Annotated in this window: 224 protein-coding genes, 3 tRNA genes, 1 other RNA gene, 1 pseudogene and 2 other annotated features (1 of these 231 cut by a window edge); of the genes and pseudogenes, 49 read left to right on the top strand and 180 right to left on the bottom strand. The window is 45.8% G+C overall.

Annotated elements, in window-relative coordinates; translation table 11 throughout:
* Positions 1-232: the 3' portion of a rhodanese-like domain-containing protein gene (locus AC58UX_RS18475; RefSeq protein ID WP_497255324.1), read on the top strand. The gene continues 59 nt to the left of window position 1, outside the view; only the last 232 of its 291 coding nucleotides appear in the window; its start codon lies off the left edge, out of view; it ends in the stop codon at positions 230-232.
* A 23-nt stretch (positions 233-255) separates the two neighbouring features.
* On the opposite strand, the gene AC58UX_RS18470 is transcribed toward AC58UX_RS18475, so the two are convergent.
* Entirely contained in the window at positions 256-765 is a 510-nt protein-coding gene (locus tag AC58UX_RS18470; RefSeq protein ID WP_497255322.1) for a shikimate kinase, read from the bottom strand.
* Between the two features lie 168 nt (positions 766-933).
* Between AC58UX_RS18470 and AC58UX_RS18465 the strand changes: the two genes are divergently transcribed.
* On the top strand, positions 934-1248 hold the full coding sequence (locus AC58UX_RS18465) for a hypothetical protein (RefSeq protein WP_497255320.1): 315 nt from the start codon (positions 934-936) through the stop codon (positions 1246-1248).
* Positions 1249-1256: 8 nt separating this feature from the next.
* Here AC58UX_RS18465 and gnd read toward each other — a convergent pair whose 3' ends face one another.
* From gnd to AC58UX_RS18415, 10 genes are all read right to left on the bottom strand, one after another.
* The gene (gnd, locus tag AC58UX_RS18460; protein WP_497255318.1) at positions 1257-2672 is read right to left on the bottom strand and encodes an NADP-dependent phosphogluconate dehydrogenase; all 1416 of its coding nucleotides are present in this window, start codon (positions 2670-2672) and stop codon (positions 1257-1259) included.
* Between the two features lie 33 nt (positions 2673-2705).
* Positions 2706-3473: an SDR family oxidoreductase gene (locus AC58UX_RS18455; RefSeq protein WP_497255316.1), complete on the bottom strand. Its 768-nt coding sequence runs from the start codon at positions 3471-3473 to the stop codon at positions 2706-2708.
* A 42-nt stretch (positions 3474-3515) separates the two neighbouring features.
* Positions 3516-5078: a gluconokinase gene (gene gntK / locus AC58UX_RS18450; protein WP_497255314.1), complete on the bottom strand. Its 1563-nt coding sequence runs from the start codon at positions 5076-5078 to the stop codon at positions 3516-3518.
* Positions 5075-6346 carry a nickel pincer cofactor-dependent isomerase, group 22 gene (locus AC58UX_RS18445; RefSeq protein ID WP_497255312.1) on the bottom strand — a complete coding sequence of 424 codons (1272 nt, stop codon included), beginning with the start codon at positions 6344-6346 and terminating at the stop codon, positions 5075-5077. Before AC58UX_RS18445 ends, gntK begins: the two co-directional genes overlap by 4 nt.
* 18 nt (positions 6347-6364) lie before the next feature.
* Positions 6365-7369, bottom strand: coding sequence for a LacI family DNA-binding transcriptional regulator (locus AC58UX_RS18440; RefSeq protein ID WP_497255310.1), 1005 nt, complete (start codon positions 7367-7369; stop codon positions 6365-6367).
* Positions 7370-7468: 99 nt separating this feature from the next.
* The gene (locus tag AC58UX_RS18435; RefSeq protein WP_497255942.1) at positions 7469-8773 is read right to left on the bottom strand and encodes a 6-phospho-beta-glucosidase; all 1305 of its coding nucleotides are present in this window, start codon (positions 8771-8773) and stop codon (positions 7469-7471) included.
* 12 nt (positions 8774-8785) lie between these two features.
* Complete coding sequence (locus AC58UX_RS18430; RefSeq protein ID WP_497255308.1) at positions 8786-9775, bottom strand: N-acetylglucosamine kinase; 990 nt, start codon at positions 9773-9775, stop codon at positions 8786-8788.
* The gene (locus AC58UX_RS18425) at positions 9772-10770 is read right to left on the bottom strand and encodes a LacI family DNA-binding transcriptional regulator (protein WP_497255306.1); all 999 of its coding nucleotides are present in this window, start codon (positions 10768-10770) and stop codon (positions 9772-9774) included. The genes AC58UX_RS18430 and AC58UX_RS18425 overlap by 4 nt, the downstream gene beginning before the upstream one ends.
* 169 nt (positions 10771-10939) lie before the next feature.
* Entirely contained in the window at positions 10940-11536 is a 597-nt protein-coding gene (locus AC58UX_RS18420) for a YkzI domain-containing protein (RefSeq protein ID WP_497255304.1), read from the bottom strand.
* Positions 11537-11805: 269 nt separating this feature from the next.
* Positions 11806-12036, bottom strand: coding sequence for a DUF6953 family protein (locus AC58UX_RS18415; protein ID WP_497255302.1), 231 nt, complete (start codon positions 12034-12036; stop codon positions 11806-11808).
* 188 nt (positions 12037-12224) lie between these two features.
* Between AC58UX_RS18415 and AC58UX_RS18410 the strand changes: the two genes are divergently transcribed.
* Complete coding sequence (locus AC58UX_RS18410) at positions 12225-12344, top strand: YjcZ family sporulation protein (RefSeq protein WP_497255300.1); 120 nt, start codon at positions 12225-12227, stop codon at positions 12342-12344.
* A gap of 61 nt (positions 12345-12405) precedes the next feature.
* On the opposite strand, the gene AC58UX_RS18405 is transcribed toward AC58UX_RS18410, so the two are convergent.
* A complete protein-coding gene (locus AC58UX_RS18405; protein ID WP_497255298.1) occupies positions 12406-13266 on the bottom strand; it encodes a stalk domain-containing protein in 861 nt (286 codons plus the stop codon).
* 212 nt (positions 13267-13478) lie between these two features.
* Here AC58UX_RS18405 and AC58UX_RS18400 point away from each other — a divergent pair, with 212 nt between their 5' ends.
* From AC58UX_RS18400 to AC58UX_RS18380, 5 genes are all read left to right on the top strand, one after another.
* Positions 13479-14117, top strand: coding sequence for a DUF1054 domain-containing protein (locus tag AC58UX_RS18400; protein WP_497255296.1), 639 nt, complete (start codon positions 13479-13481; stop codon positions 14115-14117).
* A gap of 111 nt (positions 14118-14228) precedes the next feature.
* A complete protein-coding gene (locus tag AC58UX_RS18395; protein ID WP_497255294.1) occupies positions 14229-14912 on the top strand; it encodes a hypothetical protein in 684 nt (227 codons plus the stop codon).
* A 164-nt stretch (positions 14913-15076) separates the two neighbouring features.
* Positions 15077-15805, top strand: coding sequence for an ABC transporter ATP-binding protein (locus tag AC58UX_RS18390; RefSeq protein ID WP_497255292.1), 729 nt, complete (start codon positions 15077-15079; stop codon positions 15803-15805).
* Positions 15802-16833 carry an ABC transporter permease gene (locus tag AC58UX_RS18385; protein ID WP_497255290.1) on the top strand — a complete coding sequence of 344 codons (1032 nt, stop codon included), beginning with the start codon at positions 15802-15804 and terminating at the stop codon, positions 16831-16833. The genes AC58UX_RS18390 and AC58UX_RS18385 overlap by 4 nt, the downstream gene beginning before the upstream one ends.
* Positions 16834-16872: 39 nt before the next feature.
* Positions 16873-17529, top strand: coding sequence for a TetR/AcrR family transcriptional regulator (locus AC58UX_RS18380; protein ID WP_497255288.1), 657 nt, complete (start codon positions 16873-16875; stop codon positions 17527-17529).
* A 71-nt stretch (positions 17530-17600) separates the two neighbouring features.
* Here the strand turns inward: AC58UX_RS18380 and AC58UX_RS18375 are convergent, their stop codons facing one another.
* Positions 17601-18773 carry an MFS transporter gene (locus tag AC58UX_RS18375; RefSeq protein ID WP_497255286.1) on the bottom strand — a complete coding sequence of 391 codons (1173 nt, stop codon included), beginning with the start codon at positions 18771-18773 and terminating at the stop codon, positions 17601-17603.
* 33 nt (positions 18774-18806) lie between these two features.
* Positions 18807-20054, bottom strand: coding sequence for an MFS transporter (locus tag AC58UX_RS18370; RefSeq protein ID WP_497255284.1), 1248 nt, complete (start codon positions 20052-20054; stop codon positions 18807-18809).
* Between the two features lie 172 nt (positions 20055-20226).
* Here AC58UX_RS18370 and AC58UX_RS18365 point away from each other — a divergent pair, with 172 nt between their 5' ends.
* Both AC58UX_RS18365 and AC58UX_RS18360 read left to right on the top strand, forming a co-directional pair.
* Positions 20227-21696: an aminotransferase class I/II-fold pyridoxal phosphate-dependent enzyme gene (locus tag AC58UX_RS18365; protein WP_497255282.1), complete on the top strand. Its 1470-nt coding sequence runs from the start codon at positions 20227-20229 to the stop codon at positions 21694-21696.
* An 83-nt stretch (positions 21697-21779) separates the two neighbouring features.
* A complete protein-coding gene (locus AC58UX_RS18360) occupies positions 21780-22199 on the top strand; it encodes a DUF1885 family protein (protein WP_497255280.1) in 420 nt (139 codons plus the stop codon).
* A gap of 61 nt (positions 22200-22260) precedes the next feature.
* On the opposite strand, the gene AC58UX_RS18355 is transcribed toward AC58UX_RS18360, so the two are convergent.
* The 3 genes from AC58UX_RS18355 to AC58UX_RS18345 all read right to left on the bottom strand — a co-directional run bounded on the left by AC58UX_RS18355 (position 22261) and on the right by AC58UX_RS18345 (position 24253).
* Complete coding sequence (locus AC58UX_RS18355) at positions 22261-22575, bottom strand: DUF1292 domain-containing protein (protein WP_497255278.1); 315 nt, start codon at positions 22573-22575, stop codon at positions 22261-22263.
* An 89-nt stretch (positions 22576-22664) separates the two neighbouring features.
* Positions 22665-23282, bottom strand: a complete 618-nt coding sequence (locus tag AC58UX_RS18350; RefSeq protein ID WP_497255276.1) for a stalk domain-containing protein — start codon at positions 23280-23282, stop codon at positions 22665-22667.
* A 77-nt stretch (positions 23283-23359) separates the two neighbouring features.
* A complete protein-coding gene (locus tag AC58UX_RS18345) occupies positions 23360-24253 on the bottom strand; it encodes an alpha/beta hydrolase (protein WP_497255274.1) in 894 nt (297 codons plus the stop codon).
* Positions 24254-24386: 133 nt separating this feature from the next.
* On the opposite strand from AC58UX_RS18345, the gene AC58UX_RS18340 reads away from it, so the two are divergent.
* Together AC58UX_RS18340 and AC58UX_RS18335 are read left to right on the top strand one after the other, a co-directional pair.
* Positions 24387-25139 carry an MBL fold metallo-hydrolase gene (locus tag AC58UX_RS18340; protein ID WP_497255272.1) on the top strand — a complete coding sequence of 251 codons (753 nt, stop codon included), beginning with the start codon at positions 24387-24389 and terminating at the stop codon, positions 25137-25139.
* Positions 25140-25307: 168 nt separating this feature from the next.
* Positions 25308-26921, top strand: a complete 1614-nt coding sequence (locus AC58UX_RS18335; protein WP_497255270.1) for an ATP-binding protein — start codon at positions 25308-25310, stop codon at positions 26919-26921.
* Here the strand turns inward: AC58UX_RS18335 and AC58UX_RS18330 are convergent.
* Both AC58UX_RS18330 and AC58UX_RS18325 read right to left on the bottom strand, forming a co-directional pair.
* On the bottom strand, positions 26918-27355 hold the full coding sequence (locus tag AC58UX_RS18330) for a GNAT family N-acetyltransferase (RefSeq protein WP_497255268.1): 438 nt from the start codon (positions 27353-27355) through the stop codon (positions 26918-26920). The genes AC58UX_RS18335 and AC58UX_RS18330 overlap by 4 nt on opposite strands.
* Before the next feature lie 81 nt (positions 27356-27436).
* A complete protein-coding gene (locus AC58UX_RS18325) occupies positions 27437-27895 on the bottom strand; it encodes a divergent PAP2 family protein (protein ID WP_497255266.1) in 459 nt (152 codons plus the stop codon).
* A 98-nt stretch (positions 27896-27993) separates the two neighbouring features.
* On the opposite strand from AC58UX_RS18325, the gene AC58UX_RS18320 reads away from it, so the two are divergent.
* Positions 27994-28419 (top strand): CBS domain-containing protein, encoded by a 426-nt coding sequence (locus AC58UX_RS18320; protein ID WP_497255264.1) that lies wholly within the window; start codon positions 27994-27996, stop codon positions 28417-28419.
* A 65-nt stretch (positions 28420-28484) separates the two neighbouring features.
* On the opposite strand, the gene AC58UX_RS18315 is transcribed toward AC58UX_RS18320, so the two are convergent.
* From AC58UX_RS18315 to AC58UX_RS18305, 3 genes are all read right to left on the bottom strand, one after another.
* Entirely contained in the window at positions 28485-29045 is a 561-nt protein-coding gene (locus AC58UX_RS18315) for a hypothetical protein (protein WP_497255262.1), read from the bottom strand.
* Between the two features lie 22 nt (positions 29046-29067).
* Positions 29068-29619 (bottom strand): superoxide dismutase family protein, encoded by a 552-nt coding sequence (locus AC58UX_RS18310; RefSeq protein ID WP_497255260.1) that lies wholly within the window; start codon positions 29617-29619, stop codon positions 29068-29070.
* A gap of 178 nt (positions 29620-29797) precedes the next feature.
* A complete protein-coding gene (locus tag AC58UX_RS18305) occupies positions 29798-30124 on the bottom strand; it encodes a hypothetical protein (protein ID WP_497255258.1) in 327 nt (108 codons plus the stop codon).
* 288 nt (positions 30125-30412) lie between these two features.
* Between AC58UX_RS18305 and AC58UX_RS18300 the strand changes: the two genes are divergently transcribed.
* The 3 genes from AC58UX_RS18300 (at position 30413) to AC58UX_RS18290 (ending at position 31427) form a co-directional block, all read left to right on the top strand.
* Positions 30413-30571, top strand: coding sequence for a hypothetical protein (locus tag AC58UX_RS18300; RefSeq protein WP_497255256.1), 159 nt, complete (start codon positions 30413-30415; stop codon positions 30569-30571).
* A gap of 150 nt (positions 30572-30721) precedes the next feature.
* Positions 30722-30934, top strand: a complete 213-nt coding sequence (locus tag AC58UX_RS18295; protein WP_497255254.1) for an alpha/beta-type small acid-soluble spore protein — start codon at positions 30722-30724, stop codon at positions 30932-30934.
* 202 nt (positions 30935-31136) lie between these two features.
* Positions 31137-31427: a hypothetical protein gene (locus AC58UX_RS18290; protein WP_497255252.1), complete on the top strand. Its 291-nt coding sequence runs from the start codon at positions 31137-31139 to the stop codon at positions 31425-31427.
* Positions 31428-31471: 44 nt separating this feature from the next.
* Here AC58UX_RS18290 and AC58UX_RS18285 read toward each other — a convergent pair whose 3' ends face one another.
* Positions 31472-31666 carry a hypothetical protein gene (locus tag AC58UX_RS18285; protein ID WP_028558119.1) on the bottom strand — a complete coding sequence of 65 codons (195 nt, stop codon included), beginning with the start codon at positions 31664-31666 and terminating at the stop codon, positions 31472-31474.
* 135 nt (positions 31667-31801) lie between these two features.
* Between AC58UX_RS18285 and AC58UX_RS18280 the strand changes: the two genes are divergently transcribed.
* Positions 31802-31966 carry a hypothetical protein gene (locus AC58UX_RS18280; RefSeq protein WP_497255250.1) on the top strand — a complete coding sequence of 55 codons (165 nt, stop codon included), beginning with the start codon at positions 31802-31804 and terminating at the stop codon, positions 31964-31966.
* A 60-nt stretch (positions 31967-32026) separates the two neighbouring features.
* Positions 32027-32099: transfer RNA gene (locus tag AC58UX_RS18275), tRNA-Val, on the top strand.
* 104 nt (positions 32100-32203) lie between these two features.
* On the opposite strand, the gene AC58UX_RS18270 is transcribed toward AC58UX_RS18275, so the two are convergent.
* Both AC58UX_RS18270 and AC58UX_RS18265 read right to left on the bottom strand, forming a co-directional pair.
* On the bottom strand, positions 32204-33334 hold the full coding sequence (locus AC58UX_RS18270; protein WP_497255248.1) for a site-specific integrase: 1131 nt from the start codon (positions 33332-33334) through the stop codon (positions 32204-32206).
* Complete coding sequence (locus AC58UX_RS18265) at positions 33321-33512, bottom strand: helix-turn-helix domain-containing protein (protein ID WP_497255246.1); 192 nt, start codon at positions 33510-33512, stop codon at positions 33321-33323. Before AC58UX_RS18265 ends, AC58UX_RS18270 begins: the two co-directional genes overlap by 14 nt.
* Positions 33513-34074: 562 nt before the next feature.
* Between AC58UX_RS18265 and AC58UX_RS18260 the strand changes: the two genes are divergently transcribed.
* The 3 genes from AC58UX_RS18260 (at position 34075) to AC58UX_RS18250 (ending at position 34988) form a co-directional block, all read left to right on the top strand.
* Positions 34075-34314: a hypothetical protein gene (locus AC58UX_RS18260; RefSeq protein ID WP_497255244.1), complete on the top strand. Its 240-nt coding sequence runs from the start codon at positions 34075-34077 to the stop codon at positions 34312-34314.
* Positions 34302-34568: a hypothetical protein gene (locus tag AC58UX_RS18255; RefSeq protein WP_497255242.1), complete on the top strand. Its 267-nt coding sequence runs from the start codon at positions 34302-34304 to the stop codon at positions 34566-34568. The genes AC58UX_RS18260 and AC58UX_RS18255 overlap by 13 nt, the downstream gene beginning before the upstream one ends.
* A gap of 144 nt (positions 34569-34712) precedes the next feature.
* Positions 34713-34988 (top strand): hypothetical protein, encoded by a 276-nt coding sequence (locus AC58UX_RS18250; RefSeq protein ID WP_497255240.1) that lies wholly within the window; start codon positions 34713-34715, stop codon positions 34986-34988.
* A 104-nt stretch (positions 34989-35092) separates the two neighbouring features.
* Here AC58UX_RS18250 and AC58UX_RS18245 read toward each other — a convergent pair whose 3' ends face one another.
* The 3 genes from AC58UX_RS18245 to AC58UX_RS18235 form a co-directional block, all read right to left on the bottom strand.
* A complete protein-coding gene (locus tag AC58UX_RS18245) occupies positions 35093-35221 on the bottom strand; it encodes a hypothetical protein (protein ID WP_497255238.1) in 129 nt (42 codons plus the stop codon).
* Positions 35222-35437: 216 nt separating this feature from the next.
* A complete protein-coding gene (locus AC58UX_RS18240) occupies positions 35438-35953 on the bottom strand; it encodes a hypothetical protein (protein ID WP_497255236.1) in 516 nt (171 codons plus the stop codon).
* A 25-nt stretch (positions 35954-35978) separates the two neighbouring features.
* Positions 35979-36392: a hypothetical protein gene (locus AC58UX_RS18235; protein ID WP_497255234.1), complete on the bottom strand. Its 414-nt coding sequence runs from the start codon at positions 36390-36392 to the stop codon at positions 35979-35981.
* A 423-nt stretch (positions 36393-36815) separates the two neighbouring features.
* Between AC58UX_RS18235 and AC58UX_RS18230 the strand changes: the two genes are divergently transcribed.
* Both AC58UX_RS18230 and AC58UX_RS18225 read left to right on the top strand, forming a co-directional pair.
* Positions 36816-37514, top strand: coding sequence for a recombinase family protein (locus AC58UX_RS18230; protein ID WP_497255232.1), 699 nt, complete (start codon positions 36816-36818; stop codon positions 37512-37514).
* A gap of 346 nt (positions 37515-37860) precedes the next feature.
* On the top strand, positions 37861-38400 hold the full coding sequence (locus tag AC58UX_RS18225; protein WP_497255230.1) for a hypothetical protein: 540 nt from the start codon (positions 37861-37863) through the stop codon (positions 38398-38400).
* A gap of 455 nt (positions 38401-38855) precedes the next feature.
* Here AC58UX_RS18225 and AC58UX_RS18220 read toward each other — a convergent pair whose 3' ends face one another.
* Positions 38856-39683 carry a hypothetical protein gene (locus tag AC58UX_RS18220; protein WP_497255228.1) on the bottom strand — a complete coding sequence of 276 codons (828 nt, stop codon included), beginning with the start codon at positions 39681-39683 and terminating at the stop codon, positions 38856-38858.
* A gap of 311 nt (positions 39684-39994) precedes the next feature.
* Between AC58UX_RS18220 and AC58UX_RS18215 the strand changes: the two genes are divergently transcribed.
* Positions 39995-40402 carry a hypothetical protein gene (locus AC58UX_RS18215; RefSeq protein WP_497255226.1) on the top strand — a complete coding sequence of 136 codons (408 nt, stop codon included), beginning with the start codon at positions 39995-39997 and terminating at the stop codon, positions 40400-40402.
* Between the two features lie 237 nt (positions 40403-40639).
* On the opposite strand, the gene AC58UX_RS18210 is transcribed toward AC58UX_RS18215, so the two are convergent.
* From AC58UX_RS18210 to AC58UX_RS18195, 4 genes are read right to left on the bottom strand one after another with little or no spacing between them, the layout of a single operon-like run.
* Positions 40640-41272, bottom strand: coding sequence for a hypothetical protein (locus AC58UX_RS18210; RefSeq protein ID WP_497255224.1), 633 nt, complete (start codon positions 41270-41272; stop codon positions 40640-40642).
* Between the two features lie 32 nt (positions 41273-41304).
* The gene (locus tag AC58UX_RS18205) at positions 41305-41715 is read right to left on the bottom strand and encodes a phBC6A51 family helix-turn-helix protein (protein WP_497255222.1); all 411 of its coding nucleotides are present in this window, start codon (positions 41713-41715) and stop codon (positions 41305-41307) included.
* Entirely contained in the window at positions 41712-41894 is a 183-nt protein-coding gene (locus tag AC58UX_RS18200; protein WP_497255220.1) for a hypothetical protein, read from the bottom strand. The genes AC58UX_RS18205 and AC58UX_RS18200 overlap by 4 nt, the downstream gene beginning before the upstream one ends.
* Positions 41881-42081: a helix-turn-helix domain-containing protein gene (locus tag AC58UX_RS18195; RefSeq protein ID WP_497255218.1), complete on the bottom strand. Its 201-nt coding sequence runs from the start codon at positions 42079-42081 to the stop codon at positions 41881-41883. Before AC58UX_RS18195 ends, AC58UX_RS18200 begins: the two co-directional genes overlap by 14 nt.
* Positions 42082-42283: 202 nt before the next feature.
* Here AC58UX_RS18195 and AC58UX_RS18190 point away from each other — a divergent pair, with 202 nt between their 5' ends.
* Positions 42284-42490, top strand: coding sequence for a helix-turn-helix domain-containing protein (locus AC58UX_RS18190; RefSeq protein WP_497255216.1), 207 nt, complete (start codon positions 42284-42286; stop codon positions 42488-42490).
* Positions 42491-42828: 338 nt separating this feature from the next.
* Here the strand turns inward: AC58UX_RS18190 and AC58UX_RS18185 are convergent, their stop codons facing one another.
* Entirely contained in the window at positions 42829-43164 is a 336-nt protein-coding gene (locus AC58UX_RS18185) for a hypothetical protein (RefSeq protein WP_497255214.1), read from the bottom strand.
* A 185-nt stretch (positions 43165-43349) separates the two neighbouring features.
* Complete coding sequence (locus AC58UX_RS18180) at positions 43350-44177, bottom strand: alpha/beta hydrolase family protein (RefSeq protein ID WP_497255212.1); 828 nt, start codon at positions 44175-44177, stop codon at positions 43350-43352.
* Between the two features lie 189 nt (positions 44178-44366).
* Between AC58UX_RS18180 and AC58UX_RS18175 the strand changes: the two genes are divergently transcribed.
* The gene (locus tag AC58UX_RS18175; RefSeq protein WP_497255210.1) at positions 44367-45503 is read left to right on the top strand and encodes a hypothetical protein; all 1137 of its coding nucleotides are present in this window, start codon (positions 44367-44369) and stop codon (positions 45501-45503) included.
* 50 nt (positions 45504-45553) lie between these two features.
* On the opposite strand, the gene AC58UX_RS18170 is transcribed toward AC58UX_RS18175, so the two are convergent.
* On the bottom strand, positions 45554-46294 hold the full coding sequence (locus AC58UX_RS18170) for a DUF1906 domain-containing protein (RefSeq protein ID WP_497255208.1): 741 nt from the start codon (positions 46292-46294) through the stop codon (positions 45554-45556).
* A gap of 140 nt (positions 46295-46434) precedes the next feature.
* The gene (locus tag AC58UX_RS18165; RefSeq protein ID WP_497255206.1) at positions 46435-46707 is read right to left on the bottom strand and encodes a DUF2277 domain-containing protein; all 273 of its coding nucleotides are present in this window, start codon (positions 46705-46707) and stop codon (positions 46435-46437) included.
* A gap of 178 nt (positions 46708-46885) precedes the next feature.
* Between AC58UX_RS18165 and AC58UX_RS18160 the strand changes: the two genes are divergently transcribed.
* Positions 46886-48529, top strand: a complete 1644-nt coding sequence (locus AC58UX_RS18160) for an ATP-binding protein (RefSeq protein WP_497255204.1) — start codon at positions 46886-46888, stop codon at positions 48527-48529.
* Positions 48530-48666: 137 nt separating this feature from the next.
* On the opposite strand, the gene AC58UX_RS18155 is transcribed toward AC58UX_RS18160, so the two are convergent.
* From AC58UX_RS18155 to AC58UX_RS18145, 3 genes are all read right to left on the bottom strand, one after another.
* Positions 48667-48740: transfer RNA gene (locus AC58UX_RS18155), tRNA-Ile, on the bottom strand.
* A 10-nt stretch (positions 48741-48750) separates the two neighbouring features.
* A tRNA-Met gene (locus AC58UX_RS18150) sits at positions 48751-48827 on the bottom strand.
* 88 nt (positions 48828-48915) lie between these two features.
* Positions 48916-49080, bottom strand: a complete 165-nt coding sequence (locus tag AC58UX_RS18145) for a hypothetical protein (RefSeq protein ID WP_167356966.1) — start codon at positions 49078-49080, stop codon at positions 48916-48918.
* Positions 49081-49307: 227 nt separating this feature from the next.
* On the opposite strand from AC58UX_RS18145, the gene AC58UX_RS18140 reads away from it, so the two are divergent.
* Together AC58UX_RS18140 and AC58UX_RS18135 are read left to right on the top strand one after the other, a co-directional pair.
* Positions 49308-50690 carry a dipeptidase gene (locus AC58UX_RS18140; protein WP_497255202.1) on the top strand — a complete coding sequence of 461 codons (1383 nt, stop codon included), beginning with the start codon at positions 49308-49310 and terminating at the stop codon, positions 50688-50690.
* A 35-nt stretch (positions 50691-50725) separates the two neighbouring features.
* Positions 50726-51229, top strand: a complete 504-nt coding sequence (locus AC58UX_RS18135) for a GNAT family N-acetyltransferase (protein WP_497255200.1) — start codon at positions 50726-50728, stop codon at positions 51227-51229.
* Between the two features lie 216 nt (positions 51230-51445).
* Here the strand turns inward: AC58UX_RS18135 and AC58UX_RS18130 are convergent, their stop codons facing one another.
* Both AC58UX_RS18130 and dapA read right to left on the bottom strand, forming a co-directional pair.
* Positions 51446-51832, bottom strand: a complete 387-nt coding sequence (locus AC58UX_RS18130; protein WP_497255198.1) for a RidA family protein — start codon at positions 51830-51832, stop codon at positions 51446-51448.
* Between the two features lie 18 nt (positions 51833-51850).
* Positions 51851-52726 (bottom strand): 4-hydroxy-tetrahydrodipicolinate synthase, encoded by an 876-nt coding sequence (gene dapA, locus AC58UX_RS18125; protein ID WP_497255196.1) that lies wholly within the window; start codon positions 52724-52726, stop codon positions 51851-51853.
* A 76-nt stretch (positions 52727-52802) separates the two neighbouring features.
* Between dapA and AC58UX_RS18120 the strand changes: the two genes are divergently transcribed.
* On the top strand, positions 52803-53726 hold the full coding sequence (locus AC58UX_RS18120; RefSeq protein ID WP_497255194.1) for a LysR family transcriptional regulator: 924 nt from the start codon (positions 52803-52805) through the stop codon (positions 53724-53726).
* 189 nt (positions 53727-53915) lie between these two features.
* On the opposite strand, the gene pyrE is transcribed toward AC58UX_RS18120, so the two are convergent.
* From pyrE to pyrR, 7 genes are all read right to left on the bottom strand, one after another.
* Entirely contained in the window at positions 53916-54557 is a 642-nt protein-coding gene (gene pyrE, locus AC58UX_RS18115; protein WP_497255192.1) for an orotate phosphoribosyltransferase, read from the bottom strand.
* Positions 54558-54590: 33 nt separating this feature from the next.
* Positions 54591-55319, bottom strand: a complete 729-nt coding sequence (pyrF, locus tag AC58UX_RS18110; RefSeq protein ID WP_497255190.1) for an orotidine-5'-phosphate decarboxylase — start codon at positions 55317-55319, stop codon at positions 54591-54593.
* A 15-nt stretch (positions 55320-55334) separates the two neighbouring features.
* The gene (carB, locus tag AC58UX_RS18105) at positions 55335-58544 is read right to left on the bottom strand and encodes a carbamoyl-phosphate synthase large subunit (protein WP_497255188.1); all 3210 of its coding nucleotides are present in this window, start codon (positions 58542-58544) and stop codon (positions 55335-55337) included.
* Complete coding sequence (gene carA, locus AC58UX_RS18100; RefSeq protein WP_497255186.1) at positions 58531-59703, bottom strand: glutamine-hydrolyzing carbamoyl-phosphate synthase small subunit; 1173 nt, start codon at positions 59701-59703, stop codon at positions 58531-58533. Before carA ends, carB begins: the two co-directional genes overlap by 14 nt.
* Positions 59704-59887: 184 nt before the next feature.
* Positions 59888-61171, bottom strand: coding sequence for a dihydroorotase (pyrC, locus tag AC58UX_RS18095; protein ID WP_497255184.1), 1284 nt, complete (start codon positions 61169-61171; stop codon positions 59888-59890).
* A gap of 21 nt (positions 61172-61192) precedes the next feature.
* Entirely contained in the window at positions 61193-62092 is a 900-nt protein-coding gene (locus tag AC58UX_RS18090) for an aspartate carbamoyltransferase catalytic subunit (protein WP_497255182.1), read from the bottom strand.
* 5 nt (positions 62093-62097) lie between these two features.
* The gene (pyrR, locus tag AC58UX_RS18085) at positions 62098-62646 is read right to left on the bottom strand and encodes a bifunctional pyr operon transcriptional regulator/uracil phosphoribosyltransferase PyrR (protein WP_497255180.1); all 549 of its coding nucleotides are present in this window, start codon (positions 62644-62646) and stop codon (positions 62098-62100) included.
* Between the two features lie 395 nt (positions 62647-63041).
* Between pyrR and AC58UX_RS18080 the strand changes: the two genes are divergently transcribed.
* From AC58UX_RS18080 to AC58UX_RS18065, 4 genes are all read left to right on the top strand, one after another.
* Positions 63042-64766 (top strand): ABC transporter ATP-binding protein, encoded by a 1725-nt coding sequence (locus AC58UX_RS18080; RefSeq protein ID WP_497255178.1) that lies wholly within the window; start codon positions 63042-63044, stop codon positions 64764-64766.
* Positions 64763-66643 (top strand): ABC transporter ATP-binding protein, encoded by a 1881-nt coding sequence (locus tag AC58UX_RS18075; RefSeq protein ID WP_497255176.1) that lies wholly within the window; start codon positions 64763-64765, stop codon positions 66641-66643. The genes AC58UX_RS18080 and AC58UX_RS18075 overlap by 4 nt, the downstream gene beginning before the upstream one ends.
* Positions 66644-66714: 71 nt before the next feature.
* On the top strand, positions 66715-67425 hold the full coding sequence (gene dapD / locus AC58UX_RS18070; protein ID WP_310227073.1) for a 2,3,4,5-tetrahydropyridine-2,6-dicarboxylate N-acetyltransferase: 711 nt from the start codon (positions 66715-66717) through the stop codon (positions 67423-67425).
* Positions 67426-67462: 37 nt separating this feature from the next.
* Positions 67463-68584, top strand: a complete 1122-nt coding sequence (locus tag AC58UX_RS18065) for an N-acetyldiaminopimelate deacetylase (protein ID WP_497255174.1) — start codon at positions 67463-67465, stop codon at positions 68582-68584.
* Positions 68585-68887: 303 nt separating this feature from the next.
* Here AC58UX_RS18065 and AC58UX_RS18060 read toward each other — a convergent pair whose 3' ends face one another.
* From AC58UX_RS18060 to lspA, 3 genes are read right to left on the bottom strand one after another with little or no spacing between them, the layout of a single operon-like run.
* Positions 68888-70042 carry an aminotransferase A gene (locus tag AC58UX_RS18060; RefSeq protein ID WP_497255940.1) on the bottom strand — a complete coding sequence of 385 codons (1155 nt, stop codon included), beginning with the start codon at positions 70040-70042 and terminating at the stop codon, positions 68888-68890.
* Between the two features lie 35 nt (positions 70043-70077).
* Complete coding sequence (locus AC58UX_RS18055) at positions 70078-71028, bottom strand: RluA family pseudouridine synthase (RefSeq protein WP_497255172.1); 951 nt, start codon at positions 71026-71028, stop codon at positions 70078-70080.
* Entirely contained in the window at positions 71003-71530 is a 528-nt protein-coding gene (gene lspA, locus AC58UX_RS18050; protein ID WP_497255170.1) for a signal peptidase II, read from the bottom strand. The genes AC58UX_RS18055 and lspA overlap by 26 nt, the downstream gene beginning before the upstream one ends.
* 128 nt (positions 71531-71658) lie before the next feature.
* Between lspA and AC58UX_RS18045 the strand changes: the two genes are divergently transcribed.
* Positions 71659-72393 carry a TraR/DksA C4-type zinc finger protein gene (locus tag AC58UX_RS18045; protein WP_497255168.1) on the top strand — a complete coding sequence of 245 codons (735 nt, stop codon included), beginning with the start codon at positions 71659-71661 and terminating at the stop codon, positions 72391-72393.
* Positions 72394-72457: 64 nt separating this feature from the next.
* Here AC58UX_RS18045 and ileS read toward each other — a convergent pair whose 3' ends face one another.
* From ileS to AC58UX_RS17855, 38 genes are all read right to left on the bottom strand, one after another.
* Positions 72458-75226, bottom strand: coding sequence for an isoleucine--tRNA ligase (gene ileS, locus AC58UX_RS18040; RefSeq protein WP_497255166.1), 2769 nt, complete (start codon positions 75224-75226; stop codon positions 72458-72460).
* Between the two features lie 56 nt (positions 75227-75282).
* Positions 75283-75530: a binding site (T-box leader), on the bottom strand.
* A 69-nt stretch (positions 75531-75599) separates the two neighbouring features.
* The gene (locus AC58UX_RS18035; protein WP_497255164.1) at positions 75600-76079 is read right to left on the bottom strand and encodes a DivIVA domain-containing protein; all 480 of its coding nucleotides are present in this window, start codon (positions 76077-76079) and stop codon (positions 75600-75602) included.
* A 151-nt stretch (positions 76080-76230) separates the two neighbouring features.
* Positions 76231-77013: a YlmH family RNA-binding protein gene (locus AC58UX_RS18030; protein WP_497255162.1), complete on the bottom strand. Its 783-nt coding sequence runs from the start codon at positions 77011-77013 to the stop codon at positions 76231-76233.
* 2 nt (positions 77014-77015) lie between these two features.
* The gene (locus tag AC58UX_RS18025) at positions 77016-77288 is read right to left on the bottom strand and encodes a YggT family protein (protein WP_497255160.1); all 273 of its coding nucleotides are present in this window, start codon (positions 77286-77288) and stop codon (positions 77016-77018) included.
* Between the two features lie 40 nt (positions 77289-77328).
* Positions 77329-77751 carry a cell division protein SepF gene (locus AC58UX_RS18020; protein WP_497255158.1) on the bottom strand — a complete coding sequence of 141 codons (423 nt, stop codon included), beginning with the start codon at positions 77749-77751 and terminating at the stop codon, positions 77329-77331.
* A 55-nt stretch (positions 77752-77806) separates the two neighbouring features.
* On the bottom strand, positions 77807-78493 hold the full coding sequence (locus AC58UX_RS18015) for a YggS family pyridoxal phosphate-dependent enzyme (RefSeq protein ID WP_497255156.1): 687 nt from the start codon (positions 78491-78493) through the stop codon (positions 77807-77809).
* 5 nt (positions 78494-78498) lie between these two features.
* Complete coding sequence (gene pgeF / locus AC58UX_RS18010; RefSeq protein WP_497255154.1) at positions 78499-79374, bottom strand: peptidoglycan editing factor PgeF; 876 nt, start codon at positions 79372-79374, stop codon at positions 78499-78501.
* 112 nt (positions 79375-79486) lie between these two features.
* Complete coding sequence (locus AC58UX_RS18005) at positions 79487-79789, bottom strand: YlmC/YmxH family sporulation protein (protein WP_497255152.1); 303 nt, start codon at positions 79787-79789, stop codon at positions 79487-79489.
* A 142-nt stretch (positions 79790-79931) separates the two neighbouring features.
* Positions 79932-80714, bottom strand: coding sequence for an RNA polymerase sporulation sigma factor SigG (gene sigG, locus AC58UX_RS18000; protein WP_497255150.1), 783 nt, complete (start codon positions 80712-80714; stop codon positions 79932-79934).
* A gap of 160 nt (positions 80715-80874) precedes the next feature.
* The gene (sigE, locus tag AC58UX_RS17995; RefSeq protein WP_497255148.1) at positions 80875-81597 is read right to left on the bottom strand and encodes an RNA polymerase sporulation sigma factor SigE; all 723 of its coding nucleotides are present in this window, start codon (positions 81595-81597) and stop codon (positions 80875-80877) included.
* Between the two features lie 99 nt (positions 81598-81696).
* Complete coding sequence (gene spoIIGA, locus AC58UX_RS17990; protein ID WP_497255146.1) at positions 81697-82647, bottom strand: sigma-E processing peptidase SpoIIGA; 951 nt, start codon at positions 82645-82647, stop codon at positions 81697-81699.
* Between the two features lie 206 nt (positions 82648-82853).
* Positions 82854-83978 carry a cell division protein FtsZ gene (gene ftsZ / locus AC58UX_RS17985; protein ID WP_497255144.1) on the bottom strand — a complete coding sequence of 375 codons (1125 nt, stop codon included), beginning with the start codon at positions 83976-83978 and terminating at the stop codon, positions 82854-82856.
* Between the two features lie 30 nt (positions 83979-84008).
* Positions 84009-85256 carry a cell division protein FtsA gene (ftsA, locus tag AC58UX_RS17980; RefSeq protein WP_497255142.1) on the bottom strand — a complete coding sequence of 416 codons (1248 nt, stop codon included), beginning with the start codon at positions 85254-85256 and terminating at the stop codon, positions 84009-84011.
* Between the two features lie 390 nt (positions 85257-85646).
* On the bottom strand, positions 85647-86471 hold the full coding sequence (locus tag AC58UX_RS17975) for a cell division protein FtsQ/DivIB (protein ID WP_497255140.1): 825 nt from the start codon (positions 86469-86471) through the stop codon (positions 85647-85649).
* A 101-nt stretch (positions 86472-86572) separates the two neighbouring features.
* Entirely contained in the window at positions 86573-87841 is a 1269-nt protein-coding gene (murA, locus tag AC58UX_RS17970) for a UDP-N-acetylglucosamine 1-carboxyvinyltransferase (RefSeq protein ID WP_497255138.1), read from the bottom strand.
* A gap of 15 nt (positions 87842-87856) precedes the next feature.
* Entirely contained in the window at positions 87857-88762 is a 906-nt protein-coding gene (gene murB / locus AC58UX_RS17965) for a UDP-N-acetylmuramate dehydrogenase (RefSeq protein ID WP_497255136.1), read from the bottom strand.
* 205 nt (positions 88763-88967) lie between these two features.
* Positions 88968-90038, bottom strand: a complete 1071-nt coding sequence (gene murG, locus AC58UX_RS17960) for an undecaprenyldiphospho-muramoylpentapeptide beta-N-acetylglucosaminyltransferase (RefSeq protein ID WP_497255134.1) — start codon at positions 90036-90038, stop codon at positions 88968-88970.
* 7 nt (positions 90039-90045) lie between these two features.
* Positions 90046-91143 carry a stage V sporulation protein E gene (gene spoVE / locus AC58UX_RS17955; protein WP_497255132.1) on the bottom strand — a complete coding sequence of 366 codons (1098 nt, stop codon included), beginning with the start codon at positions 91141-91143 and terminating at the stop codon, positions 90046-90048.
* A 56-nt stretch (positions 91144-91199) separates the two neighbouring features.
* On the bottom strand, positions 91200-92594 hold the full coding sequence (gene murD, locus AC58UX_RS17950) for a UDP-N-acetylmuramoyl-L-alanine--D-glutamate ligase (protein ID WP_497255130.1): 1395 nt from the start codon (positions 92592-92594) through the stop codon (positions 91200-91202).
* Positions 92595-92597: 3 nt separating this feature from the next.
* A complete protein-coding gene (gene mraY / locus AC58UX_RS17945; RefSeq protein WP_497255938.1) occupies positions 92598-93533 on the bottom strand; it encodes a phospho-N-acetylmuramoyl-pentapeptide-transferase in 936 nt (311 codons plus the stop codon).
* A 96-nt stretch (positions 93534-93629) separates the two neighbouring features.
* Positions 93630-95012: a UDP-N-acetylmuramoyl-tripeptide--D-alanyl-D-alanine ligase gene (locus AC58UX_RS17940; RefSeq protein WP_497255128.1), complete on the bottom strand. Its 1383-nt coding sequence runs from the start codon at positions 95010-95012 to the stop codon at positions 93630-93632.
* The gene (locus AC58UX_RS17935; protein WP_497255125.1) at positions 95009-96505 is read right to left on the bottom strand and encodes a UDP-N-acetylmuramoyl-L-alanyl-D-glutamate--2,6-diaminopimelate ligase; all 1497 of its coding nucleotides are present in this window, start codon (positions 96503-96505) and stop codon (positions 95009-95011) included. The genes AC58UX_RS17940 and AC58UX_RS17935 overlap by 4 nt, the downstream gene beginning before the upstream one ends.
* 110 nt (positions 96506-96615) lie before the next feature.
* Positions 96616-98544 carry a stage V sporulation protein D gene (locus AC58UX_RS17930; protein WP_497255123.1) on the bottom strand — a complete coding sequence of 643 codons (1929 nt, stop codon included), beginning with the start codon at positions 98542-98544 and terminating at the stop codon, positions 96616-96618.
* A gap of 92 nt (positions 98545-98636) precedes the next feature.
* Entirely contained in the window at positions 98637-100958 is a 2322-nt protein-coding gene (locus AC58UX_RS17925) for a penicillin-binding transpeptidase domain-containing protein (protein ID WP_497255121.1), read from the bottom strand.
* Positions 100959-100975: 17 nt separating this feature from the next.
* Complete coding sequence (gene ftsL2 / locus AC58UX_RS17920; RefSeq protein ID WP_497255119.1) at positions 100976-101440, bottom strand: cell division protein FtsL; 465 nt, start codon at positions 101438-101440, stop codon at positions 100976-100978.
* 19 nt (positions 101441-101459) lie between these two features.
* A complete protein-coding gene (gene rsmH / locus AC58UX_RS17915) occupies positions 101460-102410 on the bottom strand; it encodes a 16S rRNA (cytosine(1402)-N(4))-methyltransferase RsmH (protein ID WP_497255117.1) in 951 nt (316 codons plus the stop codon).
* 69 nt (positions 102411-102479) lie between these two features.
* Positions 102480-102917, bottom strand: a complete 438-nt coding sequence (mraZ, locus tag AC58UX_RS17910) for a division/cell wall cluster transcriptional repressor MraZ (RefSeq protein WP_497255115.1) — start codon at positions 102915-102917, stop codon at positions 102480-102482.
* A 125-nt stretch (positions 102918-103042) separates the two neighbouring features.
* The gene (locus tag AC58UX_RS17905) at positions 103043-104068 is read right to left on the bottom strand and encodes a DUF4349 domain-containing protein (RefSeq protein ID WP_497255113.1); all 1026 of its coding nucleotides are present in this window, start codon (positions 104066-104068) and stop codon (positions 103043-103045) included.
* A 743-nt stretch (positions 104069-104811) separates the two neighbouring features.
* Positions 104812-106074: an adenosylhomocysteinase gene (locus AC58UX_RS17900; RefSeq protein ID WP_497255111.1), complete on the bottom strand. Its 1263-nt coding sequence runs from the start codon at positions 106072-106074 to the stop codon at positions 104812-104814.
* An 11-nt stretch (positions 106075-106085) separates the two neighbouring features.
* The gene (gene bshC / locus AC58UX_RS17895; RefSeq protein ID WP_497255109.1) at positions 106086-107720 is read right to left on the bottom strand and encodes a bacillithiol biosynthesis cysteine-adding enzyme BshC; all 1635 of its coding nucleotides are present in this window, start codon (positions 107718-107720) and stop codon (positions 106086-106088) included.
* Between the two features lie 155 nt (positions 107721-107875).
* Positions 107876-108850, bottom strand: coding sequence for an ABC transporter ATP-binding protein (locus AC58UX_RS17890; protein ID WP_497255107.1), 975 nt, complete (start codon positions 108848-108850; stop codon positions 107876-107878).
* On the bottom strand, positions 108843-109877 hold the full coding sequence (locus AC58UX_RS17885; protein ID WP_497255105.1) for an ABC transporter ATP-binding protein: 1035 nt from the start codon (positions 109875-109877) through the stop codon (positions 108843-108845). The genes AC58UX_RS17890 and AC58UX_RS17885 overlap by 8 nt, the downstream gene beginning before the upstream one ends.
* A 16-nt stretch (positions 109878-109893) precedes the next feature.
* Entirely contained in the window at positions 109894-110826 is a 933-nt protein-coding gene (locus AC58UX_RS17880) for an ABC transporter permease (protein ID WP_497255103.1), read from the bottom strand.
* 4 nt (positions 110827-110830) lie between these two features.
* Positions 110831-111763 (bottom strand): ABC transporter permease, encoded by a 933-nt coding sequence (locus AC58UX_RS17875; protein WP_497255101.1) that lies wholly within the window; start codon positions 111761-111763, stop codon positions 110831-110833.
* 96 nt (positions 111764-111859) lie between these two features.
* The gene (locus AC58UX_RS17870; RefSeq protein WP_497255099.1) at positions 111860-113545 is read right to left on the bottom strand and encodes a peptide ABC transporter substrate-binding protein; all 1686 of its coding nucleotides are present in this window, start codon (positions 113543-113545) and stop codon (positions 111860-111862) included.
* Between the two features lie 389 nt (positions 113546-113934).
* Entirely contained in the window at positions 113935-114336 is a 402-nt protein-coding gene (locus AC58UX_RS17865) for a DUF3397 domain-containing protein (protein WP_497255097.1), read from the bottom strand.
* 13 nt (positions 114337-114349) lie between these two features.
* Entirely contained in the window at positions 114350-115303 is a 954-nt protein-coding gene (locus AC58UX_RS17860; RefSeq protein ID WP_497255095.1) for a ketopantoate reductase family protein, read from the bottom strand.
* 102 nt (positions 115304-115405) lie between these two features.
* Positions 115406-116059 carry an RsfA family transcriptional regulator gene (locus AC58UX_RS17855; protein WP_497255093.1) on the bottom strand — a complete coding sequence of 218 codons (654 nt, stop codon included), beginning with the start codon at positions 116057-116059 and terminating at the stop codon, positions 115406-115408.
* A 390-nt stretch (positions 116060-116449) separates the two neighbouring features.
* Between AC58UX_RS17855 and AC58UX_RS17850 the strand changes: the two genes are divergently transcribed.
* Positions 116450-116680: a DUF2626 domain-containing protein gene (locus tag AC58UX_RS17850; protein WP_028558057.1), complete on the top strand. Its 231-nt coding sequence runs from the start codon at positions 116450-116452 to the stop codon at positions 116678-116680.
* A 31-nt stretch (positions 116681-116711) separates the two neighbouring features.
* Here the strand turns inward: AC58UX_RS17850 and AC58UX_RS17845 are convergent, their stop codons facing one another.
* Positions 116712-117842, bottom strand: a complete 1131-nt coding sequence (locus tag AC58UX_RS17845) for a class I SAM-dependent methyltransferase (RefSeq protein WP_497255091.1) — start codon at positions 117840-117842, stop codon at positions 116712-116714.
* A gap of 90 nt (positions 117843-117932) precedes the next feature.
* Here AC58UX_RS17845 and AC58UX_RS17840 point away from each other — a divergent pair, with 90 nt between their 5' ends.
* The 3 genes from AC58UX_RS17840 to AC58UX_RS17830 all read left to right on the top strand — a co-directional run bounded on the left by AC58UX_RS17840 (position 117933) and on the right by AC58UX_RS17830 (position 120630).
* On the top strand, positions 117933-118901 hold the full coding sequence (locus AC58UX_RS17840) for a hypothetical protein (protein WP_497255089.1): 969 nt from the start codon (positions 117933-117935) through the stop codon (positions 118899-118901).
* 100 nt (positions 118902-119001) lie between these two features.
* Entirely contained in the window at positions 119002-120099 is a 1098-nt protein-coding gene (locus AC58UX_RS17835; RefSeq protein ID WP_497255087.1) for a coiled-coil domain-containing protein, read from the top strand.
* A 39-nt stretch (positions 120100-120138) separates the two neighbouring features.
* Entirely contained in the window at positions 120139-120630 is a 492-nt protein-coding gene (locus tag AC58UX_RS17830; RefSeq protein WP_497255085.1) for a hypothetical protein, read from the top strand.
* A 42-nt stretch (positions 120631-120672) separates the two neighbouring features.
* Here the strand turns inward: AC58UX_RS17830 and AC58UX_RS17825 are convergent, their stop codons facing one another.
* A complete protein-coding gene (locus AC58UX_RS17825) occupies positions 120673-122004 on the bottom strand; it encodes a PhoH family protein (RefSeq protein WP_497255083.1) in 1332 nt (443 codons plus the stop codon).
* Positions 122005-122117: 113 nt separating this feature from the next.
* On the opposite strand from AC58UX_RS17825, the gene AC58UX_RS17820 reads away from it, so the two are divergent.
* Positions 122118-122666, top strand: coding sequence for a YhcN/YlaJ family sporulation lipoprotein (locus tag AC58UX_RS17820; RefSeq protein WP_497255081.1), 549 nt, complete (start codon positions 122118-122120; stop codon positions 122664-122666).
* A 371-nt stretch (positions 122667-123037) separates the two neighbouring features.
* Here the strand turns inward: AC58UX_RS17820 and AC58UX_RS17815 are convergent, their stop codons facing one another.
* From AC58UX_RS17815 to AC58UX_RS17795, 5 genes are all read right to left on the bottom strand, one after another.
* Positions 123038-123316: a hypothetical protein gene (locus tag AC58UX_RS17815; RefSeq protein WP_497255079.1), complete on the bottom strand. Its 279-nt coding sequence runs from the start codon at positions 123314-123316 to the stop codon at positions 123038-123040.
* A gap of 1 nt (position 123317) precedes the next feature.
* Positions 123318-123767 carry a hypothetical protein gene (locus tag AC58UX_RS17810; protein ID WP_497255077.1) on the bottom strand — a complete coding sequence of 150 codons (450 nt, stop codon included), beginning with the start codon at positions 123765-123767 and terminating at the stop codon, positions 123318-123320.
* Between the two features lie 20 nt (positions 123768-123787).
* Positions 123788-124063 carry a YlaH-like family protein gene (locus AC58UX_RS17805; protein WP_497255936.1) on the bottom strand — a complete coding sequence of 92 codons (276 nt, stop codon included), beginning with the start codon at positions 124061-124063 and terminating at the stop codon, positions 123788-123790.
* 144 nt (positions 124064-124207) lie between these two features.
* Positions 124208-126049 (bottom strand): translational GTPase TypA, encoded by a 1842-nt coding sequence (gene typA, locus AC58UX_RS17800; protein ID WP_497255075.1) that lies wholly within the window; start codon positions 126047-126049, stop codon positions 124208-124210.
* A gap of 175 nt (positions 126050-126224) precedes the next feature.
* Positions 126225-126731 carry a LiaF transmembrane domain-containing protein gene (locus AC58UX_RS17795; RefSeq protein WP_497255073.1) on the bottom strand — a complete coding sequence of 169 codons (507 nt, stop codon included), beginning with the start codon at positions 126729-126731 and terminating at the stop codon, positions 126225-126227.
* Between the two features lie 192 nt (positions 126732-126923).
* Between AC58UX_RS17795 and AC58UX_RS17790 the strand changes: the two genes are divergently transcribed.
* Positions 126924-128129 carry an MFS transporter gene (locus tag AC58UX_RS17790; protein WP_497255071.1) on the top strand — a complete coding sequence of 402 codons (1206 nt, stop codon included), beginning with the start codon at positions 126924-126926 and terminating at the stop codon, positions 128127-128129.
* 22 nt (positions 128130-128151) lie between these two features.
* Here AC58UX_RS17790 and AC58UX_RS17785 read toward each other — a convergent pair whose 3' ends face one another.
* From AC58UX_RS17785 to AC58UX_RS17745, 9 genes are all read right to left on the bottom strand, one after another.
* Positions 128152-128832 carry a TerC family protein gene (locus AC58UX_RS17785; protein WP_497255069.1) on the bottom strand — a complete coding sequence of 227 codons (681 nt, stop codon included), beginning with the start codon at positions 128830-128832 and terminating at the stop codon, positions 128152-128154.
* 71 nt (positions 128833-128903) lie between these two features.
* On the bottom strand, positions 128904-130112 hold the full coding sequence (gene thiI / locus AC58UX_RS17780; RefSeq protein WP_497255067.1) for a tRNA uracil 4-sulfurtransferase ThiI: 1209 nt from the start codon (positions 130110-130112) through the stop codon (positions 128904-128906).
* The gene (locus AC58UX_RS17775; protein ID WP_497255065.1) at positions 130109-131287 is read right to left on the bottom strand and encodes a cysteine desulfurase family protein; all 1179 of its coding nucleotides are present in this window, start codon (positions 131285-131287) and stop codon (positions 130109-130111) included. The genes thiI and AC58UX_RS17775 overlap by 4 nt, the downstream gene beginning before the upstream one ends.
* A gap of 138 nt (positions 131288-131425) precedes the next feature.
* Positions 131426-132151: a lytic transglycosylase domain-containing protein gene (locus tag AC58UX_RS17770; protein WP_497255063.1), complete on the bottom strand. Its 726-nt coding sequence runs from the start codon at positions 132149-132151 to the stop codon at positions 131426-131428.
* Positions 132152-132272: 121 nt separating this feature from the next.
* On the bottom strand, positions 132273-133565 hold the full coding sequence (locus AC58UX_RS17765) for a hemolysin family protein (protein WP_497255934.1): 1293 nt from the start codon (positions 133563-133565) through the stop codon (positions 132273-132275).
* 342 nt (positions 133566-133907) lie between these two features.
* Positions 133908-134309 carry a hypothetical protein gene (locus AC58UX_RS17760; protein ID WP_497255061.1) on the bottom strand — a complete coding sequence of 134 codons (402 nt, stop codon included), beginning with the start codon at positions 134307-134309 and terminating at the stop codon, positions 133908-133910.
* Positions 134310-134331: 22 nt separating this feature from the next.
* Complete coding sequence (locus AC58UX_RS17755) at positions 134332-134550, bottom strand: DUF1540 domain-containing protein (RefSeq protein ID WP_497255059.1); 219 nt, start codon at positions 134548-134550, stop codon at positions 134332-134334.
* A 42-nt stretch (positions 134551-134592) separates the two neighbouring features.
* A complete protein-coding gene (locus AC58UX_RS17750) occupies positions 134593-135693 on the bottom strand; it encodes a glycoside hydrolase family 15 protein (protein WP_497255057.1) in 1101 nt (366 codons plus the stop codon).
* Positions 135694-135760: 67 nt separating this feature from the next.
* The gene (locus AC58UX_RS17745; RefSeq protein WP_497255055.1) at positions 135761-136261 is read right to left on the bottom strand and encodes a YpuI family protein; all 501 of its coding nucleotides are present in this window, start codon (positions 136259-136261) and stop codon (positions 135761-135763) included.
* A gap of 134 nt (positions 136262-136395) precedes the next feature.
* Between AC58UX_RS17745 and AC58UX_RS17740 the strand changes: the two genes are divergently transcribed.
* A complete protein-coding gene (locus tag AC58UX_RS17740; protein WP_497255053.1) occupies positions 136396-138318 on the top strand; it encodes a S8 family peptidase in 1923 nt (640 codons plus the stop codon).
* Positions 138319-138708: 390 nt separating this feature from the next.
* Here AC58UX_RS17740 and rnpB read toward each other — a convergent pair.
* From rnpB to rsgA, 25 genes are all read right to left on the bottom strand, one after another.
* Positions 138709-139123: RNase P RNA component class A (rnpB, locus tag AC58UX_RS17735), an RNA gene on the bottom strand.
* A 48-nt stretch (positions 139124-139171) separates the two neighbouring features.
* Positions 139172-140281 carry a Nif3-like dinuclear metal center hexameric protein gene (locus AC58UX_RS17730; protein ID WP_497255051.1) on the bottom strand — a complete coding sequence of 370 codons (1110 nt, stop codon included), beginning with the start codon at positions 140279-140281 and terminating at the stop codon, positions 139172-139174.
* Positions 140257-141021 carry a tRNA (adenine(22)-N(1))-methyltransferase gene (locus AC58UX_RS17725; RefSeq protein WP_497255049.1) on the bottom strand — a complete coding sequence of 255 codons (765 nt, stop codon included), beginning with the start codon at positions 141019-141021 and terminating at the stop codon, positions 140257-140259. The genes AC58UX_RS17730 and AC58UX_RS17725 overlap by 25 nt, the downstream gene beginning before the upstream one ends.
* Before the next feature lie 3 nt (positions 141022-141024).
* The gene (locus tag AC58UX_RS17720) at positions 141025-141855 is read right to left on the bottom strand and encodes a hypothetical protein (RefSeq protein WP_497255047.1); all 831 of its coding nucleotides are present in this window, start codon (positions 141853-141855) and stop codon (positions 141025-141027) included.
* A gap of 121 nt (positions 141856-141976) precedes the next feature.
* The gene (gene rpoD, locus AC58UX_RS17715) at positions 141977-143092 is read right to left on the bottom strand and encodes an RNA polymerase sigma factor RpoD (protein WP_028558036.1); all 1116 of its coding nucleotides are present in this window, start codon (positions 143090-143092) and stop codon (positions 141977-141979) included.
* Between the two features lie 37 nt (positions 143093-143129).
* Positions 143130-144977: a DNA primase gene (gene dnaG, locus AC58UX_RS17710; protein ID WP_497255044.1), complete on the bottom strand. Its 1848-nt coding sequence runs from the start codon at positions 144975-144977 to the stop codon at positions 143130-143132.
* Positions 144978-145025: 48 nt separating this feature from the next.
* The gene (locus AC58UX_RS17705) at positions 145026-145490 is read right to left on the bottom strand and encodes a YaiI/YqxD family protein (RefSeq protein WP_497255042.1); all 465 of its coding nucleotides are present in this window, start codon (positions 145488-145490) and stop codon (positions 145026-145028) included.
* A 90-nt stretch (positions 145491-145580) separates the two neighbouring features.
* A complete protein-coding gene (locus AC58UX_RS17700) occupies positions 145581-146393 on the bottom strand; it encodes a pyruvate, water dikinase regulatory protein (protein WP_497255040.1) in 813 nt (270 codons plus the stop codon).
* Between the two features lie 178 nt (positions 146394-146571).
* Positions 146572-147321 (bottom strand): DNA repair protein RecO, encoded by a 750-nt coding sequence (gene recO / locus AC58UX_RS17695; RefSeq protein WP_497255038.1) that lies wholly within the window; start codon positions 147319-147321, stop codon positions 146572-146574.
* A 46-nt stretch (positions 147322-147367) separates the two neighbouring features.
* The gene (locus tag AC58UX_RS17690; RefSeq protein WP_082593664.1) at positions 147368-147520 is read right to left on the bottom strand and encodes a YqzL family protein; all 153 of its coding nucleotides are present in this window, start codon (positions 147518-147520) and stop codon (positions 147368-147370) included.
* A gap of 97 nt (positions 147521-147617) precedes the next feature.
* The gene (gene era, locus AC58UX_RS17685; RefSeq protein ID WP_497255035.1) at positions 147618-148517 is read right to left on the bottom strand and encodes a GTPase Era; all 900 of its coding nucleotides are present in this window, start codon (positions 148515-148517) and stop codon (positions 147618-147620) included.
* A 6-nt stretch (positions 148518-148523) separates the two neighbouring features.
* Complete coding sequence (gene cdd, locus AC58UX_RS17680; RefSeq protein WP_497255034.1) at positions 148524-148937, bottom strand: cytidine deaminase; 414 nt, start codon at positions 148935-148937, stop codon at positions 148524-148526.
* A gap of 31 nt (positions 148938-148968) precedes the next feature.
* Entirely contained in the window at positions 148969-149673 is a 705-nt protein-coding gene (locus tag AC58UX_RS17675; RefSeq protein WP_497255032.1) for a diacylglycerol kinase, read from the bottom strand.
* The gene (ybeY, locus tag AC58UX_RS17670; protein WP_497255029.1) at positions 149673-150212 is read right to left on the bottom strand and encodes an rRNA maturation RNase YbeY; all 540 of its coding nucleotides are present in this window, start codon (positions 150210-150212) and stop codon (positions 149673-149675) included. The genes AC58UX_RS17675 and ybeY overlap by 1 nt, the downstream gene beginning before the upstream one ends.
* 18 nt (positions 150213-150230) lie before the next feature.
* On the bottom strand, positions 150231-152459 hold the full coding sequence (locus AC58UX_RS17665; RefSeq protein ID WP_497255027.1) for an HD family phosphohydrolase: 2229 nt from the start codon (positions 152457-152459) through the stop codon (positions 150231-150233).
* Positions 152460-152499: 40 nt separating this feature from the next.
* A complete protein-coding gene (locus tag AC58UX_RS17660) occupies positions 152500-153465 on the bottom strand; it encodes a PhoH family protein (protein ID WP_497255025.1) in 966 nt (321 codons plus the stop codon).
* 6 nt (positions 153466-153471) lie between these two features.
* Entirely contained in the window at positions 153472-154665 is a 1194-nt protein-coding gene (gene yqfD / locus AC58UX_RS17655) for a sporulation protein YqfD (protein ID WP_497255023.1), read from the bottom strand.
* 34 nt (positions 154666-154699) lie between these two features.
* Positions 154700-154978: a sporulation protein YqfC gene (gene yqfC, locus AC58UX_RS17650; protein WP_497255021.1), complete on the bottom strand. Its 279-nt coding sequence runs from the start codon at positions 154976-154978 to the stop codon at positions 154700-154702.
* A gap of 156 nt (positions 154979-155134) precedes the next feature.
* Entirely contained in the window at positions 155135-155602 is a 468-nt protein-coding gene (locus AC58UX_RS17645) for a YqfB family membrane protein (RefSeq protein ID WP_497255019.1), read from the bottom strand.
* Between the two features lie 18 nt (positions 155603-155620).
* Positions 155621-156610, bottom strand: coding sequence for a flotillin-like protein FloA (gene floA, locus AC58UX_RS17640; protein WP_497255017.1), 990 nt, complete (start codon positions 156608-156610; stop codon positions 155621-155623).
* Positions 156600-157307 (bottom strand): NfeD family protein, encoded by a 708-nt coding sequence (locus tag AC58UX_RS17635; protein WP_497255015.1) that lies wholly within the window; start codon positions 157305-157307, stop codon positions 156600-156602. Before AC58UX_RS17635 ends, floA begins: the two co-directional genes overlap by 11 nt.
* Before the next feature lie 160 nt (positions 157308-157467).
* Positions 157468-157911: a GatB/YqeY domain-containing protein gene (locus AC58UX_RS17630; RefSeq protein ID WP_497255013.1), complete on the bottom strand. Its 444-nt coding sequence runs from the start codon at positions 157909-157911 to the stop codon at positions 157468-157470.
* Positions 157912-157919: 8 nt separating this feature from the next.
* Positions 157920-158093 (bottom strand): 30S ribosomal protein S21, encoded by a 174-nt coding sequence (gene rpsU, locus AC58UX_RS17625; RefSeq protein WP_028558020.1) that lies wholly within the window; start codon positions 158091-158093, stop codon positions 157920-157922.
* Positions 158094-158208: 115 nt separating this feature from the next.
* Positions 158209-158559: a histidine triad nucleotide-binding protein gene (locus tag AC58UX_RS17620; RefSeq protein ID WP_497255011.1), complete on the bottom strand. Its 351-nt coding sequence runs from the start codon at positions 158557-158559 to the stop codon at positions 158209-158211.
* 90 nt (positions 158560-158649) lie between these two features.
* Positions 158650-159711, bottom strand: a complete 1062-nt coding sequence (gene rsgA / locus AC58UX_RS17615; protein ID WP_497255009.1) for a ribosome small subunit-dependent GTPase A — start codon at positions 159709-159711, stop codon at positions 158650-158652.
* Positions 159712-159915: 204 nt separating this feature from the next.
* Between rsgA and AC58UX_RS17610 the strand changes: the two genes are divergently transcribed.
* The gene (locus AC58UX_RS17610) at positions 159916-161826 is read left to right on the top strand and encodes an FAD-dependent oxidoreductase (protein ID WP_497255007.1); all 1911 of its coding nucleotides are present in this window, start codon (positions 159916-159918) and stop codon (positions 161824-161826) included.
* Between the two features lie 84 nt (positions 161827-161910).
* Here the strand turns inward: AC58UX_RS17610 and AC58UX_RS17605 are convergent, their stop codons facing one another.
* Positions 161911-163848, bottom strand: a complete 1938-nt coding sequence (locus AC58UX_RS17605; protein ID WP_497255005.1) for a stalk domain-containing protein — start codon at positions 163846-163848, stop codon at positions 161911-161913.
* A 227-nt stretch (positions 163849-164075) separates the two neighbouring features.
* On the opposite strand from AC58UX_RS17605, the gene AC58UX_RS17600 reads away from it, so the two are divergent.
* Positions 164076-165326, top strand: a complete 1251-nt coding sequence (locus AC58UX_RS17600; RefSeq protein WP_497255003.1) for a CapA family protein — start codon at positions 164076-164078, stop codon at positions 165324-165326.
* A gap of 98 nt (positions 165327-165424) precedes the next feature.
* On the opposite strand, the gene AC58UX_RS17595 is transcribed toward AC58UX_RS17600, so the two are convergent.
* From AC58UX_RS17595 to AC58UX_RS17570, 6 genes are all read right to left on the bottom strand, one after another.
* Positions 165425-166528, bottom strand: a complete 1104-nt coding sequence (locus AC58UX_RS17595) for a chymotrypsin family serine protease (RefSeq protein ID WP_497255001.1) — start codon at positions 166526-166528, stop codon at positions 165425-165427.
* Between the two features lie 378 nt (positions 166529-166906).
* Positions 166907-170395 carry an AAA family ATPase gene (locus tag AC58UX_RS17590; protein ID WP_497254999.1) on the bottom strand — a complete coding sequence of 1163 codons (3489 nt, stop codon included), beginning with the start codon at positions 170393-170395 and terminating at the stop codon, positions 166907-166909.
* A 66-nt stretch (positions 170396-170461) separates the two neighbouring features.
* Positions 170462-171640 (bottom strand): exonuclease SbcCD subunit D, encoded by a 1179-nt coding sequence (locus tag AC58UX_RS17585; protein ID WP_497254997.1) that lies wholly within the window; start codon positions 171638-171640, stop codon positions 170462-170464.
* 52 nt (positions 171641-171692) lie between these two features.
* Positions 171693-175649: a helicase-exonuclease AddAB subunit AddA gene (addA, locus tag AC58UX_RS17580; RefSeq protein WP_497254995.1), complete on the bottom strand. Its 3957-nt coding sequence runs from the start codon at positions 175647-175649 to the stop codon at positions 171693-171695.
* A 21-nt stretch (positions 175650-175670) separates the two neighbouring features.
* Positions 175671-179201 (bottom strand): helicase-exonuclease AddAB subunit AddB, encoded by a 3531-nt coding sequence (gene addB / locus AC58UX_RS17575; protein WP_497254993.1) that lies wholly within the window; start codon positions 179199-179201, stop codon positions 175671-175673.
* A 266-nt stretch (positions 179202-179467) separates the two neighbouring features.
* Complete coding sequence (locus tag AC58UX_RS17570; protein WP_497254991.1) at positions 179468-180841, bottom strand: class I SAM-dependent rRNA methyltransferase; 1374 nt, start codon at positions 180839-180841, stop codon at positions 179468-179470.
* Between the two features lie 120 nt (positions 180842-180961).
* On the opposite strand from AC58UX_RS17570, the gene AC58UX_RS17565 reads away from it, so the two are divergent.
* Positions 180962-181930: a Na/Pi cotransporter family protein gene (locus AC58UX_RS17565; RefSeq protein WP_497254989.1), complete on the top strand. Its 969-nt coding sequence runs from the start codon at positions 180962-180964 to the stop codon at positions 181928-181930.
* On the opposite strand, the gene deoC is transcribed toward AC58UX_RS17565, so the two are convergent.
* The 5 genes from deoC to prmA form a co-directional block, all read right to left on the bottom strand.
* Positions 181893-182573, bottom strand: coding sequence for a deoxyribose-phosphate aldolase (gene deoC, locus AC58UX_RS17560; protein ID WP_497254987.1), 681 nt, complete (start codon positions 182571-182573; stop codon positions 181893-181895). The genes AC58UX_RS17565 and deoC overlap by 38 nt on opposite strands.
* Before the next feature lie 139 nt (positions 182574-182712).
* A complete protein-coding gene (gene mtaB, locus AC58UX_RS17555) occupies positions 182713-184047 on the bottom strand; it encodes a tRNA (N(6)-L-threonylcarbamoyladenosine(37)-C(2))-methylthiotransferase MtaB (RefSeq protein ID WP_497254985.1) in 1335 nt (444 codons plus the stop codon).
* Positions 184048-184053: 6 nt separating this feature from the next.
* Positions 184054-184821, bottom strand: a complete 768-nt coding sequence (locus AC58UX_RS17550) for a 16S rRNA (uracil(1498)-N(3))-methyltransferase (protein WP_497255932.1) — start codon at positions 184819-184821, stop codon at positions 184054-184056.
* Positions 184822-184958: 137 nt separating this feature from the next.
* On the bottom strand, positions 184959-185630 hold the full coding sequence (locus AC58UX_RS17545; RefSeq protein ID WP_497254983.1) for a site-2 protease family protein: 672 nt from the start codon (positions 185628-185630) through the stop codon (positions 184959-184961).
* A 10-nt stretch (positions 185631-185640) separates the two neighbouring features.
* Entirely contained in the window at positions 185641-186615 is a 975-nt protein-coding gene (gene prmA, locus AC58UX_RS17540) for a 50S ribosomal protein L11 methyltransferase (protein ID WP_497254981.1), read from the bottom strand.
* Positions 186616-186824: 209 nt separating this feature from the next.
* Here prmA and AC58UX_RS17535 point away from each other — a divergent pair, with 209 nt between their 5' ends.
* On the top strand, positions 186825-187631 hold the full coding sequence (locus AC58UX_RS17535; protein ID WP_497254979.1) for a glycerophosphodiester phosphodiesterase: 807 nt from the start codon (positions 186825-186827) through the stop codon (positions 187629-187631).
* A gap of 73 nt (positions 187632-187704) precedes the next feature.
* On the opposite strand, the gene AC58UX_RS17530 is transcribed toward AC58UX_RS17535, so the two are convergent.
* From AC58UX_RS17530 to gpr, 17 genes and pseudogenes are all read right to left on the bottom strand, one after another.
* Positions 187705-187980: a hypothetical protein gene (locus AC58UX_RS17530; protein WP_497254977.1), complete on the bottom strand. Its 276-nt coding sequence runs from the start codon at positions 187978-187980 to the stop codon at positions 187705-187707.
* Positions 187980-188135: pseudogene (locus AC58UX_RS17525) on the bottom strand (YfhD family protein); the annotation flags it as partial. The gene AC58UX_RS17530 and the pseudogene AC58UX_RS17525, both read right to left, overlap by 1 nt.
* An 88-nt stretch (positions 188136-188223) precedes the next feature.
* Complete coding sequence (locus AC58UX_RS17520; RefSeq protein WP_497254976.1) at positions 188224-188979, bottom strand: hypothetical protein; 756 nt, start codon at positions 188977-188979, stop codon at positions 188224-188226.
* A gap of 12 nt (positions 188980-188991) precedes the next feature.
* A complete protein-coding gene (locus AC58UX_RS17515; protein ID WP_497254974.1) occupies positions 188992-190194 on the bottom strand; it encodes an ABC transporter permease in 1203 nt (400 codons plus the stop codon).
* The gene (locus AC58UX_RS17510; protein WP_497254972.1) at positions 190191-190868 is read right to left on the bottom strand and encodes an ABC transporter ATP-binding protein; all 678 of its coding nucleotides are present in this window, start codon (positions 190866-190868) and stop codon (positions 190191-190193) included. The genes AC58UX_RS17515 and AC58UX_RS17510 overlap by 4 nt, the downstream gene beginning before the upstream one ends.
* Positions 190869-190951: 83 nt before the next feature.
* The gene (locus tag AC58UX_RS17505) at positions 190952-192685 is read right to left on the bottom strand and encodes an alkaline phosphatase (protein ID WP_497254970.1); all 1734 of its coding nucleotides are present in this window, start codon (positions 192683-192685) and stop codon (positions 190952-190954) included.
* A 211-nt stretch (positions 192686-192896) separates the two neighbouring features.
* The gene (gene dnaJ / locus AC58UX_RS17500; protein WP_497255930.1) at positions 192897-194027 is read right to left on the bottom strand and encodes a molecular chaperone DnaJ; all 1131 of its coding nucleotides are present in this window, start codon (positions 194025-194027) and stop codon (positions 192897-192899) included.
* Between the two features lie 120 nt (positions 194028-194147).
* Positions 194148-195986 (bottom strand): molecular chaperone DnaK, encoded by a 1839-nt coding sequence (gene dnaK, locus AC58UX_RS17495; RefSeq protein WP_497254968.1) that lies wholly within the window; start codon positions 195984-195986, stop codon positions 194148-194150.
* A gap of 66 nt (positions 195987-196052) precedes the next feature.
* Positions 196053-196622 carry a nucleotide exchange factor GrpE gene (gene grpE / locus AC58UX_RS17490; RefSeq protein WP_497254966.1) on the bottom strand — a complete coding sequence of 190 codons (570 nt, stop codon included), beginning with the start codon at positions 196620-196622 and terminating at the stop codon, positions 196053-196055.
* A gap of 57 nt (positions 196623-196679) precedes the next feature.
* Positions 196680-198221, bottom strand: a complete 1542-nt coding sequence (locus tag AC58UX_RS17485) for a TCP-1/cpn60 chaperonin family protein (RefSeq protein WP_497255928.1) — start codon at positions 198219-198221, stop codon at positions 196680-196682.
* A complete protein-coding gene (gene hrcA / locus AC58UX_RS17480) occupies positions 198218-199246 on the bottom strand; it encodes a heat-inducible transcriptional repressor HrcA (RefSeq protein ID WP_497254964.1) in 1029 nt (342 codons plus the stop codon). Before hrcA ends, AC58UX_RS17485 begins: the two co-directional genes overlap by 4 nt.
* Positions 199247-199355: 109 nt before the next feature.
* Positions 199356-199829: an N-acetyltransferase gene (locus AC58UX_RS17475; RefSeq protein WP_497254962.1), complete on the bottom strand. Its 474-nt coding sequence runs from the start codon at positions 199827-199829 to the stop codon at positions 199356-199358.
* Between the two features lie 141 nt (positions 199830-199970).
* Positions 199971-201122, bottom strand: a complete 1152-nt coding sequence (hemW, locus tag AC58UX_RS17470) for a radical SAM family heme chaperone HemW (RefSeq protein WP_497255926.1) — start codon at positions 201120-201122, stop codon at positions 199971-199973.
* Between the two features lie 82 nt (positions 201123-201204).
* Positions 201205-203019: a translation elongation factor 4 gene (gene lepA, locus AC58UX_RS17465; protein ID WP_497254960.1), complete on the bottom strand. Its 1815-nt coding sequence runs from the start codon at positions 203017-203019 to the stop codon at positions 201205-201207.
* 73 nt (positions 203020-203092) lie between these two features.
* Complete coding sequence (locus tag AC58UX_RS17460; RefSeq protein WP_497254958.1) at positions 203093-203491, bottom strand: DUF3679 domain-containing protein; 399 nt, start codon at positions 203489-203491, stop codon at positions 203093-203095.
* 21 nt (positions 203492-203512) lie between these two features.
* Positions 203513-204739 carry a stage II sporulation protein P gene (gene spoIIP / locus AC58UX_RS17455; protein ID WP_497254956.1) on the bottom strand — a complete coding sequence of 409 codons (1227 nt, stop codon included), beginning with the start codon at positions 204737-204739 and terminating at the stop codon, positions 203513-203515.
* 180 nt (positions 204740-204919) lie between these two features.
* The gene (gpr, locus tag AC58UX_RS17450) at positions 204920-205918 is read right to left on the bottom strand and encodes a GPR endopeptidase (RefSeq protein WP_497254954.1); all 999 of its coding nucleotides are present in this window, start codon (positions 205916-205918) and stop codon (positions 204920-204922) included.
* Positions 205919-206347: 429 nt separating this feature from the next.
* Between gpr and AC58UX_RS17445 the strand changes: the two genes are divergently transcribed.
* Both AC58UX_RS17445 and rpsT read left to right on the top strand, forming a co-directional pair.
* On the top strand, positions 206348-207043 hold the full coding sequence (locus AC58UX_RS17445) for a DNA-binding response regulator (RefSeq protein ID WP_497254952.1): 696 nt from the start codon (positions 206348-206350) through the stop codon (positions 207041-207043).
* A 499-nt stretch (positions 207044-207542) separates the two neighbouring features.
* Positions 207543-207794 (top strand): 30S ribosomal protein S20, encoded by a 252-nt coding sequence (rpsT, locus tag AC58UX_RS17440; protein WP_065850436.1) that lies wholly within the window; start codon positions 207543-207545, stop codon positions 207792-207794.
* Between the two features lie 63 nt (positions 207795-207857).
* Here rpsT and holA read toward each other — a convergent pair whose 3' ends face one another.
* The 6 genes from holA to AC58UX_RS17410 form a co-directional block, all read right to left on the bottom strand.
* Positions 207858-208877: a DNA polymerase III subunit delta gene (holA, locus tag AC58UX_RS17435; protein ID WP_497255924.1), complete on the bottom strand. Its 1020-nt coding sequence runs from the start codon at positions 208875-208877 to the stop codon at positions 207858-207860.
* 207 nt (positions 208878-209084) lie between these two features.
* Entirely contained in the window at positions 209085-210314 is a 1230-nt protein-coding gene (locus AC58UX_RS17430) for an anti-sigma factor (RefSeq protein WP_497254950.1), read from the bottom strand.
* Positions 210311-210859, bottom strand: a complete 549-nt coding sequence (locus AC58UX_RS17425) for an RNA polymerase sigma factor (RefSeq protein WP_497254948.1) — start codon at positions 210857-210859, stop codon at positions 210311-210313. The genes AC58UX_RS17430 and AC58UX_RS17425 overlap by 4 nt, the downstream gene beginning before the upstream one ends.
* Positions 210860-211066: 207 nt before the next feature.
* A complete protein-coding gene (locus tag AC58UX_RS17420) occupies positions 211067-213610 on the bottom strand; it encodes a DNA internalization-related competence protein ComEC/Rec2 (protein WP_497254946.1) in 2544 nt (847 codons plus the stop codon).
* 101 nt (positions 213611-213711) lie between these two features.
* A complete protein-coding gene (locus AC58UX_RS17415) occupies positions 213712-214224 on the bottom strand; it encodes a deoxycytidylate deaminase (protein WP_497254944.1) in 513 nt (170 codons plus the stop codon).
* A gap of 94 nt (positions 214225-214318) precedes the next feature.
* Positions 214319-214780 (bottom strand): ComEA family DNA-binding protein, encoded by a 462-nt coding sequence (locus tag AC58UX_RS17410; protein WP_497254942.1) that lies wholly within the window; start codon positions 214778-214780, stop codon positions 214319-214321.
* Between the two features lie 259 nt (positions 214781-215039).
* Here AC58UX_RS17410 and comER point away from each other — a divergent pair, with 259 nt between their 5' ends.
* On the top strand, positions 215040-215870 hold the full coding sequence (gene comER / locus AC58UX_RS17405; protein WP_497254940.1) for a late competence protein ComER: 831 nt from the start codon (positions 215040-215042) through the stop codon (positions 215868-215870).
* A 32-nt stretch (positions 215871-215902) separates the two neighbouring features.
* On the opposite strand, the gene leuS is transcribed toward comER, so the two are convergent.
* The 14 genes from leuS to AC58UX_RS17335 form a co-directional block, all read right to left on the bottom strand.
* Positions 215903-218362, bottom strand: coding sequence for a leucine--tRNA ligase (gene leuS / locus AC58UX_RS17400; RefSeq protein ID WP_497254938.1), 2460 nt, complete (start codon positions 218360-218362; stop codon positions 215903-215905).
* An 80-nt stretch (positions 218363-218442) separates the two neighbouring features.
* Positions 218443-218685, bottom strand: a binding site (T-box leader).
* Between the two features lie 73 nt (positions 218686-218758).
* Positions 218759-219520: a class I SAM-dependent DNA methyltransferase gene (locus AC58UX_RS17395; protein ID WP_497254936.1), complete on the bottom strand. Its 762-nt coding sequence runs from the start codon at positions 219518-219520 to the stop codon at positions 218759-218761.
* Position 219521: 1 nt separating this feature from the next.
* Positions 219522-220418, bottom strand: coding sequence for a CvfB family protein (locus AC58UX_RS17390; protein ID WP_497254934.1), 897 nt, complete (start codon positions 220416-220418; stop codon positions 219522-219524).
* Positions 220415-220762: a ribosome silencing factor gene (gene rsfS, locus AC58UX_RS17385; protein ID WP_497254932.1), complete on the bottom strand. Its 348-nt coding sequence runs from the start codon at positions 220760-220762 to the stop codon at positions 220415-220417. Before rsfS ends, AC58UX_RS17390 begins: the two co-directional genes overlap by 4 nt.
* 16 nt (positions 220763-220778) lie before the next feature.
* Positions 220779-221354, bottom strand: a complete 576-nt coding sequence (gene yqeK / locus AC58UX_RS17380; protein ID WP_497254930.1) for a bis(5'-nucleosyl)-tetraphosphatase (symmetrical) YqeK — start codon at positions 221352-221354, stop codon at positions 220779-220781.
* A complete protein-coding gene (nadD, locus tag AC58UX_RS17375; RefSeq protein WP_497254928.1) occupies positions 221344-221931 on the bottom strand; it encodes a nicotinate-nucleotide adenylyltransferase in 588 nt (195 codons plus the stop codon). Before nadD ends, yqeK begins: the two co-directional genes overlap by 11 nt.
* 12 nt (positions 221932-221943) lie before the next feature.
* Positions 221944-222237 carry a ribosome assembly RNA-binding protein YhbY gene (yhbY, locus tag AC58UX_RS17370; RefSeq protein WP_497254926.1) on the bottom strand — a complete coding sequence of 98 codons (294 nt, stop codon included), beginning with the start codon at positions 222235-222237 and terminating at the stop codon, positions 221944-221946.
* A 20-nt stretch (positions 222238-222257) separates the two neighbouring features.
* The gene (locus AC58UX_RS17365; RefSeq protein WP_497254924.1) at positions 222258-223118 is read right to left on the bottom strand and encodes a shikimate dehydrogenase; all 861 of its coding nucleotides are present in this window, start codon (positions 223116-223118) and stop codon (positions 222258-222260) included.
* 20 nt (positions 223119-223138) lie between these two features.
* Positions 223139-224254: a ribosome biogenesis GTPase YqeH gene (yqeH, locus tag AC58UX_RS17360; protein WP_497254922.1), complete on the bottom strand. Its 1116-nt coding sequence runs from the start codon at positions 224252-224254 to the stop codon at positions 223139-223141.
* An 85-nt stretch (positions 224255-224339) separates the two neighbouring features.
* Complete coding sequence (locus tag AC58UX_RS17355; RefSeq protein ID WP_497254920.1) at positions 224340-224834, bottom strand: YqeG family HAD IIIA-type phosphatase; 495 nt, start codon at positions 224832-224834, stop codon at positions 224340-224342.
* Between the two features lie 91 nt (positions 224835-224925).
* Positions 224926-225702: an alpha/beta hydrolase gene (locus tag AC58UX_RS17350; RefSeq protein ID WP_497254918.1), complete on the bottom strand. Its 777-nt coding sequence runs from the start codon at positions 225700-225702 to the stop codon at positions 224926-224928.
* Positions 225703-225762: 60 nt separating this feature from the next.
* Entirely contained in the window at positions 225763-227994 is a 2232-nt protein-coding gene (locus AC58UX_RS17345; RefSeq protein ID WP_497254916.1) for a DUF4129 domain-containing transglutaminase family protein, read from the bottom strand.
* Positions 227987-229273, bottom strand: coding sequence for a DUF58 domain-containing protein (locus tag AC58UX_RS17340; RefSeq protein ID WP_497254914.1), 1287 nt, complete (start codon positions 229271-229273; stop codon positions 227987-227989). The genes AC58UX_RS17345 and AC58UX_RS17340 overlap by 8 nt, the downstream gene beginning before the upstream one ends.
* 4 nt (positions 229274-229277) lie before the next feature.
* On the bottom strand, positions 229278-230237 hold the full coding sequence (locus tag AC58UX_RS17335; protein ID WP_497254912.1) for an AAA family ATPase: 960 nt from the start codon (positions 230235-230237) through the stop codon (positions 229278-229280).
* Between the last annotated feature and the right edge of the window lie 449 nt (positions 230238-230686).

Here is a 230686-nt window from a genome sequence, read left to right as displayed (position 1 = left end):
GCTGATCGACGTTCGCGAAGATGATGAAGTAGCAGCAGGAATGATTCAAGGTGCTATACATATTCCGTTAGGTCAATTGCCAGAGCGTCTAAGTGAGATTCCTCAAGTTGACGAAGTCATCCTCGTTTGTCGCAGTGGAAATCGCAGCGGACGTGCACTGGGCTATTTAGAAGCAAATGGCTATAAAGGGCTCAAAAACATGACAGGCGGCATGCTGGAGTGGGAAGACTAAGCTGCAAAGCTTGTCTTCTTAATCTAGTGCTTCCCTGCTTGCGCGATAATGCGATCCGCGATTTGCTCCTCCGTTAGATCCGTTGTATCAATGGCATAATGAGCGAAATCATAAGCATGCTTTCTTTGTTCCATTAAGGTATGCACGCGTTCCTCTAGATTGCCTTGCAGCAAAGGCCGATTCGTATCTGCGCTGACTCGCTGGATAATCGTATCCGTTGAGGCGCTCAAGGCGACGACAAAACCGTGCTGTAGCATGCACTCTCGGTTAGCCGCAGCTAGTACCGCACCGCCACCCGTGGCAACAATTTGTCCTTCGCTCTCTAATATACCTGCCAGCGTCTCTGTTTCCAGAGCGCGAAAGTGAGCTTCTCCATGATTCCGAAACAACTCGGAAATACTTGTCTGCTGAACCTCTTCCAACACAGCGTCAGAGTCACAAAAATGCCATCCTAAGCGCTCTGCAAGCTTCTTCCCTACCGTCGACTTCCCTGTTCCCATAAAACCTACGAGTACTATATTTCTGACTGTCACACAAATCCCCTTTTCCCTAATGCTAGTCATACAAACTTTCCCAACATCATACCATAGCCCTTTCAACATGAATACAATCCACTAAAAAATCATATAGTAGTGTGAATAAATTCTAGCACAAACAGTTAAGATTTTAGAGAGACCACGCCGACAAGGAGAGATGGAGCTTTGAACCCTACTGTTTTGAACCAAACTGTCGCCTTTACGAATCGCACACAACGCAAATTGGAGCAGATTTTGCACCCGAGCTATACGCTATGCAAAGAGGATGTCATTTGGATTCTAGAGTTTATTAAGAAAAAAGTGGCTGAAGAAGACCCGATGATGCTAGGTCTCACTCAACCACGATTATTAAGAAATTTCCGATATTTCGCCGAAGTGTCTCTCATGCTCATTCACCGTCGTAACGGCTTCGATCAAGAAGCGGATCGTCTGAAGATGTGGCTTAGAGAAGCAGCTTACGGCTTACAAGAAGAGGTTTAATCCTACTCCTATTCGTTACCCATCCAGTTGAAGTGGAAGGAACCTTCTTTGTCCACACGTTGGAACGTATGTGCTCCGAAGTAGTCACGTTGTGCTTGCAACAAGTTAGCCGGCAGTCTTTCTGTACGGTAGCTGTCATAGTAAGCAAGTGCGGATGCGAAGGAAGGAACTGCGATACCGCGAGCAACCGCTTCTGCAACCACTTGTCTCCATGAACCTTGGTAGTTGTGCACGACGTCTGTGAAGTAAGAATCAAGCAACAGGTTTTTCAATTCCGGATTGCGATCGTACGCATCCTTGATGTTTTGAAGGAAACGAGCACGGATGATACAGCCGCCACGGAAGATCATCGCGATGCTGCCGTATTTCAGATCCCATTTATATTCTTCAGAAGCTGCTCTCATTTGAGCAAAGCCTTGTGCATATGAACAAATTTTGCTTGCGTAAAGAGCTTGACGAACAGCCTCGATAAACGCTTTGCGATCCCCTGTAAATGCTGGTGCATCAGGTCCTTTGAGCACTTTGCTTGCTGCTACGCGTTCTTCCTTCATCGCGGAGATGAAACGGGAGAATACGGATTCTGTGATAATGGAAAGCGGCACGCCAAGGTCCAGAGCACTTTGACTGGTCCATTTTCCTGTTCCCTTTTGTCCTGCAGAATCCAGAATCACGTCAACCATTGGTTTGCCTGTTTCAGCATCATATTTCGTGAAGATATCACGCGTGATCTCGATCAGGTAGCTATCCAGCTCCCCATTATTCCACTCTGTGAAAATCTCGTGAAGCTCTTCTGTACTAACGTTAAGTACATCTTTCAGCAATTGGTAAGCTTCGCAAATCAACTGCATGTCACCGTACTCGATACCGTTGTGCACCATTTTTACATAGTGGCCAGCGCCATCTGGTCCGATATACGTACAGCAAGCATCTTCGCCAACTTTAGCAGAAATCGCTGTAAGGATTGGCTCTACCAATTTATACGCGTCTTCTTGTCCGCCTGGCATAATTGCAGGCCCTTTAAGCGCGCCTTCTTCACCGCCGGAAACACCAGTTCCAACGAAACGAATGCCGTGTGCTTCTAGCTCTTTATTGCGACGTTGTGTGTCAGGGAAGAATGCATTTCCGCCATCGATCAAAATATCGCCTTTATCCAAATGCGGAAGCAATTGGTTAATTGTATCGTCTGTTGGTCCGCCTGCTTTGACCATGATCAAAATTTTGCGAGGTACTTCTAGGGATTGTACGAATTCCTCAACACTATATGTACCTACAAGTTGTTTGCCTGGCGCTTCATGAAGAAGCTCGTTTGTTTTCTCTGCAGAACGGTTGAATACAGATACCGTAAAGCCTCTGCTCTCGATGTTCAATGCTAAGTTTTTCCCCATTACCGCTAAACCTACAACACCTATTTGTTGCTTAGACATGTCTCTCATACACCCTTCCGATATATAAAATTGTTAAATCGTCATCGCGCCAAAACCGCCATCTACTCGCAAAACAGTTCCCGTTACAAAGCTCGAAGCTTTCTCTGAAGCCAGGTATACCGCAGCACCTTGAAGCTCGGCAGCTTCACCAAATCGATTCATTGGCGTATGACGCATAATGGATTCGATTCGTTCTGGCGACAAAATCTTGCGATTCTGCTCTGCTGGGAAAAAGCCAGGAATAATTGCGTTCACACGCACGCGACTCGGAGCGAACTCACGAGCTAAGTTCTGTGTAATATTATTCACAGCTGCTTTAGAAGCGGAGTAAGTGAATACACGAGAAAGTGGTGGGTCAGAGGAAACGGATGAAATATTAATGATGCTTCCGCCTTCACCTCGTTCAACCATGTATTTCCCGAACACTTGGCAGGCTAACACGACGCTTTTCAAATTTACCTCCATAATAGAATCCCATTCTTCCATGGAAATGTCAAAGAAAGGCGTTGCACTATTTTTACCTGGACAATTCATAAGAATATCCGCACTGCCTGACCAAGCGATAACTTCCTTAAGGACTTGCTCTAAATCCTCACGTTTGGTTGCATCCGCTTGGAAGGTCTGTGCTTCGCCGCCGATTGCCGCAATGCTCTCGCGAACCTGCTCGCTTTTCTCTTGATTACGTCCAACGATCGCAACTTTAGCGCCGTGACCAGCCAAGGCTAATGCCATGGAGCCACCAAGTGTACTGTTACCGCCAATAATTACTGCTGTTTTCCCAGAAAGATCGAATAAGTTCATTGTCGTCATCCTCTCAATTAATGTTGCTTGGTAAACGCTGAATTATGATTGAGGACTCCGCAGGTGCTGATTTTGAAAAGATGTGATCGCGTCGAATTGATCTTTTAACTGATGATATACGCTCGTATAAATAGATGTCAATTGTTGATACACGCGATAATCGTTTTCATTCACCTCGTGAGCCTTGCCTACCCCAATCCATTTGTGTGCATGTGATAAGTCATTGATCTCACCCATAGCGAGTAGACCAAGCAATGCTGCGCCAATTCCGGAGCTCTCAATAGAGTCTGGAACGGTTACGGCCGTACCGAGCATATCGGTCATCATCTGACGCCAGAACTCGGAACGAGCGAAGCCGCCGGAGGCGCGGATGACCGTAGCAGGACCCATCATCCGTTCCAACGAAGTGGCAACGGCTTGAATGGAGAACATAACGCCTTCTAAGGCGGCGCGGATCATATGCTTTTTCTGATGACTAAGCGAAAGGCCGAAGTACACGCCGCGCGCATTAGCATTCCAATACGGCGCTCTCTCACCCGATAGCAATGGCAAGAAGAGCAATCCATCAGAGCCAGCACCAACTTCAGCCGCGAGCGCCGTCAGGTGATCGTAAGGATCCATCCCCATGCGGCGAGCTTCCTCGGCTTCTGCTGTGGCAATCTGATCTCTGACCCAACGGAAAACGATGCCGCCGTTGTTGATTGGTCCTCCAACGACCCAGAAGTTTTCGGTTAACGCGTAACAGAATAACTTCCCTTCGGGGTCGGTTTGCGGTTTGTTCACGACGCTGCGAACAGCGCCGCTCGTACCGATGGTGACCGCCACGACACCTGGCTCGAAGGCACCTACGCCAAGGTTGGCAAGCACACCATCCGAAGCGCCGACAATGAACGGCGTCTCGGTGGACAAGCCCATCACAGCCGCATAATCCGCGCTTAAGCCTTCGACACGATGTGTCGTTGGAACAAGCGTGGATAGCTGCTTCGGTGTTACACCGGCATACGCTAACGCACCTGTATCCCAATCCAATTGCTCGAGATTAAATAATCCGGTCGCGCTCGCCAAGGAATAGTCAATTAGAAACTGACCGAATAATTTGGCAAACACATACTCTTTAATCCCGATAAATTTATGGGTGTTTAGGACTAGCTCAGGTTCATGCTCTCCGAACCACTTCAGCTTGAGCAGTGGCGACATGGGATGAATCGGCGTGCCGGTTCTCGCATAAATCTGTTGACCAAGCCCGCTGCACTTCAAATCCTCCGCATACTGGCTGCTGCGATTATCCGCCCATGTAATACATTGCGTAAGCGGATTATTACGCTCATCTACGGCAATGATGCTGTGCATCGCCGAGCTGAATGACACGCATAACACTTGTTCTGGCGTGACGCCCTGCTTGCGAACAACAGCGCCGATCCCCTGCACAACTGCATCGAAGATTTGTTCAGGATCCTGCTCTGCGCGATCTGCGGCAGGCGTAAATAACGGGTACTCAATGGAATGGGAAGCTAGCACGCGTCCGTCCCGGTCAATGACTAGCGTTTTGGTGCTCGTTGTACCAATATCGGCTGCAATGATATATGGCTTCTGACTCTCCGTCATTTGCAAATATTCCCCTCTGCATCGAATGATAAATCAAAAGGCTCTGATAAAATCTCAATATCCGGATGCTGACGGGCAGCTTCAAGCAGATTTACCGAAATTTCAATTTCACCGAGGTGAAGTGTATCTTGAATGCGTACAAGCTTACAGGTCGTGTAATCTAAGATATTACAAGTCTTCACTGCTGCTTTGATGGCATAGAAATCATTTTCTAACGTAGTCGCAATTTTCGTTGGAGCACAAACCGTTGACGTTAATCCGTTGGCATACGTGAACTCCAGGTTCGTCTTATCAACCAATCGTTGTGTCGTAAAATCAGCCGTACCCACACCATTCGCATTCCCTTTGGTTTCATGTGTCAAATCAAGGACAACCATCTTCGACACTTCTGGCCCGCCGTGTGCATAAGGCGTAGGATATCGTCCCGTTACGTTGGGATCCATGCCGTCGCCGCTAATATTTTTACCGATATAATCAATGACAAGAACGTCGATTTCATCAAATAAAATTTTCGGCAAACGTGACTTTGCTTCCACAAGTAGAAGCTCCTCACGCGCTTCAATTTCAGCTGCTGGCAAGACTTCAACCTGACATGTCTCGTCGTAAGCATTCTCTACAAGGGCTACGCCGAAGACGATCGGCAGCTTCTCAATCATCAAATTCGCCATCGCAGGGACATTCTCTGCCATGTATTTAAAGCCAAGCTGATGACAAGCTTCTGCACCTTTTTGTTTGCCAAGACCAATTGCGATCATCTTCATGATGCCGCTCTCAATGCGACCGCGGAATGCTGTATGCGGTTTAACGCGGTTGATCACGACAATGGCATCCGCTTCCGATGCAATGCGGTCTACATAAACCGGCAACCCATTCGGCAGTTGATCTATTTGCACAACTTCCATGGAAGAACGAATGGGAGCTCCCATCGATTCTTCAGTGATACCAAAGTGCTGAAGCACCTCCGTTTGGCCTTCTGCCGTTGCCCCGCCATGGCTGCCCATACAAGGTACGATGAAAGGATGCGCGCCTCTTGCCTTAATTGCGTCTAAGGTTGTCTTCGTGAAGCCCGCGATATTCGCGATCCCTCTGCTTCCTACTGCAACAGCGACATGCTGCCCTGGAAGGATGCTTGGCATAACGCCGCTGCTTTCCAATTTATCAGCGAGCTCCTGCAGGGGATTATCCAAGATCGAACGATCAAACTTCTGGCGAATTTTGACCATTTGTGGAATTGGAATATCTTTTAACAGCTCTCGTAGAATACTCATCGACTTCTCCCACTTTCCTTATGCATGTAATAGTTGCACGGATTCCCGAACAATTAGCTCTGTTCGCAAGAGCAATTGCTCAGTTTCATTCAATTTGTTTTCTATATTACCTAGGAGACGCAATGCGCCTTCTTTGCTAATTTGTTCAATCGGACGACGTACAGTCGTTAAGGCAGGGGTTACATATGCTGCGAAAACCGTATCATCAAAGCCAACAACGGAAATATCCTTGGGGACTTGTAAGCCGGCTTCAAACACAGCTTTAATGGCTCCCAGCGCCATCTCATCATTGCAGCAAAAAACGGCTGTCGGTCTCTCAGTAAGCTTCAGGAAACTCTGCATCGCCTTATGGCCGCTCTCCAAATCATACAATCCAGGCATGCGGTACGCAGGTGGAACCGATATGCCGTAATGCCCCATGGCCCTTTCGAAGCCATCCTTTCGATTTTGCGCGGATTTAAACCCTTTCCGACCTTCGATTAAGGCGATTTTCGTATGTCCTTGGTTTACAAGGAAAGCGCCTGCATGAAAAGCCCCCTGTTCTTCATCAGAAAGAACATTCAGAACACCTGCTGTGTCCACAGGCCGATTCAATACGACGAGCGGAATCCCTTTATTCGCAATGTGCTCAATGATCGGTTGATCGTCATCGCTTTGGCTGACGATGATGATGCCATCGAAGCTTTTCTTCGTGATGGAATGAAAGCTGGTGTAATCATCTATACCTTTGACAATCAGCTGATAACGATCTCGAATGACCGAGTTGACGCCTCGAATAGCTTCATAGAAAAAGCCAGCAGAAGTTCCATTGCTTAGTGTGGTGAAGAATAGCCCTAAGTTATACGAACGATCAAGCACCAGACTCTTTGCATTATAATTCGGCGTGTAATCCAACTCTTCAGCAATGAGGCGAATACGCTCCTTCGTCTCCTCCTGGATGAGCGGACTATTGTTCAGCGCTCTGGAAACCGTCGTGTGCGATACACCCGCCAGCTTCGCAATATCCTTAATGGTTACGCTCATGCCTTCACCTCTATCTGAAGCATATCACATCTATGCACACGTTAACAATAGTCTTTTTAAGACGCAAAAAAACTCCCTTCTCAGGGAGTCTTTCATGTACTAGGCATTGAAAAAGGCAGGTAAATACGGACGATTCTGCTCCAGCATTTCATCCATCAACGTTTTAGCGACAGACACGGATGGCACTAGCGGATGGTGAACGAGTGCCTGAAGAACAAGATCCCGACTACCCGTAACTGCCGCTTCAATCGTCAAACGCTCATAGGTTTTAACCGCGTGGATAAGCCCTTTCACATGCTCAGGGACCTTGGTTAATCCCATAGGCACGGGACCTTGACCTGTCACGACGCAGTTGACTTCGATGCAAGCATCGTTAGGCAGGAAGTCAATAATGCCATTATTGCTGACGTTCAGCGTCTGAATATCTCGTCGATCGTTGTAGAGCGAGATCATCAGATTCACCGCTGCTTCAGAATAATAAGCGCCGCCGCGTTTTTCCAGTTGCTTAGGTTTCTCTTGTAAATCTGGATTTTGATACAGCTCGAACAGCTCATCCTCTACGCGTTTCACAACTTCGGCGCGCGTCCCGTTCTCTTTCATCGACGCAAGCTGCTCCTCGAGCATAGCATCTGTCATGTAGAAGTACTTCAGATAATAGGAAGGCAGCGCTTCAAGTGAGCGCAGGAAATCTGCATCCCACTCGCTGGCGGGAACATTTTTACCGCTGTATTCTTCTCTTTTGTCCAACAGCTCACTCAATTTATCTTCGCCGTTAATCTCAGCTCTTGTTACCCAATGAAGATGATTTAAACCCACGAACTCGGTATAAATCTGATTCTGTTCTACGCTATATTTGTTCATCAGCCACTTATGCAAGCCGATTGGCGCATTACACAAGCCAATGCTTTTTACCTTCGAATGTTTATGAATCGCCTCTGTGACCATACCCGCTGGATTCGTAAAATTCAAAAGCCAAGCATTCGGGCTAAGCTCCTCAATATCTTTACAAATATCTAGGAGCACAGGAATGGTCCGGAGCGCTTTCATCATCCCGCCTGGCCCCGTCGTTTCCTGGCCAATGACTCCATATTTGTTCGGAATATGCTCATCCCACTTGCGAGCCTCCAACAAACCCACACGCATCTGTGTGCTCACAAAGTCTGCATCTTTAATCGCTTCTCGGCGATCTAGAGTAAGATAGACATCAATAGGCAAGCCTGACTTTTCGATCATACGTTTCGCCAGATTACCAACGATTTCAAGCTTATGTTTTCCCGCTTTAACATCAACAAACCAAAGCTCCTTGACAGGAAGCTGCTCATAATTATTAATGAATCCCTCTACGATTTCGGGTGTGTAGGATGAACCTCCACCAATAATTGCGATTTTCAAGGCACCTTTCATTACACTCACGTCCTATCTCTCGTTTGTTGTTATTTCTTCATAATTGGAAGCTGTCTTGAGATTGGTATAAGCTTCATGGCATAAAGCCTGTCCCTCTGCTTCCATCGCGAGCCAAACAGCGCCTACGACCGGTTCTACACTTAATTTAGCAACAGTAGCTTTAGGTGCGATCTGATGAACCGCTTGTTCAATAAATTTGTGAACATAAGGACCGTCACCTCTTGTTACCACACTTCCCGCAAGGACGACATCGAATTGTTCATCCTGCATCCCAAGCCTGGTAATCACCGCTGTGGCAGACTTGCCAAGCTCTTCCCCTTGTACCTGCAAAATACGGCAGGCGACTTCGTCCTCATGCTTCGCTGCTTCAAATAGCAGCTTCGTCAAATGCAGCGGTATCGGCTTTTCGTTGTCCATGAAGTCATTAAACATGTCTTCCACCTTGGAATAGCCAAGTTCCTTTAACACCAAATCCGTCAACAATGTCGGACGCTCACGGCCATCCCAAGCTCGAATCACTGAACGAAACGCTTCAACCGCCAATGTCCCGCCTCCACCAAAATCTCCGAACTGATATGTAAAGCCTCCGCACTGATAAAAGGTTCCTTGGCGATTCTTCCCTGCGCTATTCGTTCCGGATCCGCAAATGAGCACCACACCGAATGGCTGTGAGGTCCCAGCACGAAGTGCAATCATCGTATCGCAATCGATCTCATATTTGGAAAATCCAAGCTCTTTTATGAGCGGACGAAGAATATCATAATCGATCGGCCGATCCGCACCCGCTAATCCAAAAAAGGCAAACGTAATCTCCTCGCGCGTTAATCCCGCGGCTTGCAAAGCCATTTCGACTGAACTCATAATGTTGCTCCGCGCACGATCAACACCTAGTTGGTGATTGCCATTTCCACTATACCCTTTGCCAATCACACGGCCTTTGGCATCAGTAACAAGGGTATACGTTTTACTTCCACCGGCGTCTACGCCTAAATAATAAGTCATCTCTGATGTCTCCTTGCTGTAGATTGTCTAACCACTAGCTCTGGTATCAACTTGATCGTTTGATGGGTTTCCGTTTCACCGTCAATCCAACGCATTAATTCGTCTACGGCCGAACGTCCAAGCTCGCTAGCAGGCTGACGTACGGTTGTTAAATGCGGTCGGAACTCCGAGGCGAAAATTTGATCATCGAATCCTATGATCGAGATATCCTGCGGGATTTGGTACCCCACTGTCTTAAAAGCATCCATCAAACCAAGGGCAATGAAATCATCTGCCGCAAATACAGCAGTGGGTAGCTTCTCACTTCGGATCCAGCTATCTGCAATCTCATAGCCAGAGAATATGCTGAACTCCCCAGGTTGTATCCAGAGCTCGTGCAAGCCCGCTTCCTGCATGGCTTGAATGTACCCGCGTTCCCGCTCAGCACTACTTAAGAACGGCTGAGGACCTCGGATATGCGCGATTTCTGTATGTCCAAGCTCAATTAGATGCTTAGTTGCCTCGTAGCCGCCTTTGAAATTATCGACAATGATCGAGGAGACGGATTGATGCGTTTGCTGATTGTCGATCAATACAAATGGGATTTTCTTTTTTCTTATTTCAGCCACATAGGCCTCTTCATTTGTTGGGGAAACTACAATGAGTCCATCCACACGATCTTCTTGAAACAATGATTTCTCGAATGAAGCGAACACATCGGTTGAAATGGATAAGGCCAAAAAGTAGCCTCGTTCTGCCAAGCGGTCATTCATTTCCTTGACGACGGCATCGAAAAATGAATCATTCAGATTGGAGATGGCCACACCGATGATGCCAGTCTTGCCTCTAGCTAAGCTGCGAGCCGCCGCATTCGGCTGATAATCCAGCTCCTTCATCGCTTGCAGCACCTTCTGCCGATTGCCTTCGCGCACCGTGCCCGCTTGATTAATGACGCGGGAAACCGTAACCACAGAAAGACCACTTTTCTTCGCTACATCAAATATACTGACTTTCATAGCTTCAGCTCCTGTGAAAAATAACGAAAGTTTAAGCGCTTTAACTTTTATGAAATAATTATATCCGAAGCTTCTTGATTAAACAAGCCTCGCCCCCTCTAAAAACATAAAAGAGAGTCCCGTATAACTTGCATACAGGCTCTCTTTCATCCCAGCACACTATTCATTCTCACATCTCCAATAGCAGCATTTCTTGTCTCAATTCAATTAATTTGACCTTACTTTCCATTGCGGCTTTCGTATCCCCGGAGGAGATTGCATCTTGCAGTGTCGCTAGTTCGTAATCAAGTTCCATTCGTAAAATAGGGATGCGTTCATCCGTTCTCTTCGATCTTAGTGCTTGCATGACTTCTTCTACGGTCACAGCAGGCTCCTTCTGATACAGCACCTTATGCTCGATTCCGCTAATTTCCACCATGCGGATAATTTCTCCGAACATAATATTCTCAATGAGAATTTGCCGATCCTTAAATCTTTTAACAACAGCATGACCGCGTGTATCCCCGATCAGCTTCTCCATCATCTCAGCGAGCTTCTCATCCTTAAATGAATAATTACCAACAATCTTATACTTCTCGCCAATTCGTTCGAATTTCAGCTTAATCAGCTTCCGTCCTGTTCGAATAGAAATGATAAACTGAAGTTCACTTTCATTCCAGTACAGCGAGTAGCCTTCTTGAATGAGTGCTTTAATGAAGTTCCGGATTAGCCGGCGATCAAATCGTAACTCTAGGTTGCAATACTCCACTTCATGACTCTTACTCACGGCAATCCCCTCCATAATTGGCGCATATTCATTTATTTAAATATTCAGACAACTTGTGTTCTTACAGTTATCTTATTATGAATTCTATGTTTTAGCAACTTGGATTATGGATATTTTTTTAAAAGAAAGCGCACAAATTATAAGGCTTAGCCGTCCTTACTGGACAAGTGCTTATGTCCAGGAATATAGCGGCTTACTCCTGTGAAATCAAAAAAGCCGATGCCTGTTTGCCATCAGCTACAGCCCATGTTTTGTCCTCAAGTATGAATTTAATGCCAGCCCCAGAAAAATCCATCGCGTTCCCAAGCCGCCTTGCCGCCGTGCAATTTCTTAAAGATTTTCTTCACTTCTTTGGAAATCGCTTGATTGCCATTGTCATTGACATAAATAAAGGATTCCCCATAATGCTTAAGAATATAGTCCACGGCATCCTTTTGATACAAGATTCCCGCCGATTTCAACTCATTTAACATCCATTCTGCTACCTCGTTCGCTGTCATCTTCTAACCATTCTCCCTTCATATGCGTTCGAACATTATATCACACATCCTTGCAAATTCCGCACCCGACTAGGGACACCAGCACAATCACTGTTGAGAACGTTCTTAGCCCATGCCAATCCGACCCTAATTCCATATGCTATTTCGAAAGTCAATGAACAAGTCTTAAGAAAGAGAGGGTGAATGAAATGGGTTATGGCGTAGCAGGTGTTGGTGGTGCTGGTTGTGGCGGCGGTTATGGGTCTTCTGCAGCAGTTTTGGTGCTTTTCATCTTGTTAGTTATTATCACTAGCGCATTTGTCATCTAATACTCATCAGATATGAAAGGGCAGCCCTGAGGGCTGCCCTTTTTGTTAGCAACAAATCTAACTAATTATTCGTTGTCTTCCCCGCCTCGATGTCTTCCATGGAAGAGCTGGCAATCATGTAATCGAGCACTGCACCGCCAGCGCCCATATTCGGTGTCAGCTTCAGTGTCGAGCGGAAATAATGCCCGTTTTTAGTCAACAAATAGCTATATGTATTTTCTTCCGCCAATTTATCAATAATGATCGGGTTCCACGAGTAACTCACGGAATCCATAACAAAATACCGATATTGCTCGACATACCCTTTAATCGCCTTCAATTTCAGCGCATCCGTCTCCCCTGTTACGACCACCGACTCATAATTAGAATAGGACGTTTTCGGTGGCTGGCTTCCCCAGACATTACGCAATTCTGTTTCACTTACATAGAGTTGACCCGTGTATTTCTCTTGCGACTTACGCAAAGCATCTGTACGGACGCCCAAACGATCGAGATCCACCAAACGGTAATACGTTTGATCCGCCATATTTAAGAGAACGGGTGAAGTCGCACCTCGATACTCCATCACTTGCGCGTAGGGATATTGCATCACAATCTCCGTATAACTCGATTGATTTTGATCCGATGCTTGGCTAATGCTTACCCGCGGATTGACAAAAATGGTTTTCGTACTTTCCTGCCAATTGACAACCGCGCTTAAATAGCCGCCTAATTCTTTGACTGGCAAATAGCTCGTATTATTATAAATTAATGGCGGATTCGCAAGCTGAACGGCCTGCCCATTAACGACCACCTTAAAATCATTACGAATGTAAGCATCGACTCGCTGTAATACATCCTGAGCATATACGCCCGCTCCAAAACAAGTCCCCATTAGGGTTCCTATAATTGCAACCTTTGACCATTTCGGCATCTTCTTCATTGTAGTCCTCCTGACTTGTACCTAGCTCGTTATTCCATGCATTCGACAAATTCCTGAATTTCCCTGCTTTATACGACAAAAATCGGTCTAATGGCCTAACTTGGATGCTCCCAAGCGTGCATTCAATTGCGGGAATAGCTGAATTGCTTTAAGATTAATCCTATCTATGCTTATAAAATGGATGAACACGATGTGAAATGAGGTCCTTTCCAATGAATTTTACTGGATTTACACAGCACGATTTTGATACCTTCGCTATTGAAGGCTTAGATGGGCGTATGGCTGCCATTCGCGAACGCATTCAACCGAAATTCAAAGCGTTGGGTGACGCGTTAGCTGCCGAATTATCCGTGCAAGCCGGAACTGAAATGTTCCTTCATATTGCCAAACATTTGAGACGTAAAATTAATCCGCCCGTTGACACGTGGATGGCGATTTGTCCACATAAACGCGGCTACAAGCAAGTCCCTCACTTTCAGGTCGGCTTGTTTGATGATCGTGTTTTTATTTGGCTGGCACTTATCTATGAGCTTCCGAATAAGGGCAATATCGCGAAGACCTATATGAACAATCTAAAGCAGATTCAAGCTGAAATTCCTGCTGATTTCCTTCTTTCTTTTGACCATATGAAAAAAGATACAACCCCTGTGTCGCAGCTCGACACCGCTGGTTGGAACGACGCGCTTACCCGCTTCCGTGATGTCAAAAAAGCAGAACTGCTCATCGGTCGAAACCTTAGCTCCGATGATCCCATATTAGCTAATCCCGCTGAATTAGAGCGTTTGATTGAGCAAACGTTCGAGAAACTTCTTCCTTTGTACAAGCTCGCCGTTGACACACCATCCCTCTAAATTCAGCAAAAATTTATGTTAAATTAAGGTTATTTTCAACTAAAGCGAGGCTTTCCTGCGCAGACTAAGTGCTGTACTTCCAATAAAAAGGAAAAGGAGGCCTCGCATTCCATGGAAACAACAAAGATGAGAAAGTTGCTCATCAGTTCTATTGCACTCACCTGTATTTTGAGCGGAAGTCTTACTGCTCTCGCGCAAAATCCAGATACAGACGAGCAACCAACCGTACAGTTGCAGCAAGCTGATGAAAAAGGACAAGGTGGATATCACAAACGGAAATGGCCGATTATTGAAGAATCTGCCACCATTATTGGTGTCGACAAAGAAGTCCTGTTCAAATCCTTGAAAAGCGGTAAGAGCATCGTTGAAGTCGCAGCCGAAAAAGGTATCTCAGAAGCTGATTTAACGGCTAAGCTCCAACAATTGCGGACGACCAAGATTGAAGCGGCTGTGAAAGACGGCAAACTTACATCTGATCAAGGCGATCACATGAAGCAAAAGCTCGGTGAGCATCTGAAGTTCATTCTCAATGAGAAGAACCTGCTCGCTCACCATCCTGGACACGGCAAGCATCCTAAGTTTGGGCTAAAGCCTGACACAGAAAAGCTTGCCAAATCACTCGGCATGACGAAAGATGAACTTCGCACGCAATTGCATGCTGGTAAATCACTGGCTGAAATTGCGCAAGCAAAGGGGATTTCCAAGGATAAGCTTGTCGTATCCATTAAAGATCAATTAACCCCCTCCATCGAGAAATGGGTAGATCACAAAATGGAACCAAAAGCGAAAAAGTAACGCTTATATTTATGAGATTAGGGGCATTCTGCGGAATGCCTCATTATTTTTTCGGAAAATGAGTGATTACTCACTTATCAACCGCATAAATTTGTCGTATGATGAGCTTAGATCCAAAAATGAGTGATTACTCACTTTACTATTTCCCGAAAGAGGTGCAGGCGATGACAACAGCCACATCGATACAAGTGCAAGGGGTCAGCAAGCAATTTGGTGAAAAAATGGTATTGAAGGACATCTCCCTTACGGTGCCAAGTGCGCAAATTTTTGGACTTCTGGGTCCTTCGGGCTCAGGCAAAACAACGCTCGTGCGGATGATCGCAGGCATTGACGCCCCTACATCCGGTCAGGTGCACGTGCTCGGACAGAAGATGCCACAGCTTGCCATGCTCTCGCAAATCGGCTATATGGCACAATCAGATGCCTTATACACCGAATTGACTGCGCAGGAGAACCTGTCTTTTTTCGCAGCCTTATATGGACTGACAGGTGCCAAATGTAAGCAGCGCATTCAGGCGGTTATGGAGCTCGTTAATTTAAGCGATCATTTGAAGAAGCAAGTCAGCAACTATTCAGGAGGCATGAAGCGTCGATTGTCGCTCGCCATTTCCTTACTTCATGAGCCCAGTATCCTCATTCTCGACGAACCTACCGTAGGGATTGACCCTGTCTTGCGTAAATCGATCTGGCAGGAGCTGACGAATCTGAGCCAAAAGGGCACTACCATCCTCTTGACCACTCATGTCATGGATGAAGCAGATAAATGCCATCAACTAGGCATGATTCGTGACGGAAGCCTCACAGCGATCGGTACACCTGAGGAGCTAAAAACAGCTACCTCCTCCTCTTCAATCGAAGAAGCATTCTTAGTATACGGAGGTGCTGGAGCATGAGAATTCGCGCCATAGTCATTCGCATTCTTCGCCAATTTTTCCACGATAAACGAACACTCATGATGATGCTTGTTGCGCCTATGCTGATCTTGTTCATGATGTCACTCGTATTTAATGGCAACACCTACGTTCCGAAGCTTGGCGCCGTGAATGTTCCTGCCCCCCTTATTCAGAAGCTGCAGGATTTAAACGCGGAAGTTACGGTATACACCGCAGAAGAAGCCAAATCGGAGCTGGATAAAGTCAACCTAGACGCGGTGATCACGATGAATGGAACAACGCCGCAGTTAACACTGGAAGGCAGTGATCCGAGCAAGAACAAGGCTGTACTCTTTTTGCTGCAAAAGGCTCTTCAGAACGCCGCTCCTTCTGGCACCGCTGCAGCACTCGCGCCTACGATTACGTACTTACATGGCGCAGCTGACATGGCCGCATTTGATAATTTTGGACCAGTGCTCATTGGATTCTTTGTCTTCTTTTTCGTCTTTTTGCTTTCCGGTGTATCCTTCTTAAGAGAACGTACTGGCGGAACCTTGGAACGCTTGCTTGCGACACCTTTGCGCAGATGGGAGATCGTCGTCGGGTATATTCTTGGCTTCGGAATCTTCACAACCATACAAGCTACACTCATAGCATGGTTTGCAACTACCGTGCTCGGCCTCATGTTGGTAGGCTCCTTCTGGTATGTCCTGCTCATTACCCTGCTGCTTGCACTAGCTGCACTCTCATTAGGAACATTGATCTCTGCCTTTGCGAACAATGAATTCCAAATGATTCAATTCATTCCGCTGATCATAGTGCCACAAGTATTCTTCTCTGGCTTGTTCAGCTTGGATACGATGTCCGTTTACCTTCGTTGGATCGGTCATTTGATGCCGCTTTATTACGGAGCTGACGCCTTACGGAATATTATGATTCGCGGAGCTGGCTGGGATCGCATCTGGCTGGACGTGCTCGTGCTTGCGTCATTTACGCTCGTATTTATGGTCTTGAACATTGTGGCATTGAAGAAGCATCGTAAGATATAATGGATGGATGTCTAGGAATTAGTCAAAGAGGTGAATGCAATGTCCGAAATCGAGCCATGGTTAACTGAACTGCTGCGTCTGAACGACGAAGATGAGAAAATGACCGATAAACAGATTAAGATTGTTCAAGCGGCTGTGGAGATATTCTCTGAGAAAGGTTTTGCAGGCTCCTCTACGAGTGAGATTGCCCAGAAGGCTGGTGTTGCGGAAGGTACGATCTTTCGTCACTACAAAACGAAAAAAGAGCTGCTCCTTTCGATCGTAGCCCCAATGATGACCAAGCTCATTGCGCCATTTGCGGTGAAAGATTTTACGAAGGTACTAGAGGCGGAATATCCGGATGTTGAGCATTTCTTACGCGCCATCCTCGTCAATCGACTAGAATTTGCTCGCAAGCACTTCCCTGTGATTAAAATTTTCATGCATGAAATCCCCTTTCACAAAGAGCTGCGAGAGCAATTCAAAGAGAAGGTTGCGGATCTTGTACTGGAAAAAGCTTATAAAACGATTCGACATTTCCAGGGGCAGGGTCAAATCATTGATCTTCCTGCGCCTACCGCAATGCGACTCATCGTCTCCACCATTATGGGACTTCTCATTGCCCGTTTCCTGCTTGTTCCCGAATCGAATTGGGATGAAGAAAGAGAGATCGACGATACGATTAAGTTCATTATGTATGGATTGTCGCCGCGTTAACGTGGGTACAAAAAACAAAAAAAGCTGCACACCCCTCTCCTAACGGAGAATCGGATGTGCAGCTTTTCTTTTTACACCGCTCGCTGCTGTGCAGCAGTCTGGCGATCAACCAAAATGAAACGCTGCAGCAGCAAGATCGCAGCGAGACAGAGCACGCCGCCGATGATGAATGGCAGCGAATGCGCGATTGCGAACACCGCTCCGCCAAGGAGCGGGCCAGCGATGCGGCCCAGGCTGTCCATGGAGGAGCTGAGGCCTGTCGCGACGCCTTGTCCAACCTTCGTGCGCTGCGTTATCAGCGACGTCACACACGGTCTAATCAGCGCGTTCCCTGCGCCGAAGACCGACAAGTAAATCGCAGCGGTTACGACGCTGCTGGAATACAGCAGCAGGAAGAAGCCTGCTGCTGAGAGCAACAATCCGATGCCGATGACGAACTGTTCGGCACCTTGCTTCACCAGGCGGCGTACGACGCCGCCTTGGATTAACGCGCCAACGATGCCGCTCGCGAGGAACATCATGCCGATGTCAAACGGCGTAGCGCCGATTTTGTCCATTTGATAATACTGAAGTGTGGCTTCAAGTCCTGCTAATGTGAACGAGACGAAAAACGACAACACATACAGATACTTCGATGCACCGGCAAATGCGGTCCAGCGCGAAGGCGCTTTTTCCTTGGACGATCTGCGCTTGTCCGCCGTCAGGGATTCTTTGAGGATCGCTGCAGCAAATAGGAAGGAAGCAAACGAAAGTCCCGCAGCTACGAAGAATGGCGTGTAGGTCCCCCACTTGCTGACAATCCCGCCAACCGCAGGTCCGAAGATAAATCCTAAACCAATCGACATTCCCACCATGCCCATCCCTTTGGTGCGATTCTCAGCCGTCGTAATATCCGCTACATATGCCACTGCACAAGCAGTTGCCGCACCTGAGAATAAGCCGCCTAGAATACGGGAGACATACATGATCCAAAGCTGATCGTTCGCAAAGCCGAAAATTAGAAAGCTGACACTAAAGCCCAGTAATCCAACTAGGATAATAGGTCTACGTCCGATTCGATCCGATAAGCCTCCCCAGATCGGAGACATCAAGAAGGAAGCTGCCGAGTACACCGATAAGAGTAATGCGTTATGAAACTTCGCTCCAGCGCCATTCACGACCTCTGGCAGCACAGGGATAATAATTCCGAATCCGATAAAGATCGTCATCAGCAACAACATGATGATTCCAATCTGTTTATTCATGATGCGTTAAGCCTCCAAACCAATTCTTTTTCCTTATGGTACCATACCTTTTTTGGGGATGGAAATGAACATTTGAAGAACAAGCAGCAAGACAAGCACAGATCCACTCATCAAGAATGGCGCGTGATAGCCATACGTATCCCAAAGTTTCCCAGAAACTATCGGACCTACAATCATCCCAAGCCCTTCGATGGTAAGGAAAAAGCCCCAAACCGCTCCTCTCTTCTCAGGCGGAATCGCAGATGCGATTAGTGCATTCCACGAGGGAATGATGAAGGCGTACCCCACACCTAGCACCGCCACCAAGAGGTACAGCATGCCCATCGATTTCACGAAAGTAAACAGCAGCAAAGCGATTGCGCTTAACGTAAACCCGATGAGTAAAAAGGGGCGAATCCCCATACGATCTACCATTTTGCCCATTGGCACTAGAAAAATAACGGTTACCGCACCGCCGGCTATCAAAAACATGCTGTATTGAAAAGAAGTTAACTGTAGCACTTCTTTCGCATAGAGCGTAAGAATTGGCGTTAGAATCCCAAGCGCGAAAGTCTGTGCAAACATGGCCGGAAACATGAGCGGACTGACGGACATGGATTTGCGGACCTCGCTTAAATACGTCGATACTTTTTGCCCCCAAGACTGACCTTCTACCCGTTCCGATTTACTCGCGACCTCCGCTTCTAACCGATCACTACTCTTCCGTGGAAGCATAAGCGCGACCAGGACGACCAATGTCATACATCCAATCAGCAGCTTAAAAGCAAAAGCATAGTTATTGTCTCCGACGAAGAAATTAATCGCAACAGGACCTAGCCCCACGCCTGACAGCCACGCCATGTAAACAACACTCATAATTGTAGCTTTGCCCTCATCCCCTGCCACCTCGGTCGTTCCCGTGATCACACAGGGCCATAAAGGTGCCGTCCCGAACCCAAGCAGCGCACAACCGACAATCATCCATATATATTGGGTAGTGATCGCCATGATAATAACCGATAGGAAAGTCAATAAAACCCCTGTTAGCATCGTAAACCGATAGCCAAGGCGATCAATGATCCAACCTACAGGTGTGCGCAACACATTATCACCAATATATTGGGCTGCAAGCGTCCATCCAATAATAAAAGCAGAAGCGCCCAGCTTCGTTGTCATATACACCGGCAGAATCGTTAAAAGCAACGCGCCTTTTACAAATTCGACGACGAACATAATAATTAACAATTCCATCACAAATGGGGAAAACAACCGATTTTTCCGCCATTTTTGCATCCAAACCATGGAATTTCTCCTTTTTTGGGCCTATTTGCACATCTCTCTGTTAGTTTGACCCCAATTTGCACAAACTATTTGAAAAAATTAACTTGCATGAAATCTCTAGTTTGATATACTCATTTTGTTTGTTGCGTTCTTGCGGACAAGCAATCCACGATAGAAGGGAAGCGATAATCAGGTGGATCATACCCGTACACCCCTGTTCTCTGCATTGCTTGCGCATGCGGAAAAAAATCCAATTCAGTTTCACATTCCTGGCCATAAAAAAGGAGTCGGCATGGACCCGGAGTTTCGCGAATTTATTGGCGACAACGCCCTGTCCATCGATCTCATCAATATAGCACCGCTAGATGATCTCCATCAGCCAATGGGTGTCATTGAAGAAGCTCAGAAGCTGGCTGCGCATGCGTTTGGCGCGGATCACACGTTCTTCTCCGTGCAAGGCACGAGCGGAGCGATCATGACGATGATTATGACGGTATGTTCGGAAGGCGATAAAATTATCGTACCGCGTAACGTCCATAAATCCGTCCTCGCCGCGATTATTTTCGTTGGCGCTAAGCCTGTCTTTATTCAACCAGCACGCGATAAAAACCTAGGGATTGATCACGGCATTCCAACGCGTTCCGTTCGTCGCGCCCTAGAGAAGCATCCCGATGCGAAAGCCGTATTAGTTATCAATCCAACCTATTATGGCGTATGTACAAACCTGAAAGAGATCGTTGATCTTGTCCACAGCTACAACATGCCGGTACTTGTGGATGAAGCGCACGGAGTGCTCATTCATTTCCACGAGAAGCTGCCAATGTCCGCGATGGAAGCGGGTGCCGACATGGCTGCGACGAGTGTACATAAGCTTGGCGGCTCTATGACACAAAGCTCTGTTCTTAACGTCAAAGGAAATCGCGTGAATCCGAAACGTATTCAAACGATTATTTCCATGCTGACAACGACTTCGACTTCTTACATTTTACTCGGTTCTTTAGATACATCTCGCAGACATCTTGCACTGAATGGGCGAGACATGGCAGAACGCACGATTGAGCTAGCTCACTATGCAAGAAAACAAATTAACGAAATTCCTAACCTGTATTGCTTCGGGGAAGAAATTCTCGGGGATGAAGCTACGTATGCCTATGATCCTACCAAAATTTGCGTCCACGTGCGTAAGCTTGGTGTCACGGGCTTCGAAGTAGAGAACTGGCTGCGCGATCACTACAATATTGAAGTCGAAATGAGTGACATGTACAACATCCTCTGTCTCTTCACACCTGGTGATACGCGCGAGAACGTTGAGATATTACTTACAGCCTTGCGTGAATTATCCCACATCAATGATGATGTTGTAGAAGTGAAAGAAGTTGTGATCAAAGTGCCAGCGATTCCACAATTGACGTTGACACCGCGTGATGCTTTCTATGGAGAAACAGAAATTTTGCCATTCAAAGATTCGGCTGATCGCATCATCGCAGAGTTCATTTATGTATACCCGCCTGGGATCCCGATCTTGCTGCCTGGTGAAGTTATCACGCAAGAGCTCATCGACTATATTGTTGAGCATGTGGAAGTCGGATTGCCGGTTAAAGGGCCTGAGGATCGCAGTGTCCAACAGGTAAAAGTAATCGTGGAAACGCAGGCTATCTTCTAGTCTGTTCCACGAGGGATATATTGTAAAACCGTTTACATGATGCTATGATATGGATGATGTTTTGCGAATGAGGTGATCAAGGAATGGCTCAAAGCGCTTATATTAAATTCGTAACAGGATCTACTGTCGCATCACTTACCTTGGATGAAATCAAGGAAAAGCTGCTGCATTATCGCGATCAACTCAGCCAGACAGCCAAACAGCTCGGTTGGGAGTATGACGAAGCCGGATTCCCTTATACGATTGAGACGAAACCTGAAGGCGAAGGCAAATGGTTTTATCTCAAAGGCATCAATCCCTTATATCATACGATTGTGATAGGCGTCGGTTCTGAACCAAACCAAGAGCAGGAACGCCAGTACGTGCAATTCGTCTTACCCGAGAACTCCACACATGGTGACAAAAGCAAGGGCAACGAATTCTGCAAATATCTGGGCAAACTTCTGAAAGCTGAACTTCATCTTTTTAACGGTAGAATCATGTATTTCAATCCAAGAAAATGAATAACTACAAACAGAAACCCCCTAACAGATCACTCTGCTAGGGGGTTCTTATGTATAGCTCTTATTCTTCGCCTTCTTGAGCCACGATTTCATTGTAAATCGTTACTACACGTTCCCACTCTTCTTCATCTTCGATGTTGACAAGGAAAGCATCTTCGTCCTCTTCTTCAACACGGAAAATGACACCGTCTGCTTCAGGATCATTACGATCGAGTAATACAGCATACGCTTGCTCCTGAGATTGGAAGGTATATACCATGACCATCTCATGTTCTACACCGTTCTCGTCCGTTACGATAAAAACGTCTTCCCCTTGCGCGTCGTGATCGTGGTCACAGTCCGGGCCGTGTACATGATCATGCTTCTCATCGCTCACAGGCAGAACCTCATTTCATTAAATAATAAGTTACTTAAATATCCTATCATTTTCATAATAAGAGGTCAAACCAGTTATGCCGATTTCGGTTACTCGGATTGAATTTGCTTTTCCGACACGACAGAGTAATCGCTACTTCCACTTTGCTGCATAGCAAACTTAACTACGTAAGTGCCCGCTTCATCGAAGGAAACGCCATACAATGGAACCTTCAGCCAGAACGACTCTTTGGAATCTGAGATTGATTTCTCTACAGGTGTGATCACGTTTCTGCCACTTGGAGATACAATGGATACGCGAACGGAATTAATGCTCGTTTTCAAGTTATCTACTTGAGCGAAAACGATAAAGTCCGCTTGCTTGCCTCGCTCAACAACGCCGAAAGGGACAATCGCTGAATCTTTACGAACTTCGGTTGTAAAAAACATATGTACGTTCGGTTTGAACAAGTAAGCTGTTTTACTTGAATCATCCCATTTCAGTAATGACTGTAAGGCATCGCTCATCGCACGTAGTGGTAGCACCGTCTTGCCATCGACAATAAGCGGCGGAACATCGGAATCTCCGAATTCCTTCGTTTGATTGTTTACGACTAATCTAGCGATATTATATCCTTTATATTCCCCCCATATCGATGAGGCTACCACCGCAGCCGTACTTAAAATAAAGAACAAAACCATCAACGTAAAAATGCGCTGAACTTTCATCTCTCTTTAACCTCCAACCTAGTTAGTCATCTGTCTGCATCTTTATACTCCGATGGTTAGGAAGAGTTGCGATGAATTTATAATTTTGCGATAAAATTCAAAACACGACGAATATACGCTTCGGTTTCTATCTGAAAGGAGCCTACATGCCCTGCTTTTTGCGTAAGCCACAGCTCAAACACATCTGGATGACGGTTGTACATCTCCACACTGTTCGTATATGGAATCGCCGGATCATCCTTGCTGTGAATGAACAAAATGGGCCTAGGCGCAACACGATCGCTAGCGGCTAAAGCATCCACGGCATGAGGGTTAACCCCGATCAGCTTCGGCAAAATAAATAAAATCAGCGGTGTGAATGGAATGCGCGGAAGCTTTGACCACACCGGTAGATTTTCCTTTAAATAAGGGCTTAATTGACTAAAAGCACTATCCGTAATGACACCTGAAACATCGGTGTCTTCCGCTGCAGCCAAGATCGATGATGTGCCTCCCATTGAAAAACCGAGTAATGTGATTTTGGTTGGCTGGCTGCTCTGCGTTCTCACCCAGTCGATGGCTCCGAGGATATCCTCTTTTTCAAGCAAACCAATCGTCGTTGTCTTCCCTTCCGAAAGTCCTGAATTTCGAAAATCAAACATAAGCACATGATAGCCTGCACGTACAAGCGCTTGGGCTAATGACAAAGCAGGAAGCCCCTTCTCCAGCCGTGTTCCTGCATAACCATGCGACATGATAACCGTCATCGTATTCGCTTTCACACTTGGAGACTCCAAATACCAGCCGTCTAACATTTCTCCAGTTCGACTCGGGAATTTAACATCCCTTCGCTGCAGGTTATAATTTTCAGGTGCATCGTCCAACAGCTTCCGCTGCGGATGAGTTAATTGCCAACCGACAAACGTTGATATTCCCACTAATCCAAACATAATGAGTAACAGTGTAATAACAACGATAAGAATCCAATTCATAATGAAATCAACACCTTCTATTCAAATACTTACCTATTCCAATTTTATGGACATGATATATTGGTTGAAAGTCAGCAAGCTCCCATGTTACATTAGAAAAAGATGGATTTTGTCGAAACATGGAGGCCGCTGAATGAGTTTACAAATTCAAATGTTGGGAACCGGCAGTGCCTTTTCCAAACTGTATTACAATACAAGTGCATTAATCCGATCAACGAACTCTACTATACTCATTGATTGTGGACCGACAATACCGAAATCACTTTACGAAATTGGTATGGAGCTAGATCAAATTGACGGTATTCTCATTACACATATACACGCTGATCATGTAGGTGGACTTGAGGAAATGGCCTTTCGTTTATTCTACAATTATAACCGCAAACGCGTGAAACTTTATTTAACTGAGCCATTAGCTGCTATACTTTGGGAGAATTCCCTTAAGGGCGGTCTTTATAACCCGGATGAAAACTTCAATCATCTTCAGGATTATTTCGAAGTTGTTTTTCTAAAAGAGAACGTACCTTTCGACATTTCAACTGAACTTACGATTGAAATCATCCCAACCCTTCATATTGCCCAGAAGCTCAACTATTCGGTTTTTATCAACCATCGGATATTCTATAGCGCAGATATGCAATTTAACCGAGAATTACTCGTTAACGAGATTATACACACAAGAAATTGTCACACCATTTTTCACGATTGTCAATTGAGTGGTCCGGGTTATGTTCATACAACTTTAGACGAACTCCTCACCCTTCCAGAAGACATTCAGAAACGCATCTATTTGATGCATTACGGCGATCACATGCCGGACTTCATCGGCCAAACTGGTCATATGACATTTATTCACAAGCATGAAACGATTGAATTCTCTGATTAATCCTATATTTCCAGACCAAGCCTTGAGAATGATTATTCACGAGGCTTTTTTCGATAAATCCTCCCCTTTTTCTCTTTTTTTTTCGTGAACAGCAGGGATTTTATAACAAATATAGAACTTGTCAAGGAGTGAATGAACGGCGGAAATTTTTAAGCGGGAGATGATACGGTGAAGATCAATCTGGTTTATTATGCTTATGTCGTGGTGTATAGCCTATATACTTTGTACGTACATTCTGTACTGAACATCCCATTATTTCTACTAGCTGGTTTTCTATACATCTTGTCTGTTCGTTATCAATCTTCGCTTCCCTCCAGTTCTTGGATCCAACTATTCCTCGTTGGTTCTTTACACGCACTTGGCCAATCCAGCTTATGCTACTCCTTATATTTATTAACGCTTTCTCGGCATATTTACAAAGAAGAAAATCTGTTCAAAGCGTGGTATCTTACCGCAGGTTGTTTGATTATTTATTTGTCTAATGTGAATTTTATTACGCATACTGCATCCCGAGAATCTATGTACGGATTAACGACTATTCTTGATTTCTCAGCCATTACTTTGCTAACACGAACAGCGTATTTACGCGGCGGAAAAATAAATCGCATTCGCAATGAACAACAGATTTTAACACAAAAAGACTCACTAACCGGCCTTTACAACTATGAGGAGTGCCACAGGAGACTGGAACAACAAATTAAACTTCATCAGCCGCTAGTCCTGTTTCTAATCGATTGTACAGACCTAAAAGCCATGAATACATCAGGCGGTTTTCAGGCAGGCAACTTTGTCTTGAAGCAGATGGCCGATCTTCTCCAAATCCTATTTAAAGACGCTCTGTTTATCGCTCGATATGGCGGTGATGAATTCGCTGTCGTTATGCCGCTGCATAGGGATTTTCTAACTACAGCATCCTTCCAACAGAAATTGGATTCGGAGCTTCCGAAGCTGACTGGCATTCAAAATACATATGGCATTGCGATCTTTCCACAAGATGCTTTGACGAAAGATGATCTTATTTTACAAGCTGAGCATAATCTATTTATGAAGAAACGTGAATCTTGGTTAAAACGCGAAGAACAAATGCAACGCTCAGAAAAACTGCGTGTCGTCGGAGAACTTGCTTCCGGTATGGCTCACGAGATTCGGAACCCCCTAACCACAGTCAAAGGATTTTTGCAACTGTCAAAAGCAAGCGATTACAATATTGAAAATTGGTATGGATTGATTATGGATGAGATCGATCGGATGAGTGATTTAACCGGGGAGTTCCTTCAATTTTCCAAGCCTCACCAAACTGTCTTTCAAACTCATTCGTTGAATGAATGTGTTCTGAAAGTCATTTCCCTCATTGAATCCGAAGCCACGAGTTCTGGCCATGAAATTCATTTTCATGAGTCAACCTACTCCGTTCTTATGCTTATGGACCAGGATAAAATGCTGCAGCTGCTGTTAAACATGGTGAAAAATGCTTGTGAAGCTATGGAATCTAACGGCTCGATCCACATGAAATTAAGCCGCGATCAGAAGAACGCGACTTTAGTCATTGCGGACAATGGTCCTGGTATTCCAAGTGACCAGCTAGAGAAAATATTCCACCCCTTCTTCACTACCAAAGAAACAGGTACTGGTCTGGGATTATCGATCTGTTATAAAATCGTACAGGATCACCATGGCACACTAGAAGTGGAAAGCGAGCTCGGAATCGGCACACGATTCATACTCACCTTCCCACTTGCGACAAGCATGCCATCTGGGAATGATAATGTAGCTGTAAGTTAAAGTGTTTTCTTCATTCTGACATGAAGAATGCCTGCATCATAGAATGGTTCTTCAGAGATCACCTTGTAGCCTAATTGGCTGTAAAAGCCTTCTGCTTGGCATTGTGCATCAAGAATTGCATATCGGCAGCCTAGCTCGAGAGCCTGCTGTTCCATGGCAAGTATGAGCTGTTTTCCCAGTGAGCGGCCTCTATAGTCCTTTAAGACGGCAACACGCTGTAATTTGGCTGTTGCTTCTTGATATTCGTACCATCTCGATGTGCCGACAGGGACTTCTCCATCTTGAATGAGAAAATGATGACAGGCTTCAGGTGACTCGTCCTTCTCATCCATTTCTAGATGAGCAGGTACTTGCTGTTCGTCAACAAAAACGTTAAATCGGACAGCAAAGCAAGCTTTCAGTTGGTCCATTGTTGTAACTCGAATCGTTTCCATGTGGGCTTCTTCCTCTCTAAGATCGTTTCTTGATCTTATCCCATTCCGGAAAAGTTGTCCATATGGTCACCATTTACGCCATTATTTTTTCTCAAGTAAATAGCTGCAAGCACCGATGGCCAATCCCAATAGGGCGCCTGCAGCTACTTCCCGAGGTAGATGACCTAGTCGTTCCTTTAACGCTTTGCGTCTTCTGGCATGATAAATGCCAGGGTGCTCCCTAGCAATTCGTTCGACTTGTTCATCTAGATCATTCACTTCAACTGCAATTTCGCCAGCCGATCTGCGAATGCCCATGGCATCGTACATGACAACAGCGCCAAATACGGAGCTTACTGCAAAATCTATGGCAGAAAAGCCTCTTTTCATCCCGATATACGTAGCCAATGCCGTAACACCACAGGAATGGGAGCTCGGCATACCACCTGTTTGAACCAATTGTGACCAGTCCCATTTTTTGCTGAACACATAAGTTAATGGTAATTTAATAGCTTGAGCGGCACCAATTCCGATCAAAGCTGTAGACAGCGCTCGATTCATTTCCGTTCACCTCACTACTAGCATCCATCACAGGTTTAGATTCTATGCGCAAAGTTTGTTATACTAGACACATTGATTCTTTGTAAGGAGTGTGACTGATGAATATCGCCTTTTTTCTATTACCTAAATCCGAAGTTATAACCGCGACTCCACAAGCAACTCTGCGACAAACATTAGAGCGCATGGAGTATCATCGATATACGGCTGTCCCGATCCTTTCCGATGATGGTCATTATGTTGGAACAGTTACCGAAGGGGATTTGCTTTGGTTTCTCAAAAATTCAGAACACATCGGCTTCGAGAATGCTCACCGTCATATACTGGAAGAGGTTCCTCTCCGTGTTAAAAATAAACCCGTTCATATTCATGCCGATATGGTGGATCTGATTGATCTGGCTAAAGTCCAAAACTTCGTACCTGTCGTCGATGACTCCGATAAATTTATTGGCATCGTTCGACGTAGCGAAATCATCGAGTATTGCGCTAAGCAAATGAATTTTCGTTCCAAAGCTGTACAGTCCTAATTTATTCCTTATTACAAAGCAAAAAGGCTGAATGCGTTCAGCCTTTTTGCTTTTCTATGATGTCACTATTGTAATTGGCCATTAGAAGAAGCTTTAGATGATACAAATTCACTTGCCCAGTCAACCATCCCATTCATCAGCGTCAGAATAAGATTAACTGCATCTTTCTCGGTTAACGATCCGTTGGACTGACTGCTCACGTATTGCGACGTCTTTTGTTCGAGCTTTACTACTAAATCTTTAATTTTCAAAAGCTCATTCGCTAAATCAGTTACTTGCTGATTTTTCTGATCTGATTGTCCAGATTTCATGTTCTGACCTTGATTTTGGCCTTGATTTTGGCCTTGATTTTGGTTTTGATCTTGGCTTTGGCTTTGAGAGGCATTCTGTGACGCTGACTGATCTTGCGCGGCATTACTGTTATCTGCGGAGGCATTCTGCCCTTGGCTGTCTTGAGCGCTTTGAGCGCTTTGAGAGTCTGAAGAACCCTGAGAACCTTGAGAGCCTTGAGAACCCTGAGCGCTTGAGATCAGCATTTTTTTGACCTGTTCTAATTCAATCAAGACCATATCATTTTGTTTCGTTAATTCATCCATTTGCAGCTTGAGATCCTGAGTTTTGATCATGTTGTCGAAACCCTTCCTTCCCTTATTTCACAGCACCGCAAGCAATCCGTTTACCCGAGTTACCCGACGGATCCGTCTTCAGATCATCTGCCTTCTCATGAATAACCACACTTGAACCTTCCGGTTTAAAAAGTGAATTCGGCTTGTCCTTATCCAGTACGACTGCCTTCGTTACAGCGCTGAACTTCCCATTGCCTTGTGCATCTACGATTAGATTAGGCAAATCCCCCGCGTGAGCCCCTTTGGGGTTTAAGAAACCATGTTCCTTCTTATGTGGATTAAAATGCCCACCAGCCGAATCAAACGTTGGTGCTTCGCATATAGCTTTCTCATGAATGTGCAAGCCATGTACACCGGGAGAAAGCCCGCTAACCTGCACATCGAATTGAACACCGTCTTTGACAGCCTTAAGCTGCGCTGTTCCGACCGATTGATTGTTGGCTCCAAGAAGCGCAACGCTGACCGTATCAGCAGGTGAAGTGGCCTCGGATACAGAGGTGCTTCGGGCTGCTGAGCAACCTGTCAGCATAGCGAGACTCAACGTCGCCGCCACCATCAGTTGTAATGATTTCATTGTCTACAATCCTCCTGTAAAACCACACATTGGTATATTCTACCCTTAGGATGCGCAACTGCTTCTCACTGTAACCGCATGTCAACTAACAAATTTTCAAAAACGTCCGATTGTCCAACAAAAAATGCCTGTAATCGATTCGATTACAGGCATTTTTTGTTCGTTCATATTCATTCAATTATAAAATAGTCATGAGCTTCGCGATGATTTGCAGATTTTCTAATTTACGTTTATAGAAATTAAACTCAACCTTCGTATGTTCAACGGCATCCTCCATTTGTAGAACCTGCTTCTGTAAATCTTTCGTGTAAGGCCATAATTCGGCTTGTCTTTGTAGCTCATTCTTACCGGTAACGTGACCTTCCCCAATGACCTCATACTCTTTGGATAGAAGCATATGCTTCGCCCAGTTCAATTCTGATACAGCATCGACATAAATAGCTTCTGCTTGCTTTAATAATTCTGGTACAAGTTGTAGCTCTAAAATAACATCCGACCGATTCATTCGGATTCCTCCTAAAGAGTTTTCATAGAAACTCAGCTTCGTAATGAAAGAAATATTGGTGTATAGCCTCATTTATATTCATAGAAAAACAAAACATGCACAAACGCTGAAAGCCGCGAAAACACTCGGTTTTCCGTACTATTTCGACTTGTTCTGCAGCAATTCCCTCCTAAAGAACGACAATTAAATCAAGATTTCATTAAATCTATTCATAACGCTTCCAACCTACTTGTATAACCTATTAGAACTGATACAATGTTACTATACGTATCAGAGGAGGTGACCAAAATGAGCCAAGAGGAAGAAGTAGTAGCACAAAATGAAGAAGAAATCTCTGCTGAATCCACAGAAGAAGTGGTGAACCAAGAGGCTGAAGAAGAGATCGCAGAGGCGATCGAAGAAGCAGCAGCTGCAGAGGAAGAAAGCGAACAATCCAATGAAGAATAATGAAAACGCTATCTTAATATAACAAATATCCCCCTCAACGGTTTCCGTTGGGGGTTTATTGATTTTAAATAAATTTTTTTAAATTTTACGAATAAATATTCTGAACATTCAAATAATACTGGTGTACCAAATAAAAGGAGATGATTTTGAATGGCTAACAGATCAAACACTTTAGTCGTACAAGAAGCAAAGGCAGCACTTGACCAAATGAAGTTTGAAGTCGCTCAGGAAATTGGTGTCCCTCTCTCCCCTTCTGGTTACAACGGCAATTTGGCAACACGTGATGCTGGCTCAATCGGTGGCAACATCACAAAAAGATTAGTGCAAATGGCTGAACAATCTCTCGGCGGCTACAAACGCTAATCCTTTGATGTAGGAGCAAGCTCAAAAAAGACTGAATCACTCGATCCTCCTTAGAGTGACCTTCAGTCTTTTTTCTATTCCCTTCAAATTCCTCCGATTTTCCTTCAATTTCCACACGAGATTCCCTAAACATCTATAATTAATCCTCTTGTTTTAGTATGATTACCTTGCTCGGATATCCGAAAAAGGGAGTGTTGAACCGATGACCACGCAATATGAAATTTACCGCGATCCTTTCCGCATGTTAATTTTACTGGCCACATTAGTAAGCGAGAAACAGAACGAACCTGCTCTACAATTTGACAACGTACCTTTTTTCGAAAATGATACCTTCCTAATTCAGCACGACAAGTTTTTCTACAAAAAAAACTTAACTGAAATCACTTGGTTTCAATTTTTAGGGAGAGACATTGCCTGCAGCCAAGACCTATCCCGCGAAGAATATAACAAAATGTTTGTTGATTGCCTTGCGTCCTTATATCACATCACATAAAAAAATAAGGAGCCGATCAATTGATCAGCTCCTTCATTCTTTACTTACTTCTTCTTAACCTCTTCAACAAACACATCACTTGCATCACGTGTGCTTCCAAGCTCAAGAATCGTATATTTCTTCTCACCGATCATGATCACATCTTCCACTTCAGGTAGTGGATCGCCAAGATACACAGTACCTAAATACACATTACTACTCTTCAAACGCAAATTCCAACGATGCTGTTGTTTCGTCATTTCCTTTTTTCCTCCCAAATTCTAATGATCTCAAGTTACCATAAATTCACGCAAGATGAAAGCTATACTAGGAAACACCAGCAAAATATGGTACATTTAGCTCAGATTCATCACCAGAGAGGCTGAACAACTACGATGACAACACAAGGGGTTACAGAGGAAGAGCTTTCCCTCTTACTTGCAAATGACACTGATTCTTCAATCACAGTTGACTACAATACTGCTTTTATTCCACGCTCCAAAAGAAAAAGAAAACCTTACTCAAATCTTCTTAAGCTGATTTTTTTCTGGCAAAAGTAAGTTACCCATCAATTGACAATCTCTCGAATTCTTGGTATATTACTAAATGTATCCATAAGCGACTTGTTAGCTCAGCTGGGAGAGCACTATCTTGACAGGGTAGGGGTCAGTGGTTCGAGCCCACTACAGGTCATACAGAAAAACCCTTGATAATTCAAGGGTTTTTTATTTGTTCTTATTCAAGTGTAGGTATCTAATATGCCTTTTGGAGCGAATTTGGAGCGAATGACTTATTACTTATTGGGCAACCTTTTGGCTGTAAAACATCTTGCCAAAGGTGTCTGCTGTATCTTTCTGCATATTAGGTAATACATGTGCGTAGCGGTCCATCATCTTCACGTTCGCCCAACCAAGACGTTCAGCTACTATTTTAGGATTGACGTTCTCCTTAAGTAACATGGTTGCATGGCTATGGCGTAGATCATGGAAGCGGATCTGACTTACTTTAGCTTTAGCGGTTAGTCGGTAAAAAGTACGCATTAGATTCCTAGGCGTTACTGGCGTACCAAGCGTTGTACAAATGACCAGATCATTGTCCGTATACATCAATGGATCTGTTTGCCGTATTTCAAGTCTTGTGCGTTTCTCTAAAATCTCCAATGCTTTGACGGTATCACTGTCTATGGCTACTGTCCTAACACTGCTTTTAGTCTTTGCCCCAGCGGTTAGTTCCTTCCCATCATGACTTAGCGTTTGGGAAATGGCTAATATGCCCTTCTCTAAATCTACATCCTTCCAACGAAGCCCTAGTATTTCACCTTGACGCATTCCCGTTGTTATTGCCAATAGAAATGCAACGTAATACCTGTCCTTTTCCGCAGCCTTTAGAAAGGTGTGGGCTTCAGTTAATTCCCATACTGACCTTTCTTTAGTCGCTGCTTTTGGCCTATCAACTAGCGCGGCTACGTTCTTAGAAACTAACCCCCATTTCAATGCTTTGTTTAGGGAATCATTGATGATAACATGAATCTTTTGAATGTATTCATCTGACAGCTTACCTTCAGAATACAAGGCATTATAGGCGTCTTGTAAATGCCGCGGTGTAAGCTTGGAAATTTCAATGTTCCCAAGTAGCGGAATTACATTGTTATTCACTAAACTTGCATAAGTACCAAGGGTTGTCCTTTTAACACGAGTCGCCTTGTCCTTCAACCATTCCTGCATGTAATCAGAATAAAGTGACTTTGAAGGCTTTACGTAGGTACCGCTGTTTAGTTCTGTTTGCATCTTAGCCATTGCCACCTCGGCTTCTTTCTTCGTGGAAAAACCCCGTTTCTTTTTCTTCTTATACTTCCCTGATTCATCTACAAAGTTAATTTCAAAGAACCACGCTTTAGTTTGTGCGGATTGATTTTTATAGACGGGCATGATTTTGTTCCTCCTTGGATGATCTTACTGATGGATTTGGTTGATTACGAATTAGAATGTAGGACTTGCCGAATTTCTTACAGATTAGCTTACCTTCACGACAAAGTAGTTTTACATGATCCTGTGATAAGCCCCATTTCTTCGCGGCTTCGGACGTATCCATGATTTCTTCAAACATAGTATGATAGTCACCCCTTCCAACCGACAACGGTTACTAGATCAAATGTATCGCAACCGTTATCGGGTGTCTGCCCATCTAATAACTTTTATCTTTGAATTCGTGACAGTTTTCGCGGAATGTTCGCAAATTACTTTATTACCCATAGATGAAAGTATTTTCTTGTAAGCAAATCTTTCATATTGTATGATTCTGATCGGTTGAATAATGGTTGGCAATTCATAGTTTCCGTATCTTTACAAACAAACTAGAGAAAAGGGGCATCATTGCATTGTGAAAAACTACAAAGCACAGAGAACTACTTTACATACCTGTAATTACCGCAACAGCTATAACACTGTCCATCATTCCTGCATGCACAAGTAGTGATACAGCACCTAAAGCAGTAATAGCGACTCCTGCACCTGTTGCAACTGTTTCTCCTGATGATCAAGCAAAAATACAAGCGGCTGAAGCTAGAACCAAGGCAGATCAGGAAGCCAAAGTCAAAGCAGATCAAGAAGCTAAGGCAAAGGCAGAACAGGAAGCCAAGGCTAAAGCAGAAGCTGAAACTAAAGCTAAGATGGTAATAGACGTTAACCAGGTAGCACGTAAGTCAGAAGACGAAATTGTTCAAATTTTGGGTAAACCGTTGAAAACAGAAACAGGAAAATGGACTGTTTTGAGTAATGGATCTAAAATGGAAATGGACTATCGTCTGAACTATTACAAAAGTTATGACCCCAAAACAGAGCTAGGCAGGATAGAAATAATGTACCTAAATGGTAAAGCGATTAGGGAGGTACTGAAATGGAATTCATAGTTGTAGACGCTGACATCCTTGAAATAGCAAGGGCTGACTACAAACAGTACGTAGAAACGGGTGATTCCAAGTACCGTTTACGTTACGTCATGCTTAGTAACGCTGATACCGCTGAAGCCTTACGAGGGCTGACAGAACTGTATGCACCTTGGGCGTACGCATTACGGGAAGCTGAAGGTAACTTGGATCAGCAACCGCGGCTGAAGGTGTTTAAGAGTTTTGAAGGACGGTTCGAGGTGAGGGAGAATGGCTGAAGGCCCACCCCTTGAAAAAAAGTTTGGACAACCTTGGAACTTATTTAAATTCCGGTCGTATATACCACACAAGGATCGGTACGGCAATTGATGATAGCGTGCCATCCATAAACCTTAAGAAAATAAGGGAGGAATGGAAGAACAATGGAGAGTTCAGTAAAGGAAAAGAATTTGCTCGAAAGATTGGTAGCATGGGCTGAGAAAAATCCAACTCAAGCAACATTCCTTATTGGTGGTGGGATTTTTTGTGGGACATATTTGCTTAATCAAGCAATAAAAAGTCCTAAACCAGTCAGTTTTGGATGGAGAACATTCAATTTTCAGACCGGTCAAGCACCTTTGAAAGCCGCGGAGAAGGTACTTGACGTTGCACATACGGCAGGTAAGATTTCTAATGCCGTAAGCCGCAAAGGAAAATGAATCTGAATTTCCAAAAAAATATCGCAAGAAACCAAGGCTTCTCCATCGAGGGAGGCCTTTTTTAGTTGGTACGCTGTACCCTGGGGCAGCCAGTTGATGCGGTCTTAGCTGTCCCCCACCGTAGCCCCAACAATCTCGGCAAGCAGGATCCAAGCCATTCCTGTAAGGCACTTCACCTTGGATCTGTCTTTCCAACTGATCCAGATTGACCACGATACCACTAATCTCATCATCGTCTGACGGCTTACACGGCGTAGAGCCTTTCACGACGTTGGAGCTTTTGCTGCTGGTATATTACTTTAATTCGGGTTCTATGAAACTTGTTATTTGCCTAACACTTTCGTTGGAACAGGAATTGTTGGATCGATGCCTTTGTTTTCTGTTTGACCGGACAAGGAAAAAAAATAACAAAGCAGAGCTGGATTGTTTCCAACTCTGCTTTCTTTTAATTATAGACCTTCCCACACTGTCTGGGGAACTTTGGATAACAAATCGTTAATAATAGCTGCTTCCATGGCTGGGTCATAGGCGACCAGACTAAGAATGGTATCGACAATGTAGTCTACATTATCCTCTGTTATTTTCTTCATCAGTCCCCAAAGTGATCCGTTGGCATTCCTCAGTTCGATTGCTTCACCTGAAATATTTTCGAAAAAATTAGCTAATTCAGGATGACTTTGAATAAACTGTGCATCGTTTGCTCTGTAACTGATGAATACTTTGTCGTTGTCATTTAAAGTCTGGAATTTTTCAAATCTGAAGTGAAAGGCAAATTCTTTGTCACCGCAATGATTTTGGGAGTGTTTTTTTTGTTTTGGGCGATAATTAAATCGATTCCCACAACTATTTGGCTTTGTATTGCTTAGATATCCAGGAGTATCCAATTCAATCAGGCGATTCGATACCTTCCGAGGCAGTTCCCATAGCCCCATGTTATGAATGACATCATCAAAATTAGTACTCATTTCTCATTCCTCCTATGGTATTAGTTTAGGACAAACATTCAATCACGGGCTCCAGCTTAAGACGTTTAGTTTTCTTCGATTTCTCATCGTATTCGTAATGGGTTGCATTTTTAAACCAATCGCTTCCCATTACCGACTTGGAGACGGTTTGAACGAAACCGTATTGGTTCAAAATATGCTTGATCGCGGTTCCTACCATCTGCTTCACGAACTGATTATCGGGAATATTCAGTTCTTCGTTTGGCGGAAACTTCTGCTCCAGTTCGACCACGATGCCTTCCAAAGCAGATCTTTTAAAAGTGCATGCATTCATCATGTGCTGAACTTGGTGTGCACTGGCGAGCCAAGTATATAAGCGTTGGAAGGTCGTATTGTTTCGATAACCGCCGTACTTCTTATTGATCTTGAAAAAATCTACATAATCCTCATCCACATTCATGACTGTCCCTCTCCTTTCCACTTTCTACAGATAAACCTGATCATCTGTACATCATCACCTGTTTGTATTTACATATTAGCAACATCTTGATAAATTTGCAAGCGAAAATTCATCTCTAATTATCAAGCTTATTAGCCTCCGCTTGATGGAAGTAGCAGAAATTCGCGGCGATTGATATACGGATCCAACGGTTATAGAGATTGGAAAAACTCGTATCGCAGAACAGTTAGAATTCAAATTTCATTTTTTTCCAAAGCTCTTTTTTACTTCACGGACATTCTGTTGCCTTGGTATTGGAAAATGATGGGGGTGCTCCCCATGGGGTAGGGCCTTAAATAGGGGGCTCAATGATCCTTCCCTATGCGATAAAATAACCACCATAACAGTTATGAACACAAGCGTTATTCGCTAAGGGGGTTACACATGAAAGTAGTGGGTTATATGCGGGTTAGCACGGATGAACAGGTTGATGGTTTCGGACTACAGGTTCAACGTGAAGACATAGAAGAATACTGTAAGATGCAAGGATTTGATCTGATCCACATCTACGCTGAGGAAGGTGTATCAGGGGCTACATTAGAACGTCCAGTATTGATAGACCTTTTGGACGCTGGTGGCTTCGTGAAGGTCATAGTAGCCAAGTATGACCGTCTGAGCCGCGACCTATTTGGGCAGCTCTACATAGAGAAAGAACTAGCCGTTAAGAACGTAGAAGTCCTGTCTGTCCGTGAACCATTCAGCGGAAAGTCACCTGAAATGGAACTCATGCGGCAGATGATGGGAGCCTTCGCACAGTTCGAGAAGCAACGGATCACACAGCGGATATTATCTGGACGCATGGCTAAACGTAAACAAGGTGGATTCATTGGTGGTCAGTCTCCCCTTGGATACTACAGTGAAAAGGGCACAAAACAGCTTTACGTGGATCAAAACAAGGTTCAGACGGTGCGTAGGGTCTTTCAGCTGAAAGGGACGGGTACGCTGGCTGCCATAGCAGACAAGATCAATACAGAAGGATTCACGACTAGGGACAGCAAACGGTTTACAGCAATGCAGATCAAGCGGATCTATGACCGTGAAGCTTTGTACCGTGGGGAACTGGAAGCTGAAGCAGTAATCTAGGATAGACACTAATTGGATCATTGTGCTATGCTTAATATCCGTTCATTGTAATTCCTGTGGTGTTCCCAAACTAACACAGGAAGACCCCATCTTTCCCGAAAAGGGTAGGTGGGGTCTTTGCAGTTCCAAGGGATGGCCATTTCCTAATTGCCAGTCTTCCAGATAGGGAGAACTTTCAAATGGGACATATTCGGCACGATTAGCGTACTTACTACAATGGCTTAATGGGCATATATTCCAAATTATCTGTTACTGTCAGAAGAAGCAACTATTTATTTTATTGTTTTTTATTCAAATAAGAAATGGTAGAGTATAAAAATACCAATTATGAAATCGAGGCGAACGTATGAACTTATTTGAAGAGATAGTTAAAATCAAGAAAGACAAGTGCAGAGCTTTAGGTAAAAGATTTGAGTTCACAGCTATGGACAGTTTAAGTGAGAAAGAAATCAATGAAAGGATTATTGAACTCGTAGATTTTTTATGTGATACATTTAATATTGAAGAAAAGCCAAGTGTTGTATTAGTTAAGATTGCTAATGCTCATGGAAGTTATAACCCAGATGAAAATAGAATATCTATCAATAGAGATTCTTTATCTCGAGATGGGATTTTAATAGCTACAACTGTAGCTCATGAAGTAAGACATTCTTATCATCGCCACATAATAAATAAAATCACTATGATTGTAAATGATACTCAAAGCTCGAATATAGAACGTCGAATTGAATACTTTATAGCCAATGCAGGTAATCATCCTTGGAAAGAATGGAAAGAAAACTTTAAAAACTACATAACAGATGGCCCTGGATATTATACACAACCAATCGAAGATGATGCTTTTTATTATGAAGGAGTTTTTGTAAAACAGTTTTTCGTAGATTAAACAATGGAAAAATCAACATAAATATTAGTATTCCAATGTGGGCCTAATTAATGATACCAAGTGGGCACCCCTCAAAACGTATTTTCCGGGCTGCCTACATGGTATTTACTTTATGAACAAATACTAAGGCTGCCTAACGGCATCCGCTCCCTACGGTCGCCAACACTTCTTTTTCCCTGTTTCTTAGGACGTATAGATTTTAGACGTAACAGGAAGGGTGTTATCATTATTGCGGTGCTGACCGAAGGGAAGCACCCCGCCGGTAGGCGGTTTTGCTTTTGATCTTGTCCCTTTATCTTTGACATGTTACTGATCCTAGGAATCAATTCATATCTGTATATACTAATAGAAAATATCACGACTAAAACGCTGTAACCCTTACTGGGACTGCGTTTCAGCCGTTTATTGACCCGCACGAATTGTGAAGTACCCCCGCGCAAATTGTGAAGTATGGTTTATTCTTTCTTACACAAGAACATCGTTAGCAGAACAGGTTCAGGGTATTCCCCACGGTTACAAATACATGGATTGACTAAAAACATCTTCTCCGTCCCACCCCGTCTGAATTCCCCAAATACATGCATACCGTTTAGCGTCATCTTCTTGATGATCCTAGACAATGATCCAGTATTGATCCCAAGTATTTTGGCTATTTCACCTGCATTCATAGCATGTACTTTTGCTGGGTTAGTTTCAAAGGGATTATGACAAATGACATTGTCTTTTAGATGGACGTAAGGAAGCAAACGGTATAGATAGCCTAGTTCAGTGGCTTTGCGCTCACTGTAGAGTTCACGTGTATTGGTGATGTAGCTTTTGATGACCTTTCTTCCATCAGCAACCGCACCACGGAAATGATAAACGCTAGATACAATAAATGCCCCCGTATCTAAGTCTTCAGTGATGATCCCGTTTTCCGTCATTGCTTTGAAGAACTCTCGAAAGGCAGTATCCCCTAGCCCCATGACTTCCTTGATCTTAGCCCGAGACATGGGACGTTGTTCCCTACCTTTCACTAGGATGTTCGTATCCCTGTTGATGTACGTCTGAAGGAACAGCAAGTAGCCTAGATGATTGTCTTCGATTCGTCCAATTATTTCTTTCATTCGTTCCATGTCAGAAAACGTGAACTTGGGTTTGTTTTCACGACTTCGCTTTTCTTGTTGCCGCTTATACCAATCGCGGCCTGCTCTAGTTTGCTCAGGCGATCGCACGGTCCAACCACATGGAACAAAGATCCCCATTTCCCCTGTATCGAGATTTACAATAGGTTCTGCACTCATGATGTAATAATTCCTCCAAGGTGTTTTGTAGGCAACCAAAGTATGACTAGCCCCACCGTTGAATAACGCCAAAGCAAGAAATCGTGACAGCTACACTCCGAGAAGTTGGACAAAACAATAACGGTAAGCCAACCTACGCTACTGAAAGCTGAATTGGCACGGGATATTAAATTATTGGGACATGAGTGTAAATATTGTTGAAATGGGGATACTAATATTTTGTAAGGAACAGACATGGAATTGGGATGGATGAATGATATGGAATGATAATTATCATTCAATTCAAACTAAAAAACCATGGAGGTACGAGAATGAAAGATGTAGTTGAAAATGTGATCAATGAAGAAGATTTGGAGTTTGACCAGCTAATGTATCAAGTGATGGACACCGCTGCTTGTCTAGGTATAGGTGCTGAAACACTTCACTTTGATATTGAGACTGCTGGCTCAGGTGTAGAAGGTGGTATGGATCATACTATTGCTTTCTATATGGCAAATTACGAGGAACGTGAGGACAAGGAAAGAAGTCACTTTCTACTTGTGACTGAACTTTATTGCCTTAAAGCTAATGTAATACAGTTCCTTTTTGCGTTACATGCTGAGCTTGGTGAGCTGCCACCGAAAGTCCAAGTTGAACTTCTTCGTAATAAGGTTACTCTAACCGAATTACAGATGGCGGAAATTGCTAAAATAGCATTTCCTATGACACAATCTTCTTAAATTGATCCGTTAAAACTACCGCAAGAAGCCCCTGCAGTTAACCGCTGTGTGGGCTTCTATGCGTTTAAACCATTTAAACATGATACTTACTATTTTGTTTGCATGGCCAACAGGCTATCAAGTTTCCGTTCTTCAGACGTATTAGTCCCCGGAAGGATCTTGGCTGCTTCTTCATTTACAGCAAACCACAGTTCAGGGCTGTCCAAGTTATCTGCTATGCGGTAGCCAAAGTTTTGACTAACAGCCCCCTGCACGGCAACACCGTACAGATTGGCATCTAACATTGACTCCGCGGCATCCAGTAGTTCCAATGCTTGGTGCTGTTCTACGGTTCAGACTAGAATCCTTTACGTTGTTGAACACTTTGGACAGTTCAACCTTATATTTTGCCCCTTCAGATCCACTGATTATAGGCGTAATTAAACTGGCGAATTCTCTTTTGATGACGTTACAGAAATAAGGATCTTTGATGCCGCCAAGGAAAGTAGACAACACTTTGTATCCCGTTTCAACGGTGCTTAGTAAGACCTCGGTACGAACGTCTTGTAAACGTGCATTGAAACGGTCAATAAGTTCCTGTGATGGCGTAGGAACGGCAGAATGTACTAAGCCTTCAGCTAACTTTCGTGCTGTTCTTGCATGATCTCGATAGGCAGCCTTTTCCGCTGATACCATCCACATCAAATTACGGATTGAACGATTTCTGTGGGTATCAAGTAACTTCGCTTGGGTAGTTCCGTTGAATTCCTTGGTGATACGTGCTTTGCCATATAAGTACTGATCTTGAAACTGACGGTACTTGTTTGTAGCCCCGTTTCTAATTTCCCACGCTTGATCTAGCTGTTCTCGGATCTTACTAACCTTGTTCATATTATGAAATTCTCCTTTGATATAAATTTGCTCTAAAGCTTTAAATCCCCAAGCTGTTCCTTCAGGGCTTCAATTTCAGCTATGATGGCCTCGTTACTACGATCATCAATGTTGGAAGTCTTGGATTCTATGACGTGGGAATCCTTCAAAATCCCAAGGGATTTCAATAACAATTCTCCGTGTTTGCCGCTGCCTTGCAATGCACGGTTCACAATGGCTTCCATGACATCGGGCAAAACTTCACCAACCCGTGCCAAGGTCCTCCTTTGGACGTACTGTTGGAACTGTGGTTCCTGTCGCCATCTACGCATCTGCTTTTCTGAAATCCCAACACGTTCAGATATTTCCGCATAACTTAACCCCGCTCGTCCAGGGAGGCACAAATATTCTGCTGCTTCAAGTTGTTGACCAGTCAATTCTCCATGTCTAATTAACTTGCTCATCGCCCGTACCGTCTTTTATCTGGTCCACAGTTTGCCCTACGGACCAATTCAGGTATAACTTCACGGCATCTTTCCTGCGTTACGTCCCCAAATTTGAATTCAAAGTGGAAACCGTTATGAACCACGGTAGCCGTATAGCCGTAATCGATCTGATTCAGCTTGATACTATTCTTCTTCATCAGCCATCACCTTTGCTAAATAAAATTTATCTTTGACACGTTCAGCAATCTCGGTAGTAAGTCTACGGTTACCACGTTCGATTTCAGATACGTAACTTCCTGAAATTCCTAGTTGATACCCGAATTCACGTTGGGTCATTTCATGAAGTTGCCGAACTAATTTGAATGTCTTTTTTGTAAAGCCCATTTAAACACCCCATTAAAATGAAATAGACACTAACCAATTAAGGTCAGTGTCATTATGAAAGTAAATAAAAGTGAGCGACTAAACACTCCCTTCAATATATAGTCCGTGTGTGTAATAGTTTCACAAGTTCGTAGACTAGCTGTCACAATTGATTTCTTACTCGTTATTAGTTCCCGAATAAGTTAATTGGGGGCGAATTATAGTGCAATTTCCTAACATCTTAGAAGTCAAAGATATTCAACAGATACTTGGCTGTGGTCGCAAGCAAGCCTACGAACTAGTCAATAGTGGTGAATTTCATATTGTTCGTGTTGGGTCAAAAATTAAAGTGTCAGCACGTGTATTTTCTGAATGGTTAGAAGGAAAAGATTTTACAGAATGGTTAGATTCTAAGGGAAGCGGGGCATAATTACTATGCTTCGTTTTTTTGTTTTGTAGGTGCGAATTGGTGCGAATTTTGGTGCGAACCATAGAATAATTTCGGATAACTACAGATCATGACTATTAGAAATAACCCTTATAAGGCTTTGATTTTCTTGTGATTTGATCATTAAAGATAACACCAGATAACTAGTGGTTTCGTCTTGACAGGGTAGGGGTCAGTGGTTCGAGCCCACTACAGGTCATACGAAAAACCCTTACTTTGTAAGGGTTTTTCGTTTGTTTTGATAGTTTTCGAATCTGTATTTTTCTTCAGATACACATGAAAATAAATAAAGCCCACTCCAAATTACCGAGTGAGCTTCACTACAATTTTCGTTTAAAATCTCTTATATATGAGTCCGTTTCAATTGACTTAACCGAGAGCATTTCAAGAATACGATCTTGTCGTTCTTGTCCTTGTATCAGTTCTTTAACACTACTTTTGACATCTTTCAAATCAATTCCTTGATTATCTACTTTACTCTCCAAACTATCTACTTTACTTTCTAAACCATCTACTTTACTCTCCAAACTATCTACCTTACTTTCCAATTTATCTGTTTTACCTTCAAGCGTCTTCAGCCTGCTATTATTTTCCCCAACCATTTTAATGAGAGATCCTAACATTTCTTCCATACGGTTCAGTTGACTGTTCTCCAAACTTGATACCTCCTTTATCCCTGTGATGTATTGAATTATAGCATAAATGACAAAAATTTACATCAATTATAATTGAGATAATTAGTGATTAATATGTTTCAATTATAACATGCCATACAAAAAACTTCATAAAATAAAAAAACTCCCCCCACGCTGTTTCATCTGCGCAAGGAAAGTTCTAAAGCCTACACCAACATCTCACGTATCACTCGTTTCGTCTCATCAATCGCTTCTCTCAACGGCACTGTCTCGCCCTGAAAAGGATGCACACTCCCAAAGGTATGGTTCCCCTCCGGAATCCTCACCCACTGAATCGCAGCTTGGCTAGCCACCAATTTTTCCGAGCCTCGAATGAGCCGTTCCCCATCCTCTGTTCCTTGGATTAGTGCTATCGGGAAGGTCGCCTCACGAACGCGACTAACAATATCAAATCTCTCCTGATTCCGTTCCATGTCTTCTAAAATCTCAAAATCAAGCGGCATCATCTGCTTCGTCCGCCCGTTCAAGGTATAGGAGCGGCCTGTAGCCCGCATCTCCTCTTTATTTTCCGCTGTGAGCAAATCCACATGGGCAATCCCATTCCAACTGATGACGCCGGCAATCTCGTCTGGATGATCTAATGCATAGATCAGGCTCACACCTGCCCCTCTGCTATGCCCTAGCAACAAGATCGGATTCTTACTCGTTCCTTCATTTTGAATATATGTAATGACAGCCTGAACGTCCTCAAGATCTTTGGAATAAGTATCACGAGCAAACTTGTCCAACTCCGTAAAATCCATTAAATTCTCGCCAACACCATTATGCGAAAAATTCAACGCAACAACATCCACGCTCTCAGCTAACTCACTAGCTACATGCGGGAACATCCCCCAGTTTTTGAACCCTTTGTACCCATGCATGAGAAGTAATGTACCTTGACTTGGTTCGATTCGTGCTTTGTAGATATCACCTCGCACCACACGACCCTCAGACATATGTATTTCAAAAGGCAGTCCTTTATAAGCTTCCATTTGATCTCTTTCCTCCCGCTCCAAATAGATTTATCACTCACATTCTTTTTGTTATTTTATCACAATCTAACTTGAACATGGGAGCACGCTTGGCTCTGCTCAGCAATTGTTTTTTTATAAAATCAACTTAAAAAGTAAACACTTAGCTATGGCTATCTACAATTCAAAAAGGAGGAAGACCTCACTCACATGTTTTCAGTTCGATCTCACAACAGGCAGCTACACCTACTCGTCACCTTCCTTCTTGTGGTTATTTTGAATCTATGGATAGGAGCTGGAACGCATGCGCAAAGCTTCACCCCACTACATCAGGAAGCTACAGCCGAGGATACTTTTCAATTGCTTGTGAAGTCCTCCCCTCGGGCTGCTTATCAAACAGAATCGACTTTTGCAGATAAAACGTTACATCTTGCGCTTGAAGAAGGGACGGCTGGAAAGCCATATGTGGAACCTCTCCTCCCAGACACCACACTCCGCTATATGAAAAAAGGGCAATCCGTCCTGTTCGGCGTGACGCCAACTGGTGAGATTATCGATTTAGCTGCGAAGCAAATTATAACAGTCTCGTCGAAGGCGCACGAAGCGCTTCAGGCACAAGTGCAAGCTCTCCGCGCGAAGCACTATGGAGAGCTGCTCACCTGGGAGGAAGCCAGTCCCGTGCTTCCTAAATACAGTTCCTTCACCGTCCTCGACGTGGAGAGCGGCCTTAGCTTTGAAGGGCAGCGTCGCGCGGGCTCCCATCATGCGGATGTACAGCCGCTTACGAAGACCGACTCCGCGACGCTCAAAAGCATTTATGGCGGCCAATGGAGCTGGGACCGCCGAGCGGTCCTAGTGAAGCTGAACGGCCGCACGCTGGCCGCCTCCATGCACGGCATGCCGCATGGCGGTGATGGTATACCGGGAAATGACTTCGACGGTCATTTCTGCATTCACTTCCTCGGGAGCGTGACCCACGGCTCCCGCTCCGTTGACCCGGCGCACCAAGTCATGGTGCACCGAGCGGCAGGCTTGCTGCTGGACTACGTCAGCAAGCTCTCCCCCTACGCGCTGATCGACGTCTGGATCAGCGCCGCACATCAAGGTGACCTGCAGCTGCTGCAGGTCACCACAGGGCAAGAACAGGCGATGCACGTGCGCAGCATGCGCCGCTCAACCAAGTTCAAGGAGCAGGATGTGTCCCAGCTCCTTGAACTCAACACAGCGGTCGACGTGACGATGACCGCAGCTAGAGCTTCCGCGGTATCGAGCCGCCACGTACGCTTTCATTTAGAACGCGCCTCTTTGCAAGATCGGTGGTACATACGCACCGCGGAAATCCAATGATTAAAGCCCGACAGCTCAAGAAGAATCCAGAGCTGCCGGGCCTTATTATTTTACAGAGGTTGACCAGAAGCCTTCCGCAATTCCTTGGCAAGTCGATGAAATTCATCTCGAGCAGCCTGCGAAGCCGTTGCCATGTAGCCAGCTGACAAGAATGGGATGATCGCATTCGCATCTTGAACCGAAAGCGGATAGCTAGGCGGTTCAGGCGTTACCCTTTTGTTCCACCAACCTTCATTCCCATAAGATTCATCATGATCTATCGCGATTCCATTCACCATCACATCATTCAAATATTGATAAATATGGATAAACGTTGATTTCTTCCCCGCACTCCAAGCGTAGGTTTGCCAGAAATGAGAGCAAGCACCTGCGGCATTCACAGCCTCCATCACGGCATACGAACCATACACCCCTGTTGTAAACGCAGGCGTAGCTTCACTTGCAGCTTGTATATAGGCAATGACCGTCGGCATTTGTGCAGCAGAAACATCAAAGTCTACAGCAAAGTAGATACAGCTGCCTTCTGGCTGACCTACTCGCGCTGCAACTTCCAAAGCCGTTGCCCCATCCGCCAATCCGGCGGCTCTTCCACCTAGCGCACGATTCGCTGTGGTCTCATAAACAGAAACCAACTGCAAACCCGCATCACTTATTATATCAGCCTCTGATTTCGTTAAAGCTTTTGCACCAGTTGGCACTAAATACCTGGCAACAAAGACATATCCTTGTCCGAAGAAAGTAGCCGCTCGTTGTGCCGTCAGCGGCGTTGAACAATCAAACCCTTTCGTCACTTGCACTCACCTACTTTTCATTTGGTATACTCAGCATATGTGAAATAAGACCTACCCGACACCACCAGAAAACTAGAGGGCTTGTTTTCGGGCTCAAAAAAAGGCTTCTCTCCGTAGAGAAAAGCCCCGTTCTGGCATACTTATTTCGTACCAAATCGAATCGCATTTCGCTCCTTGGCACGTATGGCTTCAACCTCGCGATTACGGGGCTCTGCATGCGTAACCAAGGAATCCATTAGCTTTTGCGCTGCCAACGCTACCTCTTGAACAGCCTGCTGGAATGCAGCTTCATTCGCTTTGGAAGGCTCTGTAAACCCAGATATCTTACGTACAAATTGCAGCGAAGCAGCCCGAACTTCATCTTCCGTTACAGTCGGTTCATAGTTAAACAGTGGTTTAATATTTCGGCACATCACGGACTCCTTCAGGGACTTGAACCCCAACAATCAGTTAAGAGTAATTACGATGTTTTCACTATAATAGATGACATGCGTTTTTACAAGTTGCTATAAAAATATAGATTTATATGGTAATACTGGTCTCACAAGTTTATGATAGAAGGTATACCGTAGTGAATATTAATAGATATGGGTGAGTATATTGTTTCTTTTCGACTATATTGTAAATCTCTCTATTTTTTCACTCTTGATCAGTACACCAATCGTAATTCGCTCGTTCGTAATCCGTTCGTTCTCAAACTATAGATTAATGAAGCAACACCACCTTTGGGCAGGATTTTATGGGGGGCTTGTTTCCATTATTCTTGTCATGTTGTCGGTTAAGCAACTAGGCTTTTCTTACGACATTCGGTATGCCCCTGTCATTCTAATTTTCACTTATTTTGGTCCAGTGGCAGGATTAATTACTGGTTTTTTCTCTTTACTTGCAAGGCTATACGCCAGTGGAAATTGGGTACCTGCAATCGTGGGATGGGCACTCATCATGACAGTACTCTCTGCCCTCCATGCGGTAATTAAGCATCTCTCTCCGCTTAGAAAAAGCGCAATCTTATATGGAGCCTATATTTTTCTCTATATGGTGACTGTACTTTCGTTTCAAATTTTACTGGACCAGCCTCTTTTTCACCTTCAATACGTATTGTTTGTATTGTTGGGTGTCATCCTCGGGGGCTTATTGATTGAATCCAATGAGAGACTCCGAAGAATCATTACCGAGAAAAAATCCATCGAGAAAAACTTAGAAACCAGTGAATCCAAATATCGATTGATTGCTGAAAATACATCCGACCTTATCATGGTTATGGATAAAGGTCATTACATTAGTTACTTTTCGCCTTCTCATGAGCACGTATTGGGTTATCAGAACTTAAAATTGCAAGGTACGGAAATTTGTAAGCTCATACATCCCGATGATTTGAGCATATTTAAGCATACATTAACTAAAATGTTTGAAAAGATGGAATCACATGCTATGGAATTCCGGTTACTGCATATAGAAGGACATTGGATCGAATTTGAATCTCGCTGTATGCCGGTTAAAGGAACTTGCGGTAGTGTCGAACACATCGTCATTATTAGCAGAGATATCTCTGAACGCAAAAAAGCAGAACAATTCCTATTGCAGTCGGAGAAGCTTTCCATTGTCGGGGAAATGGCAGCAGGTGTCGCTCATGAAATTCGAAATCCACTTACAACCATTAAAGGCTTTCTTCAAATTTACAAAAAGGAAAATCCCTGGATCAAATATAATGATTTACTCCTTAGTGAGCTGGAACGTATTGAAATCATTACGAGTGAACTCCTTTCTTTGGCCAAACCGCAAGCTGCTCAACTTTCCCGAACGGATCTAAAAGAATTAATTAAACATACGGTCGAGTTTCTCTCACCCCAGGCCCTCTTGCGCAATATTGAATTTATATTGAATGTCGAACTTGCTAGTTTATTTATAACCTGTGAAAAAAACCAGTTAAAACAGGTCTTTCTCAACATTTTAAAGAATGCCATAGAGTCCATGCCTCATGGCGGAGAGATTCAGATCAGTCTGCGACAAGTGGAAGATGAGTGTGTGATTGTGGTTAAAGATCAAGGTTGTGGGATACCTGAGGAGATAATGCCTCGTTTAGGGCAGCCTTTTTATACGCTGAAAGAAAAGGGAACTGGGCTCGGGCTTATGATCAGCCATAAGATTATTAAACAACACCATGGCAGTATTACGTATCAAAGTAAAATAAATGAAGGAACATTGATCGAGATTCGGCTTCCGTTGGAAGGATGATGGCTCAGACGGATTTCTGCCTAAAGTGCTCAAAATGTGCACAAGCCCCTCATTTCCATCATCACGATGGAAAACGAGAGGCTTGTTTTGTCTCTAAAATAAATAAAAACCCTTATCTACCAAGGGTTTCCGTGCTATGGGCCCAGAGGGACTCGAACCCCCGACCAATCGGTTATGAGCCGACCGCTCTAACCAACTGAGCTATAGGCCCTAATGAAATTTGGTTGCGGGGGCAGGATTTGAACCTGCGGCCTTCGGGTTATGAGCCCGACGAGCTACCGAGCTGCTCCACCCCGCGTCATGTGTGCCGCTCAACAGCGACAAAAATAAATATACACTAACGGCGCGGGCTTAGTCAAGCGTTAATTTATGCAAAGTTTAATCTTTTAGGTGTTATACCTTACGCCAAAACGACCTTTTTTCGACTTGTAAACTTCAACTTCCTGCGGGCACTCATACCCATAGATCCACCAATCTTCTTCCATTCTTTTCGCTAAACAGCCAGCTTGAAACTTCGAGTCATATAACTTCGCCCAATAAATCCAGTTCATGTTCATCACTCCATTATATTCAGATCGTTACCTCTAGCTTAACCATAATAAGGTTCTCTTATTAGCAATCCAAGTCACGGCGTACCCTCATTGGACGAAAATCCAGCTTTTTTTGACCATATGACAAATAAAATGTGACGGTTTACAGGAATAGCAGGAATTTCCCTGCTTTTGGGGAAGTTAAGTGATGTAGACTATTTGGCAGCAGAAAAAAGGAGCAAACAACCATGATTGAATCGATCAAAAGCTACTTACAAACGCATAGGGATGAACACATAGAGGAACTCTTGGCGTTTTTGCGAATTCCAAGCATTAGTGCGGTTGCCCAGCATCAACCCGATATACAGCGGTGTGCTGAGTGGACTGCACAATCATTGACAAAAGCAGGACTTGAGAATGTCGAAATCATGCCAACGAAAGGTCACCCCGTTGTTTACGCGGATTGGCTGCACGCACCTGGCAAACCGACGGTTCTGATTTATGGCCATTATGATGTACAGCCTGCAGAGCCTTTAGAGCTGTGGGAAACGCCTCCTTTTGAGCCGATTATTCGTGATAATAAGCTCTTCGGACGTGGCAGCACGGACGATAAAGGCCAGCTTTTGCTTTACGTAAAGGTGGTTGAAGCTTTCCTCCAAACACATGGGACGCTTCCCGTTAACGTGAAGTTCTGTATTGAAGGCGAGGAAGAAATCGCGAGTAAAAACCTCCCCGCTTTTGTTGAAGATCATGCAGCGAAATTGCAAGCCGATTCGGTAGTATTATCCGACACGCAAATGCACGGTCCTGGCAAGCCAGCGCTTATGTATGGCCTGCGTGGCTTAGCTGGATTCGAGATCACCATCGACGGTGCGAATAGCGATCTGCATTCCGGACTTTTCGGCGGTGCGGTACAAAACCCGATTCACGCGTTGTCCAAGCTGCTAAGCTCCTTTCATGACGAGGATGGTCGAGTAGCGGTACAAGGTTTCTATGACCGTGTTATTGCCCTTTCTGACAAAGAACGAGAGGCGTTCAAGCAAGTGGAACCCGATGAAAACAAGGTTCGCACGAATTTAAATGTAACGGATCTGTACGGAGAAAAAGGCTTCTCCTTCTATGAGCAAACGACTTCCCGACCTACACTCGAAATCACTTCCGTAAGTGGCGGTTTCCAAGGTGAGGGGATCAAACCGATCATTCCAAATCGTGCTATTGCTAAAATCGCATGTCGTTTAGTCGCTGCGCAGGTGCCTGAGGAAATCATGGATTTGGTCGAAGCCCATATTCATGCACAATCGCTGCCAGGCGTGTCCATTACGTTGGACCGTCAATTGCGAGGCAATCCTTTTATCACACCGATCGATGAGCCTGTTATGGTTGCGGCGGCGGAAGCTTATGAGGAAACCTTCGGTGAATTTCCGGTATACACGCGGAGCGGTGGGTCAATCCCAATTGTTGAAGTATTAGGCCGTGTGCTGGATGCCCCTGTAGTGTTGATGGGGTTCGGATTGCCTGGGGAGAATTTGCATGCACCGAATGAGCATTTCCATTTGATGAATTGGGACAATGGCACGGAAACAATCAGCCGTTACTGGCTGAAGCTTGCTGCTCAATCCGAGACGAAATAGCATCTAATTAAGCTTAAGCAAAAGGAGTAAATTTCATGGGGAAGCAATTACATATCCGCGATGCACAATTGGAAGATTTAGCTGAAATCGTACGCATTTACAACTCAACAATCGCAGGTCGTATGGTTACCGCAGATACGGAGCCTGTCACAACAGCCAGTCGTGAGCGATGGTTTCATGAGCACTCCCCTGATTTTCGCCCTTTATGGGTGCTTGAAAATGAGGGCAGCATCTGTGGCTGGCTGAGCTTCCAGTCGTTCTATGGGCGACCCGCCTATAACGCCACTGCGGAAGTTAGCATTTATGTAGATGAAGCATATCGCGGTCAAGGTATTGGACGCTTGTTGATGGAACATGCACTGGAAGCAAGTCCTAAGCTTGGTTTGAAATCATTGTTAGGCTTTATTTTCGGCCATAATGAGCCGAGTCTGCAGCTTTTCCGCAAATTCGGCTTCACCAATTGGGCGCATCTGCCCGGCGTCGCCGAATTGGATGGCATAGAGCGTGATTTGATCATTTTAGGTAAACGAGTGGGCTAAACGTTGGCTGCTGCTAACGGACACAAATGAGCTTATACGTAAAAAACAACGACCTACTTTAACGTCTAACGGACACTGAGACCACTATTTGGCTCAAAATAGGAGATTCGCTCCCCTAATGAGGCAATAGTGACTCTAGTGTCCGTTAGAATTCTATTTAGACGATTACAGCAGTATAGTGACGCCTATGTCCGTTAAACGACGCCTAATCGTGGACTATCCTCTAACAACCGCCTCCACCTCGATCTCAATCAGCAATTGCGGGTCTATCAGCGCCTTCACCTCAACCATGGTCGCCACAGGCTGCACATCCCGAAAAAACTCCCCATGCGCTCTACCAAACTCTTCCCATCGCGTAATATCCGTCACATACATGCGTGTACGTATGACATCTGCCAGCTGTGCACCTAGCTCATTCAACGCTTGCTCGATCGTCTCCAAAATGAATCTAGCCTGTTCATAGGCATCGCCAACGCCAACAACCTCGCCATCCTTCATCGCCGTTGTCCCTGCCACCTCAATACGGTCGCCAACACGAATCGCACGACAGTAGCCAACAACCGGCTCCCACGGAGAACCTGTGAACACTTTTTTTCGTTCCACCCTTAACACACTCCTACTCTACAAATACACCGCTAATTTCGCTTGCAAACTCTCTGTCACTGGCAAAAGCGGCAAACGCAATGCTCCCGAGGCTATGACGCCTTGTTGATGAAGCAGCCATTTGAGCGGAGCTGGATTCGGCTCTTGAAAGAGCAAGCGAACAAGCGGAAGCAGGTCTTCGAATTCTTTGCGACTTTGCTCCAATTCACCAGCCACAAAACTCCGATAGAACGATACAAACCGCTCCGTCTCCACGTTCGCAGAAGCACTCATCACACCTTTAGCCCCGGACTGCAGCGCTGCATACAGCAGTGAATCTTCGCCGCAGAGAACAGGTTTAGAGCCAAGTCGCGTCAACTCCGTAACTAGCCCCGTATTCGGCGTGCTGTCTTTCATCCCGATAACACCGTCGATGTCGAGAATCGTACGCACGGTATCGAGTTCCAACGTTACACCTGTACGATGTGGTACATCATACAATATCACCGGTACGCCAACACTTGCAACACGGCGAAAATGTTCAATAATCCCCTGCTGGCTTGGCCGGTTGTAATAAGGAACGACAACTAAAGCTGCTTCGGCTCCGAGCTCTCCAGCCTGCTCTGTCTTTTTAACCGTGGATAACGTATCATTCGTGCCTGTTCCAACGACGAGCGGGACTTGCACATGAGCAGCATCGCGAGCCGCCTGTGCGGTAGCGAACAAGACGCCTAGTTCGTCTTTCGTAATGGTAGGTGATTCCCCTGTCGTTCCATTGACAACCAACCCATCTATTTCATCTTGAAACAAGTTATAAGCCTGGTTATAAAAGGATGCTGCATCCACTTCACATTCTTCATCAAAAGGGGTGATGATCGGTACATAAATCCCCTGTAGGTCCTGTTCTTTTAGCATATCAACCATCTCCCTGCCTCGTTTGTTTGTACATTTACTTTAGCATGGAACTATCCATCACAGTTAGCTATAATAAATGATAGAACTCATCAAAAATTTTGATATTAAAGCGAGGCTAGTCATGGATCTGACGTATTTCCGCACCTTCCGAGAGGTTGCTCGAAGGAAAAGCTTCACACGTGCTGCAGAAGAATTAGGCTATGTGCAATCCAGCATTACGATGCAAATTCAAAAGCTGGAACGTGAATATGGTGTTCCCTTATTCGAAAGATATGGGCGACAATTGCGGCTCACACCACCTGGTGAAAGCTTACTTGTGCTAACTGGGCAAATGTTGGAGCTCTATGATCAATCCAAAGAAATGATTGCCCATCAAGTAAGTGGAACGTTGACCATCGGTACAATTAACTCCCTAGCTGCCTACTATTTGCCCCCTTTTCTCCATGAATTAAAGCAGCTATATCCCGGACTTAATATCCAGTTATTTCCTGACAGTGAAACCTCTATCCTTTCCAAGGTAAAAGAAGGCGATTATGATATTGGACTCCTATTAGATCAATATCCAGCAGATCCCACACTTGCATGTACAAGTGTCCGAGAGGAACAGCTGGTCTTCATCGCTCCAGTGGACCACCCTCTGGCTGGGCAAGAGCATATTCAGCTCGCCGACCTTGGAAATACGGAATTTATCGTAACGGAAGCAGGCTGTATTTATCGTGGGAAGTTTGAACGATTGCTGAAGGACAATGCTGTTCAGCTGCAAATCGGTTTCGAATTAGGGAATGTTGAAACCATCAAACATTGTGTCATGAGCGGCTTAGGGATCGCTTTACTACCTCGTATCACCGTTGCAAATGAGTTGGCCTTAGGCAAGCTCGTTCAGCTCCCTTTTACGCACACACAGCTTTCTATGGACTTACAGCTCGTGCTTCATCCGAAAAAGTGGATGTCCCAGCCGCTGCAAGCTTTCATCGATCTGCTTACCAAGCAGGCCAAATAAAAAAAGAAGCTCACCTTTTCATAAAGGTAGAGCTTCTTCTTATTAGACGCGAATGTCAAGATTGGCACCCAAATGCGGCGCCGCTGGAGCGGTAACCTGCGCTTGGTTCTTCGCGAGATCTTGCATTAAGCACTCCATTAGTATAAAGGAATGCTACATATTTCGTCAATTCTCGCCAACAAGGCAGAATTATACGCCGTATGCAGACGGATTAACTCTCCAGGAACGCAGCAGTTCCATATCCGCTTGCTGGATTTTGCCTTTTTCCAAAGCAACTTCTAGCAATGTCGAATAGTTGGATAGTGTGTGTAGTGGCATTTCTGCCTCCGCGAACGCATCAGTCGCTTTATCCAGCTCGTAGGAGAAAATCGCAAGGACGCCAAGTGCTTCTGCTCCCGCATCTTTCACAGCAAGCGCCGCTTTCAGCGAGCTTCCGCCTGTAGAAATCAAGTCTTCGATGACAATGACTTTTTGACCTGGTTTCACAGAACCTTCGATCAGGTTCTCTTTGCCATGCCCTTTCGCTTTATCACGAATGTAGATCATTGGCAGACCAAGCTTTTGAGCTACCCATGCCGCATGAGGAATACCTGCTGTTGCTGTTCCAGCAACAACCTCAGCTTCAGGGAATTTCTCTTTGATCAACGCTGCAAAGCCATCAGCAATCGCTTCACGGATCGCAGGGTGTGACATCGTCAAACGATTATCACAATAAATCGGAGACTTCAGTCCTGATGTCCATGTAAAAGGCTGCTGCGGACGAAGAGCCACCGCTTCAATATCTAGTAACGACGCTGCAATATGCTGCGCGATTGTTTCGAGCTTACTCATACTTCACGTTCCTTCCGAGAATAAAATATAGTGCTACACAACTGAATCGATAATCGCTTCAATCGCTGCTCTTGGGTCCGATGCGCCCGTGATCGGACGCCCGATCACGACGTAGTCCGTCCCCTGCGCAAACGCCTCAGCCGGCGTCATGATGCGCGACTGGTCGCCCACGTCGGCACCCGCCGGGCGGATGCCTGGCGTCACGGTGACGAAGCCGTCACCGCACGCCGCCTTTATCGCTGTCACCTCTAGCGGCGACGCGACAACACCTTGCAACCCCGCGGCATGCGCCAAGCGGGCATAGCGGATAACGGCCTGCTCGGTCGTACCGGCAAGGCCGATCTCGTCATTCATCACCTGCTGCGAGGTGCTGGTTAATTGCGTCACGCCGATGACAATCGGCCGTGCTGCCCCACTAGCTAGCCCCTTGTCGACACCCTCCAAGGCCGCTTCCATCATGTGCTTACCTCCGGCTGCATGCACATTGAACACATCAACCCCTAGGCGCGTCACGCTTTCCGCGCCGCCCTTGACCGTGTTCGGAATATCATGCATCTTCACGTCGAGGAACACCTTATAGCCGCGATCCTTCAGACTCGCGACAAAGGTAGGACCTGCAGCATAAAACAGCTGCATTCCTACCTTTATATAGCAGGGAATGCCGTCGAGCTGCTTGAGCAGCCCTTCAGCATTTTCTGCGTTCGCGTAGTCCAAGGCGACCATAATGCGTCCGGTAACATCGTTGCGAGTTAACGTACTCATTTTTGGCACCATCCCTTAGGCATGTATTGGCATTGCACGTGAGGAGAAGTTAATTGCTTCAAGCATATTCACTAGCGCTCTTACAGTATCCAAGGATGTCATACACACGACACCATTCTCTACTGCTTCACGACGAATACGGAAGCCGTCACGCTCAGGCGTTTTGCCCTTAGTTAAAGTGTTCACGACGAACTGAGCATCACCGCTGCGGATGAGGTCAAGAATGTTCGGTGAGCCTTCGCTAAGCTTGTTCACAGTTGTAACTGGAAGACCTGCTTGTGCAATTGCTTCTGCAGTTCCACCTGTTGCAATAATTTTGTAGCCAAGACGGTAGAAGCCTTTCAAGATTTCGATCGCTTCTTCTTTATCTTTATCCGCTACGGTTACCACGACGGAACCAGCAGCAGGAATCTTCATACCAGCACCGATAAGGCCTTTGTACAGGGCTTTTGCAAAATTCACATCGCGACCCATAACCTCACCTGTGGACTTCATTTCAGGTCCGAGCGTTGTATCTACACGGCGCAGCTTCGCGAAGGAGAATACCGGCACTTTGACAGAAACGTACTTGTCTTCAGGCCATAGTCCGCCTTGGTAGCCCATATCAGCTAGTGATTGACCCATGATTACGCGTGTCGCCACGTTCGCCATCGGGATATTCGTCACTTTACTCAAGAATGGAACTGTACGGGAAGAACGCGGGTTAACCTCGATCACATACACTTGATCGTTGGAGATAACAAACTGGATGTTCACAAGACCAACAACGTTCAGCTCTAGTCCAATTTTCGTCGTGATGTCGATAATTTGTTGCTTGATCTCATCAGAGATCGATTGTGGCGGATAGACAGCGATCGAGTCACCGGAGTGAACCCCTGCGCGTTCCACGTGTTCCATGATCCCTGGGATCAGAACCGTTTCTCTGTCGCAAATCGCATCAACCTCTACCTCTTTACCTAGCATGTAACGGTCGATAAGTACCGGATGCTCAGGGTTAATTTTTACCGCATACTCCATGTAGCTCAAAAGCTCTTCATCGGAGTAGACGATTTCCATCGCGCGTCCACCTAGTACGTACGAAGGACGAACGATAACTGGATAGCCGAATTTCGCTGCTGTACCAACGGCTTGGTCTACGGATGTTACTGTGCCGCCTGGAGGTTGTGCAACCGAAATTTTGCTTAGCAAAGCTTCAAATTTCTTACGATCTTCCGCTGTATCGATACTTTCAAGGTCAGATCCTAGGATGCGAACGCCTGCTTTGTGTAATGGTGCTGCCAAATTAATCGCAGTTTGTCCACCAAATTGCACGATAACACCGATTGGTTGTTCACGCTCAATTACGTTCATGACGTCTTCGAAGAACAATGGTTCGAAGTACAAACGATCTGATGTATTAAAGTCTGTTGATACTGTTTCTGGATTGTTGTTGATGATAACCGCTTCATAGCCAGCAGCTTGGATCGCCCATACCGCGTGAACTGTGGAGTAGTCGAACTCAATCCCTTGACCGATACGAATTGGACCGGATCCAAGAACAACAACTTTCTCTTTCGTTGTTTCTGTCACTTCATCTTCTTGCTCATATGTGGAGTAGTAGTACGGTGTGGAAGCTTCGAATTCAGCTGCACAAGTATCTACCATTTTGTATACAGGCTTGATGTTGTTTTGCAAACGAAATGTTCTTACGTCCGCTTCTTTCGTGAAAGTTGAGCAGCCTGCCAATGTACGAATTTCCGCAACAGCACGGTCTGTGAAGCCTTTACGTTTGATTTCATAGATAAGTTCCGCAGTCAAATCCTTCGCAGCAATTTCAGCTTCGAAAGCAATCAACCCTGATACTTTGTTTAGGAACCACCAGTCAATTTTCGTGATGTTTTGCAGTTGTTCTACCGTGTAGCCTCTGCGGAATGCTTCAGCTAGCAAGAACAAACGCTCATCATCTGGTTTTTGTAGACGTAATTCTAACGTTTCTTTATCTAGTAGATCCGTTTCTTTCAAGAACAAGCGGTGTACACCGATTTCTAGGGAACGAATCGCTTTATGAATGGACTCTTCGAACGTACGGCCAATCGCCATAACTTCGCCAGTCGCTTTCATTTGCGTACCTAGTTTACGGTTAGCTGCTGTGAACTTATCGAACGGCCAACGTGGAATTTTGGATACGATGTAATCTAGTGCAGGCTCGAAACATGCATATGTTTGACCTGTTACTGGGTTTACAAGCTCATCAAGTGTGTAACCAATCGCAATTTTCGCTGCCATTTTCGCAATCGGATATCCTGTCGCTTTTGAAGCAAGCGCTGAGGAACGGCTAACACGCGGGTTAACCTCGATTACATAGTATTGGAAGCTGTGCGGATCAAGTGCATATTGTACGTTACATCCACCTTCGATGTTCAAAGCGCGAATGATTTTCAAGGATGCGGAACGCAGCATTTGGTACTCACGGTCAGACAGCGTTTGGCTAGGTGCTACTACGATACTATCGCCTGTATGTACGCCAACTGGATCAAAGTTCTCCATGTTACATACAACGATACAGTTATCGTTCGCGTCACGCATAACTTCGTACTCGACTTCTTTCATACCAGCGATACTGCGCTCTACGAGACACTGACCGATTGGGCTGTAACGAATCCCGGAAGCTACGATTTCTACAAGCTCCTCCATCGTGTTACAGATACCGCCGCCTGTTCCACCTAATGTGTAAGCAGGACGAATGATGATCGGGAAGCCGATTTCATTAGCAAAATCAACCGCTTGAGCCACTGTAGTAACGATAACGCTATCTGGTACTGGTTGCTCTAGCTCTCTCATCAAGTCTCTGAAAAGGTCACGATCTTCCGCTTTCTCAATCGCAGTCAGCTGTGTACCTAGAAGCTTCACGTTCTCGCTCTCAAGCACGCCTGCACGAGCAAGTTCTACTGCCATGTTAAGACCCGTTTGTCCACCTAGGGTTGGAAGCAAGCCATCCGGACGTTCTTGACGAATGATTTGCGTAACGAATTCCAACGTGATCGGCTCGATGTATACTTTGTCAGCCATATTCGTATCTGTCATGATCGTAGCTGGGTTGCTGTTGATCAGGATAACTTCCATGCCTTCTTCTTTCAATGCTTGGCAAGCTTGTGTTCCCGCGTAGTCAAACTCCGCCGCTTGACCAATTACGATCGGTCCGGAACCAATAACGAGAATCTTTTTGAGTGTATTATTTTTTGGCATATTGCAGTTCCTCCTTCACAGATGTCGACGCCGTGGAAGCATTCCACTGAGCAAGCATTTGCGCTTGGCGCGGCTGCTGTGGGTTGTCTAGCTTATGCTGACGAATCAGCGAGATGAAATCATCGAACAGGTAGCTGGAGTCAAATGGTCCAGGTGCTGCTTCTGGGTGATATTGTACCGAAAATGCCGGGTATTGCTTATGGCGCAAGCCTTCGATCGTGCGATCGTTATTGTTAATGTGCGTCACTTCAAGGTTCGTTCCTTGGATGGAATCTTCCTTAACTGTGTAGCCATGGTTTTGCGATGTAATGTAGCAACGTCCGGAAATCAAATCTTTCACCGGGTGGTTACCGCCGCGATGACCGAATTTCAATTTATCTGTATCGGCGCCGCAAGCTAGTGCAAACAATTGGTGTCCTAAGCAAATGCCGAACAACGGAATGTCGCCAAGCAAGCCTTTAATCATTTCAACTGCGTGCGGAACATCTTTGGGATCCCCAGGGCCATTGGATAGCAATACGCCATCTGGTGCAAGGCGGCGAATTTGTTCAGCTGTTGCATTCTGAGGAACAACAACGACGTCGCAATCACGCTTGCTAAGATCGCGGATAATACCGCTTTTTGCTCCGAAATCTACAAGAACTACGCGTTCTTTGTGCCCAGGAGCACCGAATACACTCTTCGTAGACACGCGGGAAACTTGATCCGTCATAAGCGGCGTGCTTTTCAGCGTTGCCATCAATTCCTCAACGGATTTATTGGACGTTGTGATGATACTTTTCATAACGCCATAGTGACGAATTTTACGAGTCAACATGCGTGTGTCGATACCGCTGATTCCTACGATGCCGTATTCTTTCAACAGGCTGCCGAGCGTGTATTGCGCTCTCCAGTTACTTGGAATATCTTCATGCTCACGTACAACGAAACCGTGGATAAAAGGACGTACGGACTCGAAATCATCACGAATCACACCGTAGTTCCCTTGTAGCGGGTACGTCATTGTCACGATTTGGCCGCAGTAAGAAGGATCTGAGAGAACCTCCTGATAACCTGTCATCCCTGTATTGAATACAACCTCGCCGACGGATTCACCTTCACTACCGAACGATTTTCCTGTAAAAAGAGTGCCGTCTTCCAGCAACAATCTTGCCTGCATGTTCTTTCAACTCCTTCGCTATTGTCAGGCGGTTCTCACGAACCGCAGATGTCATGCTTACGTTATTACATTTTCACGGACTTGCATAAACATAAATCTTCTTGTATAAATATACACGATTTTTCAACCATCGTATAGATGCTTATCGTGATTTAGGCTTTAAAATTAAGGCTATTTCTTGAACTTAGGAGTAAACAACTTTACCCGAAGCAATTGTGACAACCGGCCAACCTTGCAGCTCCCAACCGATGAACGGCGTGTTCTTGCTGCGTGATACGATTTCTTCTTTCAAAACAGCTTTCGCTGTATCCAGATCAACGATTGTAATGTCTGCCGCGCTGCCTACTTCCAAAGTACCGTATGGAAGACCGAATACGTCAGCTGGCTTTTTCGTCATGCGATCCACAAGGAAACCAAGTGTCCATTTGCCAGTCACTACGAACTTTGTATACAGCAAGGAGAAGGCTGTTTCGAAACCGAGGATGCCGAATGGTGCCATTAGCATGCCCTTTGCTTTCTCTTCTTCCGTATGTGGCGCATGGTCCGTCACGATGATGTCGATCGTGCCATCTTCCAAGCCTTCGATGACAGCCTGTACATCACGCGGCGTACGAAGCGGCGGGTTCATCTTCCAGTTCGCGTCCATCCCTGGAATGTCTTCTTCTGACAGCAGCAGATGATGCGGGCAAACCTCTGCAGTAACCTTAATGCCGAACTGCTTCGCATGACGGATCAAGCGAACTGATTGCTCAGTGCTGACGTGGCATACGTGGTAGTGAACGCCTGTCGCTTCAGCTAGCAGTACGTCGCGGCCCACATGAATCGCTTCGGATTCGTTCGGGATGCCTTTCAAGCCGTGCTTCGTTGCGAAAGTCCCTTCGTTTACTGGCGCTCCCACAACCAATGTGTCATCTTCACAGTGTGCGATGATCGGCATGCCGAGCGATGCAGCTAGTGCCATCGCATCCTTCATCATTTGCGCGCTTTGAACGCCAACGCCATCGTCTGTGTAACCAATAACGCCCGCTTCTTTCAATGCAGCGAAATCTGTTAACTCACGGCCTAGCTCATTCTTCGTGATCGTTCCGTAAGGAATGACACGTACAACGCCCTCTGTGGCAGCTTTGTCTAATATGTAATTTACCGTGTCTACGGTATCAATAACCGGTCTTGTGTTTGGCATACAAGCGATTGTTGTAAACCCGCCTCTTGCCGCAGAACGTGTTCCTGTCGCAATGTTCTCTTTATGCTCAAAGCCAGGCTCTCTCAAGTGCACGTGCATATCGATGAAACCAGGTGAGACCAGCTTACCAGCAGCGTCAATGACTTCGTGACCCGCTGTTTGTGGTGTTTCACCGTTCGAAGCATCTACAACCTGTGCGATCTTATCATTTTCTACCAAAATGTGTTTCTTCGTTTGAACATTATTTACATCAACGGTAAGTCCGTTTAGAATCCAAATTCCCATGCTGTGAAATCCTCCTCAGGTTTATGATAAAGCTCGTTCGATGACCGCCATACGAATCGGTACGCCGTGAGCGATTTGGGTAAAGATCTTGGACTTCTCATGCTCGACCAGTTCATCATCTAGCTCAACGTTGCGATTAACCGGTGCCGGGTGCATGATGATGGTATGAGGCGCCATGCGGCTTGCGCGTTCAACAGTTAGACCATATTGCTCGCGATATTCTTCAGCAGATTTGATAAGCCCTGTGTCGTGACGTTCCAGCTGTACGCGCAGCATCATGACCACATCCGCTTTCAAAGCTTCCTCGAAAGTTACGTAAGGCGCGAACTGTGCTAACTCTGGTGCTTGCATGCTAGCAGGAGCGCAGAACTGCACTTTCACTCCTAGTGCGAGCAGTCCCCAGAGGTTAGAGCGCGCTACGCGGCTGTGTAAAATGTCTCCGATAATGGAGACCGTCAAACCTTTGATGGCGCCAAATTGCTTGCGCATTGTGTAGAAATCAAGCAGCGCTTGCGTTGGGTGCTCGTTATTGCCGTCCCCTGCGTTGATGAGCGGGATTTTAATGGTCTCAGCCAGCTCTTGCAGCACGCCATTCGGTTTCAACCGAATGACACCGGCATCTATCCCCATGGATTCAAGCGTGCGAACCGTATCGTAGATGGACTCACCTTTTTGAACGCTGGACTCCGCTGCCGAGAAGTTCAACACGTCTGCGCCCAGGCGCTTTTGAGCTAGTTCAAAGGAGAAGCGAGTTCTTGTACTATTTTCAAAAAATAAGTTAGAAACGAATTTTCCTTGAAATTGGTTTGTTACTTTGTTGGGGTTGTTTTCCCAATAGGCTGCACGATCCAGTAGGCTTGTGATCTCCTCTGCGCTGACGCCTTTCAGTCCCAAGAAATGTCTAGTTGTTGTTGTGCTCATGCTACTCACTCCTGTTTCCCCCTTAGAATAATCACTTCATCTTTATCATCAATTTCAGTTAACATCACTTCAATACTTTCACTTTTGGAGGTTGGTACGTTCTTCCCTACATAATCAGGTCGAATCGGCAATTCCCGATGTCCGCGATCAACCAGCACTGCCAGCTGAATCATTTGCGGTCTGCCCAAATCAATCAGCGCATCCATCGCCGCTCTCACCGTTCTTCCCGTGTAGAGCACATCGTCGAACAGGATGATTTTGCGATCCTGAATTTGCAGCTTGCCGCCTTCTTGTACATTCTCCACCGATTTCACCTTCACGCGATCATCGCGATAAGAGGTGATGTCAATCTCTCCAACAGGAATCGGTACGCCTTCGATTTCTAGAATCCGTTCTGCTACTCGCTTCGCTAAGTAAATGCCTCGGGTCCGAATCCCAATCAAGGTGCAATCCTCTACACCTTTATTCTTTTCCAGTATCTCGTGTGCAATCCGCGTAAGTGCTCTACGAATTCCCATTTCATCAATAATGGTGTGTTCGGCGGTCTCATTCATTGTTTTCGCCTCCTGGCAAAACGTTTCTTAGTCAGCATTCACTTCCGTGTTCTGGCGGTAAAACCAAAAAACTCCTTGCCCAATTCATGGCAAGGAGTTTACGAGTGCATAAAGAGATAGAGCGGGGTTGCAGATGCGCACATCCGCAAGCTTACTGAATTCAAGACTCAGTATGACCCGACTTTTCTTATCGTTTTACCTTGCCAGCCTCTCTGGACTGTTTTTAAAGGCACTATGTAATTAAAAGAATTATGCCACTTTCGACATGATAAGTCAATATTTTTTCTGTTTCTTTTTTTGAGCAAGTTCGAGACCATGTGTTATAATTTACATATAAATCTATCTTTATTTCTCATTATTTAGTATCGTGTATCCAAAATGTTAAGGAGGAAACTATGTTCAAATTGTTTCGATTTTTGAAGCCTTACCGAGTTTCAGTGGTTGTCATCATTACGTTAATGCTTCTGCAATCATTAGCTCAACTTTACTTGCCTACTCTTCTCTCTGACATTGTGGATGTCGGTGTCGTGAAAGGAGACGTCGGTTACATACTCCGATTTGGCGCTTATATGCTCTTAGTCGCCGTTGGGGCTATGGCTTGCGTCATGGTCGCGAGTTACTTGCTCGCAAAAGCTGCAGCCGGCTTTGGGCGAGATTTACGCGGAAAGCTTTTCGCACATGTCGAGAGCTTCTCTCTAAATGAGTTTGACAAACTAGGGACATCTTCGCTCATTACAAGAACGACCAATGATATTGCACAAGTTCAGCAATTAGTTGTGATGATGCGCATGTTTATCGGTGTGCCGACCATGCTCGTTGGCGGTGTCATAATGGCTTCCTATAAGGATACGCATCTCGCAATTGTCCTATATGCAGTAATCCCGATCCTTGTACTTGTCATTGCCGTTATTATGCGAACAAGTCTCCCTCTATTCAAAACCTTGCAAATCAAAATTGATGGGATCAATCTTGTTCTGCGAGAGCATTTAACAGGTATTCGCGTTATCCGTGCTTTTAACCGTTCTGGTCATGAAAAGTTAAAATTCGAACGTGCGAATCAAGATTTCACACAAACGGCTATTAAGGTCAATACGATCATGTCGACCATGATGCCCATTATGATGCTTGTATTCAATCTGGGTATCGTCGTTATTCTCTGGTATGGCGGCATTCGGATTGATAATAACCACATGCAAATTGGTGACCTCATGGCCTTCATTCAATACGCCATGCAAATTATGTTCAGCATGTTCATGATGACGATGATTTTCATGATGATTCCACGAGCATCCGCTTCTGCTGCGCGTATTAATGAAGTGCTTGCAATTGAATCCAACATACATAACGCAGACAACGCACAAATGATGCAAGAAAACCAAACTGTTGTTGAATTTAATCATGTGACCTTTAGTTACCCAGGTGCCGAGCAACCTGCGCTTCACGATATTTCTTTCCGAGCAGAGCCTGGGAAGGTTACTGCGATTATCGGAGGTACAGGTTCAGGCAAAACGACACTCATTAATTTATTACTCCGCTTCTATGATGTCGAGTCCGGTTCCATCATGTTAAATGGGCAGCCCCTCCCCACTCTCACCCTAGAAAGTGTACGGAGTCAAATCGGGTACGCGCCTCAAAAAGCTGTCCTATTCTCAGGTACAGTAGCGGATAACCTACGATTCGGCAATGATCAAGCAAGCAATGAAGAGATCGTTTCTGCGGCAACTACCGCACAGGCGTCTGATTTCATCAACGGGATGAAAGATAACTTCGAATCTACACTTGCCCAAGGTGGTACCAATCTATCGGGTGGTCAAAAGCAGCGCCTTGCCATTGGACGTGCTCTTGCTCGCAAACCTAACATTTATGTTTTCGACGACAGCTTCTCCGCGCTCGATTTCAAAACAGATGCCAAGCTTCGCGCTGCTCTTAAATCTGAAACATCGCGTTCCACCATGTTGATTGTCGCACAGCGTGTCAGCACCATAATGGATGCGAATCAGATCATTGTTTTAGATGAAGGCCGCATCGCAGGTATTGGTACCCATAGTGAGCTAATGACAACTTGTGAGGTCTATCAAGAAATTGTTGCTTCTCAGCTATCAGAGGAGGAAAGTGCATGAGTGACAAACCAAAAGAAGCGGGGCGGCCCGCAGCCGGCATGAATCCAGGTTTTATGGGCCGAGGCGGTATGGGCGGCATGGGCATGCCTGTACAGAAAGCGAAGGATTTTAAAGGTACATTGCGAAGACTTCTAACTTACATGCAGCCTTTTCGCGTCTCCATCTCCTTCGTACTCCTTGCAGCTATATTAAGCACGTTATTTAGTATCATTAGCCCGAAATTAATGGGTAACGCAGTTACGAAGTTATCGGAAGGTGCAATCGGTAAGCTGAAAGGCATTGCAGGTGCCAAGATCGATTTTGATGCGATTCTTCAAATCGTCCTTATTCTAGCTGCGTTATACGTATTCAGTTCCGTATTGCTATATATCCAGCAACTCATCATGGTCAAAGTGACACAGCGCATCGTCTTTAATTTACGCCGAGATATTAGTGAGAAGCTAACGCGTGTTCCACTTTCCTTCTTTGATGCAAGAAGCCATGGCGATACCATGAGCCGAGCCACGAATGATGTGGATACGATCAGTTCTACGATGCAGCAAAGTTTAACACAGCTTATCACGTCGGTCGTTACCTTAGTCGGGATCATTATCATGATGTTGACGATCAGTCCATTACTCACATTAGCAACCATTGTGACCCTGCCGCTCAGCATTTTAGGAACCAAAATGATTGCTACCCGCTCTCAGCAATATTTTAAAGGGCAGCAGCGCACCCTGGGTGAGCTTAACGGACATGTCGAAGAAATGTATACCGGACATACGATTGTGAAAGCTTTTGGAAGAGAAAAGCAATCTGTTGATAAATTCAATGATATCAATAACCGCCTGTATAATTCTGGTTGGAAGGCTCAATTTATTTCAGGACTCATCTTTCCATTGATGTCCTTTATCGGGAATATCGGTTATGTTCTCGTGAGTGTCATTGGCGGTATCATGGTTACCCATAATGCGATTAAAATTGGTGATGTTCTTGCTTTTATCCAATATTCCGGACAATTCAGTATGCCGATTACGCAAGTGGCTAACATTGCTAACGTCATTCAATCAACGATTGCAGCAGCCGAGCGCATTTTCGAGTTGTTAGATGAGCCTGAAGAGGTCGCTGAGAAGCAGACGACGAATTCCATTGCTCAGATTAAAGGTCATGTACAGTTTGAAGATGTTTCCTTCGCTTACAAAACAGATACACCACTGATCGACAATATGAATATCGACGTGAAGCCAGGACAAACTGTAGCCATCGTTGGACCAACGGGTGCAGGCAAAACGACCATTGTCAATCTGCTCATGCGCTTCTATGAATTGCAAAACGGCCGAATTTCCATCGACGGGGTAGATTCACGTGAGATGTCACGAAGTGATCTTCGCGGACTGTTCGGCATGGTGCTGCAGGATACGTGGCTTTTCAATGGCACGATCCGCGATAATATTGCATACGGACGTCAAGGTGCCACAGTGGAAGATATTGTGGAAGCCGCCCGCGCGGCGTATGCCGATCATTTCATACGTACACTGCCGGATGGGTATGATACGATTTTGAATGAAGAAGCATCCAATCTATCTCATGGTCAAAAGCAATTGCTCACCATTGCACGCGCGATTCTAGCCGATCCGGCTATCTTAATTCTCGATGAAGCAACGAGCAGCGTCGATACGCGGACGGAAGTTTCCATCCAACGTGCCATGAATAATTTGATGGCTGATCGTACCAGCTTCGTGATTGCTCATCGTCTGTCTACGATACGAGAGGCTGATTTAATCCTCGTTATGAATCTTGGTACGGTTATCGAACAAGGCACTCATGAGGAGCTTTTAGAACAGCAAGGCTTCTACGCCGAGCTCTATCAAAGTCAATTTGCACAAAAAGCTGTGTGAAACGATTGGCTCAAACGCTCCCTTTCTGCTAATATAGGAGAGTCAATCATAAATTTGAAGGAGATGTCACCATGTCTGAAATGAATACCCTAGAAATTATCCAGTTTATTAAAGAAAGCAAAAAGAAAACTCCAGTGAAAGTATATGTAAAAGGAAACCTTGAAGGTCTAGAGTTTGGCGAAGGCAGCCAATCTTTCATTACTGGCGGCAGCGGTGTCGTTTTCGGTGAATGGAGCGTGCTTCAACCGATCCTAGAAGCTAATAAAGATAAAGTTGTAGATTTCGTAGTTGAAAACGATCGTCGCAACTCTGCTATTCCTATGCTAGATCTAAAACACATCAACGCTCGTATTGAGCCAGGCGCTGTTATTCGCGACAAAGTACATATCGGCGATAACGCGATTATCATGATGGGCGCGCTAATTAACATCGGAGCTTCCGTTGGTGATGGTACGATGATCGACATGAACGCAGTTCTAGGCGGTCGTGCACAAGTAGGTAAAATGTGTCACATCGGCGCTGGCGCAGTTGTAGCTGGCGTTATCGAGCCACCTTCCGCACAACCATGTGTGATTGAAGATGACGTTCTTGTTGGTGCAAACGCAGTTATCCTAGAAGGCGTACGCATCGGTAAAGGTTCAGTTGTCGCTGCTGGCGCAATCGTAACCCAAGATGTTGAAGAGTACACTGTCGTAGCTGGTGCACCTGCACGTGTTATCAAAAAAGTAGACGACAAAACGAAATCCAAAACCGAGATTCTAGCAGACCTACGTACCCTATAAGGTGATCTAGATCTAGCTGGAGCTGGAGGAAATCGTTATGCTTAGCCCTTTCGTAGAGCTGCGACGTCAGCTTCATCAAATCCCGGAACCAGGGTTCCAAGAGTTTAAAACGCAGCAGCTTCTACTTGACCAGTTAGCCAAGCTGCCTCAGGATCGTCTGACGATCCGCACGTGGCGTACGGGCATTCTGGTTTATATCAAAGGTTTAAACCCGAGCAAACGCTTCGGTTATCGCGCCGATATGGACGGGCTTCCGATCACGGAAGAGACCACTCTTCCGTTCCCTTCCCAGCATCCAGGCTATATGCATGCATGCGGGCATGATTTTCACATGTCCATCGGGATGGGAGTTGTAACGCACTTCGTGACGAATCCGATGCAGGATGATCTTGTTGTGCTGTTCCAACCAGCCGAGGAAGGTCCTGGCGGCGCGTTGCCGATGCTAGCAGCAGAGGAATTGCAAGATTGGATGCCTGACCAGATGGTCGCGCTCCATATTGCGCCTGAGTATCCTGTCGGCACCATCGCCGTCAGACCTGAAATCTTGTTTGCCAACACATCCGAGCTGTTCATTGATTTGCTTGGCAAAGGCGGTCACGCTGCCTATCCGCATCAAGCGAATGACATGATCATCGCGGCGACGCAGATGGTTGGTCAGCTTCAAACGATCGTATCACGCAACGTGAATCCGCTGGATTCCGCGGTCATCACGATCGGCAAGATGGAAGCTGGGACGAAGCAGAACATCATCGCGGAGAAAGCCCGCTTAGAGGGAACGATCCGTACATTGTCTGCTGCTTCGATGGACAAGGTCAAAGGGCGGATTGAAGCGGTTGCCGCGGGTATTGAAGCCTCCTTTGAATGCAAGGTTACCATCGACTGGGGCTCCAATTATCGTCAAGTGTACAATGATCCCGCATTGACAGTCGAGTTCATGGACTGGCTTCGTGGTCGTGATAACGTCACGTTATTCGAATGCACAGAAGCGATGACCGGCGAAGACTTCGGTTACTTCTTGGAGAAGATACCCGGCTTTATGTTCTGGTTAGGGGTAGATACCCCTCACGGCCTGCATAATGCCAAGCTTGATCCGGATGAGCGTGCCATCGATGTAGCCATCGATACGATTACGGCTTATCTGCGATATAAGTCCAGCTAAAATGAAAAAACCTCCCGATCAACGCCACCTAGTGGTGTGATTGGGAGGTTTTTTCGTTGCGTGAAATGCAAAAGTGCAACAATTCTCAATCAAATAGACGATTTCAGATAAAATTGATGCAAAAAGGCATCAACTTATGTGTATTCGACTCTTTTTGAACTTTTTCTAGCCATATAGATGCCTTTTTGCATTTATTTATAAGATCGAAGTGAATTCAGCTGAAAAAGATGCTCTTTTACATTTTTGCCAGCTAGGCACGACTTAAACAAAAAACCACCGCTGTCACCAGCGATGGTCCCTTCTTTACAGCTTGCCTACAAACCGCTGAAGCCGATCCAACGACTGCTCCAAAACGTCCTGTGCATAGGCGTAAGATATACGGATATACCCTTCCCCGTACGAGGTGAAGGCATCTCCAGGCACGACGGCGACGTGTTCCTCCTGCAGCAGCCTCATCGCAAACTCTTGCGATGATAAGCCGAATTTCGCAATTGATGGGAACAGGTAGAAGGCGCCGTCCGGCTTTTCTAGTTCAAATCCCATGGCAATCAAACGATCGTATACATAGTCCCTGCGCGCTACATAAGCCTCACGCATCGGAAGCGCATCATCAAGCCCTACCGTCAGCGCCTCTAGAGCCGCGTATTGGCTTACAGAGCTAGCGCAGGTAACGTTATACTGGTGTACCTTCACCATGTGCTCTGTGAGGTAAGCAGGTGCCAGCGTAAAGCCGATACGCCAGCCCGTCATCGCATGTGATTTGGACAAACCGTTAATCACGATGGTCTTTTCACGCAAATTGCCTACAGTTGCAATTGAGCGGTGACGAACCCCATAAACAAGCTCGCTATAGATTTCATCGGACAAAATGAATAACTCCCGATCCGCCAAAAGCTCAGCTAAATCGGCTATCTCCTGCTCGGTCAACACCTGACCTGTCGGATTCGACGGATAGCATAGAATCACGCAGCGCGTCTTTTCAGTTAGGTATGGCGCCAACAGATCAGCTGTCAGCTTCAAGCCATTCTCTCTCGTATCAACATAGACAGGCACACCGCCTGCAAGCCGGATTAACGGCTCATAGCCAGGATAGATAGGGGCTGGAATAATCACCTCAGCGCCTGGTGTCAAAATCGTTCGCAGCGTAATATCCACAGCCTCGCTCGCGCCAGCCGTTACGATAATTTCGTCCGCCGCGCGATAGGTCTGTCCATACTTTACCTTTACGAAGTTAGACACAGCCTCACGCAATTCCAAGAGTCCAGGGTTTTGTGTGTAGACCGTTTTATTTTGATCCAAAGCCCGTTGCCCAGCCTCAATAATATGCCGCGGTGTCGGGAAATCAGGCTGTCCAATCGTTAACGTCAATGCACCAGGAATTGTGCTGACGAGGTTCGAGATTTTGCGAATACCGGAAATTTGAATATCTTTCACTTGCGGGTTAATCAGATGATCCAACACATGCAGCTCTCCTCTCTCCAGTTGAACAAGAACTATGTTGTCCGTATCGTTTGTATCAGGTTTTCCATATCGGGTGGAATCGGCGCTTCAAACTGCAGCCATTCCCCTGTCCGTGGATGTTTAAAGCCGAGAATCGCCGCATGCAGCGCTTGCCCGTCCATCAACATGCCTTTGCTTTTGCCATACATCGGATCTCCAACTAGCGGGTGCCCGATGAACTTCATATGCACGCGAATTTGGTGCGTACGGCCGGTTTCCAACTTCAACTCGACCAATGTGAAGTCCCCGAAACGTTCCATGACTGCAAAATGTGTCACTGCGGTCTTGCTATTTTTCTCCGTAACGGTATACATCTTGCGATCATGTGAGTCGCGGCCAATCGGCGCATCGATGGTTCCTTGATCATGCTGAATATGACCGTGTACCAACGCGATATATTTACGGTTCACAGTATGAGCCTTCAGTTGCTCCGCTAAGCTCGCATGCGCTTTATCATTTTTAGCTGACATAATTAGGCCTGAAGTGTCCTTATCAATTCGGTGTACAATACCAGGACGCAATTCGCCATTAATGCCGGATAAGTCTTTGCAATGGTACATCAGTGCATTCACTAAAGTGCCTGAATAATGCCCTGGCGCCGGATGAACAACGAGACCTCGCTGCTTATTAATCACGATGACATCGCTATCTTCATACACGACATTCAAAGGAATGTTTTCCGCCAACAATTCAACGCCCTGTGGCTCCGGTATTACGACTGCAATCATATCATTCACGGATAATTTATAATTGGGCTTTACCGCTTTCCCATTCACCTTAACGTGACCATCTTTGACCCATTGCTGGACAAGCGTTCGTGAAATATCTTCTTCCAACGCCTCTGTAATAAATTTGTCGATCCGTTCGCCGCCAAATTGATTTTCAACCGTCCATTCAATAGGCTCTTGGGACCCTGACTCAGGTAAGGTCTGGTTTGTGTTCATGTGTTGCTCCTTTGTTCTCTTTTCGTGATGCCAGCAGCGACTCGATAAATATGAGGATAACCCCGACTACGATACAGGAATCAGCTACATTGAAAATTGGGAAAATGTAATAAACCTCTTTGCCAAAAAAGTTGAAATCAAATGTGAACTGGAAGAAATCCACAACTTCTGCGAATAAAGCGCGGTCAACGAAGTTGCCGAGTGCTCCTCCTAAAAGTAAACACAATGCAGAAGGTAAAAACACCTTGCCTTCACGAATCGTACGCTGCATGTACCAAACAATGCCGCAAAGAACGGCAATGGTGACGATGATGAAAAACCAACGCTGATTTTGTAAAATGCCGAAAGCAGCACCGCGGTTACGGTGGGATGTAATCATGAAAAACTCGCCAATGACAGAGTGTTCCACGCCGAGCGGAACCTTTTTCACGATGATCCATTTGGTAACTTGATCAAGGATGAATGCAAGAAGTGCATACAAGTAATATTTCAAATATTTCATCTAAGTGTACCTCCTACAATGTTAAGGCTTGTTCATTCCTATTTTTCAAGGAATTACCTCACTAAAAAAAGCTGTCTATCGGCATTATAAACGGTAGGAATGAGCTGTAAGAAGGGAGCTGTACACCTATGAGCCATTTAACCGATGAACAATTACAAACGTTATATGTACAACTGTTGGAGGAAAAGGTTGCACTTGAGAAGCATTTTGCCTCGAACGATCATTTCGGACTCGCGAATTCTTTCTCAGATTCCATAGGCGAGCTCTCGATGTACGATAATCATCCCGGCGATGTGGGGTCTGAGGTTTTTGAACGAGCCAAAGATATTTCGCTTAATGAACACGCGGAAATGCATTTACAGCAAGTGAATGAAGCCTTGGACCGCATGGAAAAAGGAGAATACGGCGTTTGTGTATTTAGCCATCAACCGATTCCGTACGAACGACTACAAGCGATTCCTACCACTTTATACAGCATAGACCATGTGCCAGATCCAGAACAATCTTTCCGGCGTCCAGTTGAAGAGCAGGTGCTTTATCCGCCTTTTGGTCGAACGAGCTTCGATGAACGAAACGACGAAACCGAATTTGATGGTGAAGATGCATGGCAAATTGTAGAAAGCTGGGGAACGTCGAACTCTCCCGCTTTCGCTGAAAGTAATCAGGTTGAAAGCTACAACGACATGTACGTCGAAGCCGATGAGCTCGAAGGCTATGTAGAGTCTTTTGAAAGCTTTGTAGCCACAGATCTATATGGTGAACATGTGACCATCGTAAGAAGTAAAGCCTACAACGATTATATGCATAGCGATGAAGGCGATCCCTTCCTTGAACCCGAGAAATCGGCCGATTTGGATGAGTAGCGAATAGCCTGATTAAAAACAGGACAAACGAGCTTCGCACTAAGCGCAAGCTCGTTTGGTTCCTCTACTCGTGATAATGAGCAGTCACTACATCGTTACATCTCACACAGAGTGTTGGATGCTCTTTACTGTGCCCAACCTCTGGCGTTACTATCCAGCAGCGCTCGCATTTTTCACCGTCTGCAACCGCAATTGCAATCGCTACATCTTTGGACTGAAGTGCGCCTTCAGGTACTGAAGTGCCTACTGGGTGTAGGTTAACAGCTGATACGATGAACAACTGATCCAATTGCTCGAATTGCGTCAACAAAGCAAACATCGCTTCGTTCGGATACAAATTCACCGCTGCCCCTAGGGAATTACCAATGACTTTCTCCTTACGCGCTTCTTCTAACGCTTTAAGCACATCATCGCGGACTTCCAAGAAGGAATTCCATTTATTTTCCAATTTCTCATTGTATACATTCGCCTCAACCTCTGGCAGCTCCGCAAACTGAACACTGCTTAGCTCAACCCCTGGAATGTACTTCCAAACCTCATCCGCTGTATGTGGCAGAATTGGCGAGATCAATTTCGTAATCGCAGTAAGTGCTGCATAGAGCACTGTTTGTGAAGCTTTACGAGCTGGATCCTCAGCTGCATTCGCATAAAGACGATCCTTAATGATGTCCAAATAGAAGGAGCTCATTTCCACTGCGCAGAAATGGTGAATCGTTTGATACACAACGTGGAACTCATAAGCTTCATAAGCTTTGATAACCTTCTCAACCATACGGTTCAAACGAATCAACACATAGCGATCAAGCTCTGATAAATTCTCGTAGGCAACACGATCAGTAGCCGGATTGAACTGGCTCAAGTTACCAAGCAGGAAGCGCATCGTGTTACGAATTTTACGATAAACCTCTGTCGTTTGGTTCAAAATATTGTCCGAAATCCGGTGATCGGATTGATAATCCACGGAGGAAACCCATAGGCGAAGAATATCTGCGCCTAATTTGCCGCAAACGACATTCGGGTCAATCGTGTTACCAATGGATTTGGACATTTTGCGCCCTTCTCCATCCAACGTAAAGCCATGACTTAGAATGCCTTTGTACGGCGATTTCTCTCTTGTTGCTACACCTGTGATTAGGGATGAATTGAACCAACCACGATATTGGTCAGAGCCTTCCAAATACAAATCCGCTGGCCATTGAAGTTCTGGACGGGATTCAAGAACAGCCACATGACTGGAGCCGGAGTCAAACCATACGTCCATGATGTCAGTTTCCTTACGGAACTCACCATGTCCACATTTGGAACAAGCTGTACCGTGCGGCAGCAAATCCTTCTCTTCTTTGATAAACCATGCATTGGAGCCTTCTTGCTCAAACAACTGTGCTACATGTTCAATGGTTTGCTCGTTGACAAGCGGCTCATTACAGCTGCGGCAATAGAAAATCGGGATCGGAACGCCCCATGCGCGCTGTCTGGAAATACACCAATCTCCACGATCAGCAATCATGTTGTGCAAGCGAACTTCGCCCCACTCTGGCGTCCATTTCACTTGCTTGATTTCATCCAGCATTTCTTGTCTGAACTTATCAATCGAAGCGAACCATTGCTCTGTAGCACGATAAATAACAGGCTTTTTCGTACGCCAGTCGTGCGCATATTGATGCTGAATGTCAGCAGCTTTTAGCAAAAGACCAGACTCTTGCAGCTTCTCAATGATGAGCTTGCCGCCTTTTTCGTAGAACAAACCTTCATAACCAGGTGCTTCCGCTGTAAAATGACCTTGATCGTCTACAGGACACAACACGCCGATGTTATAACGTTGTCCGATCGCGAAGTCGTCTTCCCCGTGTCCAGGAGCTGTATGTACGCAACCTGTACCCGCTTCTAACGTTACGTGCTCGCCAACCATGACAAGGGATTCCCGATCGTAGAACGGATGTTGGCAAGTAACAAATTCCAACTCGCTGCCTTTCACCGTGGACAATACTTCGTATTCGCTCCAACCGATTTCTTTGGCTGCTGTGGCCAGAAGTCCTTGTGCCAGCACATATTTCTTACTATTAGCTTGAACTACCGCATACTCGAATTCTGGGTGTACAGAAATACCCAAGTTCGCCGGAAGCGTCCAAGCAGTCGTTGTCCAAATGACGATAGCTGCATCTTCTGGAAGCTTGCCTTTACCGTCTTTCACAGGGAATGCCACGTAAAGAGACGTTGAAGTTTTCTCTTTGTACTCGATTTCCGCTTCAGCTAATGCGCTCTCAGAGGACGGGGACCAGTAAACAGGCTTCAATCCTTTGTAAACGAAGCCCTTCTGCACCATCGTGCCGAATACACGAATTTGCTGTGCTTCATAACCAGGCTGCAACGTGATGTACGGGTTTTTCCAATCTCCGCGAATACCTAAGCGTTGGAACTGGCTCTTCTGTTTCTCAACCGATTGCAGCGCGTACTCCTTGCAATATTCACGGAACTCAGGAACGGTCATTTTCTTGCGATCCACTTTACCGCTGTTCGTAATAACTTGCTCGATCGGCAAACCATGCGTATCCCAACCTGGGACGTAAGGCGCGTCGAAGCCTTGCAGCGTTTTGAAACGTACGATAATATCCTTCAGCACTTTGTTCAGTGCGTGACCGATATGAATATCTCCATTCGCATAAGGAGGCCCGTCGTGTAAAATAAACTTCGTTCTCCCTTTACGGCTTTCTTGTACTTTGGCATAGATGTCTTCTGCTTCCCAATGTTCTTGCATTTTCGGCTCCGCTTGAGGCAAATTACCTCTCATCGGAAATTCTGTTTGTAATAGATTTAATGTTTTACCATAATCCATGCTTTCCACTCCATCCCTACTTCAATCTAAAAAACAAAAAAAGCCTCTCATCCCCAAAAAGGGACGAGAAACTCAACTCGCGGTACCACCCTCGTTAAAAAGCATCATGAACACACGCCTTACGGCGAGTCGAACAGAGCTTCTTCACTCGATCATGTGTAACGGCATGACCCGTTTCTCCCTACTCACTTCAAGAGACGCTCCTGGGGGATATTCGGTACGCTGCAGAGATTAGGCTCACACCAAAACCCTAATTCGCTGACACTGCTCATAACGTCCTACTCGTTCCAGTCATAGCTTTATTGCGATACATTTAACAGGAGTATACCCAATCTGGCAAGCATAGTCAATATTAGAACTGCCTTTAGCCCTATTACTTCTCTTCAGCAGTTTCAAACTGCATACTTTGCCAGCCTTCTGTGTTCAACAATTCAAGTTGAGCTTCAAGCAATGTCCGAAAACGTGTACGGTAGATCGATGCTTGCTTCTTCAACTCTTCAATTTCAAGCGCAACTTTACGTGAGCGCGTCAAGGATTCGTTAATAATGCGATCCGCATTTTTCTCCGCTTCCTTCAGAATCAATTGCGCTTCTTTCTTCGAATTGGTTCTGACTTCATCCGCAGCTTCTTGCGCCACAATGATCGTCTTGCTCAGCGATTCCTCAATATGCGTGAAATGATCCAAACGCTCTTGCAAGGCCAACGCTTGATTCTGCAAGTCCTTATTTTCACGAATAAGTGCTTCATAATCCTTGATGACTTGATCCAGGAATTCATTCACTTGATCTTCATCATAGCCACGAAACGAACGTGAAAACTCTTTATTATGTATATCTAGCGGTGTTAATGGCATCAGTGCCCCTCCTTAGCGTTTTGCGCAGCAAAACTGACTTCGTAAGAATAAGCTGAGCTTGTCTACAAGCTAGCCTAGACCCATGTCTATACAGTTCAGTTCGACAGAAAATCAGTAATTCCTGCAAAGTTCGTGGATAAATTATCCACGATTATGCAAACTTGCCGATCTTCACACGAATTCGCCCTTTTTTCGATACGCCTTCCACTTCAAGCACTTTAAATCTGCCAAAACCCTGCAAGGAGATCATGTCCCCTTCTTTCAATGGCTTACTCGGATCTTCCTCCAGCTTCCAGTTCACGCGGCAACGGCCAGCCTGGATCGGAAGCAAAACTTTAGCTCGACTAAGCCGAAATACATCGCTTACAATACCGTCCATCCGCATGGAGGCGACGGACAAATGAAGCTCGTCCAATTGGACCTGCGCAAGCTCCAGCTTATCCAACGGGAGCAACTCCGTTTGTACATGCACGCGATGTACTTGCGACAAATTCAAATGCAAATAGTCAGCTGCATCCTGAGTTACTAGGCAATGGCAGCCGCCCTCTATAACATGAATATCGCCAATCTTGTCCCGCTTCATGCCGAGTCCAAGAATGGCGCCCATGTAATCTCCGTGCTCTAAGGTTAGAAATTTGCCATCCCCAGAGGAAACCGCTAACACAGCCATCGCCATGTCTTCGCCTTCCAAATTCCGATAATCTGGGGCAATCAAAGCTCGTCTACGTTCTGCCGCCTCATAACCGCCATCGAAACGGCAATGCACATCCGGATGTCGGTTTACGAGCGAGTTTAGAATAAACGCTTGTCTGGGATCGAGGAAATCGGTTAATTTCACAGCATGCTGTTCAGCAGCTCTCTCCACCCAATCCCAGGCCTTGTCTACGAAATGATGCTCGTCTGGATGAAAATGTCCATAGATTTCTTTCGTCAAGACTAGAAAATCCCCACGATGAAATCAAGAACCGCGAAAATCCCCATCACGACGAATTTCAATGCGATCAATGCCACGATTGGTGACAGGTCAATGAAACCGATACTTGGGATAATTTTGCGGAATGGCGCTAAATACGGTTCCACAAGCTTGGAGAGCAGTCCACCGATAAAACTGCCACGTGCATTCGGAAACCAGGATAAAATCAAATAACCAATAATCATGAAATAATAAATTTCTGTTACAACGCTTAAAAAAGAGTAAACGTTATCCACGTAGTTTTCCACCTCTGTCTCTATGTTTGGGGATATGCGTCTATTCCTCGCCCATCATTTCGGAAATGTGGCCATGAATATCTACCGAATCTGGTGTACAGAGAAAGATATTCGGTCCAAGCTTAGAGATAGACCCATTCAATGCGTATACCGTACCACTCAAGAAATCGACGATTCGGATAGCTTGATCGCTTCGAACTCGCTGTAAATTCACAACGACAGCTCTACGAGCCCGTAGATGGTCTGCAATATCCTGTGTTTCCTCATAGGTGCGAGGTTCACTTAGGACTACGCGTGAATTTTTCTGAGAGTGGATACTAACGACATTCGCCTTATTTTTACTACGTAATTCGTAAGGATTGGTTTCAGGTTCTTCCGTTGTTTCAACAATCCGTTCGCGCTCTACAATTTCTTCTTCTTCCTGGAGACCCAGAAAATTCATAAACCGGTTATACACACCCATCATGGTTCCCTCCTAACAAAATCATAAGCAGGAATCGAAGTTCCTAACGCTTCGCTTAGCCTTCTTTACCTACCAAAACAGTACCTAAGCGCACCCAAGTTGCACCTTCTTCAATCGCCACATCAAAGTCGCCTGACATGCCCATCGATAACTCTTTCACTTCGTAAGGAAACAATTTGCGCTCATTTAATTGATCCCGCAGTTCTCGTAACCCGCGAAAAACAGGTCTCGTTTCTTCGGATTCCAGCTCATAAGGAGCCATGGTCATCAATCCACAAACACGAATATGTGAAAGCTTACTAACTTCCTCAGCAAATTGGAAAAACTCACTCGGCGAGACACCATATTTGGTAGCTTCACCGGATACATTCACTTGCAAAAAACAATTGACCTCGATGCCTAATCCAGCAGCCTGCTTGTCCAATTCCTTAGCAAGCGACATCCGATCTAGGGAGTGAATGTAAGCAAATTTGCCTATGACATCCTTCACCTTGTTCGTCTGCAAATGACCTAGAAAGTGCCAAGTTCCCCGTTCGTGCAAGGCTTCCCACTTCGGCTTCACATCTTGCCAACGATTCTCACCAATATGCAGCAAACCTGTATCGAGCACTTGTTCAGTCGTTTCTAAAGATACATATTTCGTTACCGCAATGATCTTAATGTCATTCTTTTCCCTGCCAGATTGTCTGCATACTTCCGCAATCCGTGCTTCAACCTCATGTTTGCGTTCCAAAACGCTCATTTTCCCTACACCTCAATTTCAGACACCATGCCGTTTTCGTTCGGGCGCAGACCGATCCAAGCAACCATTCGACCTGTGGAACCCCCCTCTTTTCGATGTGAAAAGAAGATATCTGTTCGGCAACTCGTACATAACTGAGTTACTTCGATATGGGACGACAAAATTCCTGCTTGCTCGATCAATTTTCGATTCAATAGTTGCAAATTCAACATATACTTATGATTGCCCTTAGGAGTGATTATAGCATGATGTTCCTCAGGTGACATTGGCGTATTTTCAAGCACTTGCCTTACGCGCGATGCAACCGTTTCATCGACCTCATAGCAGCACGCCCCAATCGAGGGACCGATTGCAGCACGAATATCCGAGGGCTGACTACCAAAAGTATGCGTCATTAAGGATATTGTAGCCATGGAAATGTTTAACACGGTTCCCTTCCAACCCGCATGTGCAAGGCCAACTACTCGCTGAACTGGATCATAGAAATACAAAGGAACACAATCCGCAAATTGTGCGCAGAGCACGATGCCTTTCTCCTTTGTAATAAATCCGTCCGTCGCTTGCAGCGCTGATTCCCTGCTATCCCGCCCCATGCCTTGCTCATTTAGGTTGACGATAGCGATGTCTTTCCCGTGAACCTGCTCTGCATACGTAAAGGAAGTAAATGACTGTCCTAAGGCGTCTGCAATGCGCTCACGATTACGTACGACATCGGCCGCGTTATCATTCACATGTAGACCGCAATTCAGTGAGGTAAAAGGCGATTGGCTTACGCCACCTAAGCGAGAAGTGAAGCCCGCTGTTATTTCTGGGAAAGCTGAGAGCCATGAGGCTATGTTTAAAAGGATCGGCTGATCCTCCGTTGATTCTTGTGATTGCATGACAAATGGTTCCACTGCCATTTTCCTCCATCCCGTCTTTACTATCTCTACTTTAGCACAAAATAAAAAGACACACGAGGACAGCTGATCATCTGTCGTGTGTCAATCATCATCAGTTTCGAAACTGACGATTAAACTCATAGACCCCTTCGGTGGTGTCATCCGTTTGACGGTACGGCCGAACATCTTCCAGCTTCACGAGCACAACATCAGCACCTATTTTCACGATATGCTTCCAAGGAATGATAACATCGGTGCCCGTTCCGAACAATCCGAAAAACCGGCTCGAATTCGGCACAACAATAGACTCGATTCGTCCTTGGCGCAGGTCAAGCTCCAAATCACTGATTTGTCCAAGCTTCTTGCCGTCCACAATATTAATTACGTCCTTCGTCTGGAAATCAGATATTTTCATGAGGCCTATCACCACATATCTCATTAGAATTTGTACCGATTTTTTATTAGTATATGTGTGTACTGGGCAAAATGTCCTGATACGTGAAAAAAGACCTTCACGGCTTGTCTACCAAGGCCGATCCAGTCTTTGTTAATTACGATTAGGATTTGACATGCTTCTGCATCTGACTAATTGCGGATTTCTCCAGCCTTGAGACCTGAGCTTGCGAAATGCCAATCTCATCTGCCACTTCCATCTGCGTTTTTCCTTCAAAAAAGCGCATGGATAGGATCATCTTCTCTCTTGCGTTTAGCTTATGCATCGCTTCTCGCAAGGCGATACCCTCGATCCAAGACATGTCCTTATTGCGCTCATCACTAATTTGGTCCATCACATAGATGGGATCGCCCCCATCATGATAAATGGGCTCAAATAAGGATACGGGATCTTGAATCGCATCGAGTGCGAACACGACATCTTCTTTCGGTACATTCAGCGCCTCAGAAATTTCGTAAATAGAAGGCTCTCTCGAGTTTTGATTCGTCAGACTGTCTCTAACTTGTAGTGCTTTGTAAGCAATATCTCTCAAGGAACGAGAAACGCGAATCGGGTTATTATCTCGTAAGTAGCGGCGTATCTCACCTATAATCATCGGTACAGCATAGGTCGAGAATTTGACATTTTGACTTAAATCAAAGTTATCAATGGCTTTCATCAAACCAATACAGCCAACTTGGAAGAGATCGTCCACATACTCTCCACGATTGTTGAACCGTTGAATCACACTCAGTACCAACCTCAAGTTGCCATTGACCAATTTCTCTCTTGCAGTTCGTTCTTGTTTAGTTTGCAGGTCAGTGAACAACTCACGCATCTCTGCATTGGTCAGCACAGGCAGTTTGGCGGTGTCAACTCCACATATCTCAACTTTATTTCGGGTCACCGTGATTACCTCCCAAGGAGAAACATTACTGTTAATTATCCCCGTGAGCGGTCGATTTATTCCTGCCTTAACCCCCATCCAGCCACTTGACAAAAGGGTACCGAGTTGCTCCCTCCCGTGACTGCTGAACAATTTCGACATTTCCTGCCAAAAAAAATTTTTAGACCATCTTGTTAAACTCTTTGCGCAGCCGCTTAATGATCCGTTTTTCCAATCTGGAGATATACGATTGCGAGATGCCCAAGAGATCTGCGACGTCTTTTTGCGTCTTTTCTTCCCCATCCTGCAGTCCAAAGCGAAGCTCCATAATAATACGCTCACGTTCACTCAGCTTATCCAGCGCTTTATGAAGAAGCTTACGATCAACCTGCTCTTCGATATTCCGATAAATCGTATCGTTTTCTGTGCCCAATACATCGGATAAAAGCAGCTCATTGCCGTCCCAGTCAATATTCAACGGTTCGTCAAACGAAACTTCCGTGCGGATTTTACTATTTCTGCGCAAGTACATCAGAATTTCATTCTCAATACACCGAGAAGCGTAGGTGGCCAGCTTAATTTTCTTCTCCGGGTCGAAAGTATTAACCGCTTTGATAAGACCGATGGCTCCGATCGAAACCAAATCCTCAATATTAATGCCTGTATTCTCGAATTTTCTCGCTATATAGACAACCAATCTCAGGTTTCGTTCAATCAGCATCGCTCGGATAGCCGCGTCCCCAGATGGTAACTTTTCCAATAAATATTCTTCTTCCTCACGCGTAAGCGGCGGTGGCAATGCTTCACTACCACCAATGTAATAGATTTCCTCACCTTTGAGACCAAAGAACATCAAAATACGATAATACGCTAGTTGAAAAAGCAGTTTCCACTTCAAGAACATGTTAGTTTCCTCCTAAGAGTTTTGCTGTGGCAAAACTTTCTTCGTAAGCGTAATCTGAGTTTTGCCATAGCAAAACTGTCATAGTAAGCATGGGCTGTGTTACCCAGCCGATATTAATGCTGGATGGATAATGGCTTGATAGGAGCCATCGCTGCATAGCTTTCCTCCGTCGAGACCGATGAGTACCTTCGTTGCTTCCAAGTGCGAATCATTATGAGTGATCACCACCTTATCGGGTTTAATAGCGAGCATGAATTGGGTATTTCGATTAACACCACGATAAGGAACTAGACGCAAACGATCTTGCCAAACAAACTCCTCCACACCAATACCACTAATGATTTGATCCACATCGGCCGATCGGATCCTTTGCAACCATTGTGCTGGAAGCACCTCTCCCCACTCCGCAACCTCCATGACCATAACCGGCGTGCGCGTCAATGGGTCATACAATTGATTTCCCGTATCGATGAGGCCTTTGCAGGTGGCGGTGAAGTCCCCTACATAAATCGTCACCTCAGCCAAATACGTTGTCATAACCTCACGCTGCTTCGTACTTTGAAATACGGTTCGAAACCACCAGATAAGAGGAAGCAGCAGCAAAACTACAAACAGGATACTTCCAATTTGAAATTGAAAGACAGCCACGCCCGATTGTGCGAATACGATTCCTTTCATCACATCGGAGGATGACGCTAGCACATAATGAATGCCGAACAGCCCACCGGCAACAGCGAAATTGATAAGTAGAAACGTCCCCATGTTCCGCAATAAATTTTGTAAGGAACCGTAGCCAAAAGCGGTCATAATCATACCCGTACAAAACATACATTTCACAGAAAATGTAAAAAGCATCGTGGGAACTGGCAAAAACATCATGACCACATAAGAAGCACCTAATGCAGCAGAAAGCGCGATTCTCCACCAATTGAACGCTATTTTTCGCGTTTTTGCCGTAACAACAAGAATGACTGCATCCACCAGAAAGTTCAGTAGGAAGATGAGATCCGCATAGACAACCAAACCATGCCTCACCTCCAAGACGGACACTATCTAGCAATTTTGTGACGAAACTTTCTGCTTCTAAATCAGTATATGGGATTCAAAGTTCAAAGTCTGTCTAAACTTGCTAGTAGGAATCTACTTTTTTTGTCAGTTGATGCGGCCTTGTCCAGCTGTGAAATCCTTGTAGAACAACAAAAAACCGAAGCATCTACATGATGTAGGGCTTCGGTCTCTAGACAGGTATTGTGTAATTATTTGTCAGTATTCCGTCCGCGGTTACGCAGGAAAGTCGGAATATCTAATTGATCATTGGATGGCTGTGCGCCAAAAGGTTTGAGATTGTTCAGACGACTGTCAGGCGCTGCCGTTTCTGGCTGGCTTGATGTAACCGGACGTTTGATAGACTGATGAATAGGCGCTTGTTTATGTTCGAATCCTGTTGCGATGACCGTAACTAGGATTTCGTCTTTCAACTTCTCGTCAATAACAGCACCGAAAATCATATTAACCTCGATATCCGAAGCAGAGGCTACGATATCAGCAGCTTCATTCACTTCGTACAAGCTAAGGTTCATACCACCTGTAATATTCATCAAGACGCCCCTTGCGCCTTCGATGGATGTTTCCAGCAATGGACTCGAGATCGCTTTCTTCGCTGCTTCCGCCGCGCGATTCTCACCTGTTGCAACACCAATCCCCATAAGGGCCGATCCGCGCTCAGTCATAATCGTTTTGACATCTGCAAAGTCCAAGTTGATTAGACCAGGTACTGCGATTAAATCTGAAATCCCTTGTACACCTTGACGAAGAACATTATCCGCTTCACGGAAAGCTTCCAGCATCGGTGTTTTTTTGTCAACGATCTCAAGAAGACGATCGTTCGGGATAATGATAAGCGTATCTACTTTCTCTTTGAGAGCTGCAATTCCTTGCTCAGCTTGTAAAGAACGCTTACGTCCTTCAAAAGTAAACGGTCGCGTCACAACACCAACTGTAAGTGCGCCTACCTCTTTCGCAATTTCAGCAATAACTGGAGCAGCTCCTGTACCAGTTCCGCCGCCCATACCTGCTGTTACAAACACCATATCAGCGCCGCGAAGCGTATTCAGAATCGTCTCCCTTGACTCTTCTGCTGCTTTTTTCCCGACTTCAGGATTCGCACCTGCGCCAAGACCGCGGGTCAATTTATCGCCAATTTGCAATTTATGAACGGACTTGGCCAAGTGAAGCGCCTGTGCATCCGTGTTCACGGTAATAAACTCTACACCTTTAACACCGTTTTCAATCATGCGGTTAACTGCATTGCTACCGCCGCCACCAACACCAATGACTTTAATTTGAGCCAATTGGTCTAAATCCATATCAAATTCAAACATATGAGCCATATCCCCCTAACTTAACATTCACTAAATAAATTCACTGAAGAAATTTTTAACTCGTTCAACCCAACCTGGCTTTTGACTATCGGAGGAGGATTTTTTGGTAGTCTTGGTTGCCAGTTTCTTGGCGAAACCTGTATTTCGATTCTTCATGTATTTGGAGACGAATTGAATAATACCAACACCACTTGTGTAGGACGGATCGCGCACCCCGATGAAATCAGGAACGGCAATTCGAACGGAAGTGGCTAATTCGGATTGTGCAATCGCTAGCATGCCTGGCATACAAACGGTACCGCCTGTAAGTACATAACCACCTGCAAGGTTACCATATCCTAAACGATGAACTTCAGCGCGAATCATTTGGAAAATTTCTTCGACGCGCGGCTCAACGATATTCGCAAGATCAACTTGAGTGAACTCTTTTTCAACATTGCTGCCCATTCTGGTCACTTTAAACACTTGATCAGGCGCGGAATCTTCTACGGATGCACAGCCATATTTCAGCTTGATTTTCTCCGCGATTTCCAGCTGCGTATGTAGTCCAATAGAAATATCATTGCTGATATACTCGCCACCGATTTGAATCGTTGATGTTGCGATTAGATTACCTTCGTCAAACACGGCAATGGTCGTTGCACCGGCACCGATATCTACCAATACGGTACCTACAGATTTCTCATCTTTGGAAAGAGCCAAATTGCCAGATGCGAGCGACATTAAAATAAGCCCAGCAACCTTCAGTTCGGATTTTTCCACAACTCGGATTAAATTATGTATGCCCGTTTTCGCTCCGGTAATAATCGTCGCTTCCACTTCCAAGCGAACACCGATCATACCGCGTGGATCATTTATACCTTCTTGTCCATCAACCAAATATTGCTTAGGTACCACTCCAACAATTTCACGTTCGGGAGGTAATGCGATGACTCTAGCCGCTTGAATGACGCGATCAATATCTTCTTCTCCGATTTCCCTATCTTCATTGGAAACAGCAACAACACCGTGACTAGATTGAAGAGAAATATGATTTCCTGAAATGCCTACATAAACCTCGGAAATTTGAATACCGACCATTCGTTCAGCATGATCAATGGCACTGCGAATGGAATGCACAGTTTGATCGATATCAACGATTGCGCCTTTACGAATACCCTCTGACTCGGCAGATCCCACTCCTATTATATTAATGGTTCCGTTAACAACTTCCCCAATAATAGCTCGAACTTTGGATGTACCGATGTCTAAACTAACAATGATATCATTGTTGCTCAAGCCCCTGGCACCTCCTGTAACTTAGGTAAAATTTCATTTTCTTCATAAATGCTGTTATAGGTATTCCACACAACCGCCATATTCCCTCTTTTTTCTACATTTTTTTTGCATTCCAGGATAAACAACTTCGCCGTCCATAAGACGAGCGAGTTTGTCAAGGTTGATGCAAAGCAAAAGTATAAAACCAATACTTTCCTATCAACTAGAAACCAGCATAAATTTCTCTTCATCTTGTCGTGAAATGCAAACGTACTAGTCTAGTAAATACTAGAAAAAATTGAGTAAGCAGATAGAGCCTATTTAACCATAAAACTAATTTTAACATTTTTTTCAGTGATTGAGTAGTCTCATCTATGTTTTTTTGTGAGTAACACCGCACCGTTGCAGATATTACGGTTTCGGCGTCGCTTTTGGCGTATTCTTAGGGTCTGTTTTGCCATCAGCTTTGGTATCGGTTTTGGACTCTCCATTGGTTGCAAACGGTGTGTGATATTCCGCTTCCAGCATCGTGATAATTCCGTTAGTGATGTGATCCTCTCCTAAACCAGCTATATAACCAGGTAAATTGTCAATCTTATCTGGCAGATAGGCAATTGTAGTATGGACCTCGAATTGTGTACGCGTGTAAATTTTAATCTTGTCTGGGTACGATTCAGATGGATCCGGCTTAATCTCCGAGACATCGGATAAAGCACTTTGCGGGATTTGCCCAAGCACCTTGCACAGCGCCGCCTTGTTTGGATCCTTATCATCCCATCCGGTAAGAATCGGCATATCGAGTGGCACGTCGCTTCCAGCCGGCAGTTGAATGACGCCGCCATCTGCGAGCACGGCTTGCTTTTTCCCGTCAGGGGCAATTTGAAAAGCTACTTTGGGATATTCCTCCACCTGAATGTGGATTAAACCAGGAAACATCTTCTTCACTGAGGCACTCTTGATCATTGGCACCTTAGATATCCGCTGTCCGATCGTCTTGGAGCTCACGGCAAAAAAGCGGTCACCCACGGCAACTTGACTAGCTTGTCCTATTACTTCGGAGGCTAACAGCACATTTCCTTCAACCTCAATACGACTAATTCGACTGAGAGATGACTGGAAAAATAAAATAATGAGCACCGTGATGAAAAAAATGATTAAAAACGAGAGCAACTTCCGATTCGTACGCGTTCGCGGCTTAGGGACAGGCAGCGTCGGTACTTTGTTATCTTCGGACAAGAGGGGCACCACCTATTTATATTTATGACTGTAGGAAAAGGAATAAAATCGTGAATCCCCTCCTGCTCGCAGGAAGGGATACGCGATTGTCACGCCAACTATTACTCACTTGGAACTGGAGCTTGACGAAGTACAGAGGCCCCGAGTCTGACTAGCATATTTTCAATCCTATCATAGCCTCTATCAATGTGATGAATTTGCTCGACGATCGTTGTGCCATGCGCAGCTAAACCGGCGATAACCAGAGCAGCACCAGCTCGCAAATCCGTCGCTTCCACCGTGGCCCCGTATAACCTTGGCACCCCACGGATAAAAGCTGCATTCATATCTACGCGAATATCCGCACCCATCCGGGACAGTTCATCCACGTGCTTAAATCTACCTTCAAATATCGTTTCTTTCATTACACTGAGACCATCTGCTAGAGATAGAAGCACCATAACTTGTGATTGTAAGTCTGTCGGGAAAGATGGATGAGGCGATGTCACGATACGTTCAACTGCCTTAGGCCTCGCCTTGCAGCTTACATGTATTATATCACCGTCTGCGATGATTTGAACACCTGCACGCTTAAGCACATGAATGACCGAGGTTAAATGAGCAGGATTGACTCTTTCCAATGTCACATTCCCTTTCGTAACCGCAGCAGCGACTAAAAAAGTACCCGCCACAATACGATCCGGAATGATCCGATACGTGCAAGGCGTAAGCGTTGCTACGCCGCGAATGGTAATGGTGTCTGTACCTGCACCAATAATGTCAGCACCCATGGCGTTCAAGAAATTTTGCAAGTCCTGTATCTCAGGTTCACGGGCAGCGTTATAAATCGTTGTGATGCCCTCCGCTTTCACGGCAGCCATCATAATATTCTCTGTTGCCCCTACGCTTGGAAAGTCCAAGAAGATTTCATTACCCTGCAAGTTTCCTGCCGTACAGACGATTCTATTCGCGAATTCTTCTATTTCGGCTCCAAGAGCCTGTAATCCTTTGAGGTGCAAATCGATTTTACGTTCACCGATTGCGCAGCCACCTGGCTGATACACGGTGACACTGCCGAATCTGGCGATAAGTGGACCCATGAGAAAGATGGAAGAGCGCATCTGACCCATCAATTCTTCGGGGATGTGGGAGGAATGAACTGTGGATGTTGTGACGGTTACCGTATCTCCTTGCTGCTCGGCTCGACATCCTAGTGAACGTAGAATGTTCAGCATGGTGTCGATATCGAGCAGATTAGGAACATTGTGTAAAGTGTGCGTGCCACTTGCAAGTAGGCAGGCAGCTAATATGGGTAATGCGGCGTTTTTAGCGCCGTGTATCTGGATGGCTCCCGTAAGAGGTCTTCCACCTTCGATAACGAGCTTCTCCAAAATTCCACCTCCGATTTACCTCTCACCCATTACCAGAACCTCAGGTACTAGCTTGATTCCGTAGGTTTGCTCTACGATCAGCTGTACTTCGTTGATAAGGGTAAGAACGTCCTCGGCTGTAGCTTCTCCAGTGTTAACAATGAAATTGGCGTGAAGCATCGAGATTTCTGCTCCACCGACACGTTTGCCTTTCAGGCCTGCTTCTTCGATGAGCTTCGCTGCGAATCCCCCTTCGGGGTTGCGGAATACGCTTCCTGCGCAAGCTAATTGGAGCGGTTGCGTGCGGAGTCGCCGATCTCGGTAAGCGGCCATGGCCCCTGCGATTTCGTTGCGGTCTCCAGCCTGTAGTTCAAATACAGCCTCTGTTACAATGCCAGGCAATGTGTGCAAAATAGAATGTCGATAAGCATATTTTAAATCATCTGCCTGCATGACGACCAATTCCCCTGTATCCAGGATGACTTCAGCCTGCTTGAGTATGCGTGACACATCGGACCCGTGAGCCCCTGCATTCATGTAGACGGCGCCTCCCACAGTACCGGGGATCCCTGAAGCAAACTCCAGTCCGGTCAAACCTTCTTTGGCTGCGAGTACGGACAATTTAATAAACGAATAGGAGCCACCTGCGTAGACCGTTGCACCCTCAAAGCGAAGTGTATCCAGCGCATGACCTAGCTTAATCACAACGCCTCGAATACCTTTATCTCGGATAAGCAAGTTGGAGCCCCGACCAATAATGGTCCAAGGTTCGCCACGCTCATGGAGAAATTTGATGGCAGCCGCAACCTGCTCTTTGGACCCAGGAATAATCAAGCAATCAGCCGGACCGCCGATTTTCCACGTTGTGTAGGGAGCTAGTCGCTCATTCGTTCTTATCTCGCCAATATTTGATGCCTGTAAGTCGGCTATTAACTTCTGCATGGGAAAACCTCCTTCACAGAACGTAGGGCGAAATGAAAGGACTAACAAAAATGCAGTTCCAACATTTCATTCATAAGCGGTTGGACGAAGTCGGCCGGTCTTCGTTCCTCACTCGCTCATGAAGCCTTAGGTGTCTGTCACGGTTATAGTGTAGTTTATGTAAAATCGGATAGAGTGTGACAATCGCCTATACGCTTTAACAAAATCACAACGATTTGCTATGCGTTTCAATCAATTTCACGATAGTTCCAACAGCGTCGCTTTCCTTACGCGATTGCATCGCAGCTTTATAGGTCTCACGGTTCTTATATAACGCTTCAACATGTTCCGCAAGTCCATCAGCGGTTAAATCCTCTTCTTGAATCACATCGGCATACCCCGCCTTTTGGAAGGATGCTGCGTTCAGGATTTGATCGCCTCGGCTTGCTTGACGGGAAAGCGGGATTAACAGCATTGGCTTTGCCAAGCCCAAAAATTCAAATATAGACGTTGCCCCTGCTCTAGAAATGACGAGATCCGTCATCGCCAAGACATCGGGCAGTTCCTCGTTCAAGTACTCAAATTGCTTGTAGCCTCGGGTGTGTAGATGCTCTTCAGACACATTTCCTTTGCCGCATAGGTGCACAATTTGAAATTGCTGTAGTAATCGCGGAAGATTTGTACGCACGGCTTGATTAAGCACCTGTGAGCCCAAGCTTCCCCCCATGACCAAAATCACGGGCTTCTGCGTATGAAAATCACATAGCTGCAGAGCGCGTGAAGCTTTACCGCTATTGATATGTTCACGGATCGGTAAGCCAGTCAAAACAGACTTACCTCCTTGGATATGCGAAAGTGATTCTGGAAACGTCACACAAACCTTCGTTGAAAAAGGAATAGAAATTTTGTTCGCCAGCCCAGGCGTCATATCAGATTCATGAATAATGACTGGAATGTTGTTCATTCGACTCCCAAGAACGACTGGAACGGAAACGAACCCGCCTTTCGAAAAGACGATGGCGGGCTTCAAACGTTTGAGCAACCGATACGATTCGTAAACACCTTTCAACACTTTGAAAGGATCTTTCATATTTTTCAGATCAAAATAGCGTCGCAATTTTCCTGATGAGATCGGATAAAAGGGAATTCCTTCTCGATCAATAATATCTTTCTCAATGCCCGTAGCCGAGCCTATGTATGCAATTTTCCAACCTTGCTGCTTCAGCTTCTGAATCAGCGCCAGATTGGGCGTCACATGGCCTGCGGAGCCACCTCCGGTAAAAACAATTGTTTTCATTCCCCTGTCACCTCGAATAGCGGGATATATTAAGCAGGATGCCAACAGATGTCAGCATTAGCGTCAATGAAGACCCTCCTGCACTTATAAATGGCAGCGTAATACCCGTTACTGGAAACATGCCAATAACGACGCCAATATTAATAATAACTTGAACCGCAATCATGCCGATAATCCCTACCGCAATTAAACTGGCAAATGTATCTGGCGCCGTGATCGCTGCCCGCATCCCCCGCCATACTAGAATGGTGAAGAGCAGCAGAACCAACGTGCCGCCAATAAAGCCAAGTTCTTCTGCGATGATAGAAAAAATAAAATCAGTTTGCGGTTCGGGTAAGTAACTATACTTCTGACGACTCATCCCTAAGCCAAGGCCGACAAGACCGCCAGGTCCGATCGCATATAAGGATTGAATAGATTGATAACCTGCGCCAAGCGGATCCTGCCAAGGGTCTAGAAAGGCAGTAATCCGTTTAAGCCGATAAGGTGCGGCAATGACGAGCCCGACAAAACCCGCAACCCCTATCATACCTAGATAGGACAGATGAAGCAATCTCGCACCTGCCGTATAGATGATCAATAGGGAAGCACCAACGAGAACTACCCCAGTCCCTAGATCTGGCTGCAGCATGATTAGCCCGAATGCCAATCCCATAATGCCTAGAGGCGGCACCAACCCTTTGGTCAGCAGCGTGATTTTGGATTGGTTCTCAGATAGCAATTTGGCAAGAAAAAGAATCATCCCGATTTTCATAAATTCAGAAGGTTGAATCCCGAAAGCCCCGATGCCCAGCCAACTTCTGGCTCCGCCGCGAATGACCCCGATGCCGGGAATCAACACGATGACCAGCATGCCGAAGCAAATAAACAACGCTAATTTCGCAAAACGCTTCCACACCAAATAATCAACATTCATTGTGAAAAACATCGCAACGATACCGAGAACAGCGAATATCAGCTGCCTTTTTAAATAATAAAAAGAATCGCCAAATTCACGAAATGCAAGTACACTACTTGCGCTGTAGACCATAATAACGCCAATTGTCAAAAGCAGCAAGGTCGGAATAATAATCCAAATGTCAGGAGCGGAGCGTGCTTTACCCATTACAGACACCTCTTTGTCAGTTGTGGGCCTCCTTGCAACAAGTGGATAAGCCCTACTTAAAGGTTATGCACGGACTCCCTAAAAATGCGTCCCCTGTCCTCATAGGATGGAAACATATCCCAACTTGCACAAGCAGGTGATAGCAGCACAATGTCTCCTTGTGCACTCATTTGCCAGGCAAGCTGCACGGCTTGCTCAACCGCGTCCGCTGCATCCTTAGCAGTATCGACGGTTTGCACCTTACTAATCCCTGCCAATTCGGCAATATGCTTGATTTTTTCTTTCGTTTGCCCTAAAGCAACAACGCCTTTGATCCGCTCGCGGAAAGTTGGCAGCAATTCCATGTAATCCGAACCCCGATCTAACCCGCCAGCAATGAGAATAATCGGTTGATCGAAAACTTCTATCGATTTGATCGTTGCCGCGGCATTCGTTGCTTTGGAGTTATTATAAAAAGTTACGTCATCCAGCTTTCTCACAAGCTCTAGACGGTGCTCTACGCCTTGAAAGCTTCTCAACACATCAGCAATCGTTGTCAGCTCTACACCTGCTGTAATCGCCGCTAAAGCTGCTGCTAACGCATTCCCCACATTAAAGCTGCCTGGTATGCCCATTTCGGCCGCAGGCAGGATTGTTTGAACATTTCCTTGACCATCCGCATAGACCAGACAGTTCGTTTCCGCATCCAAATAAGCGCCTAAGGCTAGCTTTTCTTTCAAGGAAAAATGGAGCTGCTTCGCCGTAAGTGTTGGCATCAAGCGACGACATACTTCGTCATCCCAGTTTAGAATGGCGGTGTCAGATTCCGTTTGATTCTCGAAAATTTTGGCCTTAGAAGCGATATAGTCTTCCATTGTGCCATGGTAATCCAAATGCGTCTCATACAAATTCAACAGCATGCCAATGGTCGGACGGAACGACGTCGTTCCTTTGAGTTGAAAAGAACTCAACTCCACAACCATCCAATTGTCTGCTGTCACTTCTGGAGCCGCTTCCGTCAACGCACGGCCGATGTTCCCAGCTACTACAGGCTTCAAACCAGCCGCATCCAGCATCAAGCCGATGAGCGTTGTCGTTGTCGTCTTCCCATTGGAGCCAGTGATCCCGATGATCGGCGCTTCACAGAATTGATAGGCGACCTCCACCTCTGTCACAACCTCTATGCCCAGCTCTTCCGCTTTGCGAACAGGCTCAACTGAGTATGGGATGCCAGGGTTTTTCACTACTAGCGCAACCCCTTCATGAACGAGGGAGTCCGGATGAAACCCGCATACAACAGAAATACCCAGAGCCTCTAATTCGTCGGCTTCAGGGCACGCACTTCGTTCCTTTTTGTCATTGACAGTGACGAGAGCTCCTTTTTGATGAAAAAGCTTAGCTGCAGCGACACCGCTGCGAGCCAAGCCGAGTACGATCACTTCAAGTCCACGATAATCCCGCGGATGCTTCATGTTCTACAACACCTCATTCATATATAATCCGAGCACGGCAAGCACGAGACCTACGACCCAGAACGTAATAACAACTCGCCATTCGGACCAACCAACCAATTCAAAGTGATGATGGATCGGACTCATTTTGAATACGCGTTTCTTTCTTGTTTTGAAGGAAACCACTTGAATTACGACGGATAAGATTTCGACTAAGAAAACTCCGCCAATAATGGCAAGCAGCAGCTCTGCTTTCGTCAAAATCGCTACAGCAACAAGTCCGCCGCCAATCCCCAGTGAGCCTGTGTCTCCCATGAAAACTTTGGCCGGGTGCGCATTGAACACAAGAAATCCGAGTACTGCGCCTACCATTGCTGCTGAGAAAATCGCCGCTTCTGGCTGTGTATTATTCATAGCGATGATTGTGTAAGCTCCAAAAGCAATTGCACTTGTCCCTGCTAACAAGCCGTCCAAGCCGTCTGTAAAGTTAACCGCATTCGACGCGCCTAACATCAGGATAGCCATTAGCGGAAAATACAACCAGCCCGCATTGATGTGATAGGAAACGAATGGCACATAAATATCTGTGCTGTGTCCTTGCATAATCAATAAATAACAGACGATAGCGGAAATCAATAATTGACCGAACAGCTTTTGCTTCGCAGTTAGTCCCAAAGAACGCTTAAAAATAATTTTTATATAATCATCAAGAAAGCCTACCAGCCCGTACCCTAAAGTAGCTATTAAGAGAATAAGCAAATCTGTATTTTTATCCGCAAAACGAAGTGCAGCCAGTGACAGCGCGAGTAAAATGATGACTCCGCCCATCGTTGGTGTACCTTGTTTCTTCAGATGGCTCTGAGGCCCATCCTCACGGATTTGTTGACCATATTTCATTCGTCGTAAAATAGGTATACATAACGGCCCCATGATTAAAGCAAGCACAAATGCTACACCCATTGTTAATAAAACTGCGTTTTCCACGTTGGTTCCCCCTGCTCATTTCCTTCACTCTATTTCAAATGCAACTGCAATTGCCCACTTCATTTACGCTTATCAAGCTAATAAGCTCTGCACAACCTGCTCCAAGCGCATGCCTCGCGAGCCCTTCACGAGCACGAGATCCTCGGCGCGAGCGAGAGCAGCGAGCTCCTCCGCGAGCTGCGCCTTGTCGTCGTAGGCGCGCACCTGCGCCGCCGGGAACTGCTTCGCCGCTTCATCCGCGATGAAGCGCCCGAGACGCCCGAACGTGAAGACGTAGTCTACACGTTCCGGAGACAGCATCGCGCCGATGCCGCGATGGAACTGCTCTTCGTGCTCGCCAAGCTCCAGCATGTCGCCGAGCACAAGGAACTTCCGACCGAAGCCGCTCAGCTGCTCGGTCAAGGCAATCGCCGCCCGCATGGAGGCGGGGCTGGCATTATACGCATCGTTAAGCACGGTCAGCCCAGAGGCTGCCGTAAGCTTCTCGATGCGCATGCTTGTCATTTGCAGCGCGCGAAGCCCCGCTGCAATGGCTTCAGGCGAGGCGCCGAAGGTTTCGCCGACGGCGATGGCCGCTAGCGCATTCACGACGTTATGTGTGCCGAGCAAGGGAATAAACAATTCCGAGTACCCGGGCGTATTGATTGTGAAGTAAGCTCCGTCAGCGTCCATGCGGATGCCTGTCGGGTATCGATCATTGTCTTGATCATGACCGAAGCGAATGCGTTTAAGACCTGTCGGCAGGTCCAACTCGCCCAGTGCTTGTTCAATTAATGGCTCATCTCCATTATAGATGATCAAGCTACCGCTTGGCATCCCTGTTACAATCTCCGCTTTGGCCCGGGCAATCTCATCCCTGGAACCCAACTGAAGCATATGCGATTCACCAATCATGGTGATTATGGCGACATCTGGTTCAGCAATCTCGGACAATAAGGCAATTTCGCCGCGCCCGCTCATGCCCATTTCCACAACAGCAAATTGTGTTGTTTCTTCAAGCAGCAATAACGTTTGCGGTAATCCGATATGATTATTCAGGTTTCCCTTCGTTTTATGAACCTCAAATGTGCTACCGAGCACAGCTGCTACCAAATCTTTGGTCGTAGTCTTGCCGTTACTTCCGGTGATCCCAATGATGCGAACAGGAAGTTCTTTACGGTAGGCATTAGCCAAACCCTGAAGCGCCTCAAGCGTATCCTTAACTAGGATATATGGAATGCCGTTTGGCACTTGTCCGTGATCCTCTTGCCAGAGAATCGCCGCAGCCCCCTTTTGAAACGCGTCTTCTACAAAATCGTGCGCATCGAAAGTTGGTCCGATCAGCGGAATAAACAGACTGCCAGCCTGAATCGATCGTGTATCTGTGGAAACTCCCTTAATCGAAATATCGCCATGAACACCTGATACCTCGCTGCGGAGCATCGTTGCTATTTGACCTAATGTACGCTGAATCACTGTATTCTCCCCCTAATCGCAGCCCTAGCCACCAAACGATCATCGAAATCATGCTTTACCCCCATGATGTCCTGATACGTTTCGTGGCCTTTTCCCGCTATCAATATTACATCCTTCGGGCCTGCCCCTTCAATAGCCTTTTGTATCGCTTTTTTACGATCAGTCAACAAAACATACTGATGATCTGGATAATTCACTTCCTGGAGTCCTGGCACAATGTCTGCTAAAATGGCTTCCGGATCTTCTGTACGAGGATTGTCCGAAGTCACATAGACGAAGTCGCTATAGTGCGCTGCCACTTTTCCCATAATCGGGCGCTTCGTTTTATCACGATCCCCGCCACAGCCAAATACAGTGATGATCTTGCCTTCGGCAAACTCACTTACCGTGGAAAGGGCATTTTGCAACCCATCAGGTGTATGCGCATAGTCGACTAAAACCAAATAGTCTTGCCCCTCGTTCACGACTTCCATTCTGCCTTCTACGAGAGCTATCCGCTCCAGACTATCACGAATCGCTTCCAATGCAAATCCTTCTGCCAATGACGCCGCAATGGCTCCAAGTGCATTATACACATTGAATTTACCGACTAGCTGCATACGAAAAAAAGCTTCTCCAGCAAAGGATTTCACTTGAAATTCCGTTCCTTTGGCGGACATACGAATGTCTGTTGCGCGCACATCGCATTCACGTTCAATGCCGTAGGTGATAACTTGTGCAGCAGTTACCTTCTGCATCATGATTGATGCTTCATCATCCACATTGAGGATCGCATACTGCTTGCTATCCGGATCTGCCGAATACCCATTGCCAAGTCTGGAAAATAACAAACTTTTCGCAGCAGCATACGCTTCCATGGTTTTGTGTTCATTTAGATGATCTTGCGTAAGATTCGTAAAGATGCTCGATCGGAAATGGAGACCCTTCACCCGTCCCATATCTAAGCCGCTCGATGTAACCTCCATAACGCAATAGTCCACACCAGCATCCGCCATTTGGCGAAGTATCCGTTGTAGCTCGATAGATTCCTGTGTATTTGTAGCTTTATTTTCTATATAGGTATCACCGATTTTAATATGAATATTGCCCATTAACCCCGTGACAAAGCCTTGATCTGCGATGATTTTTTCCAGCAAATACGTGGATGTCGTTTTGCCATTCGTGCCAGTGATCCCGATAATCTTCAGTTCTTTACTTGGGTACCCGAAAAAATGCGCAGAAAGAGCTGCCATGGCGTACCTGGCATCTTTCACAACGAGCTGAGGGACTGGAATTTCCAGGTCCAGCACTCTTTCCGTTACAAGCGCAGAAGCCCCAAGCGCAATCGCTTTAGGGGCGTAGTCGTGACCATCTACGGTTAATCCAGGGATACAAAAAAACAAATCACCTGGCTTTACTTTACGAGAGTCTGCCTCAATTCCCGTGATTTCCGTGTCTTTATCGCCATGAATGCGGGTAATGAGCAGTGCGGAAGCAAGCTCCTGCAGTTTCATAAGCAACCCTCTCTTCCTTAATTTCTCTATCTATTATGGACAATTTTATGCAGGTAGAAAAGCTAAACATGTCTTATTGATCAATCTTTTTTTGATTTTGTCCATGATGGTTACTTTTCAGGATCTACATTGGATAAGAAAATACGAATTGTAGAACCTTGATCCACACGTGAGCCTGCTTTCGGCGCTTGTGAGATAACATATTTTCCATTCCCTGACTTTGCGAGCTTAAAATTCATGTTCAGGTCTTCTAATATATCATCAACTGACGCGCCAACCAAGTCCGGAACTTCAACAACTGGTATTTCACCGTATCTGTATTCTTTGTCCAGTTGATTTTTGTCAGGCTCTACCTTCATATAACGCAAGGCATCTGCCATAATGTCTCTAACTAACGGCGCTGCAATGAGGCCCCCGAATTGAATCCCTTTCGGATCATCGACTGCGGCATACACGACAATTTTCGGATCATCCGCTGGCGCAAAACCAATGAAGGAAACGATATGCTCATCCGGTGAATAACGACCATTGATAACCTTCTGGGCAGTTCCTGTTTTCCCGCCTACACGATAGCCATCAATAAACGCATTGCGTCCTGTGCCTTTCGCAACAACGCTTTCCAGCGCTTCACGAACTTGTCTGGATGTATCCTCCGAGATCACATTGCGCACAAGCTCTGGCTCAACAACATCAACGACTTCTCCCGTATCAGGGTTGGAAAATGATTTAGCTACATACGGCTTAAACAGTTTGCCGCCATTGATCGCAGCGGAGACTGCCGCAATTTGTTGGATCGGAGTCACGGAAACCCCTTGACCGAACGCCGTCGTGGCCAGCTCGACAGGACCTACTTGGGATGGTTTGAACATAATCCCGTTCTCTTCCCCGCCAAGGTCAATCCCTGTCTTCTTCCCAAAACCAAATCGGGAAATATAGTCAAATAATTTTTCCTTGCCTAAACGCTGCCCCATGACGACGAAGCCTGGGTTACATGAGTTTTGAACGACCTGCAGCATCGTTTCGCTGCCATGCCCGCCGCGTTTCCAGCAGCGCAGTCTTGCCCCGCCAACTTCAATGGCGCCTGGGTCAAAGAACTGCTCATTCTTGAGATCTACTTTCTTCTCTTCCAGCGCTGCGGCCAGTGTAATAATCTTGAACGTGGACCCCGGCTCATACGTTTTCCAAATCGGCAAATTGCGATTATACGTTTCGGCTGGAGACTCCATATATTTGCTAGGATCATACGTCGGACGGCTGCCCATTGACAAAATCTCGCCGGTATTCGGATCCATCATGATCGCAATAACATTTTGCGCTTGATATTGAACCATCGCTTGATCTAACGAACGTTCCATGACCGATTGTAAATGACTATCAATGGTCAGCTTCACATTCAATCCATCCTTGGGCGGTGTATAGGTATCCGTCGTTCCTAATAATTTCCGGCCTGCTGCATCTGTCATATAGGAAATGCTGCCTGCCAAGCCAGTCAATTGTGAGTTATATTTCGACTCAATTCCGGTTAACCCTTTATCGATCCCTGCAAACCCTAGAATATGAGCTGCGAGGTTTCCAAACGGATAATAGCGCTTGTTATCCTCAGCAACTACAATGCCAGGCAGCTGCAGATCACGCACTTCCTGCGCCTTTTCAATCGTAATTTTACGACCAGAAGGCTTTATATAGTTTTGCGATGCTTTCTTCGTAATTTGCTTGTAGATGTCCTCTTCATTGCCCTCCAATACTTCTGCCAACTTAGCCGCAGTCGCACGGGCATCTTTAATCTGAACAGGAATCGCCACCAGAGTGGGGGTACTCATACTATACGTAAGCGTCACGCCATTACGGTCCTGAATTTCGCCCCTTTTTGGTGCAAAATCAATTTCTCTTCGCCAGTTATCCTCAGCCTTAAGGGCTAAGGTTGGTCCAATCCAAAGTTGAACATAAGCTAAACGGATAATAAGTGCTATAAAAATAACTGTTCCAATGATTAACGCCGTAAACAATCTGCGACGAACGGTAACGTTAGAAGCCCGCATGAACGTTCAGTCTCCCTTCCCACTATGGTCATGTCCATTCCTAACATGACTATTCGGGACAACCAGGGGTTAGAACAAGCTGTTCACATTGGCTATCTAGTTGAAGCTGTGCGTTGTGTCTCCGTTTTAGCATTAGGAGTAGGCGTTGCCTTCGGTGTTGACTTAGGTGACGGTGTCGGTGTTGGCGAACCAGAAGGAGTCCCCGCAGGTGTTGATCCGGCCGAACCTGATGACGATTTATCACCAAGCGGTTTCAGCTGAAGCGTTACCTCTCTGCTTTCACCAGCCGCAGATTGCTCGGACACGTAGCCTTCCCCAGTGGATTGACATTCGACCTTGAAGAAGGAGCACGTTTCGACGGCATCTCGAAGCGATCTTCCAACTAGATTAGGAAGCGGCATGTCTTCTACAGACTGCATGGCAACATAGATGCGTTGTGTTGATAAAATTTGCGTACCTTCTTTCGGGAATTGATCAACGACTTTTTCCCCTTTGCCAAATACTTCGAGTGACAGCCCCATATCTTTGGCCGTCGCTTTCGCGCTGCTTGACGTCGCATCGGCAAAATTCGGTACATTCAGCCTATTCGCTTCCTTAGGTACTGTTTTGGGCTTTTTACTGGAAGCTACACCCATATATTGCAATGACTCGCCTACGATTTCTTTAAAGGCTGGCGCTAGTACTTGACCACCTAAATGATAGTTTCCGCCAAGATCTGGCTGATCGGCAATTAACGTAATTAAGATTTTCGGATCTTCTGCAGGCGCATAGCCAATAAACGAGATTACCCATGTATCGGAAGAATACGTTTTTTCACCAGGAAGTACGATATTAGCCGTCCCCGTTTTCCCAGCAATGCGATAATCCTCCATAAAAGCAAGCTTACCTGTTCCTACTTCCTGATCGGATACGACTTGCTCTAAATAGCTGCTTACTTGCGCTGCCGTTTGCGGGCTGACGACTTGTCTAACCACTTGCGGTTCAATAGGTGTAATGACTTTCCCCGTTTTAGGGTCGATAATGTCCTTCACAATGTGCGGCCACATCAATTTTCCGCCATTGGCGATCGCTGCGTACGCTGCGGTTTGCTGAATAGCCGTAACAACGACTTTCCCTTGCCCATAGGTAGCTGTGGCGTACTCAGATGGATATTTCATATCGATAAGGCCTGAAACCTCGCCCGGCATATCAATATTAGTCTTTTGTTCGAAGCCGAACTTCTCAATATAATTGCTTAGCTTCGACTGCGTTAGCTTTTCAATTCCTAACTTTACAAAAGCAACGTTACTAGAGCGCTTAAGTCCCTCTAAAAAGGTGATTTTCCCCCAACCCACAATATTATGGTCATGGAGCACGCGGTCAGACACTTTAATCGCACCCGATTGATACGTTTCCGTCGGATTGAATACCCCTTCTTCTACAGCACCTGCAAGGGTAACTAGCTTAAAAGTAGAGCCCGGCTCATAGCGGGAGGAAATGGCGCCATTTCTAAAATCTTTCTGTGGGTCATAATTCCAGTATGTATTTGGATTAAAGGTTGGTGTATTGGCCATTCCTAGAATTTCCATGGTTTTAGGATCCACCGCGATGGCCGTTAGGCTTTTCGGGTGCCACTTATCATTCACTTTAGCCAAAGCACTCTCTAGGTAAAATTGAATATTTTTGTCGATGGTCAGTCTGACATTATTTCCGTCTTCAGCTGGCTTAAAGTTGACTTTAGCGTCTGGAAGCTCGACACCTTTGCCATCCTTTTCATAGCTTAGCATGCCAGGAACGCCCTTCAGAATGTCGTCTAACTTTAACTCCATCCCAAGTGCTGCTTCGCCTTCTTTATTCGTATACCCGAGGATATGAGAGGCCAAAGTTTCACCTGGATAGTATCGCTTCTTATCCTCTAGAATTGAAATCCCAACTAATGCTCTAGAGCCTAGCTTGAGCTTGGTTTGAAGATCCGTGATGAGTACACGGACTTGATCTGCTTTCTCTTTATCAATCTTCCAGCCTTCGTTCCTCACTTCTACGTTTGCAGCAAAGTCTGTGCCATCCAAGTTCTTTTTCGTTGCGCTTTTTCGAATCTTATTTACTAGATCTGCACGCAATGCTTCGGATTCCTTCAAAATATCCGCCAGCCCTTGGGTTACATCCTCAGCAATGTGCAACGTATCAATGACTTTCGGATTGAGCGCGATCGTATACGCGGTTGCTTCTACGGCCAGCACTTTATTATTCCGATCCAAAATGGAGCCGCGGGCTGGGGTTAACACTTTATCAGTTTCCCATCTTTTCTCGGCCTTTTCTAGCAACCAGGAAGCTTCTACGACTTGAATCCAATAGACTTTCACCATGAGGACAACAAAAAGAAGGGTGAAAAACCCTCCGATTAGCAATGAACGCAGCTTAATTTTTTTTGTCATAAATGAGTACCTGCCTGTTACGGTTTAGAAGCTGATTTCGTACTTTTGCTACTAGCAGTAGCATTTGAAGGAGTAGTAGATTTCGATTTCGTAGTTGTCGTGGCTTGCGCTGTAACATTACCTTGCTTCTCATCTTGTAAATTAAACCCGAGACGTACGGCTTCCTCTTTTAAACGATCAGGACTTTGCAGCTTCTCTACTTCTTGCTTGAGCGCGCTGTTCTGTGCTTGAATCTCACGGATTTCACCTTGCATTTTCAAAATATTCGCATTCATCTGATAGATAGCCGCGAATCGCCAAATGATAACCCCGGCAACGATTACACAAAGCACGACTGTGAATAAATAAAGCATTTTCTCTTGCGCAGGCAAAGAAGAATTACGATAGACAACCTTCGTTGTCTCTTTTATTTTTACACGTTGTTGTGGATTCGCTTTACGTTTTGGATCCAGTGCTAAATTGCCTTGAATATATGATGACATCGCTTATTCCTCCCATGGTTCAAAGCTTCTCTGCAATTCGCAGCTTCGCTGATCTGGCTCGTTGATTCACATCCAGCTCATGTTCACTAGGTAAAATAGGTTTGCGCGTAACCAGCTTCAATTCTCCGGATTTGGTGCAAACGCACATTGGAAAAGCTGGCGGGCACGTACATTTCGCCACATTTTTCACAAAAAATTGCTTACAAATGCGATCTTCCAAAGAGTGAAACGTGATGACCGCAATGCGTCCTTGAGGTGCTAGACAGTTCAGTGACTGCTTCAGCGCTTCTTCAAATGCCCCTAGCTCGTCATTCACGGCGATTCGTAACGCTTGGAAGCTGCGCTTCGCTGGATGCCCCCCAGTCCGTCTAGCGGCTGCTGGAATGCCCTCTTTGATCAACTCAACGAGTTCCCCCGTCGTTTCAATTGGTTGCTTGGCTCTCGCTTCCGCAATGACACCAGCAATACGTCGTGAAAACTTTTCCTCGCCATATTCAAACAATATTCGTGCAATTTCTGCTTCAGGCCACTCGTTAACAATTGTCTTCGCAGTTAATGCTGTATCCCGATCCATTCTCATATCGAGCTCAGCGTCATGATTGTAACTAAATCCGCGATCTCCATCATCCAGCTGCGGAGAGGATACGCCAAGATCGAACAAAATACCATCAACTTGAGGCTTACCGTCTCGCATTGCTTTGGGTACACCTCGAAGGACAAGCTCGATATCTCTGAAGTTGCTTTTGATGATAGCTACACGATCTAGATAAGGTGCCAGCACGGTTTGTGCATTGGCTAGTGCAATATCATCTTGATCTAGGGCAATGAGCAGCCCTTCTGGACCTAGTTTGGATGCGATCAGAGAGCTATGCCCTGCCCCACCCATCGTACAATCCACATAAACGCCATCTGGTTTTATATGTAAACCTTCTACAGATTCTTCCTTAAGTACAGTCACATGATGAAACACTTGTTGTCCTCCTAAAAGTTTTGCCTTGGCAAAACTGACTTCGTAAGCATATTCTTAAACACTAAATTTCTATAAGTCAAAATTAAAATCGACCAGCTTCTCTGCTATTTCATTGAATGACTGTTCAGACTCATTGGCATAGCTTTCCCAAACTTGCTTGCTCCAAATCTCCACACGATTAGAAACACCGATAACGACGCAATCTTTCTCCAATTTGGCATGTTCAACGAGATTACTTGGAATGTTGGCTCTACCTTGCTTATCAAGCTCACACTCTGTTGCACCAGAGAAGAAAAACCGGGTAAAGGCACGTGCATCTGACTTCATTAATGGCAATGCTTTCAGCTTCTGTTCGAGTATTAACCATTCTGATTGCGGGTATACGAATAAACATTGATCTAAACCACGGGTGATGACAAAAGCTTCGCCAAGGGATTCACGAAATTTAGCCGGAATAATCATTCGGCCTTTCTCGTCAATGCTATGTTGATATTCGCCCATAAACATAGCATCGGGTCCCCTTTCCCTCCACTTTCTACCACTTTCCACCACATTTAGATGATTATTCGCTAAAAATAAAAGAAATCCTGCTTAGTTAGCAGGATTAATTAATTTTTTTTCATATTTTAGGTCTATTCTGTGCCTTTTGTTCCTTGTTCGGGCTCTTCAAGCGCATTTTCAGCTGTTTGTTGCTCTTTCAACTGCAAGCGTAATTCCTTCAACTGTCTGCTCCGCTTGCGTCTGTATACCCAAATTGGGATGGCAATAATGAGTAATAGCACCACAACCGGCACCGCGGCCGCCAGAAATACCAGGATCCCTTGCAAAACAGCGCCCAATACATTCAAGCTAGAGTCCCATGCCTTTTCAACTCGCTCCGCTAACGTTAGTTCATTCGGATCAGACAGCAGCGGCTTTTTCCCCGTTTGCTGGTACATGCGCAGCTCGATAGTGGAATACGAAACATTCTGATCTAAATACCGCATTCTGCCTTTAATTTGCTCAATTGCTTCTTGCACCTTGGCAAGCTCATTTGAAAATGCGAGGAGATCATCCGTCTTAGAAGCCTTCTCCATGAAGCTCAGCAGCCTGGTTTCAACGAGCTGTTTAGCCGTTAATCGGGAGCTAAGATCAACATATTCTTCGGTAACATCCTGCCCCTGCACATTGCGTTGCAAGGAAGGGCTTATTCTTTCTAAGCCGTCCAACATAGACACAAACCCATTCGCCGCCACTTTAATGGTATAAGTGCCACCCTTTTCGCCCGTATTGGCATTCTCGGAGAACTGTAAAATATATGCGCCGCTCAGTGCCACAAGATCCCGCAGCGCGGTTTGGGCTTTCGCGTAGTCTTCAACCGGCATCACGAGATTAGCTCGATAAATGAGTTTGCGGTTAAAGCCTGCTTCCTGATCGTTCCCGCTTGCAGCGATAGTAATCGTAGACTTCATATTACCCACGGAAGAGCCAGGCGAGATGGCAGCAACCTCCGTTTTCGCCGCAGGAGCAGCTTGACTCGCATTCTTATCCATGGCTTCCGATGCCGCGCCAGCTGATTGTACTTGCATCATTCCCTCTTTGGAATCCTGTTTACTCTCCGAAGAAGAACTACAACCCGCAAGAACACCGAACATGAAAAGACATAACATCATTAACATCGTTAATCTTGTTCTAATCTTACCCCCCATTTTCACCATGCCCCATTTCCATTTTTAGGTTATTACACCCTTCAAACGTTATGAGATTCATGAAAGTTGCATGGGTATTACGATTAACTCAAATAAAGTGAATTACTTGACAGTGTTGGAGGGCTTGAGGGGCTTAGGGAAGTCTGGAGTGCCAAGGGTTTTGGAGCGTTATTGGTGCTGCAGTGCTAGAGTTACTGAGGCGTTGGAGTTGCTGCGGTTGCTGGTGTACTGGAGTTACTGAGGAGTTAGGGCGTTTGAGTAAGCTAGTGTACTGGAGTTACTGAGGTGCTAGAGCAAGAAACTGGTGTACTGGAGTTGCTGGATTTACTGGGGTGTCGTGCTAAATTCAATGGCTGGCGGCGCCCCCTAGGCTAACTGGAAAAAGTACATCTATTTCGAAGTATTCTCACCGAATATGTTAATTAGATGGATTTTATGATGTTAATTCTCGACATATTGCTCAAAATGGATAAAATCCCAAAAATTAACTACATGAAATCCAGTTATTCCGTTTAATAGCCCAATTCTGACTGAATTAACTGTATAAAATCCATTTATTTCGAATTCTTCAGCACCTCGAAGCGTATGCCTTCAAGGGGGAGAGGCCTAAAAAGCACGAATTTAGCCGTAGGAACCTTCTCTTTGTACCACCAGATACAAACAAAAAACACCCTCCGATCCACAAAAGTGGATCAAAGGGCATTCGTTATATCCTAATGCTCATCCCAGCTGTCTAGGTAAGCTTTTTGCTCGTCAGACAGAGCATCCACGCTTGTGCCTAGTGACTCTAGCTTGAAGCGCGCTACTTGCTCATCAAGAACATAAGGAACGTTAACAACTGTTTTGCCAAGAGCTTGATAGGAATCGTTCACATACTTCAAGGACATTGCTTGAAGCGCAAACGTCATGTCCATGATTTCTGCCGGGTGACCGTCACCAGCAGCTAGGTTAACCAAGCGGCCTTCAGCAAGAACGTATACTTTACGACCATCCGTCAATTGGTATTCTTCAATATTGCGACGAACTGTACGCTTGGAGGAAGACAAAGCCTCAAGCTCAGGTTTGTTTACTTCAACATCAAAGTGACCTGCGTTGGAAAGAATCGCGCCATCTTTCATCACTTTGTAGTGTTCGCCACGGATGACATCGCGGTTACCTGTAACAGTAACGAAGAAATCACCCAATTTTGCCGCTTCGATCATCGGCATTACAGCGAAACCGTCCATGTATGCTTCTACGCCTTTAATCGCATCGATTTCAGTAACGATAACGTTAGCGCCTAAGCCTTTAGCACGCATCGCCACACCTTTACCACACCAGCCGTAGCCGACAACGACAACTGTTTTACCAGCAACAACCAAGTTCGTCGTACGGTTAATACCGTCCCAAACGGATTGGCCAGTACCGTAACGGTTGTCGAACAAGTATTTACAGAACGCGTCATTAACAGCAACCATTGGGAAAGCAAGCTTGCCTTCTTTTTCCATCGCTTTCAAGCGTAGAATGCCTGTTGTTGTTTCTTCAGCGCCACCGCGAACATTTACAGCCAAATCTTTACGCTCTGAATGAAGAAGGGACACAAGGTCGCCGCCGTCATCAATGATTAGATCTGGTTTGGACTCCAAGGATTTGATCAGAAGCTCTTTATACTCTTCTGGGCTTGGGTTGTATTTTGCAAATACCGTAATGCCATCTTCAACAAGCGCAGCACATACATCATCTTGCGTAGAAAGCGGGTTGCTTCCTGTGATCGTAACTTCCGCTCCACCAGCTTTAACAACCTTCGCAAGGTAAGCTGTTTTCGCTTCCAAATGCAACGAAATCGTTACTTTCAAGCCTTTAAACGGCTGTTCTTTCTCAAATTGTTCACGAATACGATTCAAAACAGGCATATGCGCCTGAACCCAATCAATTTTCAAATGGCCATCCGGCGCTAGCGCCATATCTGTTACAATGCTGTTTGTTGCAGTTGTCATTTTCGTTCCTCCTACAAATAATAGATACGATGCAAGCCATCTACGGGTATCGGCGTTTCAACCAAAGTATGTAGCCAAGCATTCCCATAACGATTCAGATAAGCACACCCATTATACACTCTTTCTTGTGGCTTGGCCAACGGAAAAATTGTGAGTCTAACACGGTCCAGCTGCCGAATCGCCGCATCGAATTGTGTATGGGAAGCTTCACTCGCTTTTTGATGCAAATAATCGATTTGTTCTATAATTTTAGCTAAATTCGTATCTCCAAGCTTTTTGACACCAGGATTAATGGATTGAAGTGACTCAACTAACGGTGCATAGCTGCTGAGGAACGATTCCTTGACGGCCCCGAACCTTTCATTCAACTGCAACGTATCTTGTTCATCCAACCACGCTTGCTTCTTCTCATTAAAATGTTCCAATACGTCGGTAAATGTAAGCTCGTATTTATCCATCTGCTTCTTAATCGTGCCTTCAATTAATGTAAACTCCATGCGAGGCACGACAATCGGCATCCGCATGTTGAAATGCTCAAAGGCTCCCTTCGTCAAAGCCCAATACGCTATCTCTCCAGGGCCAAGCACCGTCGCTAGAACTGGAAACAGGTACTCTTGCATGAGCGGCCGAGTCATGACATTGTTACTCAGCTGATCAGGTGACGTCAGCGCTTTATCACGAAGCTCTTCCTTCGTATAGCGAATTGAATTCTTTTTATCCGTAAAATGCTCACCCTCACGATGAAGCAGCAGGCGCTGCCCCTCCACAAAGACAAACAGATTCGCTGCATCTTCTTGAACTTCAGCTTGAATGCCATAGCCAGCTTGACTAACGTCCGTTTGACTACGCATCAAGGCTGCCGCAAGAGAATCATTTTGTGCAACAACCCCCTCAAACATGGACGATTCCAAAGCACGGAGCGCAGGCTCATCGGCATCAAGAAGCACGAGACCGTACTCACCGAACAGCATCGACATCCATCGCGCAAAAGCATCCGAAAGCGTCGCCCCCTGCGCAGTTGCAGAACGCATTTTATCCAGCAATGCTGCTTTAAACTCCGTGTCCATCAACGACTGGTCCAGCTTGTTCAAGGCCTCTTCCCACGCTTCTGAAGTCAATGGGAGTCGACTCACCGCTGTACGCACCCCTGTTGGATGGTCCACCTTCAGTTTCTCAATTTGTTGCGTATTAGAGAGGACATGTACGTGATTCACTTCATCGAAGTCATGATCCTCACCCGCAATCCAGAAAACAGGCACAACAGTACGCTGCAATTTCGCGCTCCATTCACGCGCCAATTGAATGATTGTAATGGCCTTATACAGAATCATCAGTTGACCGCCAAACAATCCAGCTTGTTGACCGCCTAGGACGGCAAGTGTTTGTTTATCGCCTAGAGCTGCAATATGCTTCAATGCTGCTTCTGTATTCCCGATCCGCTTATTGTACGCCTCCAGTACACTTACAAGGCTCTCACGATGGACATGCGGGGCGCTGCTCGCTTCATCCAACCACTGGACACGAGATTGCCAATCAGACTCACTTTTAAAATGAGATGGAAATAACGCCTTCGCCTGTCCTGTACCTGCTATATAATCTTCCGCCAATTGCTGATTTTTCTTCCAATGAAAAGTTTCCATTTGCATATGCGACTAGTGTCTCCTCTATATAACAAATAAAACAACTATCCTTTAATTGTACACGTAAGGCCTGCAATCGTCAAAACTGTATTTTTTGTAATTACAATTATGTAGCAAATCGTATATGACGAAAAGCCGCCCCTTTCGGGACGGCTGCGTTATTAGTATAAATGACAAGCAACAAAGTGATTCGGTTCCACTTCTTTGCTAGGCGGCATCGAATCTGCACACTTCGCCATCGCTTGCGGACAACGCGTACGGAACGGACAACCACTAGGCGGGTTGAGCGGACTTGGTACATCGCCTTCAAGAATGATACGTTCCCGTGTACGTTCAACTTCTGGATCCGGAATCGGAATCGCAGAAAGAAGAGATTGTGTATACGGATGTAACGGCTTCGCATAAAGAGCGTCGGATGTAGTAACCTCTACAAGGTTCCCCAAGTACATAACCCCGATACGATCGGAGATGTGCTTAACCATTGCCAAATCATGCGCGATAAACAAGTAAGTTAAGCCCATTTCTTTTTGTAATCTTTTGAAAAGGTTAACGACTTGCGCTTGTACGGAAACGTCCAAAGCGGAAATCGGCTCATCGGCGATGATGAATTTCGGTTCAATCGCAAGCGCACGAGCAATCCCGATACGTTGACGTTGACCACCAGAGAACTCATGCGGGAAACGGCTAGCGTGCTCATCGTTCAAACCAACAGCACGAAGCAGCTCCATTACGCGTTCTTTACGTTTTGCACCTTTGTATAGCCCGTGAATATCGATACCTTCGGCAATGATATTCCCAACTGTCATACGCGGGTTCAAGGATGCGTAAGGATCTTGGAATACCATTTGCATATTCCGGTTGAATTCCTTTAGCTTTTTCCCTGATAGCTTATGAACATCTTCACCGTCGAAAATAACTTCGCCTTCTGTCGCGTCATAAAGCTTAATAATGGTTCTACCTGCTGTGGATTTCCCACAACCGGACTCCCCAACGAGACCAAACGTTTCACCACGTTTAATTTCTATCGAAAAATTGTCTACGGCCTTCAAAATCTTGCCGTTTCCAAGATTGAAATGCTTCTTCATATTGCGAATTTGCAAAATCGGTTGATCAGACTTCGCTAATGTCTTAGACATGTCCTCTACCTCCCACTCCTACAGGACGTTCAACCTTCGGTGCATCCGGGTGAAGCAACCAGCAAGCTGCTGAATGCGTTTCAGAAAGCACTGAGTGAGCTGGATCTTCTTCCAGACAGTGATTCATCGCATACGGACATCTAGCTGCAAAGGCACACCCTTTCGGTGGAGCGAACAAATCTGGCGGCGTACCTGGAATCGGTACAAGCTCTTCATTGCTGTTCGTATCCAACCGCGGCACGGAACGAAGTAAGCCCCATGTATATGGATGCTGCGGCTCGTAGAAAATTTCATCTACAGTGCCTTGCTCAATAATTTTACCTGCATACATAACAACAACGCGATTAGCCATATCTGCTACAACACCAAGATCATGTGTAATTAAGATAATGGATGATTCCGTTTTCTCAGAGATAGTTTTCATCAAATCAATGATTTGCGCTTGAATCGTTACGTCTAGCGCTGTTGTCGGCTCGTCGGCAATAAGAAGCTTCGGCGAACAAGCTAACGCAATGGCGATCATAACACGTTGACGCATACCGCCAGAAAGTTCATGCGGGTATTGATGAATACGGCCTTCAGGCGAGTTGATACCAACTAGCTTAAGGATCTCAATTGCTTTTTCTGTAGCAGCTTTCTTGCTTAAACCTTCGTGTTTGATCAAACCTTCCGTAATTTGATCACCGACTTTCATCGTAGGATTCAATGAAGTCATTGGATCCTGGAAAATCATACCCATTTCAGAGCCACGAATTTTCTCCATCTGTCTGTTAGAAAGCTTCGTAATATCCACTTTCCCATCAAACATGATAGAACCGCTTTTTATATAACTAGGCGGAGTAGGAATTAAACGCATGAGCGTTTGTGCCGTTACGGATTTACCGCAGCCGGATTCACCTACAATCGCCAACACTTCACCTTTTTTCAAAGAAAAAGATACGCCGCGAACAGCTTGAACTTCACCCGCATACGTTTGGAATGAAACTCTTAAATCTTTAACTTCAAGTAAATTGTTTTTGGTGCTCATCATTATTCACCCCTTCTTACTTGCGCATTTTTGGATCTAGCGCATCACGAAGCCCATCGCCGAGAAGATTGAAGCTCAACAAGATCAAGCTGAAAATAATCGTCGGGAAAATTAGGCGATGCGGATATAACCGGATATAGTTAGCACCGTCTGACAGCAAGTTACCTAGCGACGCCAGAGGTGGCTTTACACCAAGACCAATAAAGCTCAAGAATGCTTCTGTAAAGATCGCAGATGGTACAACAAATGTAATCTGCACAATAATTATACCAAGCGCATTCGGAATCAAGCTACGCATAATTATTCTCATGGGAGAAGCTCCCAATGTGCGTGAAGCTAGAACGAATTCTTGCTCTTTCAGCGTCAGCATTTGCCCACGTACGAGCCGCGCCATCGGCACCCATCCCGTAATACTATAGGCGATAATAATGGATGAAATACCGGAACCGATAACCATGATCAAGAGAATCGCAATCAACAAGAAAGGAATTGCGTATACGATCTCAATCGCACGTTGCATCACTTCATCTACTTTTCCGCCGTAATAAGCAGAAATACCACCATAGATAACACCGATGACCAAATCAATCAAAGCTGCGGTAATACCGATAAACAGGGAAATACGCGTTCCCATCCATACACGTGTCCAAACATCTCGACCGAAGTCATCTGTACCGAAGAAATGATCGCCGCTTGGAACAGCATTTCTAAGCTTTAAATTTTGCGTCTGATAATCGTAGCTCGAAACAAAAGGAACGATAATCGAAAGGATGATTAAAGTTACCAATATAATTAAGCCAGCCATAGCCAGTCTATTTTTCTTAAGTCGTCTCCAAGCGTCCTGCCAATAATTGAGTGAAGGTCTAACAATGACTTCACCAGTTAGAGATTTATTTGCAACGGGAGCAAACTTGAAGTTGGTCTCTGTTGAATCTTTTGGAGTTTGCATGAACTTATTTCCCGCCTTTCCCAAGACGAATTCTAGGGTCTACTAAACCATAAACAACGTCAGTAATAAAGATAACGACGATCAATATACTTGAGTAAAAAATGGTTAATCCAGAAATCATTGTATAGTCATTTGAATATACAGATGATACGAAATGTTTACCCAAACCTGGTACACTAAAAATTTGTTCAACAACTAACGTACCTGTGATGACGTTTACAAATATTGGGCCGATTACGGTGATAACCGGTAATATCGCATTACGAATTGTATGCTTTATGACAACTGTCAAATTAGACAAACCTTTAGATTTCGCTGTTTTGATATAATCTTGATTGAGTACGTCCAACATGGATGTACGCATTAGACGTGCCAAAATAGCAATCGTTCCGAACGATAGAGCAATCGCTGGCAACACTTTGTATTCTGGACCTTTCCACAAACCAGCAGGAAGAATCCCCCACTTCACACCTACATAATAAGAAAGCATTGGCCCGAGCACGAAGGACGGGATAGACACACCAAGAATCGCAATGAACATCGCTGTATAGTCACCAGCTTTATTGTGCTTCAAGGCTGCAATAATCCCTAAAGTCAAACCAACTACAATTGCAATCGCAATTGAAATTAATCCTAATTCTAAGGATGAAGGGAAAGCTTGTTTAATAATATCCGTTACTTTGTGAGCAGGAAATTGAAAGGAAGCTCCCAGATCGCCGTGGATGATGTTGTTCATGAACGTCAAATACTGTTGCCACAACGGCTTATCCAGTCCATATTGCTTCATCAACATATCTCTCGTAGCTTTCGGAATCTTCTCAGCGCCTTCTCCTAGTGGATTACCTGGCAAGTTTTTCATCAAGACGAAAGTAAATGTTGCGATTAGCCATAACGTGATAAGCGCATATAGGAAACGGCGAAGAATGAACTTAACCATATTGCTCCTCCTTTATTAAAATATAAAACAAGAAACTTAGAAGAGGCCGCTCCCACGAGGTGCGAACGGCCCCTTCTGCTAACTACTGCTTAACAATTACTTAATATTAGCCCACTTTAATTCCCACTCTTGACCAAAGGATGGAAGAATCAATCCGTTGATGGATGGTTTTTTCAAGTAAGCACGAGTACGGAAGTACAATGGAGCTACACCTTGATCGTCCATAAGGATTTTCTCAGCTTCTACCAATGCTTTCGCACGTTTTGTTACGTCTGTTTCTGTTTGTGCGCCTTTTACAAGCTTATCGTATTCTGCGTTGCTGTAGTCACCTTCGTCAAACTCGCCGCCAGTTACCCACATATCCAAGAACGTCATTGGATCGTTGTAATCTGCGCCCCATAGGGAAAGTACGATTTCGAAATCTTTCTTGGAGGAAAGCTCGATACGCAATGCGTGTGGAACTGGGTTAGCTTCAGCTACATAACCAAGGTTTTGTTTCCATTGTGCAAGGATAAACTCAAGTGATTTTTTCGCAGTTTCAGTATCATCTGCGTTCACTTTCATTTTTGGAAGTTCTTTCAAACCAAGTTCAGCTAGACCTTCAGCAAGCAATTGTTTTGCTTTAGCAGCATCGAACTTCGGTTGAGTATCTCCAGCAGTTTTACGGAATTCGCCGCCAGCACCGTCAGAAGTACCACCTGGTACTAGACCAGTGGAAGCTACGGAACCGTTAGCAAGTACTGTATCTACATAAGCTTGGCGGTCGATTGCCATACCAAGAGCTTGACGGATTTTTTTGTTACCCAATGCTGGAACTTTTTTCGTTTGATACATGAGGTATGAGTTCGTCAACTCTGGTTTAGGCAGGTTGTCCGGCTTACCTTTGTACAATGTTAATTGATCACGGTTAATCTCAGTCAAATCAGCCGCGTCAGTTTCATATAGGTTAAGACCTGTATTTGTATCTTTTACGATATTGATTGTTGCTTTCGTCAACTTAACGTTAGCAGCATCCCAATATTTTTCGTTTTTAACAAGCTCAAGTGTTTGACCGTGATCCCATTTGCTAAGAATGAACGGACCAGCACCGATAACTTTGTCAGCTTCTGCGCCGTATTTGTCGCCAGCTTTTGTTACGAAATCTTCACGTTGTGGCAAGAAAGTTCCGAATGCAAGCATTTGTGTAAAGAATGCAACCGGTTTTTCAAGTTTGATTTCGATTTGTTTGTCGTTGATTGCTTTAACGCCTAGAGCGTCTTGAGCTTTTTTCACATCTTCAGGAGTTTTAGCTTTAGTTACAGCTTCTCCACCTTTGATCCATGCTACTACGAAGCTGTATTGGCCTTTTGTAGCTGGGTCCAAAGTACGTTTGAAGGAGTAAACGAAATCTTGTGCTTTAACCGGTTGACCATCGGACCAGTTCGCGTTGTCACGAATGTCGATTGTGTACGTCAGACCATCAGCAGAGATTTTAGGGAAATCTTTTGCAAGACCAGGAGTTGCTTTGCCGTCTTTATCTGTACGATATAGACCTTCGTTAAATGCGCTAATAAAAGTAAAAGCAGCATTTGCTGTAGCTTTGGAGCTATCCATAACAGGTGGCTCTGCTGAGAAATTGATTTTAATTTCTTGCTTTTTCGTGGAAGCTGGTGCTGTTGTACCTGTTGCTCCACCCGTTGGTGATGTCGTTGGTGTTGTTTCCTCGCTTTTACCACAACCAACTGCAACGCTACCCATGAGCGTTAGTGCTACTGCTGTAGAAACCCATTTTGTCGTTTTCATAAAACTCCTCCTTTAAAATATGTATGTCTAGACATCTATTGGCTAGGTGTTTTGTTAGCTTTATTTACATAAACCTTACACCCTTAACCCGGAGATCAATGAAACCGCTTCTTTAATGTTATGTTACATCACTTAGATCTCTGGTAAAAAAAATTACTAGAGTCTACGCAAGGAATTATAACATATACAATGAGTTTGTCCACAAATAATTTACCTCTGTCTAAATAACAGGTAAAAAAATTTACTCTCACGGTTTTTAATTATACAACCAACGGTCAATAAAATCTAGACGATTTTGTTTGTTATTTTCTACAAATCTCAAATAAATATTACAATCTTCCTCTGTATCATTACCCAGATCACCCAAAATTAGGTAAACTCCATCACTTCTATGTTGAAAAAAGGTAGTTTTTACCGATATGGACGAAAAATAAAAGGATATATAAAGCAGATAAGCCCACAAAACTAAGTCGCCAAACTAGTCTGCCTACTTTGATTAAATTAGTTTTCCCCTTCAAGTGATTTTGATATCCCCCAATAATTCCGAAAGCAATTAATAATATGAGGACAATCAACCAGAAACCAAATTGGGTTTGAAAGAGTCTGTTCCACATTAAAGATACAGATCCTAATAGGAACAAGGTTGTGACATCCATAGTAAACCTAGTGGTCATCTTCTTGTCCTTTAAAAAGAGATAGATGATGAACCACAAGACAACAAACGTAATAAATGGCGCCACGGCAAGCATCGCATATAAAGTAGATAATAGACTAACTAAACCATTCAGCAAGAAGAGTCACCTCTTATTTTTCTATTGCTTTAATCATTCTATACACCATACGATGCGATGGAAGCTCCAGGCCCATTTCTTGGCCCATCTCAACCAATCTGCCATTCAAATAGTCAATCTCCGTTCGTCGTGATGCCTCTACATCCTGCAGCATGGAGGAATGATTCATACTTGTTGCCTGACACACATCCATAATAGTAGACCACAGTTCATCTGGAAGCTCAATCCCTTTGGCCATAGCCAAACGAAGCGCTTCTTGATAGAGATCCTGCATGAGTGAACGCGTCCACTCTGAACGAAGCAACTCACCATTTTGCACACGTAAAATTGCAGTTAATGGGTTAATGACCGCATTGATCACTAACTTATTCCAAATCCTAACTTCCATGTTTTTCGACAATTCCGCGCGAAATCCTGCTAATTCCAACAGCTGCATAAATAAAAAATGTTGGTTTTCCCCTGCACTGCGTTGAGTAGATTCTAAACCTCCAATATACGTGATGCCATGCCCTGTATGTCTCACAGCGGTCGTGCTGTCTCGCTTGGCTCCTTCTGTCGTAACTGCAAACAAAAGCTTATCGCGATGAATAGCTTGGCCTAATGTCAATTCATGACCTATCCCGTTTTGGAAGCAGACGAGATAGCTGTTTTCTGTCATTTGACTTTTAATATAAGCGATATGCTCTGGTGTTATCGCCGTTTGCTTCACCATGAGAAAGATATAGTCAACTTGATGCTTTCGGGCAACGACAGCCTCTTCCACATCTTCTTGATAGCTTTTTAAAATAATTGGAGTCCCCGTCTGCGTCGTAAATGAGGTCATCCCATCTAGCAAAATGCCTTGCTGAGCCAGTAACTCCGCTTGTTCCACAGTTCTTGTCACGACCGTTAATTGCTCGCAAAAAGGGGCAAGCTTCGAGGCGAACAACAACCCTAAGGAGCCTGCTCCAATGATCATGATATGCATGTAATAACCACCCTTACTTGATATAACCTCTATTATACACAAAAAAGCCGCAGACCAAGGTGATCCTTGATCTGCAACTCTCTCTAGCGGTCCGAATCCCGCCTAATCTACTCTTTCCAAATTACCGTTGGCATCCATTTTGAATCGAGGCTTCTCTTCTTCCTCTTCTTCAACCAAGAATGCCATTTTCCTAGCCCGATCCATAATTTGAATAAGCGCTTTATAATCATCATTTACAACGCGATAATCGGTTTCAACTTCGTTCACTTGCTTATTCAGCTTATTATTTTCTCTGCCAAGTCTATCGAGTTCGTCCTCTTTATCCTGCAGCTCTTTTTCTAACGTTTTGATATGACGATTCATGTCTTGATAGGTGCTGCGCCATTGCCTTAAAAAACGAATGACCGCGTCAATCGAGAGTGTTTCTTCTGTAAATACTTCATTTTTGCCTGCAGGCACTTCAGGGCTGTCAAGTAATCCAATCGAGGATGAACCTGAGATGGAAACCGGTGCATGCTTTTTCATCTGCGTCCGTTTCTGACGCTGTGCTTTGGCGATTTGAATTGCCGCCTCATATTTCTTCCGAACAAAACTGTTCCAACGGAACCCGCATGCGGCCGCTGTTCGTCCAATACGCTCCCCAACTTCTTCAAACGCAGATAATTGTGTACTTCCCTCTCGGATATGACGCAATGTCAACTCCGCTAAAATTAAGTCGTCTTCATCGCTCCAAGCATCTTGTCTAATCGCCGACATAAGGCCAAACCTCCTAACAAATTATAGGGATCTTTGGTCGGAGAGCAAAGTCTCTCCTTTTCGGGAGCTTCGATTCCTGATCAAATTCTCTCCTATTGCAGATGCATCAGTAAAATAAGAATCAATTAGTCAGACAGGTATCAATTGATTCGTTGCCATTATTACTATTTCTATGCCCGTACTAGAGTTCATAGAATCTATTTGATACTAAATGGTATTGCCAAATTTTTTGACCCTCATACATGGGATTCGTATAAAAAGACATACTACGTCTATATGATGAAATGTTTTCAATTTCGTCACCGTTTGACGGTTTACACCACTTGGATCAGACGGTATAATGTGTTGTAGTTAAAGTGCAGCGTGGTACGAGAGGGGGATGTAACGAGAATGGATCGCATGTTTCGGGTTCTAGGTTTTTGGACACTTGTTATCGCACTAATGAGTTTAGCTGGCGATATGATACCTATGTCTCTGATTTTCTTTTTTCAAACTGCCGTATTCGTCATTCTAGGCTATATGCGCTTGTCAGAACGTACTTACATATTGTTGTTCTGGGGATATATGATTATCTCCTTCAGCGGATTTACGTATTGGTCATTTTTCAAAATGTCCATCTAAGTCAGATGACAAACAAAAAGGTGAATCGGCATTATGCCGATTCACCTTTTTTCATGGCGATAAACACTTTAAACAATTCACTCATTCCGTCGCTCAGCAGTAATTGCCGAATTGAACGATTGCGTTTCGATACTTCGCTAAAGGGATTCGGATCAAAATGGTTTTGCAGCCTCTCCAGTATCCCCTGCTCCACCAAGAACTGGCGCTGTGTTTGCAGCTGACCGAATTCAAAGCCGCTAGCTGCCGCGGCCGACTGACACAAGCTAAAATTGACGTGCGCGGTTATATCCTGATCCCCTTGATCGATAAAGGGATTATCATGCGCCTCATGCCTGCGGTAGCACATTAATGTCCCCCGCTGTCGATGCGAGGCAAAAAGCTCCTCTTCGACATCCCCATAATCAATTGCAATTACAGATCCGCTTAGGATTCGCCGCGATAGTCGATCATACCAGGCAGCAGCTTCTAAATTCATTTCTCCTATTTGTCCATCTAGCCACTGAACTTCCATGGAGGTTACATAGTCTACTATACGTTGGTCTGATATGGGAACCCAAATCTCTTGGCAATTTGGCTCAGCTTCCTGCCATTTAACAAAAGATTCTTGAAAGGACCTTTCCTGATAACGAATGCGATGAATCGGGAACGCATCCAATAATTCATTTGCAAGCACATAGACATGTTTCTGAGGGGGTTCATTCAACCAATCTGATTCATCCAAAAACCGTGTATGCTTCCCATGTTCGGCAAGCAACTCTTTTTGCTGCTGGCGATGATAGGGACTCGATTCAATCAAGGTATACGTTAATCGCGCATAGACTTCAGGAGCAGCCTGCTTCATTTCATCCAGCAGCTGGAGGGCCATTCGTCCATTGCCTCCTCCCCATTCCGCCAGTTCAATGCGTACCGGCAGCTCGGAAAGACTTTGAATTTGTTTATGAATGAATGTCGCCACCATTTCACCCATAACGGTTCCAATGGAAGAGCTCGTATAGAAATCACCTTGCTTACCTATCTTGACTTGGTCCTTGCGATAATAACCATCTGAATCGTGGTATAAACACATTTCCATATAATCGCGAAAGGAAATGAGTTGATTTTCAGCCAATTGAATTCTTTCTTTTATAGCTTGTAATACCGGATTGTGTCCTAGTTGATTCACGCGTGTAAAACCCCCAGTTCTTTACTTACAGACAAATGAATAGGAAACCCTTATAATGATAAAGGATTATGGAAGGAGAGACAGCTCAGCATGACTAAGAAGTGGATTACTCTAACAGCGATTACGGCGATTAGCCTAGTCTCGTTGACAGCCTGTACAGACAATACGAAAGTCAAAGAATCTTTTCAACTATCGGTAAACAAACAAGCAGAAATGAAGTCGTATACCTTCGATGGAACCACGACGCTCGCGATTAGTGATGGCTTAATGAAATCAGCAAACCCGCTTACAAATGGGTTGTTATCTTTGATCAGAGAAAGCACGATCACCTGGAAGGGTGTTAGCAACATAGACCCTCTTCAGTTCCAAACGGACTTGCGCATAACACCGAAGGGATCTACATCCCCAATCGATATTCCAATTCTCATTAAAGATAGCAAATTGTATTTTAATATGCCAGCCTTAAATAAGACCGCAGATGAGTATTACGCGATTGATTTACAGAAAATGAGCGGAGCAGCTGCAAGCCCGTTAACCGCAGACACCTTGAAGAATACCCCTCAAGTTTCTTCGGCACTTAGTAAGTTAATTTTTGAAGGTATCGATGCCAAATGGTTTAAGGAAGCCAAGGAGCCGGTAAAGCTGGCCGATGGCACAACGGCTAAATCCATTCAAGTTGATCTGACTGCTAAAAATACGAAAGAAATCAACACACAATTGCAAGCCAAATTGCCAGAGTTTATTGGTTCCTTGCAGACGAATGGCTTCTTGTCCGCTGACAAAGCGGATGCACTTAAGAAAAGCGGCTTTTCTGCTCTGACGCTGAAGGCACCTGGCAATATGAAAATTGCCATTGACGACAAAGGCTTCATTCGAGATCAATCCCTTGATATCACATTTACAGTGACGATAGATGGGAAGGCATATGACAATCATATCGCACTGCATCAAACCTATGATGCCATTAATCAAGGCACACCTTTAACGAAGGAAGTTCCTGCGAAAGTGAAGAGTTTTGATGACATTCTAAAGCTGTTAGTACCAGCGGCTAAAAAATAGGAACTAGATCAAATACTTACCTTTCCCCAAAGGTAAGTATTTTTTTGTGCTTCATTTAATAGAAATATGATAATCTATTCATAGGGGGAGAATATCATCAATGAATGCGAAGAAACTCACAGCGCTGCTGTTAACCATTTTTTTACTAACACAACTCACATTGCCGTACGGAGGCGCTCTGGCTGAAGAAACGAAGACATCTCAGGATGAAGCCAAAGAACTGCTCCAAAAAGGACTTACAATTTTCGAGATCGATAAAGAGGTTGCTCGATTAAACGAACAAGATGCCAAAATCGGTGAGCAGATCAAGCTTAATGAACAAGATATCGAGAAGCAGAACGGCAATGTGGAAGCGACACGCAAGCATGCCGGAAAAGTGCTGCGAGCCTATTATACGGGTGATCGCGATTCGATCTGGATGCTGCTATTTGCAGCACACTCCTTCACGGATGTCTTGCGGATGTTTGAATACTTACAAATGATCGTCACAAACGACCAACGTTCCCTTACTAAATTCACGGATGCTTTTCAAAAGCTCAAAAAGCTGCAAGTAGATCTCGCCAATTCTCGGACTGAGCTGCAGAATACGAAAACGAAATTCCTAGAACAGCGTGAACGGCTCGTGAAGCTTCAAGAAGAGTTGGACAAACAATTGGCCGTCAGCGCCCAAGCGCAGGTCATTGCAGCCCAAATTAAAAGCCTGAACGATCAATGGAAGCAAGAAGGCCTACCTTTGGCGCGAGATTACTTAGATAATTTATCTATGGCTTTCCGGGAATTGCCGCAATTCCTAATGTCAGATAGCAAGTATATTAGCATCACTTCCAAAACGCCAGTGATCAATCTGACAGACGTAGATTTCAATACGTATCTTCATTCAAAGAGCGAGCTACTGAAAACGTTGAATTTCGAATTTAACGATGGGTCTATGGTCGCCACAGGCAAAAAAGGTGAATTGCAAATATCCATTCAAGGAAACTTCATCCTACTTACAAATGCAGAAAATTTGAATGAAGTTCGTTTCGTCGTTGATAATCTCGAATTTAACGGCTTTAAGCTGCCAGATACGACCATCGATGAGTTTACCAAGGAGTTCCAACTAGGCTTTGTTCCGAAAAAAGTAGCGAGCTACCTCGATGTGCTAAGTGTCGAGACGAAAAAGGGCGTCGCAGTTGTGAAACTCAAATTATCTCTGTAAACTAGTAGGGATAATTACATAAAGTGAGGACGAACAACGATGGAATTCAAAATTGGTCTTATGATGGATTTGCCAGATGGGAAAATTCCTGGCTTCTATGCTCAGATTGTCAAAGCACTTGCCGGCAAAGTCGAGTTATTCGATCGCGATAAAGAAATGCTGATTGTCAGTAATGAAGAGCAGCAGCGTGCTGCGCTTGATGTAATGGCCCATTTTAACATTGAGACTACGAACATGGAGCTTCGTTTACTTAACGACGAGGCCGAGTTGACGGATTTATTCAGTGATTACGGCTTTACTAGCCGCGCTGAACATCATTATTTGTACGATAAAATCGTCATTCCTTTCCGTTTTACAACGAACAGCCCAGCAGTCGAAGTAGATCAAGCCGCGCTCCAGGTCGAAGAGCACCTCATCGCCCAATACAAGGACGCCCAGAATCGCGACGTGTACATTGTGGATCGACAGCTAGAAGAACTGATGCACGGCATTGCCAAAGCCTATCGCTGCGGCATCGAGATCGTTCGTTAATCAGCAAAAAGCCCACATCGGCTGATGTGGGCTTTTCTCTTTTCACAGCAGATCGGCTGCCAATTGAGCCAGATGCGAGCGTTCGCCGCGCTCTAAAGTGATGTGTCCGCTTATGCCTTCTTGTTTAAAGCGCTCTACCACATACGTAAGCCCATTGCTGGATGCATCTAGGTACGGATGGTCGATTTGATCCGGATCGCCTAAGAGAACGATTTTACTGCCCTCACCAACACGAGATACGATCGTTTTCACTTCATGCTTCGAAAGGTTCTGCGCTTCATCAATAATGATAAATTGACCAGGAATGGACCGTCCACGAATATACGTTAACGCCTCTACTTGAATACTACCTAGACCGGCAAGTATTTTTTCAATATCACCTGGTTTTTTGGTATCAAACAAATATTCCAAATTATCATAGATCGGCTGCATCCAGGGACGCAGCTTTTCATCTTTTTCACCAGGCAGGTAACCAATATCCTTGCCCATCGGGACGACCGGACGAGCAATTAACAGTTTCTTATATTTACGATCATCCTCAATCTTCATTAGCCCCGCAGCCAACGTAAGCAGCGTTTTACCTGTACCCGCTTTCCCAGTTAGGGTGACGAGCGGGATATCGTCATTGAGCAGAAGCTCAAGAGCCATTCGCTGCTGCGCATTGCGCGCGGCAATCCCCCAGATGGGATCATTACTCATGTAAAGCGGCTCAAGCTTTTTGGCATCCGGTGAAACTTTGAGCAGTGCAGATTTAGAAGAACCTAGCTCATCGCGCAGGATGACGAATTCGTGAGGATGCAGCATGTAGCTCAAATTCAGTGCAGTAATGGTCAAGAAGCGATACGAGTAAAACTCATCAATAATTGATGGGTGAACGAACAATGTAATGTAGCCGGTGTACATATCGGTTTGAGCGACAATTCGATCGGTTAAATAATCCTGTGCTGGAATGCCCAGAACATCCGCCTTAATTCGGACCAGAGTATCTTTACTGACGATGATAACAGGTCTAGCGGCCTCACTATCTTGCTCTTCTAAATGATAGTTAAGCGCAACCGCGAGAATGCGATTGTCATTCGTTAATTCCGAAAACGTATCTTGCAGCTTCGCAAAGCTGCGGTGGTTAAGCTCCACTTTAATGCTGCCGCCATGCCCAAGTACAATCCCATCGGATAAATTCCCCTTGGCTCTCAATCCGTCTAGCAATCTCGAAACATGTCTGGCATTGCGACCGATTTCATCCGCATTTCGTTTCTTCGAATCGATTTCCTCCAACACCACGGCGGGTATGACCACTTCATTATCTTCAAATGCGAATAAAGCATTGGGATCCTGAAGCAGTACATTGGTATCTAACACGTAAATTTTTTTCATTGGTGTGTCCCCTCCCAGATTTGGCGTTAGATCATTGGTTATATTCATACATACAACCTAACCGTACAGGACAAACTAAACGCGAGATTCAAGGAAAGAAGGGAACGATTCTGGTGAGACTAATATACGTATGCGGACTGATTCTGATCCTCGCGGTAGGCTGCAGTCAAGCGCCGAAAAGTGGTGCCCCCTCTCAAAATACGAATAATAAACAAGTAAAAGTTCAACAAATTGCTCCGCAAAAGCTAGAAATTAAAGATTCTAAAGCAGTTGCAGCGCATTTGGAAAACCTAGCATTGGGTATCCCGCAGGTGGAGAGCGCACATTGCGTCGTCTTCGGCAATACAGCTGTGGTCGGCATTAACATTAAGAAGGAGCTTGATCGCGCCAGGGTTGGTACCGTGAAGTATTCGGTAGCCGAAGCACTTAAGAAGGATCCTTACGGCGTTAATGCGATCGTGACAGCTGACATGGATCTAGATCAACGCTTACGCAATATACGGGATAACATTCAAGCTGGAAGACCGATTCAAGGCTTTGCCGAACAGATGGCCGATATCGTAGGTCGCGTTATGCCGCAATTGCCCCGCGATATTCGCAATGATCAGGATATCGATAACGCCGGCCCGAATGGGACGAGCCCACAGGTTCCAGCCCGATAACTCGCCGAAGATGACAAAAAGCCTGTCTGCATACGCAGATCTAGGCTTTTTTATCGCATCAAAAACTTGGCCGAGTGAAATCATCGCGTCTCGGCTCTCACAAGCTTTCGCATATTCAGCTGTAATCATCATGTAGGCGCTATCTATCCATTGCATCGGTGGTGCAGCTGTTAGGTGTTCAGCCATATCATTCGCGCCTCCTACTAGGTGGTTGAAAACGCTCCTTACACTTACAGTATAGCATAGCGGGTGGCAAGCGTTCCACCATTATGTATCTATTTTCAAATCAACTCGGCACTCCTTTTGCCCAGATATACTTTAGTGTACGTTGATTTAGTAAAGTTATGTCCTTAATTCACAGCGTTAAATCGCTATTGATTATAGATGGGGTTCGAGTTAATATCGGTGAGCAGCTGCTCTGCATTCTCGCGATCAAAGCAATGCTTATGATATTCCCCTTCATGCTCATAGCCGATCCATATTTTCGTTGGATCCTCTACGGCTAGAACCTCAAGATTACTAACATGGTGATCTTCAACTAAAATAAGCGCGAAAAAATCCAAGGTCTCTTTAGCCGCTTCATCCTCTGGCCTGGCCTGTGACACAATATGCATCTGCAGCCAATTGAAAAAAGCATCCCCTAACTTCATCTCAGCGTCCATCCTCTCTTAGTAGAACAATGTCATAACCCGCTTCTAACCATTGCAACCATTGTTTCGTCCAAACAGGAATCCTGCCACCGCTCGTTTCCTCGCTTTCCTTCAACGATAACGTCAAAGCCATAACCATCGCCTTCGCCTCTTGTCGATTCAGCAAACGGTCCAGAAAGGCCTCTGCGCAGTGCGACAGATGAAAGGGCACACCATCAAACACAACATCCCCTTCGTCTGTTAAATCCAATTCTACGAGGTCTGATCCACACACATCTTCATCATCACTCAGCAGCAGACTTGATTTGAACATCGGAAGCAGACGAGGATGGAGATTCCCTGCCAATTGGCGGAAAGCTTCAAACTCGGCATCCGGCTGACAGCTCATGCGCTCTGCTCCAAGCACGAGCGGTGAATAGTTAAGGATCGGCGTCAACCAATATAGAGTCATCTGGCGTGCTCCTTACGCGATTAAGTCGGTCGCTTACCCGTTCTTTTCTCAATAAAGTAACGAATTCTTACGATTAACATGAGGGAAATCGCAACTGCTAAGCAAAGCACAATGGGCAGACCTGCAATTTGGAATATGAGCAGCATGTAAGAGCCAATTGCGAGTAACACATAAATAATCGCAGTTTTGAGCACAGGCAATTTGCGCGTACGAAACACTTTATTATACACATAAGACATGAAAACAAAGATTAATAGATAGGTGATAATCATGTGATCGGCGAACCATTCATTCAACGAACATACACTCCATTTCATTAATAATTTATTCAAATTTCATTAAAAGGGAAGTCATTCCTCATTATCCCTTAATTCAACAATAAAATAAAGGGAAATGCGGCTGAATAGCCGACATTTCCCTTTTTTCGAACATTTTGTGAATTAAGCGTTAGCTTCCGCCATTTTGCGGTTTTTCTCTGCACGCTCGCGCTCGCTCTTGTTCAAGATCTTTTTACGGATACGAACCGATTTCGGCGTGATTTCACAGTATTCATCATCATTCAAGTACTCAAGAGCTTGCTCCAAAGAGTATGAGCGAGGTGTTTTCATTTTAACTGTTTCTTCTTTGTTCGCGGAACGGATGTTGTTAACCGCTTTTTCTTTACAGATGTTAACGATGATATCATTATCACGTGTATGCTCACCAACAACCATACCTTCGTAAACTTCTGTTTGAGGATGCACGAACAAAATACCGCGATCTTCTACAGATAGAATTCCGTAAAGTGTAGATACGCCGGATTCACTGGAAACCAGTACGCCTTCGTGACGTCCGCCAACGCCTGCTCCTTGGTATGGACCATAGCTATCGAAAGCATGGTTCATAATTCCGTAGCCGCGTGTTAACGTCAAGAAGTTCGTTCTGTAACCGATCAAACCGCGTGCTGGGATTTTGAACTCAAGACGAACATTTCCGCTTCCGTTGTTAATCATGTTGACCATTTCTGCTTTACGTGAACCTAAGCTCTCCATAACGGAACCCATGCTATCTTCTGGAACGTCGATGATCAAATGCTCAATCGGCTCCATTTTTTGTCCGTCGATCTGACGAATGATAACTTCTGGTTTGGAAACTTGCAATTCGAAGCCTTCACGACGCATGTTTTCGATCAGAATTCCTAAGTGAAGCTCCCCGCGGCCTGATACAACGAATGCATCCGGGCTGTCTGTATCTTCAACGCGTAGGGAAACGTCGGTTTCAAGCTCTTTGTATAGACGCTCACGGATTTTACGGGAAGTAACCCATTTACCTTCACGACCTGCGAATGGCGAGTTGTTAACGATAAATGTCATTTGAAGCGTTGGCTCATCGATTTTCAAGACCGGCAATGCTTCTGGGTTCGCTGGATCAGCAACCGTTTCACCAATATTAATATCTTTGATACCTGCAATGGCAATGATGTCCCCTGCAGCCGCTTCTTCAATCTCAATACGCTTCAAACCACTGAAACCGAAAAGTTTTTCGATTCTAGCTTGTTTTTGTCCGCCTTCACGTGTCATAACAGCAACTGTTTGACCTTGACGAATTTTACCACGGTTCACACGGCCAACACCGATACGACCCAAGTACTCATTGTAATCCATCAACGTAACAAGGAATTGCAATGGTTGCTCAACATCTTCTGTAGGAGCTGGGATGTGTTGTACAACTGTTTCATAAATTGCTTCCATGTTGTCATCTTGTTTCTCTGGATCAAGGCTTGATGTACCTTGCAATGCGGAAGCATATACAACGTGGAAATCAAGTTGCTCATCAGTAGCGCCAAGCTCAATGAACAAGTCAAGAACTTCGTCAACAACTTCTTGTGGACGAGCGTTCGGACGGTCAATTTTGTTTACAACTACAACTGGAGAAAGATTGCTTTCAAGTGCTTTACGTAGAACGAATTTCGTTTGTGGCATTGTACCTTCGAAAGCATCAACAACCAACAATACGCCGTCTACCATTTTCATGATCCGTTCAACTTCGCCGCCGAAGTCAGCATGTCCTGGTGTATCTACAATGTTAATCAAGTAGTCTTTATAGTTAATCGCCGTATTTTTGGCAAGGATGGTAATACCGCGTTCTCTCTCTAGATCATTGGAGTCCATTGCTCTTTCTTGAATAGCTTCGTTATCGCGGAATGTTCCGGATTGTTGAAGCAATTTATCTACGAGTGTTGTTTTACCGTGGTCAACGTGAGCGATAATGGCAATATTGCGAATCTTGTCTCTTGCGTGCATGAATGTCAAACCCTCTCTACCCTATAATTTTCGTCTCTGTTCATAAAACAAGCGTCGGACATAAGCGCCGACGCTTGACATTTACCCTTAGTATACGCAGTTTCTCGACATTATGCAAGACAAAAGGCACACTTCACAAAACTTTTAACTGGAAAGAGGCAAGTAAGAGGCGAGTTCACCACAATCTTCGTTTACGGAAAATCATGGAAAGTCCAACAACCACAAGGATCAAAGCGATTACATAAATCCCTAATTTAAATAGAATCGTTAACCCAAATAGCGCCGCTGAAATGGTTCCCAACACGATGGAAGCGATCCAAATGCTGCGATCACTCCCCCGTTCAAACAAATGAAGCTCGTATAAACCTATCGCTATTCCTAAAATGAAACCTGGCCAAATATAGCTCATCGAACCCCAGCCGAATACGTTGCAAAAGAAAAACATGAGGGCATAAGTAGTCAATATCCCGCCAGGGACAAGCACACCAGCCGGTAATCTGCGATTGAAATACAGCATGTGTAAGAGCAATCCAGGCACTAGTAATAGAAGCGGCCAAAAAAAGGATAGAATGAGCTGGAAAACCCCTAATTTACCTAGCAGTAAAACAACTGCCAAGCCGATAAATACAATACCAATGGAGTAGCTATTTCTAGCGATACGAATCCCTCCTAATATGCTCATAGTTGTACGGGCGTAAATCTATGTAAAATCGACACCCTTCAACAAATATTTTATCTCACATGTGAGGAAATTGCTAGGTGTTTATCGTGATTCCCGGCTTGCGTTCAATTCCAGTTGTCGGGGTATACTATAGCACGCGCAGAACCTTTTGCCTTGGCATTTGGCCTTCTGTTGTTCTAATGGGGAGGTCTTATGGAACAAACATTAACAAATAGTAAGCAACACCGAAAACCGCTATGGACCAAAGCTTTTTTAATTACATCTCTGGCAAATTTACTTCTGTTTTTCAGCTTTCAAATGCTCATTCCCACGATTCCAACACATTTATCTCAATTAGGCGGAGACAATGTACAAGTTGGACTCGTCATTGGGATATTCACCATCTCTTCGCTCTTAACGCGCCCCTTCGCTGGCAGAGCCTTAGACTCACTTGGCAGGAAACATGTCCTCATTGTCGGCTTAGCCATATGCGCATTTACGATTGCCGGCTACTCCTATATTGCCGCAGTTACGCTTATTTTGGCCGCGCGCTTCGTTCATGGCATTGGTTGGGGATTATCAACGACCTCTCTCGGCACTGTCATCGCTGATATTATCCCGCCTGAGCGCCGCGGAGAGGGAATGGGGTACTACGGATTATCAAATACATTCGCAATGGCTGTAGGGCCGCTCACTGGACTTTGGGTCATGCAAGCGTTTGGCTTCTCTTATGTACTTTTGATATCAACGATACTTGCGATATTATCTCTGTTTAGCTCTGTGTTTATTTCCTATCCAAAGCCAATTCCACCTATTAAACCAGCACAAAAGCTTCGATTTGTGGACCGTTTATGGGAACGTTCTGCCCTTCTTCCATCGACGCTTTTACTATGCACCGCAATCTGTTACGGAGGCATCGTGACCTTTATTACCTTATACGGCGTCGAAGCTGGTATTCCCAATGTTGGCTTGTTTTTTCTATGTAACGCCAGCATGGTTCTGCTTGTTCGCCCCATTACCGGGGTGCTCTTTGATCGCAAAGGTCCCGAGTGGGTTCTTCTCCCAGGCGCGTTCTTCACGATCGCAGGGCTCTGGCTGCTCTCCTATGCGCATTCCAACCTTAGCTTAGCCATTGCCGCGCTGTGCTATGGCGTAGGCTTCGGCTCCATACAACCTGCCCTTCAGGCATGGACGATTGCTCGTTCCTCCCCTGAGCGACGCGGCGCGGCCAATGGCACCTTCTTCTCGGCCAATGACCTTGGCATTGGATTAGGAGCCATGGTGCTAGGCGCAATCGCCAACTGGAATGGCAGCTACGCCATCATGTACCGGTACTCAACGACCTTGATCATCATCTTCCTGCTGATTTACGGTTGGTCCTTCTGGGCACTCACGTTTGCAAAAAAAACAGCACACTGACTCAACGTCAGCGTGCTATTGGTCATTCATTCCGTGTCTTTAATGAAAATAATCGCACCCATTTGGCAATGCCGCCTGTTGCAATTACGACACCAGTGGTTATGACAGGAATCCAAACGTGCAAAAATTCATAATCATGCAGCAACCAATCGATCATCTTTTCATCTTTAACAAACATTTCCCCAGCTGTATAGCCAAGAATTCCCGCGCCAATATAAACTAGAATCGGATACTTCTGCAATAAATTCATCACAAGTGTGCTTCCCCAAATAATGATAGGAATACTCAGCCCGATCCCCAAAATAATGACTGTATTATTTCCGTTCCCTTTGGCCGCTATCGCCAAGACATTGTCCAAGCTCATAACGAAATCAGCGACGATAATCGTCCATATCGCTTTACCTAGCGTGGCGGCTTCCTTAATATTGGAGTGACCGTCTTCGTCCGTAAGCAGCTTGATGGCAATCCACAACAGTAAGATCGAGCCGCCTGCTTGAATAAAAGGAATCGTGAGCAAGCTCACTGCAACGAGCGTTAGAATTAAACGCAGTGCAATCGCCCCAAACGCCCCCCACCAGATGGCCAGCTTCCGCTGCTCTAGGGGGAGATTTTTGCTAGCTAGTGCGATTACAACCGCATTATCACCGCTCAGCACAATATTAATCAACATAATTTGCAGAAATAAAAAGAGCGCATCAACCATGCTTCACGACCTCCTGGCGAACATGGAGAGCAAGTGAATGGAAAGGTTGCGATCACTGCGGCAGCGTGGAGTTAGAATAAATGGGCGTTAGATTCCTGTTTCATTTGTCCATGTACGATTTCAATAGTTTCTGTTTCTAAGACCGCTTTTTCAATAAGCTCGTTCAGAAATGTCATGCTGCCTTCCAGCTTCTCCACCAATTGCAAGTTAGGATTCGTACTTGGGGATGGCGGGAGGAATAACGAACAGCAATCCTCATAGGGTAAGATCGAGATAGGAAATGTTCCTATCGATTCGGCAATACCAATAATCTCTTGCTTGTCCATCATCATCAACGGTTGTAAAAGCGGTAAAGTAACCACTCGCCCGATGGCATGAAGACTAGGGAGCGTTTGACTGGCAACTTGCCCTAAGCTCTCGCCTGTTACTAGGGCTGCAAGACCTTCCCGTTCTGCGATCCGCTCAGCAATTCGATACATCGCTCTTCGAATGAGCGTGACGAGCAAATTGTCCTTGTACTCACGGTGAATAGAGGTTTGAACCTCCGTGAAGGACACCATATGAAGCTTTAAAGAGTCGGTGTAGCCAGCCAACTGATGAGCAAGCTCCATCACTTTATCCTTCGCACGTTCACTGGTATAAGGGTAACTATGAAAATGAATCGCCTCCATCGTTAATCCTTTCCGCATCGCTAACCAGCCTGCAACAGGACTATCAATGCCGCCTGAGAGCATCAGCAGCGCTTTACCGCTCGTTCCAGAGGGAAATCCGCCAGCACCTGCAAAAACCTCGACATACAGAAGCACTTGCTCCTCCCGAATTTCTACACGCAGCTCAACCTCAGGCTTTCGAACATCGACTTGCAACCCAGGAATAGCTTGAAGCACATAGCCCCCAACCAAATAATTCATCTGCTGAGAGTCATGCGGAAATGCTTTATTGACCCTGCGAACAGTAACCTTAAAGGTCGCCGGTTGTTTCGGAAGCGACTGCATCACGCGCAGCGCCGTTTCTTGAATCGACTCCAGCTCTAACGGCGCATGATAGGCAGGGCTGAAAGAGGCAAGCCCAAATACTCGCTGCAAAGCAGCAGAGGCCTGTTCATAATCGGCACCCCCTAGCTCCACATATACGCGTCCAAATTCCGGAATATACCTGACATCAGGAAAAGAACTTAAAACTTTACGAATTTGTACCATAACACTTTGCTCAAAGCGCTTTCGATTTTTACCTTTTAGCATCATTTCGCCAAATCGCAAAATTAAACAATCCGGTTTCATTTTCGCTTCCCCCTTTGAATGACAGATGGGTTTCTCATGGGAGCAAGCTCCTTGACCACCTCTTGTAATTTCCGTAAAAACTGCTCGATTTCTTGTTCTTTATGCTCATCACCAAAGCTCACTCTTAGGCCGCTGACGGCCAAATCTCGCGAACACCCCATAGCCAGCATTACCTCACTCGGCTCTGACTCCCCGGACGTACAAGCTGATCTTGTGGAGATGTAGATCCCCTTTTGTTCCAGTGCATGCACGACGACCTCTGCTTTCATTCCTGCAAAAGCGAAATGCACGATATGTGGTGCCATCAACTCCGCCGCCTCAGAGCCTGTCATCATCAATTCAGGTATCTCCGCGATACCAGCCAGCAATTGCTTTCTAAGCGCATATTTATGTGCCATTTTCGCAGCTTGATTATCCATACTCTTGCGCAGTGCTTTCGCCATGCCGACGATTAAAGGGACGTTCTCTGTCCCTGATCGGACGCCGGCTTCTTGACCGCCTCCAGCAAGCAAAGGTTTAAGCTGAATGCCAGCTCTTCTATAAAGGAAGCCGACCCCTTTGGGCCCTCTGAATTTATGAGCAGAAGCGCTGCATAGATCGATTCCCCATGACTTTGGCAGCATTGGCAGTTTAGCAAGTCCTTGGACAGCGTCCACATGAAAAAATATTTTAGGATATCCGGCTAGGTATTCGCCAATTTCTTTAATTGGCTGAATGGTACCTACTTCATTATTTACATACATGATGCTTACAAGGATCGTATCTTCACATATCGCAGCTTGAAGATCCTCTAACCTTACACTGCCCGATTGTGTAACAGGTAAATATGTAACTCGAAAGCCTTCCAGCTCTAGTCCAGCGAATACTTCTTTAACAGATGCATGTTCGATTTGTGTGGTAATCAGATGCTTACCACGCTGTTGATAGCCGTAGGCTACGCCTTTAATGGCTAAGTTATTACTTTCCGTACCGCCAGATGTGCATATGATGTCACTAGGCAAAACATCGAGAGCCGAAGCGATGACGCCTTTCGCGCTCTGTAAAAGCTTTTCCGCTTCTACACCTAATCGATGTATAGAGGACGGATTCCCATAGTGAGATTTCATGACCTCAGCTATTGTGTCTATAACCTCATTATAAAGCGGCGTCGTAGCCGCGTAATCCATATATAACATGGTGATCTGATTCCCCTTCTTAACCATTCCCTTTTCCTATTAAAGCTTATAACCGCCGAGAACTCAAGTAAGCTGGCTACAAAGCGAAAAGCCGATCTCCGCATAACACATGCGAAAATCAGCCCATTGGTAAACGAATTATTGAGCAAAATTTTGACGATGACCGAGCACTTTTGAAACGTAAGCCTGTGTCTCTTTCGGCAAGAACTGAAGCCTTTTCGCCAGATCCTCATCCGTCTTGATGCCTAAGCGATCAACACGACCCGGTCCAGCATTATAAGCTGCAAGGGCTACCCCTTCGTTTCCGTTGTATTTCTTAAGCAAGCCGCTCAAAAATTGTGTCCCTGCATCTATGTTTTGTTTTGGATCAAATGGGTTTGTTACCCCATAGCCGCTGCTAGTCCCATCCATAAGCTGCATTAACCCTTTAGCACCAGCTGAAGACACTGCCTGATGGTTAAAGGATGATTCTTGCTGGATAACAGCTTTCACCAAGGAAGCGTCCACGCCGTATTTCCGGCTTGCTTGCCCAATCAGCCCTTCAAACTGTATTCCAGTGGGTGTTGCGTTAGAGATCGACTGCAGTGGTGTATAGGATTTATTCAAAGCGCCTAATGCGCTTGGTAGGTTGCTTAAGGATTGTTGTAATGTTGACATGTCCAGCGTGTCCGTCACGCTCTCCGTACTTACACCTTGTCCCATAAGTGAGTTTAGAAGTTCACTAAAGTCACTTGAGTCATCAGAAGCCCCGGCGGAAGCGTCATTCGAGAAAAGACTTAATTTGCTCAACGTCTGAAGCTGAAGCAGCTCCTTCAACACTCTTGGGTCTATTCCGTTCGTATTTGCATTCGTGATGCTGTTCATCGCCCAGACCTCGCTTTATCATCTTTGTTCAATGTATTTATTGTACACGGTTTGAGCCCTGACGACCATACTTTTTGTGGAAAAAGAAAAAAGACAGCCGTTAGACTGTCCCTCTTGCCTTTCAAGAAATATTCTGCTGCAGCATTTCATTATCATTCAATAATCGTCTCACTGTGACTCGTGAAATCCGCAAATGATCGGTTTCTTCAACGATGAACTTAAACTCATCATTATAGCTTACTTGTTGATTGCGGCTAGGGGGAATTTCGGTTTGGGAATAAATCCACCCTCCGATCGTATCATAATCATCCGATTCGATCTCAAGCCCGAAGTACTCGTTTACTTCGTCAATTAACAGCAAACCATCAATCGAGAACGTATTTTCGTCCTTCATTTCAATCGTTGGGCGCTCCTCGTCAAACTCGTCTTGGATTTCGCCAACGATCTCCTCCATAATGTCTTCCAGCGTTACTAAACCTGAAGTACCACCGTATTCATCAATAAGCAAAGCCATTTGGCTCTTGCGTTTTTGCATCATTTTAAGAAGATCACTAATATGAATGGAATCCGGCACCGTCGTGATGGGACGAATGATTTTCTTAATACCTTTCAGGTTAGCGTCTGGCTTCAATAAATCTTTGATGTGAACGAATCCAATGATGTTATCCTTATCAGGATCACACACCGGGTATCTCGTTCGCATCTCTTTGATGGCGATAGCTAAATTCTCAGCATAGGAAAGTCCTGCATATAAGCATTCCATTTCCGTACGCGGAATCATAATTTCACGTGCTGTCGTCTCTGCGAATCCGAATATATTATCAACAAGCGTGAGCTCTGTATTATCAATTAGTCCGTTTTTGTGACTTTCCTGCATCAGGACTCGAATTTCGTCCTCCGTATGTGCAGATTCGTGCTCCGTTGTAGGCTCAATCCCAGCGCGGCGAAGCATCCAGTTAGAAATCCCATTTAATATCCAAATGAACGGATACATCATTTTATAGAATAATACCATGGGCCCTGCAGATAACAAGGTGACTTGTTCTGCTTTACGAATCGCATACGTCTTAGGAAATTGTTCACCTAATGTAATATGAAGAGTAGTCATTAAAGAAAAAGCAATAATAAATGTGATCGTGTGAAAAACACTGTCTGGCAATCCTAGTGGAGCGAATAAAGGTTCTAAAATTCTGGCAAACGTCGGTTCACCTACATAACCTAGTCCTAATGAGGTAAGCGTAATTCCTAATTGACAAGCTCCCAAGTAAGCATCGAGATTATTCATGATCCCTTGTGCAAACTTCGCGTTTCGGCGACCTTCACCGACAAGCGATTCAATTCGACTTCCTCGTACTTTCACCATGGCAAATTCTGCTGCGACAAAAAAACCGTTTAACAACACTAGTCCAAACATTAACAGAAAACTGATTAACGTTTCGGGCAAAGGATCTTCCAATACCTTACCTATCCCCTAACAAGTGCAAAAGCCGCACCCAGGAGAGTAGGTACACCTCCCTTAATTTTCGATTTTAATTTTTTTAAAATATCACTACTCATTATATAATAATACTGTAATCATTCAAAGGTGCGAATATGACACTTGAAGCCAAATAGTACGAGCAAATGGGCGTAAACACATTAAAATGAGCCTTAATTGCGCTATTACACATGAATAATAGCTTTCTTGGGCTCTTTTTCACGTTTTTTTCAGAAAAAATAAAAAACAAGCCGATTTCTCGGCTTGCCTGTTAAAGATTTAAGAAAAATAAGGAACCAATAAAAAATAGGCAGATACGGCAATAAATCCTAATGCAACGGACCAAGAGCCTATGCTCTTATTACCCATTACAAAAGCAATAACACCTAGAATAATGCCCGAAATCCCAAGTAATACAGGCCAGACAAAAAGGGATGCCAACGCAACGAACAGTGCGACATATCCCACTGCTTTATTGCGAGTAACGGCTTCTACAAGCTCAGCGACATCCTCATCAGAAACGGTCGAGGTCGACTCATTTCCGCGATTTATCCTAGCCTGAGGTACAGCAATCTCTGCTGCATATTCTTCCCCAGCATGAAGTCCGCTTTCGATGCGAAGCTGACTCTTCTGATATCTCTCCTTGGTGGCATTGTCTAAAGATCGTTCCTCTTTATTCATGCTGCCTCCGCGTTACACATACCTAATGTTTGGTCGCAGCTTTAAACGTGTGGCAACACGTATTTGCTGCTTTCGTTGCACTATCATGATGAGTGGTATCAAACGATTCCTCTGAAGCAAATTCTTCATTGTAGCTGGCATTCGCGTGCTGATCAATTTCAATCATGATCGTGTCTGCATGACAGTTGTTTCCCTGTGTCCAAAACTCACAATTGGATACTGCGCATTTGACTGCTGGCATCATCATCACCCCCAGTAACAATTTGCCCGTGTTAGGAGTGATCTATCCTTTTTGGAGTCTGTCAGATAAGACCAAGAACATCGCATGTGACCACAACAGCGGAAGGGCAGGATCCCCATGTTTGGCAATCCATTCGGCATGCACAGATGGCTCGCGGAGGTTGTCAGCGACTTGCTCCGGGAACCTTCCAAGCGCATCAGCCTTGCTCGCAATCCATTCTAAACAACGCTGCGCCTCATCCCTATTCCCCAGTTCGAACTGAAGCCATCCATACCAAGATGTCAACAGAAGCCATTCACCGCCGCCATAGTAACGATCTTCTATGTAGCGTTGTATTCCTTCATGTTTAAGATCAGCCTCGATAGCTTGTACGGTTTGGAGCATGATCGGATCACTAGGCTCAACTACGCCAAATGGTAAAGCGAGCCATAGCAAGCTGGCATCAACGCCGCTGAGCGCAGGCTGCCAAATTTCATTCACGCAATGAATGGATTTCACAAACCGTCCTTCATGAACAGCATGGGTATGTATAAAATGATGAATAAGTTCTGCTTTTTCAATGAGCTCATGCCGTGATTCTAGCTCACCAAGCGCTTTAAGTCCCCCGTATAAACAGGCTAATGTTGCTGGATGAACAAAATCTGGAAACTCTTCCCAGCAATCAAAATTCGGATAGTGCCAGAAAGCCATCACATAGTCCACGGTCATCTCAATACTCTCTCTAAACTCTTCCAAGAGCGCTTTATTTCCAGTCAGCCTAATATGTTCCACAAGCCCCCATAACCAAGCCCCGTAACCATCCAGCTGAAAATGACCCCACTCTGAATTGTCGTCTCGCCCATCCAAATGATACCGCGTGCCAAAAAACTCGGAACGATCAATCCATTCTCTATTCTCATGTTTTCGAAGCAGCTCTGTGAGCCGCGGACGCTTGCCTTTCAATACGCGATGTACCCAACGGTAAAATTGTTCAGCACTCCCTATTTCCCCCACGCGATCCATCGCATTCGCAATAAACGTCCCATCACGCAGCCAACTATAGGAATATGGCGAAAAAAGAGGAGAAGCTACATAACCCCCGCTAGGATGTTGATTCAGCTTAATTATTTGCTTACTGATGTTGACTAGTTGTTGCAGCTCCATTCATATTCTCCTCCTTTTTATGGAAAAAGGGATGCGTTTGGTCGCATCCCTTTGTTTTTAATTACTATTAAACTTTTTCACCTTGCATACGGCGTTGAGTGATGTAATCTGTTTCGTAATAAGCAAGATCTTCTCTAATTTCTTCAAATACTTTTGACAATTCAATTGTTAAGTCACGCACTTCACGTGAAGGCTTTTTGCGGAAACGAATAGCATCTTGTCCTGTGTAAGCGTAGCGACCGTCTTCGGAATAGCACTCATTCTTAGGATAGAAGAAGGTATTAACACATGTATGATATACCTCATAGAGCACTTTTTCCGAAAAATCAACATTAAAAGTAGGACGTCTCAAGCTAACGCCCAGTTTCTCATAAGCCACTTCACAAAACACTAGAAGATGACGAGTGTCTTGCAGGTACCCGCGGTAAAATTCATCCATTGCCGGATCATTTTCCACATTTAACTGTGAGAGCGAATGTTGATTAAGAAACAGTTCCATTTTGGCCGTCGTTTCTTTGAGCTTAGTACGCGTTGAGTCACAAATATTTTTCACATTAAAAACAGCCATGTAAGAAGACCTCCTATAATTGCGCTACTTCTATCCTACCATAAATGTTCCCGAAGTGGTATATGTAAAACACCAGATGGTATGCATAAAACATTCCCGCTCGCCTAACCCTATGAAAAAAGGAGGGCTTGATCATGTGGCGTTACCTCACTACCATCACCCTAGCATTAGGATTAGGGATTGTTCTCTTTCCTCATCTGCCCAATCACCATCGCACAAAACCTGGACCCGAGGTCTATAGTGCCAAATATGAAACAACCTCTAAACTGTCCTTGTTAGAGCAGGATGTAAAGCTTACAGATGAACTATGCAGAGATCAATGCGCCCTCGATTATAAGACCATGCTAGGTCAAATTCAAGGCGGAGAGCCGGTAACGAATGTGCTTACTAATATGAGAGCTCACCACGAGAAAATGGAGATGCTCGTTTGGTCCAAGCGCGGTCAATCTTGGGAGCAAGGCATCAAATCAGGAGACCTCCCCTCCTCTTACAAAGACCAAGCGGCGGCTTACTTGAAAGAAGCGAAAGCTGCTGCCGACGGGGGTAAGCATTATCAATCACCTAAATTTGGGGCTGGACGTCAGGTATATTTCATCCAGGGTACCCCCTCAACGAATGGAGACGATTCACTAGTCGGCGTTATCCATCAAGATGTTCTTGCGCAAGTGACGGATCACCAGATGAAAAATTTGAGACTTGAACCTTATCCAAACGAAAATCGTTGGAAAGTTAAAGCTGTCGAGACCAATACACTAAAAGAAAAAATCGTGGATCATCCTGAAGACAATCAAGGCACAAGCCATTATCAGCAAAATGAAGTTGTCGTCCGCTTCAAAACAGATCCAACCGAAGCTCAGCTGGGTCAGATCAAGTCTGAGATCAAAGCGATTTCAGCTCAAAAGCTAGGGTATACGTATGTTTTCCGTGTGGAAGGTATGGATGCCAAAGCACTAATCGCCTATTTCGGCAAATGGAATGTCGCTTACGTTGAACCCCATTTCCTATATATGACAAATGATTACTATGATGATCAAGAGCGTGAGGATTCAAACCCGTCTAGCACCAATTCAAACACTGATCAAACGCCAGTTACTGCGAATTTTATGCCTAATGACAATTTATATCAAAGATACCAGTGGAATTTGCCGCTAATTGAAACGGTCCAAGGCTGGCAATTAAACCGCGGAGCTAAAGATGTGATTGTAGCAGTTGTAGATACGGGCGTGGATTTGAAGCATCCTGATTTACAAGGTCAGCTGTTACCTGGCTACAATGTCATTAGCGGCAATGAGAATCCCCAAGATGATGTTGGGCATGGTACACATGTTACAGGCGTCATTTCAGCCCTTGTGAACAATAATCTAGGCGTAGCGGGGATGACTTGGTTTAATAAAGTACTTCCTGTTAAAGTGTTGGATCAGACCGGTGCGGGCAGCACCTATTCCGTTGCTCAGGGAATTATTTGGGCAACAGACCACGGGGCAAAAGTGATGAACCTAAGTCTCGGTAATTATGCCGATTCAGGTTTTCTCCATGATGCTATTCAGTATGCCTATGATAAAGACGTCGCGCTTATCGCGGCAAGCGGGAACGATAATACGGAGCAGCCCGGATTTCCAGCGGCTTATCCAGAAGTATTTGCAGTAGCTGCCAGTGACTCGCATAACGAGAAAGCGCCATTCTCGAATTACGGCGACTATATTGATGTCACTGCACCTGGTGTCACAATTGCCAGTACGTACCCGAATAACCAATATGCTGCCTTGTCCGGCACTTCGATGGCAAGTCCGCATGTCACAGCCTTAGCGGCATTGATTCGATCCGCTAACCCTAATTTGAAAAATACGGACGTCTATGAAATTATGCGTCAATCTGCCCAAGATCTAGGCGACAAAGGTCATGACAAGTACTTTGGCTATGGGTTGATCGATGTCGTCAAAGCGATCGAGATGGCGAAGCAAGATACGTCTCCTCTATCTTATTGGCCACAGGAGTTAGCGCGTCAGCTGCATTTGGTACCGAAGAAGTATGCGGGTAGTTTGGGGTTGGAGAGGTAAAATAAACGGTTACGTCGTACTACAAGGACTAAATTCTAATAAAATCCGCTCCAGCCTGTGGCTGGGGCGGATTTTCGCTTTTTGAGGCGCACAGCTCTTTTACTGTCCATACTTCTCCATCTGAGAAATGCAATATAGCACGTTTTTCTATCGAAAAATCGATTTTAGCTAAAGTTGATGCAAATAGGCATCAATTGCTGTATTTTCAGCTCTGTTTAAACAATTTCGAGCCAAAAAGATGCCTTTTTGCATTTATTTAAAACGAAGAAGAGATTTCCCCCTGAAAAGGATGCTCTTTTGCATTTTTGCCTCGTGGATGTATGGGATTCTACAAAATAATTGTACAAATGAAATACCCGCATAGCCGAAGCCATGCGGGTAACCGACAGTATGGAAAGTTTGCCGTAAGCCGGGTTCTGTACTTCCAGTGGTCATAATGGGCGTCTGCTCCCCTGCCACTATTGAAGCGACAATCATCTATCTAGGCCGTGCATTGCTGCACAGCTCAAGCGACCAACCCGAACGCGTCTCAGGCGAAGACTGCTGCCTCGAAAGCAGCTTGCGTTCCACTAGGTCTTGCTCCAAGTGGGGTTTACCAGGATCTATGTCACCATAGAACCTCGTGGTCTCTTACACCACGGTTCCACCCTTGCCTGTGCTATATTTCAAGCCATCGGCGGTCCATTTCTGTGGCCCTATCCTTCAACTCGCGTTGACTGGACGTTATCCAGCACCCTGCCTTATGGAGCCCGGACTTTCCTCTCGCTATGGCTTACCCATAGCCAGCGATTGTCTGTCAAACTTCCCTTTGCATAGGCTAGTATACTAGGAATGCCTTCGAATTACAACATACCTACACAAATTGGAATGGTTCTGTATGAATTGCGGACGGGATGACCTGCGTATCCGTCTTCGCGAGCTGCGCGGCTAAATAATCTGCTACGCCGCGCTTCATGACCTTCTCGACGTTGTGCCCAACGTCGAGAAGAGCCAACCCCGCCGCGAGCGCATCGTGCGCGGTGTGGTAGTCAATGTCGCCGGTGACGAGCACATCGGCGCCAGCAAACATGGCGTGCCGCATGTAGCGGCCGCCAGAGCCCCCCAGCACGGCCACCTTGCGGATGGGCCGTGAGAGATCGCCGACGACGCGCACCGTCGGCACGTCGAACACAGCCTTCGCGTGCTCCGTTAGCTCGCGAAGCGTCATAGCCGCGGGCAGCTTGCCCACGCGGCCCAAACCGAACACTCTACCCTTGAGGTCCATCGGGTAGAGGTCATAGGCCACCTCCTCGTAGGGGTGGGCCTTCAACATCGCTGTAACCGCCTTACGCTGCACGCTGGCGGTTACGATCGTTTCCACTCGTACCTCTTGTACGCGCTCCAACTTACCGACTGCCCCGATAAACGGAGTCGCCCCTTCCTTCGGCAGGAACGTCCCCGTCCCGGGGATGTTGAAGCTGCAAGAGCTGTACTGCCCGATGCCGCCTGCTCCGGCTTTAAACAGGGCATCCAGCACCGCTTGATGATGCGTCTCTGGTACGAAGACTACGAGCTTCTGAAGCTTCTCCGTATGCACATCTTCAAGGTGTGTCATATCTGTTAAGCCAAGCTGCTCCGACAACAGATCATTTACGCCGCCTTCTGCCACATCTAGATTCGTATGAGCAATGTACACAGCGATGTCATTTTTTATTAATTTTTCATATAGACGCCCTGCTGGCGACTCTGTCTGCAGATGAGCTAGCGGTCTGAAAATAATCGCATGATGCGCAATAATTAGGTTGGCACCAACTTCGATTGCTTCGTCCACAACGGCGTCCGTCACATCAAGAGCAACAAGCACCTTCGTAATTTCTTTCTGGAGTGTACCGAGCTGCAAGCCAATTTTATCATCAGCCATCGCATAATGCTTAGGAGCCAGCTGTTCAAAAAGCTGGATTACGGTTTGACCTTTTGCAAGCACGCCAGTACCTCCTTTATTTCATGCATTTCTTGGCTAACCTGCTCCACTTTCGCTATGGAAGCTTCAGCCGTTGATAGCTTTAGTTGATTAACGATCATCGCAAGCTTTTTCAGCTCGCTTTCCCATTTCACAAACCAAACCTCAGGTGCTTCCTGCATCAAAAAAGGTCCCATCTGTTGCAAACGTTCCTTCGACACTGTAAAACCGCCTGGAAGCGTACGCGCCTCATAAAGCGCTTCTAAAGCCGCATACTCTTCTTTGTCAGCAATAACCGCAGTTAAAATCTCGTAAATCTTGCCATCTTCCTCGAGAATAGCTTCGGATTCCAATTTCCAACCATTAGCGAGCAACCAACGCCGCACATGATCCTCACCGACATTCGGCTGCAAAATCAAATGCTGAACGCCAGGAAGCTTTGATTTTCCAGCCTCCAAAATGCTCGCCATCAAGCTGCCGCCCATGCCAGCAATCGTGATGACATTAACTTCTCCGGGCTCGATAACGGCAAGACCATCTCCGGATCTTACTTGAATGATTTTAGATAGACCGCTTTCGAGCACTTGCCTTTGCGCCGCTTCGAAAGGGCCTGGATTTACTTCTCCAGCCACTGCAGCCACTAGGATACCCTGCTGTGCCAAATACGTCGGCAGCAAAGCATGGTCGGAGCCTATATCTGCTACTCGAGAACCTACTGGTACACGGTCAGCAATCATTTGAAGTCTTTTCGATAATTTAACCATCTGCTACATTACCCACTCTACCCATTTTTTTCGCAGCAAAAATAATGCCGCGCCTACTGAAACTAATTTAGCTGTAAACGAAATTTGAATAAGTCGCGAGCTCATATCGACATCAATAAGAAAGGTCATGGTCTCAGGAATAAACCAAACCAGGCCTCCTACTAGCATGAGCACGCTAGCCGCTTGTTTATTCGTGTGATGTGCAAGCCATGCCATCCAAATGAGGACAACACTCACAGGAACCCAGCTTAATTCAAGTGAAATCCAGGAAGGTTGATCTAATTTTTGTACTAATAACCAACTATAAGTCCCTACTAGACCTAACCATCCACAGATTTGGAAAATAGCCATTCGTCCAATCAAACCATTAAGTAACCATATACAACTACAAAACGCTAAATATCCTATATACGAGGTTGAGGCATGAATACCCGATAAATTCATCATGTGCAAGCCTAAAAGCAGCATCGCAACCGAAGCTAAGCCGCACAAGACGTACGTAACGACAGGTGTTCGACTAAATTGTCTATATGCTACGGCATAACAAACGATGACAAAAATCGAGGAAATACCAATTTGCATTGGCAATCCAAAAGAGTTAAAATTAAGAGCAGATAAGGCAAGAGCGGCAATAACCGCCAAAGCAGCCATCCATATTTTCCAGTTACTGTTTGTTACTGCCGTTGCTGAAACACCCAGTAGCGAAGCTGGTTTAGGTGTCATATCATCCACATACAAATTCATTAGAAAATCGCAATAATGCTCGGGCAGCAATTTGCTCCGGCGCCAATGATCGATTTCTCTTACTATCACTTTTCTTCTCTCAGCATCCATGTATACGCTCACCTTCCTAGCTACTTTATCGGTGATTTCATGCTCAGATTTTAGTAATTCTTATGAAAAAACTACAAAAAGAAGACCCCGCCGAATTTGGCAGGGCCCACTCATAGCGATTTTATTCCAAAAAGTCCTTCAAACGTTTACTACGGCTAGGATGTCTCAGCTTCCGCAAAGCTTTTGCTTCGATCTGACGAATCCGTTCGCGCGTAACACCGAATACTTTTCCTACTTCTTCTAATGTTCTTGTACGTCCATCATCAAGTCCAAAACGCAAGCGAAGTACGTTTTCTTCCCTTTCAGTTAACGTATCAAGCACGTCTTCAAGCTGTTCTTTCAAAAGCTCGTACGCAGCTGCATCAGCAGGTGCCAGTGCCTCTTGATCCTCGATAAAATCCCCTAAATGTGAATCATCTTCTTCACCAATCGGTGTTTCCAAAGAAACAGGCTCTTGCGCGATTTTCATGATTTCACGAACTTTATCCGTGCTTAAATCCATCTCTTTTGCAATTTCTTCTGGCGTAGGTTCGCGCCCCAATTCTTGCAGTAATTGACGAGAAACACGAATCAATTTGTTAATTGTTTCAACCATATGTACCGGAATACGAATCGTTCTCGCTTGGTCGGCAATCGCACGAGTAATCGCTTGACGAATCCACCAAGTCGCATAGGTACTGAATTTGTATCCTTTGGTATGGTCAAACTTTTCAACAGCCTTAATAAGACCCATATTACCTTCTTGAATCAAATCAAGGAAAAGCATGCCGCGACCGACATAACGTTTGGCAATACTTACAACGAGTCGAAGGTTCGCTTCTGCAAGACGACGTTTCGCTTCCTCGTCACCATTTTCAATACGTTTGGCTAGGCCCACTTCGTCTTCCGCGGAAAGAAGCGGTACGCGACCAATTTCTTTCAAATACATCCGAACTGGATCGTTAATTTTAATCCCCGGCGGTAAAGCCAGATCATCATCGAAGTTAAATTCGTCGCGCTCGTTTTCTTCAGGATTCATCGAATCTTCATCCGATTCATTCCCCACATCAATTCCTTGCTCGGAAAGTTGTTCAAAGAACTCATCGATTTGCTCAGGATCCTGATCGAAGGGAGCTAATTTCTCCATGATATCCTTGTAAGTTAGTGAGGACCGTTTTTTCCCCTGCTCGATAAGTTGGTCTTTCACCTGGTCCAGGGTCAATTCTGTCTCTAATTCTGTACGCTGATCATTCGCCATGGTACGGACTCCCTCCTCCCTAGTCATGTCAGTCTAGCTAAGATGACTTCAACCGTTTTTCTAGGGCAATAATTTCAATTGCTATTTGCGCAGCTTTAAGATGGTCTCCCTCGCGTACTGCGCGAGCTTGCTCTTCTTTCTTTCGTTCAACTTCTTCTTGCATTGGAACTTTGCGAATTTGGCGAATATAGTCGTCAATCACTTGTTCGTTCATTCCATGACCGGCTCCCATCATAACGATGGAGCTAGCCAAGCTCTCCAGCTGTTCGTCTTGCAGCATGGCAATGTATCGGCTTGCGTCGGGCTCTAAATACTGAGCGTAGTAAGCATATAAATAAGCAGCTAAGACTGCGTGAGCTTCAACATTAAACTGGTCACCCAATTGCGCTTCCACATGTGCACAAACGTCTCGATCATGCATCATAACAGCTAAAATCAATCGTTCCGCATTATGATACGCAGGTAGTAACGAAGGTGATTTTTTCTTGGTTCGTTCCGCTGGTCTCCCATTATTCATAACATTATTCCACAGAATTGGTTTATTATCCCCATCTGGTCGGTTTTTTTCCGATTGCAATAACAATTCATGGAGATCTAACTTCATGGCTTCGTAAGACGAATCCGGAAATTCGGAAGCCAACTGTTTGAGATAATGTTCGCGTTCCATTGGAGATTGCAGCTGACTAATTAATTTTACAGCGGATTGCAGATAACGTAGTCGGTCACCGTCCTCATGCAATTTAAAATTTTTGCGTATATATAATAGCTTATATTTCATCGATGGCACGGAAGCTCCAATAATCTCCCGAGCGAATCGGTCAAACCCATATTGACGAACATAATCGTCAGGATCCTTGCCGTCTGGCAGCATCGCAACCGTAACTCGGCTTCCGGCTTCCTCCAATAAAGGAATGCTCTTGTAAGCAGCGGATTGACCTGCATTGTCGCCGTCATAGCAAATGACGATTTCGTCTGCATTGCGGTTCAATAAGGAAGCATGCTCTTTCGTCAGTGCCGTCCCCATCGTCGCAACACCATTGGTGATGCCAGCTTCCCAAGCTTTAATCAAATCCACATAACCTTCAAATATAACGGCTTGCTGCTGCTTACGCATATTCGGCCGCGCAAGATGAAAATTATACAACGTCCTGCTTTTATTAAAAAGAATGGACTCGGGACTATTTAAATATTTGGGCTGCGCGTCTCCCATAGCTCTACCAGCGAAAGCAATAACCTTCCCTGTAGAGTCGCAAATAGGGAACATGATACGTTCACGGAATTTGTCCACGTAACCATGACCTTCATGCTTTGCGGATATGAGTCCGCCTTTTTCCATAAGAGCTAAATCAAACCCTCGCTTGTCTAGTTGCTGAACGAGCGTGTCCCACATGAGAGGAGCATAACCAATCTGAAAGGTGTCAATCAGCTTATCTGAGATTCCTCTAGAAGTTAAATATCCTTTGGCTGCTTTGCCTTGATCAGTATTCCCTACAACATAATGGTAGAACTTTGCTGCAAATTCGTAAGCTTTTAATAATGTCGCTTTTTCTTGCTGCTGTTCATTCTGCTCTTCTGATACTTCCTCCCATGTAATAGGGATGTCCGCATCTTCGGCAAGCTTCGTGATTGCTTCTGCAAAACTCAAGCCTTCTATTTCCATAACGAATCGAATCAAGTTTCCGCCTGCTTGGCACCCAAAGCAACGATAAATCTGTTTCTCTGGTGTAACCGTAAACGATGGACTTTTCTCCGAATGAAATGGACATAGTCCTTTCATATAATGCCCTTGTTTGCTTAAATGTACGTGCCTGCCGATGACATCGACGATATCATGGCGCTTCAGTACAGCCTCAATAACCTCTTCAGGTATGCGTCCGTACCTCATTTCAATCCACCTACAATTCAGGTCGCTTTTCCGACTAATTACTATTCGCTATTCATTTTCGATTTCCTGCAATTTTTCTAAAAGATTTGTCAAACCATGTAGAAAATTTTTACGATCCGTCTCTGTAAAGGGTTTTGGCCCTTTCGTATGCTTGCCATTTCTACGCATTTTCGCGGAAGCATGGCGGCGTTCCAACAGATAATCAATCGAACTATCGGTATATTCCTGCCCCCGATTCGTCAAACAAATTGAACCTTTCGCGAGACCTAACGCGGCTAGGCCAAAGTCTTGCGTTACTAAAATATCACCTGACCGAATCTGATTGGCAATATATAAATCGACAGATTGATCGGAACGATCTACTTGAACAACCTTCACACCTGGATTTTCCTTCATCTTATGATCGAAAGAAGCAACTAGAACAACTTGTACGCCAAACTGTCTACCCGCCTGCTCGATCTCTGATTTTACAGGACAAGCATCGGCATCAACTATAATACTTCTTGCAGTCAAGTGTCAGCCCCTGCCTTTATTTGAAATCTCACCGTACTATTATATACGATGGACTTACAAAAAATCCTGCAAGCCAGAACATAAAGCTTCCTAGATATGTTCAATATGATCCATGATTAAACTGGCTGTTTCTTCTACCGCGCGATTGGATACATCGAAGATCACGCAACCGATTTTGCTCATAATTTTATCTGCAAAATCCAGTTCTATTTTAATACGTTCTACATTCGCATAGGTTGCATTTTCTGCAAGTCCGAGCGTACGAAGCCGTTCTTGACGTATCACGTTTAACTTAGCCGGGTCAATGCGCAAGCCGATAATCTTCTCTTTAGGAACGGTATAAATCGCTGCAGGAGGCTGCATTTCCGGCACTAACGGCACGTTAGCTACCTTCAATCTTTTGTGAGCTAGATACATTGATAACGGTGTTTTAGACGTACGGGATACACCCAATAGAATAATATCTGCTTTCTGAATACCGCTAAAATCTCGACCATCATCATATTTAACTGCAAATTCGACGGCTTCTACCTTTTTGAAATAATCCTCATCCAACGGATGAATCATGCCCGGTTGTCTACGCGGCTCTTGGCGGAGTGCGTTTCCTAACGTCGTCACCACAGGCCCTAGCAAATCAATATACGGAATATCATATTGCTTCGCCTTGGCAATTAAATCATCCCGCAATTCCGGAATAACTAAGGTGAACACTACAATGCCACCATGGGCACGAATCCCATTAATCACTTTATCAATACCCTCAAAATCATGAATAAATGGCGCTCGCAATATTTCAACAGGCACAGGATGAAACTGCATCGCTGCTGCCCGAACAACAGATTCTCCCGTTTCCCCGACGGAATCCGAAACAACATAGACACGAGTAGGTTGTGGATGTTCCATTTTCCTAACCCCTTTCAGCAGGGACAAGACCCTACACTAGCATTTGTATGTAAAGAACTTCAGAACAGAACGAAAGCATGAGAAAAACCTCACCGCTATGCTGATAGCACAAGGGCGAGGTGATTTCAACCACATCATATCAAAGCGACAATCACATGTCAAATGAGGCCAAAAACGTTTAAATATTGTATTTCTCCATCTGTTCAATGAAGTTTCTGGATTTCCATTGCACACCTACATGCACATCCATGTAAGCACGCATGCATTGCTTGAGCTGTTGTTTCGTCTCGTCTTTCACTTGAACAGAGCCCAGTCTACGCATATCCATTTTAGGGAATAATTTGAGCAGCTTATACGTGCCTTCACCAATCAGGATTCCTGAGGTGTCTTTAAAGCGACAACGCCCGCATAGCGTTCCACCCATGTTGGGGCTGAACGAAGTAAGCCCTGTCGTTTCACCACAAGCAACACAGGCATCCGTAACGGGTAAGTAACCAGCTAAATCGAACATCTTCATTTCATAAAGATGGGTGACGATCTGCATATCCTTATTCTCTTCAATCGCCATTAAGCCGGCTTTAAGCTGTTCGAAAATGTAGTTGTTGCCTTCTTCATCACCCAGCATGCGATCCGTCATCTCTGCTAAGTATGATGCATATGCAGACTTATGTAAGTCTTCTCTCAAAGCGTGGTGGGCTTCGATAATCTCAGCACCATTCAGCGAACCCATCTGACCTCGTTGTTTAAAAAAAACAAAATCGCCGTACGTAAACAGCTGCGTAACGGCGCCATGCTTGCTCTTCAGTTTCTTCGCGCCGCGAGCCATAACGCCAACTTTCCCCAGCTCGGGGGTGAATAACCGTATAATTTTGTTGCCTTCTCCGTAGTCCATGCTACGAATGACAATTCCTTGAACGCTATGCAGCAAATAGCTTCCCCCATGAAGGCCGCTCTGAACACACGATTCTTTGCTGTCACATATTCAGACCATCGAGCGGCTCTTCGTTACTTTGATCTTCTTCTTGTACTTCCGAATCCATGCCAGGTTCTCCTGTGACTTGTTTGTACAGCAGATAGGCGTCCACATCACCGGTCTTTGAAAAATACGTCCACGAAAAATCTTTCATGTTCAGCATCCTCCCCATCGAACGTGATGTTCATAGGATGTGCAGGTGACGCTCTACTATGCGGTGTAAAAACTGGTACTCTCAGGGAATTACGAAATTACTCGTGACGGAAACCTAGATCGCGAAGCACTCTGTCTTGATTTCTCCAGTCTTTCTTCACTTTCACCCATAGCTCTAGGAAGGTTTTGGAGCCTAATAGTGTTTCAATATCTCGACGAGCTTGTCTGCCAATTTCCTTGAGCAATGCGCCTTGTTTGCCAATAACGATCCCTTTTTGCGATTCGCGCTCTACGAAAATGACCGCCGAAATATGAACAATCCCATTGGGTTCGACACGCATATCTTCAATTTGCACCGCAATGGAGTGAGGAATTTCTTCCCGCGTCATGTGCAAAATTTTCTCACGCACAAGCTCCGCGCATACGAATTGCTCCGGATGATCCGTGATTTGATCTGCTGGGTAGTATTGAGGACCTTCTGGCAAATAGCGAATAATTTGCTCCAGAAGTGTAGTGACATTGTTACCCTTCAACGCGGATACAGGTATAATTTCAGCGAAATTATACAAATCCTTATAATTCGTAATAATCTGAAGCAGTGCTTCAGGCTGGACAAGGTCAATTTTGTTCAACACCAAAATAACCGGCGTTTCAACATGCTTCAATTGCTCGATAATATAACGGTCTCCTCCGCCAATACCATCAACGACATCAACCAAGAACAACACAGCATCTACCTCGCCAAGTGTGCCATGAGCAACTTTACTCATGTAATCACCTAGCTTCGATGTCGGTTTATGGATACCTGGTGTATCTAGAAAAACAATCTGTCCATTATCAGACGTGTACACGCCATGGATCTTATTTCTAGTCGTTTGCGGCTTATCGGACATAATCGCAATCTTTTGTCCAATAATTTGGTTCATTAGCGTTGATTTACCGACATTCGGCCGTCCGATAATCGCGACAAAACCTGATTTAAATTCTTTTTTGGCCACTTCTACTTATCCTCCATTTGTATGCAAATCTTTCGTTGTAAAAGCGCCTGGCAACAACGCAGCCACTGTGGTTTGAACGAAAGCTCCTTTGATATTGCTCAAATAAACAGGCATATCTGGTTCGCACAATTCTATCAATACTTGTCGACATACGCCACATGGCGAAATCGGTCCCTCTGTATCTCCCGTGACGGCGATTGCTTGGAAAGATCCACGTGGATGTCCATCTGCAATGGCACGGAATAACGCTGTTCGTTCAGCACAGTTTGTCGGGCCATAGGCGGCATTTTCGACATTACAGCCTAAATGGACTTGTCCATTCGCGTCCAATAACGCGGCGCCGACTTGAAAGTGGGAATAAGGCGTATAGGCTCGCTTCATCGCTTCCTTAGCGAATTCAATGAGTTCTTGCGGATTCATAGCCATCCACCCTTTTATATTTATAGTTAAGTTATAGCATGTTTAGGCATGTAAAAGCGAGAAGCGTCACGACAATGCCAATCATTGCGCCCAAAAAGAGCGCTGGGAACGGCCTAGTTTTTTTATCATATAGCACAATAAAGATAATAATTGAGAGCGTATATGCGAGCAATACGGCAATCGTTTCAGTGACAAGCATTAGAATAACAGTAGAAATGGCAAAAGCGATGGCTGTTAGTAGACTCGGTCGCACTAGCTTCCCTTTGTCCGAGAATCGCGTTTCGATCACAATTACGGTTAGCATAACAAGTGCAATTAAAATCCATATCGCACCTGCTGACAGCGGGGCTTCTTGCAGTCTAGCGTGTCGGATCCATTGATCGATCGGTTCATAGAACACCACCAGCCCGACTACGACAGCAAACAGTGCAGACACCAATACGGACGCCGCGGCGACGTCCTTCGCAATTTTGGCAAGCGGATGGCGGTCTGGCATAGCCAAATCCACTGTTTTTTCCACAGCCGTATTAATTAATTCCGTCACAATCATGAGCGTTACCGCTAACAAGATAAACAAAATATCGGTTTTGGATAAATGGATGAAAAGTGCTGCTAATAGCACAAGAAACGCAACGAAAAAATGAAATTTCATATTGCGCTGCGTATCTAGTGCATATTTGATTCCTTCATAGGCATAACGAAAGCTTCTGCGCCATTTCCGGAAGCCGCCCGACATTAGCGCGTCAAGCCTGCTTTCTGCAAAATGTCCTCCTGTTTAGCGAACATCACTTTCTCTTCCTCTTCACTCTGATGATCATAACCGATCAAATGGAGGAAACCATGGACGAACAAAAATCCAAGCTCACGTTCTACGGAATGACCATATTCTTCGGCCTGTGCAATCGCACGCGGCACCGAAATGATAATATCGCCAAGCGGTTCGATAAACGCCTCAGAGACGGTCTCCCCTTCTTCAAGCTCACCGTCATCAGTATCTTCGCCATCGTCCTCGTAATTGATTCGAATTTCATCATCACCGAATTCGCTCATCGCGAAAGATAAAACATCCGTCGGTTTATCTAAATCACGGTACTGCTTATTCAAGTCCTGAATCGTTTCATCATCCACGAAAGTGAGTGCAACCTCACCTTCCGTAACACCTTCAAGCTCGCCTGCAAGCTTTAGCAGCTCTTCCAGCTTTTCAATAAAGGCAGGTGAGATTTCTTTCTCTTCCTGCTCACTGCTCCATGCTAACGTCAAATCTACACTCGCCATAATCAATAGTCCTCCTTCTTATGCTCCTGGCTTCTTAGCCGTTAGTTCACTTGGATATTCAATGCGAGAATGGAAAATTCCTAACAAGGTTTCATTCAACGTCTTCGCAATTTTGTCCAGTTCCTTCAATGTGAGGTCACATTCATTGAACTGACCATCATCCAAGCGTGATTTAATAATTTTGGTTACCATGGAATCGATTTGTTCAAGGGTCGGGTTACGCAATGAGCGTACCGCTGCTTCAACGCTATCAGCAATCCCCACAATAGCCGCTTCCTTGGATTGCGCTTTAGGGCCAGGATAACGGAAGTCTTCTTCACGTATTCCTTTGTCACTATTCTCTTCTTCGGCAATCTTCTTCGCTTTATGATAGAAATAGTGCAGTAATGTTGTCCCATGATGCTGTTCAGCGATATCACGAATCGGCTTAGGCATCTTATAATCCTTCAGCATTTCAACCCCATCGCGCGGATGCGCAATAATAATTGATTTACTTAAATTCGGATCGATGCGATCATGCGGGTTCTCAATATTCGTTTGATTTTCAATAAAATAGCTAGGTCGTTTGGTTTTGCCGATATCATGATAATACGAACCTACACGGCATAAAAGCCCGTCTGCACCAATGGATTCTGCGGCAGCCTCGGATAGGTTGCCTACCATGACACTGTGGTGATACGTACCTGGCGTTTCGGTAAGCAGCTTGCGAAGCAAAGGATGATTCGGATTGGACAGCTCCACAAGCTTAAGCGGTGATAGAATCCCAAAGGAAGCTTCAAAAAACGGGAGTAATCCGATAACAAAAACAACCGTCACTAAACCGCCCGCTGTTGCAAAAGCCAATGACAGTAGAGCTTCCCTTTGCTGAAACTGATCTTCCATTAACAGCATGGCCGATATCGTCAACATTGAGAAAAAGGCGATCATCAGACCTGCTTTCAAAATGGTGGCTCTTTGACTTGCTCGCTGAATCGTAAACACGCCGCTAAAACAAATGACTAAGGTTACTAAGCCAAATCGAAAATCGAATAGCGCATCGTGCTCCGTATTAAAAATAATACTAGCCGTAATCGAAAACAAAACTGAAGAAATAAAAGCAAGAGGTGCGTCCAGCAAAATAGCGATCAATATACTGCCAAGCGCTGTAGGAGCCAGATACCCGATAAAGGGATAATTGAGATTCTGGAGCAGTGAAATGATTTTCATCCCTGCAATATTCATGATAAAAATCAAAACGAGCATAACGAGCTGCGAATTGTTGTATTTCACCTGCAAGTTGCTCTGTCTAACAAACATAAAAATAACGAATGACAATAGCGCACAAAGAATGCCAAGCCCTATCTGAGGCAAATGATTTGCTTTATCCTTTAACAGCTTCAGCTTTTCCAACCGCGTGTATATTTCTTCTGTAATGACATCTCCAGCCTTAACCAGGACATCATTCTTGTTAATATAGACGGTCTTCATATTGCTTCTGGCTTGTCCTTTTGCATCATCTGTACCCTTTTGATCAAAAAATTTATTCGGCGTGATCAAGGCTCTGGCAATTTCAGTTACCATCTCACGTGATGTGTTCTTAGCCAAATTCGATGTATTCACGACCTCTGCGACTTTAGCTCGCGCAGTCTGTGCATCGAGGATTTGATCATTCATCAGCTTCGTAACGATTTCTTTCGTCACAGGACGCATATCTGCAAGGTCTTCCTTGGTCAACCTAGGCAATTTAAAATATACTTCCTCTGGAAGCGGATACTTCTGATCCGCAAGCCCCAGCTGAATTTGTTCCAACAGCAAATCGTTGTATTGCCCACTATTCCGCAGGGTTTTGATAGCATCATTCGTCAAATCACTAATGAGCTGTGGGATGACTCGGCGATAAATGCTAACCTTATCATCGAATTTCACTTCTTCATCTGCGTTGATCTGAGATAATTTATCAAAAATAGCATCACTAATGACTTCATTTTTAAGATTAACGATCTTGTAAACAGGTTGAACGCGCTTTGCGGCGTCTTCCTTCGCTTGCTCAGTGGCGACAGCGTTCTCAATCTGTTCCGGAGCATAAATCGTCTTCTCGCTTTTCATGCCTAACGTAATATCAAAAACTTGTGGAACAAGCTTAGCATAGAGGGTGACGTAGAAGATCAATCCCAATATGATAAACAAAAGTATTCTTAAACTGGTATTGTATTTCCATCCGCTCAGTCGGTAATGAAATTTGCCTTTCATTTGCACTTCATTTTTCATTACGGAGGTCATTCCTCTCTATCTATCCAACCTAGCTTCCTTACTTATTCATTTCAGCGTTGTAAGCTACAATAATTTTCTGAACGAGTGAATGACGCACAACATCACCTTCATCAAAATGAATAAAGCCTAGCTCTTCAATGCCACTCAGAATACGAGAAGCTTCAACCAAGCCAGATGACTTGCCACGCGGTAAATCAATCTGTGTCACATCACCTGTAATGACCATCTTCGAACCGAAACCTAGTCTCGTAAGGAACATCTTCATTTGCTCAGGCGTTGTATTCTGTGCTTCATCCAAAATGATAAATGAATCGTCCAGTGTACGCCCTCTCATATAGGCTAGTGGCGCAATTTCGATGAGTCCACGTTCTAGTGACTTGGCAACTTGTTCAGGCCCTAGGACATCATTAAGAGCATCATACAATGGGCGTAAATAAGGGTCAACTTTTTCCTGCAAGTCCCCTGGAAGGAACCCTAAGCTCTCGCCTGCTTCTACGGCTGGACGCGTCAAAACGATACGTTTAACAGCGCCTTCTTTCAAGCGAGTGACAGCAAGAACAACAGCTAAATAAGTCTTACCCGTCCCTGCAGGACCAATTCCAAAGACAATATCCTTCTTCTTAATCGTTTCTACATATTTCTTTTGGCCAATCGTTTTAACGCGAATTGGCTTACCTTTATGTGTCGTTGTGATTTCGCCTTTGAACAGATCCAGCAATTGCTCAGCCTTCATTTGTTTCGCCAGCTCGATCGCATACACGACATCACGCTCTGTTACTGTGTAGTTATTACGGATAAGCTGCAAAAGAACTTCAAAGAGCTGCTGAAGTGAGTTCACTTCCGCAGCCCTGCCCTGAATCGTTATTTCGGCTTCGCGCGTAAAGATTTGAGCATCAATTTCCCGTTCAATGATATGTAGGAATTTATCCTGCGGCCCAAATAGAGCAAGACCCTCGGTCGGATTTTTCAATGTAATTTTTACAGATTGCGCATTCTCTATCAACAGGCCTCATTCTCCTTGTGTCACAATTGGTTGTTCTTCGGCTATATTCTCTTCGACCTCAAAATGAACGTCTATATAAATTTTACCATTCTCTGTTTTTTCATGCAAAATTTTTTCTCCGACGATCCTCGCATCCTCGCCTGCAGCCGCTAATAATTTCGCTCTAGCCTGCTCTATGCCTACCTTTTTCGCATTTGCCGCTTCCACCGGCTCCTCCACCAGATGGACCTCCATCACTTTCTCATGAAGCCATCCGAGACCAAATGAAAACGAACGCCAAGCAAGTGATTTCCGCTCAGGAATCGTTTCGAAATGTTCAAATTCCGTCTTGCCGTAGCCTGTAAGCTGGAGAGCTCTTGTCCCAAAAACGAGGTAGCTTCGATGAACAGTTTCACCTGTATATACTTTATACTGTTTCGTAAGCGGCGCTTCGATTCGGGAGGTATACCAGACAACTCCCCTTATCTTACCATCTGCAACGACGACTTGACTATTTTGCTCATCACCAATGGTTCCAGAGATCAAAATGGCCCCTTTCCGAACATACGTATTCGGCTTAACCATCGGTTTTCCTTTTACCGATTGAATTTCAGTCACTAGCGCACTTTTGGAAGCGACAATATTGCGAGGGTTTTTCAATGGACCTTTTCCGGGAATGGTCGCCTCGACAACTTTAATCGTGATATGTGTTCCACGAATGTCTACACCAACCCAAGCTGCACTCGGCAGCTGTTGCTGAATCGCCCGTGAAAGCTCCTCCGTCTTATCCAATCGAAATTTCCACTGGAATTTATATATACCCTGCTTGGCAGCAGCTTGCAAAATATCAGAAGCTTCAATGCGGTCATTGCCATCCACCGTCACTTGCCAGACCATAGAAGTCAGCAAGTATAGACTAATGATGAAAGCCGCCATGCCGCCAAACAACACTTTTCTCCGCCCAATTTTATCCATAAAAAAAGGTAAACCGAATCGCTCCATCACGTGCATTCTGCAGCCTGTCCGTTTCAAGAGCGGTCGAAGGCGAAAGAAATCCTTGATGAGGATGCACATCTCCAGCTTCCCATCTTTGCTAGCTTGAATATCCCAAATGGAGAAGCCGCCCTCCACCATGGGATGAATCAACCTTTCGCAGTCCTTGCCACGGATTTGTATGCGTACATAGCCACGCAATCGGGCAATGAATAGGGATTGTTTCATGAATCAGCCTCCAGTTCTCATTCGCACTGCCTCTTTAAGGCATGTATTTCACGTGATCTATGATGCCTTCAATGAATACTTCTTCAGAAAGAATGGCTCGAATGACCAATTTCTGGCCGCAAACCTCGAGCGTTCCTTTCGTTAACTCCAGCTTCAGAATTTCACTAGAAAAATGCAGTACGCCCCGGTGATTTTCTACATATAGCTGTACGTTGCCGATCATCGTAATCCGCGGCAAATCCTGTACAACATCTTGAGGAAGATCAAGGATCTTGGCCGTGAACTGGTTCCATTTGCGGGTCAAGCGACGCATAGCTGGGCAGTACCCCCTCTAACTAGAAGATCAAGAATGCAACAACAGGCGCATAGACTTTCTACCAAATTATGCGGCAGAAGCCGCTTTTATGTGAGAAAACTGCGCACAAAAAAACCGCCCTCTCGCAGCAGCAAGAGGACGGTTCTGATTCGTTTATTTGCGATATGGTTTCTTGGCACGCGGCGGCCCTAATATTTCCGCCCATACAACACCTTGCAGCACTTGTTCACGATTCGGCTGTGCTGGAAAAGGGTTGGAAGATGATATTTCTTCCGCATAAATTGGCGAGCTAAGCGCTGCACCGCTTTTGGCTGGTGTTGACGTGAACGGCGACGCTTTTGGCTTCGGAGCTGAAGGCAATGATTTGCCCCCTATGCCAGACTGATTAAACTCGTCTCGTACGGGCTCTGGACGAGACGAGGATGCAGCATGCCCTGTCTGAGCTCTCTTCGCTTCAACAGGCCTTCTAGCTTCTCCTGGGGCATCCCCAAAGGTCGGCATGCCTTGTCGCCCAGCGCTACGACCCGCACGCTGCCGCCTGCTGTTCACCTGATAGATGAAGGTCAGAGCAATAATGACTAGATACCAGTTCTTAAATAAGAATTGAATAAGCTGTTCCATGGGATCACCTCACAATCCTTATTCTTTCTCAGTTTTTCCATCGTTTATTTTGCCTAGTGAAGAACGCATTTGTGTATCGGATTCAATGTTTTTGAGATTCATATAATCCATTACACCCAATTGACCACTGCGCAATGCTTCTGCCATTGCAAGTGGTACCTGCGACTCCGACTCAACAACCTTCGCACGCATCTCGACGACTCTCGCTTTCATCTCTTGCTCAGCGGCTACAGCCATTGCGCGACGTTCTTCTGCTTTGGCTTGGGCAATACGTTTGTCAGCTTCAGCTTGCTCGGTTTGCAAATGTGCACCGATATTTTTACCCACATCAACATCCGCAATATCAATGGACAAAATTTCAAACGCTGTGCCCGCATCCAAGCCTTTGCCCAGCACGGTCCGAGAAATCATATCTGGATTTTCCAAAACATCCTTATGTGATTCACTGGAACCAACAGTTGTAACGATCCCCTCACCAACACGGGCAATAATCGTTTCTTCCCCGGCACCACCGACGAGACGGTCGATATTCGCACGAACGGTTACCCTTGCAATAACTTTAACTTCAATCCCATTTTTCGCGACAGCCGAAACATTCGGCGTTTCGATCACACGTGGGTTAACACTCATTTGAACCGCTAACAACACATCACGACCCGCTAGATCAATCGCTGCCGCGCGCTCGAATTCCAAATGAATTTTGGCACGATGCGCTGCAATTAGAGCGTTCACCACGCGGTCAACATTACCACCTGCTAAGTAGTGACTTTCCAATTGATTGACACTAAGATCAATACCCGCTTTCGTTGCTTTAATCATCGGATTCACAATGCGACTAGGCGTAACGCGACGGAGTCTCATCGCAATCAAGGTAATGATACTGATTCTTACACCGGAAGCTAATGCAGATATCCATAGCATAACAGGAACGACACTAAGTAAGATCGATAACACGATAATAATAATGGCTGCAAGCAGCACCAAGTATAAGCCGGGTTCAATCGTCATTTTTTATTTCCTCCTTAATGTTATGTTGGTTATCCACTTCTTTCACATCTTTCAGTTCTTTGACTACAACACGAACTCCTTCAACTTCTACGACAACAATCGATTGATTGACGGAAATAAAACTGCCAAGCGTCACGACATCAACACGTTCACCTTGAATCATTGCCGTACCTGCAGGTCGCAGTGGCGTGATCGCTTCACCTGCTTTGCCTATAAGATAGGTATGGTCAGGATTCGATGTAAAGCCTTTGCTTGTCGTAAGCTGGTCCTTTAAAATAAAACGGTTCCAAACCCCTCGATGCTTAAACGTACGAATGGCTGCAATGATAGCTACAAGCGCAACTAGCAGAGCAATCATTAGCATAAACGCCGCTTCTTTCGGATCGGATGACGCCATCATGACGCCGCCGAAAAGGCAAATGGCGCCTAGTACACTGAGAATGCCAAAGCTGGGCACAACCAATTCTAAAATGAGTAGTACCAAACCTAGGCCCAAAACCGCTAAATCACCGAAGCTTGCAAAGCCAGCCAAATAGAAGCCCAAAAAATATAATCCAAAGCCAGCAACCCCTGCCAAGGCCAACAATCCACTACTAAAAAAAAGCAGCTCAAGCGCAATGCCGATGATACCTACCATCAATAACACCGTAGCTGTAATAGGATGAGTCAGAAACGTTGACAAATGGTCAAGAAACATCGTCGTTCACTCCTTCCCTATAAACTTCCTTCTCACAGGTATGTACGTATTAATGTATGAACTGTTTCAGAATTTATTTAGAAAAATAGAGAAAAGCTCCTGAAATGGAAAAAAGACTAAGTGGAATGATCCACTTAGTCTTTACAAAACATATTTGGTATTAACCTAATAGTTGTTGAACTAACTGATTGATAAGCTTACCATCAGCGCGTCCTTTAACCTGAGGCATCAATGCCGTCATCACTTTGCCCATATCCGCTTTGGAAGAAGCACCAATTTGCTGGATGGTCTGCTGTACAATGGCTTTCACTTCTTCCTCAGAAAGCTGTTGCGGCATGTACTCAGCTAAAATAACAAGTTCTGCACTCAGGTTGTCGGCTAGATCTTCACGACCTGCCTTAGTAAATTCTTGGAGGGAATCCTTACGCTGTTTGATCTCACGAGTTAGAACATCAAGCACTTCATTGTCGTCTAAGGGTCTTTTCAGATCAATCTCAGAATTCTTAATCGTAGAACGTACCATTCGAATTACAGAGAGCTTAAACTTGTCCTGACTCTTCATCGCTTGTTTCATATCTTCGTTCAATCGATCGCTTAAGCTCATGTTGCCTCCTAGAACTTTCTTTTACGAGCAGCCTCAGATTTAAGCTTACGCTTAACGCTAGGCTTGTCATAATGCTTACGTTTTTTAACTTCTGCAAGAACGCCATCCTTAGCGATGGAACGCTTAAAGCGACGAAGTGCAGCATCTATAGTTTCGTTCTTACGAACTCGAGTTTCTGACAACAGTTTTCCCTCCCTCCGAACAGACCATCTAAGACAAAACGGTTCATCAAATCTCATTATAGGTGATAGTAATTAGGGTGTCAATCGCTAAACTAATGTTTCCTACTAGGAAACATTAGTTATGCACACCAAGCGGTGCCAATCTAGCACCTGCCATCAGATGATAATGCAAATGATGAACAATCTGACCTGCGTTTGCACCAATGTTCGTGATTACACGATAGCCGGATTCTTCTACCTCTAGCTCTCTAGCAATTTGCGCAGCAACACGCTGCATCTGCCCAACGAGAGCCCAATCTTCTGACTCTCCTGCTGCTAACGAAGCAAAGTGTTTCTTCGGAATAATAAGGACATGAATCGGCGCGGCAGGCTGAATATCATGAAATGCTAGAATCTGATCATCCTCGTAGACTTTCTTAGAGGGTAACTCCCCCGCAATGATTTTACAAAAAATACAATCACTCATGGATCCCTTCGTCCTCCCGACATTGTTATGCTACTTAACTATAAGTTTATCGGAAAGCCATCAAAAAATCCAATCCAAATCTTATCGGAATTAGCGATGAGGTTGACTTTTGAGAGATTGATGGATCTTCTTCCATTTTGCTTTTTCTGCAGCTTGTAGCCCTTTGTCCTCTTTTCGAGCTAAATAAGCTAATTCCTTTTGCAATTTCACATAACTTTGGAAACGCTCCACGGCTAACACACCCGAATCTAACCCTGCTTTAACCGCACACTTCGGTTCATTCTCATGCTTGCAATCTTGGAAGAAGCATTGCTCAGCTAATTCCTCCACATCCTGAAAAGACGTGCTTAGCCCCTCTGAGGCGCTCCAAAGCTGAAGCTCCCTCATACCAGGTGTATCGATTAAAATGCCGCCATCGGGCAGCAGAATCATTTCACGGTGGGTTGTTGTGTGCTTCCCTTTATCATCACCAGACCGGATGTCTCCTGTGTTCAAAATATCTCGGCCATAAATACGGTTCACTAAGGTTGATTTTCCAACACCTGAAGAACCTAAGAGGGCGACTGTTTGACCGCGAGTCATATAGCCTGCAAGTTCATCTAATCCCCGATTCTCAGCCGAGCTAATAATATGGATGGGTACACCAATCGCAACATTCGCAACTTCAGCCGCGAGTTCATCTGGATTGTCGCATAGGTCAGCCTTGCTTAATACGATGACAGGATTTGCTCCGCTTTCCCATGCTAGCACCAAATATCGCTCGATTCGGCGAACATTAAAATCTTGATTCAACGCATTTACCAGAAAAACGGTGTCTACATTTGTCGCAACAATTTGCTCTTCGGTGACTTGACCAGCCACTTTACGGGAAAACTTACTTCGTCGAGGAAGCACCGCATGGATAACAGCACGCTGATCCTCCCTTAGCGAGACTACAACCCAATCACCAACGGCAGGGTAATCCTCACGACGTAACGCTTGGTGACGCATTTTGCCAGAAACTTCAGCTAACATTTCGCCAGCTTCCGTTTGAACGCGATACATATGCTTATGTTCTAAGGAGACGCGGCCAGCAACGAATCCTTCTTCGTTAAGATACGGTTCAAAAGCTTTTTCAAAAAATACATGCCATCCTAAATCTGCTTTATTCAAGTCAATGATTCATCCTCTCAAGGTTGTTCTAATGTGAAGTATATACTTAACTTATGCGGCCCACACGGGAAAGAATAATTTAGATTATTTAATCCTAAAGGCGATATTAGACGGCGGTCAATTCACTAGTAGACTGTTAGTCTATTTACGCATATAATAAAGGTAAACTGATCGTCTGAATGGAGTGAGCGGATGAGTCAATTCATGAGAGCCTCGACCCGCAAAAAACGCGATGTGATGATGGAAGTCGCCTTAGCGATGTTTATGGAAAAAGGCTACGAGAATGTCTCTGTCGATGATATTATCGCGGCTACCTCGACATCCAAAGGAACCTTTTATCATTATTTCAAAAGTAAGGATGCCATCATTTCCGCGTTATACAGCAAGCAAATTCAATTGATTCAGGACTGGGTCAAACAACCCCCATCCAAGGTCCAATCATTAGAGGGACATATTAATCGTCTTTTTTTAGACTTAGCGTCCAATATTCAGTTCTCACCTAGATTAGTTCGCAGCTTGCAGGCACTTTCACTTCAAAATGATACGGTTAAATTGGAAGAACTTCAGCAATTGAAGGTATTGACCGAAAGCTTGCTGCACTGGCTCCCGGAGCCAAAAAAGATTGAACTGCTCGTTTGCATGTATGCAGGCACGATCCGAACCTGGTGCAATCAAGATGATGCCGACCTGCTCTCCATGATGAAAAATAACTTAGCCTGGCTTTGGGTAGGTCTTCGTTCCGTAGAACCAACCGCATCCCTGCAGGTAGAACCAGTCCCCAAGGAGGAAAAACGTATGAAAGTAGCCATTATCGGCGGAGGACTTGCTGGATTAACAGCAGCCGCTTATTTATCTGAAAATCCACATGTGGAAGGGATCTTGTTTGAGCGCAGTCCGCAGCTCGGAGGCCGAGCATTTACGTATGAGAAAGCGGGTTTCACGCTCAATTACGGTGCCCATGCCATTTATGGGATTGATCGCCATACATTGACTACGATGGAACGTGAACTTGGACTCTCATTCTCCTCCAAGCAAGTAGATAAGCGTAAAGTGGTCTATGCCAAGCATAATCAGCTTACTACTGCTCCGCTAGATGCCATAAACCTGTTGAAAACGGATTTGCTGAGCACAATTCAAAAAGTTCGGTTCGTCGGTGAAATTGCTGCCATTATCGCAAATATTCACAATATTAAAAACTACGCTACTTTAGCTGATTATCTGGCTGAATCCAATGCCGACGAGGATGTAAAAGAGCTATGGGAGCACTTGGTGTGCTCTAACTTCTTCATTACGCCTGAGGATGCTCGAAACGTATCCGGCGCTGTGATCAGCGAGTATTACCACAACTTGTTCCTCTCCAGCAAACCTGTGAACTATGTGTTAGGCAGCTGGGCTGTGATCACGAATCAATTGAAACAGAAGATGTCCACCTCCGGAAAATGGGAACTCGCGCTTCAAGAAGGTGTCGATGGACTTCGCTATGAGGATCGCAAGTTTGTTTTAAAAACGAAAACACGCGAAATGGCGTTTGATAAAGTGATCTTTGCTATGCCAGTACAGCAAGTCGTTAAGCTGCTGAAAGGTACGGCATGGGAGCCATTCCTTGCACCGTATGAATCCAATACGGCTACTGAGGTCATGGTTTACGACATCGGGTTAAGCCGCGTCGTCGCTAGACCATTCAGTTACATCAGCGATATGGACAATAAGCTGTTCATCAGCGATGTTTCAGCAACAGACCATACGTTAGTGCCAGATGGCGGTCAATTGCTTCAAGGCATCGCATATCTAAGTGACAACTTCGAAAGCGATGAGGATCGTAAAGCTTATTTGGATAATAAAACCTCTCAAATGGAAGCCCTTTTCGATCAACACTATCCAGGCTGGCGTGATGTCACTGCAGTTAAACGTGTATCGAAGAAAGCAATGGTTTCCAGCGTGAAGAATGTTTCAACCAATCGTCTTTTACCAACTCGCGTGGAAAACATTCCATTCTACTTCTGCGGCGACGGCTGCACAGGCAAAGGCGAGTTAGCAGAACGCGCATTCTCTAGTGCACGAAGTGCAGCATTATCCATTGTGCAAGAGGTTGAACAAGCGCTGCAGAATGTTTAGTGTTAGCTTAAAATAACATGCATAAAAGCTGCTCAAGATCTGACTTATCGTCAGAAATTGAAGCAGCTTTTTGTTAATTAAGGCTTATTTCGTTACGATGGTTACCGTTCGGCTAGTGCCATCCCAGTTGACGATGCCGCCAAAGGCTTCTCCTACAAATCTAGCAGGAGCAAGTGTATACCCATTTACAAGTCTAGCTGGTTCTTCCAGTTGGATTGCTTTCCCATTTACATAAACAGTGCTTTGATCAAGTGTCAGCTTTACGGTAGTGCTCCCTTTGGTTGCTGTAACGGATCTCGTAGCCGCATCATAATCCACCTTAGCCCCCATGGCTTCGAAAATGGCACGAAGCGGCGTAAATGTCGATCCATTTACAATGACAGGTGCTTGTTCAAATTTCTGCTCGTTCCCATTGATCGCAACAGAAACTTGTGAGGAGATACCAAAGGTTCGCAGCGCAACTTGCTGGCCAGATTTATTCAGGATGCGGAGCTGTAACACAGAACCTTCTGGCACATCGCCAGCTTTAAGGTCTAAGCCATAAGGAAGACTCGTTTGGGAGGCAATGACCCGTCCATTCAACAAATATTCAACCTTGCCAATGTACACTTCAGGTATTTTGATAAACGGAATGACCCGCGTTTGCTTCGTGAAGGCTTGATGATCCGCATTAATAGGCACATAACCTACTTGGTTTGCAGGCTTAGCTGCATCTTTAACTTCTGAAAGTAAATATGGATTTGCAATTAATTTACTGTAGTAGCTTTGGATTTCAGATGAAGTCGATAGTGAATAGTCGTTCTTCGCATTGTTCATTTGCTGATCCACATTAAAGTAGGTAATTGCCTTAAGTCTTGGATATTTGTACGGCATGATTTCATACAACCGTTGTAGATTTAGCTTAGCCCACTCTGTGTAATCTTCACTTGCAGAATGCGAGTAGTGTGGCACTCCCGTCTCACTAAGCATCAATGGCTTACGATCTGAGTAGGTGTTATACAATCGCGTCAGTCTTTCTACGTTACTTGTTGCAAGCATCGAAGGAAGTGAGGTATCCCCGTTTTCATACGGCTCAATGTACAAGCTCACGCCAACCCAGTCTACATACGCGTCACCAGGATAGTAGGGATCGATATCATTAGCAGGCACATCCCCCGGACTCCAAACCATAGCCACGTTCGGCGCTTCAGCAGCAAATACATCATGAAGCATTCTAAACTTCGCAATATACTCCGCAGGATTCCCGTGCCATTTCACCCAAGCGCCATTCATCTCGCCAGCAAAACGTAAAAAGATTGGAATTCCAGCTGCTTTCGCTTCCTTAGCCCATTGTCGCAAATATGCGCCATCGATAACAGGATCAAGCCCCTCAAGCGGTTCCCAAGCAATTTGTAAAGCGCCGCCAGCATCTTTCGCTCGTTTTACATAGGAAGACGGAAAGCTTTTGCCCCAAGAGGAATAGGCTAAGTAAATCGCATGCTTTTTGCCATAAACGGATTGAGTTTTTGTGAACACATTACCGACTTTCGGATCTTGCTCCGAATAAATCCCTAAATATGTACCATAGGCAGGTTCGAACTTTGCAAGTTGTGAACCGTGAGGTTTCGTAAGTTGCTGCACAACATCCTCGTTTTTATCTTCACGATACAATTCAACGGTTGTCCGAATTTGATCAGCACGCTGCAATTTCACAGCTCCCCAATCCCTGCCTGCGTTCAACCAGTATTGATTTTCCTGCTCATAATAATGAATCGCTTGGTCATAATCACCGATCTCGTCAAAATACGCATCTAATTTTCCACTGAACAGCGCTGCATTCTCCCAATCCCCATTGCTTGCATAATGATCAGCGAGAAATTGCCAATGCGGAACGGCAGCTTTGGAATTGCCTGATGCTTGCAGCGAATCCGCTTGTGTCCAATGATCCCAAACCACATCCGCTCGTACGGGTGCGGGGGATTGTGCAATGCCAGCTGCAAGAATACCAACTGCCAGTGATAAAATTCCTATTCGTTTACTCATTTTCAATACAAACAAACTCCCTTTCATGGTGTTGTCATATATTCGCATGTATTAAATACGTTATGAGACATAAAAAGTAGCACATAATTCAAAAAAATGACAAAACCACCCCCATTCGCTAACGATATTAAGAAAAATCCCGAGATTTCAACACGACAGTTCGAGGCCTTCTGCAATTCATAATTGTTAAAATATAGAAAAAAGTATGACGGAAGGGTTTGTCCCGAATGAAAAATAAAAGCTCCAGTTTTCTCCTAGCAGCATGCCTAAGCCTTCTTGTCGTCGGTTGCGAGACGATGCTTCATCCATCACTATTTGAAGAGGCAGCAATTTCTATAGATGCTAGAAATGATCAACCCAATCAACAGTTAAATACTTCACAAACCTTAGAACCACTCCCAACGACGGCGTCGTTACTTGAAGCAAATGAACATCAAGATATCCCTGTGATACCTACAAATGAAGTTAACGCGTCCCCAAGTGTCGTATATGTACAACCCACTACTGTGCCGAAAGAATTGCAAGAACCACTACACATTCTATATGCCGGTGATGCCATGTTCGATTGGTCCGTGAAAGAGGCGATCAAGCGGAATGGTCCTGATTTTCCTTTTAAACATATTAAATCTGAAATTGAACAGGCTGACTACTCATTTGTCAATCTCGAAACCGCTGTTACCCTCGAGAATGATCTGGATACGAACCAGATTTATAATTTCAAATCTAATCCTGAATCACTTATCGGCCTGAAAAATGCCGGCTTTGACATGGTTTCTGTCGCCAACAATCACTCCATGGATTTCTTGCAGAAAGGATTTCTCGACACCCTTACCCATCTGGATAAGGCAGGCCTGCTTTATGTAGGTGGCGGTCTGAATACACAAGAAGCTTACCGAGCAAAGAGTGTGACCTTGAAGGGGAAAAAGGTGAAATTCCTCGCCTTCTCTCGCTTTATCCCTACTGGAGACTGGTTCGCAGGACCGAATAAACCCGGTATTGCACAAGCGTATGATCGGAAGCCCGTACTCGATGCTATTGCACGTGAACGTCAGGATGCTGACTATGTTCTCGTCTACCTGCATTGGGGAGTTGAGATGAACAACCGCCCAGAGCCTTGGCAGCGAGAATTTGCAAAGCAAATGATCGATGCAGGCGCAGATGCTATCGTAGGTAGCCATGTGCATGTGCTTCAAGGTTTTGAGTATTACAAGGGGAAGCCCATCGCCTATTCCATCGGGAATTTTCTCTTCCCTGACTATGTAACAGGGCCAAAAGCAGATACAGGTCTTCTCCATTTGAAACTTAATGAAGGCAAAATCGAGATGTCATTTCAACCATTTTACATTGAAAAAAATCAAATTATCGCTAAAGGCGAAGCTTACGTAGAAAAGCAATTAGCTTTTTTACAATCGATTTCTTACGATGTGGCGCTTGAGGGTCAGGTGATCCGTCCACAGGTAGGGATTGCTAGTCGGTGAGGGCTTCGCGAAAAATTGATGGAAAATGTAAAAGGCAATGCGTCGATCTGATTATGTAATGGAATGCCTTGGCATTCCGATTATAAATACACACATGATTATTTATGCGGTTTCACTAAAATCGCTCTCGTCCGCTTCCGCTGCAGCTCAGTCAACGGTTGCACATACGAAGCATCGCCAATTAGCGCTGTTCCTTTGATTTTACCTGCCTTAAATGTACCGCCTGCTGCCGGGATTGCTGTACGCACACCATAAGAAGACATAACGACACCGATCGGGTTACAAATCGAGCGAGAACCATCCGGTGGACCTGCAAAATTGAGCGCAACCGCATAGCGGTCACTTGCACGAAGCCAAACAGAACCGGAATCTCCAGGGAGAGAAACAGGGCCGTTATTGCCAACGACTACAGTCTGATTGCGGAATAGCAATGTGCCAAGGCTCCCCCCATACGATACACGCACATCCACATTGTTTGACTCCACGGTTCCTCTGACGAAGCCTGTGGTACGTCCAGATTTATATACTTGAAGCCCGACAGGATAGCTGCGGAGATGCCCTGGGACTGTAATCAATTGGCCCGAGGCGCTGCGCAAGTACCGTGGATTCAAGATGCCGTTTGAGGTCGGTAAGGCGATTGACGAATCTTGGAAATTCACTTCACTTGGACGTAACGGCACAAATTGATACGCCTTACCAACTCGATCCGTCCCTGTCGCTCCGCCATCAGCAGGCCCTGGTTGTACCGTTTTCGAGAAGGCAGAGGAGTTATTTCTGATCAGTACATGGTTGTTGCTTAGGATGTAAAGCTGATTGTTTTTAGTTACAATTAAACCCGCTGTCCCTGTAGAAGCGGGATTGGTTTTACCAATACTCACGCCGCCTGGCACTGGGCGATAGCGATTATTAAATGACGCAGCTTTATAAGCTTTCGGCTTAGTAGCTGTCAACACATGCGCCTTGAAAGAATTCGAGGAGAGAAAGCGAACCGGCACGGATGAACCTAATTTGGAGGCGACACTTTTGAGGTTGTTAAGTCCGGATGGCATGATTTTTTGATGAGTATATACGATGACGCTTGCTCCCGCTGTTGGCTTCTTGGGATCTGCATATCCGACGCCGACCGCCATAACCTCTGCCCTCTTCAACAATACAGGCGAAAGTCGATTCTTATGTTTCAGTGCTTCATGAAATGATGCCATGCACATTCCCCTTTTCGTCATGTTGGTGCAGTGTATGCCAACTTGTACGGAAAGGCTTGATAACTTTACCTAGAGAGGATAGGGAAATGAGGAAAATTTTTATTTAGTTCGGAATTGACGAACTAAATCCATTGTCAGCAGCAACAAACCTCAATTAGTCAGGATTTGCCGAACTAAATCACCACATTCACCCCCCTCCTGCGAAAAGTGAGCATTTAATTCGGTAGAATCGAACTATTCATGATTTTCCGAGTGAATTCCCGGATTTAGTTCGGAAATATCGGACAAAAGAGGCTAATGACGGATCTAATAAAAAAGGCTAATGACGTAGTGTTCGTCATTAGCCTTTCCTTCGAGATAATGTGATAAATAACTGCTTTATATTTCTTCAACTGAAATGCGACTTCCACGGCCTGATGGCTCCGCGGGATGGACGATTAATTTGCGAACGAGTCGAGCACGCAGCTCGGGAACGTGAGAGATGACACCTACCGCTAGTCGATCCGTATGCAGTTTCTCTAAAGCGCCAATGACCATATCCAGTAATTCCTGGTCAAGTGTACCAAAGCCCTCATCCAGGAAGAAAAACTCCAATGGATACTCGCCTTTTAGCTGTATCTGAGCTGATAAGGCTAATGCCAAAGCTAACGAAGTAAGGAAGGTTTCCCCGCCGGAAAGTGTGCCAACCGGACGCTTCACCCCGCCATTCGCGTCATCACGAATGACGAAGCCACCGCCAGAGTCGACTTCAATACCGTACCGTCGACGCGTCAACTCACCAAGTCGCTCGGATGCCGCGCGACTTACTTGCATTAACTGCTCTTCGGCTAGGTACTCAACGAAGGCATTGGCTTTGAGCACGGCTTGCAGCTTACCAAGCCGCTCCAGCTGCGTCGCCTGCTCCGCGCGCTGCGCTTCGAGCTCGCACCAGCGCGAGTGCCGCGCAGCGAGCTCGCTGGCGCCCTGCGCCGCCTTGGCCCGCGCCTCCAGCGCGGCCTCGGCGCCAGCCTTCGCGTCGCTCAGCTGCGCCTGCGACTGCGCCCACTCGGCCGCGCTCAGCACGCGGCCCTGCAGCTTCGCTGCCAGCTGCGCCAGCTGGGCGCGCAGCGCCTGCTCCTGCTCGCGGTGCTCCGCCGCGAGCTGTGCCCAACCGCGGCGCTGCTCAGGCGCTAGCGCCGCGGCCTCTACGGCTTCGCGCGACGCGAAGCCGCCTTTCTCGAGCGCGCTGGCTAGCGCGCGCTCGGTCTGCGCCAGCTGCCGCGCGGCAGCGGCAGCGGCTTCGGCGGCGGCGCTGTAGCGCTGCGCCGCCAGGGACTGCTCGCGCTGCGCAGCAGCGTGCGCGAGCTTGGTTTGCTGCGCGAGCTGTCGCAGCTGCGCTAGCGCGGAGGTCGCCTCCGCGATGAGCTGCGGCACCGCCGCGCCAGGCGCGCGCTGTGCGAGCTGCCGCGACTTGTCGGCGGCGAGCTGCGAAAGCCCTTGCAGCCGCTCATGGAGCTGCAAGGCTGTCCGATCCTGCTCTTGCGCTGCAAGCTGAAGACGCTCAAGGCCCGCGATTAGCTCCTCGAGAAACGGAACGCTTTTCTCAATACGTCCGCGCAGTTCATCCGCTAACCGCTCTCGTTCAAGAAGCTGATGAAGATGATCATCTACCTCATCCCACATTAACCCCTCATAGTCTAGCTGCCATTGACGAACCTTATCTTCAACGGATTTGCTTATGCTCGTAAACTTGCTCTGTGCTTCTACGAGCGATTGAGCAGCAGCCTGTGTTTGGGCCTGTAAGACAAGCTCTTGTTGAGTTAGCTGGGCATGTTCTTTGTTTAGAATTTGAAAACCTCTCTCATATTCTTCCACTTGAGTCATAAGAGTTTGAAAGTCAGACTCCAATAGTTGCCATTGCTTCTGCCAATCTGCCAGATTCATAGCAGCATGATCTCTACTCAGCACTTTATCTTCTTGAGCTCCCCGTTCTAGACCTGCAGCTGCTTCCTGCCGGGATAACGCTATACCCACATAGTCCTTAGACTGCTTGCCTATAACGTCAGCTGGGAAATCCAATTCTGCCCCCTGCTTTTGCAAATCGGCCATTTTGCGGAGTGCTTGCATACCTTGAAATTGTCGTTCTTTCACTTGCTGTAATAATGGCTCGACCTGATGCAGTAAGCCTTCAGACGAATTTGTATCGACCGTACGCAATGAGGCCTCATTGTTTTCATGAAGAGCCGGATGCTCCGTCGCACCGCACACAGGACAAGCTTCTCCCAATTCCAGTTCAGCAGCCAATACTGCCGCCAAGGCATGGCGTTCTTGATGTTTCAATTGCTTACGCTGCTCGTCCAACCACACTTGCAGGCCGGTCAGCAATTTCGCAAAAAAAACATCATGTCTCTGTATATGACCCTTACACGCCGCATAAGCAGTCAGCCAACTTCCAAGCTTTCCATGGAGAACTCTCTGTTTCTCCAGGATCAAGCCTCGTACATGTTCAACAGCTGTAGAAGCACTTGCTTTGTCATCTTTGTTTTTCTTCGCTTCCTGTTCTTGAGTCTGAAGGAGGAGAATATCTTTTTTCGCGTGTACGGCGTTTTGCAGCCATTGTCTCTTCGTGGCATCCGTTTCTACCAGCTTTAATTGTGCTTTAAGCTCTGTTTGTTTCGCCACAGCTTTTTGCTTCGTTTCATTCGATTTAGCAATGTCCGCCTGCAGACTTTGTAATGCTGATTTAACTCCCGCTTCTTGTGTTTGTGCCGTTTGAATTTGAGACTGTACTTGCTCCAGCTCCCGCTCAATAACAAGCGCTTGCTCCAACTGATCCAAGCGGAGCATGAGCGGCCCTTCCTGAACAGCCAACTCCTGCTGCGCTTTATCAAACGCTAGTGTCGCTTGCTGATATGCAGCTTCAGCAACCACTTGAGATTTCGTTGCCGTGTCAAGCAGCACTTGGCTAGATTGCACCTCATTAACAGCTAACCTATGCTGCTCCACATATGGAATAACGCGCTCCGCTTGTTCCGCAAACTTGAGCTGCTGTTCTTTTTCAGCAATCTGTCCCTCTTGCTCCCGATGTTTGAGCTGCTCTTGCTGGAGTGTTTCTGATTCCTTGATCCATTGGAAAACTTGCTTATGCTCCTCATAGCGCTTCTCTTGCCGCTCCAAATGATCACGACTACGAACCGCTTCTTGTTCCGCCTCTTGCAGCCTGTTATTAGCTTCCTCTAAGGCCGATGAAGACGCATCGCCTAGCCCCTGCTGCTCAGCAGCAAGCTGTTTAACAGTGCTGTCCGTTTCCTTTACTTTGGAGCTGACCTTAGCACTCAAGTGGTCCCCGTAGGTTTCAAGATGGAACAGCCGCTGCAGCATTTGTCTACGATCTTTACCCGTCAACGTTAGAAACTCAGCAAACTTCCCTTGCGGCAAAACGACCGCTCTCGTAAAGTCCTGCATCGATAGCCCCAGAATATGTTGTACCTGCTGATTGACTTCGCCCGCCTTATCCGCAAGCACGATCGTTTCGTCATCACGAATATGTAAGAAGCGAGAGATAGTACCGTTAATGGACATCTCAGCCCCACGCTTGAATTGCCGCTCAACCCGATAACGTTCTGTGCTCGTTGCATTGGTCAGCTCAAATGTAAAAGAAACAAACAGCGTTTGCTCCGCATGATTCATAATCGCTTGCGTACCGCCGCTCGCACGTTCTACTTTGCCATACAAAGAAAGGGTTATCGCATCTAAAATCGATGATTTCCCGCTTCCCGTTGGACCAAAAATTCCAAACACACCAGCATCAATGAGCTGGCTAAAATCGATGGTTTGCAGCTCACGATAGCTTTGCAGACCGGACATCTGTAACTGTAGTGGACGCATCTTTACGCTCCCCCTTTCTCTTCTATCTCAAAGTTATCCACAAGCACTCGTTGGGGAAAACAGATGTTATTCGCCGGACGCATCTCCAAGCTCCTTCTCTTGCAGCAGTTCCAAAAATAACTGAACTAATGCAGGCTCAGGCTGTGCGCCTCCCGTTTGACGCGCATAGAAACGTGTAAAATGTTCCTCCATTGAAAAAGCTGCCTTCGGCATCGACGTACGAACAGCTTCCATTTCTGGATAGATGGGACGGATATGAATGAAACCTTCGTAGGCTTTGCGCAGCGATTGGATTTGTTCAATGGACATGGCGGAAGTCATCGTGATCTCCAAATCAATCCATGCCGTGTTATCCCGCTTTTCTTCTAGCCATTGGTGCACCTGTCCAATGCCTTCCTTCGCCTTCCAGCTCACCAACGGGCGTCCTGATGTCAAGAAGATCTCCTGAGGTTCAGCCAATTGTCCTGGCGCAAGATCAAGAATGGTAACGGATTTGGCTTGACCCGCTTCCGAGAAGCTATATGCAAGGGGTGATCCGCTATATCGAATGGGAGAACTTGCCTTCACATTTTGCGGACGGTGCAAATGCCCGAGTGCTACATACTGTGCACCAGCAGTCAAAGCTGTCGTATCCACCGTATACGCTCCACCAACTTGGATCGGTCGTTCGGATTCCGTTTCATGCCCGCCTAGTACATAGAGATGACTCATAATTAAGTTAACGGTACTAGGCTCAAATGAAGCTGCCTGCTTACGAATCAGCGCACCTACCCGCTCCGAATATTTGCTGCGAAGTACCTCTTCCTCGGCAACCTCGGAAAGTAATTCTTTTAATCGAGATTCCGAAGGGTACGGCAACGTGATTAATCTCGCAAGCTCACCTGTTCTAGCTATTCCGATTGATTGAATGTCTTGAACCGGCAGACCAATCAAGGTAATGCCTTGCGTAGCCGCCAGCGGGCCAGACGCTGCTAAGCGATCCGGATGATCATGATTACCCGAAATAATCGCCACTTGCCTTTTACCGCCATCTGCTAGCCTTGCTATGCCTTCATAGAACAACTGCTCTGCCGCAGCAGGAGGATTCACGCTGTCATAAATATCTCCAGCAATCAACACCAGATCGATCGCCTGATCCTCCACAATGCCCACGAGCTCATCCATGAAAGCGATTTGCTCCTCCATTCGGCTGCGCCCCTCCAAGGCGCGTCCAAAATGCCAATCGGCTGTGTGTAAAATACGCATGTCTCATCTCCTTTCTGAACTCCGCACCTTGTGTCTCGGTTCAAGTGTTTTCTTACATCTCTACCAATTTGGCACCATCAAAGAAATAGAGGAACTTCCCATGCACCGGACGCTTCCAAATGTGTTCAACAGCACGCGCATACAAGCCTATTTGCTTTTCATAGCGAAGCTGCAGCTCGGCATCTGTGCTTCCTCTAACGGCATCTGTTTTATAATCAACGAGAACGAGTCCTAACTCATCTTCAAATAGACAATCTATAACCCCTTGAATGAGCACAGTCTCACCGAGTGTGGATGGATCCGCCTCAGAATAAACCTCACCAGCAGGCAATCCATAACTAAATGGCACCTCTCGCTGCACATTGCGTGATTGAATCATCCGCATACCGACCTGCGTATCGAAAAACTTCAAAATAACGGGAATGTCGACCACATCACGTTGATCTTGTGTCATCGTTTGTTTGTCCAACATCTCTTGAAGCGTGGACTGAATACTTGCTTCAGTAGGTGCTTCTGCTAGAGACATATTTTGCATAACAGCATGAACAACGGTTCCTTTCTCCGCTGCCGTTAGCTTTTTCGCTTCCATGAATCTCGGTCTTCGCCAAATCGTTGCCGCTGGCTGACTAGCTGTTGGCTTAGATTCCTCATTGGAGGATAACTCCATTGGAATTGGCGATTCGAACTCGTCCACAATTCGGTTAAGCTCAGATAACCGTTTCATTTCCGAAACCGTCGTTTTAGCAAAATGCTTCGGCGCATCTGGAAATGTGTATGTCCAGGACAGCCGCTCCTCTAAAGCGTCTTTCCATTCTCCTGACGTGGTGACAGCTTCCCGCTGCTGAATTGCCATGAACCGATCGTTTTCCGGCTCCACAACCTCATCTTCTAGGACATCTGGCGTCTGTAAGCTTTCTGGCGTAATCACGGTGAGCTTCCATTGCGAAGAATCACGCAGTAATCGAATGTCAGAAGAATTATCGCTAATGCCGAGGCGCTCACGCCACAAAGCAGCATCGGGATGACGAAGCAAAGCAGGTCCTACCCAGTCCAGATAGCTCTTTGCTTTCGCTAATTCAAAATCAGGCAAATACCACGTCTCTCTTGATAAATGACGAGCCCAACCACGCAGAAGCTTGTCCAGCGATTTCACCGTGCCAAGCAAGTACAATTTCTCGCGCGCTCTCGTGAGTGCGACATATAAGACGCGCATTTCCTCAGCTAGAAGCTCTAGCTTCAACCTTTTTTTAATCGCAAGAGAAGGCAACGTCGGGAAACTGACACGTAACGTCGTATCTACATAACGCGGTCCAAAGCCCAGCTCTTTATGCAGTAAGAACGCATCATTCAAATCTCGTTGGTTAAACATCTTCGCCATGCCAGCCACAAAAACTACTGGAAATTCCAAGCCCTTACTTTTGTGAATGGACATAATACGAACGACATCTTCCTGTTCACCCAGCGCACGTGCAGTTCCTAGATCGCCTCCGCTTTCTTTCATCCGTTCAATAAACCGTAAGAAGCGGAATAATCCACGTAGCGAAGTACTCTCGTATTGTCTAGCTCTATCATATAAAGCTCTTAAGTTAGCTTGTCTTTGCATACCACCAGGCAAACCGCCAGCGAAATCATAATAGCCGGTCTGTCTAAAAATGCTCCATATCAAATCGGCTAACGAGCCTTGTCTAGCGTCATTCCGCCATTGCTCCAATTGTCCCAGAAATTGCGTCAATTTGCTTGACAGCTCATCGTTCACATTCTGTAAATCTTGCCCAGCAGCACGTAAAACAGACTCATAGAAAGCTACGGATTTATCCGCAGCACGAATTTGCGCTAAATGCTCTGCGGTTAGTCCCACCATCGGAGAACGCAAAACAGCCGCCAATGGTACGTCTTGATACGGATTGTCGATGACCTTCAAAAGGGAAAGCATCGTCTCCACTTCTGTCGCCGAGAAATAGCCAGTGCTAAGCTCAGCATACGCGGGAATTCCCTGCTTTTTAAGCTCATCAATTATGATTGGAGACCACGCTTGGGTTGCACGCAGTAAAATCACGATATCCCTGTAGGTTGCTGGACGATCGCCACCCGTTCTTTTATCAAATACTTGAAACGGTTGCTGATCCCCTAGTAAGCTCCTGATCTGACGAGCAATCGTACGCGCTTCTAGCTGTGCGGTTTCCAGCTCTTCTGCTTCCAAGACGGGATCCATCGCGCCTTCAGCACCCTCAGCATGGATATCCTCTCCACCTTCTTCGGATTCTTCCGTGAAAGCTTCGCTTTTATCCGCTCCATCTTTCCCACGGTCAATCACCAGCATCTCTACAGAACAATCCGATACGGAAGGCGGGTAACCCGCTCCATATACCAATTCCGCTCGCTCATCGTAAGCAATTTCTCCGACGGTTTCATTCATCATTTGTTTAAAAACAAAGTTTACCGCATCGACGACTTGAAGACGACTGCGGAAATTTCTCGCCAAGTCAATTCTGCCGCCGGTCATTTCACCATCTAAAGCTGCCTCAGTCTTGGATCGATACGCTTTGTATTTTTCTAAGAACAGGCCTGGCTCTGCCAAACGAAACCGATAAATACTTTGTTTCACGTCGCCGACCATGAACCGATTACCAGGCTTTGAAGTGGAAATCAACTCCACAATCGCTTCTTGAACACGATTCGTATCCTGATATTCATCCAGCAGCACTTCGGCAAATTGTTTCCGATACGCTTGCGCCGCTTCTGAAGGATACAATTCACCAGGCATGGAACCAGGAGCACTTAGAATTTGTAAGCAGTAATGCTCCAAATCGGCAAAGTCAATCAATCCCTTCGCTGCTTTAGCCGCTTGATACCGCTGACCGAAATCAACGATAAGATCAACGAGGACATGCAGCAATGGAGCCATATCTGCAATTTCTTGATGAAACTGCTCTGGCGTGCGACCGAACAATTCTTCTTTTAATTTGTTAATTTGTTCCTTCGCTTTGTTTCGAAGCTCTTTGACATCATCTTGCAGCCCTTTGTCATAATCATCGCCTTTGCAGGCTTTCAGCTTACCGAACTCGACTGTTTGAAAACCAAGATACAAAACGGACCAAGGATAAGTGGTTGTTTCTAGTAAATTCTGCACAAGTAATAAATCATCACGTAAATTCTCGATATATGGCGCAGGTCCTCCCGGGGATTCTGCGATACCCAAGGCTTGTCCTAACAAATCCGCTGCCCCTTCAAGCTCGAGGGATAGATCCCGAACTAAGCTTTGTTCCCATAGCGAATAATCCACAGGTGCTGATGCCGCGGCAACATAAGGCAGTGCTTCTTCCAATTCCACGGGTAACTCATCCGCATTCTCTTGCTTAGCTTGCTTTGCCGGCGGACCGAACATCGAAGCTGTCCCTCTTAACCAGTGCTCTGGCCAAGGATGACTGCGAGATACATCATACAGCTTCTGTATGAGCGACATAATCGCGCTATCGTTGCGTTCACCGCTGAAGGAATCCACCAAGCGCCAAAAAGCGCTCCCTTCTTCACTAGCCGCATAATATTGTTCCAGCATCTCGCCTAGCAGATCTTGACGGAGCAAATCAGCTTCCGTTTCATTTGCAATTCGAAATCCAGGGTCTAATTGAATAAGACTAAAATATCGCTGTACGACCTCTAAACAAAAAGAATGCAGCGTAGTGATCGATGCCTTCCCCATTAGCGCAAGCTGTTTACGCAAATGCTGCGAATGAGGCTGTTTCATCAGTTCTTTCTCAAGTGCTTCTCGAATCCGATGCTTCATTTCTGATGCTGCCGCCTTAGTAAACGTGGCAACAAGTAATCGATCCACATCAATCGGTTCCCACTCATTGGAGATCCGGCGAATGATGCGTTCAACGAGAACAGCCGTTTTACCAGAGCCGGCAGCCGCGGCAACCAACATATTTTGACCCTTGAGGGTGATGGCATCCCATTGATCATCCGTCCATGTACTACCGAGGGGTTTAGGTTCTTGCTGTTGTGTCACCTTGTATGCTCCTTTCTACCTTTACGGCCCGCTTACCTGCGCGGCCAGCTCCGTCCATACTTGATCCTTCGCACGAGGTCGAAAGACTTGTATCTCATTCCCTTCGAATAAGGGATCTATTTGACAAATGGAGGTGTACGAACAATGCTGGCAGGCGGACTTTTTCCCTAGACGATAAGGAGCAATATCCACATGACCATCTGTGATGTTCGTTCCAATTTGTTTCACTTGTTTGCGTACATAGGTCCGAAGCGTATCCCACTGCTCGTCCGTCGCTACCGACGAAGCGGAGTAGAAACTTCCATCCTTCTTCAATCCTACAGGAATGCGTTGTGAAGGTCCTGGGTTATGAATAAGATCATCATCCATTAATACGGCTACCTCAGCCTCTGCTGTAACCAAGCCTTTCATTTTAAAACGTTTACGAAGCTCTTTCTCGACAGAAGCAGGATCAATCGCATTTTTCTGCTGGAGCATCGGGTTATGCACATGGAAATAAAGCACACCTGCCGGCTTAGCTTCTACACCTAGCCAAGTCTCTGCATGCGTAAGAATAACGTCCAAGTACGTCAGCATTTGCAGAGATAATCCATAATACACTTCCGAAAGCTGCAGAGCAGTTTGACTGGATTTATAATCAATTACGCGTAAAAGCACACCCTGCTCGCCATCCGCGCGATCCACACGGTCAATACGACCGATAATCTCCATCGTACAGCCGTTATCCAGCTCAAATGTCAGGGAAGGCAAATCCTTGCCTGGTCCAAAATCAATCTCCAGCCCAAGTGGCTGAAATTGACCATGCTTGGCATGTTCACCGAGAATAACGGCAGCCCTGCCAACCACTTGCTTCAGTTTTCTTGCAATATACGCATAGCGACTCGAGCTCAACAGAATCTCACCTTGAAGTCTAGGTGCAAGCTCGTCCACTACTTGTGCGGATCTTTCCATACATTGATCAGCCGTAAGTGAACCCCAATCCAGCTGATCCTGCTGCAACTTCTGAACGAATTGATTTAAGGCAGCGTGGAACAATTGTCCAATATCTGGGGCATCCAAGCGATATACACGACGCTCTTGCAGGCGCAAACCATGCGAGACGAAGTGAGAGAATGGACACGCCACATACTTCTCCATACGTGAAACACTGGCGCGCAAATGCTCACCATATAACATTTTGCTCGTTTTCGAGGAAAGTCCCTTTTCTTTGTTCGTATATTCTAAAGCCTTAACGAGTGCTTGCAGTTTCAATTGCCAAGCGGGTTGCTCTGTGTACCAATTGTACGTATCCCACCACAACTCTGACATACGTCCACCCAACATCCAATGTTTCATCCGAACAGCCAAATAGGAAATCGTTTGTGATGGATGCGATAAATATGACGCTTGCTCACTTTCCGGTGACTCCACGGACGGTTCTGCCAGAAGCAGCGAATCTTCCGTGCCTGGAAACAGCTGCCTCATCTGTCTGATCAACTCCGAAGGCAACAACGATTTCCCTTCTTCATCCGCTAAAGGATAACTCATCCAAAGACGCTTGCCAGGAACCGTCAACGACGTGTAGACGATAAATTGCTCGTCGAGCAGCTTCCGCCGGCTTCCATCAGCCATTGGCAATCCTGAATCCATGAGCACACTTCGCTCTGCTTCGGTCAGGACACCTTTTTCCGCCATCTGCGCAGGAATAACCCCGTCATTCACACCTAAAATGTAAGCATAGCGAATCCCGCTAGAGCGAGTCCGGTCCATACTTCCGATCAGCAATTGATCCATGGAAGGCGGAACTAAGCCTAGCTTCATGCTTTCCATTCCTGTTTCTATAAGGCCGTTGAATAGCTCCAAAGAGAGTTCATCATCGCCCATGGTTTCAACTAATTGATCCAGCATATCCATGACACTGTTCCACATTTGACCATGTTCACGAGCCTTTTCCGGCTTGCCGTCACGTGTGGCTTGCTGAGTCCATGCTTCCAGCTTCTCTGGAGCTTGAACCGTGACCAAAAGCTCATACACCGCTTCAACCTGACTTTTAACCGTACGGGCCTGTGCCAGACGATTGGCTAGCGCTAACAATGGACGTACAACTAAAGCTTTGCTAGCATTTAACGCTTGAAGCTCCACATTTTGTGCCTGACTCTCTTGTTCCGCTTGCTCCAAATTGACACGAAATTGATACGTCCATGGCTTTCCATCCGTCCATCGATACCCTTGAATACCGAAGGCTAACACATAATTTTCTAATTTATCAAGATCCGTCCTTGACGAAGTCGCATCGAGAGGAAGCAATAAATCGGTCTTAATACAACGAAATACGGCATCGTAATGCCAATTATGCTGAACTACTTCTAGGGCAGACCGAATAAATTCCACGAGTGGATGATGAAGTACCGACCTCTTTTGATCGAAAAAATGAGGGATTTCATGATCCGTAAGCACCATGTTTAACAGATCTTGATAGCCTTCCATATTCCGTACCATAACGGCAATTTCACGCCATCGCACACCCTGCTCTCGAACTAAATGCAGCATGTCACGCACAGCGCCTTCAACCTCAGCACGGCGATGAACAGCTTCCCGAATGACGAGCTGATCACCTATCTTTTCTCCAGCGGAAGCCTTGTATTTAGCTGCTCCCCCGCCAATTCGCCGGTCAAAATTGTGCTCTAAATACGCAAGCGCTGGACTATCTTCATAGCGTGGATAACGATCTGGTGCAAGCTGAATCACTTCAGCGGCGTCTAGGCCAAGCTGCCAAATCATCTCCTGCAAGCGAACCATCGTCGTAGCAGTAGGATGGAATAAATCCAGTTCATCCGGTGTATCCCCCGCCTGCAGCTCGCGATCCAGACACAGCGTAATCGTCACTTGCTTACAAGCCGCAAACAAAGCACCAAGCACCTTGAATTCTTGCGGCGTAAAGCCGTGAAACCCATCTATCCAAATCGAAGCGGAACGCAAATAACCGGAGCTTGCTACCTGCTCTGCCAGCAGCGTCAAGTAATCCTCGCCATCCAAGTACTGCTTGGCAAGCTCCATCTCAAACTGGCGATACACCAAATGAATATCGTGCATTTTATCGCGCAATAAGCCGTGCTCACCTAGATTCGTCACACGCTTGTTCTCATGAGCCTCCAGCTGATCAGCGGTCACACAATAGCGTTTCATCTCTGTAAAAAGCTGGTTAAGCCGATCTACGAAGCCCATTTGCTCGGCCGAGTGTCCGAAAAGACGAAGCTTACTCTTGTATTTATGTAAAATGCTCGTTAACAGCAGTTTCTTACCTGTATCATCAATAGGCAGTCTTGCCGTGCCGCCTTCTTCTTGCATCACACGCCAAGCTAAGCGGTGAAAGCTTAGTACTTGCGCGCGAATCATCCCGCGAATGCTTGGATCTGAAACCAACGCATGCTCCGCTTGAAATGTGGCTTGTTCAGGGACAAGCAGAATTAAAGGATCTCCTTCTGGCGCTATAGCTAGCTGCTTTTTCATTTCCGTCAAACAGTGTTCACTCTTGCCGCTCCCGGCTCTACCAATCACGAATCGAATGGACATTCAGGGCCTCCTAACACTTTCCGTCGGAAAGCTTGCTTCATAAGCAATTCTCGTATTCTATCTCTCTATTCTAGCATATTTTTGGTGCTGAGTCGGTGTGGTAGATGATGGAGGGGGTTCTTGGGGACTTACTTAATAATAGTAATACGAACATATATTCTATTATTGTAACATGGAAAATGAAATACGGAAAGGCTTCTTCACAGCACAAAAAAAGCAAAGCCAGAAAAACTCCAGCTTTGCTCTTTTTCAAGAAAACTCACTATTTATTTGCTGCGCACTTCAAATATCGCAAATTTTAAATAATGCCCCTCATCTACGCCTAGAATACGCGGGTGATCCATCCCTGCACCGCGGAATTCAATTAAGCGGAGTAATTTACCCGCATCTGTTGCCGCCGCATGAATCGTTTCAAGGAACAGCTCCGGATGCATGTGATAGGAACAGCTCGCAGTAACGAGATAGCCTCCCTCATTCACAAGCTTCATGCCGTGCAAATTGATATCTTTATAGCCGCGGCATGCCCCTTCAACCGCACTTTTCGTTTTCGCGAAGGCAGGAGGATCCAAAATTACAACGTCCCAAGTCCGACCACCTGTACCAACTGGCTTTGAGGTGTCGATCTTAGCTTGACCAGCAGCACCTGCTGCAGAGCGAAGCTTGCGCTCATCCAAGCCTTTCACTTGCGTTCGCAAATACTCAAAAGCATCCGCAACAACGAATTCAACGCGATCCTCGAAACCGTTCAAAGCGACGTTCGTACGTGCGCTTTCAATCGCATGCTCGGAAATATCGAGACAGGTTACTTTTTTAGCGCCGAATTTACATGCGTTTAACGTGAAGCTTCCCGTATGCGAGAAGCACTCCAGCACAGAGGCACCATCCCAGAGCGGGAACGTCACTACCTTGCCATTTGCGTTCACAGGAAGCATCTGCGTTACGCCATTCTCTTCGATTTCGGTCAGATTGATGCCGCTCCGGTGCCCCCACCCTGTCATCAATGGCTCGATCGCTGCACGATTTTCACGTTGGTCGAAGAAGTAGCCCGTTTTCTGACCTTCCTCAATATCTACGCGGATCCGAAGGCCATTTTCCAAGATATCAACATGCTTTGCGCAGTCTCCATATAAAAGGCCTTTCGTTTGCTTTAAACCTTCCAGTTCACGGATCGAAACGTCACTTCGCTCATAGATCCCTGCTGGCTTCATGACTTGAACCAGTGCTTCCACAATACTTTCTCTGCAGAGGTCCATTCCCAAGGTCAAAAGCTGAACAACAAGCGTGTTCTCGAATTTATCCACAATGAGTCCTGGCAGAAAATCAGCTTCCCCATACACCAAGCGATAAGACTGTGCGCCTTTCACAAAGCGCTGACGATGAAGGAAACATCGTGTAAATCGTTCGACGAAAAAGTCTGTCGTCATCGCCTCAAGCGGGCTATACGATACAATACGAACCGTTAGCTGGGACGCCTCGTTATAATATCCCGTAGCCAAATACTTCCCCAGATGGTTCTGAACCGAGACCAGCTGACCAGGGACAATGTCCCCATCCGTGCGCTCAATTTCACTCTTATACACCCATGGATGCCCTTGCTCCAAGCGGGGTTTGCGTTTCTTATGTAAAAATACTGCTGCCATATTAATAGCCATCCTTTGCGTGAAACCGTTCACCTACATCATCTGGCTTGTCATGCTCGTCTGTACGGTCACATATATTGGTTGAAAACGTTATTCACTCACGAAAAGGAGAACCTTCTCATGATTCATGCGATTATTTTGCCTGTTGCCACAGGCTTTATCTTATTCCTGCTCGGAATGAAGCTCATGGAAACCTCGCTTCAAACCTGGGCTGGCCCCAGCCTCCAGCTATGGCTGGAGCGGTTCACCCGCACACCGGTGCGCGGCCTCATCACCGGCACCGTACTAACAGCGGCGCTGCAGAGCAGCACCGCGATCACGGTCATCGCCATCGGCCTCGTCGGCGCTGGCGTCCTGTCCTTCCCCAGAACACTAGGCGTGATTCTCGGAACCAATATCGGCACGTGCCTCACTACTGAGCTGATCGGGCTCAGCTTGGGTGGCATCGGCGTGCCGATCTTGATCGCCAGCGCCAGCGTCTGGCTGGCAAGCTGGCTCGCCGGGCCGCTGCCTAAGGCTGGCGGCCCCCAATGGCTGCGCAGCGTCCGCTACGGATCGCTCGCGGTGTCTGGCTTCTCTCTCGTGCTGCTCGGCATCGAGATCATGCAAACCATCGGGCCCGCGCTGCAGTCCCGAGGTCTATTCGCCTGGTTCGTGCACCAGGCGCAAGCCAGCCTGCTCTGGGGCATCCTCGCAGGCGCAGCCGTGACCGCGCTCGTGCACAGCAGCGCGGCGGTCATCGCGATGGCGATGGGCCTCGCCGCCACGGGGGCCATCCCCGTCGAGCTCGGGGTTGCGATCACGATAGGCGCCAACGTAGGCACCTGCGTCACCGCCTTGATCGCAGGCATGAGCTCCTCCCGCGCTGGACGATACGTCGCCTGGTCGCATGTACTGTTGAACGTCGGAGGCGCGATCCTCTTCTACCCTTTTATCCATGTGCTCGTCAGTCTTTCAGCTCTACTTGCTGATGACGCCGCTTCACAGATTGCCCGTTCTCAAACTATTTTCAACATCGTAGGTTCGCTAGTCGCTTTGCCTCTCTGTTATCTTAGTACGTGGAAGCGCCTTGAGTTCCGCTCACAATAGCAACACCTGAACTCGTACCCAATCTCGTTGCACCTGCTTCAATCATCTTAAGCGCCGTTTCTGCATCGCGAACACCGCCAGAAGCTTTAACACCGATCGTGCTGGATACGTTTTGGCGCATCAAACGAACGTCTTCTACAGTAGCTCCACCAGGACCGAAGCCTGTGGATGTTTTCACAAAATGAGCGCCCGCTTCTTCCGATAGGCGGCAAGCAACAGCTTTTTGCTCATCCGTAAGGAAGCCTGTTTCCATGATGACTTTAACGATAGCTTTACCTTGGACAGCATCCACGACTTGCTTAATATCGGAACGAACCGCATCCAGTTGTCCTTCCATTAACAAACCGATCGGCAATACGGTATCGATTTCTGCAGCGCCATTTTCCACTGCTTTAGCCGCTTCGAATGCTTTCACTTCACTCAAGCTCGCCCCAAGCGGAAAACCAACGACAGCCGCAACCTTTACGCCCGTGCCTTCCAACGCTTTAGCCGCCGTCGCCACGAACTGTGAATTCACACACACACTGAAAAATTGGTGCTGCGCAGCCTCCTCACACAACTTGTGAATCGCAGCTGTGCTTGCATCTGCTTTCAATAACGTATGGTCGATATAGCTGGCAATTTCTTTCGCGTTTAATGTCATTTTACATAGCACCTCATCTGATTTAGTAGTTACACGCATGTCGATTTCGTACAAGCTCCCGTCTAATCGAGAAAACCTCTAACGCAGTCATTCGAAAGGAACGACCACGAGTAGAGGTGGGGAATTACCTACACTTCACTTACAAATTCACTACGCCTTCAAGCACGCGAACAAGTTGTCCCTTGCTTTCATTCACACCGGCTTCCGTAACCTTCACACGGCATACTTGGCCGATCATCTCTTCTGAACCTTCAAAAACTAACTGCACATAGTTATCGGAATACCCACTGTACAAGCCGCTGTCAGGTGCACCTTTGTAGGCACGCTCTGGAATGACCTCCAACACTTGACCAACGAACTTCTGAGCATAAGCCAACTGCATTTTCTCAGAAAGATCAATGAGTTCGTGTACGCGTGCATTTTTGATTTCTTCATCCACTTGATCTTCCATCCGCGCAGCAGGGGTACCTGTCCGCTTGGAATAAGGGAATACGTGCATTTCAGAGAATTTCATTTGCTCCATGAATTTGTAACCATCGCGGAACATCTCTTCCGTTTCACCTGGGAAACCAACGATCACATCCGTCGTGATGGCAACATCCGGCATAATCTCATGCAGACGCTCGATCTTACGAGCAAACTCAGCTGTTGTATATTTCCGGCGCATCCGCGCAAGGACTTGATCATCGCCCGCTTGTAACGGGATATGCAAATGACGACACATTTTATCCGAAGACTTCAGGACTTCAATGACTTCATCTGTAATCTGGCTCGCTTCGATGGAGGAAATCCGAATACGCTTCAAGCCTTCGACTTTATCTAAGTCTTTCAGCAATTTCGCTAAGCTGTAATCTTCAATATCTTCGCCATAGCCCCCAGTATGAATACCTGTGAGAACAATTTCCTGATAACCAGCAGCAACAAGCTGTTCCGCTTGAGCAATAACGCTTTGCGGCTCACGACTACGCATCAAACCACGTGACCATGGAATAATGCAGAAGGTGCAGAAGTTATTGCAGCCTTCTTGAATTTTCAAAAATGCCCGCGTACGATCCGCAAAATCAGGCACATCCAGTTCCTCGAACGAACGGGTTTTCATAATGTTTCGCACCGCATTAATCGGTTGACGATCTGACTCAAACTGCTTGACGAGCGGAATGATTTTTTCACGGTCCTGCGTCCCGATGACCATATCCACGCCTGGAATTGCCATAATCTCTGCAGGTGACGTTTGTGCGTAACAACCCGTTACAGCAACAATCGCCTCCGGATTACGACGAATCGCGCGACGGATCATCTGGCGACTCTTTTTGTCCCCTGTATTCGTTACCGTACATGTATTAATGACATACACGTCTGCCGTATTTTCGAAATCAACCTGCTCATAGCCCTCATTTTTGAAAAGCTGCCAAATTGCTTCTGTATCATAAAAGTTAACTTTACATCCCAGTGTATGAAACGCTACCGTTGCCATTTTCGCTTATCCTCCCATTTCTCCGGTTTCATAAAACAGACATGTAAGACCCACCATCGCTGCTGTCTCTGTCCGTAAAATGCGATTCCCCAGCGAAACCGAGCGAAAGCCAGCCTCTTCAGCTTGCTTAATTTCTTGCTCTGTGAATCCACCTTCGGGGCCAACCGCGATCAATACTTGCTTGCCTGGTCCAATTTGGCCTTCCGCAATCGCAGCCTGTATGGCAGGCTTCAATTGCTGACCATCTTCCTTCTCATAACAAATCCAAGCTACATCCGCTTCCTTAGCACGCTGCAGCAGCTGTTTCCACGAATACACGGATTCAATCTGCGGCACTCGGTTACGATGGGCTTGCTCTGCTGCTTCCTTCGCGATTTTCTGCCAGCGCTCTGTGCGTTTGGCTTCTTTCTTCGCATCGTACTGCACAATCGTTCGTTCCGATAAAAAAGGAAGAAACCGGGCTGCCCCGATCTCGGTCCCTTTTTGAATAATTAGCTCCATCTTATCGCCTTTCGGCAAGCTCTGCGCGATCCACACGTCAACAGCCGCTTCCGCGTCCATTGCGAGCTCCTCCACGATTTCCGCGGTAACAGCCCCCTTGTCTAACTGCGTGATACGAACGAGCACCTCGCGGTCTACACCATTGCTGCAGATGACTTTATCGCCAACTTCTGCGCGCATGACGCGACCCAGATGATGAGCGTCGTCCCCCTCAATCGTGACTGTTTGTGTAGCCGCATGGAACTGCTCACGCGGGAGAAAATAACGCTGCATAGTCAAAGCCTCTCTATCTTCGTTCATTTGTACATCATTTGAACTTTATTACGAACACCGATGTCACCGTGAAACTTCCACACACCATCATACCTCGTTTGCACCGGAAAATCCATATGGAACTCACTGGAGAATAGTTACATGCCTAATATATTAGAAATCATATTATAGAAGTAGCTGACGATGTCATTCCCCAAACTCAAATACGGATCCAGTGTCACACGACGCAATGGGCCAATAAATACGATTAGAAGGAAAATAACCGATGACCATTGTTCAAACTTTTGAACAGCTTCTGTGTATCTAAAATCAACCAAATCTTGAATAATTCGATAACCATCTAACGGTGGAATGGGAATTAAATTAAATAAAAACAAAGTGATATTGATACTCAGCATTTTATTTAAGAACTGCACAATCGCTTCTGCACTTCCCTTTGACATCCCATTCAACCAGCCGTATTTCTCGAAAAGCACAACTGCAATAATTGTAATAAAGGCCAAAATCAAGTTACTAATCGGCCCCGCCGCGGTCACTATAATTCCAAATAAGCGAGGACGCTTAAAATTACCCCGGTTTACTGGCACGGGCTTCGCCCAACCAAAGCCGGCAATCAACAGCATAATCGTCCCGAATAGGTCCAGATGGACCATCGGATTTAAAGAGACGCGGCCAAATTTATAAGCCGTATCATCTCCTAATTTATAGGCGCTATATGCATGCGCCCATTCATGAATCGTAAACGAAAGCACGAGCACCAGGATTACAAACGGCAACGTACTCCAATCGTAAAACAATAAGCCTCCCATGGGCCAACACCTACAGCTTTCTAGCTACGATCACAACCCAATTCGAATCATAGTTTTTCTCTACGATCGTGAATTTAGATGCAACCAGTGCTTTTTCTACATCCGCTTCTTTGTTCGTAATGATACCTGAAGTTATGTAATAACCACCTTGTTGCAACACCTCGTACACGTCATCTACAAACATGACAATGACCTCAGCCAAAATGTTCGCTACAACGAGCTGAACCGGGATCGAAACGCCTAACCCCGCATCTCCTTCTGACTCGCTCTCTTTAAGTACGCCAAGCAGATCGCTAAGTTTCACCGTAATTTTATCTTCGAGTTGATTCTGCTTCGTATTATCCAATGCACTAGTAACAGCCACGGGATCTAGATCCACAGCAAGGACATGTTTCGCGCCAAGCTTCGCTGCTGCAATAGAAAGAATACCTGAGCCGGTTCCCACGTCAATCACATCATCACCAGGTTGAAGCACCTTCTCCAACGTTTTCAAGCAAAGAGAAGTAGTTGCATGTGTACCTGTTCCGAACGCCATGCCTGGATCAAGCTCCAAGATCAATTCCTCTGGTGAAGCTGTATAGTCTTCCCACGTTGGTTTAATCGTCAAACGATCGGAAACACGAATCGGTTTGAAATACGTTTTCCACGCATGAGCCCAATCCTCATCATCGACTTCAACAACCTCAAACGTTGGATTTCCTGTATCAATATCAAAATCCTTCAATTGTTCAACGGAGGCCTTCAAATTCGCAAGAACAGGCTCCATATCTGTGCCGTGATAGAAGTAACCTTTGATTACGGCTCTTCCCTCCGGGATATCGTTAAAAGGTGTTTCGTATAATTGACCGAATGACGTATCTCTCTCTTTATTTAAGGTGCCGGATTCCTCGATGGATACACCTCCAGCTCCCAATTCATGAACAAAGTTGGTTATCATTTCAATCGCTTCTTCTGTCGTATGTACAGTTAATTCTTGCCAAAGCATCGGTATTGCTCCTCCTGTCGGTTATTCCCTATGTAAAATGAACCTTATAGGTCTATTTTCACAAAGAGTATTGTACTACACTTCGCTTCTGGGGTAAAATGGAGTCAACAATGTAAGCGCTTTTTTATTTTTCTTAACACAGTTCTAACACTCTGGTGCTACATTGAATAAGTCATCATCATTATGTATTGTACGAACGGAGACATCTTATGCGCAAAACACTCATGGTTCTTCCTATTTTCCTTGCAATGGCGCTTATCGCACCCCTGACTACCAAAACCATGATGGCTGACAATTATAGTCAAGTTACCGCTCATCGTGGAAGCTCGGGGGATACGCCAGAGAACACGCTTGCTGCCATGCAACAAGCTATTACCGATCACGCTGGATATGCTGAATTAGATGTGCAAGAAACGGCTGATGGCGTCGTCATGCTTATGCATGATAATAGTGTGTATAGGACGACGGGTATCAACAAAAACATGTGGGAAGTCACCTCAGATGAACTCAAACAAGTAAGTGCAGGAAGTTGGTATCATAAGGATTTTAAAGATGAGCATGTTCCTACCTTAGATGAAGTTATTACACTCGCCAAAGGTCATATGAAGCTGAATATCGAGTTAAAAAATAATGGTCATGCCGTAGAACTTGCCAAAAAAACAGTTGATATCATCCAATCCCATGATTTTGTAAAGGAATGTACCGTGACGTCTTTCGATGCGGAGCTTTTGCATAAAGTGAAATCTTTGAACTCATCCATTAAAACAGGCCTCATTATGGGTCAAAACACGGAAGATCTCGATGAGCTAATGAAAAGCTCTGATTATGAAGTTATTTCTGCGGCATATCCGCTTGTGAATGAATCGTTCATGAGGCTTGCCGAGAATCACCATAAAGAAGTGTATGTTTGGACAGTGAATGACACCAGAATGATGAGGCGTATGCTTGCTCTTGGCGTATCCAGCATTATTACGAATTACCCGGATAAGCTCGTCAAATTGATGAGCGTTGAATAATTGCATACGTTTGTAAAAAAGCACCTGTTCCATCGCCTCTCTACTGGAGGTCCTTGGAACAGGTGCTGCTTGTTTACACCGAGCCACCCGCTGTTTCAATTACACGAATAGCCTGTTCATAACACTGCTCATCAATGACAGCAGCCAACACAATATCAAGTCCAACCGAATCAACTTCATGGTCTTGATTAATCAAACTGTCAGCCATTGCTGACTCTAATCCTCTACCGATATCATTACTGAACCGGTCCACCTGCACATCTACTGCACGCAATGCTTTCAGCTTCGAAGCGACACCTTCCGCTTGTTCTGGGGAATGAAAATAAGCAAGAATCGCTCTCTCTGCCATTACTGATCTTCCTGACGCTCGTCCGCCGCCTGTGCGCGTGCTGCAGCCTCAAAGTCATCCTTATCTGCTACTTCAGCTGAAAATTCAACATCCTCCTGCTTGGCAACTGGCAAGTTGCTTTGAGCCTGATTATTCTGCTTTTGGTTCATATATCCATGCCTCCTATTAACCGTGAATTCTTAATTGTACGACTAGAGTATCGTTTGCGAACCGATATCTTTTTATGCACAATCAAGCTCGCGATCATTCCTTTATTTTTTCAAATGAGGCATCGTATAGACGAAACATCGTTTTGTAGCCCGACTCATCCAGCTTAATCCCTACATCAAGCTTTCCTGTAATCAATAAAGGACCACTTGTGTATCTCAGCTTTATTGCCTCCGGGACATACACAATCATGATTTTATTCCAGTATGTTTCATCGCCATTATCAAATGGACATTCTGCGCCTGGCTGAGGTATCAGCAGAAACCAGTGTTTGTCAAAGGAAAGCACTTCCCCCATAAAGCCTTTGATCTGAACGGTCTTCCCATTCATATCCCAAAACTTATTCGAAGGCGTATCTTGCTTGTCATTATCAAAAAACTCAGACCATGCAATCTCATTGCTCAATAATGGTTGTTTTGCTTTTGGTGTCGCGACTGGCTCCGAAGTCTTAGCTGGCTCGGAGGGTTGTGGAGACGACGCTATGGAAAGTGGTTTATCACTTGCTGGTTGTACCTGAGTGGAAGACACAGATACTTGTGTTGGTACAGCAGTGGACGATGGAGCAGTCACTTGGACAGCCAGACTAGGACTTGAAACCACAACAGGTGTTGCGAATGGTGTCTCCTTGGGGGAGACACTGCTGCTCGGCGATGGCGATGCAACTACTTCCATATTTGGATTAATACTCCCGAAAGACTGTCCTGTTGTTTCGTTCCCCTTTTGCCCGCAGCCCGACATGATTACAAACATGACAAACAAGCTGATTCCTGTGATTCTGTGACTGTTTTTCATCGTTATATCACCTCAAGAGCGGAATAATTGCAACGGATCGACTCGATACGCTTGAATCGCGGGTCCGAAGGACGCCACAATAGCAATTAGCAAAGTGAATACGACGAGCCAATACTCACCTGCCAAGAAAGTACCCGCCTGTATTTGTAACCCGGTTTGTGCAAAAACGACATCTCGACTAAAATAACCCCCAATATGGCCAAAGGCTATTCCCAAAATTAAACCTATACACGTCAGAATGATACCTTCCCCCATCAGTGATAACCAAATAAACGCCTTTGGTTTCCCGATAAGTCGAAGCAGCGCGACGTCTTTTTTGCGTTCATGTACCGCTGCAATTAGTGATAATAAAATCGAACCAGCTGCAAGCAAAATACAAATGACCGTAACGAACTTCACAGCCTGCGTTCCTTGATCAACGACATTCACAACATCAGCTACTGCCTTGCTCGTGTAGACAGCCTGCACATTATTGTACTGGCCGAACGTAGTCTTGATCGACTGAGCGCCCATAAGTGATTTCGGTTGCACCAGAATCGCTGTGATATCATGCGCATCAGCATGTTCGCTTTCGTGTACAGCCCATGCATAATCCAAAGTTGTAAAAACAGCTCGATCATCCGACGTATGGAGTGACGGCAATATTCCCACTACCGTATAAACAAAGGAATGATGATGTTCCTCCTCATCCTCGTCATCCGTCTCCAACCCCTGAACGAGCCCGTGTGCACCACGAAACGTATCTCCCACATGAAGGCCAAGTGAGCTTGCCACATAGGAGCCTACGATGGTTTCGCCTAGCTTTGCGTAAATCGCACCACGAGCCATCTGTTTATCAGCGCCATAGCGTGTTAAAAAATAGCCGGGATCGATGCCGACAATCGGAAAACCATTATATTGATCACCTGTGGTCATCGCATAGGCCGAGGCAACAAATTCATTTTTACGCACATCAGCTAAAATTGAAATCGGCATATTCCCCGTTGGTGCACCGATATGGTAATAAGTATTTAGTGCAAGCTGCGAAGCACTGCCCTTAGCGCCTATGGTCACTTCGAAGGGACCGTACCCTTTTTCAGCACCTTGTTCAACGCTTTGACTGCATAGCAGAAGGAAAACAACGAGCGCTGCTGTAACGGCCACTGAGCAAATGGTCACAAGTGACAACGTTTTACGATGCCAAATTTGGCTCCATATCAGGGAAATGACTTTCATATCGGTACACTCCTAAGCAAATCATTCAGTTCTTGCATGTACACACGTTTCGGAAACATCTCCGCGATGTGCCGATCATGTGTGACCGTCAGTAAAGTCAATTGCTCTGCCTTGCAAATCTCAAGAAGCAGCGACATCATCTCGCTCGCTGTCTCCCAATCCAAGCTGCCCGTAGGTTCATCAGCTAAAAGTAGTGGAGGCTTGGTAATTAACGCCCGAATTATGGCAGCTCTTTGCTGTTGACCGCGAGATAATTGAGCGGGAAGATGCTTCCCCCTATCCTGCAAGCCAACACGCTCTAACCACAGTTCTAGTCTCTCCGTTCGCTCTCGCTTCGTCCAATTGCGCGGCATGACTAACTCAACGTTTTGCCTAACAGTCAGCGATGATATGAGATGAAAATCTTGAAAAATATATCCGATATGATCCGCTCGGAAGCGATCTCGCCCACTCTCACCCAGCAGATGCAGCGGCTGACCTGCCACCCAGATCTCTCCTTCATCTGCCGTTAAAACGCCGCTCAGCAAATGTAAAAACGTACTCTTCCCGCATCCGCTCGCTCCCATGAGCGCAATGCTTTCACCTCTGTGAATTTGCCACTCCGCTACTTGTAAAATAGGCAAGCTATGACCATGCAGTTGGAATGCTTTCGATACACCCTGCAATCTAATCATGCGAAACGCCCCTCCCAACCATTCGACTCCAAAAGAAAAGAGGACACAGGGAAGGAGCTCCCCATGTCCGTCTGCTCCTAATCTTAATTGTTTACGATTCGCTCATGGAAGGAATCCCACGTTAAGCTTTTGCCAGTCAACTGGTTAAAAGCTTCAAGCGGTAAATACAGCTTACCGTTGTCAACGTTGCCGACCCATGTGCTTCCTGCGCCATTCACTGTTAAAGCTCCCGTGGAGACAAGAACGGAAATTTTCTGACTATCTTTCGTAAACGTAACTGTTCCAGTTGCTTCATCCCAAGCCACTTGAATGCCTAAAGATTCAGCCAAGGATCTTGCTGTGAATAATGTTTTGTTATCTCGCGTCACCTTAAAGAGCGGATAACTATATTTATCTTGAAGCTCTTTCGTCGCCGCAGCCAAATCAACGCCAAGCACCTTGGCACCACTTTTAGCAATATCCGTATTATCCACATCACCTTTTACAAGATCAGCAATTGGACCATAAGCCCATACACCGACATCCACACCCGTGTGACCATGTCCCGTCCAGCCGACTGCAAGCCTTTTCGACACTACAGCGTTATAACCGCCTCCACGACCGTAGGAAGAGCCATCTCCATTCAAAATCAATTGAACCTCTTCATCCGTCAGATCCGTGAAGCCAATGTTGTCTGCGACAATTTTACGGATATCATCCGCCGTTTGTGCTTTTTTCAAGATCCCATCAATGTACTCATAAGAGTGTTTTTCCTTGTTAAACAAATCCACATTAATCTCATAGACATTGTTTATCGCGAGGGACAAACCGCCTGTCTCATGATCCGCCGAAACTACGACAGAGGTGTTTCCATCTTTTTTAGCAAAATCAACAAGCGTTTTAAACGTAGCATCCAGCTCGAGCATTTCTTGAATGTTCGCAGGTAGGTCGTTCGCATGACCCGCGTGGTCAATCCGGCCTTGCTCTACTAATAGCACGAAGCCATTTTTATTTTGGGATAAAATTTCGAGCGCTTTTTGCGATAATTGCGGTAAGCTAGGCACCGAATCCGTACGATCCAAAACATATGGAATTTCTGCATCTGCAAAAAGTCCAAGCGCTTTTCCTGCTGTTGCCGGGATTGCATCTAAGCCCTTCTTGTCAAACGCAGTTTGGTAGCCTTTTGCTTGAAAATCAGGAATCAGGTTTTTGTCTGTACGCTTCCCTTTGTCTTCTTTGGTCGTGAAATTAACCTTACCGCCGCCGAAAAATACATCGACACCACTGTTCAAATATTGCGATGCAATCGCATTTTGGTTGCTGCGTTGACGAACATGTGAAGCCCATACTGCAGGCGTTGCCCCTGTAATATTGTCAGTGGATACTAAGCCTGTTGCTTTACCTTGCTTGATCGCAGCTTCAATGATGGACGCATAAGGCTTTGCTACCTCACCGTTGGATACACTGATCGCGTTGTTGTAAGTTTTGTTCCCGGTTGAAAATGCAGTCGCTGCTGCGGCTGAATCCGTAATAGCGCCTGACTCTGTCGTGTATGGACTTGCTTGCGAGTATGTAGTTGCTTTCCCAACATAGTAGCCGCCATCCAGTTCAAGTCGATCTTTATTAAGAAATTTCTTCGCGTAATAACGAGCAGCTGTCACTTCAGCCGGCCCCATACCATCGCCGATAAGTACAATCAAATTTTTAGAAGGTGGAACTGATGACGCTAATGTTGCCGGCGTAGCCGTGTCTGCAGCAGATACTGTACCTGCTAGGCTTAGAGCGAATAAAGAAACTGCTATACTTGAGCCCATGACTTGCTTCAATCTTTTTTTCAATGGTAGTCCCTCCTAAAATCGTATATCACCTTACTAGCATAAGGTTCATAGATTTGGAGAACATCAATGTAATATGAATGTCTTGTAAAAATGGTAAGTTTTGTTAAGGGATGATTAATCGGCGAACCTCCACTCCAAACAAAAAACACCTCGATCGCGTGAATACACAGATCCAATCTGTCATTCACACACTCGAGGTGCCCGCAGCTATCTAGTCGCCTAAGAAGGCTCTTTTCATACGTTCAAAAATCGACTGGCTCTGCTCATGCGTATGCTCGCCGCTTTGCTTGCCAAACTGACGCAGCAAATCCTTCTGATCTTCCGATAAGTTGGTCGGTGTCATCACGATGACCTTCACATGCTGATCGCCTTGACCGAAGCCGCGTAGATGCGGAACGCCTTTGCCTTTAAGACGGAAGTACGTATCGGTTTGCGTACCAGCAGGAATCTTCAGCTTTACTTTCTCTGTAAGCGTCGGGATTTCAATTTCATCACCAAGCGCTGCCTGCATGAACGTCAATGGAACTTCACAGTACACATCGTTTCCTTCACGTTGGAAGAACTCGTGATTTTTCACACGAATAACAACGTAAAGGTCACCAGAAGGGCCTCCACGTGTTCCGCCTTCACCTTCACCAGAAACGCGAAGCTGAGCGCCATCATCCACACCAGCTGGAATCTTAATGTGAATCGTGCGTGTTTTCTTCACTTTACCAGCACCATGACAAGTTCCACATTTTTCTTTGATGATTTTACCGGAACCGTTACAAGATGTACATACACGGCGATTCACAATACGGCCAAACGCTGTATTCTGAACCACTTCCTGTTGACCACTGCCGTGACAGCCGCCGCAAGTTTCTGGCTTCGTTCCTGCTTTGGCACCAGAACCATGACATGTGTCGCAATTTTCCGTACGCGGGATATTGATATCCGTTTCTTTACCGAAAATCGCTTCTTTGAACTCCACTTGCATCGTGTATTGCAAATCATTTCCGCGCTGCGGTGCATTCGGGTTACGACGATTCCCACCGCCGCCGCCACCGAAGAACATATCAAAAATATCCCCGAAGCCGCCGCCAAAGTCTTGGCCGCCAAATCCTTGATTCGGATCTACGTGACCGAACTGATCATATTGCGCTTTCTTTTGATCATCGCTCAGCACATCATAGGCGTCCTTCGCTTCTTTGAACTTATCTTCAGCGTCTGCCGCTTTATTCACGTCAGGGTGATATTGACGTGCCATTTTACGGTAAGCTTTCTTGATCTCTTCCTGTGAAGCGTTCTTGCTGAGACCTAACACCTCGTAATAATCACGTTTACTCACTTGTTCCACTCCCATGTTCAAGACTACAAACGGAAAGTCAAAGCCAAGGAGAACCCTCCCCTTTGGCTTTGACTCTTACGTTTAACAAACAGTGTTTAAAAGACTTCTTTAAACTTCTATTTAGTTAGAATATGTTTATTTCTTAGGTTCGTCAACCACTTCGTAGTCAGCGTCCACAACATTTTCTCTGCCTTTTGGAGCTTCGCCTGCGCCAGCATCAGGACCTTGGCCTTGATCCGCAGAAGCTTGCTCATATAATTTAACAGAAAGTTGTTGAATTACTTCAGTCAATTCTTCTGTTGCTTTTTTGATCGTTTCAAGATCGTTACCAGCTAGAGCAGCTGTTACTTTCTCTTTCGCTGCATTCGCTTTGTCAATCTCGCCTTGGTCTACTTTGTCGCCAAGATCTTTGATCGTTTTGTCAACGGAGTATACCAATTGATCAGCTTCGTTACGAGCTTCTACAAGCTCTTTACGTGCGCGATCTTCTTCAGCATGTGCTTCCGCATCTTTCACCATTTGTTCAACTTCCGCATCGCTCAAACCGCTGGAGGAAGTGATCGTGATTTTTTGGCTTTTGCCTGTACCTTTATCCAAAGCAGATACGTTAACGATACCGTTCGCATCGATATCGAAGCTAACTTCGATTTGCGGTACGCCGCGCGGAGCTGGAGGAATGTCACCAAGCATGAAACGGCCAAGTGTTTTGTTGCCGCTAGCCATGGAGCGCTCACCTTGGAGAACGTGAATCTCTACGCTAGTTTGGTTATCTGCATAAGTGGAGTACACTTGTGATTTCGTAGTTGGAATCGTTGTGTTGCGGTCGATCATTTTTGTGAATACGCCGCCTGCTGTTTCGATACCAAGGGAAAGTGGTGTTACGTCAAGAAGAACAACGTCTTTCACTTCACCAGTCAAGACACCAGCTTGAACTGCTGCACCAAGCGCTACAACTTCATCCGGGTTAACACCTTTGTGTGGCTCTTTACCTGTCAATTTCTTGATTGCTTCAACAACCGCAGGAATACGAGTGGATCCACCAACAAGAACTACTTTGTCGATTTGGCTTGTGGATAAACCGGAATCTTGAAGTGCTTGACGAGTTGGTCCAAGTGTTCTTTCAACAAGACCAGCGGAAAGCTCTTCGAACTTCGCACGCGTCAAGTTCAACTCCAAATGCTGAGGCACGCCGTCTGCTACCGTGATGAACGGAAGGGAAACAGTCGTAGTCAAAACACCGGAAAGTTCTTTTTTCGCTTTTTCAGCTGCATCTTTCAAACGTTGTACAGCTGCTTTATCTTTGGAAAGGTCAATGCCTTGCTCTTTTTTGAATTCAGCAACAAGGTAATCAATGATAACTTGGTCAAAGTCATCTCCACCTAGTTTGTTGTCGCCGCTTGTTGCTTTAACTTCGAAGAAACCATCGCCTAGTTCAAGGATGGATACGTCGAACGTACCGCCACCAAGGTCATAAACAAGGATCGTTTGATCTTCTGTTTTTTCTAGACCATAAGCAAGTGCTGCTGCAGTTGGCTCGTTGACGATACGAAGAACTTCAAGACCAGCAATTTTACCAGCATCCTTCGTCGCTTGACGTTGGCTGTCATTGAAATAAGCAGGAACCGTGATTACCGCTTGTGTTACCGTTTGGCCAAGGTAAGCTTCTGCGTCTGATTTTAGCTTTTGCAGGATGATTGCAGAGATCTCTTGTGGCGTGTAGTCTTTGCCATCAATGTGCTCTTTGTGGTTCGTACCAATGTGACGCTTGATGGAGCTAATTGTTTTGTCTGGGTTTGTGATTGCTTGACGCTTTGCTGTTTCACCAACAACACGCTCGCCATCCTTTTTGAAACCTACAACGGATGGGGTTGTGCGGTTACCTTCTGGATTTGGAATTACAACGGCTTCTCCGCCTTCCATAACGGCAACGCAAGAATTTGTAGTACCTAAGTCAATACCAATTACTTTACTCATTGTAAAGATGCCTCCTTATGTCCCATAGGAACGTCATTAGTTTTTTATTGAAAAAAGATAAGATCCTTATACGCTAACTTTAACCATCGCAGGTCGGATGACCTTGTCTTTCAGGGTATAGCCTTTTTGCAATTCTTCAACGACGATACCTTCTTCATGCTCCTCGGATTCCACTTGCATCACGGCTTGATGGAATTCAGGGTTGAATGGTTGACCTACTGCTTCAATCGGCTTAAGCCCTTCAGCAGATAGTACTTGATCCATACCGCGGTATGTCATATCCAAGCCCTTCACCAATGCGTCGAAATCCTTCGTCTCTTTGCTTGAAGACAGCGCGCGATCAAAGTTATCCACAATCGGTAATAGCTGTTCAATCAATTTAAGCGAAGCGTATTTCGCGAAATCTTCCTTCTCCGCTCTTGCACGGCGACGGAAGTTGTCGAAGTCCGCTTGAACGCGTAATAAACGCTGATAGTTTTCTTCGGCTTGCACACGCGCCTGCTCCAATTCGCTGTTAACACCAGCTCCCTCGGAAACTTCCACGTCCTCTACGATTTCAGCTTGATCTGTCGTTGGTTCGTTGTCGGCTGCGTATGTAGTTTCTTGTTCGACTGTTTTGTTATCTCCAGTACTCAATTGTCCTTCACCTCCTAAACATAATACACGATATATTTGGGTTTAGTTTACCCATCTTTAGTTTTCTTCAAAAGGCTGCTTCATCTTAATCACTGTATGGATGCGCAATACGGCGGCAGCGACTTCGCCAGCCGCTTGCAGCGCGTGAATTTTCACATCGGTCGGATCCATGATTCCAGCCTCCACAAAATCAGTGATCAGCCCCGTATCACAATCAATGCCTAGGCTGTCCGTATCCTGTGTTAGCTGCGCTGCTTTCAGCTCTTCAACCTTCTCGAGCGGATTGTAGCCTGCGTTGACGACGATTTGTGACAATGGCTTGCGCAGTGCCCCCGCGACAGCGGCAACACCAAAGCCCTCCATGCCCTTCATCGTCTCGCGCACACGCTCTAGATCATACGCGACGGCCATCTCCGCTGCCCCGCCGCCGGGCAAGTACCCGCCGCGCACCGCGGCTTGGACGGCTGACGCAGCGTCCTTCGCGATGCGCGAGCGCTCATGCGCCGCTTCGCGCGTCGCGGCGCCAACGATCACGGTCACGTGCTGCTCGCCGTGACCTTGCGCTACGCGCACGCGCTCCAGCCGCTCGTCATACGAGGCATAGCCCGCGTGGCCGAGCGCAGCGCTCAGCTCCGGCGCGCTCTTGCGCAGCGCCGTGCGCCGCACCGGCCTAGCGCCGGTGTGCTCGCTCAGCAGCTGCAGGTCCCTGCGGGACAGCCGCTGCAGCACGAGAATGCCATGGTCGGAGCAGAACTGCTCCGCCTCAGGGTCTACCCCGCGGTCTGATGCGATCAGACCGACGCCAAGCTCCAGCAGCGAGCCAAGGCTGCTGCGGAAGTGCTCCCGGAGCTGCATGTAGCGCTGGAAGCCTGCCTCGGTGACCAGCGATTCCTCGCTGACCGCCTCAGGCTCCAAGGCATCATGCAGCACGAGGATGCGGGCATCTCGGCGCTCCTGCTCGAGATGCAGGTTCATCGGCTTCTGGTTCAGCAGAATGCCGGTCCAGACCTCGCTGCTCGCGTCTTCATGCGCGAGCACGCTGTCCGCGAAGCGATAGCCTTGTTCACACAGCTTCGCTTCACCGACCGCTTCGGCCGCTTGAATGATTAGCTTCGCGATATCATTTTGCTCTCGCCCTGCCGTATAGGCAATGCGATGCAAAGCACGATCAGCAAGCCCTGCGATCCTACGGCTTCGCTTCTGCAAGCCCTCAACAGCCAACTCAATTCCTTGCAGCATGCCCGTTACAACCTTTGCTACGGGAACACCTCGGGTAACTTGAGCAACGCCTTCTTGCACCAAGGCTCCAGCAAGCACTGTTGCTGTCGTGGTACCATCGCCAATCTGACGTTGTTGGCTGCGAGCCACTTGAATCATCAACCTGGCAGCAGGATGGGTAACATCCATTTTTTCCAATATCGTAACACCATCATTGGTAATGATGACATCGCCTTGGCCGCCGACCAGCATCGTATCTAGCCCTTTAGGACCTAATGTACCTTCAACAGCTGAACAGATCGCTCTTACAGCCGCAGCATTATTCACTAGTGTTGAATAGCGTTCTTCACTTTCACCGTGCATAGGTTTGACTCCCGTCATTTGCCATACCAACGTCCTAAGACCAGTTCCATATGCTTCGATAGGTGCTCCATCAAACCGATCACTCGCCCATATTCCATTCGGGTAGGTCCCAAAATACCAATCGTACCAAGCGGTGTACCGCCAAAAGAATAAGAGGCTGTAATTAAACTGCAATTCGATATCGCTTCAATACTATTTTCAGCACCGATTTTAATCTCAATGCCTTCATTGGAAGGTGTAAATAACTTGATGAGGGTTGGCGCTTCTTCCAGTAAGTCAAAAATGCTCTTCACTTTCTCTACATCTTTGAACTCAGGCTGCGTAAGCATATTGGTCATCCCGCTAAGAAAAACACGATCCTTCTCATCGCTCTGAAGCACGCTTTCTACCATACCAAGAAGCTCTTGATAGCCAGTGACATATTTGCTTAATTCATTCGAAATTTCGTTGTAAAGCTTTGATTTAAACTGAACCAATGGCACATTCTTAAGCCTTGTATTCAGAATATTGACGACCTTCTCGATTTCCGACATCGGAATGCCTTCAGGTATCGTCACGGTTTTATTTTCTACATGCCCCGTATTCATGACTAGGATTGCTACAGCCGTAGTATCTGAAATCGGTATGATTTGAATATGCTTCAAGGTCGTACTAAAAACCTCAGGACCGAGCACAATAGACGTGTAATTCGTAAGACTAGATAGCATGCCAGCAACGTGCTGGATAACACCTTCCATCTCTTGAATACGTTCTGCGAAAGCGCCCTTCATGGAGTCCAAATCGTGACTATGCAAGGAGCCGTGCTTCAACAAATGATCGACATAATAGCGATAACCTTTGTGTGAAGGAATACGACCTGCGGACGTATGAGGTTGCTCAAGATAGCCCATTTCTTCGAGATCAGACATTTCGTTACGAATGGTTGCTGGACTAAACCCAACATTCCCACGCTTCGAAATACTACGCGAACCAATTGGCTCCGCTGAACGAACGTAATCATCTATGATAGCACTTAAAATCATGCGCTGGCGCTCTGTCAACATGAGTACCCCTCCTCCTCACTTCTCACTATTTGCCACTTCGTTAGCACTCGTATTTAGTGAGTGCTAAATCCTAATACAAAAATAACAGACCCTAAGGTCTGTTGTCAAGTCAATCCAATCGTTTAAGTACGGCGATTTCATCGCAGCAATACTGTTTTTTGCAATGCATGCAATCTCTCCAAACCTTCTCTGGAAAAATCTCCTTCGGAACAAGTGTAAAGCCGTTTTTTTGGAAAAATGCAACCTCGTAAGTAAGTGCCATAACTTTAATAATGCCTTGGCTTCTTGCTTCTTCTACTAAGAAATTAACAAGCTTGCCGCCGATCCCTTGACCTTTGTAGCCAGGCGTCATCCCAAGTGAGCGAATCTCAACAAGATCTGGTCCCAACCTCGTCAGTGAACCACAGCCAATCAATAATCCGTCAAATTCAGCGACAACAAAGGTATCAATTTGGTCTTGAAGCATTTCTATGCTCCGCGGCAGCATGATGCCCTGCTTGGCATACCCTTGTATAATTTCATAAAGCTTCTCGATATCATCCACAGAAGCTTTTCTAACAGACACCGTAGTTGATGTATTCACGCTCATCCCACCAATCGCACAAAATGCATAAAAGCCACGCTAGCGCCCTGCGGCTTTCCGCTGTTTCGCTTGTGGATTCATGTATAAATATACAACATTCCGTATATATGCACAAGCGTTTTTTGTTCAAAAAGTTCCGTCCTATGTTAGGAAAGAGGCGAACACTTCATTACCAAGCAGAATGCCATGTTTGGACAAACGATACCCTTCGTTGGTTTGCTCAAGCAGTCCTTTTGCCAACCAACCCTGCAGTGTGCTCCCAAACTGAGATTCGATCGTCTCACCGAATTGATCCATGAAATCCTTGTTGCGCACACCTTCTAGCAAGCGTAGACCAACCATCATAAAGTCTTCCATCGCTTCTTGCGGCGTAACCTCGAATTGCTCCATGATCGGCAACCCAATCTTTGTCGCGTCAATGTAAGGCCCAATCCCCTTCACATTCACATGGCGCTGACCATTCATATAGCCATGCGCACCCGCGCCTAAGCCATAATAGGAACGATTGCGCCAATACATCGTATTGTGTCGGCTCTCACGACCTGGCTTAGCAAAGTTGCTGATCTCATATTGCTTATAGCCAGCTCCCTCCAACCGTCGCATGATGAGCTCATACATATCAACTTCCTCATCTTCACTCGGAAGCGGCAGCTGATTTTTGTTGAACAACGTGTGGAAAAGCGTGTTTTCTTCCACTTTCAAACTATAAATCGAGTAATGTTGCAAGTCCAGGGAGAGCGCTTCATCCAGCGTAGCCTGCATAATGCCTACCGTTTGTTTAGGAAGCCCAAACATCAAGTCAATCGATAAATTGTCAAAGCCCAGCTTTTTCGCGTTAGCAATACTTCTGTGCACATCATCTGTATTATGAATACGGCCGATCGCCGCTAAGATGTCATTATTAAAAGATTGCACCCCGAAGCTAATCCGATTGACGCCGCCAGCTTTCATTACTGCCAGTTTATCCTCGTCCGTCGTTCCCGGGTTCGCCTCCATCGAAAACTCAACTTCCGCGCTGTCCGCTGGAAAATAAGTGCGCACGATGCGTAAGAAGCGTTCCATTTGATCTGGAAGCAGTACGGTTGGAGTTCCACCGCCGACGAAAATCGTCTCCACCTTGTGCGGTGGATGGTTGCGTACGGTAAGCTCCATTTCACGCTCAAGCGCATCTAAATATTCCATCACTGGTTGACCTTTGAGCACGTACGAGTTGAAATCGCAATAGTGGCATTTATTCGTGCAAAAAGGGATATGAATGTACACCGCTGTTGGCGCTGTATGGGTAACTAACATAAGGAGTGTTCCTTTCATGGTCACAATTGAGAAAAAGCCAAGGGACAGCGTATGCTGCCACCCCAGCTTTTGATACTTGCTTCTATTCGTCGATTTTCAGAACAGCCATGAACGCTTCTTGCGGCACTTCTACACTGCCGACTTGCTTCATGCGTTTCTTACCTTCTTTTTGCTTGTCTAACAATTTACGCTTACGAGAAATGTCACCGCCGTAACACTTCGCAAGTACGTTTTTACGCATCGCTTTAACCGTTTCACGCGCCACGATCTTCTGTCCAATCGCCGCTTGAATCGGCACCTCGAACATTTGCCGCGGGATGAGTTCCTTCAGTTTATCACAAATGATTTTTCCACGGTTATAAGCCGTATCACGGTGAACGATGAAGGAAAGCGCATCGACCTGCTCCGAATTGAGCAAGATGTCCATCTTAACAAGATTGGATTTCTTGTAGCCGCTGACTTCATAATCAAAGGACGCATAACCCTTTGTCCGAGACTTCAGCATGTCGAAGAAATCGTAAACGATTTCTGATAACGGAATCTCGTAGGTCAAAGTAACACGATTCGTGTCCAGATATTCCATGTTCAAATACTCGCCGCGTTTACCTTGGCAAAGCTCCATAATTGTCCCAACATAATCGTTGGGTACGATAACGGAAGCTTTCACATAAGGCTCTTCCACGAAGTCGATACGCTGCGGATCCGGGTAGTTCGACGGGTTATCAATTTCCATAACGTCGCCATTCGTTAATGTAATGCGATAGATAACGCTTGGTGCCGTTGTAATCAACGGAATGTTAAATTCGCGCTCGATACGTTCTTGAATGATCTCCATATGCAGGAGACCCAAGAATCCGCAACGGAAGCCGAAGCCAAGAGCCGTTGACGTTTCAGGTTCAAACCGCAAGGAAGCGTCATTCAGTTCAAGCTTTTGCAGCGCTTCACGAAGATCGTTGTAATCCGTCGTCTCGATTGGATACAATCCGCAGAAAACCATTGGATTGATTCGACGGTAACCTGGCAGCGCTTCTGGTGAAGGGCGATCTGCTTCCGTTACCGTGTCACCGACACGGGTGTCTCCAACATTTTTAATACCAGCTACGATAAAACCAACATCTCCAACTTCAAGAGAAGGAACGGATGACATTCTTGGTTTGAATGCGCCGACTTCAATAACTTCGAATACTTTGTTCGTCGCCATCATTTTGATTTTGGAGCCTGCTTTAATTGAACCATCGACGACACGCACATACACGATAACGCCTTTGTAGCTGTCATAATGGGAGTCAAAAATCAAAGCCTTCAAAGGTGCATCAGGGTTACCTTGAGGAGCTGGTACCTGCAAGCAAATTTGTTCGATGATCTCTTTAATCCCGATTCCAGCTTTAGCAGAAGCAAGAACGGCAGCGCTAGCGTCAAGTCCGATCACATCTTCGATCTCTTGCTTCACTTTCTCCGGGTCCGCACTTGGCAAGTCAATTTTATTAATAACAGGTAAAATCTCTAAATTATTTTCCAATGCAAGATACACGTTCGCTAGTGTTTGAGCCTCAATTCCTTGAGCCGCGTCAACAACTAACAGTGCGCCTTCACAAGCCGCAAGACTTCGTGATACCTCATAGGTAAAGTCTACGTGTCCTGGTGTATCAATCAAGTTAAGGATATAATCCACACCATCGTCAGCACGGTAAGCTAATCTCACCGCTTGCAGCTTGATGGTAATTCCGCGTTCGCGCTCCAGGTCCATCTGGTCGAGAACTTGCTCTTGCATTTCACGTGAAGACAATGCACCTGTATATTCCAGAATGCGATCAGCTAGTGTTGATTTACCGTGATCGATATGAGCGATAATTGAAAAGTTGCGAATTCTTTGTTGTCTTTCTCGAATGTCCGTCATGCTAAAGACTAACCCCCACTACATGCAAATAATTTTCATTATAGCAGTTGTGGGAAGTTGGAGCAATGCACACCTACCCTTTGCCTAAAACAAGATCAAACAAGGAAACAAACAATTTAATGCCATGATGCGCCGTAATCTGCAAAAGTTCACCCAATTTGTTCCCCACACGGTTCAGCGAATTATCTTGAATGGCAACAGGATCAGCCTTTTGTTCAACGGGTTGTTTGCCTTTAGCAGTCGTGTCTTTCACGGCGGGAGTAGGCGTAGGTGTTGTTTTTACCACCGTTGTCGTTGTCGTTGCTTTCCCAGGTGCTTTAGTAGGAGCCGCTTGTACCGTTGCCTTGGAGGAATGCTGAGGACCTTCAATTCGTTCCATGCCGCTTGATGCCAGACTGACGCCGAACAAGATACAGAACAGCAGCAGTAAACCAAACAAGCCAACCTTGATATAAAAGTGTCTCAGCCTCATCTTGGTTCCTCCTTAGCTAAACTATGATTTCTTAGGTGTTACAGGTGCATCTACTTTTTTGGCGTTCAAAATAACTTCCGAAATCGCTTCCGCCAGCCAGTCTGTCGTCCGGTAGCATTCTTCCAAGGTGTTATAGGGGCCGCCTACCTCAATCAAAATGCTATTTGGCGAAATGTTCTGATTGTACAAGCCGTTGCCCTCACTGGCTTCTTTCGCATGAATCCCCTTCGATACGCCAGGGTGCTTCTCTTCGAGCACTTGATGAATTTTGCTTGCGAATTCCTCGTTCTTTTTCCAATTCGGGTTTTTTCCCCCGATAATAAAATACACCTGAGCAACATCCTTACCGTCAATCGTTGCCGTTGTTTTATTGCGTGCCGCAGAGTCCCGATGAATATCAAAAAAGTATTCTAAATCCTTGTGCGATGCGATCGCTTCCTGAAGTGTTTTGGCCGAATATTTGTAGGAGTACGGATATTCAAAGCCTTTGACAGTGCTAGGGTACACGGTTGAGGAATGAACGGCACCAATCCCGACCTTCTCTAGATTCATAGCTAGCCGTTGGCCGACTGAGATGATATTCACTTTATCACTGTAGGCTTTATCCGGGTCTGTGACCCCTTTCAGCTCTGGAAGGAATGACTCATTACTATGCGTTTGATAGATAAAAGCAACATTATCGCCTGCGGTTTTGGGTGGTTGACCGATTGCATTCGGTGAAGGGGCTGCGCTGCTAATCGGCGTTGGCTCAATGGTAGGCGTAGGAAGCGGAAATTTTGCCTCTGCCTCCAAATTATTAGATCCTGGGTTTGCATCAAAAGGAGCGCTTGGATTCGTGTCGCTGCCTTTCACCAACACCGTTGATTTATTCAAATCCATGCCAGGCACTTCACTTGCGACTAAGCTTTTCGGATCACTTGGATTAATATTCGTCATCATTTGAAAAGCGAAGTGAAACACGTTGTGCTGGGAGAAAGTGAACTTCTTCTGATCCTTATTTAAATGAGGGACTTCCATACCCAGCATATCGATGAAAAACTGATTTGTGACGGATGCGGCGAGACCTTTCATAGAAGAAACCGGCGAGGTCGTCATTAACTTACTTTGCAGGACGCCACCCAGCCCAATAAGCACAAAAAGAGCAAAGGTCGAGGTGCTGAGTACGATAAAGGTTTTCCCGACGGAACTGGCGCTCTGAAAGGTTTTGCGAACTTGGCTGAAATTCCATGTGGTAGATATCCATTTCATAGTCTCCATGCCTCCTAAACTATCTTAATTCAATCTATGAAACGAGCCCGAACGATAGAACTAGTTTCGCTAGTTTTTTTAGTAGAGATGAATTAGGAGGATCATATAAACATCGTGAAGTGTTGAAACGACAAAAAGAACCGCTCCCACTTTTACGTGGGCTCAGTTCTTTATTTGCATTTAATGTGTATAAGCAGCTACATTGTCGGCATCCACTGCATCATGTAGCGCTGCATTCAACCCGCTGGCAATGATATTCGCAATGTCCTCGATAAACTGGTCAATTTCCTTCGGCGTAACGAGTAGATCATGCCCTACAGGGTTAAGCACCTCTTTGACTAGCTGCAATCGCTCATCTTCATTGATGTTATCCAGAAGCCCGAAAATTTGACCCGTATTATTCGTTTGGCCACTGAAATGCTTCTGCATCATATCAAAAGCATTGTTCACAATAGTCGAAGCGTAGACGACAGTTGGAACACCTATCGCAATAACAGGAATACCCAGCTGTTCTTTCGTCAAGCCTTTGCGCTTATTGCCGATGCCCGAGCCAGGATGGATGCCTGTATCCGCAATCTGAATGGTCGTGTTAACACGATCCAAGGATCTAGAAGCGAGCGCATCAATGGCGATGATGAAATCAGGCTTAGACTTATCAACAATCCCTTGCACGATGTCGCTGCTTTCAATCCCTGTTGTGCCAAGCACCCCTGGCGCTACAGCACTGACCGGCCGATAGCCCGGGCTCACATCTTCAGGCACAAGCTCAAAATAATGACGCGTCACCATAATATTCTCAACGACGAGAGGGCCCAAAGCATCCGGTGTGACGTTGCCGTTGCCCAGCCCGATAATAAGGGCTTTTGCATTTTTCGGGATACCAATCTGTAGCAAAAACTGCTCAAACTCCTGAGCTAGCTTAGTCGCCACGCGATCTTGCAGCTGGCTGTCTTTCTCGCGCAGCGCAGGCACTTCAATGGTTATATAATGACCAAGCATCTTGCCAAGCGCTTTGGATCCTTCTTCGTTCAGGACGTTAATTTTGGTAACGCGGATGCCGTTCTCCCGCGTAAACTCTTGCTCAATCCCCGGAATCGGCTGTCCCTGATTGGCTGCATGGACCATATCCCTTGCATCGAGGGCAAGATCCGTTTGTGTGTTAAATACACCTAAATCCATTGGAGATCCCCTTTCTCACTTGCGCTGTATTGTTTATTGTGTGACAGATTGAATTCGGTTATTCGATTTTATCGAACTAATTCCGCTACCCGCGGTAGAATCCTAGATTAGTTCGAGTTTGCCTAACTAAATTGCCATATACAAGCCACTCACCAGAAAAATGTGCTTTTAGTTCGGCAGAATCTGACTATTTGCCTTTTTTCAAAGGGAATCTCCCGTTTAGTTAGGGGAATTCCAACTAAATCAAGGAATGCGGGGCGTGAGGAGCTAGCCGCGGGTAAGGTACAGTAATTAAAGGCATTAGAAGACCACTTGTCAGATTGGCATAGTGATGATAATCTCAATGTAGTTGAATAGATTTTTACACGCAAAGCATGCGCCGTTTCCTTGACTCTTAAAAGTCGGGGACGGCGCTATTTTCATTTTTGAATGGAGAGTGTTGAAATGACCTTGAATCAGTTTGATAGCGCGCACCAAGAATGGCTTAATGGACATTTACACAAAAGAAAAGGTGAAGCCCGAAGGAAATTACAGAGCGGGCATGCCTTCGCTGAAAAAGAATTTCTGCGAATGCTTTGGTGGCAGGCGTTTGGACATTTTAATTATTTGCATCCAGAATACGAAGTTGTGGATTTCGCGGACGGGAAAAGGTATCTCGACTTAGTATACATCCGATCTGGTATTCGTATAGCGATTGAGATCGACCCCTTCGGAACTCACTATGAAAAGATGGATCGACGCCAATACTCGAACCAATGGGTACGGCACATGCATCTGGTGAACGACGGATGGATCATCGTTCGGATCAGTTTAGATGACATCAGGGAACGTCCACGGCTTTGGCAGGCGCTGCTTCAGCAGCTTATTGGAAGCTTATTCGGGGATCACGATTCGACTCCATGTGAATTAAGCAGTCAGGAAAGAGATATTCTACGACTCGCGTTACGACTAAATCGCCCTCTTAAGCTCTTGGACGTCAAAGAAGTGCTTCAATGTGGATACGAAACAGCAAGAAAACAAATTCGTCTCCTAGAGGAGAAAAAGTGGCTTCGCCCCGAAGTCAAAGGCTCCACAAGGGTTCACTCTTGGCTTGTTAATACGACTCGCAGACCGCCATTGTTATAATATCGGTTCTCTCAAGTTTCTCTCCCTTCCTCTCCCTACTCCTACTTGGTCCTTCCCAGCTCTATCTACATGTGTCACACTATACGCGCACCTGCCCGATCCGTCCCATTCTACTCCCCGGTCCCCCATTAGTCCGAATTTACCGAACTAAATTCACCATCCGCATCATCATTTCTCAATTAGTCCGACAATGCCTAACTAAATCGCAATAAATATGCCGCTCAGCAGAAAAATGGGGATATAGTTAGGTAGAATCCGACTATTTGCCTTCTGCATTCCGAAATCCCCGATTTAATAAGGTAATTTCGGACTAACCCAGATTCCACCAAGTTCCAAATTGCGCAGCTGCAATGCAGCGTGAAGGAATAGCTACACATGACCACTGAAAACCTATTGACAGCTCTTGCATTTTGAAATATTGCGTGGTAGAATACTTAAAGTTGTCAGCAAACATACAAATGTAACGTTGAACGTGTTTTGTAAGTAGGAGGTGAATTTCATGCCAAACATTAAATCCGCTATTAAACGAGTAAAAGTTAGCGAAAAGCGTCGTCTTCGCAACGCTTCCCACAAGTCCGCTTTGCGTACTGCTGTGAAAGCTTTCGAAACAGCTTTAACCCCTGAAGCTCTAGTTTCTGCTTCCAAGAAATTAGACAAAGCTGCTTCTAAAGGTTTAATTCATAAAAATGCCGCTAACCGCAAGAAGTCCCGTCTAGCTAAAAAGCTAAACGCTCTTACGGCTCAAGCGTAATACACGGACATAAAGCAAAAGACTAATCCTCCTTGGAGAATTAGTCTTTTTTCATTTTCCTCCCTAGGCAGCCAGCCTAAGAAGGAACAATTCCAACCCTAAAACTTTATCGATTTTACCTGTTTTCATTTGTAAATCCAGATCAGCCAGCTCGCCCATAATACGGCTTAGCTTCTCCCCATCATATTTCCGCGCTTGCCCTTCCGCCACTTTTACTGCAAAAGGATGTAAACCAATCTGTGAAGCCATCTGCTGCTGCGAGTAGCCCTGCTTCCCGAGTTCTTTGACCTGCAGCATGATACGGAACTGTCTGGCGATGAGTGAAGCGATTTTGATCGGCTCCTCGCGTTGCTTCAATAGTTCCTCCAAAATCACGAATGCCCGTTCTAACCGCACATTTACGATATCCTCAATGAGAATAAACACATTCTGTTCCGTGCTCCGCGCGACCAATTGATCAATGATGTCTGGTGTCGCCTGACCTCCAGCTCCAACATACAAGGAAATCTTCTCTAATTCCGCCGATAACGATTGCAAATTACCGCTCGTGTAAAGAATCAACTGATCGGCAGCGCCGCCAGTAAACGTAAAACCTAGCGTACTCGCTTGTTTGGCTACCCACTGAGTCAACTCCTCAGGACTCAAGGAAAGGAACGGCACAGCGGCTTCCATGTCCTTTAAAGCTTTCACGATCTTCTTACGCTCGTCCAATTTATCCGCATCCACGGTGAAAACCACAACCGTATGCTCCGCGGGTGACTTTAAATAAGCCGTTAAGCGATCTAGATTGTGATCAAGCTTCGTATTTTCCTTTGCCCCCGTAAAGAACAACGCATTTTTCGCAATGACTAGCTTCTTTGGCACCATAAAAGGCAACGTTTCCGCATCATCTAACGCAGATGACAGCGGCATTTCACTTAAGTCGAACTTGCTCACCGCAAATTCACGATCTTCTGGCCCCATTAATGAGTCGGTTAAAATTTGAATAAACTCGCGCATTTTATATTTCTCAGGCCCGTAGCACAAATAAACGGGTGCCGGGCGGCCTGCCTGTATATCTTTTAATGCTCTTTTCGCGTCCATGGCTGGCATTCACCCCTCCTGTTCATTTTAACAACAACAAAGGGATTACGTCAAAGTCCGAAGACCTTGAAGCAATCCCTTTGCCAGTCTATTTAAACACCGACTTAAGGCCCTAGAAACCTTAACTCGTGTGGATGAATGAACTGTACTTTGAGTCTACGATAGTGTACGCAAACAGAACTCAGTTGGTGCATATAAATGAGACATTTATTTATTGGATTCTGTTTTCGCATTCAGATCAATTAGAATAGTCTGGAGCGATCCCTTACTAGTAACCTCATAAAACAGCTTGTCATCCTTCACCCATTCCAGCAGCTTGATTTGATCATCGGCCTGCCAAACATGATTGGATGCAAATACAATCTCAAGCGTAAGACTATTACGTATCACAACGTGAGAATCCTCAACTGTAGCCTCATATGCACCTGTTGCAGATTTCAGCTTCGTATCTGCATGCAACGAGGGTAGCGTGAAAATCCCTTGAATCCCGGCTGTTCGATCTGAACTTGAGGGCTCAATGGTTGGACCCGAAGCATTTTTCCTCGTTGGTGTCTCCGTTGTCTTCGGTTCGATCGAAGATTGAGGTACGGATAAGCCAGCCGGAGGGCTAACTTCCATTTTCGGAGTATCCTCATCCGATTTCGAAGGAATTGTGCCCGTCTCACCAAGCTTTGCAGGAGCTGAAGTTGATGGAGAGGTTTGTCTTTCCAACGATTCACTTCCACCCGCTGACGGTGAACTGTATGCGCCAGGCTTTTCTAATTTTGCGTCAGTGGTAGCCTGCGGCATATTGCCACTGCCTACGGATGCATCAGCAGGATTTGGAGTACCCTTCGTAAATACATCTGCATTTGGCGTATTAGGCAATCCCTGATTAGCTGTAGCTGCATCCTGCGTTTTAGCTGCTGGGCCATTGTTTCCTTGCATTTGATTCATGTCTGAAGCAGCGGTTGCGTGCTGTTCTTTCAAGCTTTTCGATTCGTTGCTTGATTTAGTTAGTAATCCGTCTGCATTGTCGAGAACTGGATGTTGCATATTAAAAGCAAAGAATCCAATAATCAATCCCGCGGCAACGACGCCGCTTGCAAACTTCCATGAAAACTGATCTTTAAATCGGCTTTTCCCTGAAGACTTAGGCGCTTCGATAGATTCTATCCTTGCAACAGGTGGGGAAAATGCAACAACATTATCCATCTTTGGCGCCGCAGATTGTTTATCTAATTCAAGCAGTTGCGGCATAATCGCATCAACCAAGCTAAAAGGCGGCGTAACCTTAGGAAGCTGGGATAATTCGTTCGACAATGCTTGCAGACGTTCAAACATCTGGGCGCAGTCCAAACAATGCATTAGGTGAGCATGCAGCTCATCTTCCTCATTTGGAGCTAAATCTCCATCTAGCTGTCTTTGCATGTACATCATCACCTCTTGACATTTCATCCCCGAACACCTCCTTTCTGATAATCTTGGAGCAGTGACTGTAAGGTGTGTCTAGCTCGGAATAAGTAAGACTTCACCGTATTGAGTGGTAAATTTAACGATTCTGCAATTTCATGATACGAAAAGTCCTGCAAATAACGAAGAACAACCACAGTGCGATGGTGTTCGGGAAGCTTATCGATGGCTTCTCTAATATCCTGAGCGAGGTAGCCTGTCAATATTTCTTGTTCTACATTATTATCAGCTGTAAATGTCATCTCATGCTCATCCATTGAAACCGTTGGCTTTGCTCTGCGAAATTTATCGATGCAGATGTTCGTAACAATCCGCTGCACCCACGTTTTGAACAAGGCTTTTTCTTCGTATGAATTAATTTTGGTATAAATCCGAAGAAGGGCTTCTTGCGAAGCATCAAGCGCATCCTGTTCATTATTCAAAATATAAAAAGCTGTCCGATAAACGTGAGACTCAATCTCTCGCAATAGGGTAATGAGCGCATCACGGTCACCGGCTTGTGCTGATTTTACCAGTTCGGGTGCTATCACTGGGATCCCTCCCCCTTGCAATCTTACAGACGCACTTACATCTCATAAGGTTGCAATATTTTTAGAATATATAAAATGCTAGCTTGCATCTAACAGAATAACAAATAATGAGCGATATAACACCTTTTAGACGTAAAAAAGCAAAATTAGTTTCAAAATAGCAAAAGTTTTTGCTTAGAATAAATAACCTTAGAAGACAAGTATTTTCTACTTCCACAATTTCATTCGCGTAAAAATCCCCGCCTTCCGTACCTCCATCTGAATTTCACCCATCCGATCTGTGCGCAAAATGCCCGCGTTCGCATTGTTCAAATGATCAATAATTTCTGGCGAGGGATGTCCGTAAGTATTCATTGCCCCCACCGAAATAACAGCAACAGCAGGCTTCCAATAAGCCAACCACGCTGGTGTCGTTGAGGTTTTACTGCCATGGTGCGCAACTTTGAGCACATTGATTCCGTGATTATCGGCAGCGTTATATGGGGCATCTCGTAAATATTCGAGCACATTTGCTTCTGATTCTTTCTCCATATCTCCCGTAAACAGCCAACGTGTGCCTTGCATCTCTAGTAAAAAAACGACCGATCTCGCATTCTGCTCTTTGACGATTTCAATCGTTTGCTCATCCGTTTCAAGCGGATACAGCACCTGCAGCCTCGTAAGCGGATCAATATCAATCCAATCACCTGCTTCTGCAGGCAATAAGGGCACCCGCTTTTGCACTAATGTATGGAACAGAGTCGTCGTTCCGCTTCCCTCCTTGAAGGTCCCGTTAAATAGAAATTGCTTCACAGGAATTTGTTCGATGACCGCCTGTAGCCCGCCACTATGGTCGGCATCCTCATGGGTGAGCACAACAAGGTCCAAGTGATGAATACCGCGTTTTTTCAGGAGAGGAACCAGCAACTTTTGCCCTACCTCATAAGGATCTTTGCGGATTTTCCACTCATCACCTGGTTTCCGAAACGTAAGTGTCCCGCCTCCATCCACTAAAATGTGACGACCTCCCGGGGTACGAATCAAAATAGCGTCGCCTTGTCCAACATCAATAAATTGAACTAGACCTGTTCGTTGAAAGCGATTCGGCGAATAACCGATCCATAAGAGCATAAGAAAACTGCCAATGACAAGTGATAAAGCGAGCTTCACGCTCATTTGCTTCATATTCTTCCTGCTTGTGAATTCCAGCATAATGGGAAGATCATCTGTAGCGATTAACTGGCTGCGATGCCAAAAAACGTAAATGAGCACCAGAAAGGCGTAGTAAAAACAAATCCACGGCATACTGGGTGATGGCCATATCATTTTAAGATGAGGAATCTGCTGAAGTTGATCCGTTATCCAGAATATAGCTTGATTCAGCCAAGCAATGAGTAGGCCTAATCTTTCACCTAAGGGAACATATATCAAACCGAGTGCTAGCGCCACTAAGCCTGCCGGAAATACGATCATGCTGATTAATGGTACTAATACGGCATTCGCTAACCAAGACAATAACGAAAATTGATTGAAATAATAGATCGAGACCGGGAAAGAGACGGCTTGAGAGACGAGTGTGATGGCGATGGTGTTTTTGATGGTTGCCGAAGCTAGGTAAGGTGAAAGCAATTCAGTTACTCTTTGTACACCAAGAATGAGTCCCAGTGTGACTAGAAATGATAACTGGAAGCTGACATCGAGCAAAAAGTACGGATTCCAAATCAGCATTGCCCATGCAGCGACAGCAAGGATGTGGAGTACCTCTTTCATGCCTCCTCGCCTCGCAGCATACAAAGCAATCATCGACATCAGCCCAGCTCTCACGATGGATGGGGATGCGCCAGTAACTAGCACGTAGAACGGCAGCAGGCACATACAGATGAGCAGATAGGTTTCTTTGGCCATTTTGAAGCGGCGCATGATCCAAATGCAGACACCAAGGAAAACAGCTATATTTAACCCTGAGATGGCTAAAATATGGGTCAACCCCAGCTCCGAAAATTGCTGGAAGCGATCTGGATCGAGATCGTCTGTCAAGCCGATCAGCATGCTTTTCATGAAACCCGCCTGCGACGCGGGGAAAATGAGGTCCATCCGCCTGCTGAGCGCAGCGCGCAGCTCGTCGTTCCAGCGCAGCAGCTGGACGACGCTTAAGCGCGCAGCCGCTGGCTGCACCTGCGCCTGTTCCACCCCTTTGGCTGAAAGCAGCCAATGGGTGTGGTGAAGGCGAAGATATCGGCGGTAGTCGAAGCCGCCGAAGTTGCGGGCCGGGGACGGGCTGCGCAGCGTCCCCGTTAGCGTCAGGGCGTCGCCTCGGCGCCAGCCCGACGCCACAGTCTGCTGCGCCTGCTCCATCAGGCGCAGCGAGACCTGCACGCTTTCCCCGCCGAGCGGGAAAGCGGTTGTTTCATTGAAGCGGACGGACGTCGCTTCAATGGTAAAGCTAGCCCTGTCACCGTCAATGGTGACAGGGCTGGCAAAACGGCCGAGCAGCGTGACCTCGCTGCCGTCCGGGCTTATCTGCTGCTGCTGCGCCAGCGGCAGCGCAGTGATGTTGCGCTGGTCGGTCCCTTGATAATAGCCGTAGGCTATTACGACCAGCAGCAGTGCCCCCAGCGGCTGCCGATAGGGTAGCCGCAGCGCGTAAAAGATGACGAGCGCGGCTAGCAGCAGCGCGCTCGTCATCCAAGACAGCCACGGCAGCTCGAAATACATAGCGAGCACATAGCCACTTATCCACAGGCAGCATCCTTGAACAACTGGTCTTTTCATGATTGGGTATCCTCCTTTTACTTTTTCACAAACAAAAAACCTCCCCCTAGCGCACCAATAGGTGTAACTAGAGAGAGGTTCTTCCTCTCATAAATCGCTATTCAGTTTACTACCTCAGAAATAGTCCCCGCCGGCGGTTCATATCCCGTCATCTGACGAAATGAAATGCCTCTGACGCCCATCAACTGGCTAACTTTTTCATGATCCTTCGGGTAACCCCGATGGAACACAATTTCGGTCACGCCGCTATTTGCCAGCATATTCGCACAGGTCCAGCAAGGTTGATCTGTTACATACACCGTGGATCCCTCACGATCCTCGCGATCGGTGAACAAAAGCAAGTTCTGCTCAGCATGAATCGTTCGTATACACCGATGCTTACGAACAACTTCCTCTACATCGGCTACGACCTGGAGCTCGATTTCCTCGACAAGCATGCAGCCCGCTTCCGTGCAATCCGGCACGCCCATCGGAGCTCCGTTATATGCGGTACCTAGCAGCTTTTTCCCCTGTACAAGTACGGCGCCAACATGTCTGCGATTACAACGCGAGCGTGTGGAGGCCATATAAGCGATATCTAGAAAATACGTATCCCAATCTTTCCGGATGCTCATGATGAGTGTCTCCCCCCTGATGACTCGGACTCACTTTCGAAACCAAAACTATTTCTAGTATTTTCTCATATTTCAATAGAAATGAAAAGATTTGCTAGGATGGCGCAACAAAAACCTGCCCTTTCAGCTTCTCGAACATTTTGTCACCGATACCTTTGACGTCCATTAGCTCTTCAATCCGCTTAAAACGCCCCTTCTTTGTACGGTACTCAAGGATAGCCTTGGCTTTACTTTCGCCAATTCCTGGGAGCTTATCTAACTGCTCCAAAGTTGCGGTATTCAAATCTATCTGCCCAGATGACTTCTCCAGTAACGTAGGCAAAGGTGTTTGATTCATCTTTCCAGCTGTGCCTGAGAAAGCTTCATCATTCGTTCCTACTGAACTTGAATTAGTGATTGCGGGTGTTGCTTTATTATCTAAAGTAGTCGATGTTGCAGCTGAACTCACTTTCGGGGTTACAGTCGCTTTGGGAGCAGCAGTCGACTTCCCTTTCTCTTCTTTTTTCTCAATCGCCTCTTGCATCAGCAACGCTTCCATCTGTGTATTCATCGGCATGAACGCCGTTTGAATCGTCGAATGACCCCCGTGAAGAAAAGGCCATACGACCCAAACAAAAAGGGAAATACCCCCAAGAATCAACAGAATTCTTTTTAACCTATTACCAAAAAAATCCACAGACTACCTTCTTTCTAAGCATATTTGCATACGGGCAGCCATATACTTGAAAAAGCGTCCCAATGGCTACATGACTATTTGCGACCGCGTTACAGTTGGTTTTTGTATAAAGACTGATTCTTTCGGGAGGGATTACTTGATGAAAGCTGGATTCATCGGTACTGGGAGTATGGGAAGTATACTGATTGAAGCATTCATTCATTCCGGGGCATTCAATCCCGAGCAAATTATTGCTAGCAATCGAACCTTGCGTAAAGTTGAGCTGCTTGCGGAGAATTATCCTGGCTTGCAAGTGGCAGAAACGAATCGTGAAGTCGTGCGTGGAAGTGACTTGATTTTCCTTTGTGTGAAACCATCTGAATTCAAAAAGGTTATTGATGAAATCAAAGAGGACGTGCTTTCCTCTCAATTTATAATATCTATAACGAGCCCTATTCTAATTAAACATTTAGAAGGTCTATTACCGGCTAAAATAAGCAAAATTATTCCAAGTATCACGAACTACGTATTAAGCGGCGCAACCTTATGTATTCATGGAAATCGCATGCAGCCTGAGGATAAAGAATGGCTTGAAAATATTTTCACACATATCTCTACACCCATCCGAGTGTCCGAGAATTATACAAGAATTTCATCGGATTTATCTAGCTGTGGTCCTGCTTTTCTTGCAAGCTTTATTCAAGCTTTTATTGATGCGGCTGTGGAGGAAACGGGAATTTCTGCTGAGGAAGCTACTCTGTTGGCAAGCGAGATGACGTTAGGTACAGGGAAATTACTTACAACGGGAGGATTCAATCCGATTAGTTTACAAAAAAGGGTGTCTGTTCCAGGAGGCATTACGGCGGAAGGTTTACGCATTTTGGAAAAGGAGCTTTGCGGAGTTTTCTCTCAAGTGATTACGGCTACACATGCTAAATATGAAGAAGACATTGAGAAGGCTGAGCAGCTCTTCACTTTGAAGCAGCAGTAGCCCTAGCCTTCTCAACGTATTCACTTTATTTGTTACCCTACAACGATGTTGACTAGTTTACCCTTCACGACAATCAATTTGCGAACGGCCTTTCCGGCGGTCGCTTCTTTGACTTTGTCGAGTTCAAAAGCCATTTTCTCCATCGCAGCTTCATCTGTATCTTTAGAAATCATGACACGGTCAACGATTTTGCCATTGATCTGCACAACGATTTCAACTTCATTATCTACAGTCCATGCTTCATCGTAAGATGGCCATGGTTCGTACGTGATTGACTCTACGCCACCCAATTTCTCCCAAAGCTCTTCTGCCAAATGCGGTGCTAGTGGCGAAAGCATTTGTATGAAGTTTTTCATCGCTTCAAGCGGCAAACGTTCTGTTTTATAAGCCTCATTGACAAAAATCATCATTTGGCTAATCGCTGTATTGAAGCGAAGCGCTTCGAAATCTTCCGTAATTTTCTTGATTGAACGGTGCCAAGTACGCTTAAATGCATCGCTGCCCAGCGTCTCATCCCCGCTAATTTTCGTATGAAGTTGACCGTTATCATCAACGAACAAACGCCATACACGATTCAAGAATCGGTTAATTCCGTCCACGCCAGTTGTGTTCCACGGTTTTGTCGCTTCCAACGGCCCCATAAACATTTCATAAATACGCAGTGTATCCGCACCTTGATCGTTTACGATATCATCCGGATTGACGACATTGCCGCGTGATTTACTCATTTTCTCCATGTTCTCGCCAAGAATCATCCCTTGGTTGACAAGCTTATGGAATGGTTCTTTCGTGTGGACAAAACCAAGATCATAAAGCACTTTATGCCAGAAACGCGCATACAGCAAGTGAAGAACCGCATGCTCTGCTCCACCAATGTAAAGATCCACAGGAAGCCATTGCTTTTGCAGCTCATCCGAGCAGAAAGCTTGATCATTCTTTGGATCGATGAAACGCAGGTAGTACCAGCAGCTTCCCGCCCATTGCGGCATTGTGTTCGTTTCACGACGCGCTTTCATACCTGTTTCTGGGTCTATCGTATTCACCCATTCAGATACGTTAGCAAGCGGTGACTCGCCAGTACCGGATGGTTTGATTTCATCTACTTGCGGAAGCAATAATGGCAGTTGATCTACAGGAACTGGCTTCATCGTGCCATCTTCTAGGTGAAGAATCGGAATCGGCTCACCCCAGTAACGTTGACGGCTGAAAAGCCAATCTCTCAAACGGTAAGTTACTTTGCCGCGCCCTTTGCCATTTTGCTCCAACCAAGCGATCATATGACTGATGCCTTGCTCGATGTTCAATCCATCGATTGGACCGGAATTCACATGCTTGCCATCGCCAGCATAAGCTTCCTTCTGAACATCTCCGCCTTGAACAACTTCAATGATTGGCAAATCGAACTGTTTAGCAAACTCCCAGTCGCGTTGATCGTGACCTGGAACCGCCATAATTGCCCCCGTACCGTAACCGCCAAGTACGTAATCAGCAATCCAAATTGGCACTTTCGTGTCATTCACTGGATTGATCGCATAAGCCCCTGTGAACACACCGGATTTGTCTTTCGCCAAATCTGTACGCTCCAAATCACTTTTGCGCGAAGCTTTCTCTTGATATTCTTTAATCGCAGCTGCTTGTGGTTCTGTTGTGATCTGCCCTACTAGCTCATGCTCAGGCGCTAATACGCAATATGTCGCACCGAACAGCGTATCTGGACGAGTCGTGAACACCGTTAGGCTTTTCTCAGCATGACCTTCAATCGCAAATTGAACTTCAGCTCCTGTGGATTTTCCAATCCAGTTGCGCTGCATATCCTTGATGCTCTCAGACCAATCAAGCTCCTCAAGATCCTCAAGCAAACGCTCCGCATACTCCGTAATTTTCAAAATCCACTGACGCATCGGTTTACGAATAACCGGGTGGTTACCACGCTCACTCAAGCCGTCAATAACTTCCTCATTCGCAAGCACTGTACCTAGCGCCGGACACCAGTTAACTGGCACTTCATCGACGTAAGCAAGCCCTTTATTGTACAACTGGATAAAAATCCATTGTGTCCATTTGTAGTACTCCGGATCCGTCGTGCTGATCTCACGATCCCAATCGTAGGAAAAACCAAGCGACTTAATTTGGCGGCGGAACGTATCGATATTTTTCTTCGTAAATTCGCGCGGGTCATTCCCTGTATCTAGGGCGTACTGCTCTGCTGGAAGTCCAAACGCGTCCCAACCCATTGGATGAAGAACGTTAAAGCCTCTCATCCGTTTGAAACGGGAAACGATATCTGTTGCTGTGTAGCCTTCCGGATGCCCTACGTGCAAACCTGCGCCGGATGGGTATGGGAACATATCCAAAGCATAGAATTTCGGCTTATCCGAATTTTCCAAGACTTTAAAAGTTTTCTTTGCATCCCAATATGCTTGCCATTTAGGTTCAATCGCTTGCGGATTATAGCCTTGTTGCTCTTTGGTTTCTTTCAATTCCTGTGTCATGATTTATTTCCTCCTTCAAGTTGCTCTATGCTCATGTATGTTTATACGCACAAAAAAACCTCACATCGCTAGCGGATATCGCTAGGGACGAGAGGTATAATTCCCGTGGTACCACCCTAGTTAACACAAGGCGTTCTTCACCTGTGTTCACTCTGCCCCTTAACGCGGGTGAGACGATCCAGCTAGCGCCCTGATCCAGGATCAGGCGGTTCACCTTCTAGCTCCGAGGCGAGTTCTCAAGACACACATCTGCCGGCTCACACCCTAGCTCCGACTCTCTGAGAGATGCTGTACAAGGTACTATTCCTCATCTAAGCTTTCCATACAACTGATTAGCTTTGATTATATGTAAAATAATGCCGCACTGTCAAGCGAGTGATAATCACGATGTCAGAATTATTTTTTCGCTATAAAAAAAGCTCGCTCTGTCGTCGAAGTTGGCTTCTCCCACGTAAAGTCAGCCGCTTGATGTACCTCACGAAATCCTACCTCAATCAGCATCTGTTCCAGCCACTGCAAGGGATAGGCTCTTTGTTCATGCGTTTCATCAATGCGGCGGAAAGTATCGCTTGTGCCGCTGTCTTTGACGAAAATCGTTAAATCATGTTCAATCTGAACGCGTTCTTCATCTAACTCACTTGTCCAAATGTACGCAACGTCATCTTCATTTAGAAAAAAAGGTTGAGACTCCGCATAAGTAAACAACTGTTCTGGCGTATGTACATCAAAGAGGAATAACCCGCCTGGCTTAAGTCCCGCCCATGTCTGGCGGAAAGTGTCCACAATGTCCTCTTCTTCTAGTAAATAGTTGAGACTGTCGCAAAATGAAATGGCAACGTCGACTTCCTCGCCAAGCTCCCATTCCCGTATATCCTGCCAAATCCAACGAATGGTGCCGCCGCGAAGCTGACTTGGCAGCTCACTATGCTTCTGCTCAGCAACGGCCAGCATATCCTCGGACAGATCGATGCCCGTCACCTGCAAGCCTTCACCTGCTAACGGAATGGACAAATTGCCTGTTCCACAGCCTAAATCAACAAGCGTGCTTGGCTTTACGTCAAAGCGTTCAAAGCTTTCCTTTACGAACCGCAGCCAGTCTGCATAAGGCATGCTGTTCATCAAACGATCGTACGTATAGGCGAACTTTTCGTAACTCATCTCAGCCTTGCGTCTCCTCTTGTTTCAGATAGGTCCAATCTGCTTCTTGATAGATGAGCCCATCTTTCATTAGCTTTCCTAAGGCACGTTTGAAGGCTGCCTTGCTTAAGCCGAATTTATCCTTAATGATATCTGCCTGCGTTTTATCCGAAAATGGCATGGCGTTCCCCGGACGTCCTCGGAGCACCTCTAGAATGCGCTCTGAATCTTCATCGCGTCCTTTTTCCTTTGGAAGCCTCATCGATAAATTAACTCGTCCATCTTCTTCACGTACAAAAGCAATCCGAACATCAACAAGTTCACCTACACGCAGTAAGCGTGTACGCTCTTGCGGAATGATGAGTCCAATAATGCCAAATCCAAGGACACCCGCTTCACAAATCACGAAAGTACCCATTTGAAGTGGGCGATACACACGTGCTTTAACCCATTTATTTGTCCAACTTGACGGTGCACGAACGCATAATGGAGCCAAGTCATCCTCCAGCGCCAGCTTCGCAATTAATCGGCCTTGTCGATCATGCGCAAGCGTTGCGAACACTTTGTCACCAACTTGTGGACGAAGCTCTTCAAGCTCAGGTACATGTCGGTAAGGTAGGAGTAAATGTCGTCCCAGACCCATTTCCAAGAAATAACCAAAACGCGGATGAATATCAACAACCTCAAGTAGACCCACTTGACCCATGGTCAGCAGCGGTTTCCTCATGGTCGCCATCATCCGATCCAATGTATCGTGGAATAAGAACACTTCCACTTGGTCTCCCGGGCTAATTCGATTGCCTACAATTTCCGCATACGGCAGCAGAAAATCCTGAGTACCATCGCTCAGGAAAAAGCCATTAGGTGGAACTTCCCTTGCTACCTCAAGGGTAACAAGGGATCCTGCTTCCATTCTCATACGCGCTCCACAACTTTGGCATCGGACCAAAGTCTTTCGATATTGTAATATTCGCGATCATCGCGATGGAACACGTGGAGCACGACGTCTCCTAGATCAAGCAGTACCCATCTTGCCGTATCAATGCCTTCATAACCGCGAATATGAACGCCATACTCGTGTGCTTTTTTACGAGCCTCACCCGCGATAGCTTGAACTTGTGTTTCTGAATTTCCGTGACAAATAACGAAATAATCGGCAATTAGGGACACGCCTTTCAAATTCAGGCTAACGATATCTGCCGCTTTTTTATCTTCCGCTGCCTCAACAACGAATGCTAATATTTCTTCTGGGTTTTTACTCATGCAATCATCCTCCATGTTATAGGGTGTGGTCTTGGATTTGTTCCAATAAATTATTTCGTGTCAAAATTGTGAGTGGATAAATGCGCTTGCCTTTGGATAGCAAGAATGTAATGGTGGAGTCAAAGCCAGCGATCAATGCTCGTTCTAGACTCGTCTTGGCGAGCTCACGAATCTCTTCGACCCCCGGAAAATCACGACCTGGTTCCATGTAATCCGCCAAACAAATGATTTTGTCGAGCAGCGTCATCTGTTCACGGCCGGATGTATGGTACCTGATGGCATCCAAAATCTCCTCATCCTCAATACCGAACTGCGTCTTCGCGACAAAAGCCCCGGCATGTGAATGCCATAGCTCCTTATCAAAAGCTAACAAATCTTGCGGTAAATCGTTCTCACGAATAATCTTAGCTTGCTCCTGAATGGGCCAATACTTGCAATAGTCGTGCAAAATCGCTGCGACATCCGCTTTGACCGCATCTCCGCCAAATCGTTCAGCCAGTATTACGCTCGTTTCCATCACACCGAGTGTGTGCTGCCAGCGTCTTTCAGGCATTTGCTCCTTCACGGCCGCCATGAGGTCTTCACGTTTCATATAAGTGATTCACCTCCATGAATTGCCCTACCTTATCTGGCACAAGATACCTGACGGGATCCTTTTGCAGCCTCAAAGCCCGAATGGCCGTAGATGAAATTTCAACGAGCGGCATCGGCACGATTTTCACTCGACTGCGGATATGCTCGGGCAGCTGTGTAAGGTCCAACTCATAGCCAGGTCTGGCTAATCCAATAAAATGAATATGCCGCACGATGTCATCAATGCGATGCCACTGCGGCAAATACTGGACCATATCGGCGCCAATAATATACGTGAACGCGATGTCCGGATATTGCGATTTCAACAGCTCGATCGTATCGATACTATAAGATACGCCGCCTTTGTTAATTTCGATATCGACAGGACGAAAAAAAGGATTGCCTTCCGCAGCAAGGCAAACCATCTCCCAACGCTGCTGGCTAGTTCCTTTTGGGGCGTTCGGCTTATGCGGCGGGACATTGGCAGGCATGAGCCATACCTCGTCCAAACCCCCTTCCACCCTCGCACGTTCAGCTGCGATTAAATGACCGGTATGAATGGGATCGAATGTGCCTCCCATAATTCCGACAAGCATACGTCCACCTCATTAGCGCGGCAGTTCAATCTTCTTATTGTCACGCGATTCTTTGTAAAGCACGACGATCTTTCCGATAACCTGAACAAGCTCTGCTCCGGATTTCTCGGACAATTCAGCTCCGACTTCTTGACGATCTTCACCACTGTTGTTAAGCACGGTAATTTTGATCAATTCACGAACTTCGATGGCTTCTTGAATGTGACGAATGATATGGTCATTCACGCCACCTTTACCTACTTGAAAAATTGGATCTACATGGTGCGCCAATGAGCGCAAATATCTTTTTTGTTTGCCTGATAACATAGATGTCCCTCTATTCATTCTTATTCAGTTAACGACTGTTCTACCACCTGTCTCATCGCCTCAACCGGCGCAGGGGTACCCGTCCAATACTCAAAGGCATATGCGCCTTGATAAATAAACATGCCGAGCCCGCCATGAATGCGAGCTCCTATAGCTTCTGCTTCACGAAGAAATCTCGTAATGCGTGGATTGTAAATAAGATCACTAACTAGGTGATGAGGTCGAAGCAGATGGACCTCTAAAGGCAGCTCTTCCAAATTCGGATGCATACCCGCTGAGGTTGTGTTTAACACAAATTCTACGGAATCCACAACGTTGTCAAGCTCATCCATCCCTAAACCGACGGTTTCGGTGAAAGCGCCTATCGTTGCAGCCAACTCGACAGCACGCGCTTTCGTGCGATTGGCGATATAAATGCAGCTCACGCCTTCTTTGGCCAAAGCATATGCCACACCACGTGCAGCTCCGCCAGCACCGAGAAGTAGAACACGTTTCCCTTTGAGATCAAACCCGGTCTCTTCTTTCAAAGAACGCACATAACCGATCCCGTCCGTGTTGAAGCCTTTAAGCTTGCCCGCTTCATTCACGATCGTATTGACCGCGCCAACGATCATAGCTCCTTCATCGATCTCATCGAGGTAGTTCATCACATCTACTTTATGTGGAATGGTCACATTTACACCGCGGTAACCTAAGGCCCGAATCCCCCGAACGGCTTCCCCAAGCTCTTCAGGCTTCACGTGAAATGCTGCATAAACGCCATTAATCCCCGCTTCCTGAAAAGCGCGATTCAGCATGATCGGTGAACGGGAATGCCTAATCGGATCCCCGAATACCCCATATAATACGGTATGACTATCGATCGTCCGAAGTTTCTCCATGCTCTCCCCATGTCCCCCTACTAAATCAATGACTCCCGTGTAATCACTTTAATCCCTTTCGGTGCATGAACTGCAAGCTGAGCTCCAGCCAAGCTATTCACTTTAATCCAGCCTAATCCAGAAATGAGCACATCCATCTGTTTCCCCTTCGGAATGTGCAGCGGATGCTTAACCAGTTTAGGCAACTCGTCAAGATCAGCCAATGCAGGAGGCGTCAGCATAACACCTTTGTGTTCCTCATACAAGTTATCCGCTTTCTCCAGCTTCGTACGATGAATTTGAATCGCATTCGATGTATAGCACGTGAAGGATTGATGCTCACCTTGGATAAAATCAAATCGAACGAGCGCGCCAAAGAATAATGTCTGGGCCTCATTCAGCTGAAATACCATAGGTTTAAGAGGCTTATCCGGCATAAGCGGTGCTAGATCACGCTTCTTCACGACTTCTGTCAGACGATGCTTGTACACAATCCCAGGCGTATCGATAATAAACTTGCCGTCATCGAGCGGGATTTTGACGAGATCAAGCGTAGTTCCCGGGTATTGCGATGTCGTTAATTCTGATTCCAAATCACTGTAATCACTGATCAGGCGATTAATTAACGTCGATTTCCCTACGTTCGTTGCGCCAACAACATAGACGTCCATGTTGCCGCGGTATTCCTGAACAGCTGTAATCACCCGGTCAAACCCCATGTTTTTCTTCGCGCTGCACAGCACGATATCAACGACCTTGAGGTTCTCTTCCTTGACTCTGCGCTGCACCCAATTGATAATCTTGTTGGCGTTCGTTACTTTCGGCAGTAAGTCAATTTTGTTGACTACGAGCAACACGGGATTATTGCCAATAAAGCGGGCAAGCGAGCTAATCATGCTGCCTTCAAAATCGAAAATATCCACGATTTTCACAACTAACGCCTTCGTACTACCAACATGTCCTAACAATTTCAGGAAGTCGTCCTGTTGTAAGGTAATGCTGGAAGATTCATTATAATGCTTAATCCGATAACAGCGCTGGCAAATCAGAGGTTCCTTTTGCAAGGCAGCCTCTGGAATAAAGCCTAGCTTACTTTTGTCTTCTGTTTGCAGCCCAATGCCGCAACCCGCACAATGTTGTGTTGTTTCTGTACTCATGAAACCTCCTAAAAGTTTTGAATAGCCCTTGCAAGTCAAGCAAATCATTGCAGCATCAAAACTCGCTTCGAAAGCATACGCTATTTCATTTCTTCATCCTGGCTATCGCCCATCTCTCAATAAGACGATTCACTCTCGTAAATAGTCCTTCGTCTTTTCTTGAAATCGGTTGAACGAGGATCGTGTATAGCCCCATCCGATTGCCGCCAAGCACATCTGTCAGCATTTGATCGCCGATAACAGTAGTCTGTCGAGCATTCGTTCCAAGCAGCTTCATCGCTTTATGGAAGGAAGCATTCGTCGGTTTTTTGGCACGGTGAATAAACGGAATGCCCAGTGGCTTCGCAAAGGTCGATACGCGATTATGATGATTGTTCGACACAATGACAACTTTGAAGCCGATCTGTTGCAAATGATTCAGCCATTCTATTAACTCAGGCGTCGCATGAGGATCGCGTGCACCGACAAGTGTATTATCAAGATCCGTTATAATTCCGCGAATACCGAATCCCCACAGGTGATTGGCATCAATATCATAAATTGTATGAACAGACTGTCTGGGTACTAGCTTTTTCAGCAAACAACTTCCCTCCAACTGCTTCCTTGACATATACGTGAAACTATACCATAGTGCCTCGTTTGTTGCAAAAAGAAAAGAACATATTTTCCCTCTAGACTCTTGCTGGCAATGGCAACCAGGCTAAAACGCTTTGAATTTTGCGATCCCAGTAACCCCAATCATGCGTGGCCGACTCTTCTTCATAGGTGATTTCCAGCCCCTGACTACGACAATAATCGCGGAAACGAAGGTTATCCTCATAAAGGAAGTCTTCCGTGCCACAGCATTGATAGAGTTGCGGCCTTACTTGTTTACTGGCTACCAGCTGATCTGCAAGATAAAACAGATCATTAGGACTGTTTTTAATCGTAGCTACATCACCGAAAATCAATTGAAAATCTGCTGGAAACGCAGTAGCTCTCTCCACAATATCAACCGCACCAGACAAGCTGGCACCCGCTGCATAGCGATCTGGATAAGAAAGCGCCAGCTTCATGGCACCATATCCACCCATCGAAAGTCCTGCAACATAATTCAACTCCCGTTCTTCTGCTAATGGAAAGAACGATCTTGCGAGTGCAGGCAGTTCTTCACTGATAAACTCCCAATACTTTGGACCCGACGCCATATCCGCATAAAAGCTTCGGTTTACGGCCGGCATGACAACCGCAATACCTAGCTGGGAGGCGTAACGCTCAATGGAGGTTCTGCGCATCCAGATCGTGTGGTCATCGGACAAGCCGTGTAATAAAAACAAGGTGGGGTGCTTCCCGCCATAAGCATGCGAAGCTAGTCCAATTTGACTTTTAGCCGTTTGAGGCAAAATTACATGCATGGAAGCTGCAACACCAAGGGATTCTGAATGGAAATGACAATCGATAAACGCCATATTAAATGATCTCCTCTCATAGGAAGCCACCCTCCTGTTAGGGAGAGTGGCTTCGTTTGCTCATTTTATTTGTTCTTTGACACGAAGAATTAATTGGTTCACTTGTTGATATTCAACTTCAGATACTGCTAACTGACTGTATTTCGCCCGCTCAAACAGTTCGATTAACACGTCCAGCTCTTTCTTCAGCCATTTGCTCTGTGTTGACCATCTCGTTGTTGCTTCACGAACCGTTTCGTATTCGTGTCTTGTATAGCCTTTTCTACGGCAGGCACGGAGCATTCTTTCAACTTCAACGATAATTTTCTGATTGAAATTCACAACCTGCAGTCTTTTCCTCCGCGCTCGCCAGCTCCGCCACGATTCACTTCTCAGCAAGAAGAAAACAGCGACAGCTAGAAGACCTGCAACGACTACACTGCTCAATGTCAGCCATAGCCATGTGTAGCTTGTTGTTTCAGTCGTTTCTTCCGGCAAGGTGCTCGTGTCAGTATCCGTAGTCAGTTCTTCAGGTACTGGTGCTGCTTCTGGGAATACATTTGGCAGCGTGAAGCCGGAAGTTGGTTCAAACGAGATCCAGCCGAAGCCATCAAAGTAAACTTCTACCCAAGAGTGAGCATCCGAGTTACGAACCGTATACGTACCAGCACCATCGGTATCCAGAGTGGCTCCTAACGCACCTAAGATCCCCTGCTCGCGAATGTCGTCGGCAATCGATGAGGCTCCAGAGGAATATCCTTTTACCCAACGTGTAGGCAAACCAATCGATCTGGTGAGTACTGCCATCGCTGTTGAGTAGTAATCACAGTAGCCCTGTTTCACTTCAAATAAGAAACGATCCACAAAATCCTTGCTTTTCCCCTTCGTCTCATCCGGTGTATTCGTGTAAGGGAAATTTTGGGACAAATAATTCTCGATCAGCTTCGCCTTATCGTAAGGATTCGTCGCTGTTTTCGTAATATCAAGTGCAAGCTGCTTCACGCGTTCAGGTAAATCTGCAGGAACCTGCAAGTACTCCGCCCATTCTGGCTTGGTAGTATAGTCCTGCTCGGTTTTACGCAGTAAATCTTCCTCAAGAATCGGCTCTTGGACAACGAGCGAGTAGTCTTTAGGATAACTACTTCTTCCTGTAAAACGGAGCTCCGATTGTCGTGGCGACCAGATGATCCGCTGGAACGGATTTTCACCTTTATTAATTTCCACGATTTTCTGAATCGCAAATCCCCCGAATATGACTGGGAACACTTCTTCGCGATCCATCACTACACTTTGAGTGACTTCCTGTGTTTTTAATTGCGATACATTGAACCGTGGATCAAGCGGCAACGGGTTTAAATTCACCCGATACACAGGCAGTCTCTTCTCCGTTGGCCCAAGCTCCCAACCTTTCCCGTTATACATGGATCTAGTTTCACCACGGAAATAGGTGCGTTTACTCGATTCAACCGTCATGACCGGTGTGTAATCAAATCGAAAACCGCCACCGAGTCGGCTGTCATCACGGCTATAGCCCGATGAAGTATCCGCCGTTGAAGCCGCAATGCTAACTCCTTTGCCAAGCAACGGTACGCTTTCGCCGCGACTCACTTTCCAAGCGGTATAAGGATCCGTCAGAACGGGATTTACCGTCGGAGCGAACACACCCGCCAATGCAATCACGCCTACTAAAATGAGGATCGGAACCGTGAAAGAAGACGGATAATCAGAAATTGTCTCCCAGACGTCTGGTGCTTTTTTCTTCAACTGTGAAAAATGTCTCACAATAAGTAGTAGGAATCCGCAGAGCAGGATCATCGCCACTTGTGGCCATAGAAAAATCATACTGAACGAATCACGTACGGCAAAAAATAAGATGCTAACAAATATAAGGACGACGATACGAAATTTGGATTGGATGGACCACATCGCGAACAGGTATACGATCCACGCGCCTACACTAAACCAAATGAACGGCTCCAGCTGTCCTGCATTGAGGCCAATAAAGCGCAGCGCCTCTTTCCAGCTTGCAATATGGACAGCCTTAAATTCATAACCCATGCCTAAGCCATGAAACCAGATAATGAGTACAAATTGGAGCAAGCCGCGCCAACCTGATGTAATTTTCGGAATACAATAAGTTGCTGTAACTAGGACTAGGGTCCAGGTCACGAAGGAAACCGTCTCAGCAAGCCATAGCCCATCCTCTTTCATAATCCAAATCACGAACTGATAGAGGAAAATGGCAATGAGGATCGCTGACACGCGTAACGCCCAATCCCTGAGAAGAAGTCTGCTCCACCATGTGTTAGGCATACCGTTTCGCCCCTCCCAGAAGGTTAGGCAAGTCTGTTAACTGACTTACCTCATACCCCATATAGCCTTGTGAGCGAATGGCTTTAATATAATCCTCGGGCTTGGACATTTGCTCCACTCCCTGCGTGCCAAATACTTCATCTCCCTGGGCATGAATCCAGATATGGCATGGCTTCATTTGAAGCAGCGCCATTTGCTGAAACATTTGCAGCATGCTGCTGCCTTTTTGCGGTGAGATGAGAACAATCAAGCTGCCTGCCGGCCATTCCTGCGAGCGTTCCTTCAATATTTGTTGTAGGGATTGGAAACCATCGGCATCAACTCCTACAAGGTGTTTGACAATTTCTTTATAATGATGCTGCGTGTGCTTCGGCTCAAAATAGGTGAATTCCTTACCAATCGAGAGTAAGCCCAGCGACATTTCGCGTCCAGTCCCATAACGGAACAAGGAAGCTGCAACTGACACCGCTAGTTCAAATTCAGCCTCATCTCGGTAAGCACGCGCCGTTCTGTCGAGTAAAATAATCGTTTTGGGCAAAGATTCACGTTCGAACTCCTTCGACTTCCACGTTCCCGTCTTCGCCGTTGCATTCCAATGAATACGTGAGAGCCGATCGCCATAAATGTATTCGCGAACGCCGTTAATTTGCGTTGTTTCCCGATGTGCGCTCGTCGCCGTCGAGTTATGCTGCATGCCTTTGAGCATTTGATGAAATTGCGCCCATTCTCGGATCGTGACCGTTTGTGGATAAACCGTAATCGGCTGCTGTAGATCCAAATGACTTTTATGCTGGAAAAAGCCGAAAATATCCTCCGTCAAGCACTCGGTCTCCCCGAATCGGTAATAGCCTCTTCGAAGTGGCGGCGTGCTATAGGTGAAATCGCCACGACGTTTCCAATCCGGCACGATAGACCCAACGAAGACAGATTCATCGCCATTTTGACGAACAAGCTTATCCTCGATTAATAAGTAAGGAACAGGCCAATACCCTGGAATTTGCACGCCAATCTGAATTTGCAGGGACTGACCCGCCTCAAGCTTAGCCTCTAAGCCTGTATTCGTTAGCTTGCGAGTCCCTTGTGCGCGTTTGATACCGCTCCAATTGCCAGATAGCAAATACACAGTCAAACACGTCATCGTAATGAACAACATGGAGGCTAGCTTGCCGCCTTGAAATAGCATGAAGAACAAGCTAGCCAACAAACAAGTCAAAAGTAGCCATAATGCTGCCGGGAACCGGGGACGCTCCCCGAATCGTTTAAATACCGGTCGTTTCATAGGCTCACTTCTCCAATCTGACCGGAACCCGTACTTGCTCAAAAATCGTAGCGAGCACAGAGGCAATGCTAATGCCATCCATACGCGCTTCCATTTGAAGGATCATACGGTGACCCAGTACAAAAGGAGCTAAATATTTAATATCATCCGGGATGACATAATCTCGACCATGCAGGAAGGCGTAAGCTTTGGAGGCCAATACTAACGAGAGTGTAGCCCTTGGACTTGCCCCGAGGAAAACAGCGTGATGTTCACGTGTTTTTCTCGAAATAGTAACTAAATAATCTGCCACAGCTTCATCCATATGCACACGGCGAACCTGTTCTTGGATTTCAAGCACTTGCTTAGAATCAATAATGGCATTCAGTGCTTCCATCGGATGCACTCTGCTCTGGGAGGCAATCATCATTTTCTCTGCTGCTTCGCTTGGATAACCTAAGCTTAACTTGATCATAAAGCGATCTAATTGGGCTTCTGGCAATGTATATGTGCCTTCGAAATCGATAGGATTCTGAGTGGCCAGCATCAAGAACGGTGAAGGAAGTTCGTGTAAATCACCATCAACCGTAATATGCTGCTCTTCCATCGCTTCAAGTAGTGCTGATTGTGTTTTGGTCGTGGCCCGATTGATTTCATCTACTAGCAAAATATTAGTCATAATCGGACCTGGGCGGAATAAAAACTTCTCTTCTTTGGGGTGATATATAGATACGCCCGTGATATCCGTAGGTAATAAGTCCGGGTTACATTGAATTCGGCGGAATTGCCCGTTAATGGATTTCGCGAGCGCTTTTATGAGCACCGTTTTACCTGTTCCTGGAACATCCTCTAGCAGAACATGGCCACCGGCCAACATCGCAGTAAGCAGCAATTCAATTTCTGCGCTTTTGCCAAGAATACATGATTCTAAATTTGCTTTCAGCCTAGCTAGTACTTCTACATGATGCTGAGTGGCAGTTTCCATGTGTGATCCTCCTTAGAGTGGTGCAAAAATTTGTAAACGTAAACATTCTCATATTTACGAACATACTACATAGTCCATTTGGAACAGAAAACAAAGATAAAAGTACTAAATCTAGTGTACAGGAAAGTAATTCGTCCGTATACTTGTAAATCCTCTAAAGTTATTTGTAAAAAAATACCGACGCGTTCGTGGATACGGTGGGGACTAGCGTATGAGGTAATTCTGGGTGCCGAATTGGTTGGTTTTGTCGACTAATTTCGGCACTGGGGACATTCTGGGGAGTTAGTCGGTTTTGTCGACTAACTTTAGACCTGGAGGGCCGACTGGGGCCGAGTTAATCGGGTTCGTCGACTAACTCCAGACCTGGAGGGCCGACTGGGGCCGAGTTAGTCGGGTTCGTCGACTAACTCCAGACCTGGAGGGCCGACTGGGGCCGAGTTAGTCGGGTT

This window comes from Paenibacillus sp. J22P90 (genome assembly GCF_059692195.1).
The sequence above is the reverse complement of the archived record's forward strand: the minus strand, read 5'-3'. Positions and strand labels throughout refer to the sequence as shown.

Coding starts and splice junctions, on each gene's coding strand:
- gnd (WP_497255318.1), bottom strand. CDS start 2,672: ATGTCTAAGCAACAAATAGGTGTTGTAGGTTTAGCGGTAATGGGGAAA.
- AC58UX_RS18455 (WP_497255316.1), bottom strand. CDS start 3,473: ATGAACTTATTCGATCTTTCTGGGAAAACAGCAGTAATTATTGGCGGT.
- gntK (WP_497255314.1), bottom strand. CDS start 5,078: ATGACGGAGAGTCAGAAGCCATATATCATTGCAGCCGATATTGGTACA.
- AC58UX_RS18445 (WP_497255312.1), bottom strand. CDS start 6,346: ATGAGTATTCTACGAGAGCTGTTAAAAGATATTCCAATTCCACAAATG.
- AC58UX_RS18440 (WP_497255310.1), bottom strand. CDS start 7,369: ATGAGCGTAACCATTAAGGATATTGCGAAGCTGGCGGGTGTATCGCAC.
- AC58UX_RS18435 (WP_497255942.1), bottom strand. CDS start 8,773: ATGAAAGGTGCCTTGAAAATCGCAATTATTGGTGGAGGTTCATCCTAC.
- AC58UX_RS18430 (WP_497255308.1), bottom strand. CDS start 9,775: ATGACTTATTATTTAGGCGTAGACGCCGGTGGAAGTAAAACGTATACC.
- AC58UX_RS18425 (WP_497255306.1), bottom strand. CDS start 10,770: ATGAAAGTCAGTATATTTGATGTAGCGAAGAAAAGTGGTCTTTCTGTG.
- AC58UX_RS18415 (WP_497255302.1), bottom strand. CDS start 12,036: ATGACAGCGAACGAGGTAGCAGAATGGATGTTAAATGAGTTGAAATCG.
- AC58UX_RS18410 (WP_497255300.1), top strand. CDS start 12,225: ATGGGTTATGGCGTAGCAGGTGTTGGTGGTGCTGGTTGTGGCGGCGGT.
- AC58UX_RS18405 (WP_497255298.1), bottom strand. CDS start 13,266: ATGAAGAAGATGCCGAAATGGTCAAAGGTTGCAATTATAGGAACCCTA.
- AC58UX_RS18400 (WP_497255296.1), top strand. CDS start 13,479: ATGAATTTTACTGGATTTACACAGCACGATTTTGATACCTTCGCTATT.
- AC58UX_RS18395 (WP_497255294.1), top strand. CDS start 14,229: ATGGAAACAACAAAGATGAGAAAGTTGCTCATCAGTTCTATTGCACTC.
- AC58UX_RS18390 (WP_497255292.1), top strand. CDS start 15,077: ATGACAACAGCCACATCGATACAAGTGCAAGGGGTCAGCAAGCAATTT.
- AC58UX_RS18385 (WP_497255290.1), top strand. CDS start 15,802: ATGAGAATTCGCGCCATAGTCATTCGCATTCTTCGCCAATTTTTCCAC.
- AC58UX_RS18380 (WP_497255288.1), top strand. CDS start 16,873: ATGTCCGAAATCGAGCCATGGTTAACTGAACTGCTGCGTCTGAACGAC.
- AC58UX_RS18375 (WP_497255286.1), bottom strand. CDS start 18,773: ATGAATAAACAGATTGGAATCATCATGTTGTTGCTGATGACGATCTTT.
- AC58UX_RS18370 (WP_497255284.1), bottom strand. CDS start 20,054: ATGGTTTGGATGCAAAAATGGCGGAAAAATCGGTTGTTTTCCCCATTT.
- AC58UX_RS18360 (WP_497255280.1), top strand. CDS start 21,780: ATGGCTCAAAGCGCTTATATTAAATTCGTAACAGGATCTACTGTCGCA.
- AC58UX_RS18350 (WP_497255276.1), bottom strand. CDS start 23,282: ATGAAAGTTCAGCGCATTTTTACGTTGATGGTTTTGTTCTTTATTTTA.
- AC58UX_RS18345 (WP_497255274.1), bottom strand. CDS start 24,253: ATGAATTGGATTCTTATCGTTGTTATTACACTGTTACTCATTATGTTT.
- AC58UX_RS18340 (WP_497255272.1), top strand. CDS start 24,387: ATGAGTTTACAAATTCAAATGTTGGGAACCGGCAGTGCCTTTTCCAAA.
- AC58UX_RS18330 (WP_497255268.1), bottom strand. CDS start 27,355: ATGGAAACGATTCGAGTTACAACAATGGACCAACTGAAAGCTTGCTTT.
- AC58UX_RS18325 (WP_497255266.1), bottom strand. CDS start 27,895: ATGAATCGAGCGCTGTCTACAGCTTTGATCGGAATTGGTGCCGCTCAA.
- AC58UX_RS18320 (WP_497255264.1), top strand. CDS start 27,994: ATGAATATCGCCTTTTTTCTATTACCTAAATCCGAAGTTATAACCGCG.
- AC58UX_RS18315 (WP_497255262.1), bottom strand. CDS start 29,045: ATGATCAAAACTCAGGATCTCAAGCTGCAAATGGATGAATTAACGAAA.
- AC58UX_RS18310 (WP_497255260.1), bottom strand. CDS start 29,619: ATGAAATCATTACAACTGATGGTGGCGGCGACGTTGAGTCTCGCTATG.
- AC58UX_RS18305 (WP_497255258.1), bottom strand. CDS start 30,124: ATGAATCGGTCGGATGTTATTTTAGAGCTACAACTTGTACCAGAATTA.
- AC58UX_RS18300 (WP_497255256.1), top strand. CDS start 30,413: ATGAGCCAAGAGGAAGAAGTAGTAGCACAAAATGAAGAAGAAATCTCT.
- AC58UX_RS18295 (WP_497255254.1), top strand. CDS start 30,722: ATGGCTAACAGATCAAACACTTTAGTCGTACAAGAAGCAAAGGCAGCA.
- AC58UX_RS18290 (WP_497255252.1), top strand. CDS start 31,137: ATGACCACGCAATATGAAATTTACCGCGATCCTTTCCGCATGTTAATT.
- AC58UX_RS18285 (WP_028558119.1), bottom strand. CDS start 31,666: ATGACGAAACAACAGCATCGTTGGAATTTGCGTTTGAAGAGTAGTAAT.
- AC58UX_RS18280 (WP_497255250.1), top strand. CDS start 31,802: ATGACAACACAAGGGGTTACAGAGGAAGAGCTTTCCCTCTTACTTGCA.
- AC58UX_RS18270 (WP_497255248.1), bottom strand. CDS start 33,334: ATGCCCGTCTATAAAAATCAATCCGCACAAACTAAAGCGTGGTTCTTT.
- AC58UX_RS18265 (WP_497255246.1), bottom strand. CDS start 33,512: ATGTTTGAAGAAATCATGGATACGTCCGAAGCCGCGAAGAAATGGGGC.
- AC58UX_RS18260 (WP_497255244.1), top strand. CDS start 34,075: ATGGTAATAGACGTTAACCAGGTAGCACGTAAGTCAGAAGACGAAATT.
- AC58UX_RS18255 (WP_497255242.1), top strand. CDS start 34,302: ATGGAATTCATAGTTGTAGACGCTGACATCCTTGAAATAGCAAGGGCT.
- AC58UX_RS18250 (WP_497255240.1), top strand. CDS start 34,713: ATGGAGAGTTCAGTAAAGGAAAAGAATTTGCTCGAAAGATTGGTAGCA.
- AC58UX_RS18245 (WP_497255238.1), bottom strand. CDS start 35,221: ATGATGAGATTAGTGGTATCGTGGTCAATCTGGATCAGTTGGAAAGAC.
- AC58UX_RS18240 (WP_497255236.1), bottom strand. CDS start 35,953: ATGAGTACTAATTTTGATGATGTCATTCATAACATGGGGCTATGGGAA.
- AC58UX_RS18235 (WP_497255234.1), bottom strand. CDS start 36,392: ATGAATGTGGATGAGGATTATGTAGATTTTTTCAAGATCAATAAGAAG.
- AC58UX_RS18230 (WP_497255232.1), top strand. CDS start 36,816: ATGAAAGTAGTGGGTTATATGCGGGTTAGCACGGATGAACAGGTTGAT.
- AC58UX_RS18225 (WP_497255230.1), top strand. CDS start 37,861: ATGAACTTATTTGAAGAGATAGTTAAAATCAAGAAAGACAAGTGCAGA.
- AC58UX_RS18220 (WP_497255228.1), bottom strand. CDS start 39,683: ATGAGTGCAGAACCTATTGTAAATCTCGATACAGGGGAAATGGGGATC.
- AC58UX_RS18215 (WP_497255226.1), top strand. CDS start 39,995: ATGAAAGATGTAGTTGAAAATGTGATCAATGAAGAAGATTTGGAGTTT.
- AC58UX_RS18210 (WP_497255224.1), bottom strand. CDS start 41,272: ATGAACAAGGTTAGTAAGATCCGAGAACAGCTAGATCAAGCGTGGGAA.
- AC58UX_RS18205 (WP_497255222.1), bottom strand. CDS start 41,715: ATGAGCAAGTTAATTAGACATGGAGAATTGACTGGTCAACAACTTGAA.
- AC58UX_RS18200 (WP_497255220.1), bottom strand. CDS start 41,894: ATGAAGAAGAATAGTATCAAGCTGAATCAGATCGATTACGGCTATACG.
- AC58UX_RS18195 (WP_497255218.1), bottom strand. CDS start 42,081: ATGGGCTTTACAAAAAAGACATTCAAATTAGTTCGGCAACTTCATGAA.
- AC58UX_RS18180 (WP_497255212.1), bottom strand. CDS start 44,177: ATGGAAGCTTATAAAGGACTGCCTTTTGAAATACATATGTCTGAGGGT.
- AC58UX_RS18175 (WP_497255210.1), top strand. CDS start 44,367: ATGTTTTCAGTTCGATCTCACAACAGGCAGCTACACCTACTCGTCACC.
- AC58UX_RS18165 (WP_497255206.1), bottom strand. CDS start 46,707: ATGTGCCGAAATATTAAACCACTGTTTAACTATGAACCGACTGTAACG.
- AC58UX_RS18145 (WP_167356966.1), bottom strand. CDS start 49,080: ATGAACTGGATTTATTGGGCGAAGTTATATGACTCGAAGTTTCAAGCT.
- AC58UX_RS18140 (WP_497255202.1), top strand. CDS start 49,308: ATGATTGAATCGATCAAAAGCTACTTACAAACGCATAGGGATGAACAC.
- AC58UX_RS18135 (WP_497255200.1), top strand. CDS start 50,726: ATGGGGAAGCAATTACATATCCGCGATGCACAATTGGAAGATTTAGCT.
- dapA (WP_497255196.1), bottom strand. CDS start 52,726: ATGCTAAAAGAACAGGACCTACAGGGGATTTATGTACCGATCATCACC.
- AC58UX_RS18120 (WP_497255194.1), top strand. CDS start 52,803: ATGATAGAACTCATCAAAAATTTTGATATTAAAGCGAGGCTAGTCATG.
- pyrE (WP_497255192.1), bottom strand. CDS start 54,557: ATGAGTAAGCTCGAAACAATCGCGCAGCATATTGCAGCGTCGTTACTA.
- pyrF (WP_497255190.1), bottom strand. CDS start 55,319: ATGAGTACGTTAACTCGCAACGATGTTACCGGACGCATTATGGTCGCC.
- carB (WP_497255188.1), bottom strand. CDS start 58,544: ATGCCAAAAAATAATACACTCAAAAAGATTCTCGTTATTGGTTCCGGA.
- carA (WP_497255186.1), bottom strand. CDS start 59,703: ATGCAGGCAAGATTGTTGCTGGAAGACGGCACTCTTTTTACAGGAAAA.
- pyrC (WP_497255184.1), bottom strand. CDS start 61,171: ATGGGAATTTGGATTCTAAACGGACTTACCGTTGATGTAAATAATGTT.
- AC58UX_RS18090 (WP_497255182.1), bottom strand. CDS start 62,092: ATGAGCACAACAACAACTAGACATTTCTTGGGACTGAAAGGCGTCAGC.
- pyrR (WP_497255180.1), bottom strand. CDS start 62,646: ATGAATGAGACCGCCGAACACACCATTATTGATGAAATGGGAATTCGT.
- AC58UX_RS18080 (WP_497255178.1), top strand. CDS start 63,042: ATGTTCAAATTGTTTCGATTTTTGAAGCCTTACCGAGTTTCAGTGGTT.
- AC58UX_RS18075 (WP_497255176.1), top strand. CDS start 64,763: ATGAGTGACAAACCAAAAGAAGCGGGGCGGCCCGCAGCCGGCATGAAT.
- dapD (WP_310227073.1), top strand. CDS start 66,715: ATGTCTGAAATGAATACCCTAGAAATTATCCAGTTTATTAAAGAAAGC.
- AC58UX_RS18065 (WP_497255174.1), top strand. CDS start 67,463: ATGCTTAGCCCTTTCGTAGAGCTGCGACGTCAGCTTCATCAAATCCCG.
- AC58UX_RS18055 (WP_497255172.1), bottom strand. CDS start 71,028: ATGAACACAAACCAGACCTTACCTGAGTCAGGGTCCCAAGAGCCTATT.
- lspA (WP_497255170.1), bottom strand. CDS start 71,530: ATGAAATATTTGAAATATTACTTGTATGCACTTCTTGCATTCATCCTT.
- AC58UX_RS18045 (WP_497255168.1), top strand. CDS start 71,659: ATGAGCCATTTAACCGATGAACAATTACAAACGTTATATGTACAACTG.
- ileS (WP_497255166.1), bottom strand. CDS start 75,226: ATGGATTATGGTAAAACATTAAATCTATTACAAACAGAATTTCCGATG.
- AC58UX_RS18035 (WP_497255164.1), bottom strand. CDS start 76,079: ATGCCATTAACACCGCTAGATATACATAATAAAGAGTTTTCACGTTCG.
- AC58UX_RS18020 (WP_497255158.1), bottom strand. CDS start 77,751: ATGGGTGTGTATAACCGGTTTATGAATTTTCTGGGTCTCCAGGAAGAA.
- AC58UX_RS18015 (WP_497255156.1), bottom strand. CDS start 78,493: ATGAGCGTTTTGGAACGCAAACATGAGGTTGAAGCACGGATTGCGGAA.
- pgeF (WP_497255154.1), bottom strand. CDS start 79,374: ATGCAATCACAAGAATCAACGGAGGATCAGCCGATCCTTTTAAACATA.
- AC58UX_RS18005 (WP_497255152.1), bottom strand. CDS start 79,789: ATGAAAATATCTGATTTCCAGACGAAGGACGTAATTAATATTGTGGAC.
- sigE (WP_497255148.1), bottom strand. CDS start 81,597: ATGTTCTTGAAGTGGAAACTGCTTTTTCAACTAGCGTATTATCGTATT.
- ftsZ (WP_497255144.1), bottom strand. CDS start 83,978: ATGTTTGAATTTGATATGGATTTAGACCAATTGGCTCAAATTAAAGTC.
- murB (WP_497255136.1), bottom strand. CDS start 88,762: ATGCAGAAGTTAATAGCCGACTTACAGGCATCAAATATTGGCGAGATA.
- murG (WP_497255134.1), bottom strand. CDS start 90,038: ATGAAAACAATTGTTTTTACCGGAGGTGGCTCCGCAGGCCATGTGACG.
- spoVE (WP_497255132.1), bottom strand. CDS start 91,143: ATGGGTAAAGCACGCTCCGCTCCTGACATTTGGATTATTATTCCGACC.
- murD (WP_497255130.1), bottom strand. CDS start 92,594: ATGAAGCATCCGCGGGATTATCGTGGACTTGAAGTGATCGTACTCGGC.
- mraY (WP_497255938.1), bottom strand. CDS start 93,533: ATGGGTGTAGCATTTGTGCTTGCTTTAATCATGGGGCCGTTATGTATA.
- AC58UX_RS17935 (WP_497255125.1), bottom strand. CDS start 96,505: ATGAAACTGCAGGAGCTTGCTTCCGCACTGCTCATTACCCGCATTCAT.
- AC58UX_RS17930 (WP_497255123.1), bottom strand. CDS start 98,544: ATGCGGGCTTCTAACGTTACCGTTCGTCGCAGATTGTTTACGGCGTTA.
- AC58UX_RS17925 (WP_497255121.1), bottom strand. CDS start 100,958: ATGACAAAAAAAATTAAGCTGCGTTCATTGCTAATCGGAGGGTTTTTC.
- ftsL2 (WP_497255119.1), bottom strand. CDS start 101,440: ATGTCATCATATATTCAAGGCAATTTAGCACTGGATCCAAAACGTAAA.
- mraZ (WP_497255115.1), bottom strand. CDS start 102,917: ATGTTTATGGGCGAATATCAACATAGCATTGACGAGAAAGGCCGAATG.
- AC58UX_RS17905 (WP_497255113.1), bottom strand. CDS start 104,068: ATGTTAATGATGTTATGTCTTTTCATGTTCGGTGTTCTTGCGGGTTGT.
- AC58UX_RS17900 (WP_497255111.1), bottom strand. CDS start 106,074: ATGACAACTGCAACAAACAGCATTGTAACAGATATGGCGCTAGCGCCG.
- bshC (WP_497255109.1), bottom strand. CDS start 107,720: ATGCAAATGGAAACTTTTCATTGGAAGAAAAATCAGCAATTGGCGGAA.
- AC58UX_RS17890 (WP_497255107.1), bottom strand. CDS start 108,850: ATGTCTAAGACATTAGCGAAGTCTGATCAACCGATTTTGCAAATTCGC.
- AC58UX_RS17885 (WP_497255105.1), bottom strand. CDS start 109,877: ATGAGCACCAAAAACAATTTACTTGAAGTTAAAGATTTAAGAGTTTCA.
- AC58UX_RS17880 (WP_497255103.1), bottom strand. CDS start 110,826: ATGCAAACTCCAAAAGATTCAACAGAGACCAACTTCAAGTTTGCTCCC.
- AC58UX_RS17875 (WP_497255101.1), bottom strand. CDS start 111,763: ATGGTTAAGTTCATTCTTCGCCGTTTCCTATATGCGCTTATCACGTTA.
- AC58UX_RS17870 (WP_497255099.1), bottom strand. CDS start 113,545: ATGAAAACGACAAAATGGGTTTCTACAGCAGTAGCACTAACGCTCATG.
- AC58UX_RS17860 (WP_497255095.1), bottom strand. CDS start 115,303: ATGCATATCATGATCATTGGAGCAGGCTCCTTAGGGTTGTTGTTCGCC.
- AC58UX_RS17855 (WP_497255093.1), bottom strand. CDS start 116,059: ATGTCGGCGATTAGACAAGATGCTTGGAGCGATGAAGACGACTTAATT.
- AC58UX_RS17850 (WP_028558057.1), top strand. CDS start 116,450: ATGGATCGCATGTTTCGGGTTCTAGGTTTTTGGACACTTGTTATCGCA.
- AC58UX_RS17840 (WP_497255089.1), top strand. CDS start 117,933: ATGACTAAGAAGTGGATTACTCTAACAGCGATTACGGCGATTAGCCTA.
- AC58UX_RS17835 (WP_497255087.1), top strand. CDS start 119,002: ATGAATGCGAAGAAACTCACAGCGCTGCTGTTAACCATTTTTTTACTA.
- AC58UX_RS17830 (WP_497255085.1), top strand. CDS start 120,139: ATGGAATTCAAAATTGGTCTTATGATGGATTTGCCAGATGGGAAAATT.
- AC58UX_RS17825 (WP_497255083.1), bottom strand. CDS start 122,004: ATGAAAAAAATTTACGTGTTAGATACCAATGTACTGCTTCAGGATCCC.
- AC58UX_RS17815 (WP_497255079.1), bottom strand. CDS start 123,316: ATGAAGTTAGGGGATGCTTTTTTCAATTGGCTGCAGATGCATATTGTG.
- AC58UX_RS17810 (WP_497255077.1), bottom strand. CDS start 123,767: ATGACTCTATATTGGTTGACGCCGATCCTTAACTATTCACCGCTCGTG.
- typA (WP_497255075.1), bottom strand. CDS start 126,049: ATGCACGCAAGAGACAAGATTCGCAATATTGCCATTATCGCTCACGTT.
- AC58UX_RS17795 (WP_497255073.1), bottom strand. CDS start 126,731: ATGAGCATATTAGGAGGGATTCGTATCGCTAGAAATAGCTACTCCATT.
- AC58UX_RS17790 (WP_497255071.1), top strand. CDS start 126,924: ATGGAACAAACATTAACAAATAGTAAGCAACACCGAAAACCGCTATGG.
- AC58UX_RS17785 (WP_497255069.1), bottom strand. CDS start 128,832: ATGGTTGATGCGCTCTTTTTATTTCTGCAAATTATGTTGATTAATATT.
- thiI (WP_497255067.1), bottom strand. CDS start 130,112: ATGAAACCGGATTGTTTAATTTTGCGATTTGGCGAAATGATGCTAAAA.
- AC58UX_RS17775 (WP_497255065.1), bottom strand. CDS start 131,287: ATGTTATATATGGATTACGCGGCTACGACGCCGCTTTATAATGAGGTT.
- AC58UX_RS17770 (WP_497255063.1), bottom strand. CDS start 132,151: ATGAACAGCATCACGAATGCAAATACGAACGGAATAGACCCAAGAGTG.
- AC58UX_RS17765 (WP_497255934.1), bottom strand. CDS start 133,565: ATGTTTGGACTAGTGTTGTTAAACGGTTTTTTTGTCGCAGCAGAATTT.
- AC58UX_RS17760 (WP_497255061.1), bottom strand. CDS start 134,309: ATGAATAAAGAGGAACGATCTTTAGACAATGCCACCAAGGAGAGATAT.
- AC58UX_RS17755 (WP_497255059.1), bottom strand. CDS start 134,550: ATGCCAGCAGTCAAATGCGCAGTATCCAATTGTGAGTTTTGGACACAG.
- AC58UX_RS17750 (WP_497255057.1), bottom strand. CDS start 135,693: ATGGAGCTGCAACAACTAGTCAACATCAGTAAGCAAATAATTAAGCTG.
- AC58UX_RS17745 (WP_497255055.1), bottom strand. CDS start 136,261: ATGGCTGTTTTTAATGTGAAAAATATTTGTGACTCAACGCGTACTAAG.
- AC58UX_RS17740 (WP_497255053.1), top strand. CDS start 136,396: ATGTGGCGTTACCTCACTACCATCACCCTAGCATTAGGATTAGGGATT.
- AC58UX_RS17725 (WP_497255049.1), bottom strand. CDS start 141,021: ATGGTTAAATTATCGAAAAGACTTCAAATGATTGCTGACCGTGTACCA.
- AC58UX_RS17720 (WP_497255047.1), bottom strand. CDS start 141,855: ATGGATGCTGAGAGAAGAAAAGTGATAGTAAGAGAAATCGATCATTGG.
- rpoD (WP_028558036.1), bottom strand. CDS start 143,092: ATGGCGAATGATCAGCGTACAGAATTAGAGACAGAATTGACCCTGGAC.
- dnaG (WP_497255044.1), bottom strand. CDS start 144,977: ATGAGGTACGGACGCATACCTGAAGAGGTTATTGAGGCTGTACTGAAG.
- AC58UX_RS17700 (WP_497255040.1), bottom strand. CDS start 146,393: ATGGAACATCCACAACCTACTCGTGTCTATGTTGTTTCGGATTCCGTC.
- AC58UX_RS17690 (WP_082593664.1), bottom strand. CDS start 147,520: ATGAAAGATTTTTCGTGGACGTATTTTTCAAAGACCGGTGATGTGGAC.
- cdd (WP_497255034.1), bottom strand. CDS start 148,937: ATGAATCCGCAAGAACTCATTGAATTCGCTAAGGAAGCGATGAAGCGA.
- AC58UX_RS17675 (WP_497255032.1), bottom strand. CDS start 149,673: ATGTCGGGCGGCTTCCGGAAATGGCGCAGAAGCTTTCGTTATGCCTAT.
- ybeY (WP_497255029.1), bottom strand. CDS start 150,212: ATGGCGAGTGTAGATTTGACGTTAGCATGGAGCAGTGAGCAGGAAGAG.
- AC58UX_RS17665 (WP_497255027.1), bottom strand. CDS start 152,459: ATGAAAAATGAAGTGCAAATGAAAGGCAAATTTCATTACCGACTGAGC.
- yqfD (WP_497255023.1), bottom strand. CDS start 154,665: ATGAAACAATCCCTATTCATTGCCCGATTGCGTGGCTATGTACGCATA.
- yqfC (WP_497255021.1), bottom strand. CDS start 154,978: ATGCGTCGCTTGACCCGCAAATGGAACCAGTTCACGGCCAAGATCCTT.
- AC58UX_RS17645 (WP_497255019.1), bottom strand. CDS start 155,602: ATGGAACAGCTTATTCAATTCTTATTTAAGAACTGGTATCTAGTCATT.
- floA (WP_497255017.1), bottom strand. CDS start 156,610: ATGACGATTGAACCCGGCTTATACTTGGTGCTGCTTGCAGCCATTATT.
- AC58UX_RS17635 (WP_497255015.1), bottom strand. CDS start 157,307: ATGTTTCTTGACCATTTGTCAACGTTTCTGACTCATCCTATTACAGCT.
- AC58UX_RS17630 (WP_497255013.1), bottom strand. CDS start 157,911: ATGAGCTTAAGCGATCGATTGAACGAAGATATGAAACAAGCGATGAAG.
- AC58UX_RS17620 (WP_497255011.1), bottom strand. CDS start 158,559: ATGAGTGATTGTATTTTTTGTAAAATCATTGCGGGGGAGTTACCCTCT.
- AC58UX_RS17610 (WP_497255007.1), top strand. CDS start 159,916: ATGAGAGCCTCGACCCGCAAAAAACGCGATGTGATGATGGAAGTCGCC.
- AC58UX_RS17605 (WP_497255005.1), bottom strand. CDS start 163,848: ATGAGTAAACGAATAGGAATTTTATCACTGGCAGTTGGTATTCTTGCA.
- AC58UX_RS17600 (WP_497255003.1), top strand. CDS start 164,076: ATGAAAAATAAAAGCTCCAGTTTTCTCCTAGCAGCATGCCTAAGCCTT.
- AC58UX_RS17595 (WP_497255001.1), bottom strand. CDS start 166,528: ATGGCATCATTTCATGAAGCACTGAAACATAAGAATCGACTTTCGCCT.
- AC58UX_RS17590 (WP_497254999.1), bottom strand. CDS start 170,395: ATGCGTCCACTACAGTTACAGATGTCCGGTCTGCAAAGCTATCGTGAG.
- AC58UX_RS17585 (WP_497254997.1), bottom strand. CDS start 171,640: ATGCGTATTTTACACACAGCCGATTGGCATTTTGGACGCGCCTTGGAG.
- addB (WP_497254993.1), bottom strand. CDS start 179,201: ATGTCCATTCGATTCGTGATTGGTAGAGCCGGGAGCGGCAAGAGTGAA.
- AC58UX_RS17570 (WP_497254991.1), bottom strand. CDS start 180,841: ATGGCAGCAGTATTTTTACATAAGAAACGCAAACCCCGCTTGGAGCAA.
- AC58UX_RS17565 (WP_497254989.1), top strand. CDS start 180,962: ATGATTCATGCGATTATTTTGCCTGTTGCCACAGGCTTTATCTTATTC.
- deoC (WP_497254987.1), bottom strand. CDS start 182,573: ATGACATTAAACGCGAAAGAAATTGCCAGCTATATCGACCATACGTTA.
- mtaB (WP_497254985.1), bottom strand. CDS start 184,047: ATGGCAACGGTAGCGTTTCATACACTGGGATGTAAAGTTAACTTTTAT.
- AC58UX_RS17550 (WP_497255932.1), bottom strand. CDS start 184,821: ATGCAGCGTTATTTTCTCCCGCGTGAGCAGTTCCATGCGGCTACACAA.
- AC58UX_RS17545 (WP_497254983.1), bottom strand. CDS start 185,630: ATGGGAGGCTTATTGTTTTACGATTGGAGTACGTTGCCGTTTGTAATC.
- prmA (WP_497254981.1), bottom strand. CDS start 186,615: ATGCTTTGGCAAGAATTAACTGTACATACGACAGAAGAAGCGATTGAA.
- AC58UX_RS17535 (WP_497254979.1), top strand. CDS start 186,825: ATGCGCAAAACACTCATGGTTCTTCCTATTTTCCTTGCAATGGCGCTT.
- AC58UX_RS17530 (WP_497254977.1), bottom strand. CDS start 187,980: ATGGCAGAGAGAGCGATTCTTGCTTATTTTCATTCCCCAGAACAAGCG.
- AC58UX_RS17520 (WP_497254976.1), bottom strand. CDS start 188,979: ATGAAAAACAGTCACAGAATCACAGGAATCAGCTTGTTTGTCATGTTT.
- AC58UX_RS17515 (WP_497254974.1), bottom strand. CDS start 190,194: ATGAAAGTCATTTCCCTGATATGGAGCCAAATTTGGCATCGTAAAACG.
- AC58UX_RS17510 (WP_497254972.1), bottom strand. CDS start 190,868: ATGATTAGATTGCAGGGTGTATCGAAAGCATTCCAACTGCATGGTCAT.
- dnaJ (WP_497255930.1), bottom strand. CDS start 194,027: ATGGGAGTGGAACAAGTGAGTAAACGTGATTATTACGAGGTGTTAGGT.
- dnaK (WP_497254968.1), bottom strand. CDS start 195,986: ATGAGTAAAGTAATTGGTATTGACTTAGGTACTACAAATTCTTGCGTT.
- AC58UX_RS17485 (WP_497255928.1), bottom strand. CDS start 198,221: ATGACGGGAGTCAAACCTATGCACGGTGAAAGTGAAGAACGCTATTCA.
- hrcA (WP_497254964.1), bottom strand. CDS start 199,246: ATGTTGACAGAGCGCCAGCGCATGATTTTAAGTGCTATCATAGATGAT.
- hemW (WP_497255926.1), bottom strand. CDS start 201,122: ATGTTAGTTACCCATACAGCGCCAACAGCGGTGTACATTCATATCCCT.
- lepA (WP_497254960.1), bottom strand. CDS start 203,019: ATGACGGACATTCGAGAAAGACAACAAAGAATTCGCAACTTTTCAATT.
- AC58UX_RS17460 (WP_497254958.1), bottom strand. CDS start 203,491: ATGAGGCTGAGACACTTTTATATCAAGGTTGGCTTGTTTGGTTTACTG.
- spoIIP (WP_497254956.1), bottom strand. CDS start 204,739: ATGAAATGGATATCTACCACATGGAATTTCAGCCAAGTTCGCAAAACC.
- gpr (WP_497254954.1), bottom strand. CDS start 205,918: ATGGATTTAGGTGTATTTAACACACAAACGGATCTTGCCCTCGATGCA.
- AC58UX_RS17445 (WP_497254952.1), top strand. CDS start 206,348: ATGGAGAGTGTTGAAATGACCTTGAATCAGTTTGATAGCGCGCACCAA.
- rpsT (WP_065850436.1), top strand. CDS start 207,543: ATGCCAAACATTAAATCCGCTATTAAACGAGTAAAAGTTAGCGAAAAG.
- holA (WP_497255924.1), bottom strand. CDS start 208,877: ATGGACGCGAAAAGAGCATTAAAAGATATACAGGCAGGCCGCCCGGCA.
- AC58UX_RS17430 (WP_497254950.1), bottom strand. CDS start 210,314: ATGAAATGTCAAGAGGTGATGATGTACATGCAAAGACAGCTAGATGGA.
- AC58UX_RS17420 (WP_497254946.1), bottom strand. CDS start 213,610: ATGAAAAGACCAGTTGTTCAAGGATGCTGCCTGTGGATAAGTGGCTAT.
- AC58UX_RS17415 (WP_497254944.1), bottom strand. CDS start 214,224: ATGAGCATCCGGAAAGATTGGGATACGTATTTTCTAGATATCGCTTAT.
- AC58UX_RS17410 (WP_497254942.1), bottom strand. CDS start 214,780: ATGCCGATGAATACACAGATGGAAGCGTTGCTGATGCAAGAGGCGATT.
- comER (WP_497254940.1), top strand. CDS start 215,040: ATGAAAGCTGGATTCATCGGTACTGGGAGTATGGGAAGTATACTGATT.
- leuS (WP_497254938.1), bottom strand. CDS start 218,362: ATGACACAGGAATTGAAAGAAACCAAAGAGCAACAAGGCTATAATCCG.
- AC58UX_RS17395 (WP_497254936.1), bottom strand. CDS start 219,520: ATGAGTTACGAAAAGTTCGCCTATACGTACGATCGTTTGATGAACAGC.
- AC58UX_RS17390 (WP_497254934.1), bottom strand. CDS start 220,418: ATGAGAATGGAAGCAGGATCCCTTGTTACCCTTGAGGTAGCAAGGGAA.
- rsfS (WP_497254932.1), bottom strand. CDS start 220,762: ATGAGTAAAAACCCAGAAGAAATATTAGCATTCGTTGTTGAGGCAGCG.
- yqeK (WP_497254930.1), bottom strand. CDS start 221,354: ATGAAACGTGAAGACCTCATGGCGGCCGTGAAGGAGCAAATGCCTGAA.
- nadD (WP_497254928.1), bottom strand. CDS start 221,931: ATGCTTGTCGGAATTATGGGAGGCACATTCGATCCCATTCATACCGGT.
- yhbY (WP_497254926.1), bottom strand. CDS start 222,237: ATGTTATCAGGCAAACAAAAAAGATATTTGCGCTCATTGGCGCACCAT.
- AC58UX_RS17365 (WP_497254924.1), bottom strand. CDS start 223,118: ATGGAGAAACTTCGGACGATCGATAGTCATACCGTATTATATGGGGTA.
- yqeH (WP_497254922.1), bottom strand. CDS start 224,254: ATGAGTACAGAAACAACACAACATTGTGCGGGTTGCGGCATTGGGCTG.
- AC58UX_RS17350 (WP_497254918.1), bottom strand. CDS start 225,702: ATGGCGTTTATCGATTGTCATTTCCATTCAGAATCCCTTGGTGTTGCA.
- AC58UX_RS17345 (WP_497254916.1), bottom strand. CDS start 227,994: ATGCCTAACACATGGTGGAGCAGACTTCTTCTCAGGGATTGGGCGTTA.
- AC58UX_RS17340 (WP_497254914.1), bottom strand. CDS start 229,273: ATGAAACGACCGGTATTTAAACGATTCGGGGAGCGTCCCCGGTTCCCG.
- AC58UX_RS17335 (WP_497254912.1), bottom strand. CDS start 230,237: ATGGAAACTGCCACTCAGCATCATGTAGAAGTACTAGCTAGGCTGAAA.